Raw genomic sequence first — 230,686 nt, 5'->3', positions numbered from 1 at the left:
TTGGAAAAAGGCGCATTACTGACGGTGGATGAAGTTAAAGCGCGAGTTCGTGTCTTGCCGTTTTGATAAACAAAACCCCTCTCCCGTCTACCACTCGCTACGCTCGGGTACGATGTCCCCCAAGGGGGAGATGCCAATCCTCCTCGAACAAAACATTGACCTGGAAAATCAACAAAGCCATGAACCGAACAGCCCCCTTCCCGTCCTTCGACAGGCTCAGGGCAAGTTTGGGAAGCGCCGCGCTGAGCGTGCCGAAGCGGGCGGGGGGATAGGTCAAGCCGTCGCGCCGAGTATTACGATTATCGGGGTGAGGTCAAACGGATGCGCGAATCAATCATCAAAATTGAGGTGAGGCTCAACCGAAAAAGAAGAATTTGCAGTCTTGCGCCTGTGTACATTTGTGCATATAATGGTTGATAATGAGTTACGAATGGGATCCCAACAAGGAAAAATCGAACTTCAGAAAACACGGCATTAAATTTGCGGATGCTGTGGGAGTCTTTGAGGATGAGAATGCCATCACGATTGAAGACGATGATGCAAGAGAAAGCCGCTTCATCACCATCGGCATGGACTTTTTGAACCGCATCCTGGTCGTGGTTTATACGTTTCGTAACATTGTTATTCGGATTATTTCCGCGCGAAAAGCGACCGCGCGCGAAAGAAAGATATACGAGGAACAGAGATGAAAAAAGAATACGATTTCAGCAAAGGCAAGCGCGGAGCAGTTCGCCCTGCGCCGAAAGGAAAGACCCGCATTACCATCCGCATTGACGATGACATTCTGGATTGGTTTCGCGGTGAAGTTGACGCGGCAGGAGGCGGGAATTACCAAACGTTTATCAACAATGCTTTACGCGAACACATTACGCGCCAGCAGGAACCCATCGAAGTAATTCTACGGCGGGTGGTTCGTGAAGAATTGCAAAGCGCTGCGTAGTCAGCAGAAAACTACCCCTCTTCATTTCCCCCTAACGCTAAAGGGTTCTTCGCGAAGGGGCAAACATGAGAGGTATAATACCGTCAATCTTCGAAAGGATGAAAATGACAAAGGAATTCAACGTTGTGATCGAACGAGACGAGGAAGGTTATTACGTTGCCAGCGTCCCTGAATTGCAGGGATGTCACACACAAGCCAAGTCATTGGATAAACTGATGGAGCGAATCCGTGAGGCGATTGAGTTGTGTCTCGAAATGGAAGGGGATTTCGTTTCGAACGAGTTTATCGGCGTGCAAAGGATTGCCGTTGAAGTATGATGGCGAAAATGGCGCGGCTGACAGGGCAGGAAGTTATCGCCGCATTGAAAAAGGCGGGATTTGAAGTCTTGCGTATCAAGGGAAGTCATCATTTTATGGGGCACACAGACGGCAGGCGAACCGTTGTGCCTGTGCATCGCGGCGAAATTATTGGACCAGGGTTGATGCTGAAAATTCTACGCGACTGCGAGATCGAGCGCGATGAATTTATGAAGTTGACGAAATGAAGAAGGTTCGAGAAATCCGAAGTCGTGTGGCTTCGGATTTTTTGTTATGGCAGAAACCCCTCTCCCGTCTCCCCCGAGGGGGAGATGCCCAAGCCTCCTCGAACAAAACATTGACTTGGAAAATCAACAAAGCCATCAACCGACCAGCCCCCTTCCCATTTGGGAAGGGCGGGGGGATAGGTCAAGCCGTCGTGCCGATCATTACGTTTATCTGGGTGAGGTCCCAACACTTCGATCAATCGTCAGAATTGGGACGGAGTCTCTTGCGATGCAAGCATAGGATAGGAGGCATGCCATCAAAGACCGTCTTAAGAAAGTTCTGTCAGTTTGGATCATTTTGCACTTCACAAACTCACACGACAAAACGAAACTTGTAATCATCACTACCTTCGGAATCTCTTACGAAATCGAGTCCAAGGAGATTCATATGCTTCTTGACGAATTATCCCTTCCTCCCGATCTACAAAAAGTGTAACATACAGAATTATTACTAACAAAATATAGGCAATTACTCTCAATACAATTTCCAAATAGACAAACATCTTCTTCCACCATGAATCTGGGCCAGAATTAACAACTAAATGTATTTTCTGATTTAGGGATTCGCCTTGGCTATCTTTTACTTCTACCTCGAAGTCTCCATCAGATATTGTTGTGGGATTTCCTGTGATTTGACCATCTTCCGTCAAGTCAATCCCAGAGGGTAAATTTCCTTTTATGAGAACCCACGAGTATGGCGGAACTCCTCCAAAAGCAGATAATTGAAAAGAATAAGGAGAATTTATTTGTCCATCGGGAGCATAAACAGCATCACCTATTACATAAAGATTACGTTGGATATCCACCTCTTGCGAGCCGACTTGTAAAATTTCTAAAAAATACTCTTTCTGAGACGAGCGTTTATCATTATCATTTAAAGAAATAATAAACTGTGTTTGCTGTATCTTTTCGGGCGTTCCAGAAATAATACCGTTCTCTTCATCTAAACCGAGTCCGCCAGGTAGTGCGCCACTAATTATCTTCCAAGTATATGGGGTAGACCCACCTATTCCTGCAAGGGTTACGCTATACGGGCGGTTTGCTAACCCTGCAGGGAGTTCCACAGATATTATTCTCGGGGAAACTTCTGCAAGAGCATTCGAACCACCAACAAAAGCACTGACAATACTCAACATTACTATCATAAACATCAGTGCGGTGACAATAATCATAAACAAATCGACAAACCGCATTTCGATAGGCGGTTCGGCGGACCCATGTCTTTGTCCAAAGGATTTTCCAAACATATATTATCCTTTAGCGGGACACCCTTCTAAGGATGACCTCTTGGTCTTTATCCACGCTATTTTTCAATTCGCCAACTTTTTGTTGAATATTAGAAAGATTAGTATTGATCGATTCGAGATGTCGGTACAGACTACTATTATCTTGATTAATTTGAGATAATGCAGAAGAAAGCAAGTTTAGCTGCTGGCTTAGAGTCCTCATGTCACCAGATAAATTTTCTTGGCCGATAATATTACCTGGTGCTGCTTGAGCATCCTGAATTCTTGAAATTACCTTCAAGCACAGGGTGTCCGCCTCAAAGACAGCTCTTTCTTCTCGATGAAATACTAAAGATAAAAGTAGAAACATCAATACACTGCTGCCTAAAGCAAAAAGCGTAATATCAAAAGCTCCTGCTAAATGAGGAACGACATTGCTTACTAACAGGTTTCTTAAACCACTATAATCTTGTGTCGTTGTTAGCGCGGTACCTAGTCCTCCAATCGAGGCTGCCATCTCGTATGCTGTACCCATAAAACCCAATCCAGGAAGTGCCCAAACAAGGGCGCGCAAAGGTCCATACCCGCTATGGATATGTGCAGAATCTACACCTGACTGACCACCTAGTAATGTAGAAACCTTGTCGCTTGCGTTATGATCGTGCAAATTTTGTGAAATCAGCTGAAATCGTTCTTGTAATAACGAGCCCTTAAACCGTGTTTCTATCTTCTGAATATATCCTAATAATGAAGTTGCTTCACCTAACTCGAAACCACTCATTGCAATAATCCTGAGTTCCTTTGTTGCCCAATTGTTTCTAAAGTACAAAGAAATCAAACCCCAAAGAACTACCACCAGCACAAGGGTTGCGATTAAGCCTGGAATTGACGATTTCGAAATTAAATCATTGACAAACTCTACTCTGCTAAGCCACTGAAAGCGTGAGGCCAAGGCGACAAGGATTACACTTAAAATGCCAGGCCACCAAAATGAAGTAAAGCTACTTTTCATTCTTCCTCCCAGACACTAGATTTCTAAATTTTCAACATATGCAAAGGTCGTATTTGCTAGCGACTCTATAAATGTCTCTGTAATTCTGCCGCGCGCCCTTTTTGCTACATCTCTCTTAATTAATTCTTGTATCTGATTGCTATCATACTGGATTGCACCCTGCGTCGCCTCTTCGTATTCTTTTTCCTCAATTTCATCAACCCAAATGGTAGTAATCATTAACTCGACTCGTTCCCCATTTACGATACCAAGGTCTGAAAGCCTAGAATTTGAAACCAATTTGCCGTTATAAGACATTTGATAAGCAAAGTCAAATCTGATCATTAGCTCAGGAAACGGCTTGGTCTGTAGCAAGTTAAGCCTTTCCATAATAATATCTGCAAACTCACTTATATACAGGTCTTTTTCTACGCGAAACTTAAAGGATTTTTTGAAGCGATTTGATTTCACTCCTACCTCAATGAGGTTTTTTGGTTTTGCGACAGGTTTGTTCTTTTGATCGTCATAGATTGGTGCAATGAATTCTTTTATCTGATCTATAGCTTTGGAAGGATCAGAACCAGACACAAAAAAAGCTGTTCCGATATTCGTACCCCCTGAGATTGAACCTGCTTGAAAAGCAGTGTTAGCATTAGCGACATTTGAATTGATTTGTTCGCGGCGGATTTGTTCGAGTTCGTGTACTGAGCGACTTAGTTTTTGCAACAAATCCGAATCGCTTAACAAATACTGACTGAGGTGATATTCAACAACCGATTGGGTTTTTGGGTCTGTCGGATTTTTTTCAAAATTATCAATTAAGTCAGATGTGGTTTTTTCTTGTTCAAACTTGGGCTTGACAAGGTCGTATAAGTTTTTTGTTTTATCAAATAGAACGTCCGTTGTTTTCGTCCCTGCCTGTTTACCAATTCCCTTAGCGAACTCATCAACCAAACTTTTCAGATAAGGTATTAGAAAAGAAATCGCTGTTGATGTTATTGTTGAAATTAGAGTGGGGTCCATGCAATCATCTCCTCCAACATTTTGCCTATTATATTACTAATTTCCCAGATTGGAAATGACATCTTCATGGTTTCGCCCATTTGCCTTCATCGCGACTATACGAGAGTTTCATTCTCGCGAGGAAAAGCGCGACGATGCCTCTCGAAACAGAGTCAATCATTAGTAAAGAATGAAGCGAAACACTTCTCCCCCACCAAATTCTCCAATCCTCTAATTCTCCTCTTGCCAACCAGTCTCCAATCTCCAGTCTCTAATCTCTAATCTCTAATCTCTCTTATTCACAATCTCCCACAACCGATTCGAATTAATCGGTATCTCCAAAATCTCAAACTCCCGATCCCACAGCGCGTCCTCCAACGCCTGCGCGAACAGCGGACCGACGGGGATCGCGCCCGCTTCGCCCGCGCCTTTTACGCCCATCTCGTTGAGCGGCGAACGCGTTTCGCCATGCGCGGTTTCGATGCGCGGCACTTCGAGGCTGGTGGGCAGGTGATAATCCATGAACGTGCCGTTGAGCAGTTGCCCGTTTTCGTCGTAGGCGAGCCGCTCGTAAAACGCGTTGCCGATGCCCTGCGCCACGCCGCCGTGAATTTGCCCGTCGAGAATGAGCGGATTGATGACTCGTCCGCAATCGTGCGCCACCAAATATTTTTGGATGTGGATCTGCATCGTGTCGGGATTCACTTCCACGATCATCGCGTGGATGCCGCTCGCGGTTGCGCCTCTTTCTGGACCGAAATAGTTGGTCGCTTCCAACCCAGGCTCGGTGCCAGGCTTGACGGCTCCGCGCGTGGGATTCGCCTTGCCCGCCAGTTCGCCCAATGAAATGGACTGTCGCGGAATATCCTGCACGCGCACGAAGCCATCGTCGAGTTCGAGTTCATCTTCGGGCGCGTTGAAATGTTCTGAGGCGAGTTTGAGGATTTTCTTGCGCACAACTTTTGCGGCTTCATGGATGGCGTTGCCCGCCACCACCGCGCCGCGACTCGCAAACGTCCCCGCGCCCCAATAGAACTGGTCGGTGTCGCCCGTGACCACGTCAATCTTATCCACGCTCACGCCGAGTTGCTCCGCCACGATCTGCGCAAAACTCGTGAAGTGTCCCTGCCCCTGCGTGCCGACTCCCGTCACGACCGAGACTCGTCCACTGCTCATCACTTGCACCTTCGCGCCTTCGTACGGACCGATGCCTGTGCCTTCCACGTACGCCACGAGTCCAATGCCGACGTGTTTTCCTTCGGCGCGCAACTTCGGTTGAATCTCGGCGATGAATTTGTGATAGCCGATTTTTTCCAGCGCTTCATCGAGCAACGGTTCGTAGTTGCCGCTGTCGTACACGATCGGCGCAAAGTCTTGATAGATGATCTCGTTGTTGTATGGGAATTGATTCGGCTGGATAAAATTTCGCCGTCGGATTTCGGCGCGGTCAATCTTCAACTCTTTGGCGGCAATGTCCAACGCGCGTTCGATGACGAACACGCCATGCTGCCGCCCCGCGCCGCGATACGGCGTGACGATGGTCTTGTTGGTAAACACCGCCGTAAATTCGCTGTAATAATTTTTGATTTCATACAATCCCAACACATTGGCTTGCGAGTTGAGCGGCACGGTCAGTCCATACGGCGCATACGCGCCCGTGTCGTGCAGGAAAATATCATGCACGCCGAGAATGTGTCCCTCGATATCGAACGCAATTTCCGCATCGTGGATTTGTCCGCGTTCGTGCGTGGTCGCCACAAAATTTTCAGCGCGGTCTTCGATCCATTTGACGGGGCGGTTCAACTTCATCGCCGCCCACGGGACGAGCACTTCCTCCTGATAGAACATCATGATCTTCGGACCGAATCCGCCGCCGATGAACGGCGCGATCACGTGGACTTGCCGCTCCGACAGCCCAAGCATCCCCGCCAGCCCGTTTCGAATCACGACGGGAGCCTGAGTCGTGTCCCAGACGGTTAATCGCCCCGCGCGCTTATCCCACTCCGCCACGATGCCGCGATTCTCCATGGCGGCGGCGCATCCATGCTCGTAACTGAATCGCCGCTTGACGACGAGCGCCGCATCTTTCTTGATTGATTCGTAATCGCCCTTCGTCTGCACCACATGCGCCGCGACGTTCGATCCGATCTCCTCGTGGATGAGGACGCTATCGGACGCGAGCGCCTTTTCCATATCAACGACAGCGGCGAGCGGCTCGTAATCCACTTGGATATCCGCCAGCGCGTCTTCGGCGATGTAGCGACTCTCCGCCACCACCATCACGATCGGCTCCCCCGCAAACTTGACCTTGTCTTTTGCGAGCGGAACCTGCGTCTTTTCATTGAATGTAATATCCTTCACGGGCGGCGGCGAAACCAACAACGGACCAGGCTTCCAGTAATCGCCCAAGTCATTTGCCGTGTACACCGCAACCACGCCCGCGCGTCCCAACGCCTGCGAAACGTCAATATTATTTATCCGCGCATGAGCATACGGACTTCGCAAAAACGCCACATGCACCATGTGCGGCAAATCCACATCGTCCACATACAATCCCTGCCCCGTCAGCAGGCGCGGGTCCTCGTTGCGCTTAATCCGTTCGCCGAAATATCGAGTGGTCATAATTCTCCAATTCTCGTTCGTCCAATTCTCCAATTCTCAGACTCACGAATGCCGAGAATTGGAGAATTAGAGAATTTTTCTACGCCCACGCCACCGCCCTGCAAAACGCCGCCTCGCCGCCTTTGAACTTCCACGGGAAGACGCCGAGGGTGATGCGTTTGTTGTGCAGTTCTTTCAGTCCAATGTCACCGCCGAGATTTTCGACGTGCATGCAATCATGCGGGAACAAGGCGTTATGCGTGAGTTGATACGCCGAATCGGGGAACAACTCGTCCATTTTATCCGCGCCGAATTTCTTTTCTGTCAACGCGCGAACCTTCTGCCAATGTTCCAATCCGCCTTTGCCGAGGAAGCGACCGATGGGCAGGTTCATCGGATGGTCGGTGGAGATCATGTCCACGCCCCAGATGTGGATTTTCTTCTTCAACAACCAGTCGCAGATGCTGTAATGCGGACCTGGATGCCGTTGGATATATCTTTCCTCATCGCCATCTGGGCTAAAGAACGAATATTTGTGCCAGCCTGTGTGGATGAAGAGGATGTCGCCGTCTTTCACTTCGGCGCGCTTTTCGATATCCTCTGGCGTAAACATGCCGAGATCGTCGAGCATATCGCTCAGGTCAACGATAACGCCAGGTCCGTAGCACCATTCGATGGGAATCTGGTCAATGGTCTTGCCCTTCGTCACGAAATGCTTTGGCGCATCCAAATGCGTGCCCATGTGATTGGACGTCATAATGTATTGCGCATTCACTCCATGCTCCGATTTGCGCTTGATGTACTTCACCTCAAACGGCGGGTAGAAGGGCCAGAAGGAAGCGTCTTGGTTGAGGTCTTGGGAGAGGTCGTAGATTTTGGTCATGGTAGAACTCCTTTTTGATTTTGTTGGATGATTAAGAGAATTAGAGAATTGGAGAATTTTTAGGGTGGTGATTCGAGCCAGGCGAAGTCGGTTTCGTCAAAGAGGACATCGGGGAAATTATCTGGCAGGCGTGAGGTGAGATATTCGACGGGGCTTTCCTTCACGGTTTTGGCAACGGTGATTTCACCCGAGCGCTGACTTTTGAAACTGGAAATATACAAATTAAGTTGACGAGCAATTTCTGTCAACTTTGCGGCGTAATTCTTTGAATCGGCAACAGACATTAACTCTCGCGCAGATGAGCGATTTAGCCAATACTTTGTCTCAAACAAACTACCGCGAGCATAATACAAAAACTGAATCTTTTCCCCAAAATGATAACGCCCAAACGACTCGGCAATATTCGCTCCAATTGAATCCGCCGCGCGTGAAATCTGCTTGCCGACAACATCTTTGGCAAACTCATCCCAGCGTGAGGCGGCTTTGTAGACAGCATCAGTAATCTGCTCAACGCTCTTCAACACTCGCACATCTTCCAACGAAGTCGGCATCTCAACCTCCAACACCCAATTCTCTAATTCTCCAATTCTCTTCTTTAAAGCTCATACTTCTCCGCAAACGCCACCAACGCATCCTCAAAAATCTTCAACGGCGGTCTCACCAACCCAGCCCCCACCTGCCCCACCCCTGCATTTTTATGTGCAATACCCGTGTTGATGCGCGGCGTGATTCCTAATTCCACGACTTTGCGTAAATCAATTCCCGTCGGTGTGCCGCGAAATTCGAGCGATGGCATGGTGAAGAATTTGCTTTCGGCAAAAGTAATTTCATACATTTCGAGAGTCGCATTCATCGCATCTTTGGGCGTGCCACCGACGAACGTCACGATCGCGGGCGCGGTTGCCATGGCGAAGCCGCCGATGCCTGCGGTTTCGGTGATGGCGCTGTCGCCGATGTCGGGGTTGGCGTCGGCTTGAGAAAAGCCTGAGAAAAACAGACCAACTGGAATTTCGGCAGGAGCCGTGAACCATTGTCGCTCGCCGAGTCCGCTGACTCTGATTCCAAAATCCGTTCCATTGCGCGCCATCGTTGTGACGATCGTCGAGCCCTCAACGCCATGCGCGGCATCGGTCATCGCTTTGCACGCCGCCATCACGGGATTCAAAACACTCAGCGCATTGTCGCCGAGAAATTGCAACACCTCCGACTCCACCGAATCATCTTTGACAACTTTTGCGATCAACGGCGCGATCAATTTCAAATACAACAACGAGCCCGCCTTATTGCGATTGTGCCCCTCGTCGCCCATGTGCAACGCCTCCGCGATCAACGCGCGCATGTCGAGTCCGCTCGAACTCGCCAGCGCATCTGCCAACGCGACGCCCAACACATCGTTCATCCAATGCAATTTTTTCAACACCTCATCGCTGTACGCGCCGTATCGCAAAACTTTTCCGTAGCCTTCATTCAAATTGGAAAACGATTTATTTCCATGTTCGACATTTTCAACGACATAGACTTTCATCGAAGCGGATGTGACTCCCGCCATCGGACCGACCGCGCCATGATGATGACACGAATCAAACTCGACCTCGCCTCTTTCCACCATTGAGGTTGCCTCTGCTTCGGACGCCGCTACGCCCTCGAACAGCATCGCCCCGATGATCGCTCCGCGCAACGGACCCGACATCCGCGCCCACTCGATCGGCGGACCTGCGTGCAAAAATAAATTATCCTTCATTCCAGGGATAACATCCCGCGCAGTGGCGACGGCTTTGAGAATTGGTCTTGCATTCATTATCTTGTCAACAGCGATTTGGTTTGCATTGTTAATATCCATAATTATCTCCATTTTATAACTGGAGACTAGAGACTTGAGACTGACTAATCTCTAGTCTCCAATCTCTAATCTCTATTTCTTCATCTTCGCCAGCAGACTCGCCAGCCGTTCATTCCCACCCGCAGGCGGCTTCCACTCCACATGCACGGCTTGCGCGCCTTGGGATATGAGGCTTTCATAAAACGACTCCAAACCGACATTGATTCCAGCCAGCGGTTGTTTGAGTTGCGCTAAATTCACAGGCGGGAATTGATTCGCTTCACGATGGCTAAACTTCAAACTGATGTATTCGACTGCTTCTGATGCAGTGCGAAAAACTTTTACTCCCGCATCTTCTAATTGGGAGATTTGAGATTGGAGATTCTGCGGGTCTTCATCCGTCCCAATCACAATCGCCACAAACTCCAATTCTCCAATTCTCTTCTCTCGAATCTCCTTTATCACAGGCGCTAACTCCCCCGCAGGGTCAAGGTGCGAACCTTCGCCGAGAACCACGTCGAAGAGGATCATCCCCACTTCCGCATCCGCCGCTTCCTGTTTCATCCGTCTGATTCGCAGATCGTTATCAATCATCGGATGCAAACGTCCGACCATGAAGAATTCGTCGCCGAGATCAATGATGGTGTGGGCGTGGCTATGAAGAGGGTCATCCAAATTCTGAGAATTAGTGATTGGAGAATTGGAATAAAGCGGAGAAAGACTTGCTTGCAACCCGACCATAGTTTCGTAGGCGAGAGTTCCACCTGAATACAAACCTCGCAAAAACCGAGAATTAGAGGATTGGAGAATTCTCTGATTCTCTAATTCTCCAATGGAAATCTCCGCCGCCTCACTCAAACTGACCGCAAAATGCAAATTGCCGATCTTCCTCGCAGGCGCGGGATAGCCAATAAAATAAACGACAACAGGCTTGCCAGTGGATTGCGCCGCAGAAATTAATTGCGTGGCAACGTCAGGCGACGGCGGCTTGGAGATAAGCGCAATGACTTTCGTATCAGGGTCGCGGGCTAACACATCGAGGGCTTGATGCGCCGTGATCGCGCCAACATCCGATTTCAAATCCCGCCCGCCTGTGCCGATGGCGTGAGAAATTCCCGCGCCGAGATTGTGAATTTGCGCCGTAACCGCCTGCGTGCCCGTTCCCGATGCGCCGACGACTCCTATCGAGCCGCGCCGCACGCGGTTGGCGAATCCTAGCCCGATGCCGTTGATGATGGCTGTGCCGCAATCAGGTCCCATCACGAGCAGACCTTTTTCACGCGCCGTTTTCTTCAATGAAATTTCATCTTCGAGTGAGACGTTGTCGCTATAAAGGAAAACGTGCTTGCCAAGTTCCAACGCTTCGCGCGCGACACCCGCCGCATAGCGTCCAGGCACGGAGATCAACACCCAATTTGCCTCAGGCAATTGTTTCACCGCCGCGCTCAAACTTCGTGGGCGGAAGTCAAGAGAATCTTGAGAATTAGAGGATTTTCGGCGTGCGAGAAGTTCATCTACTTGACCAATCGCATTTTCGGCAGAGGTATCATCATTCGCTTTGACGACGATCAGCAGATCATCGGGGTTGGCGGAAATGTCTGCTGGCAGGAGGTTGTTTGTTGCAAGCAAATCTCGATTGGCTTGAGTTGCCATGACGACGCCCGCATCAAGCACGCCGTTCAATTCAAGCAAGCCGCGTTGAAGCTGCATCAGCACAACCGAGTCGTAATACGCTCCCGCGCGGACGTTCCATTTGACGACTGTCATATTTTGCTCATCTCACGTAGCGCGACATTTATGTCGCTTGCAAGCAGTAGGCGACATAAATGTCGCGTTACAAATTTTGTCATATCTTTCTCACAACCTTTTCAATCTCTTTTGCCCAGGCGAGCAATGATTCATCCGCATTCCATTTACCGACGAGTTGTAATCCCATTGGCAAACCATCTCCATTTTTTGTTGTAGGGATGTTTATGGCGGGGAATCCGATCTGCGTCCACGGCAGGCACATGACGGGGTCGCCTGTAGAGTCGAGTCCCTTCGGGGCGGGCCCGATCGCTGGAGGGCAAATCCATAAGTCAATGTTGTTGTCGTTCATGGTTTTGGTAATTTGTTCTCGGAAGGTATTGCGGGAAGAGATTAGAGACTGGACGCTTTGCGTGGAGACTTTTTGTCCGCGTTTGATGAGATCGGAGAATTTAGAGGAGTACAGCGATTCGTATTTTGCAAACCATTCTTTGTGTACTTGTGAAGCATCGTAAGACATGATGGCGTCGTGACGGGATTTGATCTCACCAAATTCATCCATAACTTGGACAGAACGCAATTCGTAATTTGCGCTTAGTAATTTACACACCTCATGAAAATGCTTGAGACCTTCTTCAGTTGTATTCTCCAAATATTTTCCTTCAGGAATCCCAAGCACAGGTTTTGAATCTCCAGTCCGTCGTGCTGAGCCTGTCGAAGCATCTAATCTCCAGTCTCCAGCACCCAATTCTCCAATTCCCCAATTCTCTACCAACACAGTCGCAACTCGCCCCACCGTCTCCACATCCTTCGCAAACACCCCAACATGATCCAACGTCGGCGAAAGCGGAATGACGCCCGCGCGCGAAATTCTCTCGTACGTTGGTTTGAAACCGACCACGCCACAAAACGCGGCGGGACGAATCACCGAGCCGATGGTCTGCGTGCCAAGCGCGAGGTCACAAATCCCCGCGCCGACTGCCGCGGCAGAACCACTGCTTGATCCGCCAGGCGTGTGATGTTTATTGTGCGGATTTCGAGTTGGACCTGGTGTGAAATAGGCAAACTCGGTCGTGACCGTTTTGCCAAGGATCAACGCGCCTGCATTTTTTAATTTTGTAACGCTTGCGGCTTCATCGCCTTGTAAATCTTCTGCGGGCAGTTTGCTTCCCGCCTGTGTGACGAAACCACCCACATGGAAAATATCCTTCACGCCGAGAGTCATCCCAAACAACGGCGGACGACTTTTCACGTCGGGAAATTTCTGAGTTAATTCTTCCGCGTCTTTTTGCAATCGTTCAAAGCGATTGGGTTCGGGAAGGAAAGATAGAACTTCGGGTTCACGAGAATCGAAGAGAGACTGGAGACTGGAGACTAAGTCTCTTGCAGAGATTTCGTTGTTGCGGAAGGATTGGGTGACAGATAAGTTCATATTTCCATAAATATCTCGTTGGTCGAGTAGCGAGTGGCACCTTGCGCCATTGCGAGCGTATCGAGACCAACATGGAAGCAACGCGATTTTGTCATCAGGATTTCACTTGTAACTGGTCGTCTCGATACGTCCCGCGATGCTTCGTCTTCGCTATCGCTCAGCACGCGGGACTACTCGACCACCGAAGTCTCTAATCTCCAGTCTCTAATCTCTAATTCTCCAATTCTCTATTTCTCTGCCTCTCTCATTTTCTCACTCGCCAACCTCACCGCATCCACAATATGCTGATACCCCGTACAGCGACACAGATTCCCAGAAAGCGCGTGGCGGATCTCCTCTTCGGTTGGATTTGGGTTTTGTTTCAGGAATGGAATCATGCTCATCAAAATGCCAGGCGTGCAGTAGCCGCATTGAAGTCCGTGCGCTTCCCAAAAGGATTGTTGAAGTGGATGCAGACCCCCCTCTTTCTCTCCCCCCATTTCTCCGAAATGGGGGGAGACGGAGGGGGGCGCAAGTCCTTCAACAGTTGTAATCTCATGCCCATCGGTTTGGACGGCGAAGGTCAAACATGACCTCGCCGATTCGCCGTCGAACATGATCGTGCACGCGCCGCAGACTCCATGTTCGCAACCGACGTGCGTGCCAGTGAGTCCAAGTTCGTGGCGCAGGAAGTCGCTGAGCAACATGCGCGCTTCCACATCGCGGGTATATTTTTGTCCGTTGACCGTGAGGGTGATGGTGTGCGTCATAATGATCAATTCTCTAATTCTCTTGTGTTGCTCGTTCCGCCGCGATCTTCAACGTCTTCATCGTCAGCGTCTTCGCCAAGTGATGTTGGAACTCAACCGAAGAGTGGATATTTCCGAACGGCGAAATTTCTTTTTCGCTCGCATGTAACGCGGCAGATTCGATCAACGTGTCGTTCAACGCTTCGCCCACCAAACTTTGCGCGGCTTCGACGGCGTCCACAGGCCCATCGCCTGCATTCAAGTACACCAATTTCACCGATCTGCATTTTCCGTTTTCATCCAACGTCACAGTTGTAGCAACGCCCATCATGGCGTAATCGCCTGAGCGCGGCGCGACTTCCATAAACGACCAGCCTGTGCGCGGCGCGGCAAACGGCAATTCGATCTCCACCAAAACTTCATCGGGTTCAAGCGCAGTGGTGAACATCCCTGCAAAAAAATCTTTGGCGTCAAGCCATCGCTCGCCAGATGTGTTTTTCGCTTTCAATCTCGCGTTCAGCGCGATCATCAACACGGGCAACTCAGCGGCGGGATCGGCGTTGACAATGCTCCCGCCGATCGTGCCGCGGTTGCGGATCTGCGGATGCGCGATGGACGGCACGGCTTCATGCAACAGCGGCGCATATTTTTTTATCGAAGCGTCGAATTCCAAATGTCGTTCGCGCGCCATCGAACCGACTCGAATCACGTTCCCCTCTTCGCGAATGTAACTCAACTCCCTCGCGCGATTCAAGTCAATCAACACGCTCGGTTGCACAATGCGGAAATTCATCGCAGGCACAAGGCTTTGTCCGCCCGCCAAAAATTTGGCGTCGTCGCCGTATTGACTTTTCAAAATCACAACTTCTTCGATGGAGTTTGGAGCGTGGTATTCAAAGGGGGCTGGTTTCATTTATTATGTCATTGCGAGGGCGATGCTGTTCGCCTGAAGCAATCTCCTGTTCGATAAGAAATTTAGAGATTGGAGACTAGAGATTGGAGATTCTGCGCTTCTCTCTTCCCTTCAAGTTGATTCTGTTTCCTGAAAGTTTGCACGATCTGCGACATGACGGCGAGCGCGATCTCCTCGGGGTTTTGCGCGCCGATGTCCAAGCCGATCGGCGCGTGGACCTTGTCCATCTGCGATTCGCTCACGCCGTCGCCCAGCAATCTTTCTCTTCGTTTTGCATTTGTGCTCTTGCTCCCCAACGCGCCGATATAAAACGCGGAACTGTTCAACGCCAATTTTATCGCAGGGTCGTCAATCTTTGGGTCGTGTGTCAGAACGGCGATGGCAGTGGACGAATTGATCTTGACTTGTTCAAACGCATCGTCAACCCAAGTTTGGATTAATCTATCCACATGCGGGAATCGGGTTTCGTTGCCCCAAGCCTTGCGCGGGTCAATGAGGATAGTCTGATAGCCAAGCGTTTTTGCGAGTGACGCCAACGCAATGGCAATATGCACGCCGCCGACGATGACCAACGTTGGCGCGGGTCGAATGACATTGATAAAAACCTGCGCTTCTTCTATTGTCAATTGTTGCGGCGCTGAAATTTCTGGTGATAGGCTTAACACACGCGAGTCCATTTCGTTGCCAAGCGAACCCGCGATGATTTGATCTTCTCGAATCAGAATTTGCTCCCCGAGCAATTCATCTGAGCCGCCAATTATCGTGACGTGAATCACGCCCTCTTCATGATTGATCACTCGTTTTATTTCTTGAAAAACTTGCGCATCCAACGGCTGGACGAAAACGTCAATGCTTCCCCCACACGCCAAGCCAACACTCCACGCCGTTTCGTCTGCCACACCGAAATGCAACAGTTGCGGATGATTTGTCTTCAACACCCGCATCCCCGCTTCGATGACCGCGTTCTCCACGCACCCGCCGCTGACCGAGCCTGTGATCTTTCCGCTGAGGGTGAACGCCATGTGCGAGCCGATCTTGCGCGGCGCGGAACCCCACGTTTGAATCACGGTGGCGAGCGCAATAGACTCCCCCTCTTTCTCCCAGTGTTGAATATCAGTGAGTATGTCGCGCATGACCGCAGAGGCTGAAAAGCGCCTTCAAACTCCGCGACCGGCGACCCATGAGCGGTTAATGACTGACGCTAAATTGCTGTTCTTCTGTGGAACCTTTCATGGCAGACGTGGAGACATCGCCGCCGGTCACAGCCATTTGCACCTGGTCGAAATATCCCGCGCCCACGAAGGATTGATGCTTCACAGCGCGGAAGCCCATCTCGCGTTCCATCTTGAATTCGTGTTCCTGCACGTTCACAAAGGCGGTCATACCTGCGCGGGCGTAATTCCATGCCAGATCGTACATGCTGGCGTTGAGGGTATGGAACCCCGCCAGCGTGATGAACTGAAACTTGTAGCCCATGTCGCCTAATTCTTCCTGGAACGCCGCGATCTGCTGGTCGTTGAGTTTGCGCTTCCAATTAAACGATGGAGAGCAATTATACGCCAATAATTTACCGGGATGGCTGGCGTGGATCGCTTTGGCAAATTCGCGCGCTTCGTCCATATCGGGCGTGGAGGTTTCGCACCAGATCAGATCCACATACGGAGCGAATTCGAGCGCGCGCGCCACAGCATACTCAAGCCCGTTTTTGACGACCCAGAACCCGTCGGCGGTGCGTTCGCCGCTGAGATGTTCCTGGTCCACGCGGTCGATGTCGCCGCGGATGAGCGTGGCGCTGAGCGCGTCTGTGCGCCCGATGAAAAGGGTGGGCACGCCCTGCACGTCTGCCGCCAGCCGCGCCGCGATCAACTTCTGCACAAAATCGTGGATCGGCACCAACACTTTTCCGCCCATGTGCCCGCACTTCTTCATGGAAGAGAGTTGGTCTTCGAGATGAATGCCCGCCGCGCCCGCCTCGATCATGCCTTTGATCAATTCAAAAGTGTTGAGCGGTCCCCCAAAGCCAGCCTCCGCATCGGCAATGATCGGAGTGAAGTAATGCACTTCGCCGTCGCGCCCCTCCATGTGCTGGATCTGATCGGCGCGGATCAACGCGTTATTGATGCGGCGCAACACGGTCGGCACGCTCGTCACCGGGTACAGGCTCTGGTCCGGATACATCGTCAACGCGTCGTTCGCGTCGCCTGCCACCTGCCAGCCGCTGAGATAGATCGCCTTCAACCCCGCTTGCGCCATCTCCACCGCCTGGTTGCCCGTCAATGCGCCGAGCGCGCGAATAAATTTTTCGGCGTGGAGAAGTTCCCACAACCGTTCCGCTCCCATGCGGGCGATCGTGTAATCGTGTTGAAACGTCCCGCGCAGGCGGTCCACTTCCTCGGCGGAATACGGGCGCTTCACGCCCGCCCAGCGCGGACTTTGCGCCCACTCGCTCTTCAATTCATCGACAGACTTGGGTTGGTATTTATGATACATGGTCCATTCTCCTTTGTAAAATTTGTGGTCGGGCGAACCAGCCCGCGCGTCGGCGAAGAAGCGGCGTACGAGGCGAGTCTCAATCAGGAGGGCGGTCAATCCAAATAGTCATATGCGGGAAGCGTGAGAAAATCGGCAAAGGATGTGTCCAACGTCAGGCGATCGAACAACTGTTTCGCCTCTTCGATTCGGCTCGACGGGTAAGCCTGCTCGCCATACTGCGACCGAATCTTCCCCATTTCTTCCTCGAGAAAACCGCGATACAGTTCAGCCGTCATCGCGCGCCCGTCTGCCAGCGGCGCGTGATGATGAATCCACTGCCAGACTTGCGCGCGCGAAATTTCCGCGGTGGCGGCGTCTTCCATCAAGTTGTAAATTCCCACCGCGCCCGAGCCGCGCAACCAGGCATCCAGATATTGCAAAGCCACATTGATGTTGAGTCGCGCGCCCGCTTCGGTAATGCTGGATTCGCGTATTTTGAAATCCAAAAGATGCCCCGCTTCAACGCGGACATCCTCCCTCAACTTTTCTTTTTGATGAGGTCTCTCGCCCAGCGCCTGATCGAACGCCTCCGCCGCGACCGGCACAAGGTCGGGATGCGCCACCCAGGTGCCGTCGAAGCCGTCGCTTGATTCGCGCTGTTTATCGGCGCGGACTTTTGCCAGCGCGGCTTCATTGACCTGCGGGTCTTTTCGGCTGGGTATGAACGCCGCCATGCCGCCCATGGCATGCGCGCCGCGCGTATGACAGGTCTTCACCAGCAATTCGGTGTATGCGCGCATGAACGGCACGGTCATGGTGATCTGGGAACGGTCGGGCAGAATCACGTTTGGATGGTTGTGAAATTTTTTGATGATGCTGAAGATGTAATCCCAGCGACCCGCGTTCAACCCGGCGATGTGATCGCGCAGTTCGTAGAGAATCTCATCCATTTCGAAGGCGGCGAGGATGGTTTCGATCAGCACGGTCGCTTTGATCGCGCCGCGCGGCAGGTGTAGCGCGTCTTGCGCGAAGTTGAAGACGTCGTTCCATAAGCGGGCTTCAAGATGGCTTTCGAGTTTGGGAAGATACACATAGGGCCCGGAGCCCTTATCGAGCAGGCGTCGCGCGTTGTGAAAAAAGTACAAACCAAAATCGAACAGCGAAGCGGAGATCGGTTTACCGTCTACCAGCGCGTGCTTTTCAACGAGGTGCCAGCCGCGCGGTCGGACCATGAGAACAGCCACCCGTTCGTTGAGGCGGTAACGCTTGCCGTCGGGAGAGGTAAAGTCAATTGCCCGTTCGAGCGCGTCGCGCAGGTTGATATGCCCCTCGATCATATTATTCCAAGTGGGAGAGTTGGCGTCTTCGAAGTCTGCCATGAAGACGTTTGCCCCGGAGTTGAGGGCGTTGATGACCATCTTGCGGTCGGTGGGACCGGTGATCTCGACGCGGCGGTTTTGCAGGTCGGCTGGAATGGGCGCGACCTTCCAATCGCCTGCGCGGATGGGACGGGTGGCGGGCAGAAAATCGGGCAGGCCGCCGGCGTCAAACTCCTCCTGACGCGCAACGCGCGCCCTTAGCATGCTAAGTCGGCGCGCGCCAAATTCTCGTTCGAGTTGTTCGAGGAACCGCAGGGCATCCGCGGTCAGGATTTCATCGAAGCCCGGTGATACTGTGGTCGTTAGTTCCATCAAGATTCCATCATGATCGATTCACTTCTTGTTGATGTATGGACGGTAACGTTGAAAGAATGTTACCATACTCTCGCGCTGGAACGAAGATTAAATGAGATATTGAAACAGGAATCTGGATAACATTGGTATTATTTTTTTCCCACCATACATTGTGCCGCAAAGTTTACTTTGCGACTATAGGTTGAGAAAAAACGGGCGAATGGCAAGATTCTCTACCATACATGAGAAGATTTTTACCGCAAAGCACGCTAAGGTCGCCAAGTTAAAAAGGTTTTCTTTGCGTTCTTTGCGGGTGTCGCATGGCGCCATGGCGACACTTAGCGGTGCAAATGTACGGTAGAGAGTGGCAAGATAAATCTTGCCGTACTGCGTAAGGTGAGTTAATGATCCTCAACCCTTCTCTTCACTTCATCATAGAACAATCCCGCCAGTTTTTGCGATACAGGCAACATCAACCTTGAGACCAAACTCGCCAGTTGACCAGAGACGTTGACATCCGCCGTCCATTCGACGAGGGTGCAATCGTCGGGCGCGTCGGACATTTTCATTTCGCTGACGGCATCGGCTGTGCTTCCTGTGGCGTTGCCATGCGCTTTGAGTTTGGCAAAGTTTGGCTCGTCCAGTTCGAGAATGTCCACATCGCCGTTGAATTTCGCTTTGACGGAGCCCAGCCCCACCGAAACAACACCGCGATATTTTTTGAGTTTCTCGATCTCTTCCACTTTTTCGATGCCCGGCACGCACTGACCCAGTTGATTCGGGTCGGTGAGGAAATCCCACACTTTTTTGCGCGGCGCTTTGATGGTGACGTTGCCTTTGAGTTGCATGGAAAGAATCTCCTCGAGGATTGCTGGCAATACGGATAGTAGAGCGGACGTTAGAGAGCGTCCGCTACACGGGGTAGTGTAGCACAGTGACGATGCGAGCGTCAACGGGAGAGAAAGGCGTCCATGCCGAGGCAGGCTGAGGTCCGGAAAGAAGCGGGGTTCAATCCCAAATCGGCGTATCCCCACCTGAATTCGAGGGTTATGAAGGGTAAGATGAGAGTAGTCGGGTTGCCGGAATTTGATCTCATGAGGAACACGCTCATTGCCATGAGTTCGTCTACCGCGTATGTTGTCGCCATGCAAAAGCCGCTGGCGACTTTTTATTTGGAGGTGCGAGGGGTTGATATTTACGATCGCAATTAAATAAGCATGGCAAGACCAACCCATCAACAAGAGGAGAACTGCAATGGCTAAAAGTAATGTGATCGGCTACATGCCCAACGATACGCCCCCGATGGGGCAGACTATTCTATTGGGCTTTCAGCACGTGTTGACGATGTTCCCCGCGACGGTGCTGGTTGCCGCGTTATGCGGGTTCCATGTGAGCACCGTCCTGCTCGCTTCGGGAATTTCGACGATCGTCGCGCTGGTGTTATCGCGGCGCGGCATCGGCAACTTCATCCCGCTTTTCTACGGTTCAAGTTTCGCGTATATTGCCGCGTATATCGGCATCGCGACAGCCATGACCGGCTCCGCGCCTCAGTTCGGCGTGCCGGTTCCCAACGAGGTCATCAGCACCATGCAGGCTGGCATCGTGGTGACCGGTTTGTTGAACATCCTGGTCGGTTTTATCATCCGCGGTGTGGGGAAGGATAAATTTGACATGATCTTGCCGCCCATCGTCACGGGTTCGGTCGCGGCGATCATCGGTTTCGGTCTGGCGTTCGCCGCGCTGGGGCAAATGGCAAGCGCCAACTTCACGGTTTCCTTTGTTACCCTAATCGTGACGATTATGCTCTCGGTCTATTTGCAGGGCAGAGGGTTCATCGGAATGCTTCCCATTTTGCTGGGCGGCATTTTCGGGTACGTCTTCTCGATGATCGTGGATCCGGGTTCCGCCAACACGGCGGCAATCGGCGCCGCGCCGTTATTCGCGATGCCCAACATCACCTTCCCATCGTTCAGCGGCGAATTGTTCCTGACCGCCGTCATCAGTATTTCGATCATGGCGATCGCCACCATCCCCGAGTCGACCGCGCATCTATATCAGATGAGCCTCTACGTAGACCGCTTCGCTGAAGAATCGGGCCGCGAAAAGATTAAACTCGACAATTACATCGGTTACAACCTGGTCTTCGACGGCGTCGGCGATTTCTTGAACGGTCTGATGGGCGCCACCGCCGGCACCAACTACGGCGAGAACAACTCGCTCATGGCGATTACCCGCAACTACTCCGGGCCCGCGTTGATCGCGGCTGGCGTCATTGCCATCCTGCTCGGCTTTGTCGGAAAATTGCAGGCGCTTGTGGCATCCGTTCCGCTGGCGGTGAGCGGCGGGTTGGCGATCTATCTCTTCGGCGTGATCGGTATGCAAGGCATCGCGCTCATTCAAGAGAATAAGGTCAGCCTGTTCAGCCCGCGCAACCTCGCCATCGGCGCGGTCATCATGATCGTGGGCATCGGCGGGAATATCGGATACCCCGGCGGATTCCTTCCGATCACCATCCCCGGCATTTTCCCCAGCGGATTGCCCGCCATTGCGACTGCGGCTGTGTTGGGCATTCTCATCAACGCGGTCTTCCTGATCTTCAAACCGCCGTCGGATTCATAATTCAACCCGCTTCACCCTCGACGGGACGGCCGAATCGGCTGTCCCGTTTTTTGTTCGTCCCATTTTTTGACCCGCGAAGTCTGCCAAGGGTTCGTAAAAATATAAAGTTCCTATTGGGGATGCAATTCGATTTGCTTGGCAAATCGCGCATCCCGCTCGCAGTTGCACTGCGAGCGAACAGACATACGGCGGCGCATTTTGAGGCTTGTCTTTATTTCTCCACCAACGCGCGCAACGCGAGCGCGTACGATTTCCATCCCAGCCCTGTAATTTTCCCTTTGCAGACAGCCGAGATCAACGATGTGTGACGAAACTCTTCACGCGCGTACACATTCGAGAGATGCGCTTCGATGACGGGGATCTGAATCGCGCTGATCGCATCGCGCAACGCGACCGATGTGTGTGTGTACCCGCCAGGATTAAACACCACGCCGCTTGCCCACGTCCGCGCGTCGTGTAATGCGTCGATCAACTCGCCTTCGTGATTCGATTGCAAACATTTCACTTCCGCGCCCAACTCTTTTCCCAACTCGATCAACTTCGCGTTGATGTCATCAAGAGTCATCGAGCCGTACACGTCAGGCTCGCGTGTTCCCAGCAAATTCAAGTTTGGTCCATGCAAGATTAAGATTTTCATGTTGACTCCGTAACGCGACATTCATGTCGCGCATTGCAAAGGCGACATAAATGTCGCGTTACAAAACTTCATCCACATTCGTTACATCCACCAACTCCACCCTGCCGATCTCAACAGGCAACGCAAAGCGGATGGACTTCGCGCTCTTCTTCTTATCTACCCTCATCGCGCGGATGATCTCCTCGCGCGGCATCTCGTCGGGGATGCGAGTCGGCAACCCCAAATTTGACAACGTGGACTCAATCGCTTCATCCGACCCTCGACCTGCCACGCCAACCCTGACAGCGTACGCCGCCTCAGCGACCATCCCAATCGCAACGGACTCGCCGTGACTCAACTTGAATCCGCTGACGAGTTCCACCGCATGTCCCACTGTGTGACCGAGATTCAGCGCCGCGCGGATTCCTTTTTCGTACGGATCCTCTTCGATAATATTTATCTTCACCGCCATCGCGCGTTTGACGATCTCTTCGAGATTATTCTTTACCCAATCCATTCCATTTGAACACAATGCAAACAACTCGGGGTCGGCAATGATCCCGTGCTTGACAACCTCCGCCATGCCAGAGCGCAGGTCGCGGTCGCTGAGGGTGAGCAAAAGGCTGGGGTCAGCCAGAACCAGTTTGGGAGGGTGAAAAGAACCGATTAGGTTTTTTCCCTCGGGCAAGTCGAATCCAGTTTTGCCTCCAATTGAAGCATCCACCATGGCGAGCAGAGTCGTCGGCACGGCGATCCAATCAATGCCGCGCATGTACGTGGACGCGGCAAAGCCAGCGAGGTCGCCGATCACGCCGCCGCCGAGGGCAACGACCGTACTTTTGCGGTCGAGTCCGTATTCGAGAAAGGCTTTCCATAAACGGGAGACGGTTTCAAGATTTTTATGTTCCTCGCCCGCAGGGATGATGATTGATCTTTCGATGTTGATTTTATCGAGATGATGTTTGGCAACATTTTCGTCGGTGACGATGAGGCTTCCGTACGCAATACTGCGCAAATTTCCAATTTGTCCAACCCGAACATCATACTCACCCATCGCAGAGAGATGATGGCGACCCAACATAATTTGCGCGCGGTGCGCGATCTGCTCAGCGGATTGATCGTCAACATCGAGTTTCAACGTGAACGAATCATAATGCTCGCGGCGATTTTCAAGCAACGACTTGAGTTTCGATTTCAAATCACCCACAAGCAATGGACGTTTGTTTGAATCTTCGTTGAGTCTTGCGAGAAGCGTATCCAACTCTGCCGTGAGCAAAACAATCTTGCCACTGCTCTCCACGTGTTGACGATTTTCATCGCGCAACAACGCGCCGCCGCCGAGGGCAACCACCGATTCCCCTCTCCCAGTGGGAGAGGGGTTAGGGGTGAGGGTGATCTCCCTCAACGCCGACGATTCCAAATCACGAAACGCCGACTCGCCCTGCCCCTCCATGATCTGCGGAATGGACATGCCCGCCTTCGATTCGATGACGCGGTCGAGGTCAATGAATGGAAGTTTGAGATTCCGCGAAAGGATTTCTCCGATCGTGGTTTTGCCTGTGGCGGGTGGTCCGTAGAGGAAGATGTGGGTCATGGTAAATAGAAAGTAGGGAGTTGCGAGTGAACAGTGAGCAGTTATCAGTGGTTATGCTGGCAGACTATATCATGGACATAGGCAAAGATGTGGCGAGGTTGGCTCTGAATTTTTTGAATGACGTAGAGATAAATCGCTCCAAAAATGCGGAAGATGCCATAGCCAAGTAAAACTCCAATGGCGTTGAGGATGAGGTCGTTGATGTCTACGGCGCGGAAGGGACTACGCAATAAGAGAGAGATAACGAGTTGGACAAACTCAAACGTAAAGCCGACAACCAGCGCCAGCCAAAAAATGTTCTTTGGCTTGATGCGGGCGATAAAGTTGACGCCAAAGCCGAACGGAATGGTAAGCAGGATGTTCTGATAGATTTCCCGAATACAAAGTTCCAGTCCGCGCGGGTCGCAATAACCAAAATCAAACGGAATAAGATTGATGTTCGGCTTGAAGTCGGATACGGCGTATCCGATTGGAAACGGAAATACAACAACACTGACGACATTAATGATATAGACGCCAAACACAAAAGAGAAGAGGACTCGAAAAGGATCTTTCCATTTCAGCCATATCCCAATGAGAACTAAGACGAGAATCGCAAATGCAACACAGAAAGCATTTACATCCATGAGGGCTAACATGTCTACGTGTATACCTGTTTACCTGTTTCCATGTTTACACCCTCACTCCCAAAACACGTGCGGAGTATTATCCATTTGCAAATCGTCAAGTGTTGCTTTGCGCAACGATTCAAAACGCGGTTTGATCTCGTTCATCGAGTCGCCGCCGAGTTTTTCGAGGAGCGCATCCGCCAGCACGAACGCGACCATCGCTTCCAAGATCGGAACAGCGCGAGGCACGGGGCAAAAATCGGAGCGTTCATATTTAGTGGGAGCATTTTCGCCGAGAGCGAGGTCAACGGTATGTTGCGGTATGAGAGTCGTGGCAATCGGTTTCATCGCGGCGCGGATGATGATCGGCTGTCCGTTGGAGATTCCGCCTTCGGTGCCGCCTGCCCTGTTGGTCAAACGTCGAAGGTCAAAGGTCGAAGGTTGAAGGTTGATCGCGTCGTGGGCTTGTGTGCCAAGTCGTTTGGCGTTTTCGAACGCGTCGCCGACTTCGACACCTTTGATGGCTTGCACAGACATGATCGCCATGGCAAGTTTCGCTTCGAGGCGTTTGTCCCATTGAACGAAACTTCCCAGACCAACAGGAAGATTCAACGCGACGATCTCAAGGATTCCTCCCAGCGTGTTTTTTCCGTGTATCGCTTTTTCGATTTCATCCCGCATCCTCTGCGCGGACGTGGGGTCTGGGCAACGCACATCGGACTCTTCCGCAAGCTGGAAGCGTTCTTCATAAGGCATGTCGCCGAAGTCTGCTTGAGTTTCGCCGATGGATGAAACGTATCCGCCGACGACGATACCAAACTGCGCAAGAAAATGTTTGCATACCGCGCCGACCGCGACGCGCATGGTCGTCTCTCTCGCGGAGGCGCGTTCGAGCGCGGGACGTAAATCTTTGTAGCCATATTTGACCGCGCCTGTTAGATCCGCATGCCCAGGGCGCGGACTCGTCATCGGCTCGACGGCTTTACCCTTCCATTTAATGTGATCGGCATTTTCGACGAGCATGGCAATCGGCGCGCCTGTGGTTTCTCCCGCCATCACGCCGCCGAGGATCTGCACAGTGTCTTTTTCAATTTTCATCCGCCCGCCTGAGCCGTACCCTTGTTGGCGGCGAGTCAATTCTTTGTTGATGATGTCAGGCGCGAGAGGAAGTCCAGCAGGCATACCGTCGAGGATAGCGGTGAGCGAGGGTCCGTGTGATTCGCCTGCGGTGAGGAAGCGTAGGGGCATGAGGGGCTCCGAGTGGAAAGTGGAAAGTCAGTGAGCAGTGATTAGTTATCAGTGAACAGTAATCAGTGAAGTGAGGAAAGACGAAAGAGGAAAGAATTATGATTCGACTGATTGATGGAGTATTTCTCTGGAAGGTATGCAACCTGTCCATAGTTCAAAAGACAGCGCGGCTTGTTCGATGAGCATACCAAGTCCTGTGGCGGCGCGAAGTCCTTGTTGGCGGGCTTCTCTAACCAATTTTGTTTCTCTTGGGTTATACACTAGATCATAAATGAAAGCGTTGGAAGGCAGTGACAGATTTTCGGGGAGGGGAGATTGGTCAATGGTTGGGGTCATGCCCAATGGAGTGGTGTTTACGAGAAGAGAGAGATTAGAGACTAGAGACTGGAGATTGGCGTAATTAGTAATTGGTAATTGGTAATTGGGGAATGAGATCGCAAGTTCTTGCGCTTGTTCGATGCGGCGGGCGGAGATGGTTACGTTCCAACCGTCATTCAGTAACGCGTAAACAACCGCTCGCGCTGAGCCGCCTGCGCCTAAGACGATTGCCGATTTTTCCCTCACCCCTGCCCCTCTCCCAAAGGGAGAGGGGGATTCTGCGAGGAATTTTCTCAAATCCGTCAAAAATCCAGCCGCATCGGTGTTATCGCCGATGAGTTTGGATTCTTTCAGGTAAATGGTGTTGACCGCGCCGATGGCTTTGGCTGTGGGAGTCAGCTCATCGAGAAACTCGATCACGTTTTGTTTGTGTGGGATGGTGACGTTGAGTCCGTGTAGTTCGCCTGTGCGGAGGCGGGCGAGGAGGTCTTTCAATCCTTGTTTGTCGTCGGGTGCAATTGGGAAGAGAGAGTAGTCGCCCTGTAAGTTGCAAGCCTTTAATGCGGCGGCATGAATAGTTGGCGATAACGAATGGCTTAACGGGTAGCCGATCAAACCAAGATGGAAGGATGAAGGATGAGGGATGAGGGGTGAAATCATGGGTACGAGTTACGGGATACAAGTTACTTGTTTACGTGTCTACCTGTGTACTTGTTTACCTGTCTACGATAATTGTTTGAGAACCTCAAAAAAGTTTGGAAAGGTTTTGGAAACACAATTTGGGTTTTCAATCGTGACACCATCGAAAACCAAGCCGATGAGGGAGAATGCCATTGCCATGCGGTGGTCGTTGTAGGTTTGGATGGTGGCAGGCTGGAAAGTTTGGCACGGGTAGATCGTCATGCCGTCTTCGTGTTCGTCCACTTGGACGCCGAGGCGGGCGAGTTCGGCGCAGGTGGCGTGGACGCGATCCGTTTCTTTGTGGCGGGCGGAGGCGATGCCGCGGATTCGAGTTGGCGAAGTCGCAAAAGGCGCGATCGCCGCGAGGGTTTGGGCGGTGTCGGGGAGGTCGCGGAGGTCAATGTCAATGCCGCGAAGTTCGGAGTGACCAGTGACCAGTAAGCAGTGATCAGTTTCGGTCACAGTGCATCCCATCTGCGCGAGAACATCGAGAAATTTGATGTCGCCTTGCACGGAGTTGCGCGAGATGTTCTCCACTTTGACGGTTCCTCCGCAGATGGCTGGCGCGGCGAAGAAGTAGGAGGCGGCGGAGGCGTCGGATTCAATAGGATAGGAAGAGAGAATTGGAGAATTGGAGAATTGGGTGTTGGAGATTGGAGACTGGAGACTGGAGATTGGAGATTGGTATTTAGTAATTGGTACAGTGAAGGATCGGTAATCGTTTCGTTGAACTTCAACTCCGAAGTCTTGCATGATGGCTATGGTCATATCCACGTAGGGCTTTGAATTCAGTTCGGTGGTGAGTTCGATTTCGATGGGAGATTCGGCGTATGGGGCGACCATGAGGAGGGCGGAGAGGAATTGGGAGGAGATGTCGCCCGCGATTTTGGTTTTGCCGCCGCGCAGACCGTCTGCGGTGATTTTGACGGGAAGGAATACCTGACTACTATCCACGGAAGATGGACGAAAGTTCATAGCCCAGGGTTTATCGTCCGCAGTGGTAATGTTTGCTCCTAATTGAGTCAAAGCATGAACCAAATCATGAATCGGGCGTTCGCGCATGCGCGGCTCTCCATTTAAAACATACTCGCCGTGACCGAGCGTCAGAAACGCGGAGAGGAATCTTGCGGCGGTGCCCGCATTGCCGATGAAGAGTTCGGCGTTGGGCGCGGGGATTTTTCCGCCGAGACCTTGCACGGTCATTTCGGAGTTTGTTTCGTCGAGTTGAACGTCAAAGCCCAATTCTTGTAATGCTTTCGCAAAATAGTTTGAATCGTCCGAGAATAACGCGTTGGTTAATTTTGTTCTGCCGTTTGCAAGAGCCGCGATGAGCAAGGCGCGATTCGTCAGCGACTTGGAGCCAGGGACGCGGACGCTGGCGTTGAGGGGATGGGAGATGGGAGTGATGCGCATTGAGGAGTAGAGAGTAGAGGATTAGAGAATAGAGATTGGAGGATTAGAGAGTGGAGAGTGGAGATTTGTGGGTTATCTCTTGATAAGCAAACCGCGACTTATTCAACAATTCTTCCATCTGAAAGTAGTTTTCGTTCTGCAAATTTTCTTCGAGTTCCGTTAGCGATGCGCGAAACGACTGGATCGCGCTCAAAACATTTTCACGATTCGATTGCAGTATGCCGATCATCATGCGCGATGGCGTGTCTGCAAGGCGCGAGTTGGAGCGGAAGCCTGGTCCGATCAATGCGGCGAATTCTTCGGGCAGTGTGTTAACCAGAGCCGAAGAGAGCAGGAAGGGCAAATGGCTTGTAAACGCCAGAATGCGGTCGTGCGCTTCGGCAGACATTTCAATACAATTCGCGCCAACGGTTGAAATTATTTGTCGAGCCGCAGATCTCGATTTTGGCGTGGTCCGCTCCGATGGCGTGATGACGAACGGCGCGTTTCGGTATAGATGGGCGTCGGCGTTTTCCAAGCCGAGTTTTTCCTTGCCGCAGATCGGGTGCGCGCCGATGATCTCAAAGTTTTCGGGCAGTTGATCCATGGATTCGACGATCAATTTTTTTGTCGAACCCACATCCATCACGATGCAGGATTGTGTAATGAAGGATGGCAGTTTTGGAAGGATGTCTACCATCACATTCACAGGCGTTGCCAGGATCAAGACATCCAGTTGCGACATGGAGGACAAGTCGCTCGAAGCGTGGTCAACGATCCCTACGGCGAGCGCAAGCTCAACCGTGGGAAGATGCGTGTCGAATCCGATCAGGCGGGCGCATTTCCCTTTGAGACTCATCGCCAGCGAGCCGCCCATGAGTCCCAATCCAAGAATCCCAATCGCAGAATCTTCGAGCGAAAAGCCATCCTCCATGGATCACCAGCCCACAGTCGCAGGCTTTTCGATGGGCGCGATGCGGCGTCCCATCACTTCGGCGATGGCTTTCACTTGTTTGACCATCTCGGCGAATTTTTCGGGCTTGAGCGATTGCTTGCCATCGGAGACGGCTTTCGCGGGATCGGGATGGACTTCGACGATGATGCCGTCGGCGCCCGCCGCAATGCCCGCGCGCGCGATGGGCGCGACGTAATCGTAATGACCTGTGGCGTGCGACGGATCGAGGATGACGGGCAGATGCGTTAGATTTTTCAACACAGGGATCGCGTTGATGTCGGTCGTGTTGCGCGTGGACGTTTCGAACGTGCGGATGCCGCGCTCGCACAGGATGACCTGCTTGTTGCCGCCCGCGAGAATGTATTCGGCAGACATGAGCAGTTCTTCGATGGTGGCGCTGAGACCGCGTTTGAGCAAAACACTTTTGCGCGTTTCGCCGAGCATACGCAACAGATTGAAATTTTGCATGTTGCGAGCGCCCACTTGAAAGACATCCACATAGTTCAGCATGAGATCGAGTTGCACCTGCGACATGATCTCGACGACGATAGGCATGCCCGTTTGCTCGCGCGCCTCGGCAAGATATTCGAGTCCCTCTTCGCCGAGTCCTTGAAACGCATACGGCGACGTGCGCGGTTTGAAGACTCCGCCGCGCAACGCGTTCGCGCCCGCTTCTCTCACCGCGTGGGCTGTCTCCAAAATTTGACTCTTCGACTCCACCGCGCACGGACCTGCGATGATCACAATGTCGTCTCCGCCGACGCTGAAGCCGTCGATCGGGAACACAGAATTTTCAGGATGCACTTGCCGCGAGCCAAGTTTGAACGGTTGCGAGATTCGTTTCACTGATTCAACTCCATCGAGAATTTCAAACGGGTCGAGCGACGGGATGTGGAACTCGCCCACCGCGGCGACGATGGCGGTTTCGACTCCGTAGGTGATGTGCGGCGTCAGCCCGTGTTGTTTGATGACGTTCACAACTCCTTCGAGTTGTTGCGGGGTGTAGTGCGGTTTCATTACGATGATCATGGTGGTTTCTCCTAAAGGGTGAATGATGAATTATGAAGGATGAATTTCTGGTCGAAAGTCTTAGGTCAAAGGTCAAGCGACTTGTGACTTTCGACATTTGACTTGTTCATTGAGCCGCAACCAGATCGGGTCTCAGTTTCACCGCGTCACGCAGATAGACGTGGGTGATTTCATTTTGAGGCACATCGGTATTCCATTGGATTAAAACCCGAATCACTCGCGGCAGGCTGTTTGGCACGGGGATTTCGCGCGCGCACATCATCGGGACGAGTCCCCAGCCGATCTGCCGCGCCCCCTCTGCGGGGAACGTGGAGACGAGATCGTCGGTGACGGTAAAGAGCGCGCTGGCGATGTCTTCGGGGATCATCCCTTCGTTAGACGCGAGAATCGCAGTGAGCAATTCCCGCGTCGCTTCGAGGATGAGGTCTGGTTCGTCTGCGGCGACAGTGATCGCGCCTCGGATTCCGCGTGTGGGCATACATGGCTCCTTGTGCAACGCGAGATCGTATCTCGCGCTGCGAATAAAATAAAAGAGCGAGACCGTGTGGTCTCGCTCTTTGCGTGAACAGAGTTACTTTCTGTCTACTTAAGCGCCACCAACGGCAACCGAGTCTCGGAAACCGTAAAAATAAAAGTACGCAAACCAGCGGGCTGACTTAAGCATGTTGGGCAGTATTCTATGCTAATGAAGTAATTGCGTCAAGAGTCGTTTCTTGTACACGGATTTCACGGAAACCACGGATTGAATCTTTTTATCACGGTTTTTCCGTGAAGGTCAGTCAATCGTAGGTCAGGCTTGTAGCCTGACGTTCTTCTGATGTACAGCAATTGGCGGGTTAAAAACCCGCCCTACAATTACTTGTGCAAGAAGTCTACAGTATAATTTTTGGTTCGAGGAATCCCACCATGTCGTTATCAAACAAAATCGAAGAATGGATGAAAGAAGCCGAGGCGCGACCCGAGTCCGCGGTGACGATTGTGCGGCTGATCGCCAGGCGTTTGCGCGAGTTGAGCGAACGGGACGAAGAACTGCTGGCGGAGAATATCGCCTTACAGAACGGCACGCGCGTGGAGGAGTATCAGAAGCGCATCGCCCATCTCGAATATCAACTCGACCTCATCAAGCGGCGGTTCGGCGTGGACGAAGGCGCGCTGGTCGAACTCCCCGCGCAACCTGTCGAAGCGGCAACGCAAAATTTGTTGATCTACAACGCGCAGGGACGGATCCTCCGCCTCGAATTAAACTCGGATGTAAAAGAACTCGGTCGCATCACGAGCGACATGTCCAACGACCATGAGCCGCCGCGCATCCTCGCCGTCCCATCGAATGAAGAAGCGTTGTTGCTGTACACATCGGGTCGGGTCAGCACATATAAAGTGAGCGACATTCCGCTCATCAAAGTCGGCGGCGCGTGGGAGTGGAGTCAAGCCGCGTTGCCCGATGAGCCGCGCGCGGGCGAACTGCTCGCTTGCATCACGCCGTTCTCGCGCCTGCCCCTCTCCGATTTCTTCCTCCAAATCAGCCGCCGCGGTTGCGCCAAGAAAACGATGACCTCCATGGCGCAGTCCATTCTCGGCAATCATTACATCGGCAAAGGCGCGATACAAAAATCCGACCAGCCATTTGATCTCACGCTCTCGCACAAAAATGATCGCGCGGTCTTCGTCACATACGAAGGCAAGGTCATCGCTTTCGACGTGGACGACCTCTCGTACGCCACCGAGGAGCGCGTCCGCCTCGCCGCCACCGATTATGTCATCGCGTCGTTCATCACGCGCGCCGACGACTCACTGCTCTTCGTCACGCAAACGGGCAAAGTGATTCACCGCGAAAGCAAAAGCATCGAGACATCCAAATCGTCCGCCGCAAAAGGACAAGCGTTGATTCCCCCCTCGCGGCTTGAGCAGGGAGTCCGTTTTGTGGGCGCGGCATCGGTCAAGGATTCGGATTCGATCATCGTGCTGGATGCGACGGGGCGTCTCCAACTCCTCGAAGCGGATTCCATGACGGGAAGCGGTTCGATCTCAGCCGAGGCTTGGATCCTCTCCATCGGGCTGATCCAAGCTGACGGGGGAAAGACGCGGAGCGTGTCGTCATGAGTCTCAAAGTCGGAATTGACTTCGGCACATCCAATTCGGGAGTCGCAGTCTACGATGGGCAACGAGTCCGCGTGTTGCCTGTTGACCCGAAAAATGTTTTGCCTGAAGTCATCAAGACCGTGTTGTACATCACGAAAGAGTATCGCGCGTATCTCGGGCAGGAGGCGGTGGAGACGTATTACCGCGATAACGTCAATCGTCAGCGGCGGTATGTGAAGCAATGGGCGGGCGAGATCGAATATCGCGGCGCGGATCTGTTTTACATGCGCGATATTTTTGTGTACGTGGACGAGTTGAAGCCTGGGCGTTTGTTGCAATATCTCAAGACCGCGTTGCGCAAGGACAATTACAAAGGCACGCAAATCTTTGAACGTTATTACAGCGTGGGTGATCTGGCGCAGACGTATTTGAGTCTGTTGAAGCACCGCGCCGAAGATGTGTTGGGCGAAACGATTGAGGCGGTGACGTTGGGACGCCCCGTCAAATTTTCCGAGTCGGCTGAACTCGACTCCAAAGCGCAAGAGACGTTGCGCGCGGCGGCGCATGAGGCAGGCTTCAAAGAAGTGGACTTTGAACTGGAGCCGATCGCCGCCGCGTTGGATTACGAACAATCCATTACGAAGCCGCAGAACGTCGTCATCTTCGACTTCGGCGGCGGCACGCTCGACATCGCCGTAATGCGACTCGGCGATGCGAAGAGTCGTAAGGTCTATGCCAGCGGCGGAGTGGACATCGCAGGCTCCGACTTCGACCGCGCGATCATCGAGAAGCGCATGTTGTCGCATTTTGGTTTCGGCAAAGTCAAACATCACCCCGAGATCATGCAGATGATCGAGGCTGTCCCCGATTGGATGGCGCTCCCCGAAATGGGCACGCCCATCAACAAAAATATTTTAGATAAAGCCATTCAAGCAAAGGTTGCGCCCGTCCGCTTGAGGGCGTTGGAGCATTTGATCTACAACGATCTGGCGTTCACTTTCTACAACCGAGTCGAAGCAGGGAAGATCGCCCTATCTAATGAAGGCGCGACGGTCATCACCCTCGAAGATAAAGACATCGCGCTGTGGGAACTGTACACCCGCTCGCAATTCGAATCCGATATTCAGCATTATCTGGTGGATGTGGAAAAAGTTCTGCTCGATACAGTTGCCAAATCGGGACTTGAGATCGGTCAAATTGACGCGATCGTGAAAACGGGCGGCTCGTCGAATATCCCATTGTTCACGGGGATGCTGGGGAGACTCTTTGGCGCGGAGAAAGTGAAAGAGTCGAACGCGTTCAGCAGTGTGGTCGCTGGGCTGGCGATCAAGGCGTTCAACCAGTCATCGGTGGTTGAGTAGCGATGAACGGAGTGAGGAGCGTATCGAAACCACCAAATTTCAAGAAGAAATCTTGTAACAAGAATTGTTTTACGGCATGGTGGTCTCGGTACGTCCCGCTACGCTTCGACTTCGTGGCGCGAACATCACGCGCCACTCCGCTCAGCGCGAGCGGGACTACTCGACCACCGAGGTAACTTTTGGTCTATGATAGAATCCACTCAACGCGAAGGAGTTTGATATGAAACCTGGCGACTATGTTGGCTTATACATTGACGACAAGTTAATCTACACAGGCGTCTTGAAAGACATCGGCAAGATGGATAGCGGGCGGACGATCTATCAGGTCTTGCTGGTGAAGAATATTTTTCAGCGCAATTACCCCGAAATCCACTTTGACCCTGATATTCGACCTGCTACATTCGAACAATTGCAGGATGAAATCAAACGCCTCAAGATCAAATTAATGAAGGGTCTCGAAAAACTGGAGGGTGAACATGTCGCAGAACTCATCGAAGAAAAAGAACTCCATAACATCATTGGATGAATACGACCAATTGTTGCAATTGTATTCCGACGCGTGGGATCGAGTCCATTCTGGCGGCACGGGCGCGGGATACAGCGGTATTCATTACGAAGTCTTTGAGGCGCTTCGCAAGTATAGCAGGGTCGCCAACAGCCGCGACGAAGCCTTGACCGAATTGAAAAAATTGCTTCGTGAATATGAAGTTGAGCATTTGGGGGAAAAAGATAAATCAGATGAAGAATACCTGAGCAAGTTTGATGACATTGAATGAAAGTCGGCGCAGACCATTGGATTGCAGATCGGACAGGCGCATAATTGGAGTAAAATTTCCTAATTCCTGTAAAAAGAATCTGAAGCTCATATGAAACAGGAAATCCGTTTCTGCACAGCCTTCGATGGGATCCGCCTTGCTTATGCCAAAGTTGGGCAGGGTCCGCCATTGGTGAAGGTCGGCAATTGGATGAGTCATCTGGAGTATGACTGGAACAGTCCCGTTTGGGGAGCGTGGATGGAGGGCTGGTCGCGGTTTCATACGTTTTACCGATATGACCCGCGCGGCTGTGGTCTCTCGGATTGGAATGTGACCAATTTTTCCTTCGAGGCATTGGTTAGCGATTTGGAAGCGGTAGTGGATGCGGCTGGGTTGGAACAGTTCGATCTGTTTGCCATGTCGCAGGGCGGATGTGTATCCATGGCGTACACGGCAAGGCATCCCGAACGAGTTCGAAGGCTGATCCTGTACGGCGGTTATCTTCAAGGAGGCTTGGCAAGGAATCCCACGCCCGAAGCGGTGGAAGAGGTGGAGGTGTGGCTCAAACTTCTCAAGTTGAGTTGGGGAAATGAAAACCCAGCCTATCGGCATGTATTTACAATGACTTTAATTCCAGAGGGGACCCCCGAACAATTGGACTGGTTCAACCATTTGCAATTCATCTCCACATCCCCTGCCAACGCCATGGAAGTTCAGCGAATGTTCAATCAGGTGGATGTGTGCGACCTGGCGAAAACGATCAAGGCGCCAACCATGGTCATTCAGGCAAAACACGATACAGCCGTTGCGTTTGAAGAGGGACGGAAGACTGCGGCTCACATCCCAGGCTCACAGTTCGTCATTTTGGACAGCAAGAATCACGTCTTGATGAAGAACGAGCCAGCATGGTCAAATTTTTGGGATGAGTTCTATCGCTTCCTTGAGGTGGGCAGGGAATCCTCCACAGCGAGGCGCGAGGCTTCAGTGGAGGAAAAGGTCTGGTCCCAGCTCACCAGCCGCGAGCGTGAGGTGATGCGGCTGTTAGCCGAAGGCAAATCCAATTTGGAGATTTCACAAAAACTCGTTTTGAGCGAAAAGACCATCCGTAATTACGTCTCGAGTATTTACGAGAAATTGCAGATCAACAGTCGAGGCGAGTTGATCGTGCTGGCGCGCAAATTGGGATTGATGACGGATAAATAAGGTCGGGACAAAATCGGGACACGCGTCTCTTTGCGATGGGACAGGTTGAGGGCTATGCTACGGACAGTCATCCAACCGTTTTATTCAAAAGGAGAACACCATGAACGAATCGGATCGCGTCAAATATTTGCGAATTGCGCTATGGGTCTTTGGACTCGCTTTCATCTTTGGCATTTGGTTTCTATCAAAGGTTTGGGCTTCTGGCTGGTCATGGCATACGGAAGGACGCTCATATTACTTTGAAATGATCCTGGGCGTATATGCCACACTGGGCGTGTTTCTGATTCTTGCCGCGCGCGACCCGCTCAAAAATCTTAGCCTCATCTGGTTCACGGTTTGGTCAAGCGCGGTGCACGGCGGAATCATGGCAGTGCAATCATTTGACAGCCCGCACAACATGGGTCACCTATACGGAGACGTATTGGTATTGTTCGTCGTTGCAGCGGTGTTGGGTTTTCTGACTCCTCGCAAAAGCACGATGGCTTGATCGTAATACAGGGTGGAATACCAACACAGTCTGGCAGGGAGAATACCTGCCAGACTGTCATAATAAAGCCGAGGTCTTTGAAAGGATCAAAACATGAACACTCAATCAAGAGATACGGACATCAAAGCCATCCACGAAGCGGTGGAGGATTATTACGTTGGCTGGTATTCAGCCAATGCCGAACGAATGAGGCGTTGTTTGCATGAAGGGCTGGCAAAACGCGCCATCGATTTGGACGAGGCAGGAAAGCAATATCTGCTCCATCTCACCAAAGAGATCATGGTGGATGACACGTCAAAAGGCGGTGGAAGTGACACGCCCGCCGAGAAACAAACCTGGACAATTACCATTTTGGATTGCTATGAGGAAATCGCAACGGTCAAAGTGGCGTCGGGAGAATATATGGAATACATTCACCTTGCCAGGCAGGATGGTCAATGGCTGATCGTGAATGTACTTTTTGCAGTTCGTCCTTAAAATTTCAGAAGGGGGTATTCCAAATTAAGATTATCTTATCGGGTCAATGCGCTTCGGAACTCAGCAATAAATTGTTTCGCCGCCTCAACACCGCAGGGCTAAAGCCGCTTGCTCAGCACATGGAAGCCCTGCGGGCTGACGAGCGAGTCGGCTTTTAGCCGACTTCCACGCACTGAGGCAGGGCTTCATCCCGCCGATTCACGCAAAGCCTCCCGAAACATCCTCGCCAACTCCCTCGCCGCATCAACGGGACTTTCACTTCCTCCAATTGTCCTCACACAAGCCGTTCCTACAATGACTCCATCCGCCATTCGACCAACTTCACGCGCTTGCTCAGGCGTGCTGATCCCAAATCCCACACACACAGGAATATCCGTATGTTGGCGGACATTTGCAATTAAATCCGACAATCCTTCAGCGACTGTTTTTCTTTCTCCTGTTATTCCAGTCACCGAAACTAAATAAATAAATCCTTTTGCATTGCGCGCGATTTTTTCCATACGTTCGGATGATGAGGTCGGCGTAAGCATGGGAATCAACGGTAGGGGCGGACTGCCGTCCGCCCCTACAACGGACATAAATTCCTCCGCCTCCTCCATCGGCAAATCTGGGACGATGAATCCATCCGCGCCTGCCTCCACCGCATCATGGACGAATCTCTCCAGTCCATACGCCAGCATGGGATTGTAGTAACCCATCAAGATCAGCGGAATATCCACGCCGCGTTGACGTAACTCCTTCACCGCTTCGAGCGACTTCTTGACCGTGATTCCCATCTCCAACGCAATTTGTGTGGCGTGCTGAATCACGGGTCCATCGGCGAGCGGGTCAGAGAACGACAGCCCCACCTCGATCAAGTCCGCGCCGTTATTGGCGAGCGCCTCGATCACGTCAATGGATGTGTCCAAGTCAGGGTAACCCAGCGGGAAGTAGGGCATGAAGATCGGTTTGTGCTTGAAGGCAGTTTCGATTCGGTCCATTTTTCCTCTTTACCGCGAAGCACGCGAAGATCGCTAAGAAAATCTTTTGGTTTTCTTCGCGTCCTTTGCGCTCTTAGCGATTCATTTTTTTATTCATCCAAATTCGTTGGTCGAGCAGTATCCTGAGTTTATCGAGGGGCAGGCGGCGTTCGTCCGCCGTATCGAAACCAACCTCTAATCTCTAATCTCTTTTTTTCTTGAACTCGCGCTCAACGCCATGACCAATAAAAATACATCGGTCAGAATCCAAAATATATTCGGTACTATGCCGCCCGATAACGGGGGAAAAACATACTCGGTGAGGTTGAGCGTGTTGGCAATGCCATAACTGGTTACAGCGCAGAACAAAAGCCAGGCGGTTCCGTGCCAAATGGTCTCGCGCGAAGCGCGCGCTCGTTGCCAGGCAACGACAATTAAAACGGCATCGAACATTGGGTAAAGGGCTAACCCTAAAAAGCCGATCCAATCTCCGCCGTTGGTTGCCATCGCTGAACGGAAATAAAAAGCCCACACCAGCACGGCTGTGATCAGGGCGGCTGAGCCGACCCATTTCCAAGTCTTTTGAGTTAACGCGACTGGATACAACCAGAGCGCAAGCCCAACCAGCGCGTAACGAACGATATAGAATACATCCACAAGAGAAAATGTGGATAACGCCGCACCCGTGACAAGGTCATGAACGATCCACGCAATGTTGCCCAGCAGATTCATCGTCCATGCCCATGCAAAGAACAGCCAAAAATTGCGCGGTTCACGCCGACGAATGACCTGTCCCCAAAGAACAAGCAGAATAGCCAGTAGCGTCAAATATCCAACTGCTTGCAGAGTTTGTAAAAGCATCTCGGTGTATTCCTCCGTTGATTATTTTTACGTTATCAACAGGAATTTTATCAACTTTTCAAACTCCAATCTCCTTTATCACCGTATTCAAGTCCTTATCCCCTCTCCCCGAAAGATTCACCAGAATCACCTGATCCTTCCTCATCTTCGGCGCGCGCTTGATGACCTCTGCCACAGCATGAGACGACTCCAACGCGGGGATGATTCCCTCCGTATGGCACAACATCTGAAATGCGCTCAACGCTTCCGCATCCGTTGCGGATGTGTAAAAGGCGCGTTCGGTATCGCGCATCAGCGCGTGTTCAGGTCCGACCGCCGCATAATCCAACCCTGCCGAGACGGAATGAGTCTCCGCGATCTGACCATCTTCATCTTGCAACACATACGTGCGCGTGCCGTGAATGACTCCCACGCGCCCCTTCGACGGGTCGCCGAATCGCGCCGCGTGCTTGCCTGTTTCGATTCCGCTTCCGCCCGCTTCGACGCCGATCAACTCGACCTGTTCATCGTCCACGAATCCGCTGAAGACGCCGATCGCGTTCGAGCCGCCGCCGACACATGCGATGACAGTATCGGGCAAGCGTCCCACTTCCATCATGATCTGTTCTCGCGCTTCCGTTCCAATCACCGATTGAAACTCACGCACGATGGTCGGGTATGGATGCGGTCCCAATGCCGAGCCAAGCAAGTAATGTGTGTCGCGCACATTCGTCACCCAATCGCGTATCGCTTCGTTGATCGCGTCCTTCAACGTTTTTGTCCCAGAGTTCACGGGTCGCACTTCCGCGCCCAACAACTTCATGCGAAACACATTCGGCTCCTGCCGCGCAATGTCCACCGAACCCATGTATACGACACATTCCAATCCCAACAACGCCGCCGCCGTCGCCGACGCGACTCCATGTTGCCCCGCGCCTGTCTCAGCCACGATGCGTCCCTTCCCCATCCGCTTCACCAACAATGCCTGTCCCAACGCGTTGTTAATTTTATGCGCGCCCGTGTGCGCCAAATCTTCGCGCTTCAAATAGATTTGCGCGCCGCCCAATTTTTCCGACAATCGTTTTGCATACGTCAACGGCGTAGGTCTGCCGACAAACGACGCCATCAATTTGTTGAACTCCGATTGAAACGCCGCGTCCGCTTTCGCCGCCACGAACGCCTCTTCCAACTCGATCAACGCGGGCATCAACGTTTCGGGGACGAATTGTCCGCCGTACTTTCCAAATTTTGGGGATAAAAGTGTTGTCATAATTTCTCTCTTGGAAAGTGGAAAGTAGAAATTCGACTCGTCCACTTTCCACTTTCTATTTGGATTCTGCGACTCGGACGGCTTTCACAAATGCGGACATCTTCCCCGCGTCTTTCGCACCGACGGCTGATTCGACCCCCGAAGCCACATCCACGCCCCAGGGTTTGACTCGGCTCACCGCCTCCGCGACATTCTCAGGCGTGAGTCCGCCCGCCAGCAACAGCGGATACGTCTTCGCCAACTCCGCCGCGCCGTTCCAATCGGCAGTGACTCCGCTCCCGCCGTAGATGCCCTTCACGGAAGCATCCAGCAAGAATACGGGCGACTCAGTTCTCACAAAGCCAATTATGTTTTCAGGGATTCCACGAAATGCTTTGAATGCTTTGCCATTGAGTTCATTCAACATCTCAACCGTTTCATCGCCGTGAAGTTGCGCCAGATCAAGCGAGCAGGTTGCGAGAATGTCCTTCACTTCCTCCACCGACGAATTGACAAACACGCCAACAAGTTTAATGTGCGAATGTTCTTTTTTCAAAACAGCAGTGATTTGAGCGCAGCTTTGTTTCTCAACAAAGCGCGGGCTTTTGGAATAGAAGTTGAATCCCAAATAATCCGCTCCCGCGTGGATGGCGGCGAGGGCATCGGTCAATGTTTTGATTCCGCAGATTTTGATTTTGGTCATAGGTTTTGTACTGCGACACGCTTCGCGGTGTCGCTTTTCCTTGCAAACGCGACATAAATGTCGCGTTACGAATTATTGCAACCCCGAAGGGGTAGCATGATTCTAGAATTAGGCATAAACGATTTTGAAACTCCGAAGGAGTGACATAATCCTGTCATCCCTTCGGGATTTGCGATTCGGTACGGCATTATTACAATCATTTCATCCCTTCGGGATTGGTAGGTCGCGTTTTCAACGTGACGTATTCCATTAATTTATCTGTCACGCTGCAAGCATGACCTACGTGTCCATTCCTGAAAGTTCTCTCACTTTCGCGCCAATATCCTCCGAAGTAATCAACGCTTCGCCAACGAGGATTGCATCCACATTTGCATTTGCCAGGCGGTCAACATCTTCGGCGGTGAAGATTCCAGATTCAGCAACAACAGCAATATCGGGGGGAATCATCGGGCGGAGGGTTTCGGTCGTTTCGAGCGACACGTCGAAGGTGGCGAGGTTGCGGTTGTTGATGCCGATGAGTTGGATGTTGGGAATCTTCAAGGCACGTTCGGTCTCGGCTTCATCGTGGACTTCAACCAATGCTGTCAATTTCAATTCAAGAGCGAGAGTATGTAAATCAGCGAAGAGGGAATCATCGGGCAGGGCGGCGGCGATGAGAAGGATGGCGTCTGCGCCGTTGACTCTGGATTCGTAGAGTTGGGTTTCGTGGAGGATGAAATCCTTTCTCAAGAGAGGTGTCACGTGCGAAGTTTCAAGTTTCAAGTTTCGAGTGCGGAGTTCTCGGAGAGTTTCAAGATTGCCCATGAAGAATTTTTCGTCGGTCAACACAGAGATGGCGGAGGCTCCGTTTTGGGTGTAGAGGTCTGCCACTTGGAAGAGGTCGAGGTGGGGGGCGAGGAGTCCCTTGGAGGGCGAGGCGCGCTTGAGTTCGGCGATCAGGCTGGGGCGGGGAGAGAAGCGGCGGCGCTTTAGTGCGGCGAGAAAATCTCGAGGCGTAGGAGAAGAGTCGACGGCGCGGCGTAAGGCTGAGGCGTCGAGCGCCGCTATCTCCATCTTTTTTTGCTCGATGATTTTTTCGAGAATACTCATTGCGCAAAACTTTTTGAATATTCAATCAAGGCGTTGAGTTTGTTGAGGGCGTTGCCGCTTTGCAGTGATTCGTTTGCTTCATGCAATGCGGATTTGAAATCGCCCGACTCGGCGGCGAGCGCGGCGGCGGCGTTGAGGAGGATGGCATCGCGCCGCGCGCCCTGCAATTGATTGGAGAGAATCGCTTTCATCATCACAGCCGCTTCGTCGGGCGTGCCGCCGCGCAGGTCTTGAACTGTTGACGATGCAAGACCCAGATCGTTTGGATTCAAGTCGTATGTTTGCACTTCGCCATTTTTCAAATGACTGATTTTATTGATGCCCGTTGTGTTGAGTTCATCGAGATGATTCGCGCCGTGAATGACGAGGGCGGCTTTGGAACCGAGTCCGTTGAGGACTTGCGCGAGAGGCTCGGTGAGTTTTGGATCGAAGACGCCCGTGAGTTGAATGTTTGCGCCAGCGGGATTCGTGAGCGGACCGAGAATGTTGAAGATGGTGCGCTGACCGATCTCTTTGCGCGGACCGACGGCGTGCTTCATGGCGGGATGAAATTTTGCGGCGAACATAAATCCGACGCCGATCTGCTCGATGGCTTGCGCGATCTGTTCGGGCGTGAGTTCGAGGCTGATGCCGAGGGCGGAGAGAACGTCGGCGCTTCCGCATTGCGACGATGCGGCGCGGTTGCCATGCTTGGCAACTTTTTTCCCTGCACCCGCCAACACAAACGCGGCGGCTGTTGAGATGTTGAACGTGTGCGCTCCGTCGCCGCCTGTGCCGACGATGTCGTAAATTGATTCGTTCGTGTTGAGTTTGACCTTCACCGCATTGGCGCGCATCGCACGCACAGAGCCAGTGATCTCAGGTATCGTCTCGCCCTTCATGCGGAGCGCGACAAGATACGCGCCGATCTGCGCTTGCGTGGCTTGTCCCGTCATGATGACGTTCATCGCTTCTTCGGCTTCAACATCAGTGAGGTCTGCCCGATTGATGGCTTTAGCAATAAAAGGTTTGAGCATGGATGGTTCTCCTTTTGCGGCAGGAGCGGGATTCAGATCGAGAAAATTTTTGAGCAATTGCTTGCCATGTTCGGTGAGAATCGATTCGGGATGAAACTGCACGCCGTATGTTTGATGCTCACGATGTTTGAGTCCCATGATTTCTTCTTCGGGCGTGATAGCGGTCACTTCGAGTTCGGATGGCACGGGATCGTAGACGACGAGCGAGTGATATCGCATCGCTTCAAACGGCGACGGGATGCCTTTGAAGATTCCCTGTCCATTGTGAGTCACTTTGGATGTTTTTCCGTGCATGAGACGGGACGCCCGCTTCACTTCCCCGCCGAAAACTGCTCCCAGCGACTGATGCCCTAAACACACCCCGAGCACGGGAATCTTGCCGTCGAAGTATTTGATGGCGTCGGAGGAGATGCCGTCGTCTTTGATCGGTTCGCCTGGTCCTGGCGAGATGACGAGGTGACTCGGATTGAGCGCGATGAGTTGGTTCATCGTCACCTGATCGTTGCGGAAGACGCGAATGTCCGCGCCGAGTTCGCCGAAGTATTGGACGAGGTTGTAGGTGAAGGAGTCGTAGTTGTCGATTAGAACTAGCATGGTTGATTTCCTTATCCAAGTCGAAAGTCAAAGGTCAAAGGTCGGACGACTTTTGACTTGTGACTTTCGACCTTTAGTTGTCGTATTCTCCAAAAATATCCACTTGATCGGCGAAGAGATCGAGGGAATAGGACAAGCCTGTCTTCTCGCGGACGAGTTGCATGGTCGCTTTGGCTTCGGCTTGCATACGGCTGATGCCATGCGCGAGCACGTCGCTGGGAATTAAGGGATGCGCGAGGAAGTAGGCACGCTTCTCACGGATCGGTTCGAGGAAGTTGTTGATGGCGACGGCGAGTTTCTGCTTGACTTCCACGTCGCCGACTTTGCCAGCGCGATAACGCTCCTTGAGATCGTCCACTTCGGCTCTGGAGGGATTGAACGCGTCGTGATAGATGAACACAGGATTGCCTTCGACTGTTCCTGGGTCGGTGGCGCGGAGACGCTTCGGATCGGTGTACATGTTCATCACTTTTTGTTTGACGGCCTCGGCATCGTCGGAAAGATAGATCGCGTTGCTGAGGGACTTGCTCATCTTGCCCTGTCCGTCTGTGCCGACGAGGAGTGGGACATCGCCGATGATCGAGTCGGGTTCGGGGAAGACTTCGCCGTAGAGGTTGTTGAAGCGACGCGCCATTTCACGCGCAAGTTCAACGTGCGATTGGTTGTCGCGCCCGACGGGGACAACTTGCGCGCGAGGGAGCAAAATGTCCACGGCTTGCAACACGGGATAACCGAGCAGACCGAACGGCATCGAGTCGATGTTGGCGTCGCGTGCCATGTCTTTGAGTGTGGGCATCCGTTCGAGGCGCGGCACGGTAACGAGCATCTCGAAGAGCAGATTCAGTTGATATGTTTCAGGAATCGCCGATTGGACAAATATTGTGCTGACATCGGGGTCGATGCCGACGGCGAGATAATCCAACACGGTCTCTTTGATGAAAGTTGGAATCTCTTTGATATATTGCGGTTCGGGTTTCGTTGTGAGCGTGTGCAAATCCGCGATGATGAAGAAGGATTCGTATTGATGTTGCAGTCGCACACGATTCTCCAGCGAGCCGACGTAGTGACCGAGGTGGAGGCGTCCTGTGGGGCGATCACCTGTGAGGAGGCGGGGTTTGGTGGGCATGGGTAAGTTATATCCTTTCGTTGTGTGATATGGGTTACAAGGTACGAGTTACGTGGCGGGTGGAGTAATTGGTAATTGGTGATTGGTAATTGGTGATTAGAGAATTAGAGAATTGGAGAATTGGAGAATTGGAGACTAGAGACTGGAGACTCAACGCTGAGGAGAGACGTATCTTGTATCGCGTAACTCGTAACAGCGACTTCATCATTTCGACTTCGCTCAATGCAAGCCTTCATCCTTTCTCCTTCATCATTTATTTTCTTCTGCCATCTCAATCGCTTTCAACATCGCGCTTGCTTTATTCACCGTCTCTTGAAACTCCGTGTTGGGATTTGAGTCCGCGACGATGCCTGCGCCTGCCTGGACGCTGAACGAATTACCTCTTGCGATCATCGTGCGGAGGGCGAGGCAGGTGTCCATGTTGCCGTCGAAGCCGAAGTAGCCGACCGCGCCTGCGTACGCGCCGCGCGCGTCGGGCTCGAGTTCGGAGATGATCTCCAACGCGCGGACTTTCGGCGCGCCGCTGACTGTCCCAGCGGGGAAGGCGGCACGCACCAGGTCGAACGCGGTGAGGTCGGGCTTCAACTTCCCTTCGACGTGCGAGACGATGTGCATGACGTGCGAATATTTTTCAACGGTGAAAAAATCGGAGACTTTGACTGTACCATATTCGCAGACGCGTCCCAAGTCGTTGCGACCCAAGTCCACGAGCATCACATGTTCGGCGCGTTCTTTCGGATCAGCGAGCAACTCTTGCGCGAGCGCGGCGTCGGCGGCAGAGTCGGCTCCACGAGGGCGCGTCCCAGCGATCGGTCGGAGTGAAGCGGTTCGTCCCTCCAAACGCACAAACATCTCAGGCGACGATCCGACAATGAAGAGCGGCTCATCGTCCACGAGTCCGAAATCAAAAAAGAACATGTACGGCGACGGGTTGAGGCGGCGCACGGCGCGATAGACATCGAACGGCTCGACGTTCGTTTCGCGCGTGAAGCGTTGCGAAAGCACCACTTGAAAAATATCGCCCGCGCGGATGTGCTCCTGCGCGTCGCGCACCATGTCTTCGTAATGTCCCTGCGTCATGTTCGAAGTTGTTTTTGAATTTTTTATTTCACGCGGTTGCGTTGCAGGAAGCGGCGCATGGATGCGCGACTCGATCTCATCCAGTTTTCGATTTGCGGATTCGACATCGCCATCGAGGACGTTCGCAACGAGAGACAGACTCCGCCGCGCGTGATCGAACGCGATGATGGTGTCGGCGAGGAGGAAGATGCCATCGGGGATACTGCGTACTGCGGATTGCGTATTGCGTATCGCGTTGCGGTTCATTCTCGACTGGAGAGTTGGTTCAAAAAACCGAACGGACTCGTACCCGAGATAGCCCACCATCCCGCCGATGAATCGCGGCACGCCTGTTTGAGGCTTGAAGTTGAAGCGATTCATTTCTTGTTGGAGAAATAATGTTGGATCGCCTTCATATTGCGTATTGCGTACTCCGTATTCATCTTTGATTTCGATGTCCGTATCGCGGATGATGTATTGCGCCTTGGGTTGAACGCCGATGAACGAGTAACGCGCGATCCGCTCCCCGCCTTCGACGGACTCGAGCAAAAACGACGCGCCCTCTCCCCGCAGTTTCATGTACACGCTGATGGGCGTCTCAAGGTCCGCGCTGATTTCGCGGATGATTGTTTGGGTTGTGGCAGCAGTTGCTTCGAGTAGCATAAACGCTCCTTTTTGAACCGCTAAGCCTGCTAAGAAGACCTTTTAAATCTTTGCGTTCTTCGCGCTCTTCGCGGTTAATTCTTTATAATTCTTCTTGAACCGCTAGGCTCGCTAAGGTCGCTAAGAAAAATCTTTTGGTTTTCTTTGCGCGCTTTGCGCTCTTCGCGGTTAATTCTTTCACGATTAAATTAAAAGCCCCTCCGTCCAATTGGGACGAGAGGGGAGTCTCGTGGTGCCACCCAAGTTAACGCCTACTGCTTTAACAAAAAATTCCTGCGTGATGCACACAGGAAGTCAAAGCCAGCGTCACTCTTGTAGTTTGCTAGTTCGATAGTGGACTAGTTATCTAGTCTCTACTCGTCTACTTTCTATCTCGCTAAGAAACTCTGCGGGGTAACGGGTGCAGTTCCCGTCTCTGGTACTCGATACTAGTCTCTAACTATCTATTCTCTAGTATCTTTCACTTCACAACTCGGAGGTCCATTCGGCTTCTGCGCTTTTGCCTTGCTTGCACCATCCTCTGCTCGGCTCTCTGAAAATCGCTTTGAAACGTACTCGTCCTCGTCAGCGTTTTTAATTATGTTGGGCGGGATTGTATGACGGAGGGAGGAGGATGTCAAGAGGATTTACAAAACTGCTATAATAGAAACTCTCAATGGAAATTTTCTAGGAGCATTAAATAAATGTTAATCGAAGAACGAACCATCAGCGTTATATCTTTATTCTCTGGGTGCGGGGGAATGGATTTAGGGTTTAGCGGGGGATTCGAGTTTCTTGGAAAAGATTATTCCCAAACGCCTTTTGAAATCATTTGGGCAAACGATCTAAATAGCGCCGCATGCCGCACATACAAGAAAAATATCGGCGAGCATATTGTCGAGGGCGATATTTGGAAGATGATGGATGAAATACCGTTGGAAGCGGACGTTGTGATAGGCGGATTTCCCTGCCAGGATATTTCAATCAACGGAAAAGGCTTGGGGATCGAGGGAAAAAGAAGCGGGCTGTACCGCGCAATGGTTGAAGTCGTGTCGCGAGTTCGTCCGAAAATTTTTGTAGCCGAGAATGTCAAAGGGCTATTGATGAAACACAACGAGAAATCCCTACAGCAAATTTTGACAGACTTTCGCGCGCTTGGCTACGATGTCACCTATCAACTCTACAACGCGGCGGACTATGGCGTTCCTCAAACACGCGAACGGGTCTTTATTGTGGGAACGCGTTCAGACATCAATAAATTTATTCCCCCCATTCCTGTAAGCGATGAACATATTACTTCACAAGAAGCAATCGGGGACCTCGAAGCCATCGGGCTAGACGAGTCATTCAATCATATCTGGAGTTTTGCAAACAAAAGCTCCGATCAAGGCAATCGCAAACTCAAAGCAGACCGACCAGGCTATACCATCCGAGCCGAATGTCACGGAAATATACAATTTCACTACGCCCTCCCGCGTAGAATTTCTATGCGCGAAGCCGCTCGTTTTCAATCGTTTCCAGATAATTTCATTTTCGACTCAAAATTGCGGGAAACAGAACGACAGGTAGGAAATGCCGTTCCTCCAGTGTTGGCATGGCACATGGCAAACGCCGTACTAGACACCTTGCTAAGTAGCGAACAATGAATCAAGAAGAATTTGAGCAGACTCTAGATGTTGCCTGCAAAAAACTAACAGCCGAAGCCAACAGGAAAACATTTCAAAAGGCTGATCAATTTGAGAATCGAGTTCGCGAGGTTTTACGCGAGTTGTTCAAAGACGATTCGTCAATCTCAATCAGCACAGAACCTCATCCACAGGCTTTTCCAGATATTGCGATAGGACAATTTGGCGTTGAAGTCAAATTCACTTTAAATGACACATGGCGTAGCGTCGCCAATAGCGTGTTGGAAACCAATCGCATTGAATCGGTCGAGAAGGTTTATTTAGTTTTCGGAAAAATGGGCGGAAAGCCCGAAGTACGTTGGGGGGATTACGAGCAAAGCGTAATTCATGTCCGCACTTCGCATGTGCCGCGCTTTGAAGTTGAACTCTTCGCCAGTCGCTCTCTGTTCGATTTAATGGGGATTACTTACGACGAATTTCGCCATCTCCCAATGGAAGAAAAAATGGGACACATTCGCGCGTACGCGCGCTCGCGTCTCGGCGAAGGAGAAAGATTATGGTGGCTGGAAGATACCCCCGACGCTGAACACACCTTGCCAATTCAAGCCCGCCTTTACACAAGCCTTTCCGTTGATGAGAAAAAACGTCTTCGAGCCGAAGCCGTATTACTCTGTCCAGGCATTGTCGCTTCAGGACGTTCCAGAAACAAATACGATGATGTTGTTCTGTACCTGTTGACATATCACGGAGTTGTCGCTCATCAGGCGCGAGACCTTTTCTCCGCTGGAAGTGTGGCAAATCCAGATAATGACGACTCAGGCGGTCTTTACATCGAACGAGCCTTGAAATTAATCGAGGGTGAAATGCTAGAAGCCGCGTCACGAATGGATGACGCTCTCTTTGTAGAATACTGGGGCGAATCAGTTCCTCCAGAAAAAAGGATCCGCCGCTGGCTTGAAAAAGCGGACGCCATAGCTAAAGATTGGAAGCCTTCTAAAAAATTGTTTTTATCAAAATAATCGGAAGCGGTATTATGACCGATGTTTTTAACGCGAAAAAACGTTCGCAAGTAATGAGCGCGGTCCGCTCGAAAGGCAATAAGTCCACCGAACTTGCGCTTATAAGTATTTTTAGATCACTCAAGATTTCTGGATGGCGGCGAAACGTCAATCTAATTGGAAAACCAGATTTTGTATTCCCAAAACATAAAACTATCGTGTTTGTCGACGGATGTTATTGGCACGGTCACACTTGCAGGATTCGCAAACCTGGCCATAACAATAAATATTGGAAAGAAAAAATCCTTCATAACAAGCTGAGGGATGGTTTTGTAACAAAGGAATTAAGAAGGAATGGGTGGAAAGTTATTAGAATCTGGGAATGTGAAATCAAAAAGCGCAAGTACGTTCGAAAATTAAATCACATTCTTTTTCTCATAAATCAGGCTCGGTAGCCCGCTTCGACTTAGACTGGCTGAAGCGACCGAAACTCCCCCTCTGGATACTCAACCCGAATCAAATCATTCGGGAACACATCGCCGCCTGCCAGCACAATCCCCATCACACCCGCCTTGCGGATTAGATTTCCTTCTTCGTCATGGTCAAGGCAGGCTTTGAGCAAACCTTTCTGAAAATCATCCAACTGATAACACGGGTTGCGTAAACCAGTTATTTCAATCACCGCCTCTTTCCCCAAATGCAGACATGTCCCTGTCGGCAGACCGAGCAAGTCCACGCCGCGGGTGGTGATGTTCTCCCCCATCTGCCCAGCCGAGACGTTGAATCCCTGCGCGTTCAGTTCATCGTGCAACTCCGCGTGAATCAAATGGACTTGTCGCAGGTTCGGCTGGGTCGGGTCACGCTTGACGCGGGAGCGATGCTTGACCGTGACACCCGAGTGCGCGTCCCCATCCACGCCCACGCCAGCGATCAGGCGGATACTTTTTTGAGTTGACTTGCTGAAGGTATGTCCCGAACTGAGACTGACGGCAGTGATGATCGATTCCATGTGGGGCAGTATACAATAAAACAGGCACGTCAAATTGATGTGCCTGTTCCTCGATTCCCAATGAAGTTACCCCACCTTCGACTCTACAAGTTTTTCCTTCAACCAAAGATTGACCAAGGTTTCCACGTTGATTCCGCGCCTGTGTGCCAATTCTTCAATATCAGAAAGTAAGTCTGGCTCAACGGGAATTGCAACAGAAACATGAAACTCGACATCAGGCGCGTTGGGATCGTCGAATTCGGTGAAGTCTTGCTTGTCCCAGAATTCGCCCAATTTTTCAGGGGAGTCGCCTTTTGAAACGGAAGTCTTATTTGCAGGCATAGAGACAGTATACAACAAAACAAAGTCCGCTTTAGCGGGCTTTGTAAGAATAGGCGGGGGGTTTCAATCCCCGCCGAGCTTCCCCCACTCCGCATGACGGAGTTGCAATAAATCCTCCGACTTGATCATCGTCAACAGATCGGGGCGCGACGTGCGCGAATAGACTTTGTACAGCGCATCCTTTGGTGAATCCACTTTCGCGTCGAAGTCCACGAGTTTTTCGACGAGGGCGAGCAGTTCGATGCGGTCTACGATGCGGAAACTATTGGCAAGTTCGAAGGCGATCAAGTCTGCCTTGCCGTCATACAGCCAGCCTTTGTTATTTTCCCGAACACTATGTAACTCGATCCACAAAAATTCATCTTGAAGTTCCTTGTCCTCCCGTGACTTGCGCTTGATACTTTTCACATCCACTTTATGGGACTTTCCATCCCGCTCGATGACGTAATCAAAATGTTCGTCAATATTTCCCTTTTCAGACGAAGCCGTGACTTTGAATCCGTGCCGAATCGCAAGCCGCGCAAAGGAATCCTCCGCGCGGCGACCGAGTTCCAGCGAATCCTTTTTGTCGTAGCGATTTCTGGAATTCTTTGTGAACATGAAGCTGATTATAGCCCCAAAAATTTTTCCGCAGATTTATTAACCGCCAAGAACGCGAAGATCTCTAAGAAGAAAAGGTTTTCTTCGCGTTCTTAGCGACCTTCGCGGTTCATTTTTTAACTATTTTATCCAACGAAATCACACCACCCCTCATACTTCTTCACCTTCCCGCGGATCGCATCGTGATACACGTTTTGGATCTCGCGCGTAATTTTCCCAGATTTCCCGTCGCCAATCGCGCGGAAATCGATCTCGCACAGACCGATCACCTCCGCGGCGCTGCCGCAGACAAACACTTCGTCGGCATTATACAGTTGGTCGCGTGAGACTGGCGCTTCGGCAACTTCATACCCCAAATCCGTGGCAATCGTATAAACCGACTGGCGCGTAATGCCCTCCAGGATCGGCGCGGTGGAGGGCGTGACGATCTTCCCATCGCGCACGACAAATAAATTCTCACCCGTGCATTCGGCGATATACCCTTGCGGATCGAGCATGATGGCTTCCTGAAAACCCAGCCGTTCCGATTCCGTTTTCGCCAAAATGCTGTTCACATAATTGCCAGCGATCTTCGCCTTCGTCATCGAAATATTCGGATGATGACGAGTGAACGAAGAGATATTGGCGCGAATGCCTTTTGCCAGCGCGTCCTCGCCGAGGTAATTCGACCATTCCCACACCGCAATCATCATCGAAAGCTTGCCTTTATCCACATTCAGATTCCAGCCGCCGCCGTCCAAATACATCAACGGACGGATATAACAATCCGTAAATCCGTTGGCGCGCACCGTATCTTTATGCGCCTTGATCGCCTCTTCCACGCTCCATGGAATTTCGCGAAAGCCCAACACGCGCGCCGAATCAAATAATCGTTCCACATGTTCGCGCAGACGAAAAATCGCGGGTCCCTTCGGCGTGTTATACGCGCGAATGCCCTCGAACACCGCCGCGCCATAATGCAAAGCGGGCGTCAGAAAATGCAGTGTCGCCTGTTCAAACGGCACGAGTTCGCCGTTCTTCCAAATAAATTTCGATTCCATGCCCATCGCTCAATCTCCTTTTTGTTTTCGTAGTTGCGACTTCAGTCGCAGAATGCATACAATCTCTTTAAAACCTCATCCGTCATCTCACAAGTCTTCAACGCGCCGCCGAGGTCAACCGTCCGCGCGCCATCGGTGATCGCGCAGTCCACAGCCTGTTCGATCGACTCCGCCTCCGCGTCCAACTTGAACGAGTGACGCAGCATCATCGCCGCAGACAGGATTGTGCCAACTGGATTCGCGATTCCCTGCCCCGCGATGTCGGGAGCGGAGCCGTGGATCGGTTCATACAGACCCATCCTCGCTTCTTTCTCCGACGGGGAGGCTGGTTCGCCCAAACTAGCCGACGGCAACATCCCCATCGAACCCGCCAGCACCGAAGCCTCATCCGTGAGAATATCGCCGAACATGTTCTCGGTGACGACAACATCGAACGAGGCTGGGGATGTGATCAACTTCATCGAAGCGGTATCTACAAGCGTGTGCTCAAGCTGAATGGCTGGATCAGCCGTCCCGACGTTTGAAGCGATCTGTCTCCACAGCCGAGACGATTCCAAGACGTTGGCTTTATCCACCGAGGTGACTTTCTTCCTCCTGTTCTTTGCAAGTTCGAATGCGAGTTCGATGATGCGCTTGATCTCGTAATCATAATATTCCAGCGTGTCGACCGCGTACTGCTTGCCATCGCGCATCTCGCGCATTTTGGGTTGACCGAAATACAGCCCGCCCGTCAACTCGCGGATGACGAGGATGTCCACGCCGTTGAGTTTCTCAGGCTTGAGCGGCGACGACTCGATCAGCGCGGGATGCACTTTGACGGGGCGCAGATTCGCAAACACGCCGAGACCTTTGCGCAGCGCGAGCAGTCCGCGTTCGGGGCGGTCTTTCGCGTTCGGGTCATCCCATTTCGGTCCGCCCACCGCGCCAAGCAAAACTGCATCCGATGATTTGCAATCGGCAAGAGATTCATCAGTTAAAGATGAACCATATTTATCAATCGAACAACCGCCCATCAATCGTTCTTGAAAGTTGAAGGTGTGGTTAAATTTTTTCGCAACGACATCCAACACGCGAGTTGCCTCATGCACAACTTCGGGTCCAATGCCGTCGCCTGGGAGGAGGGTGATTTTATATTCCAAGTGAATCTCCAATGGTTTTTACGCAGTACGAAATACGCAATACACAACTGCGTACTGCGTATTTCGTAAAACGCTAATGAGCCACCATCAACCCATACTCCATCGAATCAGCCAGCGCGCGCCAGGAGGCTTCGATGATGTTGGTGCTCGCGCCGACCGTGCTCCAGCGCGAGGTTGAATTGCGCGTGTCAATCAACACGCGGGTGATGGCTTCCGTGCCGTGATCCGAATCCAAAATTCTCACTTTGTAATCGGACAGATGAAACTTTTGAATTTGCGGATAATACCCAGCCAACGCTTTGCGCAATGCCAGATCAAGCGCGTTGACGGGACCGTTCCCCTCCGCCGCCGTGTGAAGCAGTTCGCCCTGCACCTTCACCTTGACCGTCGCTTCGGCGAACGTGCCGCGCCCATCTCGATGCTCCACGTTGACGAAAAAATCCACCAATTCAAACGGAGGTTTGTAGCCGTATTCCTGGCGCTTCAACATCATGGCAACAGAGGCTTCGGCGGCTTCGAATGAAAATCCGCGCGCTTCGAGCTCTTTGATCTCGTTCAACACGGGCAAGACTTCCGCGCTTTCCACTTCCACGCCGTGTTCTTCGGCTTTGCTGAGCAAATTTCCGCGACCCGACAGGTCCGAAACCACGACGCGCATTTTGTTGCCGACGAGTTCAGGCTCCACGTGTTGATACGATTGCGCGTTACGTCGCATCGCCGCCACATGCACGCCGCCTTTGTGCGCGAATGCCGATTTCCCAACGAACGGCAAATGCTCATCGGGAGTGATGTTCGCCACCTCCGCCACAAAATGGGACAAGTCGTACAAATGCTGAATATTCCCTTCAGGCAAACACGGATAACCCATCTTCAACTCAAGGTCTGCCATGATGGACACGAGATTCGCATTGCCGCATCGTTCGCCGACTCCGTTGATCGTGCCTTGCACTTGAACCGCGCCTGCGCGGATGGCGATCAACGAATTGACAACGGCACATTCCGAATCGTTATGCGTGTGAATCCCAAACGGATGAGCAATCGCCTCTTTCACCACGCTAACAATTGATTCGACCTCCCAGGGCATTGTGCCGCCGTTCGTATCGCACAACACAACTATCTCGGCTCCTCCGCGAATCGCGGCGCGGAGAGTTTCGAGGGCATATGAGGAATCCGTTTTGTAGCCGTCGAAGAAATGTTCCGCATCATAAATCACACGCTTGCCGTTGGCTTTGAGATACGCGACCGATTGTTCGATGATCCGCAAGTTATCCTCGAGCGTGGTCAGCAACACTTCTTTGACGTGCAGAGTCCACGTTTTGCCGAAGATGGTGCAGACGGGCGTTTGCGAATCGAGCAGGGCTTTGATGTTGGCATCGTCCTCAGGTCCGCCTTTGACGCGGCACGTGGAACCGAACGCGGCGATGAGCGAATTCTTCCATGGCATATCGCGCGCGCGCTCGAAGAACTCCACATCCTTTGGGTTCGAGCCAGGCCAGCCGCCTTCAATGAAAGCGACTCCAAGTTCGTCCAGTTTTTGCGCGATGCGAATCTTGTCATTGCCCGAAAGCGTGAAGCCTTCGGATTGGGTGCCGTCGCGGAGGGTGGTGTCGTAGATTTGGATGAGGGGTAAAGTCATGTGTTACCTGTTACACGTTACAAGGTACTTCGTACTGCGTACTACGTAATACGAAGTACGCAGTACGAAGTATGAATTATTGACCCGCTTCAAACGCGGAGATCTCCTTCTCGAATCCCATGATGTAGCCCAACTCATCCACCCCATTGAGTAGACACGTTTTGCTGAACGAATCAATCGGGAAAGTGAGCGAACCTCCAGGGTAGGATAAAGTCTGGGTAGCCAGATCAACTGTCAGGTCGGCGCGAGGCGCTTCTTCAAAGAGGTCGAAGAGCATCTTGTGAGTCGCGTCATCCACGACGATGGGAATGAGTCCGTTCTTCAACGCGTTGTTGCGGAAAATATCCGCAAAGGATGTGGAGATGACGGCGCGGAAGCCGTAACTGGTGAGCGCCCACGGCGCGTGCTCGCGGCTCGAGCCGCAACCGAAGTTGTCGCCTGCCAATAAAATTTGCGCCCCCTGCGACTCGGGCTTGTTGATGATGAAATCTTCTTTCGGCGATTTATCGTCGTTGTAACGCCAGTGATAAAAGAGCGCGTCGGCGAGCCCGTTCTTGTCGGTGACTTTGAGAAATTGCGCGGGGATGATCTGGTCTGTGTCAATGTCGTTGACGGGCAGGGCGATCATGCGGGAGGTGAGAGTTGTGAATTGTGCCATTTTGATTTCCGATTTTGGATTTACGATTTACGATTTTCGATTTACGATTTGCGGCCGCCGAACACTGCGAGTTCATAGATACGGAAATAGCAATCTACTTCTTCGTAGCCGATCTCGCGCAGCCAATCGCATTGTGTACTTACAGACAAAAGAATATTCGTGTCTTTATCTGGGCGGTTCATGAAGATGTCTGAAATTTCCTGACGGGTCTTTGTTCCGCCGCTTGATCGTTCGATCGCGAAACGAGCGTCAACCACATGTTGATTGAACAAGTCCACCGCAAGTTGCGATTCGGCGGCAATGTGTTCGATGTTGATGAACCAGCCGTTCGGTTCGAGCAATGAAAAAATTTCTTGATAAATTTCGCGCTTGCGTTGATCGGGCTGATGATGAATGGAGTAGCCAGACACAATCGCATCAAACGGACCTTGCAGGCTGATTTGATTCACCCAAGCCTTGTCGCCATAATCGAGATTCTCAAATTTGAGTTGACTCGCATATTCCTTGAGACCATCGCAAGCTTGTTCAAGCATCGGCTCTGAGAAGTCGGCGAAAACTCCGCGAGCCGATGGATATTCGCCCAAGATCGCCGCGCCCAGAATTCCATCACCGCAACCCAAATCAAGAAAACGTTGGATGGGTTGTTTTCGCGTTTTGAGAATTGACATCATTACGCCGATCTGTTCCTGCGCCAACGGGATGGCGGCACGGTAAGACAGAAAGCGGTTCACAATGGCGGGTAACTTCCAAATTTCGTCTGTGACCATGTCAACTCAACATTACTCTTGGATCAGTGACCACGCCATGAATCGCCGTTGCCGCCGCAGTGATGGGACTCGCCAGAAACGTGCGCGAGCCTTTCCCTTGCCTGCCTTCAAAGTTTCTATTTGACGTACTCACACAATATTGACCTGCTGGAATCACATCTGCATTCATTGCGATACACGACGAGCATCCCGCCTCGCGCCATTCTGCGCCAGATTCTTTGAAGACTTTATCAAGCCCTTCCTGTTCTGCCTGCTTCTTCACATCCTGCGAACCAGGGACGACCATCACGCGCGTGCTTTCTGAAACTTTCTTCCCTTTGAGAAACGCGGCGGCGAGACGCAGATCCGAGATGCGTGAGTTGGTGCATGAGCCGATAAAGACCACGTCCACTTTTTGACCTAACAGCGATTGACCAGGTTGGAGTCCCATGTAATTCATGGCTTTCTCGAACGCGGCTTTTTGCGATGACTCGCTGAACGATTCAACCGTTGGGATGCGGTCTGTGATCCTCATGCCCATGCCTGGGTTCGTCCCGTAGGTAATCATCGGTTCAAGTTCGGAGGCGTCGAGCGTGATGGACTTGTCGTACGCCGCGCCTTCATCGCTGGGCAGTGACTTCCACTTGGCAACGGCTTTATCCCACTCCGCGCCTTTGGGGGCGAACTCTCTTCCATATAAATATTCAAACGTCGTTTCATCGGGAGCGATCATGCCCGCCCGCGCTCCGCCTTCAATGGACATGTTACAAATCGTCATGCGTTGTTCCATGGACAATCCGCGAATCGCTTCGCCCGTATATTCAAAGACGTGACCCGTCCCGCCGCCGACTCCGATCTTGGCGATGAGCGCGAGGATGATATCTTTGGCTGAAACGCCGCTCGATAGTTTTCCATCCACTCTCACTTCGTACGTTTTGGGTTTCTTTTGCAAGAGACATTGAGTCGCAAGGACGTGTTCCACTTCGCTTGTGCCGATGCCAAACGCCAACGCGCCGAATGCGCCATGCGTGGCGGTGTGACTATCGCCGCAGACGATGGTCATGCCTGGTTGCGTGCGCCCGAGTTCAGGTCCGATGACGTGAACGATGCCGCGATGCGGGCTAGTCATGCCGTGCAATTCGATCCCGAATTCCGCGGCGTTGACTTCCATCTGCTTGATCTGGGCGGCGGCTAATGCGTCAGTCATGGGAACATGCAGAGGCGTGGTCGGAATCGAATGATCCATCGTCGCCAGAGTCTTTTCAGGTCGGCGCACTTTGAGTCCGCGCTGGCGAAGTCCTGTAAAGGCTTGAGGCGATGTCACTTCGTGAACCAGATGCAGGTCAATGTAAAGAACCGCAGGCGCGTCGACTTGTTCGGTCACAACGTGCGAATCCCATATTTTTTGGAATAAAGTTTTTGTCATGGTTTCCTTTTTGCAGAGACTAGAGACTGGAGATTCGAGACTAGTCTCCAGTCTCTAGTCTCTAATTCTCTAATCCTCCAATTCTCTCTTTTATCCCAACATCACTCCAAAATCATTCACCACCCTCTCATGCGACTCGGTCTGCGCGATGATGAGTTTATTGACGGCGTTGATATACGCCTTCGCGCTGGCGACGATGATGTCGGTGTCTGCGCCGTGACCGCCGTACACGCGCGGATAATGCGCCTCGCTTTGCGCGTCCATCGAGGTATGGTCGTCCGCGCCTTGAATGCGGACAGTGACTCCACCGAGCGCGTCAATGCCTTCGGTGATGGCGTGGATGTTGAACTCGAGCAACTCGCACGGCACATTGACGATGGCGTTGATGGCTTTGTACACCGCATCCACTGGACCCGTGCCGACAGAGGCTTGCGTGTGAACTGCGCCATCGGGTCCGCGCAGGCGAACGGTTGCAGTCGGCATTCCCATCGTCCCGCAGGTGACCTGCATATCGTTGAGCAAATATACATCGCGCGGACGATAGAACTCGTCGGCGATCAACGCTTCCAAGTCCGCATCCACGATCACCTTCTTGCGGTCTGCCAATTCTTTGAAGCGCGTAAAGGCTTTATCGAGTTCCACTTCATCGAGCGAATGACCCAACTCCGCCAGCCGAGTGCGAAGCGCGTGACGACCCGAATGTTTTCCCAACACCAACTTCGTTTGATTCACGCCCACATCTTCGGGGCGCATGATCTCGTAGGTGGTCTGATGTTTCAACATGCCGTCCTGATGAATGCCCGCTTCATGCGCAAACGCGTTCGCGCCGACGATCGCTTTATTCGGTTGCACCACGATGCCCGTGTAATTGCTCACCAACTTGCTCACGCGCGAAATTTGTTTTGTCTCGATGCCCGTGTCCAGATCGAAAACGGGATGACGAGTCTTCAACGCCATCACAACTTCTTCGAGCGACGTGTTGCCCGCGCGTTCGCCGATTCCGTTCATCGTCACTTCGGCTTGGCGCGCGCCCGCGCGAATGCCCGCCAAAGTATTTGCAGTCGCCAACCCCAGATCATCATGGCAATGAACCGAGATCGTTATGCCGTCGTGCATCCCTGGCGTGTGTTTGATAATCCCGTCAATCAACGCGAAAAATTCATCGGGCGTTGTATACCCGACCGTGTCGGGAATATTCAACGTCGTCGCGCCCGCCTTGATCGCCTCGCCCAACACCACATATAAAAATTCTGGGTCCGAGCGTCCCGCGTCTTCGGGCGAAAATTCCACATCGTCGCAAAAACTTTTTGCATACGCCACCATTTCAGACACGCGCGCCACCACCTCTTCGGGATCCATTTTCAACTTGTGCTTCATGTGGATCGGCGACGTCGCCAAAAACATATGGATGCGCGGACGTTGTGCGGACTGCACCGCCTCCCACGCTTTTTCAATATCGGATTTATTCGCCCGCGCCAGCCCCGCGATGACGGGAACACGCGTCTCATCCTGACTTGAGGCTGGGTTGCCCACCTCAACCGCTATCCGTCTGACGGCTTCCAGATCGTCGGGCGACGCGGCAGGGAATCCCGCTTCGATGATATCCACGCCCATCATCGCCAGCGACCGCGCCACCTCCAACTTTTCCGCCGAAGTCATCGTCGCCCCTGGAGATTGCTCGCCATCTCTTAATGTCGTGTCGAAAATCCTAACGTAGTTATTTGTTGTCATGGTCAACTCCCGTAGGTCACGCTTGTAGCGTGACATATCATGTTATTTCACCAGTCACGTTACAAACGTGACTACAAATTATTTCTTCCAATTCTCAGGTCTCAACGACCTCACCGCCGCGCCTGTCTTCCACATTTCCGAATCACGGATCGCGGCGAGTTCTTTGTCCAACTTCTCGCGGTAATCGGGCTTGCTATTGGCTTCGAGTGTGATTCGCGCCTCATTGCCTGACGTAACGCTCTTATACAAATCACTGAACACAGGCGCGACCGCATCGCGGAATTTATTCTTCCAATCCAACGCGCCGCGCTGGGCGGTGGTGGAGCAGTTGGCATACATCCAATCCATGCCGTTCTGCCCGACGAGTCGGATCAACGACTGCGTCAACTCTTCCACCGTTTCATTGAACGCCTCAGACGGGGAATGTCCGTTCTTGCGGAGTTCGTTGTACTGCGCTTCCATCACGCCAGCCAACGCACCCATCAACACGCCGCGCTCGCCTGTGAGGTCGCTGTACACTTCGTTTTGAAATGTCGTCGGGAATAAATATCCCGCGCCGATGGCGATGCCCAACGCGATCGTCCGCTCTTTGGCTTTACCCGTCGCATCCTGATGGACTGCAAAACTCGCGTTGATCCCCGAACCGTCGAGAAAATTCGTCCGCACACTGCGACCCGACCCCTTCGGCGCGACGAGCGCCACATCCACATGCGGCGGAGGGATGACTCCCGTGTCATCTTTGAACGTGACCGAAAATCCATGCGAAAAATACAGCATGTCGCCTTCGTTTAAATTTTCCACGATCTTCGACCACTGCGAGCGTTGCCCCGCATCGGACAATAAATACTGAACGACGGTCCCTTTCTCTGCGGCTTCTTCCACAGAGAACAACGTCTCGCCTGGCACCCAGCCGTCTGCCACAGCCTTATCCCAATTCTTCGTCCCCTCGCGCTGACCGACGATCACCTTGATGCCGTTGTCGCGCATGTTCATCGCCTGCGCGGGACCCTGCACGCCATACCCCAGCACCGCCACCACTTCATCTTTCAATACCTCCCGCGCCCTCTCCAGCGGAAACTCATCGCGCGTAACAACTTCCTCTTCCACACCGCCAAAATTTATTTTTGCCATGATCTCAATTCTCCTAATTTTTTATCTCGGTGGTCGAGTAGTTCCGAGCGATAGCGAGGAACATATCGAGACCACCACGCTTCAAAACATTCTTGTAACAAAATTTTGTATGCGTACTTGTGGTCTCGACTGCTTGCGCTCGACCACCGAATACTCATAAATTACAAATTACGTAACTCGTAACTCGTAACACGTAACTTGTATCTCTTTCATCCTTCATCCTTCACCCTTCATCCTTTTCACGGCGTCATCTCCGCCATCTCCATCACCTGCGCATGCCCATTCATCCCGATCCTCCGCACACCATCGTTGACCCCGCGCGTCATCGAGACCTGCCCCGTGCGCACCATTTCCACGATCCCAATCGGGCGCAGTAACTCGATCAAGCCTTCGATCTTGTCCTCCGTGCCAGTGATCTCGACCACGACCGAATCAGCCGCCACATCCACGATGCGGGCGCGGAAGATTTCCGCCAGCCCGTTCACTTCGGCGCGGCGTTCAGGCGCGACTCGCACCTTGATCAACGCCAGATCGCGCATCACGGTGGACTGATGCGTCACATCCTGCACATCGATCACATTGACCAGCTTGTATAAATTCGCCTCGATGCGATGCGCGTCAATATCGCCGTTCGGGCATTCCGCAACGATGGTCATGCGCGACACTTCGGGATTCTCCGTCGTCCCCGCGCTGAGCGACACGATATTGAAATTCCGCCGCCGAAACAACGAAGTCACCCGATTCAACACGCCAGGCTTGTTTTCCGCTAAAGCAATAAATGTGTAGTTCATAATTCTCCATTCTTTAGAGAGTAGAGGAGTAGAGAATAGATGACCAGTAACGATCAACTCGCTATTCTCTACTCTCTATTTATCTACTCTCTTATCTCACGCCTTCACAGGTCTCTGCATCATCTCATCCAACGCCGCGCCTGCGGGAACCATCGGATAGACCGCCTCTTCCTGCTCGACTCGGAACTCAAGCACCACTGGACCTTGAGTCTTCCGCGCCCATTCAATCGCTTCATTGACTTCCTCAGGCTTGGTCACCCGCCTCGCAGGGACTCCGTGCGCCTCCGCCAATTTCACAAAATCGGGCGTGAGCATGTTCACCGCCGAGTAACGCTTGTCGAAGAAAAATTCCTGCCACTGGCGCACCATGCCGAGGTATTGATTATTCATGATCGCCACTTTGACGTTCGCGCCCTCTTGCACGGCGGTCGTCAACTCGGCGGCGGTCATTTGGAATCCGCCGTCGCCTGCGATCGCCCAAATTTCCTGATCCTTCGCCGCGAACCACGCCCCGATCGCCGAAGGGAGACCAAAGCCCATCGTCCCCGCGCCGCCCGAAGTTAGCCAGCGATTCGGTTTATCCAGAAAATAATATTGCGCCGCCCACATCTGATGTTGACCGACATCCGTTGTGACGATGGCGTTCCCATCCGTGGCTTTCCAAATCTCGGCGACCATGTGAGCCGCGTGCAACTTGCCGTCGTCTTCCCAATTCATAATACTGCGCGCGTCGGCTTCGGCTTTCCATCCGTTGATCTCTTGTTTCCATGCTTCGTGATCGTATTCATCCACCAGCGGGATCAGATCGCACAACACAGTTTTCAGATCGCCGACCAGCGGCACATCCACGAAAACGTTTTTGTGAATCTCAGACGGGTCAATCTCGATGTGAATCTTTTTGGCGCGCGGCGCGTACGTTTTCAACGTGCCAGTCACGCGGTCATCGAAGCGCATCCCAAAGGCAAGGATCAAGTCCGAATTTTGGATCGCCATGTTGGTGTGCACTTCACCGTGCATACCCATCATGCCCAGACTTAATTCATGCGACGCGGGGAACGCGCCCAGTCCCAACAGCGTGCTCGCCACTGGAGTTTGAGTCTTGACCGCGAACTGCATCAACTCCTCTTCGGCTTTCGACATCAACACGCCATGCCCGCATAAAATGATCGGCTTCTTTGCCCGCTCGATCAAGTCCACGGCTTGGTCTAATAAATTTCTCGACGAGCGCAGAACAGGTTGATAGCCTGGCAGTTTCACTTCTTCAGGGAAAACAAATTCGCATGATTCAATTTGCGCGTTCTTACAGATGTCAATCAACACAGGACCTGGTCGTCCACTGCGCGCGATATAAAACGCCTCGCGGATCGTTTCCGCGATCTGGTCGACGCGGGTCACGATGTAATTATGTTTCGTGATGGGCAATGTGATTCCCGTCACGTCGGTTTCCTGGAACGCATCGCCGCCGATCAAATGCGCCGCCACCTGACCCGTGATGAAAACCGTCGGCACCGAATCCATCATCGCCGTGCAAATGCCCGTCACGAGATTCGTCGCGCCAGGACCCGAGGTCGCCATCGCCACACCAACTTTCCCCGACGCGCGAGCGTATCCATCCGCCATGTGCGCCGCGCCCTGTTCATGCCGCACCAACACATGATGCACAGGATAATTCAGCATCGCGTCATAGATCGGCATATTCGCGCCGCCAGGGTAGCCGAACACAACCTCCACGCCTTCGCGGGTCAAACATTCCCAAACAATTTCTGCGCCTTTTAATTTCATATCTGCTCCTTAGACCTGTGAGGTCTTAAAGACCTCACAGGTCTCAAATTAACTTTCCAACATTGCGCCCGTATCCGCGCTGGTGACAAAATGCGAATATCGCTTCAACCATTTTGATGTTGTTTTGGATTGGAACGGAGGCAACGCCTCCAGCCGACTCTGAATCTCCGCCTCGTTCAATCGGACGTTCAGCCTGCGCGCGCCCAAATCAATTTCGATCACATCCCCAGCCTTCAACGCCGCGATCGGACCGCCCGCCGCCGCTTCTGGCGACACATGACCGATGCACGCGCCGCGCGTCCCGCCGCTGAATCGTCCATCGGTGATCAACGCCACCTTGTCGCCAAGTCCCTGCCCCATGATCGCGGACGTGGGCGACAGCATCTCCTGCATCCCAGGTCCGCCCTTCGGACCTTCATAACGCACCACAACACAATCTCCCGCTTTGACCTTGCCCGCCAAAATTCCAGCCATCGCTTCTTCCTGCGATTCAAAGATGACAGCGGGTCCCTCAAACTTCATCATCGCCTCGCTCACACCGCCCACTTTCACCACTGCGCCTTTCGGAGCGAGATTGCCGAACAGAATCGCCAGCCCTCCGCGTTTGGAATGTGCGTTGCCATATCTGCGGATCACTTCTTCATCCTGAATATCTTTTCCTTGAATCGATTCGCCCAAGGTTTTTCCTGTCACTGTCAAGCGATCAAAATGCAACATACCCGTCCCCCATTGGATCTCGTTCAATATCGCAGGGATTCCGCCCGCGCGATGGACATCTTCCATGTGCCACTTGCCCGCCGGACTCACCTTGCAAATGTGCGGAACTTTATCCGCCACCGCGTTGATTCTTTCCAGCGGATACTCAACTCCCGCTTCGTTCGCCAATGCCAGCGTGTGCAACACCGTGTTCGATGAGCCGCCCATCGCCATGTCCAATGCAAACGCGTCGTCTATCGCCTCGGCAGTGACGATGTCTCGCGGCTTGATGTCGCGCTCGATCAAGGTCATCACTTGCGCGGCGGCTTGTTTCGCCAACGCTTCCCGTTCGGGAGTCTTCGCCAAAGCGGAACCGTTATATGGCAACGCCAAGCCCAACGCCTCCATGAGACAGTTCATCGAGTTGGCGGTGAACATCCCCGAACATGATCCGCACGATGGACATGCAAATTTTTCCAAAATGGATAATCGCTTCTCGTCAATCTTGCCCGCTGAAAATGCCCCCACGCCTTCAAACACGGAAATTAAATCAATCGTCTCGCCTTCGGGAGTCATCCCCGCTTTCATCGCCCCGCCAGAGACAAATATCGTCGGGATATTGACTCGCATGGCGCCGAGCAACATGCCAGGCACGATCTTGTCGCAGTTCGGGATGCACACCATCGCGTCGAATCTGTGGGCTTCGATCATGGTCTCCACGCAGTCAGCAATCAGTTCGCGCGAAGGAAGCGAGTACTTCATCCCCATGTGACCCATCGCGATACCGTCGTCCACGCCGATGGTGTTGAACTCGAACGGCACGCATCCCGCCGCGCGGACGGCATCCTTGACCAGTTTGCCGAACTCCTGCAAATGCACATGCCCAGGCACCACGTCCACATATGAGTTGACGATGGCAACGAACGGCTTGTTGAAATCGTCATCCTGCAACCCCGTAGCGCGAAGCAGCGCGCGATGCGGCGCTTTATCAAATCCTTTTTTGACTGTATCGGAACGCATAAATTTTCCTTTTTTCTTACCGCGAAGGGCGCTAAGAACGCAAAGATTTAATTTTTTCTTCGCGAACTTCGCGTGCTTTGCGGTTAAAGAGATAACAAAAAAGCCGCCCGTGGTTAGGGCGGCTCTTTGCGTTTGTTTCGAGATTTACTTCACTCTCACCGTTGCCATCCTAACCGAAAATAGATCCTTAATAATAAGGACCGCAATAAGGATGACGATAAGGGAGAGCGACAAAAGTGTGTTCATTGGCTGGTGATTTCGCCCGATTATAGGCTGATTTGTGAATCCGTCAAGGGCGCGAAAACGGCGGCATTATTCGATCACTTTGTAAGACATAATCAACTCATACGCGCTCGCCTTGACGTAATACATGCGATACTTCTCCCCTTCTTTGAACGTGTGACTCATATCATCGGTGAAGCCAAAGCGTTTCTTGCCCACATAGACATAATAACTGGTGAAGCCCGCGCCTGAGTTGAAGTGAGAATCGAGGCGAATCTTTCCCTCCGCAGTTTTCAACTCCGCGTTCTTCAACATTTCGGAGATGCGCCTTGCAAGCCAGATACTGAACGCGAGAACCAACCCAACCACAACGATGATCACAGGAAAGACCAAAATATTCAACGGGTTGGAAAACAATGCCGCGCGCGTGCTTTCATTTTGCAAATACATCGCCAGGATCAGACACATCCCAAAGAACATGAACCCAACGGCAATTTTGATATTCCATCTCTGAACTCTCACGCCGCCCTCGCCGATCGTTTTCAAGTAGTCGCGTTGACCCTGCGTGAGGAATCCGCGCTGGTTCGATTTCAAATCGTCTTCGGTGAATTCGTACATATTTTTCGAAGAGACCTGTGAGGTCTCGCAGACCTCACAGGTCTAACTCCCTTCCTCAACTTGCACCTGAGTAATTCGATCCAAACGAAAACTGCGCTCATCGTTCCGCAAGTGACAGTACGCGAGCAAATACACATAATCCTTCAACCCCATCACTTGCTTCGGCGTGATCCAGCGTTCGGTCTGCTCGCCGTCCCCGTCAACATACTTGATCAACATGCGCTTGTTGCTGTAGATCGCTTCGCCCAATTCGGTCGGCAGTTCGATCCCCTCATTGGGCCACGCGGGCGAGTTGTAAATGCCGATATATTCATCGAGCGGTTTGTTGAACTGCTTCATCTGTTCCATCATCGCAAAGAAGATTCCCCGCGCCGCCAACGCGCCGTCCAACGCGCGATGTTTCACCGTCATCGGCAGATGGAACGACTGGGCGATAAACCCCAAACTATACGACGGCATCTCGTAATACAGACGCGCCATCATCAGCGTGTCTATCAAATTCGGGATTTGGATGTCGCGCCCGAGCCGCTTGAATTCGCTATCGAGGAATTGCAGGTCGAACTTCGCGTTGTGACAGACGACCACCGCTTCATTCACCAAGCCGACGATTGACTCGGCTACTTCAGCGAATCGCGGCGCCGACAATAACTCGGCATCCGTCAACCCGTTCGTGCTCGCCGCCCCCACCGAAAGCGGACGCTCAGGATTCACCAACTGTTGAAACTGCTCTTTGATTCGTTTTCCCTCCGTGACGACGATTCCCACCTCACAGACGCGATCGCCAAACCACGGAGAGAGTCCCGTAGTTTCCAGATCGAGAAATGCAAAACGCGCAGAGGAGAGATCAAACATATCCTTAATCCGTAAGGCGACATGAATGTCGCCTTTTCTGATGATTTTGATTTGGCGTAGCGCGACATATTGAACATTAACAATTTATTCTGACATATACTAAGCGTGCCGAAACGGGGGCGGGACGAAAAGTTCATCTCAATCCAGAGGCGGCCAGTCTGACCGTGGTAAAGAACCCCCGCCTGAGCTGCGTGTTCCGGGTTCCGCCCCGCCGCCCCCCCCGCCCCCCGGCCCCCCAATTTGGAATGGCTGGCAGTGTACCTCTCGGACAAGGACCGTCGACCGTTTCTCTCCCGGTCTGCCCCTTACGCGCCTTGTCAGAGTATTTTTGTTCTATGTCGCGTTACGTGCGAATTCTAAACCGAAAATGTTTTTCCCGCTTCATACGATTCCACGCCATCTTCGCGATACAACGTCACCTCCCCCGCGCCGTAGACGTTCCACATTCCATTTTCGGCGTCGTTTAACATGCCTGTTTGCTCGTCAATGCCGATCAATGTGACGTGGGGAATCTGTTTCAAGAGCGAGGATGCCCAGCCTTTACCAAATGTGTTGTGATGCGGCAAGACGAGCGAATTGCCCACCAGATTTAATCCCTCGTGAATTTTCCCTTCGTACGGGTCATAATAAAACTCACACATCACCATCGCGCCCGCGCTTGAACCCGCGATGACTGCGCCGTTTTCAAATGCTTCGATGCAAGCCTTCCATGCCAAACTATCTTTCAATGTCTGACCGAGATAATGCGTGAAGCCGCCGAGCAGGTAGATCAACTTTGCCTCGCGCAGAGATTTTGCAATTGAATCATCGTTCGCGCTGGGTTTGTCGATCAATGGCAGTGATTCAACATCCTGCGCGCCGAGTGACTCGAACCAGCGGACGCCGTTGCCTCCCGCGCGGAGGTGGTTGCGGTCGGGCGAGGCAGCCGCAGGGACGATGCGAAGCGGGGCGTCGAATCCGCCTGCGAGTTCGATGGAGCGCAGGTCTGGTTCGCGCATCCGCCCGCCGAATTCCGCTCCGCCTTCCAAAAGTAAAAATCCCATGACAGCATCATATCTTCTTTCAGAATTGTACACAAGCGAAGCATAGCCCCGCTGTATAATCAATCAAAAGGAGAGATGCCATGCCAAAGCCAAAGGCTGGGGATCATTTTGAAAGTCTCTTTGATCAGGCTCCCATTTCATTGTGGGAGCAGGATTACAGCGGGATAAAAAAATTTTTCGACAAGTTGCGCGCAAGCGGGGTGAACGATTTGGATATATTTCTAAACGAACATCCTGAAGACATTGATAAAACTCTTGGGCTGATCAAAGTGACGCATGTCAACCGCGAGACGTTGAATCTATTTGGAGCAAAGACCGAAAAAGAATTGCTCGCCAATCTCGACAAAATGTTCCGCGACGAGATGCGCGAGCATTGGCGTTCGGAATTGATGGCGTTGTGGAACGGCGAGTTGAGCTGGTCGGGCGACGGCGTCAACTATCGGCTGGATGGCGAAGCGCTCGATATCCGTTTGCACTGGCGCATTTTGCCCGAATGCGAATCCACGTGGGAGTGCGTGCTGGTGGCGATCGAAAATATCACCGCGTTGAAGCAGGCTGAAAAACGATTCCACAATTTGTTCGAGTACGCGCCGATCTCGTTGTGGGAGGAGGACTACTCGGCGATCAAAACGGAATTCGACTCGTTGCGCGCGCAAGGCGTGACGGACCTGCGAACGCATCTCAACTCGGACCCTCAAACTGTGCGCCGCTTCATGGGCATGATCCGCGTCCTCGACGTGAACCGCAAAACGCTCAGCCTGTTCGAGGCGATGGACAAAGACTCGTTGCTCGCAAACCTCGGCAAAGTTTTTCGCGATAGCATGGGCGAGCATTTCAAAAACGAACTCGTGGATATGTGGGACGGCAAAACCTATTACGAGCGCGAGGGAATCAATTATTCATTGACGGGCGAACCCGTGAATGTGCATCTGCATTGGACGTTGATGCCCGGGCACGAAAACGATTTCGATTGGGTATTGGTGGCGTTGCAGGATGTGACCGCGCGGAAAAAAGCGGAGGAATACCTGCGCTACCTCGGCACGCACGATGTGATGACCGGCTTGTACAACCGTGCGTTCTTCGAAGAGACCCTGCAAGACCTTGAAACGAGCCGCAAGGATCCAATCAGTTTCATCATCGTGGATTTGAACGGGCTGAAAATGGCAAACGACACGTTCGGTCACAGCGCTGGCGATAAATTGATCCGCCGCACAGCCGAAGTGTTGAAAGCCAGCATCGAAAATGGAACGATCGCCGCGCGTATCGGCGGCGACGAGTTTATCCTCATCATGCCCGGCGCAGACGAACATACAGCAAAGAGCATGATCGAACGCGTGGAGTCTCTGGTGGTGATGAACAACAAATATTATCGCGAGCCCGAATTAAGCGTATCCATCGGCGCGTCCACGAGCGCGGCGGGATATTCGCTGTTGAAATTTATCAGCCTGGCAGACGATGAGATGTACAAAAACAAGGGCATCCACCATCGCCGCCGCAGGGATGATGCTTGAATTATTGTTTGTACTCGTCGAAGGGTATCCCCTTTTGATGATTCTCCAGCGCCTGCTTCACATAGGGGATGATGCTCATCGGTAGCGCGTCCACATCCACCCAGCGCAGATCATCACACTTATCGGGTTCAGCGTTGAACGGTTCGCCATCCCATTGGTTGATCACGACAAAGAAATCGACCCGCTCTTCGCCTTCGATGCGATGCAGGACAGTGGAAAATGTCATTCCATTTAATGGGATGTTGACACCCGCTTCTTCCGCCCCTTCGCGCGCCGCGGCTTCCATCACCGTTTCTCCCCCTTCCAAATGCCCCGCAGGGACGCTGTACTCGCCGTCCCGAAACCCCGTGTTGAATCGGCGCAACAACAAGATTTGATTCTCGCGGAAGAAAAACAAATGCACAGTGACGGGGAATCGAGCGCGGGTCATTATTTGCTCCAGGCGGCGTCCTCGCCGCCGAGGACGGCGGCGGAAGCAATTGCTAGTGAAAATACCTTTCCCAAATTTTCTTTTTCTCAGCCTCAGGAATAAACGACGCTTCATAGGCGTTGCGATTGCACGCAGCGATCTCATCCATGCTCATGCCGAGAACTTCATGGGCAATGCGGTATTCGTTGTTGAGATTCGTTTCCAACACTTCGGGATCGTCGGAGTTGATGGTCACTTTCACGCCGAGGTCGAATAATCTCTTGAGCGGATGCTCTTCAATCGCGCGGACTGAATTGGTGAGGTAGTTGCTCCACGGGTTGACTTCGAGCGTGATGCCGCGCTCTTTGATGAGTTCCACAACCCGCATGTCTTCAATTGCGTGGATCCCATGTCCGATGCGGTCGGGGCTGGCGAGTTCAATCGTCTCTTTGACGAACGAGGCGGGCGTATCCTCGCCGGTGTGGATGGTGACTTTCAAGCCCGCTTCTTTGGCTTTCATGATCGAGGGGACAAACTCGCGCAGCGGGAAATCGCGTTCGCTGTCGGCGAGATCAATCGCGGGAATGTGTTCCCTATGCCGAATCGCCCAGTCCACGGTTTTGACGCACGACCCGGGTCCCAAACTGCGCGAGGTGATGGCGATGTAGCAGATCGCCATGTCGAATTCTTTTTCGGCGCGGGCTTTGGCGCGGAGCAGACCTTCGAGACAGGCGTCCCAGTCAACGTTGTGTCCGCTGAATGCCCAATCGGGCGAGAAGCGCACTTCAAAGAGTTTGATGTTTTGCTTTGCCGAATCTTCGAACAATTCCCACGCGATCCGCTCGACGATTTTTGGCGAGGTGATGCTGTTTTGGAAAATCCCGAACGCCTTCAAGACTGTTTCCAAGTCGCGCAGTTGATCGTAGACCTTCACATGCTTATCCAACTCGTCCGCTTCATACGAGGGAAGTTTCAACTTGTACTCTTTGGCAATATCAATGATCGTCTGCGTGCGGATTGCGCCTTCGAGGTGGATATGGATTTCAGTTTTGAGAATGGAGTTGTATTTGGGGTCGAAGTTTTTCATGGGTAAACCCTTTTAACCACAAAGTACACCAAGGTCACAAAGGTTTGATACCTTAAGACCTATAGATTTTCCTTTGTACTTTGTAACCTTGGTGGTAAAAAACAATAGCACCGTAAGAAACAACGGGGAACAACTGTCTAACATCGCGCAATACAATTCACCATCGAGGAAAACGCATGGATTTCAAACTAACCATCTTCTCCGATTATATCTGACCGTGGTGTTATGTCGGCCAGGGTGTGGTCGAGAGGTTGAAAGAAGAATATCAAGTGGACGTGGAGTGGCGTCCGTTCTATTTGTATTTCGATACGCCGCTCGAGGGACGCGACCTGCCCGAACACGTGAAGCATGCCCGCGCCAACGGTTCGGAGGAACGGCTGGCTTCCATCGCCGCAAAGTATGGGATGCCATTCCGCTCAACGGACCGGGTCTACAACACGCGCCTCGCCCACGAAGCGACGGAATACGCGCGCGTGAACGGCAAGGGGAACGAATTTCACAAAATACTTTTTCGCAAAGTGTATGCCGAGGGAGGTGACCCAAGTCAATGGGAGACGCTTCACTCCGCGGCAGAAGAAGCGGGCTTGAACGCGGACGAGATGCAGAACGACGTGGGAAGCGAAAAATACACGGCAGACGTGGTGGATAAAGTCCGCTGGGCGTATCAGATCGGCGTGACGGGCGTGCCGACCTATGTCATCAATGACCGTTACGCGATTGTCGGAGCGCAACCGTATGAAGTCTTCAAAGACGCGCTGGAACAGATATTGAATCAAAAAGACTGATGCGCCGGTGTTAGAGAACGTCGGCTACGCCAGCGGAGGCGACAACGGCTCTTTCGGCGTAGACCGCAGATCGTTCTCGATTGCCGCGAGCAAGAATTGAATCCCCAGCAGGACCGAAAGCGTGGGGAGCATCACCGTCCCTGTGGGCGCGGGGATGTTGAGACTCGCGTATTGAATCCATTTGACGACGCCGAAGATCAAGCCGAAGAGGAATAGCGGGGTTCCGACCAAAACATATACGCTTCCCATTGTGAAATCGTAAATGAAGTTCTTGAGAAGGACGCGCTTGATTAAGGTGCGGAATAATTTGAGTGGGAATTGGAACAGGATGCGATGGATGAGCATGTTCGAGACCTCGCTCCGATACCGCGCGGGCATGGGAACATCCTTCACCACCGCGCCGAGCAAATACAGATTCGCCAGCATCGAAGTTTCAAAGTAATAACTTTTATCAATCCCCTTCAACGGAAGTTGCGACAAAACTTCGGAACGGATGGCGACGAATCCATTCGTGGGGTCGAAGAGATTCCAATAGCCCGTCGCGGCTTTGGAGAGGAAGCCCAGTCCCATGTTCCCGATGCGGCGGATCAACGGCATTTGTTGCAGAGACTGAAAATCGCGGAAGCGATTCCCCTTTGTGTAATCCGCCTGACCATGGATCAACGGCGCGATCAATTCGGGCAGGTTGGTTGTATCCATTTGCCCGTCGCCGTCCACTTTGACGACGACCTGCGCGCCGAGTTCGAGGGCTTTGCGGAATCCCGTCAACATGGCGCCGCCCACGCCGAGATTCGAATTATGACGGATCAACGTGATGCGTTTATCTTTTTTAGCGATCACCGCCACAATTTCCGACGTTGAATCAGGCGAGGCATCGTCCACCACGATGATGTGGTGAATATATTTCGGAAGCGCGCGCAACACCGCTTGAATCTCCCGCTCCACGCGGTAGCAGGGAATCACTGCGGCGATGTTGTATTTTTGAAAATCAAAGGTGGGAGACATTTAAATTAAAACCGCAAAGCTCGTTTTGGACGCAGATAAACGCTGACTTACGCTGATCTAAAGAAAAAATCTGCGTTTTCTGCGTTCATCTGCGTCCCAATTAATTCTGACAGAGTCTATCACTCAACCGAAATAATAAACTGATAATGTTCCTGCCCGCCCTCTTGCACTTCGATATCCTGTTCGCGATATTTCTCGCGCATCGCATCGGCGATGCGGTTGGCTTCGGCGCGGGGCATATCTTGCCCGGAATAAAATGTGATGAGTTCATGCTCCGCCGCGTTCGCTTTTTCGAGGAACAATGCGACAGCCTCTTGCACTGAATTTGACGAAGCCACCAATTTACCGTCGAGCAGCGCGATCACTTGACCCTCTTTCACGTTCACGCCGTCAATCTCCACATTGCGCACCGCGACAGTGATGTCGCCGGTCTGCACGGCGGCTAGGGCTTTGACCATTTTCTCCGCGACCGAATCAACCTCCCCGTCGGGTTGAAGCGAGAGCATCGCCGTGAGTCCCTGCGGAACGGAACGAGTCGGCACCACCGCGACCTGTTTCACCGTCACATCTCTGGCTTGATTCGCCGCCATGACGATGTTCTTGTTGTTCGGCAGGATGATCACTTTGTCGGTGGGCAGGTCTTCGAACGATTTCAAAATATCCTGCGTGGAGGGGTTCATCGTCTGCCCGCCTTTGACGACCGCCGCCGCGCCGAGGCTGGCGAAGATGCGGCTCAGCCCGTCGCCCGGCGAAACGACCACCACCGCGATCTGCCCCGGCTCGACCGGCGCGAACGAGATCGCGCTCGTTTTGCTTTTTTGAATATCGTCCATCTGCGCGAGCAAATTTTCCATCGCCACTTTGGTGATCGTGCCAAGCCCCATGATGTAATCAATGGGCTCGTATCTTTTTTCGAGCGGCACGTGGATGTGCATGCGATACATGCCCTCGCCCTCGCCCACTTGAATGGACGTGCCCATCTCCTCGAGCCGCCCATAAAATTGTTGCAGATCGAAATTTGTGGGCGGCATAAAATCCACGACCACTTCGTAATCCTGCCCCTCTTCCACTTCTTCGAGCGCGCCCTGCAAATTCATCGCCGAGATCGGTTGCACGCTCATCAACGGCGCCTCAAGCGACTCGCCGTACACGTGGCGCAGCATGCCCTCCAAAATAAAAAACAAACCTTTGCCGCCCGAATCGACGACACCGGCTTGTTTCAAAAGAGGCAGGAGATCGGGAGTCCGCTGGACGGCTTCGTCTGCCGCTCTCACCGCCACTTCAAGGATGGTGATCGCGTCGCTCGTCGACTGGAGGGCTGCTTCAGTTGCGTCAGCCACTCCGCGTATGACGGTTAAGATCGTCCCCTCCACCGGCTTGACCACGCCTTTGTAAGCGGTATCGCGCGCTTCGGCGAATCCTTTGGCGAGCGACTCGCCATCTAATGTTTCGCGTTCATGCACCGCGCGCGCGAACCCGCGCCAGATCTGCGAAAGGATCACGCCCGAGTTGCCGCGCGCGCCCATCAACGCGCCTTTTGCCACGCCCGCCGCCATCTCGCTGATCTTGCGATGACCCGAATCTTTGATCTCGTTCCATGCCGATTGCATGGTCAACGTCATGTTCGTGCCGGTGTCGCCGTCTGGGACGGGGAACACGTTCAGCGCGTTGACGGTCTGCTGGTTGACGCGCAGCCAGATCATGCCCGCCTCCACCAGCCGCTTCATGGATTGTCCATTGATGGTCTTTTTACGCAAGTTGTCGACGCGCTCGGTATCCACAGTCATAAATGATTCTCCTATCCGTTACTCTGCGCAATGCACACGAATATTTTTTATTCGCGGAGATTAGCGTGGATTAGCGGACTGCCTTTCGGCAAATTGTCTCCTCTTAGTCGGTGTTGCTCACGCGCAGTCCCGCCACGTGGACGTTGACCGAATTCACTTTCAAGCCAAGCGCCTTCTCCACATGAAAGCGGACGGTGTTCGCCACGCTCTCCGCCACACTGCTGATGCGCGTGCCATATTCGATGATGATGTGGATCTCGATATCCAGGTCTTCGCCGTTATAGCGGACCGTGATGCCGCGCGAAGGGTCGCGTGTGATGGATTTCATCAATCCATCCGCGAGGTTGCGCGCCGCCAGCCCCACCACGCCATACGATTCGAGCGTGGCTTGGCAGGCGATGGTCGCCACCGCGTTCGGTGAGATGTGGATGCCGCCCAAGGATGTCGTATCTTCGCCCATGATTTTCTTATTCTGCTCCTGCCGCCGTCCCCGGCGGCGTTTTATGGTAATCCTGCGCCGAGGACGGCGTAGGAAGCATATGCAGTTTCTATTTTAACATCTTGCCTGCCATTAAGTCACGTGGTAAAATGCCGTGCCTTCAAAAGGGCAGAGACACCGGAATTATAGCAAGGAAAGGAAACTGTACGTCATGGCTAAGTGCGCAAACTGCGGAAAATCCACCACCTTCGGGCATAGTCGCTCGTTCTCACAACGCGCCACCAACCGCACCTTCAAACCCAACCTCCAGAAGACCATCGTGATGGAAAAGGGTCGCGTGGTGCGCAAGGTGTTATGCACCAAGTGCATCAAGGCGATGAGCAAGTCTGTCGCGTAAGGATTTGTTCCCCACAATAAAAGTCACGGCAATACGCCGTGATTTTTTGTTTAATGCTCCTTACGCAATACGCAGTACGAAGTAAGCAGTACTTCGTACTGCGTGCTACGTATCGCGTAATTTCGCTTGCAAGGCTTTGATTCCCGCCTTCGTCCCCTTCGGGTGTTTGAAGACTGCCGTCGCGGCGACGAAAACATCCGCCCCGGCTTTCTTCATTTTGGGGAGAGTTTCCACGTCAATGCCGCCGTCCACTTCGATGCGCGCGGAGGATTTCAACGCGTCCAATTTTCTGCGAACTTCTTTCACCTTCGCCACAGTGGATGAAATAAATTTCTGACCGGAGTAACCGGGGTTCACGCTCATCACCAAAAACAAATCGGCATCGCCCAACACCGCTTCGATCGCGCCGACGGGGGTGCCCGGGTTCAACGCGACGCCGGCGCTGCATCCCAGCGAGTGGATGTGTTGGATGGTGCGATGAATATGCGGGCAAGCCTCAATGTGAACGGTGATATTGTTCGCGCCCGCTTTGGCAAACGATTCCAAATGGCGTTCGGGCTTTTCGATCATGAGATGCGCGTCAAGCGGAAGTTTCGTGACGCGCTTGCAGGCTTCGACGATGAACGGGCCCATCGTGATGTTGGGGACGAAGTGACCGTCCATCACGTCAATGTGAATCCAATCGGCGTTGGCAGATTCGCAGGCGGCGAGTTCTTCGCCCAGGCGGGTGAAGTCTGCGGAAAGGATGGAGGGGGCGAGGAGGGGTTTGGGCATAGAAAATAATTCGGTGGTTGAGACGCAAGCAGTCGAAACCACCAGTATCCAGAAGAGTTTTTATTACAAAATTACTTTTGAAACTAGTTGGTTTCGATACGTCCCGCGAATTGCGCGCGGGACTACTCAACCAACGAGGTAACACTAGCGCGGGTTATAGATGAAGTAAATGTAAATCCAAAACGGGATTAAGCCGCCCACAGAAATGAGCGCGAGCAATGCAAGCCCAATGGTTGCCCAATCCGCTTCAAAGGAGGAAGATGCCGAGGGCGGGTAGGCAGGCCGAGGGGTGGATGGAACCGGCTCGTAGGCTGGCATCGGTTCGGGTTGTTGATACGTCGTCACGGCTTCGGGAGTCAACGCCAGGGCGGGCGCGGGAGTCGCTTCGCGTTGAGTCCCGAATTTGAGCAGGACGCGCCCAAGTTGGTCGGCAGTGCGGTACCGCGCGGACGGTTCCTTCGATAAAACTTTCATGACGATCTCTTCGAGCGCGGGCGGAATATCGGGAACGTATTCGCTGATGGGGATGGGCTGGTCTTCGAGGTGCATGCGGGCGAGTTCGTCGCTGGTGGGGGCGTTGAACGGCAGGGCGCCGGTCAGGATTTCATATAAGACAATGCCCAGCGAGTACACATCAGAAGATGGGGAGGGCGGCTCGCCGACGGCTTGCTCGGGTGAAAAATATTGCGGCGAGCCCCAGACCACATCGGCGCGTTCATCGGGCAGGATGGTGGAAAGGGCGCGCGCGATACCGAAGTCTGTCACTTTGAGGCGGTTGTCGGGGGTGAGGATCATGTTGTGCGGCTTGATGTCGCAGTGGACCAGCCCGGCGCGGTGGGCATACCCGATGCCGGCGCAGGCTTGCACCATGATGGGAATCCCCTCTTCGACGCTGAAGCGTCCGCGCTGGCGGAGGATGGTCTTCAAATCCTTGCCGGGGATGTATTCCATGACGATGTATAACTGCCCGAAATCGAAGCCGAAATCGTGGACGGTGACGATGTTGGGGTGCGAAAGGTTTGCCGCGGCGCGCGCTTCCATTTTGAAGCGTTCCTGAAACGCCGGGTCCTGGGAGTATTTCTCGTGCAACACTTTAATGGCAATGTTGCGTTCGAGCATCAGGTCGCGCGCGCGATAGACGTTGGACATGCCGCCCGCGCCGAGTTGCTCGAGCAGTTGATAACGTTTGTTGAGAAGCGCGCCGGATTCCATGATGAAAAGATTATATCATCTTGAATTCAACCAAAAGCCCCCGCGAATTGCGAGGGCTTGGTTTGGAATTCGTTATTTAGCGAAAGCGTTAAACGTACTTTTCTCGTAACACCGAGGAGATATAGTCCATGCTGGCGACCACAATGGCGATGGCAAGCATCTGCGCGCTGGCGGCGCGGTAGTTGAGCAGGTTAATGTTCTGCTGTAACAGGAAGCCGATGCCGCCGCCGCCCACAAAACCGATGATGGTGGACATGCGCACGTTGATATCCCAACGATACATGGTGTACGAAATATACGGCGGCACGATCTGTGGGATCACCGCATAGATGATGGTCTGCAAGCGATTTGCGCCGGTGGCTTGAATTGCCTCCAACGGACCGGGTTGGATGCTTTCCACTTGTTCAGAATAAAGTTTCGCAAGACTGACAATGGTGTGCAAGCCGAGCGCCATCACACCGGCAAAGGGACCGATGCCCACCGCGATCACAAACACGATCGCCATCACCAGCGCCTCGACAGACCGCAAGCCATTGAGGATCGTGCGCGTCACATAGTAGATGACCATGCCGGTGGAAAGCGTATCCTTGGGCTTGGTGATCAGCGCGATAGCCAACCCGAGTAAGCCTCCAACCATGAGCGGTCCCCAGAGCACATAAGCAGACTGACCAATCTGGTACAACCATTCAACCAACCATCCGAACAACCCGAACAACGTGGCGCCGGCGAGGGTGGCAAATAGAATATTGAGGAGACGCAGCGCCCCGGGCGCCAGCTTTTCTGAGGCGCGCTGGCCCGTCCGTCCCAGAAAACTGCTCAACGCGCTGCCGGTTGCCAGCCCCCCCAGCACGGGAGTTGTGATCGCGATAATATCGCCAAGTTGGAACAGAAAGTTTCCCAAAAATGCCAGCGAGCCGAGCCCGGCAATGCCTAACAAACCCACGTTGATTGCCAGGTGGGCAAGCTGGAACAAGCCGTAAAATGCAACCAATATCGTAATAAACAAGACGATCAGGCGCATAACTTGGGTGGTTTTATTCGGCTTGGAGATTTCTTCCTCGGGCAAAGCCCAGCGTAATCCCAGGGAAGCAAGGATCGGGGTGAGCGCCACGAAAAGCGCGTTGACGGGAAGATTCTCCGCAAAGGGAGCGCTCAACGCGCCAACCCAATTCACCAGCAGGTAACCGACTGCAATTCCAAGGGGCCAGCCCAACAGCGACAAGGCAATACTCGTCAGCGGGCTTCTTACCGATTTCATCAGGTTGCGCGCGGCAATAAAACTAAGCGGGATGGCAAGGATGGTGCCAAGCGTGGTCGCGAGCAAAGCGAGGAACACCGTCTCGATGATCTTATCCCATGTTTCATGCGCGGTTTGAGTGAATTGGGGAGCGCCCACATTTCGCCGCATGGTAACGCGAATGAATTGCACCTCGTCGCTGGGGCGTTTCGGCAGTTTGATCGCAACCGAAAAACTACCATTGGCGTCTGTGGTGGCGGTATCGTTGCCCAGTTCCACCACATTGGTTGGGTCGCTCCCCGGCACAAAGCGAACCGGCCCGCTGGAATTGGGGACGAATTTAAAACCCTCCACGGTGACCATTTCTCCCGGCTCCGCGCAGGACGGGGTGACTGTCACGTACGGACCCGACGTATCCGGCGCCTCGACGATTCCGCCGTCCGCCGGGCAAGTCACATAGACGGGGGCAGTAAAGGCTTCGGCAACCTGTTCATACTCAAAAATATCCGGCTGAGCCAACGCGCGCGTCACACGCACGAGGCTCTCTTGCCGCCGTTCACTGCGCAGTTGTTCGAGATCGATCTTGGTGATCTGGAAGCCATACGCATACACCACCAACCCCGCCAGAACCGCAAGACCCGTGCCTAGAGATTTCCAGGGAGTGGCTTTCTTATCGTTGCTGTTTTTCATGGTTTAGCCCACCCTTTCCGCGTCGCGGCCATAGATATCTTTGAATTTTTTATCATCGATCTCGCTCGGCAGTCCCTCGAAAACAAGTTTCCCTTGATTCAAGGCGATGACGCGATCGGCATAGCGGTGAACAAGGTCGAGGAAATGCAGACTGCACAAAACGGTCACGCCGTCATTTTTATTGATCTCTTCGAGATGCTTCATGATGCTATGCGCCAGGACCGGGTCGAGGCTGGCGACCGGTTCATCGGCAAGAATCATCTCGGGGTCCTGCATGAGCGCGCGCGCGATTCCCACGCGTTGTTGCTGACCGCCGCTTAATTCATCGGCGCGCTGGTCTGCCTTATCCGCAATGCCGACGCGCTCGAGTTGTTGGAGCGCTTTTGCCAAATCTTCTTTTGGAAAGCGGTTCAGGAGACTCCACGCCGGGTTGACATACCCAAGCCGCCCTGCCAGCACGTTGGTCAACACTTTGGAACGATGCACCAGATTGAAGTGTTGGAAGACCATGCCGATCTTGCGGCGGATGCGTCGCATCTCCTCCGGGTTGGCGGCGGTAATATCTTCGCCACCCCAAAGGATCTGCCCGCCAGTCGGGTCGATCAGGCGATTGATGCAACGCAATAGTGTGGATTTCCCCGAGCCGCTCAAACCGATCACGGCAAGGAATTGCCCCTTGGGCACATCGAATGTGACTTCATCCAACGCCTTGACGCCCCCATCGTATATCATTGTCAGGTTCTTTACTTGGAGCATGGTGGGTTCTCGCAATCTATGGTTTGATAATGAACATACCAATCTGCATTGCCCCATTATAAAAAGAAAAAAGACTTTAATAAAGACAATTCGAGCAGGGAAAATTCCCTGCTCGAATTTCTTGATGATGCTATTCTTTAGCGGAGCGATTCGATCGTGGTTCCAGATTCCACCACCAACTTGCGGATGAAGTCATATTCCGCATCGGCGGCGGGTTGCATACCAGACCAGCCATAGAAGTCTTCGCTACCGAGCGAGGTGCCCCACGCTTCAGATTCGGCAAATGCCTGAAGAGCCGCTTCGATCTGGGCGCGCACGTCAGCGGGGAACTCGGGCCCGAAGGACATGGTGTCGTTCGGGATTTCCGGGGAGAGCATCAGGATGCGCACTTTGGAGATCACATCGGGGAACTCTTCGCGGATATTGGCGCGGGCATCGAGAACGCGGTAGCCTTCGCAGAGCAATTTGCTCTTGTCTTCGTTGAGCGCGCAAGAGTTCACATCGACGGGCACTTCAGGATCGTCGCCGATCGCCCACGGAGTGGCGCCTTCAGGAGCCGCCCAGGGGCTGTAGAACGCGGCGGCGAAATCGGCTTCACCGGTGTATACAGCGCGGACAGCCTGCGGGTGACCACCGGCTTCGAGTTCTTCACCAACCGTCACGCCCGCTTCTTTGAGCATGACGGAAGGAACGAGGTAACCGGAGGTGGAACCGGCATCGGGGAAGGCGAACTTCTTGCCGTTCAGGTCATCGATGGAATCGATGTCGCTGTCGCGGGCAACCACGAGCATGGTCCAATACACGCCCCAACCGCGGCGCACAGCCTTGAAGGCAACATCCACGCCGCAGAGGTCATTGGCAAGCACATAACCAAACGCGGGGATGAACGCCATCGTGTCTGAAGGCGAGGCGCACATTTCTTCGATCGTGGCGGCATACGAAGTAGGAACGACCACTTCAAAAGTGAGCCCGGTGGCTTCTTTCAAAGCATTCGCCATGACTTCACCGCCGGTAACGATCACGTTCGCATCCACCGAGGGGACGAACAAGACCTTGATCGGGTGTTCCGGTGAACCGATGGCGGGAGGCGCCTCGGTCGCGGTAGGCGGAACGGCTGTCGGCGGAACCGCTGTGGGAGCAGGCGGCTCGGTGGCAACCGGGGTGGCGGGCGCGCAGGCGGAAAGCGCCAACGCAAAGACCGTCACCATGGAAAGAAACAGGTACATCTTTTTCATTCTTCTTCTCCTTAATTAAATTGTTGGGATATTGCTTTTCCCATACCGTGCATCATACAACCAGAAAACGATTTACACAAGTGCCGATTGGGTTAGGGCGATCGCATTTGGATTTTTTGTCCGCTACTCATTTCGAATTCACGCTAAACCTTCTCGGAAACATTCGCGCGCTTCGCTCGTTTGCGCCATTCGGGTTAACGCTTTCCCGGCTTTGCAAAAGCCATGCCTGTTGCAATGGGAGCGCTCAAAGGTTGTATATAATCCAACAGACAAACCACAGAGTCACCGAGTCACGGAGTTTTTTTAATTGTTTTTCTCCGTGTTTCCGTGACTCCGTGGTTAGGGTTTCCTGTCTGTAGTGAAACTCATCTACATACTTTTAGCGCACCTGTTGCAATCACCCGGCAATGAGACGGTCGAGCCAGCGGGTATAATCTCTTCATGCGCAGCGCGGTCATCATCTACAACCCGGCGGCGGGGAGATTTTCCGTCAAACCGTTCATCAACTCGGTGGCGAAGACCCTCGCATCGGCGGGGTGGAGCGCCGAAGCCGCAGAAACCCAAAACGGACCGCACACGGTGGAGTTGGCGAAGCAAGCCGCACTCGAGAAAAAAGACGCGGTGTTTGCCGTCGGCGGCGATGGCACGATCGGCAACGTCGTCAACGGGTTGATCGATTCGGATACCGCGCTGGGAGTCTTGCCGGCGGGAACCGCAAACGTGTGGAGTATCGAACTGGGCTTGCGCCCGTTCACCCTGACAAATTTCTGGGTATTGAAACACAACGCGCAAACCCTTGCCCACGCGCCCTGTTACGCGATTGACGCGGGCGTATGCAACGACACCACGTTCATGATGTGGGCGGGCATCGGGCTGGACGCGCTGACCATCCACGCGCTCGAGCCGCGCATCCGCCTTGAAAAATTTTTTGCCTTTCCGGAGTTCACCGCGCAAACCCTCATGCAAGCCGCGAACTATAACGGCGTGAAGTTGCGGCTGTGGGCAGACGGGCAGGAAGTGGAAGGGCAATATATCGTCGCCGTTGCCACGAACATTCGTCATTATCTCGGCGGGCTTTCGAAACTTTCACCCGATGCCTGTCTCGACGACAACCTGCTCGACCTGTGGTTATTCAGCGGCAAACACCTCGGCGACGCGCTCCGCCATGCGTATGAGATGATGACGGGCCGCCATATCAACTCGGATGTGGCGCGCAAGATATCCTTTCGCTCCTTGCGCATCGAGGGCGAATCGCCGTTTTTGATCCAAACCGACGGCGAGCCGCGCGGTTCCGCGCAACAAGTAAACATCCATATTAAGCATGGCGCGTTAAAATTACTCGTCCCGCCGCGCGGGATGGATTTGTTGAAACATAAATGAAACCATGAACCTTAGACAACTCTTCAACCGACGCGTGATGCTCGGCGCGCTCCTCATCGCGGGCTTGTTGCTTCTCATCACCGTCATCTCCATTGGATTCACCTCACCGCTTCAACCTTCGGACGTGGGGTTTGCCCCCGCCAACCTGACCGTGATCGCCGCCCCCACCGTAACCTCCAACGCGCCGCCCACGCCGACCATCGACCCTTTCGCGCCGACCCCCGTCCCCACCGGCATCGCCATCGGCAATTATGTGCAGATCACCGGCACCGATGGCGAGGGACTTCGCATCCGTTCGGAGGCGGGACTCAACAGCGAGTCGGCATTCCTCGGCTTCGATTCAGAGGTCTTCCTCGTACAAGATGGACCCGTTGTGCTCGATGGATATGTGTGGTGGTTCCTCGTCGCCCCGTATGACGAAACACGCAACGGCTGGGCGGCGGCAGACTTTTTGAGTTATATTCCATCGCCGTAAAAAGATGTGCCGCAAAGTTCACTTTGCGATTGCGCGACGAAATACAACAAGCGAATAACAGGATCGATCTTGTCTTTCTCTACCGTACATAAGAAGATTTTTACCGCAAAGCACGCTAAGGTCGCCAAGTTAAAAAGGTTTTCTTTGCGTTCTTTGCGGGTGTCGCATGGCGACACTTAGCGGTGCACATGTACGATAGAGAATCTTGTCTTATGGATTGCCACATTGATTTGGAGGAATACAATATGACCGAACACCCCACCAACATCACCGCCAACAAAAAGACGCGCGAACTGACCATCGTGTGGGACGACGCGCACACCAGCGTGTATCCCTTCGATCTGTTACGCGCGGCATGTCCGTGCGCTTCGTGCCGCGGCGGGCATGAAAATATGAAGCCCGAACCCGACCCCAATGTGTTCGTCCTCAAAATGGCGGAGTCGCCATCCACGCGGCTCGCAAACGTGGTGAAGACCGGCTCCTACGCGCTGACCCTCGTTTGGGAGGATGGTCACGATTACGGCATTTACAACTGGCATTACCTGCGCGCGTTATGTCCGTGCGAGGAGGATCGGAAAAAATTTGGGAACGCTGGTGAACAAAAAAACGACTGATTTCTCAGTCGTTTTTTTGTTCACTTCGTCGGCGTAGGACTCGGTGTGCGTGTGGGGGTTGGGGTGGCGGTCTTCGCTTGGGAGGGCGAGCCAGTCACAAGGGGGGTGCGAGTCGGAGTCCGCGATTTGGTGGGGGTGACGGCGGGAGTCGATGTGGGGATTTCCAACAGATGTTCTTCGGCAACCGCGCGTTGTTCCGCGGTGGTCGCGTCTTCGGGTAAATCCAACAGCAACTGCCAATATTCGGCGGCTCGATCGAGTTCGTCGCGCGCCTCATACACAGCGCCCGCCCAGAAATACGCGGTGGCGCGTTGTTCATCCGTTTCGGCGAGGCTGATCGCCTTCTCGATGATCTGTAACGCGCTCCCGTTGCGCTTCTGGATCAAATGCGCGCGCGTCAGGGCAATGTTGAACTCGAACAGATCGGGGTAATAGACCAGCAGGCGGTCAAGATCCTCATCGGCGGCGGCGCCGTTCCCCAATTCAATGTTGGCATAGAAACGATAGAGGTATGCCTCGCGCCGGTTGCGGTCGATGCCGATCACGCGGTTCATCGCGCCGATGGTCTCTTCATATTCGTCATCGGCAAATTGCATCCTGCCGAGCAACATGTAAGCGTCCGCGTCGCCTTCGTTGTATTTCAGGTAAATATTGAGAACGCGCGTCGCATCGGCGGAGTTGCCGGTCGCTTCATACAACTGACCGAGCAACAGATAGGTGGGCATATGTGTGGTGTCGAGTTGGTTGGCATGCAGGGCGGTGGTCAGCGCGAGGTCGATCTCCCCTTCGCGTTGCCGCGCCACAGCCAGCGTGTAATACACCAACGGTGAATTCGGCAGGAGGCGGTTGGCGTTGTCGAGATCGGCGATCGCGCCGACGATATTGTTATCGCGCAAACGGACTTTTGCGCGCTCGAGATACGCCTCGCCAAAGTTCGGGTCGAAGCGGATGGCTTCATCGAGCAATGGTTCGGTGTTCGCGCCGGGGTCGATGTGAATACGCGCCCGCGCCAGCCCCACGTAGGCGGGACCAAATTCCCCGTCCGCTTGAAGCGCGAAGTTGTAGGCGTCGATCGCGCTCGCCATATCGCCTTTGAAACGATACGCCTCGCCGATGTAATAGTATGGGTCGGCATATTCAGGTTCGAGTTGCGCGATCTCCTGCATTGCCGCGATTGCCTCATCCCAGTTTCCGCTTTTAAAGGCGTTATCAAATCTGCTGTACATATCCATCGTCAGCGGCGAGCGCGGCGTGTTGACGTATAACGCCGTGGGCGTATACGGAACTTCAAGCAATTCAGAGAAGGGGAACGGCGTGCCGGCGGCTTGAGGCTCGCTCGTGGAGTTGAGCGCGGTGGGGGTAAATGTCCACGTGGGCGATGCCCCCGGTGTAATGGTGGGAGGACGCGCTTGTTGCCGCGCCGGAACAACGAACCCGAAATAAACAAATCCCGCCAAAGCCGCGATCAACACGGCAATTCCACCAAGGCGGAAGACCGGGCTGGCTTTGACTGCCGCCCAGCCCTTGGGCTTCGGCTTTTCGTGCGCAAGCAAAAGTCTTTGTTCCCATGCGCGCGGGCGATTAAGGGAAAACGGCTGGATAGTTTCGTCCGGCGGAAGCGAACCGAGCAAGATCAAGCCGCGCTTGGCGGTGACATTTTCAGGGTCGAGTTTGAACGCCGTTTGCAGGCAGTAGATGCGCTCTTTTTCCGTATCCACTGTCGCGCTCATCCACACCCAATAGGTTGCGTTGCCCTGGTCGGTTTTGAGCAAACCCGTGAGTAACTCGCGGGCTTTCGCTTTATTTCCCTCGCGCAACGCCTCCACTGCCTCTTGGAAGACTTCGTCGGTCATGCGCTGATTTTACCCCACTCAGGATACTCATTGCCACAAAGCGCGCCGGCAATCCTGAGAAGGTCGCTCACTCGTGAAACTCCTCCACTTGATAGACGAGCGCCTCGAGATGTTTTTTTCGCCACAGGTCGTAGTCCGCGCCCATCTTATAACATAGGTTATCCATGAACTCGCCGGGCTGTGGAATCTTCTCCCAGACCTGCGGCAGGAACGTCGCCCGGCGAACGCCATCGCGCAGGACGACTCCATCCACATGCGGCTTCAACTTAGACAGGAGGTCGGCGGCATCTTTGTACTCCAGCGGATGCGGACGGGTCAACCTCGAAATTTCGATCTGGATCGCCCCTAGTTCGCCTTCCCTCACGGGTGGAAAACGCGGATCCTCCAACGCCGCAGAAACCGCGTGTTCGCGCACATCCTCCGCCAGCGGCTGATACGCATCCAACGCGCCGATGCACCCGCGCAGGGTTCCGCGAATCGTCAACGTGACAAACGACGCGCCCTCCGCGCGCAAACGTTCCGTCAGCGGCGCAACGTCCAGCGGCGGAAGCGCCTCCCCTTTCACGCGGCATATCATCGCCTCGCGCGCTATGCGGAGGAGAGTCTGTTGTTCTTCGAGGGTAAGTTTATCTTGCATGAGGTTACCTCCCTCATCCTCATCCTGTCCTTGAATGAACAAGGCTAGGGTGAGGGTGAATTCAACTTCCAATACACCCGGTTATGATACACAAGCGGATCGCCTTCGCCCGCTCCCTGCGCCGCGATCACCTCCGCCACGAACAATGTATTCTCGCCAACTGTATGCATGCTCAACACACGACAATTGAAAAACGCCATTCCGCCTTCGATCAACGGCGCGGGGATGGAAAGCGTTGTGGTTGGTATGCCTTCGAACCGGTTAGTGACCTGCGGATGTTTCCCCGCGAAGCGGCTCGAAAGCTCCTTCTGCGAGGCGGAGAGGACCGTCACCGAAAACTCGCCGGACTTCTCGACCAGTTCATGCGTGTGGGTCAGCCTCTTCAAGGTGACGCATACCAGCGGCGGCTCCAGCGAAACGGACGTGAACGAGTTGACCGTCATGCCATATTGCTGACCGTCATGCGCGGCGGTGATCACCGTTACACCGGTCGTCCACGCGCGCATGGCGCGGCGGAGGGTTTCTGAATCGAGCTGAGGTAAGTGGGCGTGTTGAGCCATGATGCGGTCTCCAGAGCAAAGTCATCATAACGGCGAGGGATGGGCGAGTCAAGATAAAAAATTTCCCGTCCATGGCAGGTTTACTTTCATAGTGACGGTCATGCCTTCGCTAAAAGAACGGGGATATAATGCCGATATGACAAACGATCACCCCGTTCTCGAATTGCGTATCGCATTCACCGTAAAAGACTTTGAACGCGCGGTGAAATTCTACTGCGACGGACTCGGCATCGAACCCGCCGCCATTTGGAACAACGGAGACGGTCACGCGCTCGTCCTCGATATGGGACGCGCCACCCTCGAACTCTTCGACGAACCCCAAGCCGAGACCATCGACTCGCTCGAAGCAGGGGAACGCCTCAGCGGACAGATCCGCTTTGCCCTGCAAGTGCCCGACCTGCACGCCGCCATGGACAAACTCCTCGCCCACGGCGCGACCCTCGTCCACGAGCCTGTGATGACTCCCTGGGGCGATTACAACGTCCGCTTGCAAGACCCCGATGGGATGCAGATCACGTTGTTTCAGGTGATGGATAGTTAATTGAATAAGGTAGGACGCTGGAAATGCGTCAGTGTGTATTCGTGGACGGTTTCCACTCTCACGAAGAGAGTCCGCTTGATCAGGAGCAAACTTGAGCAAGGGATGTGAATAGGTCTGGAGGAAGATATGTCTCATATTCGTCGTTCCTTTGCAATCGTGATGATCTTGTGCATCGGGTTATCCGCCTGCGCCACAGCGACTCCCATTTCGACAACAACTCCTGGTCCCACCGAAACACTGACTGCAACAGCAAGTCCGCCAACGCTTACGTCGACCCCCACCCCCGAACCGACGGCGAACCCTGAGGACGCCTACTATCAATCCCTCACTGCTGAACAGCAGGCTCTTTTTGACCAAACCAAAGACATGACGGGGGAGGGCTTCACCCGCCAGTTCCTCGCCGAGCAAGGGCTAACCAGTTACCTTGCCTACTACGATACAGACGGCGAAGTCGCTTTTGTGTGGAATTTCGAGCAGGGAAAACCAAATCCCGCCCTCAAGATCGAAAATAATCTACTCATCAATGAAACTTCAGGGAGCCATATTATCTGGAACCCAGAACTCAACAGGGCGGAGGCGCAAAAAACTTTAGCCGATTATTTTCGATACGCAAGAGCCAGAGTAATCGCTGGGGCGAACCATGTGGAACTGGGTAACACGCTTGAGAGCTCTCTGGCAAATCCCTTGGCGCAACGGTATCTGGAAGAGGGCAGAAGAGTTACGCTACTGCCAACTTCCCGAAATTACACAAATGTAGATGGAAGCCCCGCAAGATTTAGCGTCCCCGCTCAAAAAATTTTTATTTCTGATGAAACGCCAATCGTCTTTCGAACTGTTCAGAAATTGAATAAAAACATGGCTGTTATCTATGGAACCACTGATAATAAGCGCTGGCTCAAAGCATATGGATTTGAGCAAAACACGGAAGGAGTTTTGTTGATTAATTACTACAACGAGGGACCTGAAGATTTGGCTTCATACAAAGAACACGCTGACTTAATATTTGCAAGAAGACTAGCTATGGCGCTACAATTTATGTTCTTGAGAACCGAAATATCTCTTGCTTATGGCGGGGCAGAAGATGTGGTTACGAAATCCATAATCTTTAGCGGTGAAGGTCTTTTACCCAAAGACCCAATTGTTATCTATTCACAAACTCGATAATTTTGTGCTACTATGAATTGTGGGGAAATATATCGGCATAACTCTTGGCATTCTTATTGCATTCCTTCTTGGTCTTGGTGGCTTCGTTTACTTTCAGGGGAAAAAAGAAAATACTTCTCCACAGATTAAAAACGCGAAAGTTGATATTCAGAATAAATCAAACCTTGAACTGTTATTGACTGATGTCGGCTGGCACAAAGCCGATAGTATTACACTTCTTACGGGTGAGATTATTCAAATAAGCCAAATTGCTGGCATTGAAGTAAAGTACTCTGATAAAGAGCAACCCTTCCTCAAACAAGGGGATGGGAAGGGCATGGTATTTGCCTCGGTCGATACCGAAATTGCGGATGAAAAGCTGGTTTTTACCGTTCATGTTGACCCGAAAAGATTGACCAAAGCGCGGGATAAAAACTGGTGGGTGGATAGTCAGGTGATAAGAGCCATGAATAAAATGCTACATCCAAATGCGACCGATGAAATGCTCATTGAAAAAGACAGGGAAATATTCGATACATATAAAGGCAAGATTGACCTTTGGGAGATAAAACTTTAGGAGTATGAAAAAACTGACACTGCTTTTGTTGATATTGGGGAGTTTTATATTTGCAACCAATGTAAATGCTCAAGTGGGATGCTGTGTGGGGAATGTTGTAACTGGAACCGCTTTTTGTCCAAACGATCCCGAGCCATTAAATTGGTATTGCACAAACACAAGTACTGCTTATGGCTGTGGCGGGCTTGATTATTCAACTTGTGTAAATACGAGACCATCATCAGGCGTAGCCTGTGGTCAAACTGGAGTAACTTGCACAGGCTGTGGATGGTCGACAACGGCATGTAGCGGTGGGGGAGGCGGGGGCGGGGGAGGCATAGGCGAGCCGTGCTCAAGCGACTCCGACTGCTCTTCGGGAAGGTGCAGCGCCCAACGGGGGATCTGTGTCGACGCGGGAGGCTTTATCTGCCCAGAAGACCCAGTCTACTGCCCCTCTGGAACCGTAAGAACCGCTACCGTTATAAGATCTTCGTGCCTAAATCCAAAATGCACGGCGGGGAGCGCGCAGACGATAGGGGACTGTTGCTCGGGGCATTGGAATAAGGGGGCATGTACCGATTGGTATGATTGCCCGACGAGAAACAATCCCAACAAAGTTTGCAGGGATTGCGAGGATGATGAGTTTATATGCACTACTCAGAACTATATTACCTATCGATGTGATCCCGTTTGCTCTGTTACTTCCCCCACAAATGTCGTGGTTACTCCGATTTCTTTAACTTCCTCACGAGTTACATGGACACCGGGAAATAATAATATTAGGCAGGGAATTTATGTCTCAACCAGCAAATCGGCGGTGGTAGCTCGAGTGAGATTGGTACTCTAACGTCGTCCGCAAATCATTAGCCTAAAGCTTTCATTCCATCCATCACCCTCTCCTCCCTCCTCACCCACGAAAACTGCTCCACATCCTTCCACACCTGCGTATTGACAAAGCATATACGCGAGGCTATACTCATTCTGAATGAACGTCAGATACACGCTTCATAATATCCTCTTCGAGTGGGACAGCCAGAAGGCGGCTGTCAACTTGCGAAAACATGATGTCAGTTTTGAACTGGCATGTGAAACGTTCTTCGACCCATTCGTTTGTTATCTGGACGATGAAATTGTCGGCAGTGAACTTCGCGAAAGAATTGTCGGCTTAACCACAAATTGGATATTGCTTTACGTAGTCTATGTCATGCGCGACGACAGAATACGAATTGTGTCCGCCCGATCTGTGACCAAGACAGAAAGAGAAATCTATGAAAATCAATAAACTTGCCCAACGCTTACAAAAAGACCGCCGAACGACGATGGTCAGCATCCGCATCCCTGAGGATGTGATCGAAGACCTGAAACGCGTCGCGCCGATGCTCGGTTTTTCTGGGTATCAGGCATTGATCAAAGCGTATATCGGACAGGGATTGCGCGCCGATCTTGAACGCCTCGAAAACGGCGTGGAAATCTCCTCGTTGATCGAAAGCTTGAAAAAGAAAGGCGTGAAGGAAGAGATAATCTCCTCTGCAATTGCCGAGGCGCAAGGTTCATATCAAACTACTTGATGATCTTACACAAATCTTTTTGGACGCTGATTCACGCTGAGAACGCAGATTTTCTTTCTTTTGAATCAGCGAATTCAGCGTTTTTCAGCGTCCCAATATTGAAAGAGAGGGGAATCAATCAAATTACTTGATGATCCCCTCCATCACCCTCCCCTCCCTCCTCACCCACGAAAACCGCTCCACATCCTTCCTCGCCTGCGCGCCCAACGCGAGCCTGCGCGATTCATCTTCTAGTAATTTCTCAATCTCCAGTCTCCAGTCTCCAATTCTCTGATTCTCCAATTCTCCAACATTGTGGTCTCGATACGCCCCTCGGCTTTCACTCGGGGCTACTCGACCACCGTTTGATTCGCGCATTTTTACAAACACCGCATTCCCCTCATTCAACACCTCCCGAATCACGGGCAACTCCGCGCACACGATCGCCCGTCCCGCCGCCATGTATTCGAACATCTTCATCGGGTTGATCACCTCGGCAATGTCCTGTCCGCTCGACGCCAAAATGGAATGCGAATACGGCATCAGCAACACATCCGCCGCGGCTTGATAGAGCGGGATGTTGCTATGCTCCACGAAGCCCGTCATCGTCACGTTCGCAACGCGCGCCTCCTCTAACTTCGATCTCCAAAATGACACGAGTTCGGGCGTGCCGCCGACCCACAAAAAATTCACGCGCGGCATTTGATTCGCCAACTCGAACAACAACTCCGCGCCGCGCCCCTGATAAATATGACCCGTGAAGCCGACGGTGAGTCCCTCAGGCAGATTCAATTGACGACGTGCCTCTTGAGGACTCGGCAGGGATTCGTATCGCTCCAACTCGACTCCATTCGGCGCGACGATCACCGCTTCATTCTCCAATTTGAGGCTGGTTGACCTCTCTAAGGCTTTTCTCAACGCGGACGTGGTGACCGTCATCGTCTTCTTCCCCTTCGCATTCCAAAACTGACGGAGCCACCACGCGCCCATGAGACCTGTCACATCCGCGTGCATTTCGAGGACGACGGGATACTTCATCCACACTCCCAGCGCAGCGGATTGAGGAAGCCATGTGTAAATGAGGTCCGCGCCAAACCTCCGCGCGGCGCGTTGGGCATGGACGATAAAGTCGAGGCGTTTGAGTCGCTTGATGGACGGAAGCAGTTCGAGGGGCGGAGAGAAGCGTACTCCGTAATGCGTATTGAGTATTTCTTGCGAGACAGTCTGCGTTTCCGCAGGCGCGAACATCCGCGCGTCATGTCCTAATTGAATCAAGGCTTGAGCAACCTTCATTGCTTGAATCGAATTCGCAGTCAGCGACGGAATCCGAGAATTGGTTATCAATGCAATCTTCATACCAGTCTCTAATCTCTATTCTCTGCTCTCTATTCTCTAATTCTCAAATTCTCTAATCTTCTTCATCCCCCGCCACGCCATCACCCCCACCGACGCAACATAATAAAACGACAACAACGCGCCCGCTGCGACAATGCCGAATCGCGGCACGAGCACGAATGCCAGCGCGATCTTGATAATGCCGACAATGAGCGTGACCTTGATGGGATATTCGGGCAAGCCGAGCGAAAGCAACAGCGGACGATTCCAGAACAACGTGTAATTGAACGCGAGACCAACGACGAGCGCGATCATCGCGGGATAGGCGGGGAGAAATGTGTCGTTGCTGTAAATGCGAATCATCCATTGACCAAGTAACACGAAGCCGATGGCAATGGCGAAGTTGTACGCGAACGAAAGTGATGTGACCTTGCGCAGAAAATCTTTGAGCCGCGTCCATGCGCTTTGCACCACGAGACGATTGATCTCGGGGAACGTGCTTGCAATCAGCGGATCGGTGACGATGGACAGAAAACTGACCAGCGTGTATGCCAGTTTGTAATAGCCCGCGGCTTCGGGCGTGAGGAAGAACGCCACCCACAACAACTCACTCTCGCGGAAAATTTTGATGATCGTGGCGCTGACGTTGGAACTGACCGCAAAGCGAATCAACTCGCGCCACTCGCTCCGCTCGCTTCGCTCGGCGATTGCCGAAAATGATTCGCGCCACCAACCACTGCCGAGAACTCTGTGCAATTGTATTTGCGCGGCGAAGAACATGCCAAGCCCAAGGATCGTTTTGCTGAGGAGATAGGCAAACAGAATTGATTGAAGTGTGCCATGCGTGAGGAACGCGGCAACGATGACAATCGTCGTGACGATGCTTTGCAGGAGATTGACCGTGCCTTGCAGTTTGATCCTGTTCGTGACTTGTAAAATGCCAGTGGATGTTTCGGTGTTGAAATTGGCAAGCAACCCAATCGCAAAAACGATGAACATCCATGCCGTGCCTGCGGTTTTCGCGTTGTACATTTCGGCGAGGTTGGCAGTCAACACGACGGCGAAAAAAGCAAGCAGTGAAACGACGGCTTCTGTGAGGCTGGCGGCTTTCAGCAACGCGGAGGCTTTTGATTTTTCACCTTGTTCAAGATATGCCCCGCCATATTTCACCACCACCTCACCCATGCGAAACGAAAAAATGCTGTTGACCGTGGAAGCATACGCCATGATCACGCCGATCAAACCGTAGCCCGAGGGTCCGAGCAAGCGCGTCACCAACGCGCCTTGAAGCACGCTCAACGCCAACGCGATCGTGTTGTTGCTAAAGAGGTGGAGGCTGTTGCTTACGACACGGTGGAAGAGATTGTCTTCGCGGAGAGAGGTTCGGATTCGTTGAAGCATACGATGGCAAATTGTAATCGTTATGAGCCATTATCGGGATTGAGGAGTCAAGTGAGGCGCGCAAAAGGATGCGGATGGGTTTTACCACAGACAGGAAACCCTAAGACACTGTTTCTTAAGTACACGGATTTGACGGATTACACGGTCAACCACGGATTTTAAAATGGTTTTCTCCGTGAAATCCGTGTTATCCGTGTCCAAAAAAGACCTAAGAAACACTCTCTAACCACTGAGACACGGAAACACAGAGAAACCAATTAAAAAACTCCGTGACTCAGTTTCTCCGTGTTTCAAATATTCACAGATCGTCACTCTCTCGTGATGTGAATATTTTTCATGGTCAGCGAAAGCCTACAAAATTGAGCGCCCTCAGCGCGGATCAAAAAGTTACCTTCGGCAGTCTTATGATAAGATTTGTCCACGCAATCAAGATAGGAGAAACCGGCTTGATCGCCACCCTTCATTCAAAAACCGTCAAGATCATATTCGTTGCCATCCTGCTTGCAAGCCTGTCCCCCGCGTTCGGAGGACAGCGATTCGTCCACGCGCAGAACGGAGGGGTCACATTAAGCGCGGCGGCGGGGTTCGACGGGTATTGCAAAGATAAACGCTGGCTGCCCGTCCGCGTGGAGGTGGAAAACACCGGCCCCGATCTGGACGCGAGCGTGCAAGTCTCCTATCAAAACAGCAGTGGGGGCATAACTTCCACAACGACCGAAGCGCAACTCCCAACTTCATCGCGCAAAGCCTTCTTTGTATATATTTTCGCCGACGGCTCGCTGAGGGATTTCACGGTCAGCCTATTCGATGGAAAGAAAGTTCTGCAAAAAGTAAAACTTTCGGCAAACTGCCTTGCCGACACCCTCCTGTTGGTCGGCGTGATCTCCGATACCCCGGCGGCCTTCGATGGGTTGAGCGACATCAATCCGCTGGGCGGGACCTCCCGCGTGGCGCAATTGCGCATTGACGATCTGCCCGAACGCTATCAAGCCTGGCGGACATTGGACGCGCTTGTCGTCTCGAATGCGGATACGGGCGTTCTGACCGCCGCGCAAAAACAGGCAATGGAATTGTGGCTGAGTTCAGGCGGAAAATTGTTCGTGGCTGGCGGGGCGCAATGGCAAAGGACAACCGCCGGGTTAAACGAACTCCTTCCCGTCGAAATACGATCCACGCGCAATGTGACGGATCTGACCAACCTCAGCGCGTACGTTGAGGATGAGAGTCCGTTGAGTTCGCAGACCACGCTCGCCGTCGGGACGATGCGCGAGGGGGCGCGGGCGTTGGTCGAGGAGGAGGGAGTCTCGATCCTTTCGCAAAAGAATGTCGGGTTTGGCGAGGTGTATTATCTGGCGGCGGACCCGTCGGCGAATCCGTTGGTTGGTTGGGCGGGCATGAAAACGCTGTACGAGCAATCGCTGGCAACGCGCCCTCCCCTGCCGCCTTGGGCAATCTCAACGTTTGATTCCTCTGGGTATTCAAACCCGGCGGAGCAGGCGCTCGGCGCGATGAAAGAATTGAGTATGCCTTCGATCCTGTACATCTGCGGCTTGCTTGGGTTGTACGTGGTCGTGATGGGTCCGTTGAATTTTCTTGTCCTGCGCCGGACCAAACGCCGCGAACTGGCATGGATGACGATCCCCGCGCTGGTGATTATTTTTTCGTGCGTGTTCTACGCCACCGGTTTTTCCTTCCGCGGGTTCACTCCCATCATGAACCGTTTGATGGTGGCGCAGGCATGGGATGGTGTTCCACAGGCAAATGTCAAAGCGTTGGTCGGGGTGTATTCTCCCGTCCGCGCCGGATATGATGTGACCGCCGCTGAGGGCTTTATGCCTCGCGCGTTTTCAGGCAGTTTTGGCGATTTGCAGGCAGACAATCAATGGGCTGTGCTTCAACAGGATGACTCGATGACCCTGCCGGATACGCGCGTGGAGATCGCCGGCATGAAGGCGCTCATTCTGGAGGGCAGCCTGCCCGCGCTCCCCATCAGCCACACGCTGACGATAGACCTCGGCAAAACTCCGTCATCCGTGACCGGCACAGTGACCAATGCAAGCGAGTTCACTCTCAAGGACGCCATGCTCATTACTCCCGGCGGCTGGAAGGAACTTGGCGATTTGAAACCCGGCGCTTCGACGGATGTGAACCTGTTTCTCACCTCGTCAAGTTCCAGCTTCTATTCCAGCAATGCGGGCAACATTCTGAACATCAATCCCATCGCCATACAACCCGATGTGGAAGCGGCGCGGCAATATTCCTTTTTGCAAGCCGTTTTATCCAGCAGCGATTATTCGTATATGAACGCTGGCAACTGGGGCGTATACCTGATCGGCTGGATGGATCGCTCCGACCTCCCCGTTGGCATTGACGGGCGGCGGTATGATCGGGTGGATACCGTGCTGTACATTCACAGCCTCACGCCTCAACTCAAAACCGAGGGCAGTGTATTAAACCTGCCGTCCGGATTCTTCGCATGGGAATCGTCCAGTCCGCTGGTTTCGCCATACTCTGCGTTTGAGATTCCAGATGAGGGATACATCCTCCGTTTTAAGCCCGCCATGCCGATACAATTCCGAAGCGTTCAATCGCTCAAGCTCATGCTGGTCAGTTCCAACCCCAGCGCGTTGACCGCCTACGCCTGGAATTTTGAGACCGGATCATGGACGCGATTAGCAACCGACAAGATGACCATCACCATCTCGAACCCCGATCAGTTTGTCGCGCCCAACGGCGAGGCGCGCATCCGCGTGGTTCAAGACCAATCCACGTATACCGAAATTACCTCCACAACCATCACCATGCAGGTGATTCCATGAGCGCGATCATCGAGATCAAAAACCTCAGCAAGAACTTCGCCCGCCGCCCCGCGGTCAGCGACGTGAACCTCTCCATCGAAAGCGGCGAGATCTTCGGATTGGTCGGTCCCAACGGCGCTGGCAAAACCACCACCATGCGCATGGTCGTCACGCTGCTCCAGCCGGACCGCGGCGAGATCACCATAGGCGGACATTCGGTGCGCAAATCTCCCCGCGACGTGCGGCGCATGATCGGCTTCATGCCCGATTCGTTCGGCGTGTACAACGACATGACCGTGCAAGAGTACCTCGACTTCTTCGGCGCCTGCTACAAGATTCCCCCCGCCCAGCGAAAGACCCTCCTCAACGACCTGCTTCAACTGGTGGACCTCGCTCACCGCCGCAACGACATGGTAGACACCCTCTCGCGCGGACTCAAGCAACGCCTCTCCATCGCCCGCGTCCTGATCCACGATCCCAGCATTCTCATCCTCGACGAGCCCGCCTCCGGCTTGGACCCTCGCGCCCGCGTCGAGATCCGGGAACTGTTGCTGGAGATCGCGCGTCTCGGAAAAACGATCATCTTCTCCAGCCACATCCTCGCCGACGTGGCGGAACTCTGCACCCGCGTGGGAATCATGGAAGGCGGCAAACTGGTCGCGCTCGGCGCGCTCAACGAACTGACCGAGAAAGCGATGCCGCATCGTCTGATCCGCGTCGCGTTCCTGAACCAGATCGAGGTCGAGCAGGCGCAGAACGCGCTCGCCGCATTGCCGGGCATCTTCGCCGCCCGCGCGCAGGATGGGCTGGGCAAAGCCGGCTGGCTATCCTTCGAAGCCGAGTTCAGCGGCGACGACGCCTCTTTGCAAACGCTTCTCTCCACGTTGGTCTCGCAGGGACTCCCCATCGTCCACTTCAGCGAAGAGACTCAAGACCTCGAAGAGGTCTTCATGCGCGCCACGCGCGGGATCGTTTCGTAAATTTTTGGGACGCGGATTACACGGATTCCACGGAGAAAGAAACAAAAAATCCGTGTCCATCCGCGCAATCCGTGTACGAAAGAAACTGTGTTACAAGGAACCAACATGGAATCTACGACCTCCATTCCCGAAGCCCCCAAAAAGATCGAGCGGCAGAGCATTCTCAGCCGCCTGATGGACAACCCGGTCATCCTCAAAGAACTGCGCGGACGGATGCGCGGCGGGCAAGCCTTCGTCCTGCTCACCATCTACCTCGGGCTGATCGCCATGTTCATCCTGTTTGTCTACAGCGTTATCTCCCCGGCTTATTCTTACGCCTTTGACGCAAGCGCCCGCCAGGACGCCGGTAAAGCCATCTTCGGCACGGTGGTCCTGCTCGAACTTTTGCTGGTCAGTTTCATCGCGCCCGGGCTCACCGCCGGGGCGATCACCTCCGAACGCGAACACCAGACCTACGAACTCCTGCGCACCACATTGCTCTCGGCGCGCTCGCTGGTGCTGGGCAAACTCGGTTCCGCCTTTGCCTACATCTTCCTATTGATCCTCACCGCCGTTCCCCTGCAAAGCCTCGCGTTCTTATTGGGCGGCGTTGGTCTGGGCGAATTGATCGTTTCCGAATTGATGCTGGTTGTCACCGCGGTCTTCTTCTGCACGCTGGGCATCTTCTTCTCCAGCCTGGTCAAGCGGACGCTCGCCGCCACCGTCAGCTCGTATGCCGCGATCCTCTTTTCATTTCTCGTGATCGTGTTCATCTTCATGCTCATCGCGTACACCGAGGCGCTTTCCTACAACAGCATGCTCGAACAATTCACCGAATACATCCTGGGTATCATCATCTGGGCGCTGGTTAGCACAAATCCCCTCATGGCGGCGATCCTCAGCGAAGTGATCCTCGTGGAAGACCAAAACTTGTTCTACACGACGAGTCAAATATTCGGCTCGAACGGACCGACCTACCTCCCCTCGCCGTGGATCGTCTACGTCCTGTTCTATACAGGCTTCACCCTGCTCCTGATCTTCTTCAGCATTCAATTGGTCAAACGCCCCGACCGTTAAACCGATGTCAACCATCTCCGAACTAAACCAGCCCCTCCACGCATGGATTCGCCGCCTGCGAATGCAACGCGCCCTCGCGTGGTCGTTGCGCGGCTTCATCGTCGGCATGTTGGCATCGCTCGCCGTCGGATCGTTCATGTTATATCAAGCCAAAATTTTGCGGGCTGAATTTCTCGCGCTCGTCCTCTCGGCATCGCTCCTCGCCGCAATTCTTTTTGGATTGACCGCCGCCCTCTGGCGGATTCGTCCCCTCGACGCCGCCCGCCGCTTCGACCTGCTCTTCCATTTGGACGAACGCGTCAGCACCGCCGTCGAACTGACTCGGCTCCCCAGCCTCGTCTCGCCTGAGATTCTTCACCGCCAACTCGCCGACGCGGTGACCGCCGCCCGCAACGTGAACCCGCGCCGCGAGTTTCCATTGAGAATCCAATCTCGTGAAGCAATCACTGCCCTGTTGTGCATCGCGCTGATCGCCCTCGTCTGGTTTCGCGGCGAGGCGATGTTCCAAGCCGCGCAACAGGCGCGCGCCGTCGAACAAGCCGTGCAGGAACAAGTGACCCAGATCGAAGAGATCATCCAACAGATCGAAGCGAACGAGACGTTAACCGAGGAGCAAAAGCAAGCGCTCACCGATCCACTCAAAGAGGCGCAACAGGCATTGCAGGATAATCCCTCGTTGGAAAACTCGGTGTCAACGCTGACGAACACCGGCGAACAATTGCAAGCCCTCTCCGACCCGCAGGCGCAACAGATGGGCGAGGCGTTGAAAGAGGCGGGGAATCAACTTGCGAATCAAAACGGCAGTCCGCTTGAATCGGTGGGAGAGCAATTGGCGCAGGGCAACACGGTCAACGCCGCGACCGAACTCGCCAACATGGACCTTAGCCAGTTGAGCGCAGAGGAACAGGCGCAACTCGCCGAACAGTTGAGCGCGATGGCAGAGTCGCTTCAATCTACGAATCCCGAATTGGCGAATCAACTGAACCAAGCGGCGGAGGCGTTGCAAAACGGAGATACCGCCTCGGCGCAACAAGCATTGGATCAAGCCGCGCAATCTCTCGCGCAAGCGGGACAGCAAGTCGCATCGTCGCAAGCCGCAAGCCAGGCGGCGAGTCAACTACAACAAGGCGCGGGGCAGGTGTTGGCGGCGGGCGGAGGTCAGCAGGCGAGTCAAGCGAATCAAGGTGGGCAAAACTCCGCGAATGGCGGCGCAGGCTCAGGGTCCGGAAATGAATCGGGCGAGTCCCAGAGCGGAAACGAATCGGGCAGTGATCCCATCGCGCAGAACAATGGTCCCGGTGATGGCGGTGAGTCGTCTTACGAACAAATTTACGCGCCGCAATTGTTGGGCGGCGAAGGCGGCGAGCAAGTGAATCTGCCGCCGTCTGATCCGAACAGCGGCGATGTGATCGGACAGGGACCGACGACGCCGGGCGAGCCCGGCGCAAGCACGGTTCCGTATAACGAAGTTTTTTCGCAGTATGAGCAGGTGAATAACGAGGCGATCGAAAGCGGCGCGGTGCCGCCGTCGTTCATTCAGATCGTGAAAAATTATTTTGATTCGTTGAAACCGTAAGACAAAATTAATTTTGTCGTACATGGAGAGACCATGAACTTAACCGTTGACCAATTCCGCGCGCGCGCCGAAGCCATCGAAACCGAGGTGGGACGAGTCATCGTCGGGCAAAGCGATGTGGTGCGGCATGTGCTGGTGAGCATCCTCGCGGGTGGGCATGTGTTGCTCGAAGGCGTGCCGGGACTCGGCAAGACGATGCTCATCCGCACGCTGGGCGATGTGTTGGATCTGAAATTTTCGCGCATCCAATTCACGCCCGACATGATGCCCGCCGATATTATCGGAACGGAAATCCTCAGCGACCAAAACGGCCAGCGCGAGTTTCGCTTCCGCCACGGCCCGTTGTTCGCCAATTTGATTCTGGCGGACGAGATCAACCGCGCCACGCCGAAGACTCAATCCGCGCTGCTCGAAGCCATGCAAGAGACTTCGGTGACGGCGGCGCAACAGACCTACCGACTCGACGAGCCGTTCTTCGTGATGGCGACTCAAAATCCGCTGGAGATGGAGGGAACGTATCCGCTTCCCGAAGCGCAACTCGATCGTTTCTTTTTCAAGGTCAACGTGAACCTGCCGAACGTGAATGAGATGGTCGAGATCATGGATCGCACAACCGGCAAAGAGTCTCCGTCGGCGAATAAGGTCGTCAGCGGCGCGGAGATTTTGCAAATGCGCGAACTGGCGCGCGGCGTGCCGATGGCGTCGCACGTCAAAGATTTTGTCGCGCGTTTGGTGCTCGCCACGCATCCCGAAGACCCGAACGGTTCGCCGCTGGTAAAACAATTTGCGCGTTACGGAGTCTCGCCGCGCGGCGCGCAAGCGTTGACGTTGGGCGCCAAAGTGACCGCGCTCTTGAACGGCCGTTTCAACGTCGCCTTCGACGATATCAAAGCCGTCGCCCCCGCCGCGCTGAGGCATCGTCTGCTGTTGAACTTCGACGGCTTGGCGGAGGGGATTCGCACTGATGATGTCATTGGTGAACTCCTCGCTGAACTTCAACCCCAAACCAATTAACCACAAAGGGCACGAAGAACACAAAGTTTTTAAGACCTCACGAAAAACCCTTCGTGGTTAAGAAACACACTTTGAGAAGTACCCGGTGGTCGAGTAGTCCTGAGCGAAGCCGCCGCGCTGAGCCTGTCGAAGCGGTAGCGAAGTCGAAGGGCGTATCGAGACCACCAAGACGTAAAGTAATCTTGTTGCAAAAGTTTGTATGCGCACCTGTGGTTTCGATACGCTCCTCACTTCGTTCGTCGCTACTCAACCACCGAGTTAGAATCAAACAAACTTTCCGCTTTCCACTTTCCACCTTCATCCTTCATCATTCATCCTTCTGAATTTATGCTCTTCGACGAACCCACCCTCCGCAAGTTGAATCAACTCACCCTCATCGCCTCGCGCGTGCGCAGTGGAGCGATGAAAGGCGAGCGTCGTTCCTCGCGGCGCGGCTCCAGCGTGGAGTTTGCCGACTATCGCAACTACGCGCCCGGCGACGATCTGCGCCGCTTGGACTGGAACATCTACGCGCGGCTTGAGCGTCCGTTTATCAAACTGCTCGAAGAGGAAGAAGATTTAGCCGTTCACATTTTGATCGACGGGTCGCAGTCCATGGATTGGGGCGAGGGCGATGAAAATAAATTCCAATACACGTTGAAACTTGCGGCGGGACTCGGCGCGATCACGCTCGCGTCCGGCGATGTGCTGACCGTTGGATTTCTACAACACGGCAAAGTTGATGCGGAGTTCGGTCCCTCGCGCGGAGGCGCTTCGCTTGCGCGCCTGTTCCGCTTCCTCGAAAAGATCGAACCCGACGGCGAAACGAATCTCAACCGCGCCATGCGCGACTATTCCATCCTCCCGCGCCGCGCCGGACTCGTCATCCTCCTCTCCGACCTCTTTGCAAACGACGGCTACGAAACAGGTCTGCGCCAGCTCATGGGACGCGGGCACGAAGCCGCGCTGGTGCACGTCCTCGCGCCCGATGAACTCGATCCGCCGCTCGCGGGCGATCTTCAACTCGTGGATATCGAAACGAATCAAACACAAGACGTCTCGCTCGACGGCGGCTTGCGCGAACGCTACCGAACCCGCGCCCGCGCATGGATTCAATCCACGCAGACCGAATGCCGCAAACGCAACATCCGCTATCTCGACGCGGTCACGAATCAAACGTGGGACCACATCCTGCTCCTTGAAATGAGAAGGGCGGGGTTCGTAAAATGATTCAAACACAAAGGACACGAAGAGCACAAAGGAATTTAAAAGGAATCCTTCGTGACCGTTGTGTCCTTCGTGGTTAAAAATTCTTATGCGCCTCCTCACCCCCCTCGCCCTCACCCTCGCCGCGCTCGCCATTCCCATTATTCTTCTTTACATGCTCAAACTGCGCCGCAAGCAGGCACAGGTCTCTTCCACTTTCCTCTGGCAACAACTTCTGCGCGAACAACAAGCCAACGCGCCGTGGCAAAAACTCAAACGCAACCTGCTCCTGCTCCTGCAACTGCTCATCCTCGCCGCGCTCGTCTTTGCCCTCGCGCGCCCCGCCCTGCAAGTCCCCGTCGTCGCCAGCGGATCGGTGATCGTCCTGCTGGATGCCTCCGCTTCAATGAACGCGACGGATGGGAACCCGACTCGATTCGACTCCGCGCGTGACTCGGTCCTCGACCTCATCAACGGACTCTCCCCCGCTTCTTCCCTGACGTTGATTCTGGTCGCCGAGAAGCCCCAGACCTTGATCGCCGCCGAAACTGACAAAACCCTCCTGAGGCAAGCGCTCAATAACGCGCAAGCGACTCAAGGAGTCGCCGATTGGGAATCCGCCTTCGCGCTTGCGGCAGGCGCGGGAGGCAACTCGACCATCGTGATCGTCTCAGACGGCGGCTTGCCCGAAAGCGGACTCCCCTCCTTGCCCGGAGAGATTCGCTTCATTCCCGTCGGCGAATCGCAAAACAATCTCGCCATCACCGCATTGGCATTACGCCCCGCGCAAAAATCCCCGCAGTTGTTCGCCGAAATCACCAATTTCGATTCATCCGACCGCAATGTTTTGCTCTCCATTTATTTCAACGATCAACTCATCGATGCGCGTCAACTCTCCTTGTCTGCAAATTCTCGCGAAAGCCTCACCCTCGACGATCTCTCCAACGACAGCGGCATCTATAAAGCGACCATCACAATCCCCAATTCTTCCAATTCTCTAAATTCTCTCAATCCCTCCAACTCTCAAAGTTCCCAAAACTTCCTCGATTCGCTTCCCCTCGACAACACCGCCTTCGCCGTTTTTCAAGCCTCCAATTCTCGCCGCGTCCTGCTCGTCTCAAAAGGGAATTTGTTCCTCGAGCAGTTGCTTGCTTCACTGCCCGGCATTCAACCCTTCCGCGCATTGCCCGCCGCAGACGGGACGGTTCAGATTCCCAACGACCCGTTCGATCTCTACATCTTCGACGGCATCGTTCCTCCCGAATTGCCGAACGCGAACCTGCTGTTCATCAATCCATCGTCCAATCCGTTCTTTGAAGTCGGCGGCGCGTATAACGAATTCAAGAATATGCAAGTGACGGAACATGCGCTCACCAATTTTGTGGACTGGAGCAACGTCCACATCCTGCAAGCGAAACTTGTCGAGACCCCCGCATGGGCTGAGACGTTGATCGCATCAGACGCGGGTCCGCTCGTGTTTGCGGGCGAGACGAAAGGTCAACGCATCGCCGCGCTCGCCTTCGACTTGAAAGAAAGCGACCTCCCGCTCCAGATCGCCTACCCGATTCTCTTTTCCAATTTGATCAACTACCTCGCGCCGCCTAGCGCCTTCGACGCGACTCAATCACTGACGCCCGGCGAAAGCCTGTCCATCCTGCCGCAATCGAATGTGGACCGCATCGTCGTCGCCTCGCCGTCGAATCAGGCGTATACCCTCCCGCTCGATCAACCGACCTTCACCCAAACCGACGAACTCGGCTACTACGCGGTCAACTTCATCTCCGGCGATTCCAATCGCGTCGAATATTTCGCCGTCAATCTTTTCGACGAAAACGAATCGAACATTCAGCCGCGAGAATCGATTCAAGTCGGGCGTTCGACCGTCACGCCCACCGTCGCGCAACAGATCGGTCAACGCGAGTTGTGGACCTGGCTCGCCGCGCTCGCGTTGCTCGTGTTGATGATCGAATGGCAGGTGTTTCATAGAAAACAAATACCGTCATTGCTTATCTTTAAGAGCACTTTGGACGCAGATAAACGCTGAGGACGCTGATTTTTTGATTTGGAGGAAGAATGAATAAAAGATTGAAACCAAACGCCGCTCCTTCGACAACATGCGGAAGGAATGGTGGCTCGCCCAACACAAATCCGAATCCCAAAAATAGGATCAGCGTTTTTCAGCGTTCATCAGCGTCCCAAAAGATTTTATGAGATTCACCTCCCCTCTCTTCCTCCTCCTTCTCCTCCTCGTGCCGCTCGCGGTGTGGATGGGCAAACCAGCCCGAGGTCCGGGGTGGACGCGCGAGATCGTCTCATTAATTCTGCGCGTGGTCATCATCCTGTGTCTGATATTTTCACTCGCGGGACTCGAAATCGTCCAACGCGGCGACGCGCTGGCTGTCGTGTTTTTGGTGGACGTGTCCGACTCGATGCCGCCGCAGGCGATCACTGCCGAAGTGGGATATGTGCAAGACGCGCTCGAGGCGATGTCGCCCGACGATCGATCTGCGGTTGTGTTGTTCGGCGCGGACGCGTTGGTCGAACGGCAAATGTCGGCCGCCAAGGAGTTGAGCGCGTTCACCTCCGCGCCGGTCACCAACCAGACGAATCTCGAAGAGGCGATTCAACTCGGCTTGGCGTTGTTCCCCTCGGGCTATGCCAAACGGATGGTGATCCTCTCCGACGGAGCGCAGACCAGCGGCGACGCGCTCGAAGCGGCGAAGTTCGCGGTTGCGTCCGATACGCAACTGGTCGTTGTGCCGATCGTCGCGCAACGCGGTGCGGAGGTATCGGTTCAAAACGTGGACGCGCCGACGCGCTTGCGGCCGGGCGAACAGTTCGATCTCACCGTTACTTTGCAAGCGAACGAACCGACTCGCGCCACCGTGCGCGTGTTGGGCGGAAGCGAAATTTTATATGAAGGCGCGTACGATCTTCGGCGCGGAACGCAATCGTTGAGCCTGCCGCTGGTCGCGGGCGAACCGGGTTTCGTCAATTATCAAGTGCAGATCGCCGCGACTCAAGACGGCTTCTATCAAAACAACCAACTCGACGCGTTCTCTCAAGTGGAAGGCCCGCCGCGCATTTTGCTGGTCGCGCCGCCCGCAGGCGAGACGTTGCCCGGCGGCGAGGCGAGACCCGATGAATTCTCCGCGTTATTGAGCGCGTTGGAATCGGCTGACTTTCAAGTGAACGTCGTCGCGCCGAATCGTTTGCCGTCGGACTTGCCGTCGCTGGCGCAATATGATTCGGTCGTGCTGGTGGACGTCCCAGCCCGCGCGCTCGGCAACAACCAAATGGAAAATTTGCAAAGTTATGTGCATGACCTCGGCGGCGGCTTGGTCGCTGTGGGCGGACCCACCTCCTACGGCGTGGGCGGATATTTCCAGACCCCGCTCGAAGAAACCTTGCCGGTGGACATGCAGATCAAAGACGAGAAACGCCGCCCCAATTTGGGGATCGTTTTTATCATTGACCACTCCGGCAGTATGGAGGAAACCAGCGGCGGCGTGACCAAACTCGAACTCGCCAAAGAAGCCGCGGCGCGTTCGATCGATTTCCTCTTCCCCACCGACCGCGTCGGCGTGATCGCGTTCGACGATTCCGCTTCGTGGGTTGTGCCGATGACCGAACTCAGCGACCCCGGTGCGGTTGTCAGCGCCATCGGTTCGATTCGCGGCGGCGGCGGAACGGACATCATGGCGGGTGTGCGAGCCATGTCGGAAGTTCTGCCAGACGATCCCGCCAAAGTGAAACACGTCATCCTGCTCACCGACGGCGGCGCAGACCCGACGGGCATCCCCGAACTTGTGCAAAAATTATTTGAAGAAAACAATATCACGCTTTCGACCGTCGGCGTGGGCAACGATGCCGCGCCGTTCCTCGAAGACCTCGCCGAGGCAGGCGGCGGTCGTTATCATTTCACCAACGACGCGAACAGCATCCCCAGCATCTTCACCGAGGAAGTGTCGCTCGCCACGCGCGCGTATCTTGTCGAAGAGCCGTTCTTCCCCGCGCTCGCCAACTCCTCGCCGATCCTTTCGGGCATCAATGAAATCCCGCGCCTGTATGGGTATGTGGCGTCGAGTCCGAAAGACCTCGCGCAGGTGATTCTCAAGTCCGACAAGGACGATCCGATTCTCGCGTCGTGGCAATATGGTTTGGGTCGCGCCGTCGCGTTCACCTCCGACGCCACCGGGCGCTGGGCGCGCGATTGGCTCGCGTCGGATAACTTCGCAAAGTTTTGGGTGCAGGTCGTTCGCTCCACCATCGGCAACCCAACCGACAACGCGCTCGCAACCGACATCGAACTCACCGATGGGCAGGCGCGCATCACCCTCGACGCGCAGACTCCAAGCGGCGAATTCATCAACGGCTACGCGGTGGACGCCAACATCGTGGCGCCGAACGGCGAAACCAACTCGCTGACGTTGAGGCAGGTCGCCCCCGGTCGGTACGAAGCGTTCTTCGATCCGAAAGAGGAAGGCGTCTACTTAATTCGGCTCGCGGGGATGTCGGCTAGTCAAACCGATTCCTTCGCCGAGACGACGGGCTGGGCGCTGTCGTACTCGCCCGAATACAAACGCCTCGATCCGGACCCCGACCTGCTTCTCCGTCTTGCGGCTTTATCGAACGGGGAGGTCGCCACATCGAACCCCGCGGATGTTTTTCTCCACAACCTCGACGCGACTCGCGCCTCGCGTCCGATCTGGCAATGGCTGATTCTGCTCGCCGTGTTGTTACTGCCCTTCGACATCGCCTCGCGCCGACTCATCATCACCAAACAGGATGTTTCAAACGAGCGAGCGTTGCTGATGAAGCGACTCGGTCTCGGTCAGCCGCGCATGTTGACGACTCCTCAACCATCGCCGCGCATGGAAGCCTTGCTCAAAGCCAAAGACCGCGTTGCCGAGTCTGCGAAACGCGCGGAGGCAACGCCTGTTGAATTGAAAGAAGCGCAACCTTCAGAGAAAACGATTCAATCGGTGGAACAAGTTAAAGAGATAGAAACAAAACATCCCCCGGCAGATGCCGCCGCATCCACAACCGCATCCCTGCTTGCCAGAAAAAACGCGCTCAAAAATAAACGAAAGTAAAGCTCAGTACGGCAAAGTTCACTTTGCCTTTGCGCGACAAAGTGAACTTTGTCGTACCGCGCAACTATGGCGTGAGGATTTCCTTCGCCCACTCGCGCTCAGCGTTGTACCACTCGACGAGTTTCGTCACGCCTGCGCGCATGTTGAACTGCGGTTCCCAACCGAGCAACTCGCCCGCCTTCGTCACATCGGCTTGATTCGTGAACATATCGGCAGGGTTGGGCGGACCGTATTGCACGACGGCTTTCTTGCCGATCACATCTTCCATGATTTGAATCAACTCATTGATCGTGACGACCTCATGCCCGCCGATGTTGATGATCTCGAAGCCAAGCGGCTTCAACGCAAGGATTGTGCCGCGCGCGATGTCGTCAATGTATGTGAAGCCGCGCGATTGTGTCCCGTCGCCGTTCACGCGCACGGGCTTGCCTTCGCTGATCCACTGCGCGAACCGCAGATGCGCGAGGTCGGGTCTGCCCGCGGGACCGTAGACGGTGAAAAAGCGCAGAATGCTGACATCTATCCCGTAGAGATGATGATACGCGTGGCACATCGCCTCGGCTCCCTTTTTACTCGCCGCGTACGGCTGGAGCGGTTCACTGCTGTCAGCCGATTCGGGAGTCGGGTACGGCGGGTCTTCGCCATAAATGCTCGATGTGGACGCGACGACGAATTTTTTGATCCCGTTCTGTTTGCATAACTCAAGCATGTTCAACGTGCCGATCATGTTCGTCTCGACGAACACCCAGGGGTTATCCACGCTTGCTCGCACACCAGCGCGCGCCGCGAGGTTGATGACCGCGTCGAACGTCTCGCCTTTGAATTTCTCGATAATGGACTTATCCGCCACATCCCATTTGTGGAAGGTGAATCCCTTCAGCGCCTGCAACTTCTTCAGGCGATACTCCTTGATGCGCGGATCGTACGCATCGTTCATGTTGTCCACGCCGACGACCGTGTGACCATCGTGGAGCAATAATTCCGCCGTGCGCGCGGCGATGAAGCCTGCTATGCCAGTAATCAAATATTGAGCCATGTTTACCTTTGTGCCATACGAAGTACGCAATACGCAGTACGCAATACTCCGTACTTCGTACTGCGTATTAGAGTCTTACGATCTTGTTGCTTCCTTTTGATATTTTGCTCGTCGCATTGCGGCTATCAAAAACAAACTTCGCCGCGTGGACAATCGCATCGTAATCATACGCCTTGTGATTCGTGATGATGACCACCGCATCCGCATCGTTCACCGAGGACATCACGTCCTTCACGCTGTCCATGTGCCAGCCATCGGTCTCGTGGTGGATGTGAGGAATGTACGGGTCGTGATATTCCACGTTCGCGCCTTTGTTTTGCAGTAAGCCGATCACGTCCAACGCGGGCGATTCGCGGACGTCGCTCACGTCGGGTTTGTACGCCACGCCGAGGACGAGAATCTTCGATCCCTTCAACGCTTTGCTTTTGTCGTTCAACGCGTCCATGATTCGTTCGACAACGTAACGCGGCATGTTGGTGTTGATCTCGGACGCCAACTCGATGAAACGCGCGTTGTAATTGAATGATTTCATCTTCCACGAAAGATACAGCGGATCAATCGGGATGCAGTGCCCGCCCAAGCCGGGACCTGGTGTGAACTTCATAAAGCCGAACGGTTTCGTCGCCGCCGCGTCGATCACCTCCCACACATCCACGCCGAGACGTTCGCACATCATCGCCAGTTCATTGACCAATCCGATGTTGATCATGCGAAAGGTGTTTTCCAACAATTTCGCCATCTCCGCCGCTTCAGCAGACGAGACGCGATGCACAACGTCAATCGCGCCTTCATACCAAGCCGTCGCCACTTCGCCGCACGCTTCGGTGATTCCGCCCATCACTTTGGGAGTATTTTTTGTTGTGAAATCTTGCCGACCGGGGTCAACGCGTTCAGGCGAGAACGCAAGGAAGAAATCTTCGCCCACTTTGAGTCCGTTTTCACCGCCAAGTTTTGGCAGGAGCAACTCGCGCGTCGTGCCGGGATAGGTTGTGGACTGCAACACAACCACCATGCCCTTGTGCATGTACTTCGACAACTCGTCCGCGGCGGAGATGATGAACGACATATCCGGGTCGCCCGTCTGACGGAGCGGGGTTGGCACGCAGATGCTGACCGCGTCCATTTCTTTCAACGCCGAAAAATCCGTCGTCGCAGTGAAATGACCGGACTTCACCAACGCCGCAACCGACTCGCTCTTCACGTCGGGGATGTAGGAAATGCCGCCCTTGAGCGAATCAACTTTCCCTGCGTCAGGATCGATGCCCGTCACCTTGAATCCCGCCTCGGCAAAAACAACCGCAAGCGGAAGTCCCACATAGCCGAGTCCAAGAATCGCAACGCGGGCATTCTTATTTTTTAGTTTTGTAATCAGATCATCTTTCAACATTATTTCCTCAAACTCCCCTCTCCCGCCGGGAGAGGGGCTGGGGGTGAGGTCAAAACATACTCATCTGCTTCGGCTCATCCTCTTGCGGCTCTTCCATCTTTTTCACAGGCGCGGACTTTCCCAAACCCTTGCGAGCCTGTTCCAGCAACTCAGGCAGTTTTGCAAAATCAGCTAGAATCGCGGGCTTGAGCGCGGCTTGATGCAGCGCCGCGGCGGGATGGAACATCGCGATCACATATCGGTCGCCGACTTTCTTCATCTGCCCATGCACCGCACTGATCTTCGCGCCGGAAAAAAATTTATTCATCGAAAAGCGACCGAGTGTGACGATGATGCTGGGATCGATCGCTTGAGTTTGACGTTCGAGATACTCGTTGCACGCGGCGAGTTCATCGGGTTGCGGATCGCGGTTTTCGGGCGGGCGGCATTTTACCACGTTGCCGATCCACACATCTGCGCGCGTCACCCCCGCCTGCGCGAGGAGCTGGTCGAGAAACTTCCCCGCCGCGCCCACGAACGGACGTCCCTGCTCGTTTTCGTGAAAGCCCGGTCCCTCGCCGATGAACATGATCTCGGCGGCGGCAGGTCCCTCGCCGGGCACAGACTTCTTGCGCGAATGATGTAACGCGCAGTTCGTACACACGGTCACTTCTTTGGCAATTTGAGCAAGGGTTTCTTCAGCGGTCATAAGTTCTCCGGGTTCAAGGTCTCAGGTCAAAGGTCGAAGGTCAATCGTTAGACCTTTGACTTTCGACTTTCAACTTTCAACCTGCTTTGTCTACCTGTTTACCTGTTTCCGCGTTTACGTGCAAGTTATTCAACGTCATCAAGATCGCATCCTCGCTATTATCGCGATAATAACGCGGACGGCGTCCCGACTCTTCAAAACCAAACTTGCGATACATCTCCTGTGCGGCGGCGTTGCTCTCGCGCACCTCCAACACCGATATCCGCGCGCCTTCGCTTCTCATATACTCCAATGCATGGATCAGTAACTTGCCCGCGATGCCCTGACGACGAAAATCGGGATGGGTGGCAATCGTCGCGATGTGCGCTTCGTCCACCAACAGCCACGCAACGATCGCGCCGACAACTTTTCCATCCAATTCGGCGACCCACGCGCGCGAAGCGGGATTATCCGCGATCTCAAAACGAAACGACCGTTCGGGCCACGGCAAACTGAACGAGACTTTATCGATCGCAACAACTTGCGCGAGATCGTCGAGGGTCATGCGGCGGATGTTCATGATTCAATCGGCGCGGCGGTGTGCAGATAGATCGGCGCGAGCGATGCCGCATCGTCCACATCGCCGTGTTGAAAACGCGCCCACGCGAGTTTCGCCAGCATCGCGGGCTTGCGCTGTGCATCTTCGGGCGAAGTCAACTGCGCGTTTTGATTCGATTCGATTTCTTGACGAACTTCGTCCGTGAACTCTCCGCACACTAGCGATGGACTCGCCACTTCATCCTTCAACGCCTCCGCCGACACGACTCGCGCCGGACCCTCAGCCTGCCACACACCCTCGACATTTTTATACCACCCCAGCGCATACCGCCCGCGCCCGGCTCCTATCGCCACCGCCAGCGGAAGATTCGACTCGGCTTGCGCGCGCGCGAGGATGTCGAGAGTCGGAATCCCAATGAGGGGAATATTCCGCGCAAAGACAATCCCTTTTGCCAAGGCGAGACCAACCCGCAGACTTGTAAAAGAACCGGGACCGATGGCAACGCCAAGCGCGGTAATATCTTTCATTGTTAAGTTACAACTCGCCAACAGATCTTGAATCGCCGGCGCGAGTTCAATCGTGTGATGTTGACTGCTCCGCCACGCGCGTTCACCGGGGACTTGTTCGCCGTCGTAGACCGCCAGCCCCATCCATTCATTGGATGTGTCCACAGCCAGCAACATCACTTGCCTCCGCGGATCAGATCGAGCAGGGTTTCGTATCGCTTGCCGCGCGCGATGAATTTCATTTCGCGTTCTTCTTCGCCTGATTGCGTGAACTCCACCCACAAGCGTTCGTCCGGAATGAGGCTTTGCATCCGCTCGGGCCACTCGACGATCAACGCGCCTTCCGCGAGCATCGAGTCGAGGTCGAGCTCCTCAGCCTCCCCCGTCGAGTCGAGGCGGTAGGCATCCATGTGAAAAAATAGGGGCTGGGTGATCCCGCCCACACCTTGATCCGCGCGGCGATACATGTTGACCAGAATAAACGTGGGACTGGAAACCGAATCGAGCGAACCCCATCCCTGCGCGATGCCTTGCACGAAAGTCGTTTTGCCCGCGCCGAGTTCGCCTTGCAAGCAGAGCATGTCGCCGGTTTGCAACGACTTACCCAAACGCACGCCAAGTTCGCGTGTTTGTTCCGGGCTATGGCTTTTCACTTCAAGTGTGTGTGAATCAATTGCGAACATCGGTGAGATTATACCGTGTGGAAAGTAGACAAGTAAACACGGAAACAGGTAGACACGTGTTTACTTGTCTACCTGTCTACTTCTGTACTTGCTTGATTTTCATCCCCAACATCTTGCCAATCGTTCTCGCAATCACGCGCGCCGCTTCAGGTCTTCCGGCGCGGCGGCAGTTTTCGATCACCTTCTGCTTTTCTGCGGGACGTGAGACCCAACGTGTGAGCGCACGGACGACATCTTGCGGTTTCGGCGCCCACACGCCCGCGCCTTCCTCCTCCACAAAAGTGACATTGCCATCCTCCTGCCCGGGGAGTTTGGAATATAGGATGATCGGCAATTCCGCATTGAGCGCTTCGGCGATCGTGCCGGGTCCTGCTTTCGTCACGATGAAATCGGAGGCGCGCATGAAATCGGGCATGTCGCGTGTGAAGCCGTAGATGAATGTTGGGTTCTCCCACCTCTCTGCTTCGAGAGTCGCTTTCAGGCGTTGATTCCGCCCACACACGATGACCAGCCCCACGTCCAGACCGGAAGCGTCTATCGCGCGCGCGGTCTTCGCCAGAGGTCCCATCCCCTCGCCACCGCCGACGAGTAGCACGATGGGCTTGTCGAGAGTCCAGCCGAGTTTTTTTCGCAGTGTGCTTTTACGTCCGAGCGGTTTGCAATATTTATCCGCGACGGGCAGACCCACCACGCGAACTTTTTCGGGCGGCATGTTGAAGCGGATCGCGTTTTCGTATGCCTGCTTTGTGGGGACGAGGATCAGGTCGGCGCGTTTGTCGTACCAGAGCGCGTGCGTGGTGACCATGTCGGTGACAACGTTGATGAAGGGCGGGCGGTCTTTGCCGAGCGCGCGCAAGGCGAATGTGTTTGCAAACGGATGCACGGTGACAATGAGATCGGCGGGATGTTGACGCACGAGCGCCTTTGCCCCACGGCTGGCAATGGGCCATGTGGTGGCGGTGATCACACGCGCTTGAGCGCGTCCGTCGGTGGCGTAAAAACTTGCCTGCCATAAACGCGGGGCTTTGACCATGTATGGATACATCTCGCCGACGCGGTTGAACGGAGGCGGGGCGTAATCTTTGAAAAAGTCCACCATCTCAGTGGTCACGTTGTTTTTGTATTCAAGGTGAACGGCTTCGATGATGGCTTCCGCCGCGGAGCGATGCCCGCCGCCAGTATCGGAAAAATAAAAGACGATATGCGGTTTTCTAGGATTCGGTTTTTTCGATGTCATCATGCTTTGTCAGGTTCGCTTTCATTCTCTTTGCCAGTTCGCGCCGGGTGAGCAGAACGCGCCGACCACAGCCTTTGCACTCCAAGCCAATATCCGCGCCGAGACGCGTGACTATCCATTCGTAGGAGCCGCAGGGATGTTGCTTGCGGAGTTGGAGGTGGTCGTTGAGGCGGAGGTTGGGGAGCATGGAGGGGTAATTGAGAGAGGGGAGAATTAGAGGATTAAAGAATTGAGATTGGAGATTGGGGAACATTATAAATGAATCGTGATAAACTTCGGCTGAGATTTGACTGCGGAGAATCGGATGACAAAACACGAAACCTACGCTGTAGATATTGCGGGATTAAAACGCGAACTACCCCTGTTCGAGATCAAGCCGGGGTTGAAGATCGCGATCCTCAACATCCTTGGGGATACTGAGTTGGTTCAGGCTTCCGCGAGGGAACTGGCGAAGAAGTTAGCCGATAAACAATACGATGCGCTGGTCACTGCGGAGGCGAAGTCCATTCCGCTAGCGTATGCGCTTTCGGTGGAAACAAAAAAGCCTTACGTGGTGTTACGCAAGGCGTATAAACTCTACATGGGCGACGCGCTCAAAGCCGAGACGCTATCCATCACCACCGGTCAACCGCAGACGTTGATCCTGGACGAGAAAGACCGCGAGTTGGTGAAGGGCAAGAAGGTCATTATTGTGGACGATGTGATCAGCACGGGGTCAACGCTTCAGGGGATGCGGATGATCCTCGACAAGGCTGGCTCTACCGTTGTGGCAGAGACGGCGATCCTCACCGAAGGCGACCGCGCCGAATGGATGCACATCATTTCACTGGGGCATTTGCCGTTGTTTACGGAGTAACGTACACAAGTATACAGGTAGACAAGTAAACAAGGCTGGAAGTCGCAAAGACTTCCAGCCTTGTCTTATTTCTATGTATCCGTGTTTACTTGTTTACGTATCTACGTGTTTCCTTGTTTACGCCGTCTTCCCTTTTTACCACCCACAATTAACCGCATCTTCCCCTCCCTCTTCATCTTCTTGATCGCGCGTTCGCGTTTCATGGCGGAGGTTCGATCCGCTTGTTCCTCCACGTACACCAACTTCACAGGGAGGCGCATCCGCGTATATTTCGCGCCGCGTCCTTTGTTGTGGACCGCGACGCGCTTTTCGGGGTCAATTGCCCAGCCTGTGTAATACGTCCCATCAGCGCATTCGACGATATAACAAAAACAGACGCTCACCTAACTACCCCGACACTTTCCTTTTTTGGACGCTGACCGCGAAGCGCGCTGAAAACGCTGATAAAAACTTTTTTCGCCCGTTGTTTGAACAATCAGCGTTTTTCTGCGTCCCATTTTTAAAACTGTCAGGTAGGTAGACGCTCACTTTTTATTTTTATTGCGCCCGAACAAATTGCCCATAAACAACTGGTTCATACGCGCGCCCAGCGTGACCGAATCCATGTCGGATTGTTGCGCGCCCTGCCAGTCTGCGCGCGCGCGTTCCTGGATCCAACGGTCTCGCGCCTTGACGGCGTTTTCAAGATAGGATGAAACCTCCGCTTCATTCCCATTCTGGATCTGGTCGCGCAACTTCTGCAAAGACGCCATGTACGCGTCTAACATGCGGACTGTGTTCTCGCGGTTTGACAGCGCGGCATCTCGCAGTGACTTCACTTCGTCGTGATACGCGATCCCCGAAGTGACCGACGCATACGGGCGCGCGGCTACCTTGCGCGCTTCGGTCCAGCCGGGTTGGCTCACTGTGGCATCGAGGAGCGCCGCCGCCGCCAATTGCGGCAACACGTGTGTGGATGCCAGCAACCCATCCGCCTCGACTGAATCGGTGAACATCACTTGCGCGCCTAACAGGCGGACGAGATTGCTCGCCAGGTCTAGCGCTTCGCTGGGCGTGCCGGCCGGCGCGTTGACAAGAAACAACCCATCTTTGAAGAGGTCGGCGCGGGCAGAGTCCACACCGAGTTCGATGCCGTGCAGGTAATTTGACCCCGCGGCGGGTGAAAGCCCCACGTAATAGCGTCCTTGTGGAATCAACTGTCCCACCCACGAGGCAACCTCTCCCTTGGCGGGAGCCGTATCGAGAATCACCGTCCCCTCTTGAACGTCTTGAGCGATATATCCAAGCGTGTCGCGTATTTCGCTCAGCGGCATGCTGAGCACAACGATATTCGCATTGCTGACTGAAGAGGGCAAGTTGACCTTGATTTCGTCCACCGCGCCAGCCTTTTGTGAAAGGCGCGCAATCTCGTAATCTTTATCATGCCCGACTCGTTTGATATTTTTTTGGTTGGCGAGAGCCAGCCCGATGGAACTCCCCACCTGCCCCAAACCGAGAATGGTGATTTGAACTGTCATCTTGACCTCTTGGATTGAATTCGATGGAATATTATAACGGCAGTTCCCATAGCCTGCCCGTTAAAGTGCGAGAACCGCGGACGCCGACCGCGGTTCCCTACGAAAGGAGGAGAAGAGAAATCACCTTACGGGGTCTAATTTATCATAGTCGACTCAATCGTGCTTGACGCCAAACCTACGATTACCCTACGATTACCCAACGCCAAAAAAGGGTTTGTGACGGAGGGTGCGGTCTTTTCCGTTGGCTTTTTGAGATGTTGAATCCCGCTTTTACATGTCGCGCGTTTGCTCTGCAATCGAGGAGCTCTCGAAAAGCCAGAGCAGGAATCCCTTGGAGAGAAATTTCCTCTGCAAGTTGATTTTGTACCCCTGCCCGGCAAGCGACTCCGCCGCGGCAATGAACCATTGTCTCGCCCCATACGTTTTCATCGCGGAGGTCTCCATTGCCGAGCGCTTCCATGCCTCGAAGAAATCATAGATCGGCTCGCCGGGCGCAACTCGATGGATCAAGTTTTTCGGCAGGATGGTTTGAAATTCATCCACCACGAAGCCCAAGTGAAAATTTGTGCTGAACACGAGCGCCTCGAATCTCCAGCCTCCCAATCCCCAGTCTTTGCTCCCCAATGCTCCAATTCTCCGTTTCTCTGTATTTTCCACGCGCCGCGCCACGTTCGCGCACCAAACACTCCCAAACGGATTCGACGTTCCCTCGATCATCAACCCGCCAGGCAAAACATAGCGCCCGAGTCGTTCATAAGCGGGAGCGACATCTTTTTCTTCATACTGTCGCAACACATTAAAGGCGCGGATCAAGCGAACATGCTCCCCCTCTTGCAACGGCAGGTTGAATCCGCCCAAACGAAAAAATGTCTTTTCGTCTGAGAAGGGCAATGCGGCTTCCACGCGTTTTTTGTCGATTTCCACGCCAAGGATTTTCAAGTTCGGGTTCGCGCGCCGGAAGCGCGACGCAGATTCGAGCGTGGTGCGCGCATCGAAGCCGTAGCCAAGGTCGACGAAGATCGAGTTGGCGAACCAGCCATCCGTCCGCGAAAGAAGCGAGGGTTCGTAGAGCAGGATGAAGTTATCCGCGCGGCGGAGTCGGTTGGCGGCAGTCTTCCCGCGCGTGGGAAGTCCCTCCGGTTTTTTTGAGGCGCGTTGATAGGGCATAAAAAATTGGGACACGGCGGTTGCCGTGTCCCAGGGTTGGTTAGTCAGCCGCGGAGGCGTCTGGTGAAATTTCCGCCGCCTGCGTCGCGCCGCCTTCATCAAAGGCGGGGTCTTCGCTCTTCACCGGCTCTTTGATAAAACCGGTGCCGGCGGGGATCAATTTACCGATGATCACATTCTCTTTCAAGCCGCGCAACGGGTCGCTGGTGGAGCCGATCGCCGCGCCCGCCAACACTTTGATGGTGTGCTGGAACGAGGAGGCTGAGAGGAACGAATCAGTGCTGAGCGACGCTTTTGTAACGCCGAGCAACACTTCGGAGAACTTCGCGGGCTGTTTGCCATCGGCGAGCAATTGCTCGTTGATCTTGCGGAGTTCGAGTCGTTCTACCGGGTCGCCGGGCAGAAACTTGGAATCGCCGGGGCGGGTGATCTGCACTTTGCTCAGCATCTTGCGGATAATGACCTCGAAATGTTTGTCATGGATGTTCTGCCCTTGAGAGCGGTACACCTTTTGCACTTCGGTCATCAAATACATTTGGCAGGCTTCGCGCCCTTGAATTTTCAACACGCGGTGCGGGTTGAGCGAGCCTTCGGTGAGCGGTGTGCCGGCTTCGATCTTTTCGCCGTCTTTCACGAGCAGGCGGGAGGTGGTCGGCACTTCGTTTACAGATTCTTCGCGGCGATCATACGAGACGACCACTTTGCGCTCCTTCTTTTCGACGCGCACGCGTCCGCCGTGCTGGGCGACGATCTTCGCATCGTCCAACGTTGCGAGTGTTTCGCCCGCCTTGACCTCCGCCTCATCTTTGACGACGAACTTCCACTCCTCGGGGATACCGTATTCGTCGCTGACGAGTTCGCTCTGTTCGATGATCACCTCGCGCAGGTCAGCGTATTTTTCCGATTGCCTGACGCGCACCGTGCCGCTGATCTCCGCCACCACGGCTTCGCCCTTCGGCTGTTTGCGCGCTTCGAAGAGTTCTTCCACGCGCGGCAGACCGGTGGTGATGTCTGCTCCGCCAGCGGCGACACCGCCGGTGTGGAAGGTTCTCAGTGTGAGCTGTGTGCCCGGCTCGCCGATGGATTGCGCGGCGACGATGCCCACAGCGGAACCAAGCCCCACCATCACACCGCGGCCGAGATCAAGCCCGTAACAGCTGGCGCAGATGCCGTGTTGCAGTTCGCAGCTCAGCGGCGAGCGGACTTTGATCTCCTCAATTCCGGAAGCGGCGATCTTGCGCGCCATATCCTGGGTGATCACATCGTTATATTCTCCGAGCACTTCGCCGGTCTTCGGGTCGATGACTCGTTCGGCGAGCAAACGGCTAAACAAGCGACTGCTGAGCGCTTGACCTGCCACATCGTCGCGGCGGCGGATCATCACGCCGTCATGCGTGCCGCAGTCGGGTTCGTTGATGATGATGTCTTGCGCAATATCCACGAGGCGGCGGGTGAGGTACCCGGCGTCGGCGGTGCGCAGAGCGGTATCTGCCAGACCTTTGCGCGCGCCGTGGGTCGAGATAAAGTATTCCTGCGCGGTGAGTCCTTCACGGAAGTTGGACCGGATCGGCATCGGAATGATGCGCCCGGACGGATCTGCCATCAAACCACGCATGCCTGCCAACTGGCTGATGGTGGAGAACCCGCCTTTTGTCGCGCCGGAGGATGCCATGGTCGAGAGATTGCCGTCCGGATCCATCGATTTCTTGACCGCATCAGCGACCTTGTCGGTTGTGCCCTGCCAGATTTCGATCTCGCGCTCGTTCTTTTCCTGTTCGGTGAGCAAGCCGCGACGGAAATCGCGCTGCACCAGTTCGACGGCTTTGAGAGCCTCATCGATGATGCCTTTGCGTTCCGGCGGGATGGAAATGTCGGCAACCGCAAGCGTGGTGCCGGATTTCATTGCGTATTCAAAGCCGAGCGATTTGATCTTGTCGGCGACATCGGTGGTTTGTTCCTGCCCGCAAACTTCGTAGACTTCGGCGATCAAATCTTTCACGCCGCCTTTATCTAATTTTTCGTTCACGTACTGCACTTCCGGAGGAAGGATGCGGTTGAAGATGACGCGGCCCACCGTTGTGTCGATGATGCGCGTTACCGGTTCTTCAAGACGATCGCCTTTGTCGTTGTACCATGTGGTAGCAAGCAGTTTGACCTCAGAGTGGACTTCCACCTGGTCAAGCGCGTATGCCATCTCCACTTCGTCAAAACTGGAGAAGGCGCGTCCGTCGCCTTTGTGCGCGGCTTTCTGCGGCATGGTCAAATAGTACACGCCCAGCACCATATCTTTGGAAGGCGAGATGATCGGTTCGCCGTCGGCGGGCTTCAATAAATTTTTGGAGGCGAGCATCAACTCGCGCGCTTCCTTCACCGCTTTTTGCGAAAGCGGAACATGCACAGCCATTTGGTCGCCGTCGAAGTCCGCGTTGAAGGCGGTGGTGACGAGCGGATGCAGTTGGATCGCCGAGCCTTCGATCAGGATCGGTTCGAATGCCTGAATGCCCAGCCGGTGCAACGTCGGCGCGCGGTTCAACAAGACGGGGCGATCGCCGATGACGCCTTCGAGCGCTTCCCATACCTCGGGGCGGTTGCGTTCAATTAAACGACGCGCTCCCTTCACGTTCGCCGCATAGTTGCTCTGCACCAGCCGCGCGATGACGAACGGACGATAGAGTTCAAGAGCCATGCTCTTGGGAAGGCCGCATTGATAAAGTTTGAGTTGCGGACCCACCACGATCACGGAGCGACCGGAATAGTCCACGCGCTTGCCGAGCAGGTTGCGGCGGAAACGTCCCTTCTTGCCTTTGAGCATGTCGCTCAGAGATTTGAGTTCGCGTCGTCCGCGGCGGGAGAGGGCTTTGCCGCGCTGTGAATTGTCAATGAGGCTGTCTACCGCTTCCTGCAACATGCGCTTCTCGTTGCGGATGATGACATCCGGCGCGCCGAGTTCGAGCAGGCGCTTCAAGCGGTTGTTGCGGTTGATGACGCGGCGATAGAGGTCGTTCAAGTCGGAGGTGGCGAATCGCCCGCCGTCGAGTTGCACCATCGGGCGTAGGTCGGGAGGAATGACCGGCAGGATGGTGAGGATCATCCATTCGGGGCGGTTGCCGGAGCGTTTGAACGCTTCAACGACTTTCAAGCGAGTCGTCGCCTTCTTGCGTTTCTGCTTGCTCTTGGTGGTCTTCACCTCGTGCCAGAGTTCTTCGGCGAGTTTGTCGAGGTCGAGGCGTTCGAGCACGTCGTAGAATGCCTCGGCGCCCATGTCTGCGCGGAAAACTTGTCCCCAGCGTTGCTTGAGTTCGCGGTAGCGAATTTCGCTCAGGAAAGTGAACGGACGCAGTTCAAGCAATTCGTCGCGCTGGCGGGAGGATTGATTCGAGGAAACCGAAGTCTGCTCTTCAAGTTGCGAGCGCAGGGCTTCCATTTTCAAGTCGGCATCGGCTTTAACGCGACCCGCGTCCATTTTGAGATTTTCCATTTCATGGGCGCGCTTGTCTTTCAATTCGTTTTCCAACGATTCGAGTTTCTTCTGGACGATCTTTTGCACCTGCGTAATGTGCTTCGCCGCGACTTTATCGCCGGCATCCAGGATCTTCTCGTCGGTTAACTCAAAGACAATGGTCTTCTTGGCGTGCTCGCCCATCTGTCCTTGCAGGAGTTTTTCGAGTTTTTGCCCTTCCTTGATGACCGGGTCGAGTTTCTCGGCGATAACTTCGTCATATCCCTGTTCAAGGTTGGCGATCTTTTGGTTAATATCCGCTACGGTATGATCTCGCTTGGTTTTGACCTCAGCGATTTTGGTATTGACGCCTGCCGCCTGTTCGCGCTCGGTGTCCGAGATTTCATCTTCAATTCGTTTCAGGGCTTTTGTGCGGGCTTCTTCATCTACGTACGTAACGATATACTGAGCGAAGTACAGCACACGATCGAGGTTGCGGCGTGAAATATCCAACAGCATGCCCAAATAAGAGGGGATGCGGCGCGTATACCAAATATGCGCCACAGGTGTGGCAAGATTGATATGCCCCATGCGCTCGCGGCGGACGGCGGCGCGCGTCACTTCGACGCCGCATTTGTCGCAGACGATTCCTTTGTAACGGGGGTTCTTGTATTTGCCGCAGTAGCATTGCCAATCGCGCTGGGGTCCGAAAATGGCTTCACAGAACAAGCCATCTTTTTCGGGGCGCAGGCGGCGGTAGTTGATGGTCTCAGGCTTCAGCACCTCACCGTACGACCACGAAAGGATCGTTTGGGGCGAGGCAAGGCTGATACGAAGTGCGGTCAGTCCCTTGGTTTCCACGTGTTTTCTCCTGAAAAAAAGTTTACGGAGTATGGCTGTCTCTATACAGCGTATAGTCGGCTGGTATCAGAGACAAACAAAGGCAAGCGCTTCCAGAGTATTTTCTGAAGCGCTTGCTGGTAAGTACTCGTTTTTTACATCCAACGACGGCAATTATACGCGTTAAAGAAGGAGAGTCAAGGCTGGGGCGTAGGAGTTACGTCAACGTTTAGGAAAGCAAGGTGCGGGCAAAGGCGAGGAATTTCTGCGCATCTTTGAAGTTGGTCATCAAACCAATGGAAATCCGCACCGCGCCGGTGGATTTGCCATCGATACAAGTGCGGAAATCGTCCAAAGACAGGCGATCCTCGTGACCCGGGCTCGTAAAACACACATCTAACTCGACGCGCGAAATTTCAAGCGCCACCTCCCCAGCCCCCGGATTGCAGAAACAGCCGGTGCGCAGAGAAATGTTGGACGCGTTGGATTGTTCTTCAATGTAACGATGATCGAGGGCATTGCCTTCTTTATCGTAGAAATTGACGGTGATCGCCCCGCCTCTTCCCGCCATTACAGTTGGTCCATAAACCCGCACCAGATTCGCCCCGTTGCTATGTTTCAACGCGGTGAGGTTATCCAACAGCCAGCCCGTCAGGCAATGGACGCGCTCATGGATCACGTCGTAGCCGATGGACTCGATGTGCTTGAGTCCGATTTCAATGGCGGGGATGTTGAGGTAATCGATCGTCCCATCCTCGAACGCGGAGGAACCGTCTGCCATGTAAAACTTGGCGCCCTGCACCGAGGCGACGGTGATCGTCCCGCCCGCGAACCACGGACGATGCAATTTCGCCAGCGCAGATTTTTTTGCGATCAATGCGCCCAGCCCGGTGGGATAGCCGAACATTTTATAAAATGAAATGGGAACGAATTCGGGTTGGACTTTGCCCAGGTCTAATTTGCTGGTGGGTACGAACGCGGCGGCGTCGAGTAAAACGTCCCAGCCGTGTTTGTGCGCCTCCTCGATCCACTCAAGCGGATGTTGCACCGAGGAGAAATTCGATTGCGCGGGGTAGGCAAAAAGGTTGTGTCCATTCTCCGATGGGCGAGCCAGTTCGAGGCGGAGTCCCGATTCGTCTGCGCGCATGTCGGGCAACGCGACCGGGATGTACGTCACCTCGGCGCCGCGCGCGTGGGCGAATTCCCGAATCCCGTTGACCGAGTTGTGATTGTCGAAGGTGAGGAGATAACGTCCCTTTGCAAAGGGATATGACTCGCCGACCAGTTTCAACGCGCCGCTGGCATTGGGAGTGAAGATGGCGAGGTATTCCTTCGGGTCCGCGTTGAAAAAATGCAGAACGTATTCGCGCGCGTGTTCGATCAGTTGCGTGGCGGCAAGCGAGGTGGGGTTGGTGGAGTGCGGGTTGCCGAAGACATGCTCGGCGAGAAGTTTGTTATGGCGTCGCAATTGCGAATCGGCATACAGCCCGCCGCCGGTGTAATCGAGGTAGACATGCCCGCCCAGGTCGAGGCGGGAGTAGTCGGTGGCGCGCAGGTCGTCGATGATCTTTGTGGTGGGGTAGGTGGGATAGGCTTTCAGGAAATTGACAAACTCAATATCGGGTTTTTCCATGTGATTTCCTCGCGGCAATTATAATACTCTCATGCCTCGTATTTGTATTTTTCCCCGCGTGGAGGGATTCGGCGGCGTCACCTCGTTCCGACTCAAATTTGAAAGCGGACTCCGCACGCGCAATGTGGACGTGACGTACGATCTGGATCAGCCAGCGGATGCCGTCCTCGTTCTCGCCGGGACGAAGAACCTGCCGCGCCTGCGTCGAGCGCGTTCAAAGGGACAGCGAATCGTCCAGCGCCTCGACGGCTTGAACTGGGTCCACCGCGTGCGCTGGGCTGGACTGCGTTACACAACCCGCGCGATCTATGGCAACTGGAATCTTTCGTTCATTCGAAAACATCTTGCGGATAAAGTGATCTATCAAAGTCACTTCGTCAAAGGCTGGTGGGAGGATTGGTACGGAAAGACGATCATTCCCTCTTCCGTGATTCTCAACGGCGTGGACTTGGATCAATACTCGCCGAACGGATCGCGCGAACGCCCAACAGATTTTTATCGCTTGCTGGTTGTTGAAGGAAGCCTCGCTGGCGGACTCGACTCCGGTTTGTTTTACGCGGTTGACCTGGCAAAGCAGTTATCGAAGAAGCATAAAATTGAATTGGTCATCGTCGGGCGCGTGGATGCGAACGCGAAAAAGAAATTGGGAGAACAAAAAGATTTCCAAATCCGTTTCATTGATTCGATGCCGCGCGAGGAGATTCCGTTTCTCGAACGTTCGTCGCATCTTCTGTTTTCCGCGGAAGTGAATCCGCCATGCCCAAATTCGGTCATCGAAGCGCTGGCGTGCGGACTGCCTGTTGTCGGTTTCGACACCGGCTCGCTTGCTGAACTTGTGCAGGGAGATGCCGGTCGGCTTGTTGCTCACGGCGCGAACCCGTGGAAGTTGGAGCGACCAGACATCCCGTCGCTGGCGGAGGCGGCGGATGAAATCTTGCGCGATAATGAACGCTTCCGCACATCCGCGCGCGCGAGGGCAGAGTCTGTTTTGGGATTGGATACAATGGTGGATGAATATTTGAAAGTGTTGTTATGAATACCTCGGTGGTTGAGTAGGGCGAGCGATAGCGAGCCCGTATCGAAACCACCAGTATGCAAAAGAAATTTTGTTACGAGAATTGCTGTATGGCGTGGTGGTTTCGATACGCCCCGCGATGCTTCGACTTCGCTATCGCTCCGCTCAGCACGCGCGGGGCTACTCAACCACCGAGGTAACCTGAAAAGGAGATTTTCATGTCCGAAGAAATCATCGCCTTCCTGAAAAAGCACTTGCAATCCATTCAGGAGAACGACATGAAGACCTACAACGAAACTACCGCCGAAGATTTGACTCTTTACGAATGGTGGATCACACCGCATCGCATTGACGGGCTTCCCTTCCATGAATTTATGATGTCGTCCAATGCCGAGCGCGGCACGGTCTTCGGCGCGGACGCGAAGGGAAAATCTGCAACGCGATTCGATCTCTCGAATTTGCATATTCAAAACTACGGCGAGACCGCGATTGCAAGTTATACATTGCTCATCAGCACAGCCTCCGCAGACGGCGTGAAGGTTGCGTCTCACAACGAAAGCCGCGTGATGGTGAAACTCAACGGCGCGTGGAAAGTTGTCCATGCGCACAAATCTCCCGCGTGGCAGGCTCCGCATATCCCATCATGAATCGATTCAATGGCAGGCTCGCCCTGCAACAACGCGTCCTCCCAAGTTATCGCGCTCCGTTCTTTGACTTGCTCGCCTCCGCCTGCGATGGCGGGATGAGTCTCTTCACCGGCTTGCCGCGTCCAAGCGAAGGAATTACGACGACAAGCGAGTTACGAGTTACGAGATACGAGTTAGGGAAAAACATACATTTGTTTGGCGGGAATTTTTATTTGTGTTATCAGCGCGGATTGACGAACTGGCTGAAAGAGTGGAATCCCGACGCGCTGATCGTGGAAGCCAACCCGCGCTATCTTTCCACTTCTTCCGCCGTGAATTGGATGCGCGAGCAAAACAAACCGGTCATCGGGTGGGGACTTGGCGCGCCCGCCGTCAGCGGATGGCGTGAACGAAGAAGAAGCGCCTTCCTCAGTCAATTCGATGCGCTGATCGCGTACAGTCAACGCGGCGCGGACGAATATGCCAACTTGGGCTTTCCCCTCGATAATATTTTCGTCGCGCATAATTCTGTCTCCCCTTCGCCAACATGGGAAATGCCAAAGCGACCAAACACGTTTAATGAAAAGCCTTACATCCTTTTCGTGGGACGATTGCAATTACGCAAAAATATAGATTTGTTACTCGGCGCGTGCGCGGAGATTCAAAATGTGCGGCTGGTCATTGTCGGTGATGGGCCCGAACGCGAGGCGTTTGAGGAACTCGCCGCAGAAATTTATCCGTCCGCGGAGTTTGTGGGCGCAAAGCATGGGGCGGAGTTAAAGGCTCACATGGAAGAGGCAGACCTCTTCGTCCTGCCGGGAACCGGGGGGCTGGCTGTCCAAGAGGTGATGAGTTACGGTCTGCCCGTCATCGTGGCGCAGGGAGACGGCACGCAGGATGATCTCGTGCGAAAAGAGAACGGTTGGCAAGTCCCGCCCGATGATTTCGACGCGCTGGTTGCCACAATGAAAGACGCGCTGTCGGATACGGCGCGTCTGCGAACGATGGGGGCAGAGTCGTTTCGGATCGTGAAAGAGGAGATCAACATCGAAAGAATGGCAGATGCGTTTGTAAGCGCGCTGAACGTGTTAACCGCCAAATGAGTTGAGCGCCTCTTCCAGATTGTTGAAGATGAGTATATTTTGCGCGAAGCCGGTAATGTTGAGGATATAGTAGATCTGCGGGTTCGAGCAGATCATTTTGAAATAGGGAGACTTGTATTGTTCTGTTTCGTGACGGCTGATCGTTTCAACATCGCGGGGCGGGGTGAACAGTTTGAACGCGCCTTGAATGCCGCGCAAACCCGCGCTGGATAATACATCCAAGCCAGAGGTATCTAACAAAAGGTGTCTTGCCCCGTCTTCATGCGCCTGTCGCGCGGCATCCAGCAACTGATGTTCGGTCGCGCCGTGCAAATGACCGGCCAGGTTCAATATCGTAACCGAAACGTTGCCTTGCACTTGCGAAGTTTGTATTGTCAGTTCGCTCATGGTTCATTCTCCTCGATTTCTCTCCACATTCACCCACATTTGCTCACCGTTCGTGGTGATCTCGATCCAGCCGTTCTGGTCGGTGCGGAGCAACTCATGATCCTTGACCGCGTCGAGCGTCTCGTCGTCTGGCATCCCGTTTTGATCGCCTGCGGAAACGTTTAGCACGATCACCTCCGGGTTGAGATTCACGATCCATTCCGGCGGGTTGGAGGGCGCATATCCCGAATCGGCGAGCGACAGCACGCTGACCGGTCCAACCGACTGACCGTCGCGCAGTTCGGCAATGGCTTCAAAACTCATGCCGATGGGCAATACCGCGCGGAAGTTCTGCCACTCAATTAATAACACCGAACCGCGCGCGCCCGTTGTGAGTATTTGCAGTGCGGCGCCGTCGCCGAGGTCGAGGGTTTGGTTGGTTTCCGCGAACGTTACGGGAATGGCTTGCAGGGTGAGGTACTCGTACAACACGCGCGAGGAAAACGATCCCTGCCGGTTGCCGCTCCACAACACGCTATCGGGCGTGTAACGTTCGAGCGCGCGCGGCAGTGACGCGACCTGTTCTTCCTCCGTGCTGGCGATGATCAGCCAATCGAGTGAGCGGTTAAAAGCAGAGACGCGCCTGCCGAGTTCGTCTGAAAGGATGGTTACGCTGGGCCCGCCGTTGACGAGGATGTTCTTGCCCGACGGCGTTTTGATGAAGACCGCATCCGCTGAGCCGACATCGAGGAAGGTGATGTGCAGGAGTCTGTCCGGGAGGGAGACAGCCGCGCGCCAGATGAGGAGCAGGGCAATGGTCAACAGGACAACCGCGCTTCCCGCGCCGAGCGCGCCTGCCTTCGCCCGTAGGGAGTGGATTCGCTCGCGAAGGGCAGACCAGCCGAAGGCGCCGCCGTGAGCCGGTCGAATGGTCAGCAACAGAAGCGCCGCGTAGAACAGGATCACGAATCCGAAAGAGAAATCTCCCAGAAAGATCGTCCCATGCGGCACGCGGTCGAAGAGTTCGACGATGCGGATGGTGTACAACGTGAACGGGTAAGCGACCCACGCCGCCAGTTGACCCAGCGGCAGCCAGATCAGGCTGAGGAGGACCGCGACGCCGCCGAGGATCATCACCGCCGGTTGCGCCGGCAGGATGAATGGGTTGGCGATGAACGAAATGAGCGAGATGCGCTGGAAGTGATATGCCATGATTGGAATGGTGGTGAGTTGCGCGGCAAAGGTGAGGAGGACGAAATCGGAAAGAGGCTGAATTATTTTTTCAGCAGTGGAAAGTGGAACATAGCGGTTGAGCGCGCGGGCGGCAAATTTGGAAAACGGTTCGGCGTAGAGGATGAGACCCAGCGTGGCGAAGAACGATAATTGAAAGCCGACATCCCAAATATACAACGGATTCCACGCGCACATCAACATTGCCACAGCAAGCAATGTGTTCAGCGCGAATTGCCTGCGCCCGATCTGCCGCGCGAACAAAGCAAACGTTCCCATGATTGCGGCGCGCACAACTGCCGCGTCGCCGCCGACCAGCAGGGTGTACAAGATAATCCCCAACACGGCAAGCGCCGAGCCCCAGCGCGGACCAACCATGCGGCTGAACATCGTAAAGAAGATCCCGGCGATGATGCTGATGTTGAAGCCCGAGATGGCAATAATGTGCGCGGTGCCGGTGTTTTTGAAGGCTTGTTGCAATTCTTTGGTGAGTCCCGTATCCACACCGAGGAGGATACCCGCCAGCAGGGACGATTCGGGGTCGGGAAAGATGCGGTAGATGTTGGCGAGCGATCGTTCTTTGAAAGCGTAGAGCGCGGCTGAGAAGATGTTGCCGCCGCGGCCGGGCAAGATCGTCACCTCCGCGCTGGAAATGTACGAGTGGACGTTTTGCGCGGCGAGGTAGTCGCGGTACGAGAAGTCTTCGTTTTCGGGCGGGGTTTTGAGTTTGCCGCGCAGGCGGATGATTTCGCCGTAGTGAAAGGGCTGGTTGGCGTCCACACGCGCAAGCAACAAGCCTTCGACTGGGAGATCGCCGTCGCCGGTGTCTACGGCTGTCACTTGTAGGCGGAGGTTGGTGTAGGAGTCGCGGTAATCGGGGGGTTCAACGAGATGACCGGTGAGTAGCAAATCGTAATTGCGGTCATTGTAGAAGGCGACGTGGAACGCGTCGAAGTTGGGGACGGAGAATTGGTAGCGGGCTGAACCGAGAAACAGAAAGAAAAAGAGAAGAAAGAAAAAAGGTTGAAATAGAAAGTGAAACGTGGGATGCGATGCCCGGAGACTTTCGAAGGGAGAAAAACGGCGAACGAAGATGGCAAGGATCATAAAGAGAACGGCAAATACCGCCCAAACCCAAACCGGCAAGGAGAGATAACTGGCAAGCGCGATCCCCGCAAGGAAGGCGAGCGAAACCCATACCAGCGGGAGGGATGTTGACAGGCGTCCTTGAACACGACTCAGCGCTGCAGTTTGCATTCTATTTGCATCATAGCATAATTTGAAAGGTGGAGGATACAATCAGCATGGTTGTCGCCGAGTCGTTGTCCAGAAAGGAACACGGCTTAACGCGAAAAGCGTATGAAACGAATCGCTCTCACGCTCGGGTTTGTTATCGTTACCCTTGGGGTTATGTTGGCGGTCGCCTGGTTTGCGCCTTTGCCCTTGGAACCCTTCCTCGATTTTCAAGTGCTCTACCGGGCAGATAGCGGACTCCTGCGCGGCATCCCGTTGTACGACCTGGCTGGGCAGGAGCAAATGGTGGCGAACGATCTTGGCGTTGCTGTTGAGCGGGTATTCGTCCTGCCTTTTCCATATCCGCCGTGGTACGCCCTGGCAACCCTGCCTATTGCCCTGCTTCCCATCTCTATTGCAGTGCGGATGTGGTTCCTGCTCAACACCGCCATGCTGATGCTCTCGGCCTGGTTAATTACCGATGGATGGACCCCCCGTTCGCGCCTGATTTCATTTGTCCTGGCTCCTTTGTTTTTCCCCAGCCTCGGCGCGTTGATGGTTGGGCAATACGTTTTCCCAACCATGCTGGGGATGGCAATGATGGTCTATGCCTTGCGCCAGAAAAATGCCGCCGTCCTGGCAGTGGGGATGGCGCTCACCACGTTCAAACCGCATGTGGGAGCATTCGCCTTGCTGGCAGTGGCTGTCCACCTTTTGCTTCGACGCGATGACTTCGGCGCGCGCGCGTTGAAGAGCGCCGCAGTGACCGGTCTATTTCTTTTTGCCATCGGATTTCTCGCGGATGGAAACTGGGTAGTCAATTACTGGGGGTCGCTCTTCGCGTTCAAGGATGCGTCTGCATGCAGACAGTGCGACAGCCTGCCGATGGCGATCACCCAACTCGTCGGCTTTGGATTCGACCGGGCGTTTCTTGTGTCGCTCGCATTGTTGATCGGTTTGGTTGCCCTGCTTGCGCGAAGCTTTCCACGCTTGCAGGATGGCAGGTTGGTGGCTCTGTTTACTTGCATGATGTTACTGGTGAACCCCTACCTGCAAAACTATGACTTCGCCTTTGTATGGATTCCGTTGATGGAGTGCGCGGGTTTTACACGCTCGCCGATCACGCAGGTTGTCGCCCTGTTGGCATTCATCCTGCCCTGGGTTGGGTTTGTCTTGTGGGGGAGCGGCGGAGGTTTTACAATGCTGGTTTTAACGGCGGCGCTGATGGTCGTATTGATGAGGAGTATCGAGCGGGGATAAAAGGCGGAGCGCCATCTGCCTCCGCATAATTAGGGTCGGTAAATGAATAACCTCCGTGTGTTTGTTCGCTCGCAGTGCAACTGCGAGCGGGATGCGGCGCAACCGCATCCCCACAGAGATTTTATATTTTTACGAACTCTTAACTCCACCGCCACGTCGTTCCGTCTTTGCTGTCTTCGATGGTCACGCCCATGGCTTTCAACTGGTCGCGGAGTTCGTCCGAACGCGCCCATTGTTTTTGTTTGCGCGCCTCCGTGCGTTCGGCGATGAGCGCAACAACCTTTGCTTCGTTCTCGCTTGAACCAGTCTTTTCTTTGAGTTGCAAGCCAAACACGCCGGTGAGTTCGCGTAAAGATTTTTGCGCGGGTTCGAGTTGAGCATCATTCGCGCCGTTATCGCGGGCGGTGTTGATGGCTTTGACGAGTTCATACAACGCGGCGAGCGCGAGCGGGGAATTGAAATCGTCGTCCATCGCATCGGTGAAGGATTTGCGAGTCGCTTCGGCGTGCGCGGCAAGTTCGGCGGCGCTCCCAGCGGAGAGTCCGCTTGACGAGGGCGAGGCAGGCCGCAGGGCAGACTTGAGGCGGTCGAGTAATTTTTCGGCGGCGTCTTGAGTCTCATCGTTGAAGATCAGCGGCGCGCGGTACGATCCCATCAGCACGAGCATCCGCATCACATCGGCGTCGCGCGTTGTCAAAAAATCTTTGATGCTGACGATGTTGCCGAGGCTCTTGGACATTTTCTCGCCGCCGAGTTGCAACATGCCGTTGTGAATCCAATAGCGCGAAAATTGTTTGCCCGTGTACGATTCGGTCTGCGCGATCTCGTTTTCGTGGTGCGGAAAGATGAGGTCGTTGCCGCCGCCGTGAATATCAATTTGTTCGCCGAGTTCGGCGAGGTTCATGGCGGAACATTCGATGTGCCAGCCGGGACGCCCCTTGCCCCATGGACTGTCCCATGAAATTTCGCCGGGCTTCGCGGCTTTCCACAACGCGAAGTCCATCGGGTGATTTTTCGCTTCGCCTACTTCGATGCGCGCGCCTGCCTGCATGTCGTCGAGCTTGCGCCCAGAGAGTTTGCCGTAATCGTTGTCGCCGATGACGCTGAAGTAGACATCGCCGTTCGACGCGGCGTACGCGGCTTCTTTTTGGATCAAGCCTTGAATGAATTCGATGATGAGCGGCATGGTCTTGCTCACCTGCGGATTCGACGTGGCGGGCAAGACATTCAAATTTTTCAGATCGTTGGCGTAATCTTCGATATAACGTTGCGACAATTTGAGCGGGTCTTCGCCGAGTTGATTGGCGCGGTTGATGATCTTGTCGTCCACATCGGTGTAGTTCATCACGTGCCGCACGCTGTAACCGCGATATTCGAGATAACGGCGGATGATGTCGAACACGATGGCAGACATGGCGTGACCGACATGCGCGTCGTTATAGACCGTCACGCCGCAGACATACATCTTGACGACGTTCGGTTCGAGCGTTTGGAATTCTTCTTTTTTGCGGGTGAGGGTGTTATAGAGACGGATCATATTGACCTTGATTTTATCCGCAGATTACGCAGATGGCGCAGATTTTAAAACCTTTTCTTCATAACCCCAGACGAGGCGCTTATATTGCAGGCTTGTTGCGCCAAAGTTGATCAACAGTCCGCGTTTTAAACCTGTGGCTTTGAGGTAGTTGAGAAGTTGAGACTCTTCCACGGTTGATAATCTGGACAAAGCCTTGAACTCCACAACGATCTCAGAGAAGCAAACAAAGTCTGCGCGATAATGAGTGGGAAGAAGAATATTTTTGTATTTGATTGGCAGTGAAACTTCCCTCTCAAACGGAACTTGCCTGAGTGGAAATTCGATCACTGCGGCTTCCTGATACACCGCTTCGAGAAACCCATGACCCAATTGGCGATGAATTTCCATCGCCGCGCCGATGATGGCATACGTCTGCGGGTCGCGTTCTTCCACGATCTTCATTTTTTATCTGCGTAATCTGCCAAATCTGCGGATTATTTTTTCTTTCGTCCATTCTCGTCTTCCACGCGCGCGAAGATCATGCGACCCGCCGCGGTTTGGAGGACTTTCGTAACGACGACTTCCTTATATTCGCCGATATAATCGTGACCGTTCTCCACCACCACCATCGTGCCGTCGTCCATGTAGCCCACGCCCTGACCGTGTTCCTTGCCTTCCTGGAAAATGTTCAGTGTCATGCGTTCGGCAGGCAGGACGACAGACTTGACCGCGTTCGCCAGTTCGTTGATGTTGAGGATCGTCACGCCTTGCAGTTCGGCGACCTTGTTCAAATTGTAATCATTGGTGAGGATCGGGCATTTCAACTGCTTGGCAAGCACAACAAGTTTATCGTCCACTTCGCGCACGCCTTCCGCGTTGATGTCGCTGATGCGCACGAGAATGTTCGGCAATTTTTGCAGTTCAGCCAGCGCGTCCATGCCGCGCCGCCCGCGTTGACGGCGCAAACCGTCCGGTGAATCGGCAATATATTGGAGCTCGTTCAACACAAAACGCGGGATGAGAAGCGTGCCCGGCAAAAATCCTGTTCTGGCAATATCTGTCACGCGCCCGTCAATGATCACGCTCGTATCCAGTAAGATGGTGCGGTTGAGGTTTGTCCATGAAGACGAAGAACCGCCCTCGCCGCCGCGTCCGCTCAATGTGCTGAGCAGACCCATGATATCTCCCTGCCTCATCACGAACAGCGAAATGCCCAGCCATGTAAACGCGATCACACCGACCAGCGGCATGATCTGCCCGAACGGTTTGGGAAGCAATGAAAAAGGAAATGCCAACAGCGCCGCGGTCAACAACCCAACGATCATGCCGAGCAACCCGGCGAAGAGAGTCTCTGCCGAAAGCCGTCCCAGCCTCACGCGCACCGCGCGAGCCGGGCGCGTCGTCACATAGGGCGTAAGCACCAGCCCGGTGAGCGCGCCTAACAGCCCAATGATCGAGGCATAGCGGATCGATTCTGAAAAGTTGTTCCCGCCCAAACTAAACCCCCAAACGCCTGCGATAATCCCGATAAAGATCATGCCAACAATACGAAGAATAAATTCAACACTGACGCTCATTAATAACTCCTTGATAAAGTGCGAATAACGGCAGATGATAGCACGGCAGAGATGGCTAGTCAAATAGACCTTCGGTGGAGTTGTTATAATGGACAGACGCTTCTTTCCACGGGTACGCCTGATCCTAACCCTCAACCATGAACCTCACTGACACCTTCAACCGCCCCTTGCGCGACCTGCGCATCTCAGTCACCGACCGCTGTAACTTCCGTTGCGTGTACTGCATGCCGAGAGAGATCTTCGGCTCCGATTATCCCTACCTGCCGCACAACGAAGTGCTGACCTTCGAAGAGATCGCGCGTCTGGCGCGCATTTTCGTGGGGCATGGCGTCAAAAAGATTCGCCTGACCGGCGGCGAGCCGCTCGTCCGCAAGGATGCGCATCTGCTCGTGAAAATGCTCGCGGAGATTCCCGGGCTCGACCTCACACTCACGACCAACGGCGCGTTATTGGCGAAACAGGCTCAAGCGTTGAAAAACGCGGGCTTGAAGCGCGTCACCGTGAGTTTGGATTCGCTCGACGATGAAACCTTCAAAGCGTTGAACGACGCGGATTTCCCGGTGGCGAAAGTGATCGAAGGGATGGACACAGCCGCAAGCGTCGGGTTGGAACCGATCAAAGTCAACATGGTGGTCAAGCGCGGGATGAACGAATCCAGCATTTTGCCGATGGCGCGCTTCTTCCGCGAGAAGGGATACATCCTGCGCTTCATTGAATACATGGATGTGGGTCACACCAACGGCTGGCGCATGGACGATGTTGTGTCGTCTGCGGAGATCGTCAAAATGATTTCCGCCGAGATGCCGCTCGAACCGATTGACCCGAACTATCGCGGCGAAGTTGCCGAACGCTGGCGTTACACAGACGGGAGCGGCGAGATCGGGGTCATTTCATCGGTGACGCACGCCTTCTGCCGCGATTGCAACCGCGCGCGCATCTCCGCCGAAGGGAAATTGTACACGTGCCTGTTCGCCGTCAAAGGTCACGACTTGAAATCGCTCATGCGCAACGGCGCAACTGATGATGACATTTCACAGACTATTGCCCGCATCTGGGGCAAACGCGACGACCGCTACTCGGAACTCCGCTCTGAAAATACGATTGACCTGCCCAAAGTGGAAATGTCTCACATCGGCGGATAATTTTTTACCACAAAGGACACGAAGGTCACTAAGGTTGGATAAGCAACGAGCGAATAGCCTCTCCACAGATTTTCTTTGTGTCCGTTGTGTCACTTCGATAAACTCAGTGCAAGCCTTCGTGTTTAAAAATTCTTGGAGCATCCATGTCTCTGAACGGAATCAAAGCCGTCTTCTTCGACCTCGACGGAACGCTGCGTCACAACATCCCCGGCGGAGGCGAAATTTTCTCCGAACACGTCCGCTCGATGGGACACGAACTCAGCGACGATGATCTTCAACGCGCCATGCGCTGGGAATTCGCGTATTGGGCAAACTCTGCCGACCTGCTCGATGATTTCAAAAAGCACGAGGGCGAGAACGAGAAGTTTTGGGTCAACTACAGTTATCGCCGCCTCGTTGCATTGAACATCCCTCTCAAAAAATCAAAGTCTCTCGCGCCGAAAGTCTCCGCGTACATGCAAGAGTTTTACACGCCCAAAAGCATCGTCCCCGACGATGTGAAGAATACCCTGATCGAATTGAAACAACATGGATACGTCATGGCGGTCATTTCCAACCGCGACAAACCATTCAGCGAGGAACTCAAATCACACGGCATAAGCACTTTCTTCGATTTCTCACTTGCCGGTGGCGAAGTGGACTCGTTCAAGCCCGAGCCTGAAATTTTTCATCACGCGCTCAAACGTGTCGCGGGACTCTCCGCGCAAGAAACGATCTACGTCGGCGACAATTACTACGCGGATGTGATCGGTTCGCGCCGCGCGGGACTTCAACCTGTCCTCTACGACCCCAGCGGATTCTTCCCCGAAGCAGATTGCGCCATCATCAAATCGTTCGATGAATTGATTCCAGCGATCAAGAATTTGTAGAGCCAGTATCCGCGCTGAGCGGAGGTCTGAGCGAAGCGATAGCGGAGACGAAGACCGAAGTCGAAGCGCCGCCCTTACATTAAACTTTATCAGCGTTAATCTGCGTTCATCTGCGTCCCAATTTTATTTATCCGCGATCAACTCCTTCAACGTAACCCCCAACCTCGCAATCCCCTCACGGATGGTCTCCGGCGAGGAATAGGAAAAATTCAACCGCATCGTGTTCCTGCCTCCACCCAAGGGATGGAATGCTTCGCCCGGCACGAACGCGACCTTCTTTTCCACCGCGCGTTTCAACACCTCCGCCGAGTCCATGCCTTCGGGCAAAATGCTCCACAGGAACATGCCGCCTTTCGGCTTTCGCCACGTCACACCGGCGGGGAACATCTCTTCCATCATTTCGATCATCACATCGCGCCGTTCTTTATATGTGGCGCGGATCACTTTCACATGCTCGTCGAGGAATCCGCCCTTCGCCGCCTCGAACGCGATATATTGATTGAACGAAGACGTGTGCAAATCCGCCGCTTGTTTGCTCATCACCAGTTTCTGGATCACTTCCGATGGCGCGATCACCCATCCCAGCCGCAGACCCGGCGCGAGCAACTTCGAGAACGTGCTGAGGTAGATCACATTGCCGCTGTAATGTCCGCCGTTCGGACCGCGATACTCGCTGTCCAACGCCACAATGGACGGGATATGCTCGCCTTCATAACGTAACTGACCATACGGATCATCCTCGATGATCGGCACGCCGTATTTATCCGCGATCCTGATGAGTTGCTGCCTCCGCTCGAGGCTCAGCGTGGACCCGCTCGGGTTTTGGAAATTCGGAAGGACGTAGATAAATTTAGGTCCGACGCGCAGAGCCGCTTCCAATTCATCCACGATCATCCCGTGTTCATCCGCTCGCACAGGGATGTATTGCGCGCCGTACGCGTTCCACGCCTGCAACGCGCCGAGATACGTCGGCGATTCGACCACGATGTAGTCGCCGCGGTTGACGAACAGCCGCCCGACAAAATCCAACGCCTGCTGCGAGCCGGACGTGATGAGGACGTTATCCGCGCTCACCTCCGAACTGAAGCGCGAAATGTGCCGCGCGATCATCTCACGCAGAGGGCGGTGTCCCTCGGTCGTGCTGTATTGCAATGACTGGGGACCGAAATTCTCCAGCACGGTATTGCTCGCCTCGCGGAACCGCTCCAGCGGGAAAACCTCCGGCGCCGGCAGACCACCCGCAAATGAAATGATCTCCGGCAGTTCGGTGAGTTTCAGCAATTCGCGGATAACCGAACTCGACATTTGTTGAGTGCGAAAAGCGTAGCGATATTCCCAGGGTGTTTGCATTCAGGCTCCTATACGGATTGCGGATTTCAATCCGCAATTTTTCTATTGTGCGAGGATCAACATCGAACCGCGAAGTTCGCAAAGATCGCGAAGAAGACTATTAAATCTTTGCGTTCTTAGCGCGCTTTGCGGTAAATAATTTAGGAATGAACGACAAAGAATCGATGGTTTGAAAATAAAAAGCCCGGCAGGTACGTTTGTACCCGTCAGGCTTTTGCTTGGCATTGCATGGATGATCCAAAGGTAAAGTATTCGAATTCGTCTCATCTCGCCTCAATCTTAGCACGAATTTCCCTGAAAGATTAGCGTAAATTCGCGGGGATTAGCGGAATCTCAACTTTCAACTGCGTTACAATGGGGCAATGCCCCGCGCCTCACGCCTCCCCTCCGGTCTGCTCCCCTTCCAACAGGGCGGTCTCGACTCGCTGTGCGGGCTGTACAGCATCATCAACGCCGAACGCATCGTCAACCACTCCTCCGATGAAGAAACTCAGCAACTTTTCAACGACCTAATCCGCTTCTTATCGCGGCGCCGGCTGTTGCGCAAACTCCTCATCAACGGCATCATCCATACGGAAATGCTGTTGATCCTCGATAAAGTCGTCGGCAAGCAAAGGATCTCCGACGTCGAAATCCCGTGGCGCGGCGTGCCAAACCCCGACCTCACCACCTTTTGGAAATCCATGCAAACGTTTCTCGACGGCACGCCCGGACGCGCCATCATCCTCGGCTTGCAGGGCTACCACGATCACTGGACAGTGATCGAAGCCATCACCAACCGTTCCATTCTTTTGTACGACTCATCGAAGATCAAACGACTGCCGCGTCCGCACTGCACCACCGTCTACGCCACATGGACGCGCAAGCATTTGCTCCTCCCCGCGCAAACCTATTTCCTTTCCAACGAGAGCGAAGATGAAGAGTGATCTCGCCAGCGAGGAATTTTGCTATCTCACCACCACAGGTCGCGTCACTGGCAACCCGCACGAGATCGAAATCTGGTTCGGGATGAAAGGCGACACGCTCTACATCCTCTCCGGCGGCGGTCACAAATCGGATTGGGTGAAGAACCTGATGAAGAGTCCCAACGTCACCGTGCGGATCGGGACAAGCCGCTTCACCTCGACGGGCACGCTGGTCCAGTCTTCGGAGGAAGAATCGTCCGCCCGAGCCCTGCTCGCCGACAAATACAACGAACGCGAATCCGACGGCTCGCTCAGCGAATGGGCGCAGACCGCGCTGGTGGTAGCGTTGGAAATTAAGTAGGCGGGAATCGTGTTATACTTTTTCTTGAAAAGGTATAACCAAGGAGCCGCCGATGGAATTGACAATTTCCAACAAGGGCTGGGTTGTGATCCCTGCCGAGTATCGCAAGAAATACAACCTGCGCGCCGGCGCCAAAGTGGTCATTGTAGATTACGGCGGTGTGCTTGCCATTGTTCCCGCTGTCAAAGATCCGATCAAAAAAGGGTATGGATTTCTAAAAGAAACGCCGCCACTGTACGATGCCGTGAAGAAAGACCGTGAAATGGAAAAAAAGAGAGAAGAAAGATTCGCGAATGGCTGATCTGCCAATCTATGTTCTCGACGCGTTCGCGCTGATGGCATATCTGAAAGGCGAGCCATCTGCCCAGCGTATCCGCGATCTTTTGAGCGACGCCGAACATAGGAAATGCCAACTCTACATGTCCATCATCAATTTAGGAGAAGTCCTATACAATCTGGAGCGAAACAATGGGCTGAATAAAGCCCGCGAAGCGCTCACGATCATCCAAAGCCTGCCTCTTGAGATTCTTCCCGCCGATCCTCAAACTGTCTTTGCCGCCGCGCACATCAAGGCAAACCATCCCATCTCGTACGCGGATGCCTTTGCGATTACCGCGGCGCTCCAACTGAATGGCGGCGTATTGACCGGCGACCCGGAGTTCAACGATGTGGCAGACTCCGTCGAGGTGGAATGGCTGGCGAGGAATCGATAGAGGGTGAGAATGTCGAGGGTGGGGAACCAAAAAGAATAGGCGAAGGAGGCGTGCTATAATCCAAAAACCGAACCAACATGCCCGATCCCAAAATCTTTTTTGAAACTGAACAAGTAAAGATCATTCACGACGATGTTGTCGCCACCGATCGCGTGGACGATTCGAGCGTTGACCTGATCGTCACCTCGCCGCCGTACAATGTGGACATCGCCTACAACTCGCACAAAGATGATATTTCGTACGCGGAGTATCTTGAGTTCAGCCAACAATGGATGACGCGTTGTCATCAATGGTTGAAAGACGACGGGCGTTTTTGCTTGAACATTCCGCTCGATAAAAATAAAGGCGGGCAACAAAGCGTGGGCGCCGATTTGACCACGCTCGCAAAACAGATCGGCTTTGGTTATCACTCCACCATCATTTGGAACGAGGGCAACATCTCGCGCCGCACCGCCTGGGGCTCATGGATGAGCGCCAGCGCGCCGTTCGTCATCGCGCCGGTGGAATTGATCCTTGTGCTGTATAAAAGCAAGTGGAAGAAAACGGGCGGAAGCAAAGTTTCTGATGTGACGCGCGACGAATTCATGGAATGGACCAACGGCGTGTGGACGTTCAACGGAGAAAGCAAAAAGAAGATCGGTCACCCCGCGCCGTTTCCGCTTGAATTGCCGCGCCGCTGTGTCAAACTGTTCAGCTATGTAGGCGACACTGTGTTAGACCCGTTCAGCGGCAGCGGCTCGACCATCATCGCGGCAGTGACGAATGGACGCAAAGCCATCGGCGTCGAAGTGGATGCAAAGTATTGCGAGTTATCGAGGAAAAGGGTTGTCGCGGCGATGGAGGTGATATCATCGCCTTGACTGCGATTTGCAGAAAATGAAAACCGATAAAATCGTTCCTCGTTCCACGTTCTTCGACGAAGTCCGCTCCATTCTGGCGCAAGCCCGTCAGAAGGCGTACGCGGCGGTCAACTTTGCCATGGTCGAAGCCTACTGGGAGATCGGCCGCCGCATTGTGGAGGAGGAACAGCAGGGCAAAGATCGGGCTGAATATGGCGCGGCTCTTATCAAGGAACTCTCCAAACAGTTGACTGGAGAGTTCGGCAAGGGGTTTACCATTGCCAACCTCAAGAATTTTCGGCTGTTTTATCTCACCTTCCCCGACTTTCAAAAAAGCTACGCAGTGCGTAGCCTTTTAAGCTGGTCTCACTACCGCCTCATCATGCGCGTGGAAGGCGAGCCCGCCCGCAAGTATTACATCCGCGAGGCGGCGGAGCAAAATTGGAGCACGCGCCAGTTGGAACGGAATATCAACACTCACTATTTTGAGCGACTATTGAAATCGCCAGACAAGAAATCGGCAACTCCAGAGAACGATTCGAGCAAGCCGACCTTCGCCGACTTCATCAAAGATCCCTACGTGCTTGAGTTTTTGCAGATCCCAGAATCGCCCGATGCTTCAGAACGGGAAATAGAAACCGCCATCATTGACAACCTGCAACAATTCCTGCTCGAAATGGGCAAAGGATTTTCCTTTGTCGGCAGGCAATTCCGCATCAGCGCCGAAACCAGTCATTTCTACATTGACCTTGTGTTTTATAACTATCTGCTCAAGTGTTTCGTGCTGATCGATCTGAAGAACGAAAAGTTGACGCATCAAGACATCGGGCAAATGGATATGTACGTGCGGATGTTCGACGACCTGAAACGCGGTGACGATGACAACCCAACCGTTGGGATCATCTTCTGCGCGGCAAAGGACGAGACGGTGGTGAAATATTCAGTCTTGAAAGACAGCGAGCAAATTTTCGCTTCCAAGTACAGGCTGATATTGCCAACCGAAGAAGAACTGGCAAGAGAGATCGAACGCGAGCGGCGCATGATTATGGAACAACGCGCTCGTTACGAAGTCAATCGTGAACGTTGAAATGGAGAATTCATTATGGGCGTGATGATGCAAGCCTTCTACTGGGACTGTCCGCGATTGGAAAACGAAGAATTCCAATGGTGGAACACGATCCGCGAGCAAATCCCCGCGCTGGCGAAGGTAGGATTCACGGCGTTGTGGCTTCCGCCCGCGCATAAAGCCGCGAATCTGGCGGGACCCTCAATGGGCTACGACCCGTACGATTATTACGACCTTGGCGAGTTCGACCAGAAGGGAACAATACCCACGTGGTTCGGTCCGCGCGCGGAGTTGGAATCCCTCATCCAAGCCGCGCACAGCCACAAGGTCAGCGTGATCGCGGATATGGTCTTCAATCACAACAGCGGGGCAGACGCGCAGGAGTTGAATCCGCTGATCAATCAAATGCGCTGGACGTTGTTCCATCCGAAGAGCGGAAAGTTCCCGCGCAATTGGGAATGTTTTCATCCGTGCATGTACGAAAGTTGGGACAACATGACCTTCGGCGACATGCCCGACCTCGCGCATCGCAATCCGTATGTGTATGCCGAACTGCTCAAGTTGGCGCGCTGGCTCATCGAGGATGTCGGCTTCGACGGCTTTCGATACGATTTTGTAAAAGGCTACGGCGCCGACACCATCACCGCGATCCAAGAATATCGTTATCAGCGCAACGGTCAACAGTTTGTGCCGTATGGCGTGGCGGAATTTTGGGATAACGCGCACGCCATCGAAAACTGGGTGGACCTTGCCAACTTCTCCAACACGAATCCTGTGGAGGCGTTCGATTTCCCTCAGCGCGAAATGCTCAAAGCGATGTGCGACTCGTATGGTTTCAGTTTGAAGAATCTCACCACGTGGGATACGGTCGTTCGGCGCGAGGAACAGAACGCGGTTTCGTTCGTTGAAAATCACGACCTGCGCGATGAGGGGCGTCCCATCATCAACGACAAATTGCTTGCCTACAGTTACATCCTCACGCACGAGGGGTATCCGTGCGTGTTCTGGCACGATTATTTCAATTTGAATCTCGCGCTCGGCGACACGCCCAACGGCATCGTCGCGCTCGTGGACGCGCACGAAAAATACGCGGGCGGCGACACCCAAGTCTTATACGTGGACGACAACCTCTACATCATGCAGCGCGTGGGATATGGGAATCAACCGGGACTGGTCTACGTGCTGAACAATCGCGGCGACAACTGGAACGGGCGCCTCGTCACCACCAAATGGACGAACGCTTCATTCGCCCCTGTGGCTTGGTGGAGCCATAGCGACCTTTCGCGCCCCATCAACCAATCCACCGACCGCGACTGCCGCGCACAATTCTACGCCCCGCCTCGTGGATACGCGGTGTATGCGATGAAGTAGGGAAGAAGCGAGAAAATAGTTCGTACCGCAAAGTTTACTTTGCGATTGCGCATCGCACAAACCGTCGATCGGCAAGATAAATCTTGCGCTACGGGAAATGCCATTCTTATGACCGACATCCACGAACAACTCTGCGCCTTACTCGATCAAGAAGGCGCGACGTATCGCGTGATCGAACACGAGCCCGAAGGGCGGACAGAACTTATCGCCAAGATTCGCGGCAACCGCATCGAACAATCCATCAAGTCCATGACCTTGCAGGTGCGACTGACTCGCAAGGAAAATATCTACTGCCTCGCAAACGTCCCCGGCAATTGCCGCATTGACTTCGACGGGGTCAAACGTCACTTCAACGCGGATAGTGTCGCGTTCGCGTCGCGCGAAAAGGCTCAAGAGTTGACGGGATGCGTCATCGGGGCGATTCCGCCATTCACGTTTAGCGACCAGCTTCAAGTGTTGGCTGATCCGCTCATCCAGCAGAATGATGAGGTCGTGTTCAACGCGGGTCGCTTGGACCGATCCATTTTTATGAAACTCGATGATTACATCCGCATCGCCAAGCCGCAATTGGTACCAATCGCCCAACGCGGATAATCTGTTTCACTTGTAGAATTGCATACTCTCGCGTTCGTCCCGCACGATTTGCTTGGCAAATCGAACTGCGGGACGAACCTAATCTCACGGAGGCCTCCTCATGGACAACTACGAAAAGAACGTAGACAAGGTATATAACACGGTGGAGAAAGCAGGCAGGGTCGCTAATCGTTTACAGATCGGTTGTTGGATCGTCTTTGCTAATTTGTTCCTTGGCGGATTTTGTTTGTGGGGCGCGTACGTGGGATATGTCAGTTGGCAATTGGAACAGAAAGGCGAAACGGTAACAGGTATCGTGACTCGTCTCGAAGAAAGCAGCAGCAGCGAAGGCGGTTGCTGTGTGTACTCGCCTGTCATCGAGTTCGAAGCGAACGGGCAGACTTATTCTTTTGAGGGCGGCAACGCTTCGTACCCTCCCGCCTATGATGTGGGAGAGGAAGTTTCGGTGTTGTACGACCCCGCCGACCCGAACACCGCGCAGATCAACAAATGGACCGAACGCTGGCTGATGCCGATCATCCTCATCCCTGCCATGATCTTCACCGCGCTGATCCTCAACTTCTTCTTGATCCGTTCCTTTTGGCGGAATGAAGTGATGTGATGTGAGTCAAATCCATTCTTGTCTAAAAACTTGAGAAGCAATATAAACCAAACGAGGAATTATGTACGAACGTCATCGACAACCTCTCGCAAGCCCAAAAGTGTTCGCCAACCGACTTATCCGCAACGGGTTGATTGGGTTGGCGTTAATTCTTTTTTCGCTCATCATTGGGACGCTCGGCTATCATTTCATCGAACATCTTTCATGGATCGACGCCCTGCTCAACGCATCCATGATCCTCAGCGGAATGGGACCCGTCAACCCCGTGCAGACGGATGCGGGAAAGCTCTTCGCCTCCTTCTACGCGTTATATTCAGGCATTATTCCGCTCACCGCCGCCGGCGTGTTAGCCGCGCCGATCCTGCATCGCTTCCTGCATCACTTCCATCTTGCCGATGAGAAATAGCACACATAACAATTGGAGGAAAAATGAAATGCCCTGTGGACAAGACCGACACCCTTAGCCAGATCGCGCTCATTGAAGGATTACCCGCCATGCAATGTTCGAACTGCGGCGGGATTTGGGTGGACTCGAATGCCTATCTTGCCTGGCGTAAGGGAAGAGGCGAAACGGAGTCTCGCAAATCTGCTGAAATAAAAATTGACCCTGCCTGGGATGTGGACGAATTGAAACTCTGCCCCAATTCAGGTCATATCATGGGCAGATATAAAATTCTAGCGGATTCAGATTTCCATCTTGATCGTTGCGGTCATTGCAACGGCATCTGGTTCGACAAACACGAATGGGACGCGCTGATCGAACTGGGCTTGCACGACAACGTCAACGAATTTTTCACCCGTCCATGGCAGGACGAGATCCGCTCGAGCGAGGCGCGAAATCACATGGACAAACTTTACCTTGAAAAATTCGGCGCGGACGATTATGAGCATGTCAAGAAAGTCCGCGAGTGGATGAAAGATCATCCGAAGCGGGGGATGTTGCTGGCGTATCTACAAGCCAGCGATCCGTATGCAGTTTGAACGGACGTAGAAATCAAGAGTCAACTCTCAACCGATACCCCACCCCCGCCTCGGTGACAAGATACGTCGGCCTCGCCGCGTCGGGTTCGATCTTGCGCCGCAGGTTGCTGATGTTGACTCGCAGAATGTGCATATCGTCGTAGCCTTCGCCCCAAACCAGTTTCAACAATTGACGATGCGTAATGACCTTGCCCGCGTGGGTAATCAACGCTTTGAGCAGGTCATACTCCGTCGGCGTGAGCGCGATTTCCTTTTCGTTCAGAGCCACTACACGGCGGGAGACATCCATTGTCAAGGCGCCGATTTGAAAGACAGGCTCGTCCGCGTTTGTCAGTTGTCTTCTTTGCGCAACTCTCATGCGAGCCATTAATTCGCCCGTGCCGAAGGGTTTTGTCAAGTAATCGTCCGCGCCCGCATCGAGCGCGGCGATTTTGTCATTCTCCGCCTCGCGGACGGATAGAATGATGATCGGCGTTTGCGACCATTCTCTTAAGCGGCGAGTCACTTCAATGCCGTCCATATCGGGCAAGCCCAAATCTAAAATGATCATATCGGGGCGGTGAGACAACACGGCTTGAATCGCTTCATTCCCATCGCTGGCTTCATAGACCGTAAAACCTTGCGCGGTCAACGCGGCGCGTAAATACCTGCGGATGGGAGTTTCATCGTCCACAACTAAAATTCGTTGATTGGTCTGCGTCATGCCCCCAATGGTAATTCAATTTCAACGACCGTGCCATTGCCTTCACGATTCATGGCGCGGATCGTCCCTCCGTGAATCTCGACGATGCTCTTGCTGATGGAAAGCCCCAAGCCAGTTCCGCCAACATTTTGCGGATGATGCGCGCGATAAAACTTTTCAAAGATGTGAACCAGATCGTCCGCTGGGATGCCAACTCCACGGTCCGCGATTGTGAGGCGCATGGTTGAGTCCAGCGCGGATGCGGAAATTTCGATCAAAGAATTTTCAGGAGAATACTTTATCGCATTCTCCAATAAATTCACGACCACTTGCACCATCAAAGCAAAATCCATTTGCGCGAGCGGAAAATCGGCGGGGATATTTGTTTGGATCTGATGCTTGCCGACGCGCCAGCCAAGTTGCTCGATGGCTGTGCCGATCAAATCCTGTATATCTCGCGGCTCCAGGTTTAATTTAATGACGCCGCTTTCAATGCGCGTCATGTTCAATAAATTGCCAACCAGGCGGTTCAATCGGTCGGCTTCGCCGCGCGCGTTTTCGATTAATGTGTCTCGCGTTGTTTCATCCATGCCATCATAATTTTCATCCAGCGCGGTCAACGCCCCAGTGATCGAAACCAGCGGCGTGCGCAAATCGTGCGAAACGGAATTGAGCAGGGCGTTTTGCAGTTTTTCAGCCGATTGCATCAAACTGATTTTCTGCGTTTGTTCTTCCAGTAAAGCGCGTTCGATGGCTTGCGCGCCCTGATTGGCAAAGGCTTCCACCAGTCGTCTTTTTGCGGGGGCAAGGTCCATTTGAGACGAGTTCAATTTTCCGATCCCTAACACGCCCACAACGCCGCCCGCTGTTTTCAACGGCAGGTAGCGTAGTTGCGCGGCTGGCAGGGTATTTGTATAACGCCCCGCAGGTTCCGCGTGACGATAGACCCAATCTGCCACCGCGATTTCTTCATCGCTCAATTTCAGATCGTCGCTACTGATCCGTATTTCAAGTTTGTCTTCCTTTGCCAGCAATACGGCAACCGCTTTTTCAAAAGTTTGTTCGAAATGTTTTTTCAACTGTCTCAAGATCGTTTCGAGATCGGCGGAGGACGCCAGGTCGCGGCTCAGGTCGTACAACTCCGCTGTTTCCGCCTCGCGCTGACGCGCCGCCTGCGCTTGTTCGCTCGCCCAAGCCGTTAATTGGCTGATCACCATGCCCACCAAAAATAAAGCGATGAACGTAATAATGTACTGCGTATCGGAAACAGAGAACGAAAAATGCGGCGCGATAAAAAGGAAATCAAACGCCAGAATGCCCAGTATGGACGCCAGGACGGCGGGCCCGCGCCCCAAATAGACGGCGGAAACCACAACCGCCAATAAATAGACCATGACAAGGTTGGTAGGCTCAAGCCGCCAACCGATGAAACCACCCAGGAGGGTAGCCAGCGCCACCAGCACAACGCTCCAAAGATAACGCGCAAGCGGGCTGTGCAGTTTGAAAGGGTTCTCGTCCGCTGGAAAAGACGGCGTGTCGTTGCTGGCGACGACATAGACATCCACATCCCTGCTTTTGCGGATCAAGCTATCCACCAGCGAGCCGCGAATCATTTCCTGCCAGCGCGGGCGCAGAGGTTTGCCAGCCACAATTTTTGTAATATTATTTTTCCGCGCAAATTCAATGACAGTTTGTGAAATGGATTCAATGGAGGCGCCCGCGCTCACCGTATAAGACCGCGCGCCCAGATCCTCCGCGAGTTGCAAAATTTTCGCAACCCGTTCGCGTTTCGGCTCGGACATGGCAATAGATTGCGGCGTTTCAATAAATAACGCGATCCACTCCGCGTTTAGTTCTTCAGATAATCTTCTGGTTGTGCGCACCAGCCGCTCGCTCAACGGACTGGGGCTGATACAAACCAACAGTCTTTCCGTCGCCGCCCACGGACCAGGAATCGCCCGCGTTTGCATGTATGCCCGCATCTGGTTATCCACGCGTTCCGCCGCGCGGCGCAAAGACATCTCGCGCAGGGCGGTGAGATTCCCTTTGCGGAAAAATTTATCAATGGCGCGGCTGGCTTGTTCGGGGATGTAGACTTTACCTTCATTCAAACGCGCCAATAATTCATCGGGCGGTAAATCAATCAATTCGATTTCAAAGGCTTCGTCCATAACAGAATCGGGAATGGTCTCTTTCACCACCACGCCCGTCACTTGCGCCACAATATCGTTCATACTTTCAAGATGTTGAATGTTCAACGTGGTGTACACGTCAATCCCCGCGTCTAAAATTTCCTGCACGTCTTGATAACGCTTGGGGTGGCGCGAACCAGAAGCGTTGGTGTGAGCGAACTCATCCACCAGCACGATGGCGGGCTTGCGCCCCAGAACCGCGTCCACATCCATTTCAGGCAGGGTCGTGCCGCGATAATCCACTTGTTTGCGCGGCAGAACTTCCAACCCCTCAACCAACTCTTCGGTTTCTTTGCGTTTATGCGTTTCAATATAGCCGACAACAATATCAATGCCCTGCTCCCTGCGTTGATGCGCGGCTTGAAGCATGGCGTAGGTCTTCCCCACGCCCGCCGCATAGCCGAGGAAGATTTTCAACTTTCCTCGGCTATGTTCTTCTGCTTGAATATTTTTCAATAACTCATCGGGGTCTGGGCGTTGCATAAAGATATTGTATTCCTATTCTCCCTCATCCCCAACCCTTCTCCCTTTGGGAGAAGGGTGTCTGAGTCCCCTCTCCAACGGGAGAGGGCTAGGGTGAGGGGATTTATTCAATTCCATCCAAAGCCAAATTCAACAACAACACATTGACTCGCGGCTCGCCCAGAAAACCAAACTGACGACCTATGGTGTATTGATTCACCAACGCGACGACATCCGCTTCATTCACGCCTCGGCTGGTTGCCACGCGGGAAACCTGATACAACGCCGCGGCGACGCTGACGTGAGGGTCGAGTCCGCTCCCCGAAGCAGTGACCAGGTCCACAGGAATCGGAAGCGCGTTGTTGGGGTCAGCCGCTTTCAGGGCGTCAATCCGCGCCTGCACGGCTTCGATCAAAGCGGGATTCATCGGTCCGTAGTTGGAGCCAGACGAGGTGGAAGAGTCGTAATTGACCGCCGATAAACGTCCCCAAAAATATTTCGGATCGTCGAACTGTTGACCGATCAATTCGGAGCCGTAGGTTTTCCCGTCAATGACGATGAGACTGCCGTTGGCTTGATGCAGAAACGCAAGTTGGGCAATGCCCGTCACCGCCAGCGGATAGATCACGCCCGTGACGACGGTGAGCAAAATAAAAATAGTAAGCGCGGGGCGAAGTTGTGTGTTCATGAGTTAAAGGTTCCTGTAAAGTAAGCGACAAACCAGAAGATGGATGTGATGAATAACCAGGGTTGCCATGCGAGCGGTATGTTCAAAACGTTGGGCGCAATTGCGCCAGCGGCGAATATAACCGTGAGAGCCGCCAGCAAAAACGGCTTGATGATTTTTGAATACTCGCTTGGTTTCATCGAAACTTCTTTCCGAGTTGAAACAAAAGGTTTCTGCCTGATGTTTTCCAGATATGGATACGATAAATTGTGAACTGTCATCTCAGCCTCCTAGACCAATCCAAACGCTACCAATGCCATGTCAATCACTTTGATGCCGATGAACGGCACGAACAAACCGCCGAGACCGTAGATCAAAAGGTTGTCTCTCAGCAATTGCGCCGCGCCCACCGCGCGATACGGCACGCCGCGCAACGCCAATGGGATTAATGCGACGATAATCAGCGCGTTGAAAATCACTGCCGAAAGGATGGCGCTTTCAGGCGTTGCCAGCCCCATAAAGTTCAATGTTTGCAATTGCGGGTAGGTGGCGGCGAACGCGGCGGGGATGATGGCAAAATATTTCGCCACATCGTTGGCAAGGCTGAAGGTGGTCAGCGAACCGCGCGTCATCAAGAGTTGTTTGCCGATTTCAACGATCTCGATCAATTTGGTTGGGTTGCTATCGAGGTCCACCATGTTGGCGGCTTCGCGCGCGGGTTGCGTGCCAGTGTTCATCGCAACGGCAACGTCGGCTTGGGCGAGCGCGGGCGCGTCGTTTGTGCCGTCGCCCGTCATGGCAACGAGTCGTCCGCCCGTTTGATATTCGCGGATCAATTTCAACTTCGCTTCGGGCGTGGCTTGCGCGAGAAAATCATCCACGCCCGCTTCGGCGGCGATGGCGGCGGCGGTGAGCGGGTTGTCGCCTGTGATCATCACGGTTTTGATTCCCATCTTTCGCAAGTGCGCGAAGCTTTCCTTCATACCGCCTTTGACGATGTCCTTCAAATGGATCACGCCGAGGGCTTGGTTGTCGCGCGTCACAACCAGAGGCGTGCCGCCAGTTCGGGCGATTGAATCAACTGTCGGCTTGAGGTCAGAAGCGACGGCGCCTCCGTTGGACTGGATCAATTCGATCATCGTGTCGGGCGCGCCTTTTCGGATCGAAGTTCCATTGAAATTAACGCCGCTCATGCGCGTTTGCGCGGTAAATGGGACGAAGTGCATCTTCTCCATGGTTTTGCCGCGCAAGCCAAATTTTTCTTTTGCCAACACGACGATGGAACGACCTTCAGGAGTTTCATCTGCCAATGACGCGAGTTGCGCGGCTTCGGCAAGTTCTTGAACGGGAAGATTGTTGACGGGGATAAACTCAACCGCCTGACGATTGCCCAACGTGATCGTTCCCGTTTTATCGAGCAGTAACACATCCACATCGCCCGCCGCTTCCACCGCGCGACCCGACATGGCGATGACGTTGCGTTGGATCATCCTGTCCATGCCTGCAATGCCAATGGCGGAAAGCAACCCGCCGATGGTGGTTGGGATCAAACACACCAGCAAGGCAACCAACACGGTGATGGTGATCGCGCCGCCGCTGAACATTGAGAACGGCAGTAACGTGGCGCACACAACCAAAAAGATGATGGTGAAGCCCGCCAGCAAAATATTCAACGCGATTTCATTCGGCGTCTTTTGCCGTTTCGCGCCCTCGACCATGCTGATCATGCGATCTAAAAATCCATGCCCAGGGTCGGCGCTGACTTTGACAATTAACCAATCGGACAAAAGTCTCGTGCCGCCCGTGACTGCGGAACGGTCGCCGCCCGCTTCTCTCACGACGGGAGCTGATTCGCCCGTGACGGCGCTCTCGTCCACCGACGCGATTCCCGCGACGATCTCGCCGTCGGCTGGCAGAATATCTCCCACAACGACCAGATATAAATCATCTTTGCGAAGCGCGGTGGAGGAAACAATTTCATGCTTTACATTGGCGTCAAATGTTTCAGCCTTTGACGCAACTTTCTTCGCGGGCGTATCCTGCCGCGCCTTGCGAAGCGACTCGGCTTGCGCTTTGCCGCGTCCCTCGGCGACGGCTTCGGAGAAGTTTGCAAATAACACAGTGAACCACAGCCATAAGGCAATCGCGCCAATGAAACTCGTCGGCGCCTCGCCTTGACCGAAGATGGCTTGAATCCACAAGATGGTCGTCAGCGCGCTCCCCACCTCCACCACGAACATGACGGGGTTGCGGACCATCCAACGCGGGTTGAGTTTGATAAACGATTCCACAATCGCGCGGCGGTACATTTCCTGTTTCATTTGAGTTTGTTTTTTTGTTTGAGTTGTCATAGTAATTCTCTTTTCACCACAAAGGCTTGCATTGAGCCTGTCGAAATGTCACGAAGGTACACAAAGGTTTTTAAATCTTTTCCTTAGTGACACTTTGTGTCCTTCGTGGTTAAGGTCTTATTTAAATATCATCAAATGTTCCACAATCGGACCCAACGCCAGCGCGGGCAAATAACTCAACGCGCCGACGATGACGATGACGCCGATCAACCAGCCGATGAACAAAGGCGTATGCGTCGGCAAAGTGCCGTTGCTGACGGGCGTCTTCTTTTTATTCGCCAGCGAGCCTGCCACCGCCAATATCGGAACCGCCAGCCAAAACCGAACGATCAACATGGCGAGTCCCAACGCGGTGTTGTAAAACGGATTGTTCGCTCCCAGCCCCGCAAACGCCGAACCGTTGTTCGCCGCCGTGGACGAAAAGGCATACAACACTTCGCTGAACCCATGCGCCGACGGGTTGAAGATCGTGGCTCTGCCCGCTTCGCTCATCAACGCGATGGCTGTCCCAACCAACGTCACGATCACAGGCACAAGAATCACGAGCGACGCCATTTTCATTTCGTAGGCTTCGATCTTTTTGCCGAGATATTCAGGCGTGCGCCCCACCATCAACCCCGCCACAAAAACGGCAATGATGACGAACGCCAACATGCCATACAGCCCAGAGCCGACTCCGCCGAAAATGATCTCGCCGAGTTGCATCAGCCACATGGGCACGAGTCCGCCCAGCGGCATATATGAATCGAGCATCGAGTTGACCGCGCCGTTCGACACGGACGTTGTAGCAGTTGCCCACAATGCGGAGTTCACGATCCCAAAGCGGACTTCCTTACCTTCCATATTCCCGCCTGCGACTCCCAACGCCTCTATCGCAGGGTTGGCTGTTTTCTCCGACCAAACCGTCACGCCCAGTAAAGAGACGAACACAATCGTCATGGCGATCAGTAGCGACCACCCCTGGCGCGTGTCGCCGATCATCTTCCCGTAGGTGTAGCAAAGCGCGGCGGGAATTAATACGAGGGCGAGCATCTCCAGAAAATTTGAAAACGGCGTCGCGTTCTCAAGCGGATGCGCGGAGTTGGTGTTGAAGAATCCGCCGCCGTTTGTGCCGAGTTGTTTGATTGCGATCTGCGAAGCGGCGGGACCGACCGCAATGGTCTGCTCGCCCGATTGAAGCGACACGGCGGTTTGTGATTCGTTGAAAGTTTGCACAACGCCTTGCGAAACTAAAGCCAGCGATAGCGCCAGCGCAAGCGGCACAAGGATATACAAAGCGCTTCTGGTTAAATCCACCCAGAAGTTGCCAATCTCTTTCGTGGTGTGTCGGACGATTCCGCGAATCAACGCGACCAAGACCGCCATGCCCGTCGCGGCAGAGACGAAGTTTTGCACGGTCATTGCCAGCATTTGGGTCAGGTAACTCATCGTTGTTTCGCCGCCGTAGCCCTGCCAATTGGTATTGGTGACAAAGCTGGTGGCTGTGTTCCATGAAGAATCAGGCGTGACCGCGCCGAATCCCTGCGGATTCAATGGCAACAAAAACTGAACTCTTTGCAGAAAATAGACAGCCAGCAAGCCAATTGCATTGAACAGCAACATCGCAACGGCGTATGTTTTCCAATTCATCTCCGTTTTTGAGTCCACACCTGAAGCGCGGTAAATGAATCGTTCAACGGGATCAAGTATCGGGTCGAGAACGACGCGCTCGTTTTGGTAGACGCGCGCCATATATCCGCCCAGCGGTTTGACCAAAGCGAACAAAACGGTCAGGTAGAAAAGAATTTGAAGCCAATCGTAGATGTTCATGTTATCCAAACCATTCTGGTTTCAACAAGGCTAAAACGAGATAGCCAAACAAAATTAAAGTAAGTACGCCTGCGATCACATACAAGGCGTTCATTTGTTCTCCATCAGGCGGTCACAAATGGCGAGCAAGCCAAAAGTGAGCGCGAAAAACAAAAGGGTCAATCCAACAAAGAGAATGTCATTCATGCGTGCCTCCATTGGATGCAGTGTATTCAGTTGCGCGTCAAATTGGGGTTAAGGAAACAAGCGCGAAGGTCAAGAAAGTATCAAGACTTGTGCGATAATCAAGATATGGAATTCACCCCGCTTCATTTTTTAGATCATCCGATTGAAGTCATCTTCGATTCCCCTCCCGCGCTCGAGAAGAGTCCCACCTGCCCAAATGGATTTGTCTGGGAAGGCAAAACGTATCGCGTGATCGAAATGCTCTCGGCATGGACAGATTTCAAGCGGCGCGGAAAGATGGCGCGCAATATGCAGCCTGAGCACGCGGCTGTGGCATCCAATCGCGGGTCGTTGAATGTGGGCAGGTTTTATTTTCGCGTACGTGTTTCCGTTCATCCCGCAAACCGCGTTCATCCAGCAGTTCAACTGCTGGATGAACGAACTCAAGAACAAATCTTCGATATTTACTATGACCGCGCGATGAAAAACGTAGATGACCGCAAAGGTCAATGGGTTGTTTATAGAGAGGTAGGAGAAGGCTGATGGAAGAGAATCAGGTTGAGGTCAGGCAAGAAGCGCGGGAAGTCCCATGGTCGATCCTCGATACGTGGCTCGGCGTCGTATTGTTGATACTGATCAGCGTCGGCATACTCGTGGTCGGGTTCCTGTTTCAAGAGGAAGCGAAGCAGTTTGCGCGCGGCGCGGGAGTCATGTTTGCCGAAATGATCTATCTCGTGCCGGTGCTGGTCATTTTTGCGTGGAAGCGCATCCGCCCCGGGCTTCTCGGCTTCGTCAAATTCGATTCGCTTACGATGGGCTTGGGGTGCGGATTATTGATCGTCGCCTACGGCATCGTCATCGCGCATAACGTTCTGCTGACGCTTCTTGGCGTGGATACGCAAGGCGAGGCGGTGATGAAGATGTTTTCCGAACTCGATTCGCCTCTCTGGCTGTTTCTCACCGGCGTGATCATTGCCCCGCTTGTGGAGGAAATTTTCTTTAGGGGATTTTTATTTCAAGGATTTCGACAACGCTACGGCTGGATTGCGGCGCTCCTGCTGAGCTCTGGAATTTTTGCCGCTTCGCATCTCGATCCCGTTTCGTTCATCCCGACGTTCGTGCTGGGCGCGGTGTTGGGATACGTGTATCACCGCTCCAATTCATTGTGGCCCAGCATCATCCTGCATTTCCTCAACAACGGGTTTGCCATGTGCCTAATGCTTGCCGCCATTCGCTTCCCGGAGATATTTCCTTCGTGATCTCACGTTGCCAATCACGCTTAGTTACTGCGGCAGTTGAACTGCCGCAGTAACGGAACCATCATCAATACCTCGTGATCAACCTCACCTGATTATCGTAAAAGAAATAATCCCACGCCCAGTTGATCATCACCACGAGTCGGTTGCGAAAACCGATGATGCGATAAATGTGCAAGCCCACCCAGATCACCCATGCAATGAATCCGCTGAACGAGAGCCCCCAAATCCGCGCGACCGCCGCGTTCCGCCCGATGGTGGCGAGCAAGCCCGGGTCCTTGTAACGAAACGCGCGCTGACTCTGCCCCTTGATCGCGCGCCGAATATTATCCGCCGCAACATTCCCCTGCTGGATCGCCACCGTCGAAAGCATCGGCAGGGGCTGATGATTTTCATCTTCGAGATACGCCGCGTCGCCGATGACGTAAACTTCGGGATGATTCGGCAATTGCAAGGTCGCCTCGGTTCTCACCCGACCTGAACCTGCCCGCGCCGCCTCAAGCGACTCGACTACTTCAGCCGTCTGCACGCCCGCCGTCCAGATCAGCGTGTTTGCTTCAATACCTGTTCCATCGGCAAGCGAAATTCTTTGACCGTTGAAATCGGTCAACCGCGCATTGAAAATCACTTCCACATTTTTCTTTTGCAACAAACGAAGCGTTGCCCTTCGCAACTGATCGGGATAACTTGCAATCAACGCGCCGCCCGCTTCGAGCAACAACACACGCGCCTCGCGCACATCGAGTTCGGGATATTCCTTCCTCATCACATGCGAGATCAACTCCGCCAACGCGCCCGCCACTTCCACGCCCGTCGGTCCGCCGCCGATGATGGCGAACGTGAGCATGGCGCGGCGTTTGTCGGCGTCCGCTTCATGGCTGGCGCGCTCGAACATGGACAGTAAATGATTCCGCGTGCGGATCGCGCTTTCAATGTTCTTGATGTAGAGCGCGTTCTGTTCCACCGATTCAATGCCGAAGAAATTCATCCGTCCGCCCGCGGCGACGATGAGATGATCGTACGCGATGACCGAACCGTCCAGTTTGACGAACTTTTCATCGAGGTTGATCTCGTTCACTTCGCCCATCTGGAACGTCAGATTTTTCTGGTCGCGGAAGATCGTCCGCACGGGGAAGGCGACCTGCGACGGCACCAGCGCGGCAATCGCCACCTGATATAGCAACGGCTGAAACAAGTGGTAGTTATTTCTGTCAATCAGAGTGATGCGCACAGGCGCGTTCCTCAACTTCTTGGCGGCGGTCAACCCGCCGAAGCCTGCGCCGAGAATGACCACGTGGGGGATTGTATGGGTGTCCATATCACACTCCTTAATTGTGATAATTTTCACAATTATAACCAAAGGGGTCTGATTTGTAAAGTACCTCCCTGCTTTTCATACAACCTTCTAACTCAACCGCCGAGGTGGCTATCCCTCATATCCATGCGGGTGCGACTTGTGCCACTCCCACGCGCTGGAGATGATCTCGCGCAAGTCATCGTGCTGAGGCTTCCAACCGAGTTCGCGTTTTATTTTTTCGGATGAGGCGACCAGCCGCGCAGAGTCGCCGGGGCGGCGGGGATGCTCGATGGACTGAATCAACTGTCCCGTGACTTGACGCGCGGTGTCGATCACTTCGCGCACCGAGTAGCCATGTCCGCTTCCGAGGTTGTAGATCAGGCGGTCGCGTTCGGAGAGTCCGCTTAAGGCGAGGATGTGCGCGTCGGCGAGGTCGGCGATGTGAACATAGTCGCGGATGCACGTGCCGTCGGGCGTTGGATAATCGGCGCCGAAAATTTTGATCGCATCGCTTTGCCCGAGCGCCACGCGCAACACCAGTGGGATGAGGTGCGACTCGGGCTGGTGCGCCTCGCCTCGATTGGGCAACGCGCCGCAGGCGTTGAAGTAGCGAAGCGCGGCAAAATGCAAGCCGTGAATTTCACGATACCAATCGAGCGCCTGTTCGACCATGAGTTTGGTATGCCCATACACGTTCGTTGGACCGAGCGGAGAGTCTTCGTTGAGCGGCTCTTCACTGGATTTGAACACCGCCGCCGTAGACGATAACACAAACCGCTTCACTCCCGCCCGTACGGCTGTTTCTATCAGCGTGAGCGCGTTCGTGAAGTTGTTTTGATAAAAGCGACCGGGGTCTTTCATGCTTTCGCCCGCTTCGATAAACGCCGCAAAGTGCATCACCGCGTCGAATTTTTTTTTCGTGAAAGTTTCTATCAGTGTATGGCTATCCGCCAGATCGGCTTCAATGAAGTTTGCTCCCTCCGGCGCTGCGGCGCGATGACCGGTGACGAGCGAGTCGTAGACGCTGACAGAATGCCCCCCTTTGATCAATGCTTCTGCGGTGACCGAGCCGATGTAGCCCGCTCCGCCGGTGACGAGGATGTTCATAAAGTCTCCTGAATGAAAGGATTATAAACGTGATGAATGTTCATTAGTTGTTCCATTGGCTTGCATACCAGCGGATATATTCCTCCACGTGCGCCGACCAGTATTCTTCGGTATGCTCGCCGGTGTAGATGTGCCATTCATGCGGAACATCGAATTGGGCGAAGATGGCTTCGACCTGGGTGGCGGAGGCAAGTTCCTGATCGTTGTCGCCAATGTCCATGAAGATGGTGGGGCGCGAGGCGAGGGGCGCGGACTGGATCCACCCCGCCACTTTGGATGCGTCGCGTTGAAAGACGGCGAGGGAGTGCAAGCCGATAATACTGAACAGTTCGGGGTGGGTTAATCCAAGATTCAACGCCCAACCTGCGCCGCGCGACATGCCGCCAATGGCGCGGTAGCGAGGATCGGGGATGACGCGGTAGGTTTCGTCGATGAAGGGGATCAACTCGTCGGTGAGGCGCGCGCCAAAGGTTGTCCCTGCGGGGGTGTACCAGTAATGGTCGTCTGGGAACACGATGATGAAGGGCATCGCCTCGCCGCTCATGATGAGGCGGTCGAGAACGCCTGCCGCGCCGAGGCGGATCCATTGATCGGCGGTGTAGGTTTGTCCGTGCAGAAGGTAGAGGACGGGGTAGCGTTTGTCGGCGCGTTCATCGTAGCACGGGGGCAGGTAAACGATGAACTCTTGCGGAGGATTGGAGGATTTGAGAATTGAATCTTCCAACCTTCCGGGTTTGGCGAGGCAGGCAATGGGCGTGGACGTGGGAGTGGCTGTGGAAGGGGCAAAAGTAGGGAGCGGCGTGAGGGTTGAAGTTGCCGTCGCTGGAACAATTGTGGGAGTTGGTAGCGCTTGGGCAGTGGAGCAGGCAGAAAGGAAGAAAAGAAACGCGAGAGGAATCGCTATCCGTTTTATTGCTTGACGGCTGTTCATCCGACGCATTATACTCGTCGCACTTGATACAGTTCGAGGCGTGGCGCAGTCCGGTTAGCGCGTGGCGCATGTGCGCCAAGGCCGGAGTGCGCATCCCCCACCATTTCGTTTCGGGGCGTGGCGCAGTCCGGTTAGCGCGTGGCGCATGTGCGCCAAGGCCGGAGTGCGCATCCCCCACCATTTCGTTTCGGGGCGTGGCGCAGTCCGGTTAGCGCGCTTGCTTTGGGAGCAAGAGGCCGTAGGTTCGAATCCTATCGCCCCGACTTGTTTTATATTTATATCATCCACAGCCAAAGCCGACAAAGATATTATGTTGGTTCAACGGAATCTCTTGAAAGGCGCCTGCAAGAGCATAATGTGGGAAAATCAAAGTCAACACGCGCAGGCGTTCCATGGCAACTTGTCCATAGAGAAGATTTCGAGACGCGTTCAGAAGCCATGGCGCAAGAGAAAAAGGTTAAAGCGCGAGGAATTGAACGTTATCTATCCGACCTTCAAAAGTCCGGCTAGCGCGTGGCGCAATGGAGCCAAGGCACCGGGTTCGAATCCCGGCGCCCCGACACGTTCCGTGGGCAGTTGATCTGCCGACGGAACTTTTTTTGTTCGATTGTTTAATGCTACAATACGCGCGGAGTTGATATTCTATGGCAAAGAAACAAGATGGCGTGGTTGAAGCAGTCCGTTACAAGAACGGGCAAATTGTAGCCGTGCGGGCTTATGAACGGCGCGGGTCATCGTATTCGGACCGGGTGTTGATCGACCGTAAAGACCTGCTGGAGCGAATCAAAAAAGGGAAACTGCTGGTGGTCGGTACGCGCAAGGAATTGCTGGCGAGCACGTTCGAAGCCGGTAAATCACTGCGGGTCGTCAGCCGGGATGGGAAGGAATTTATCGCCACGCTGGATTCGGCCGAGCGCGATCTACTGGAACAGGCGCCGGTCTTTTAGACTCCCATGAAGATCATCGACCAAACCCCTCTGATCGACGAGAAAGGCAACCTTGGGTTCAGCCAGCGAATTCAGGGCATGTTGAAGTTTGGCTTTAACTGGCCCACTGAATTGCTGGCTCAGAAAGCGATCATCACGTACTTCGATCGAAACCTCGAAAAGGGATACACCCTGATCCGTAACCAGATCCTCGGGCAAAGCGCCATTATGATTCCGCTCATCTTGATCGGGCCGGCGGGGATGTTCGCCATCAACATTGCTTATGTAAAGGGCAGGTATGAGGCGAAAGGCGAGTCATGGAGTGTGGAATCGGGAAACCGCTTCAAGCCCGCGCCGGTGAACCTGGTCCAGTCCACGGCGCGGATGGCGCGGGCGTTGACCGCATTCATTGAGCGACAGGGGACGAGGGTGCCGGAGCCGATTGAATCGGTGTTGATCGCGGCAGACCCAGGCTTGCACGTGGAAACGGATAAGCCCGCCGTTCGTGTTTTGATGGTGGATGGGATCAAACCGTTCGTGACGGGGCTTTCCAACACCATGCCCGTATTGAGATCCGATTTGGCGCTCGACATGGTGGAGCGCATCACCAACCCGCGCCCTCCCAAGCAGAAGACGAATCCTCCCCAGCCCGCGCCGATGGTTGCGCCTCGCCAACAACCTGCGGTGGCGGCGCCGGTTGCGCCACCGCCACCGCAGGAAAATATTTCGCGCGCGCGCGCCATCTTCAGCGCGGCGGGTGAAGAGAAACCCATCAACCCCGCCGATTTCGACTTTGCCCTGGCAGAGGATGCGGCGGCTGTGAAAGCAATACAGCAGACGCGCGGTGGAGCAAATTCCATATCGGGAACGAAACGGAGTTCGCGCCGAATCCTGGGTATGACGATGAAACAGGTCGTCCTACTTGGAGCGCTGGCGTTTGCCTTCGTGTGTATTCTGGCGATATTTGGTTATGTGATCTTTAGCATGTCTTGAGTTTTTCTTGTCCATTTTTTTATCCATCGTCATTCCCGCATACAATGAAGAAAGCCGCCTGCCCGATACGTTGGAGCAGGTTTTTCGATTCATCGAGAAGCAAAATTTTTCCTCCGAGGTGATCGTGGTGGAAAATGGAAGTGTGGATCGCACGTATGAAGTGGCGCGATCGTTCGCAGACGCGCATGAAAATTTTCGCGTGATCCAAACCGAGCGGGGCAAAGGCGCGGCGGTGAAACGCGGGATGCTCGAGGCGCGCGGCGAGTATCGCTTCATGTGCGACGCCGACCTTTCGATGCCGGTGGACGAGATTCTCAAATTCATCCCGCCCGCGTTGACCGATTTCGATATCGCCATCGCCTCGCGCGAGGTGGAAGGCTCGACGCGTTACAACGAGCCGCGCTATCGTCACTTCGGCGGGCGCGGAATCAATTACATCATTCAACTCTTTGCGTTGCCCGGCTTGAACGACACGCAATGCGGCTTCAAATGTTTTCGCGCCGATGTGGTGAACGCGATCTTCCCCTTGCAACGAATGCGCTATTGGTCGTTCGATGTCGAATTACTTTTCATCGCCCGCCGCCTCGGGTATCGCGCGCGAGAAATTCCCATTGATTGGTATTATCATCCCGAAACCAAAGTGAACGCGATGCGCGACGCATTGCGCATGATCGGCGACATTTTTCATATCCGCATCAACGCCTGGCGCGGCAAATATGAAGCGCGTTAAACCGAATCTCAAATTCGAATCGGATCTGTGGGACAGCGGATTGCAATTCATCGCTGGCTTGGACGAAGCCGGGCGCGGCGCATTGGCTGGACCAGTCGCAGTGGGCGCGGTGATCCTGCCGCATGACGACAAACCGCTTCTTTCTCGGACGTTGAGGCTGGTCCGCGATTCCAAGCAGTTGACGCCGCTTCAGCGCGACTCAATCGCGCCGGCGATCAAGGAGATCGCGCTGGCATGGAGCGTGGGATTCGCCGACGCGGAGGAAATCGATTCGCAGGGGATCGTGCGAGCGACTCGTCTCGCCGCCGTCCGCGCGTTGCATCAGTTTTCGATTTCGCCGCAATACCTGTTGACCGATTTTCGACTCGAACTCCCCCAATTGGATATTTCACAAACCAGCATCGTCAAAGGAGACGCGCATTGCCTGAGCATCGCGTGCGCGTCCATCCTTGCGAAGACCGAGCGCGACGCGTTGATGCGCGAACTTGACGAACGTCATCCCGGCTATGGGCTTGCGAAACATAAAGGATACGGCACACAGACTCACCGATCCGCGATGAGGCGGTTGGGGATGTCGGCGATTCATCGGAGAACGTTTCGAGTCAAATAGTACCGCAAAGTTCACTTTGCGTTTATATACCGAAAGAAAACAGACAAATGGCAAGGTGAACCTTGCCGTACGCAATCAAATCCCTTTGCGCATCCTCAAAAAGAATTTTGTGATCTCCTCCGCAATGGCAGGGACGAGCGCGAAGCCGACGACCACAGCCCATTCGCGGACGGAGAGGAAATGTGTGTTGAAGATCGGCTGGAGGAAGGGGACGTTGATGACCAGCAACAACAGCACGATCGAAAGTCCCACCGCGTATTGCATCGAGCGGTTTGAAAAGATGCCGATGCTGAACAGCGAAGCGCGTTCCGAACGGACAGTGTAGGCGCGGAACAACTCGCACAGCGACAGCGTAACGAACGCCATCGTCTCGGCAGATTGCACATCCACGCCGCGCCAATCATGCTGAAGAATGTACGTGATGGGGTTGCCCACCAGCGTCGCGCCCGCTTCGAGATGCCACAACAAACCCATGCCGAACGCGGCAAGCACCGCCACCGTCTGCGCGATGGTCTGCACGATCAAGCCCGCGCGCATCGAGCGGTTGACGATGGGTTCGTCTTTGGCGCGCGGTTTTTGAAGCATGATATCCGGGTCGCCTTTTTCGACGGCGAGGGCGAGGGCTGGGGCGCCGTCGGTGATGAGGTTAAGCCAGAGCAGTTGAATGGCGGTAAGAGGCGCGGGGAGTCCCGCCAGGGTGGCGAGGAAGATGATCATGATCTCGGCGATGTTGGAGGACAAAAGGAAGAACACAAACTTGCGGATGTTCGAGTAGATGACGCGCCCCTGCTCGACCGCGTGAACGATGCTGGCGTAATTGTCGTCGGTCAATACCATGTCGGCGGTTTCTTTCGCCACGTCGGTGCCGGTGATGCCCATTGCCACGCCGATGTCGGCGCGTTTGATGGCGGGCGCGTCGTTCACGCCGTCGCCGGTCATCGCCACGATCTCATTGTTGGCTTGCAGAGCGTCCACGATTCTCAATTTATGTTCGGGAGAGACGCGCGCGAACACGTCCGTTTCTTCGATGATGTCTTTGAGGTCGCGGTCGCTGATGGCATCCAGTTGCGCGCCGGTCATCACTTTTCTGCCGGGTTTCAACAAGCCGATGGTTTCAGCGATCGCTTTTGCCGTGTTGGGATAATCGCCTGTGATCATCACCGTGCGGATGCCGGCTTTGCGAGCCTCTTCCAGCGCGGGTTTCACCTCGGTGCGCGCGGGGTCGATCATGCCCAACAAGCCGACGAAGACGAGATCATGTTCAAGCTCGTTCGTGATGATCTGCGCCGGGTTATCCGGCACATCTTTGACGATGCGATACGCCACGCCCAGCACGCGCAAGGCGTCTTTCGTCATCGCGTCGTTGGCGGCGAGGATGCGGTCGCGCAGGGCGGGACCCAACGGCACAGACTCATCATCCATGTTTTGGTATTGCGTGCAGAGATCGAGCACCACGTCCGGCGCGCCTTTGACGGCGATCACATCCCACGATTTATGGCTTTCATCGGTGAACGGCGAGGGATCGCCCGGTCGCGGCGCGAACACATCATGGATCGTGATCATGCGCTTGCGGTCCGAATCGAACGGCACTTCATTCTCGCGCGGGTACGCCTCGCGGACCTGCATGTGAATCGCGCCGGCTTTCATCGCGGCGACCAGCAATGAACCCTCCGTCGGGTCGCCGACGATGCGATAGGTCTTTTGTTGTTCGTCTTCACCGGTTGTTTCGAGCAAGGCGTCGTTGTTCAACAGACCGATCCATAACGCGGTGAGCGCGGCGGGATATTCCGAAATATTCCTCTTCTTTCCATCCACCATAAAATCGCCGACCGGCGCGTAGCCTGTGCCGGTGATGTTGATGAATTGTCCGTCCACCCACATGCGCGTGACCGTCATTTCGTTTTGCGTGAGCGTGCCGGTTTTATCGGAGCAAATGACCGTGGCGGAACCAAGCGTTTCCACCGAGGACAGTTTACGCACGAGCGCGTGACGCTTGATCATCTCGCGCATCCCCAACGCCAGTGAAATGGTCACCACCGCGGGGAGTCCCTCCGGCACGGCGGCAATCGCAAGGCTGATGGCGATGATGAAGACATCCGTGATCTGTTCGGCGAACTCGTTCAAATACGCGAGCGGGCCGGTAAACAGTTCATTGATATTCGTCTGGTTGATGAGCGCGACAATAAAAACGACCGCAACGAGGAAGAGCGCGGCAATGCTCAACGACTTGCCCAATTGGTCGAGCCGTTTTTGCAGGGGCGTTTCTTCCGCTTCCACGTTCTGGAGCATCGAAGCGATCAACCCCAATTGCGTGCGCATCCCCGTGCTGGTCACCACGCCGCGTCCGCGTCCATACGAGATGAGCGTGCCCATGAACGCGGTGTTCTTGCGATCTCCCAACGGGACGTTTTTCTCAAGCACCGTCGCGGCGTTCTTTTGGACGGGGAGCGATTCGCCGGTCAGTGAAGCCTCTTCCACCCTCAGGTTGACCGCTTCCAACAAGCGGATATCCGCCGGCACGAAGTTTCCCGCTTCCAAAAAAACGATGTCGCCCGGCACCAATTCATACGAAGGGATGGAAACCCGCTTCCCATCGCGGATGATCTGCGCGTCCGGCGCGGCGAGTTTTTTCAACGCCGCCAGCGCTTCCTCCGCGCGCCGCTCTTGGACGATTCCCAACACGGCGTTCAACACCACGATCGCCATGATCGCCGCCGCTTCCACATAATCGCCCAGCAAACCGGAGACCAGCGAGGCGACGATCAACAGGATGACCACAAAATTATTCAGTTGTTCCCACAACATTTGGAAGAAGCTGGGACGCGGCGCCTCTTTCAACTGGTTTGGTCCATACGTTTCGAGCCGCCGTGTTGCCTCTGCCGACGTCAACCCCCGGTCTTCCACTTTCAAGTGACTCAATACCTCTTCGGCTTTTAACGCGTGCCACTCGCTGTTTTGGATCGTGTCGTCGTGTGCCATGAAAATGCTCTCCTGATGATACGCGCTGTGATGCTCCAGAATTAAAACGAGACCATCACACCTATTTTGTGATGGTCTCGCCAAACGTCATGCCTGCACGTTTCGAGTCGCCGATGGCGCGCTGCGCGTCAATGTCATGACGACGACCCGGTGGCGTCAAAGACGCCATGGCTACTCCCCAACCAAGCCAAGTGTATTCGTCTGTTAAGGGGATGTCAAGCAAGTATTTATTTTGCGCCTTCCACTTTTGAAACCCTAAAGCCGTTGATCGCCTTTTGAAAGAACCAGTTGAACGGCGTCAGAAGCCAATCCACCAGTTTGTTGATCCATCCCATTAAGAACGACAGCCAATCGAGGATGAATTGCAATTTCTGGAGGGTGACGCTCCGCGCATACAGCAGAGAAATCAGGATGATCGCAACCGAAATGAAGAAACGGGTCCAATCCGAGATCTCGATCTTCCAGACCTGTTCGAGGATCAATTGAATTCCAATATTGAGGATCAAAATGTATGCGGCGGGCTTGAGCACGGGAAATCGCTGTACGGCAAAACTGAACAACCCTGCCGCGAAGCGCATGGTGAGAATACCGATCCCCACACCAAGCATCACCACCCACAGCTCATCGGAAAGCGAAACTGCGGCGATCACATTGTCAATGCTAAAGACCAAATCCATCAGCTCGACCGTAAGCACCACGCCCCAAAACGACACGCCTCGCATGGCTTCTTGTTTTTCCTCTTCGGTTTCGACGCCGGGTGTGGTATCCCCCAGTTCGTTAAACGCCAGGCGGATCAGATACGCCGCGCCGACGATCCTCACCCATGGGTTTTCGATCAGAAAACTTGTGATGAACAACATTGCGCCGCGCCCCACATACGCGCCTAACAAGCCCACGCGCAGGGCGGCGAGACGCTGGTAACCAAGTATGGGATTCAACCGCTCGCCGATACGAGCCAGCCGGCGGGGCCACGGGATCGGCTTGTCATCGGGCAAGGGCGTTACCATCGCCCCTAACACGGCGGCATTATCAATTGAAAGTATGCCTTCGAGAAAGATCAATTGCAGGACGATCAAAGTAATCGTAGTAATTTCCATAGCGGCTCGAAACGATGAGATGTATTAACCCGGCGCGGGATTTCCATTGGATACAACCCTAAAGCCGGAAAGAGAAACGCCCGCCATTGGATGACGGGCGTTGGTATAATTCAAGTGCCGAAGGAGGGAATCGAACCCTCATTCCCGGAGGGAACACGATTTTGAGTCGTGCGCGTCTGCCTATTCCGCCACTTCGGCTAATTCGTTGCTCCTGCTTTAGCGGGACGAGCGCAAGTATACCACTCATAACCTGTAGAGCAAGATGGCATCTTGCTCCACATAAAGGACAAGATGAAACTCGGAATTATCGGACTGCCTCAATCAGGAAAGACAACCATCTTCAACGCGGTGACGCGCGGCAACGCGCCGACGACCGCCTCGGCGGGACGCTTCGAAGTCCACACCTCGGTAGTGGATGTGCCAGACCCGCGCGTGGACGCGCTCTCGAAGATGTTCAACCCGAAGAAGACGATCTACGCCAAGATGACGTACGCGGATATTGCGGGACTTGAAACTGGGTCCGCCAAAAGCGGCATCTCCGGGCAACTGCTGAATCAACTCGCGCAGATGGACGGCTTTCTGCTCGTCGTCCGCGCGTTTGAAAGCGACTTGGTGATGCACCCCAACGGAAGCGTGGACGCCAAGCGCGATGTGGATTCCATGCTGAGCGAATTGTTGCTCAACGATCTCATCGCCGTCGAACGCAAACTGGAACGATTGGTTGACGAACGCAAAAAAGGCGGCACCGATAAAGCCTTGAACGAAAAACAAACTGTGCTGTTCACTCGCCTGCATGAAGCGTTGAACAACGGCACACCGCTCCGCAAGCTGGAATATTCGCAAGAGGATGTGAAGGAACTTTCATCGTTCGGTTTGCTCTCGCGCAAGCCCGTGTTGGTCGTGTTCAACTTGAGCGAGGGACAGTCCGCGCCTGAAATGCAACTTGATGTCCCTTCGGTGGCGTTGATGGGCAAACTCGAAATGGAGATCGCGCAACTTTCAGCGGAGGATGCCGAGATGTTCATGCAGGAATACGGCATCAAAGAACTCAGCCTCAACAAGATGATCTGGCTATCGTATGATCTGCTCCAAGTGCAATCGTTCTTCACCGTCGGCGAGGACGAGGTCCGCGCGTGGGAGACGAAGCGCGGCGCGACGGCGCAAGAGTCGGCGGGCGAGATCCACACCGATCTGGCGAAGGGTTTCGTTCGGGCGGAGGTGGTGGCGTACGACGACCTCATCAGCCTCGGGGGGATGAATGAAGCGAAGTCGAAGGGGAAGTTGAGACTCGAAGGGAAGGAATATCCCGTGAAAGATGGGGATATCGTGCACATCAGGTCGAGTTTGTAAACGATATGTCATTGCGAGGGCGTCCTGAGCGGAGCGTAGCGAAGTCGAAGGATGCCCGAAGCAATCTCCTCAGCGTAGAGAAGAGTGCTTCTCAAAAACTCGCAATGATGCTACTAGAGCATCTACGAAAACATTCGAGTTTATGGTAAAAACAAAAAAGTTTATTGCGAGGAGATTGCTTCTCGAAGACTCGCAACGACATAAATCAAGGAGAATAATTCATGGCATACAAGATCAAAAAATGGAATCTGGACGAACTCTTCACGGGCTTCGATAGCCCCGAACTGAACGCCGCGTTCGACAACGTGGAAGAACAAGTCACGTCGTTCGAGGGCGTGCGCAACAAACTCAATCCCGAAATTGACCCCGAAACATTTCTCGAAGTAGTGCGCGCCTCCGAAGCGACATCGAAGATCGTGAATCGAATCTATGCGTTTGCGGGACTGTCATTTGCAGAAGACACACAAAACCAAAACGCGCAAAGCCTGATGGGACGCGTGCAACAATTTGTTGCCGAGATGCAGAACCGCATACTCTTTTTCAATCTGTGGTGGAAAGACGTGGACGAGGCGAACGCCGAACGCTTGATGAACGCATCAGGCGCGTATCGTTATTATCTCGAAGAGATGCGCCACTTCAAACCGCACACATTGACTGAGCCAGAAGAGAAGGTTGTCAACCTCAAAGATGTGACAGGCTCGAACGCGCTGATCAACTTGTATGACGCGATCACGAATCGATACGTCTTCAAGTTGAGGGTGAACGGCAAGGTTCAAGAATTGACTCGCGCGCAACTGCAACCGTTCATTCAGGGTGGCGACCCCAAAATGCGCGCGGCGGCGTATCAAGAAATGTATCGCGTCTATGGCGAGGATGGTCCGATCCTTGGGCAGATGTACCAGACTCGCGCGCGCGACTGGCATAATGAAAACATCAACATGCGCAAGTTCAAGAGCGCGATGTCGGTGCGGAATTTGGCGAACGATGTGCCTGATGAAGCGGTGAACGCGTTGCTCGAGGTCACGAAGAAGAACGCGAAAGTCTTCCAGCGCTATTTCAAGATGAAGGCGAAACATCTCGGCGTGGGTAAACTTCGCCGTTACGATATTTATGCGCCCGTTGCCAAGTCGGACAAGGCATTCGATTTCAATGCCGCCGCGAACATGGTCATCGAATCGTTCGGCGCGTTCGACCCGAAGATCGGCGAACTCGCCAAGCGCGTCTTCGACAAAGACCATCTCGATAGCGAGGTCCGCAAGGGCAAGCAGGGAGGCGCGTTCTGCGCTTCGATCAACCCCGAAGACACGCCATTCGTGCTGATGAATTACACGGGACGCGCGCGCGACGTGGCGACTCTCGCTCACGAGTTGGGGCACGCCATCCACGCGATGCTCGCCTCGCATCACACTACGTTTACCTTCCACTCGTCTCTTCCGCTGGCTGAAACCGCCTCCACCTTCGGCGAGATGATGCTCACCGAAAAATTGCTCTCGGAGGAAAAAGACGAATCGGTCCGACGGGATATCTTGTTCAAGCAAATGGACGACGCTTTTGCCACCATCCTGCGTCAGATCTATTTCGCCCTCTTCGAACGCGAAGCGCATGAGATGGCGCAGAAGAACGCCTCGGTGGACGAACTCTCCGCCGCGTATTTGGCGAACCTCAAAGAACAGTTCGGCGATGCGGTTGAGGTGAGCGACGATTTCAAATGGGAATGGGTTTCGATTCCACACATCTATCACACCCCGTTCTATGTGTATGCGTATGCGTTCGGTCAACTGCTGGTGTTCGCGCTCTACGAACAATACAAAGCGGAAGGTGAATCGTTCAAGCCGAAGTATCTCAAGATCCTGTCCGCTGGCGGATCGGAAGCCCCTGCAAAGATCCTGGGCGACGCGGGTGTGAACATCCGTGATCCAAAATTCTGGCAGGGCGGCTTCGATGTGCTGAGCCGCATGGTGGACGAGTTGGAGAAACTGCCAGTGGAGAAAAAATCAAAGGCAAAGAAGGCAACTGTCAAAAAGAAAGTTGCGAAAACAAAGACTGTAAAGAAGAAGTCGAAGAAGTAAATCCACATTAAACGATGGATGGGCAGGTTTTTTGTGAATTACCTGCCCATCCATTTTTTTTTATTAGCGTCCTGATCTTGCTGCGGTTGCCTAGCCGATCAGCGCGGCGAAAATTGTTTTTCGCTCCTTGAGATAGTCTTCCCTATTCCCCAGCGGACGATATACCCAATCACAAAACTCGCTACCAGCGCAGAGAGAATGCCTGGAATGATGCCAAAGCGTTGGGCAGCATAATGATTCGCGTACATTCCCGCCATTCCGCCCAGCAACATGGCAAGCGCAAGGGTGAAAATCAAAACCAGAATCTCTTTGACGATTTCGAGGCTTGGGCTTTCACTTTGCTTGTGTTTCTTGATAATGGATGAAATAGATATGACAAGGCTGAAACAGACGAAGAGAACGACTAACAATGGTATAGCAAACGCGAATTTCCATAACGAGATGGCAAATACACAGAGAAATAAAATTGGTAGCAAGCGTCTTTTCGAGAAGTTTTTCATAGATGCATAATCACTTTCTTATGCGGTTTGCTGGACTAGATAGGATTACCTTACTTGTTGTTGCCAAGAAAAAAGAAAAAGTGTGGCTGGGGAATCAAAAGTTTCGCTTAAGAATAGTAATAATTGTTCGCCATCAGGAGATATCTTCCAAGGATTTCCAAGCCCAAAAGGCGTACTCAACCGGTACCTTTCAATACCAACGACTGAAATAAGGTCGTCAACACTAAGTACTATTTCTTGTTGTTTGGTAGCAGGGTCAATCCTCTCCAACCACCAATAATGATTTTCTATTGGTGCGTCTTCGTCAATTTTAGATAATGGATCGAATGTCCAATAATAAATCCACTTATCATCAAAAGACCACATAGGAGCAACAGCAGGTCGATCATTAAAAATTAAATTTAAGTTAGTCAATTCGGTATTGATTTTTCTTTCATTTAGTTCAGCAGGCACTACCCAAAGACCAGATGCCGAGAAAGCTAGACTTGGGTTGCTGTGAGCAATAGCGATTTGTTCAGTCGGAATATATTCACCGCTTGGCAATGTAAAGTTGAGAAACTGGAAGCTTCTTTCAATCAGGTCTGCAATAAAGTAAACTCCTGTAATACCATAATTGAATTGGCATGATCCTATAGCCAAAGTTTCATCATAAAACCATGAACTGGCATTAGAAAGCCCGATGCCACAATCATACCAATTTGCAGGTTGACCCAACAATGGGGATGTTTCTTGCAAATCATTTGTCGCTACCCAAATTTCCGATGGATCAAAGTAGTGATGAGGGAGAGGCGTTGGTCTCAAATACCCAATTGGTAGTCGGGTGTAAATTGCTTTTGCTTTACTAGGAGAAACAGTCATGGATAACAGTTCTACTCTGTTTTGCGCCATGGAACTAACGAAGTCGTTGGCAAATAAACCGTACGGATTATCAATTTGCCGACCCAGTTTATTTTGTGAGTCATAGGAATACCAATTGATTTCTGCAGGTTTGTTTACTAGGTTTAGGTTGTATAAAGTTGGATCTCCAATTCCATAATATATTCGACCATCGAGAAGCCAGCCCATATCTACTACAGTATCTGTAAAAGAATTACCAACAGTATTTTCATGTAACACCAAAATCTGTGAAGTAATCTCTAAGAAAGGCGAACTGGTACTAGATTGGGAGACGGAATTCTGGTTTGTAGGCGTGAATGTAGGTTTTGCTTGTTGGCTATTGCCTAGATTTTGACATGAAAGCAAGAAGATAATTATGCTACATAGCAAAATCGGCTTGAAGTAAATATTCATAGTTGTTACCTGAAGAACTTTTATGGCTGGATAGGTACGTTTCTATAGTATCCAAGACTCAACGGATCATCACCTGGAAGATAGTAGTCATTTGCGAATAATACAATCCATTGGTTTTGTAAATCTTGAGTGAAGAAGGTTAATGGGTTGATAACAAAAGAGCTCTTCATGCCATTAGCATCCGGTACGGGCCGAATCTCGTAATGCAAATGTGCATCCCCGCCGGTAGCTATTCCTGAACTGCCGATAACTTGGCCTGGTTTTATAACATCACCAATATTAACTTGACGATCTGAGATGTGCCCATATATGAAATCAAACCCCTCAGCTCTTACTACTATGTAATCGTCTATTTTGAGATAGGCATACTGTTTTTTAGTGCCGTTATCTACGATCGTGCCATACGTATTGCCGTTCCATACAAGCGGAGTTCCAAAGGGAACACCCCAGTCCAGTCCAGAATGGAGACCAGTTGTATGTTTATAAAATTCATATTTATGATCCCGAGCAAATTCCGTATTTCCAAAGCCCCACCAAGATGATAGTAAGGTTGGATTCGAGTGTTCGAAAGGTAGGCGTGTGATTTGCACAGTTTCACCTGCGCCAGGGTATTTAGCATATTTGGCTGCAAAATTGGCACAAACTGGGGTTTCATCACTTAAATAATCACTAGCAATCCAACCATTAATACCATTGTACGTCACTTGTTGCCACACTTTCCCATCCGCTTCTTTCTTTTGGGTATCAATCTTGACTTCAGTGCCGCATAGCAACTCTATATAACTGTCTTTCAAACTAGGACCCGATCTAAACCTGACATTGTTATCGGTAATATAACCTAATGGAAAGATCGTAGGTGTTGGAGTAGGTGTCAATGTAAAAGTCGGCATGGCTGTAGGCGTGGAAGTCGGTGTCGCCTGAGCAGTTTGTGTGAGTTGAGCTATGAAAGTTTTTGCCGCCTGAGTCTGAATAGCGCTGACATCTGGAGTGGGTGTTGGTTGCTTAATAACAAATAGATTATTCCACCAATTCGTAACTCCTTGCCAAAAGGTACTCCACTTGGATGGGGGCGGATCGTTGTCCCAGGCAAGCGCAGCGCTGACTTTTGGCTCACCTTCCTTTTCTTTCTGCTTGGGGGGCTTGGTGGCGGCATAGTACGCGGTGAGACCCGCCTGCAACTCTTCGGCTTTCTGCTTCTCCTCTGCCGCTTTTTGTTGCGCTTGCCAACGGGCTTCCTCTTCCTTCTCAAAGCGCGTCATCTTGTCCGCCATGCGTTCGTTTTGCGCGTCTCGCCTCGTCTTCTCCGCTTCCAAATTGGACACATATGCCTCGGCATTAAAGACGCCATTCCTAGTCGCATCCTTGATCGCCTTGCTTCTGGTTGCCGCATCCATTTCCTTGCCATGCTTCGCTTGATATTCCCGGTTCGCCTCATAGACCGCCGCGCCGTTGGCGTCCCATATCTTTTGCAATTCTTTGCGCTGTTGGGCGAGTTCCTTCTCCTGGCGGGTCATCGGTGGATATTCATCTCGACTGGCGTGGGCTTTGACTTGCTCTCTCTGAAGCGAGGCTTCGCCGACTTGGGCTTGTTCCTGCTGTTGACGTTTTTTGCGTTCTTCCAAAGCAGTGGCAGTTGCCCAGCCAATCAATGCGGCGGCTGTTGCTCCCCACAATACATTGGTTGATGTTGTAGTGGAAGTGGAGGCTGTTCCAGAGGAAAGTGTCAGCGATTGAACGCTTGAAGAATTCGTTGGAGTTGTCGACCCGCCAAAGCTTGTACTGGGCGAAGTCGAAGGATCAGGATTCGATATTGTTGGAGATAAATTGTCAGAATCAAACAAATCTGCAGGCGGAGTAGGAATTTCTGTAGACGATTGACTGGGCGAAAGCAAACTGAACAAAGAGGGAACAATGACTCTTCCCAATCCAATACGTTCATTGCCCGCAACATCGGTTACCTTGACCCATACCAGATATTCACCAGGCGGGGCAACCGTTCCATCCTTGAACTTCCCATTCCATATGATCTCCCCTTTGAACTTGTTCCCTGAAACCGTCTCGTTCCACGCAACTTTAGCAAACTTCTCACCTTCATCTTCGATGACAACCCGCAGCGCAGACAGCCCACTGCCATCATCCTGCACTTTGTAGGTAATCGTGTCATTTACCTCCCATTCAGCGGGCAGATCAATGGCTGGGGCAATCGTGTCCACATAAAACTCTTGCGCGGAGGTTTCCGTTTCATTTCCTGCGTTGTCCACTGCTTTGAACTGAACCGTGTGATAGCCATCCGCGAACGAGACGGGAGAGTTATAAGCCTGATAACCCCCGCCATCTAAACTGGCTTCCAGTGAACCAACTCCAGAAGTTGCATCGTTGGCAGTCGCTGAGACTTGCATCCCCGAACTATACCACCCATTGCTTCCTATTGTTCCATTTACGGATACATCAACCGTTGGGGTGGTCGTATCCACAGAAATAATCGTTGAAGAAGAGGAGATGTTCCCTGCGTTATCTTCTGCTTGAACAAGGACATTGTATACACCTTCATTGAGGGTAGTGGAAGGAATCCACGCTCCATTGTCGACTGAAAGGAAGACACTTGATAAGCCAGAAGTTGAGTCAGAGCCTGTTGCTGTGAGAGAAGTTGGAGAAACATACCAGCCGTTTGACCCGCTTGTTGTGGTGATGTTCAAACCTAATGTCGGAAGAACCGTATCCACCTTCGCAGAGAAAGTTCCCATGCTCGAACTATCGCCCCATGAGGATAAAGCCCAAAAGGTGAAATCGTTATTCCCTTCGTTCAAGGATACACTGCAATTGTCTCCTGAACAGGCAAAAGTTTGTCCATTCAACGAGCCTTCGACGGCGAGGATGCTGTATCCTGACAGGGGTTCTGTTCCATTCAAGGATAGTTCGGAAGTAGTGTTGCACCAGCCATTGTTGAGATTACATCCTTGCAACGCAGAAGCAATTGTAGCTTCGGGATGGGTGGTGGTAACAGTTTGAAGTATTTCTTCTTTGCCCCATTGTGTGCGACCATCGCTGAATGGTCCGCACTCACCATCGTAGTTGTCAACTCCCTGCCATGGTTTGCCTTCGTTGGAGCACGACCAATCGTCCACTTTCTTGTACTTCCACAGGTCTTTGGAAGCCACATATTGGCATTCATACAAAACCACTTTGCACACGCTGGTCGTTTCAGTAACCGTGCGATTCGGTCCGAGATAGTCTGCTAGAACAGGTGTGGCGAGAGCGAGTATGAAAATGAAAAGAACAAAGAAGAATGGTTTTCGTTCCCTGGCACCGCCCGCCAGGGCAGGTGTGACGCGAATGTAATTTGACTTGCCGTGCATGGTTTCCCTCTTGAATGAGTGAAATGGATTTAAGCGCGACGGCATTCTACTGGTAAATCTTGACTTTGGAATTTACACCCTTGTTATATCTGTTTTCAATCAGGAAAGGTTGGGAGATGTGTTTTGAAAGTTACGGTTAAAAAATTGACGACCCTTTCAGGTCGTCAATTTTTATTTTACGCCTCGTAATCTGCGGCGTCTGCGCTGCGTCTAGGCAGGCGGCATAATTTGCCAAGCAAATCGAACTGTCGCCTGAACCTTCGTAAATACTGATAATACAAGGATTAAAAGGACAGCCGCAAGGTTGTCCTTTTTGATTCATCACTTTACAAGCGACCGCAACGCTTCTGCAAGGTATGCCTATGAATAAAATGACTGGATTGTTAGGTTCTGGCAAAGCCCCTGTAAACTACCGTGGGACGGGTAAATGATAAATTATATCCATGCGTTTGCTTTATCTTTTTTTATTTCAGTTTTGGAGAGTTTCTTATCATGAAGCATTTGTCTTTTTATTGGCGCGGGCTGATCTCGGTCTCGCTCGCGCTCCTGTTCGTGGCGATCCCCGCGCAACAGGCAGTCCTCGCAATCTGTTCGCCCTCCGCAACCTCAGGCAATAACACCATCACCTGCGATGGCGCCGATGACACGGTGGATGCCCTCGCAGGCAACGATACCGTCAACGGCGGAGGCGGGAACGACTCGCTGGTCGGCGGCGCGGGCAACGACACCCTCACCGGCGGCGCAGGAAACGATTCTCTCGCCGGGGGAACTGGCAACGACACCTACGCCTTCGACACCGATTCAGCCCTCGGAACTGATGCCGTCACCGAAGCCTCAGGTGGCGGGACGGATCGGCTCACCTTCTCCGGCTCTAACAACGATGTGACCGTCAACCTCGCCACGACGGGCAACCAAACCGTCAATTCCAACTTGACGCTTAACCTCACTTCGACACAAGTTGAAAATGTCACCGGTGGGAATGGAAACGACGCCATCACCGGCAACACATTGAACAATTCCCTCTCCAGCGGAAATGGAAACGATACACTGACCGGCGATGCTGGGAATGACACTCTAGCGGGTGGCAACGGGAATGACACTCTCTCCGGCGGCGCGGGCAACGATTCTCTGACAGGCAATGCCGGAAACGATTCGCTCACTGGGGATTCCGGCAACGATACATATGCTTTCAACACCAACACCGCGCTGGGAACGGATACGGTCACCGAAGCCTCGGGCGGCGGGACAGACACGCTTAATTTCACCGGCTCCAACAACGCCGTGACGGTTAATCTGGCGACCACGGGCAATCAAACCGTCAACTCCAACCTGACGCTCAACCTCACTTCGGCGCAAGTTGAAAATGTCACCGGCGGAAACAACGGCGACACCATCACCGGCAACACCTTGAACAACACCCTCTCCGGCGGGAATGGAAACGATACGTTGAACGGCGCCTCAGGAAATGACGCGCTGACCGGCGGCGCGGGCAATGATACGCTCATCGGAGGAACTGGTAACGATTCCTTCGCCTTCGACACTGATTCCGCCCTCGGCACAGATACGGTCAGCGAATCAACGGGCGGCGGGACGGATCGTCTCAACTTCGCCGGCTCAAACAATGACTTAACCGTCAACCTGGAAACGACCGGCAATCAGACCGTCAATTCAAACCTGACGCTCAACCTCACTGCCGCTCAAGTTGAAAATATCACCTCAGGTAATGGCAACGACACCTTGACCGGTAACGCCCTCAATAATGCGCTTTCGGGAGGCACTGGGAACGACACCATGACCGGCGGCGCAGGCAACGACACGCTCATAGGCGGCACAGGCAACGACACCTATGCTTTCAACACCAATACATCTCTCGGCGCCGACACGCTCACTGAAGCCGTCGGCGGCGGGACAGATTTACTCACGTTTACCGGTTCCACCAACGATATGGCGGTAAATCTCGCATTGACCGGCAATCAGACGGTCAACTCCAACCTGACGCTTAACATGACTTCCGCGCAAGTTGAAAATGTCACCGGCGGGAATGGCAACGATACGTTGACCGGCAACAACTCGAACAACACGCTCACCGGCGGAGACGGAAACGATACCCTCGATGGCGGCGCGGGCAACGATACGCTCACAGGCGGCGATGGGAATGACACGCTCAAGACCGGGTCCGGAGTGGACACGCTTGATGCCGGAGCGGGCGACGATGAGATCGTCGTCACAGGGACCAATGAAGCCGGCGATACCGCTGACGGGGGCGCGGGCGTCAACGTGTTCAAGTTTAGTGTGGGCGCCACCGGCATCCTGAGCCTGACCTCCAACGGTGAAGACACCCTCGATTTCAGCCTGTTTGGAAACTCCGTTACCATTGACTTGAGCAATTCCAGCCAACAAGATGTGGGCGGCGGTTTGTTGCTCACGCTCAACGGTTGGTTCAAGAACGTAATCGGCTCCGGCTCGGACGATCAGATCACCGGGAACGATGTGGATAACAACCTCGACGGCGGTAACGGCAACGACACTCTCAATGGCGGGAACGGAAACGACGCATTGAACGGCAACGCCGGCGACGATCAACTCGATGGCGGAGCGGGAACCGATTCCCTCGACGGAGGAGCAGATTTTGACACCGTGCAAAATTACAACGCCGAAGATTCGCATACCAACATCGAAAGCGGACTCCCCACACCTGCGCCAGAAGAGCAGAACACCGAGAAATCATCCAACACAACGGACAAGGGAAATTCTTCTGAAATACTCTTGATCGAATGGGGACAAGAGTTTACCCTGCCCTGCGCCTCGAACGTTGTTGACGCTGTCACGAGAGACGGACATTGGCTCCGCTTTACGGGATTATGCGGATATTCCGTCCTGCTCAATCCCGTAGATGTTTCTCAATTGCAAAACGGAGTTGATAGCCTCGGCACACCCCTCGGAGGCGTTTCCGTCACCTTGTTGCAACAGGGCAAGATCGTGAATGAACTTCCCTTTGGAAGCAAAGTGGAACTCACCTTTGAAATTCCCGCTGGCTTTGATGGCAATGCTTCGTACACGGTAGAGGTTCCTTCTACCAGCGACGCAGAATGGACCATGATCCCATTGGTTTTGGTTGATGATACCCATGCTCGTATCACCCTGCAATCTACTGGCACATATGCATGGTTTTCCCGCTGAGTCGAAGGCGAAGAAATAAAGAAAACCATTGAACCGCGAAGAGCGCAAGGCGCCCTAAGAAATCTTGGCTCTCCCGTAATTAACGGGAAAGAGCCTTAACACGAAGGACACCAAGTACACAAAGGGGGGAAAGAGCCTTGATTTCACAGGTTTTTCCTTTGTGACCGTCGTGTCCTTTGTGTTTGAAAAGAGTTATCCCGTTATAAACGGTAGAACCGAAATCTTTTAAACTTTGCGTTCTTAGCGCGCTTAGCGGTTAAAAAAATTGACGACCCTTTCAGGTCGTCAATTCTTGTTTTACGCCTCGTAATCTGCGGCTTCTTCTTCCACCGTCATTACGGGTTCATCGCTGGGTTTACGGTCGAGCATCTGCATCGTGAGCGCAACCACCTTGGTGAAGTACTTGGTCTCGCCTTTGTCTTCGTACTTGTCGGTCTTCAAGCGACCTTCAATGTAGACGAGACTTCCCTTCTTCAGGTATTGCTGGCAGATCTCGCCGAGCCGTCCCCATGCTTCCACGTTGACCCATTCCGTGTATTCCTTGCTCTCGCCATCCTTGCCTTTCCAGCGGTTATTGACGGCGATGCTGAAATGAGCCACTTTCTTCCCCGTAGGGGTGAACTTGCTTTCGGGATCCTTCCCCAGGTTGCCAATCAACTGAACTCGGTTTAGCGCTGGCATGTCTCCCTCACTTTCTGTGTGGTAGGTCTTTTAGATGCTTGTGTGCGTGTCATGTTAGTCTCCTTTTTTATCTAAAAGTATTTGGTTGTGCGCCCAACCCCGCGGGCTGAGCGTTGAATAAACAGGGTTATACTTCGATGAACCCTGCGTCTTCCTAGCTGGCGGTTGCCTTCTTGAGGACGAGCATGCCCGTCTTCATCTCAGCGACGGTGTAGCCTGCGGGAACGGCGTCGAGCGCTTCGGCTTCCTTCAATTCCTTCGAGAAGTAGAAGAGGGTGCGTTCCTTGCCTGTCGAAGTCAGCGACTTCTTGGTGTGCAGGAAGTAGGTATTGCCTTTTGAGTTGGTGTATGAAAAAGCCATTTGAGTCTCCTTTGACTGATTTGTAGGCTAAGTTTAGCACAGATTTTCTACTCCTGTCAACAAGGGAAGTTACGGATATGCGAACAGTCTCTACACTGGATGAACTAAGGGAAACCCGCCTCTCTTTCGACGGGACGGTTGGTCTGGTCCCTACGATGGGATTCCTCCACGACGGGCATCTCTCGCTCATCCGCCGCGCAAGGGACGAGTGCCAGCGCGTCGTGGTCTCCATCTTCGTCAACCCGACTCAGTTCGGACCGAAGGAAGACCTCGCCAAGTATCCCCGTGATTTAGAGCGTGATTTACACCTGATCGAGCCGTTCACCGACCTTGTGTGGACTCCGTCAGCGGAGAGCATGTATCCTACGGGCTTCCAGACGTGGGTGGAGGTCGAAGCGATGACCCGTCCGCTCGAAGGGGCGATGCGACCAGGTCACTTCAAAGGTGTGACAACCGTTGTGGCTAAGTTGTTCAACGCCGTCCAGCCGCACAAGGCATACTTCGGTCAAAAGGACGCGCAACAAGTTGCCGTCATCCGCCGAATGGTGCGCGATCTGAATTTCCCCGTCGAGATTATCGTTTGCCCAACGACGCGCGAACCTGACGGCTTGGCGATGTCGAGCCGCAACGTGTACTTGGGCGCCGACCAACGCAAAGCCGCGACGGTGTTATTCCGTTCGTTGAGCGCGGCGAAGGAACTGTATGAGGCAGGCGAGAGGGATGCAGAGAAAGTAAGAGGAAAGATGAAAGAGGTGTTGGCGAGCGAGCCGCTGGCTGAACCACAATACATCTCCTGCGCCGATTACGACTTGCTCGAAGAGTTGGATGTGATTCGAGGAAAGACATTGCTCTCGATGGCAGTCTTCATTGGCAAGACAAGGTTGATTGATAATTTTGTGTTAGGATGAAAGTTATGTTGTCCCGCAGTTGAACTGCGGGATGATCTATACTACGGGATATCCTTGCGTGCTATAATTTCAAAAAACATGAAAAAGATACCTGTTGCTTTGCGAAAAGAAGTGGTGGAACGTTTGGTGAATGAGTTTCAACCTGAAACCATTTACCTCTTTGGTTCACACGCTTGGGGCGAACCTCGATCGGGTAGCGACATGGATCTGCTTGTGATCGTAAAGAATAGCCGCCAAAAACCCATCCAGCGGGCGGTGCGGGCACAGCGAAGCTTACGGGGCGTGAAGGCGCCTGTGGATGTGTTGGTGAAAACGCGGAGTGAATTCGAACGATTTGTTTCGGTGAAGGCTTCGTTAGAAGCGCAAATTACGCGCGAAGGCAAACTGCTGTATGGACGCGAAACGCACACTCACGCGTAAATGGGTGATGAAAGCGCGGCGCGATCTGCTGTCCGCGAAAAAACTTGCGCGCGGCAAAGACTCCTATTTAGATACGGCAATCTATCATTGCCAGCAAACAGCGGAGAAGGTCATCAAAGGCTGGCTTGTTTACCACGACCTCTCTTTTGAAAAGACACATGATTTGCGCTTACTGGTAACGATGGCATCAGAAGTGGAGCCAAAGTTCACTTCGTGGTTCGATGTTGCTGAACAAGTCTCACCATACGCGACAGCGTATCGCTATCCTGGGGAAACTCTGGAGCCAACTGAGGAGGAATATCAAAAGGCATATAAAGCGGCGAGCGAATTCTATCAATTTGTTTGTTCGCTATTGCCTGCTGAAGTTAGCGCTCCATAATGAAGAAAACCTTGCGAAGGTTGTGAACCTTCGCAAGGTTTCTTGTTCATGCCTTTTGCGCCAACGCGATCGCGCCTAACACTCCCGAACGAGTCCCCAGCGCGGGTGGGACGATGTACGCGTCAATATTTTCCGCGACTGCCGATGATTGTACATATTTGTTCAAGATTGTTTTCACCTGATCGCGGATCATGGGGAATAGAAACTTTTGCCCTGAAACTCCGCCGCCGATGATGATGCGTTGAGGAGAAAGAGTCACGATGAAATTTGCGAGAGCCAGCGCGATGTAGCGCGCTTCCAGATCCCAAGCGGGATGTTCAGGCGGGAGCGTTTCGCCTTTTTGACCCCAACGTTTTTCGATGGCGGGACCCGACGCCAGCCCCTCGAAACAATCTTTGTGAAACGGACAGATTCCCTCAAACGGATCACGCGATTTGTCATGCGGGATGCGGATGTGTCCCATTTCGGGGTGGAGGAGTCCGTGCAGGAGTTTGCCGTTGACGAGTCCGCCTCCGCCGATGCCTGTGCCAATCGTCAAGTAGATGAACGTGTCCAAGCCTTGCGCGGCGCCCCATGTCCACTCGCCGAATGCCGCGCCGTTGACGTCGGTGTCGAAGGCGATGGGAATGTCGAATGCGGATCGTATCTTGCCGACTACGTTGAAATTCGACCAGTGGGGTTTTGTCGTCGGGAGGATAAAGCCGAAGGTGGGCGAGGCAGGCTGAACGTCGGCAGGACCGAAGCACGCAATCCCCAATGAAGAGAGTCTGCCAAAATCCGCTTCGGCTTGTTGGAAGAATCGAATCGCTTTATCCAGCGTTGCGTCTGGGGTTGTGGTGGCGAAGCGCTCCTCGCGGCGAATGTCGTCGGGAGAGGTTCCCACGACGCAGTTGAATTTTGTGCCGCCGCCCTCGATGCCGCCGAAAAGTTTTACGGACCCCATTTGAGTTGCTGACCGAACGGCGCGAGCGTGAGGAAGCCCGCTTCGGCGTGCGTGTAAAAAAGTTCGAGCGCGCCGCCTTGATAAATTTGATCGGAGGGCGCGATTGCCGCGATGACAAAACTGGCGTCGGGCGCCCAGAGGGCTTCGTTCATGAGTTCAAAGGTTTCGGGCAATAAGACCGTTCTGCCCGTTACGCCATCGGGAGCCGAGCGGACAATTTGCAACGGCGCGCGGCTGACGAACTCCTCGGTTGCAGGCGCATTGGCAAAAAAGTAATACAGTTGACCGTCGGGCGCGAGATACGGATTCGAAGCGAGGTTATAACTGCCGCCCGATTCGGTAGGCAGAAGGGTGATCATATTCCCGCTGGACGCGTCTATCCGCCACAGACCGGAGCCAAACATCCCAACAGACGAGACGCCCGCATATAACGCCGAACTATCCCAAGCCCAGCCTTGTTCGCCACAGCAGACTGCCGCGCCGTCTTCACCATTCACAGGCAGGAGCAAATCTGCGGCAGGGTAATAGATTCCAGACGAGACGCCGTCGCTGTTTGGAATGGCGACTGTAATGAGGATCATCATTCCATCGGGTGAGTATCGTTGCGGGACGTACATTTGACCGGGTCCAAGACCGCCGCTGATGTCGCCGGTCACGTTTTCCAACACCATATTGGAAACGCCCGTTGACACCGCATATAGAACCAAGCCTCTATGCCCGAAGGCAATCGTCTGCCCGTCCGGTGAAAAGGCGGGGTTGTTGATTCCCTCGGCATATCGGTAATCCGGGTCCACGGGTCCGCCATCTACCAGCACACGCCGGCCTGAACCATCGGCATTGATGAGCAGTAATTGATTGTTCGACACATACACAACGCTTCCGTCTATACGAGAGACGTCATAATGACCGACGGCGCTCGGCTCGAACGTGATCTGCGTGGTTGTCTTTCCGTCGGTTTCGAGTCGAAAGACTTGCGCGATGCCCGCGTTGTCATTGTTGACGAAATAAAGCGAGTGTGGAAGTAAGCCTGCTGGTTGCGGCGTTGGAGAATCGGGAGACACGGGAGTCAACGCCTGCATGGTGGATGCGACTACGGTGGCGACTTGATCGCTCGATGAAGGCGGTTCCGTCGCGGACGGGGGGCTGTCTGCGCCGTTCGAGGGGACTCCGCACGCGAGGATGGATAATACGAGAATGATGATCGCGGTGAAAATGCGTATGCGTTTATTCATAGATAACCTCAACATGGATTAGCCACAGAGCGCGCAGGGAATTTGAGATTTTTCTCTGAGAACTCTGTGGCTAGGTTTAACTTCTTATACCTGCTCGAACTTCTCTACAGGGACAACGAACAACGTGGCGCGTTTTTCGTCCGATGTGGATTTGCCCATCTTCTCGCGGATCAGCGCGATGGCAGAGTCGACACGGTCGTCGTCCACGCCGAGGAGCAGGGTGACGACTCCACTGCGGAGGAATCCGCCCGTGGAGGCGACGCGCGTGACGCGATAGTCCGCCGTGGTGAGGGCTTGCGTCACGTGGTCCGAGTCGCTGTCTTTGATGATGAGGATGATCATTTTCATGGGATAACTCCTATCGCGTATAGTCGGCGTTCTCTAACGCCGATGGCGCGTTAGAGAACGCGCCCTACGCATCTATATTTCTTCAAATCGTTCCACAGGTAACGCGAAGATCGTCGCGCCGCCGACGGTGACGGGGACGGGCGCGGGCATCGGCAGAGGCGAGCCTTCGAGCGGAAGAGTGAGATATTCGATCCGCTGGCGGCACGAGTCCTCGAGCGCTTTGATCGCCTCTTCCTCGCGTCCTTTGTGCAGACCGATGAGCAGGGTCGCGTTGCGCCGACCGAGGAATCCGCCCGCGCTGGCGAAGAACGCCACAGGCACGTTCAATTTTTCGAGGGCGCGTGTGGCAGCTTCGTGGTCTTGTTCCTGCACAACGGCAAGCATGAGATGTTTGATGTCGTTCATGGGGACCTCCACATCCTGAAACGTTCCGCAGGTTGGGTTGACTCAACTTGATCCTGCGAAAAAACCTGCGGGCGGTGTTCTATATCAACAGTATACAGGATAGTTGCGAGATGGCAAGCCGAACACTCAGCCGACTGGCTCTTCAATCGCTCTCAATAGTTCATTCGCGCGGAACAGCCGATAGCGCGATTTGCCTGTGATCTCGGTTAATATCTTAGCCTCTTGCATTTTGGCGATATATCTTTGAGCGGTTTTGAAATCTTTTACTTTCAACGCGGTCTGCGCTTGTGAGATGGTGACAATGGGATGCCCGATGAGAAAATCCACCAATTGTTGGAGTTGAGCGGTCTTGCGTTCAGCCGCAAATTTCGAATAGTATGTTTCCCGTAAGGTTTGCAATCTCTGAATACGGATGGTCGCGTCACGCGATTGGTCGCGCACGCCGACCAGAAAAAATGTGAGCCATTCCTCCCATTTGCCCTGCTGACTGACCCCAAGCAGGCGGGCGTAATACTCGCTTCGATGTCTCTCGAAGTAATGGCTCAAATACAGCAAAGGCTGAGGCAACAATTCCCATTGGCATAACAGAAGAACGATGAGCAGTCGCCCCACGCGCCCATTGCCATCAAGGAAAGGATGAATCGCTTCGAACTGATAGTGAATCAACCCAACCCGCGCGATGGGCGGAATATCCGAAGGCGCGTGGATGTATCGTTCCAGTCGATTGAGCGACTCGAGCATCTCATCCACAGGAGGCGGCACGTAAGGAGCAGACTCAAGCGTGCTTCCCGCAGGGCCGATCCAGTTTTGTGAGCGGCGGAATTCGCCAGGCGTCCACAGGTCGCCGCGCACGCCATTCATCAATTGCTCGTGCAATTCACGGATCAATCGCAGGCTGACGGGCAGTGTGTTCAATCGCGCTATTCCATGATCGAGCGCGGACACATAATTATGGACTTCTCTCGCATCAGACTTGGGTTGTGTGGCAGGGACTCCCGCTTCGTATTGATAGATTTCCTCCAAGGTGGCTTGTGTCCCCTCGATGCGCGAGGACATGACCGCTTCCTGCCTGATGAATGAACTGGTCAGCACGTGCGGCGCGGGGAAGGATTTTCCGACCGTCGAAAGTTCCGCCAGCGCGCGTTCCGCTTCGCCAGCCAGCGAGACGAGTCCCGCGGTCCAGTTTAGGGCGGGAGGCAGAGACGCGGGGATGAATGCCCAATATCCCTTTGGGCTTCGGATTGCCTGTCCTGCGGCGGGGGAGACGAAATCTTGTGGATTCACGGGTTTATGCCAATAAAAGGCTTTCTTATTGGCATTATAAGCCTAAAATGCCAATAAGGGATTTCCTTATTGGCATTTTGAAGGAATTTTGCTAATTACGCGGCTTGCGATGCTGGAAGATGAAGAAGTGTGATGGGAATCGATTCGGTAAAAGATGGGGTGTACGTTGAGAGGGACAGAATCTCCCTCACTGGCGAAGTTCCCAAAATAGAGAGAACAATTTCGCGAGTTTCATCGGATAACTGCGTCAGCCCCGTGAGCGGAAAACTGCGCGGACCGAAATCCGCCCGTTGAACGAGGACAGAATAATTCAGGAGGGTGACGCCAACCGCCTTACGCTTCTCCTTGTCAATGCGGAGAAGAATGTGTTCATTCAGTTCGACGCCAGTTGCCTTCTCGCTTGGGGCGAATGAAATATACAAAGTATCGCTGGTTTCGTCGTAATTTGTAGTTGGAGTTGTCATGGTGTTACCCTATTTCTTCTAAACGGCGAAGACGACAAGCAAGGAAGTACATGGCTTTACAAAAGTATACAGGATAGTTGTGAGATGGCAAGTGTCCAATCGTTATTGGCGTTTTGCCGATTGTTACCCGAAATCACATTAAGATGGTGGCAAAAGGGGATAATGTTGCAGGGATATTTTCAGCACAAATTAACATGCTATACTCACTACGGTTGACATAAAAATTCAGCGTTTATATCACGGCTTTCCAAATTGGAAGGAGGTAGAAAAATGAATCAAATGAAATTAGGCGATTTCATCGCACAAACTATTTTAGAGATAATAAGTGGGGTGTCACAGGCACAGGAACTCGCGAAGAAAAAAGGTGCGATTGTTAATCCACAACATCTTCAATGGGACGATGACATAAAGGGATATAAAACTTTCATAAGTGATGATGAAACAGACGAGCAGCCGCTGGTTACACAAATTGACTTTGATATTCTCCTAACCATAGGAGAAGATGATAAATCACAAGGCGGAATAGGAATATTTGCCGCATCACTAGGCTTAGGCGTGAAAGGAGAAGTCAAGGAATATTCGGAGTCCGTGAATCGAATAAAGTTTCAAATTCTAGCTAAACTTCCACAACAATCATAACAATACCTTTGAGTCCACGGAGGCACATATGAACGATTCGACTGGTCCATTCATAATACTTGGAATACTTGCTCTAGTAGCCATTCTAAAAGGTCAGTTTTGGGCGTTTCTTTCCATGGCAGCAGGGACTTTTATAGGAATCCTGCTTGGTATGAATTTTGAAGATGATCTTTTGGGATTTCTACTTATTGGTGCTGTGATTTACTTTGTGGGTAAATTCATCGGAAATGCAATAACTAGACGAAACACCGAATCTAAGCCCTAATTCCAGAAACTCCGCCCTCAGTACGAACTTTCTATCTACCCTCGCGCACCGCTCGAACCTCAGCATCAATATCCTCTTGTGTAATGTTGAGTTTCTTCGCCCGTGCGCGCACGCGTTTCAAAGATCGTTCGAAACGCTTTTTGATTTCATCGCTATCTGCCAACCCCAGTTTGATGAATCGAATATATCTCAACACATCGCGTAAGCGCGTCTCTGGCAGAGTTGAGATTTCACTCAAAATAATTTTCTCTAATTCGGTCATTGCATGTCTCTCGAAAATTATACCCCCAAGAAACTACACCTCGCACAAAGAGGTATAATCACCACAACGCAAGGAGCACCGCATGAGAATTGACTGGCACAAATTTATCTCCGTTGACCCTGAGATTCATCACGGCGAACCGTGCATCACAGGGACGCGAATTCCCGTTTCGATGATCGTCGGAAGTGTTGCGGACGGCATGTCTTTCGATGAGATCATTGATTCATATCCGCAGTTGAACAAGGAATCGGTGAAGGCGGCGCTTGCTTACGCGGCGGATATTGTCCGTCAGGAAGTTTTTCTGCCCTTAGCGGGGTAACAGGATAAATAAACGAATAATGACCAATGAAAAAAGGCGGTTCATCACCGCCTTTTCTTTTATGCCCTCGCCAAATTTATATCCACAGGCATCTGATCCCAAGTTCTTCCATCGAGTAATCTGCCTGTCTTTTTCTTCTGCACCCCGCCCCATTGTTTGAAGAAGAAAGGTACTTTTGCTTTCAAGCATTGGTCGCGGATATTAACAACCCATTCTCTTTCCAGCGGACGCGCGCCTGGTCCCGATTCACCGCCAACAATGACCCAATTTATTCCCTTCAAATTCATTTTCGATATCGGACCAATCAACGGCTCAACAGATAGAAACTTTATCTTTGCTCCAGTTTTCCGCAAGTCGTCAATTCTAAAAGTGTACTTTTCGTTTTCAACACTAACACCCATCCAAATATTGTCAGTCCATTCTAGGTAAGGGCTAAGTTCAGCCAAACGTTCAGAGCGTTTCGTCAAGACCTGAAACTGGTGCCAATGAGCGCGTTTCATCGTATCAAAGACGCGCTGAATAAATTCCAAAGGTACGTCCTTGTGGAATAAGTCGCTCATTGAATTGACAAAAATAACCTGAGGGGTCTTCCATTCCAATGGCTTTTCAAGCACATGCTCGTGCATGGTCAACTTGAAACCATTGACATAGTTGGGTTGATTCATTGCTTGAAGACGTTTCGCCATTCTTTCGGCGTAGCAGTACTTACAGCCAGGACTGATTTTCGTACAGCCAGTTAGCGGATTCCAAGTGGATTCTGTCCACTCGATCCGAGATTGGGTAGCCATTTCACCTCCGTGAAAAACAATATTTTAATTCAATTATAGTATAAATGTTCTAAAAAACATTAAAAGTGGATTATTACGCCTTCGGGAAATGAACCTTTTCTTCTCTTTGTTCCATCAGTTTTAATGGCATCAACTGATATTTCATTCCCGTTTTCTAAATTATTCAGCGCTTTTCGGGCTTGGGATGAAATATAAGGTGTTTCATCCTCAACAAATGAGATGATTTTCCCAGCAGATTGTGTTGTTCCAATGAACCGCCTTTTTAATTCTTGTGCTAAATTATCAGACGGATCAAGTTCAAAAAGAACTGGTTGATTTGGGTCGGTGCGATCAGAAAATCTATATCCGCTTTGATTATCCACATTCCAAAATGCTTCTTTCATTTTCGCGTGTCCGAGAGGATGATTACTTGCAAAGAACAGATAATAAATGATTTTGTTTCGATGATCACGCATTTCAAAATATCGCACAAATTTAGCGTGTTTATGAAGTTTGTCCTGATAAAGTTGCCGAAAAGCTAAAACACGGTCTTGAGTATTAACAACCTGATCAATTTCCGAGTCGGATGCTCCAAGCAGGTCTTTGATATGTTGACGATCAACGGGGGAAGGATGCAATGCAAATCGATTTACGTAGTCAATCATTATGTTTATGAAGACTTCAGTTCTTTGGTTTGCTAAGAGCCTTTTTACTAAAGCAAATGGTGCCCCTTTGAATCCAAAAGGGTCAATAAAAGCGAAAGTCGGGGCTAGCCGATGTCCATCTCGCTGTATCTTATCAAGAATCTCTGTGAGTGTATTTTCAAACTCATTAACCCTGCACCAAACATGAAAATTGCTTGGAAAGTTACCAGGTTTCTTCAATAACGATATTTCATTTTCTAGATGATGAATACGATCCCCCCGCTCGTCAACGAACAAAAAAACCACTTCTGAATTTGCTAACACAGGTTGCTTCAATGCTTCTTTTAGCGCAATGATGGGGGAACCATCCTCACCCGCAAGATATTTTCCTGGTCCACAAAAACCATCAATATAAACAATACGAGGAATTTTCGACCCGAGAATTGGGAACCATGCACTCAAATACCTTTGCAATATTTCATGCTTTGCTTTTGTATGAGGCTCAATTTCCCAGAGTGTTTCGTTTGGTTTTGTCATTTTTTATTTCCCCAGTCGATGGGTTTTATACAATTTTATACCAAAAGAATCAAGATTGGGATGATATCTTCCCGATCTCCAACCATCCAAGTCACCTACACCTCCACCACCGCCGACTCGCCTCCCTCCACCGTCACAGACTTGCCATTCGCGAATACAACTTCCGTTTTCTTCTGACCTCGAATTACTTTCAAGCCTTTGAATTGGATCGTCACATCCCAGGGGAAGGGATTTTCGCCTTCGAGTTTTACGCGCGTGGGTGAATGGATTTCAACTCCTAAAATTTTCAAAAATAAACCGACGGGCGCGAGTCCGCTGAGGGCGTTGCGTTCGCCGATGCCTGTGCCGCGCTCGGCGTGGTAGCGCGCGTGGAAGGCGCGATTCAGTTTCAGGCTTTGGATGACCGCCGTCATGTTGTGCGCGAACAGCCGCGCCGCGTCCGCGCGGAATCCGTATCTCAGCAAGCCTTCGCACACAAAAAGATTCCAAGGGAGATGAACCGATTGCGAAACGGTTTCCGCTTCGGGTTGAGTCAATGAAGGGCAGGCAGGCACTCCATACGGACGATAAAAACGTGACGCGTCCAACAGCGCGCGCCCGATCATGTGTTGCGCGCGCGCCTCGTCTGGCGCTCCCGCCCACAACGGCGCGAACAGCGTGTGATCTTCGGTGGTGTAATCGAGCGTGCTGATGATGACCGTGTCCTCATCGCTGAGTCCGCGCACCGAAACCTTCGCAAGTTTCGAATATGTTTTTTTCGTGGTGTACATCGCGCCGCCACTGCGCCATTGATAGTCGCCGCTTTCGATGATCTCGTCGGCGGGCTTCGTGGAAAATTGATGAATGCGGATCTGCGGACGCTTCGCCGCCGCGCTTTGGGTCTGGATCTCCACTAGCAAGCGGATCTGTCCCTCGAACTTGATCTTCGTCACCGCCGTCCCCGAGCCTTGTTGCCTGACGAGAACTTTCCCCGCGAGACTCAACCCCGTGCCGCGTTCGCGGTAGTGATACAAACCCGTCCGCGCCTGCCACGTGGACTCGATGGACGCGCGCAGTTTCGCGGCTTGCTCGTGAAGTAACGTGAGCGAGTTATGTTCTTCGAGTAATTCTGCTATTTTGATCAAACACGCGGCTTCGTTGTAGAGCATCGCTTCCAGCGCGGGGCTGTGGACTTGCGAGATATTCACTCCCAACGACCATTCATGCCACTGATCGAACAGCGGATTATCTTCAAAGCCCGTTTGCAAAACATGTTTCCATTGCGGGATGCCGTCGCGGTCATCGTCGTATTCGGGCGAGAACCACGACCAGAAAAATTTTTGCAATTGCGAGAAAACGTGTTTTAGAAAATCTTTGTCTTCATTTCTTTCATATAGTTTCCATGCAAGGCTGGCAAACAACGGCGCGGAGAGATACCGTCCGCGTTGACCCGCCAAGCCGATCTTGCCGTCTATCGCGCCGTCGTCATTTTGAACCGCGAGAAAATTTTTCAACAAATCCTGCGCGGCTTGCGAGGCGGGCAAAACATCCGAAAGATAATACGCGTCGAAGGGAGATTGTCCGTTCCACGAGGCGGGGTAGTCGGTGCCGTCGCCTTTGGGCGAGTAGCCGTTGTCAGGTCCGCGCGAAGAGACGAACGAAGGGTTCGGCAAATGTTCGTTCGGAGGGAAGAATAATCCAAACGCGGTAGATTGACTCAACGCGAACGCCGCGTCCCATTCTTTGTCGGCGGTGCGGATGTCAATTGTCTGACTCGCGTTGAGCAGTTCGAGCCGCGCGCGTTCGGCTTCCCACGGACGCGCCGCCGTTTGACGCGCGAGTTCAAAGGAGGTCTGCAACCGATCCGTCGCGGCTTGAGTCCACGTGAGTTGACGCGTCGCGCCTGGACCAAGCTCAAGGTCGAGAAGAAGCGAGGGATGAGGTCCCGCGCCGTGAGCGGGTCCGCCCGTCATAAAGAGGACGGGGAAGAGTCCGCCTGTTTGTCCTCCGAGGATGTTGACCATCTGCGCCTGCGCGGCGGACATGCTTTGCCCGTCTATCGCGACCAGCACCGCGCAGAGTTCGAGTTTTATTTTTCGATTCGCGTTGGATTTGTTGGCAACCGTGACGCGCCCACACACCGCGTTGGATTGTGGAACCCAGTATTCGGTGGATACGTCAATGTTGGGTAATGGCGAGTAGTCAACGATGAGGAAGTTTGGATAAAAACGGCGAACGGTGGGCGGGAGCGCGAACGCTTTCGGGTCGCTGACGGATTTTTTGCCTTCGCTGAATCGGTGGAAGATGCGCATCGCTTTGGCGCGCAAGCCATACGTGGTGTGAAGCGCAAGCGAGGCTGGCTCTGCGCCGCCGAATTCGAGTTCCCAGATGTGATCGTTGAGGTAGTCGGGGATGGAGAGACGTGAATCCGCCGCGAGGGTGAGGCAAAGCGGGTCGCCAGTGGCAAGTGACCAATCGCGCATAGGGCGGTATTGTAGTGTGAGAAGGGCGGGAGGTCAAAGGGTATAATTTAGTTGGGTAGTTTTGGTAGTTGGATAGTTTGTTAGTTGTGTAGTTTGATGGTCAAGTAGTTCCGCGCGCTGAGCGGAGGGCTAAGCCCGAAGACGAAGCATCGCGGGACGTATCGAGACCACCCGCTTCAAAAGAAATTCGGTGGTTGAGTAGACCTGCGCGATCGTCGCAGGTCGTATCGAAACCACAGCTAGGCATAACAAATTTTGTTACAAGATGTATTCTTGAATACCTGTGGTCTCGATACGCGCCTTCGGCGCACTCGACCACCGAAGTAAGAATCAAAGAGGAGAAATCATGGGCAAATATTTTGAAGAATTCCAAGTGGGGCAAAAGACGGTCACAGATAAACGGACGATCACCGAAGCCGACATCATGCAGTTCGCCGCGTTGACGGGTGACGATAACCGCATCCACACCGATCCCGAATTCAGCAAGACGACTCCGTTCGGGAAGCAGATCGCGCATGGCGTGCTTGGATTGTCGTATGCTCTGGGTCTCGCGTGGCAAACAGGGATGTTGGATGGAACGGTCATCGCATTCCGCGAGATCAACGAATGGAAGTTCGTCAAACCCGTTTTTATCGGCGATTCAATTTATGTGGAGATGGAAACTGTCGAAGCCAAAGCGCTTCCACGCATCGGCGGCGGTTCGGTGACGATTGCCGTGGAAATTAAAAACCAAAACGACGAAGTCTGTCACCGCGGCAGGTGGACGGTGTTGATGGTGAGCAAACTGAAATAAAGTGTAACAAAGCGTAAATGAAAAATTGCTCACGAACAATTCAGATTACCTTTCTTTCTATATTCTTGTTAATCCTGTTAGCTTGCATCCCTGGCGGAATTGGATTGCTCTATGAACAGGATTTAGATAATGACTATGCGGTATGGGCAGCCGATGATATTGTACAAGCGTGTGTAGTCAAGAAAATTGAAAACTCAAATTCTGCGTCTTGTAAAGTGCCACCGATGGTCTTTGCATATGGTTGGAACAAAAGATATATATTAGCGAAGCAATATTCCCAGAAAAGTCCTTTTGATGTCGACACAACAAAAGCGAACTGGTTTATTGTAGATATGAAGAATGATAAAGTGTATGGTCCGATGACCGAATCTGAATACTTGGAAACCAGAGAAATGTTAGGTGTTCCAGCTAAAATAGATTTCACAGTTGAGTTGGAAATAAAATAAGACTATGCCTCCCGAAAATGAAGAAAACAAACGCCGAATAAAAAAATTACTCGACTCCGAAGCCGAGACCCGCGCCGAGACTCCCATCGAGCCGAAGGTGGATGAGCAAGGGACGACGAAGGCAAGCGCGGCAAAGAAGACGCCGCCGCCCTACTTCGACCCCGCGGACACGCTCCTCTTCGGAGATGAGAATTCCGAACCGCGCCACATCCCGTTGGATGAAAATAACATGCCGCTTCCGCGCCGCGTCAACGAAGTGGACATGGATGGGACGCGCGTATCGCCCGTCGCGTATGAGCGTGCCAGCCGTCCGCGTGGAATGACCGAGACGCGACGCGTGTCGCCGCCGAGTCAACCGCGCAAAGCCGCGTCCACATCCTTCGATTGGAGATCCATCAACTGGAAAAAAACTGGCGGATGTTTGGGACGCGCCGCCGTGTTGGCATTGTTCGGCATCGTCATCCTCGCCATCGTCGTCGGCTCGGTCGGAATCTACACATACTATTCCATCGCGCGGACATTGCCCAGCGTGGACGATCTCAAGAACCGCGCGTCGCAATTTGAAACGACTCGCATCTTGGACCGCAACGGAAATTTGCTGTACGAGATTCTCGATCCCACCGCGGGACGCAGAACGTATGTGACGCTCGACAAAATTTCCCCCGCGCTTGTCGCCGCGACGATCGCCACCGAAGACAAAGACTTTTACACACATCCCGGCTTCGACCCGTGGGCGCTCATCCGCGCATTGTGGAAAAATTATCAGACCGACGGGCAGGGCGGAGGCGCGTCCACGATCACACAGCAACTCGCGCGCGCGTTACTGCTTTCGCCCGAAGAACGCGCCCAGCGGACGTATCGCCGCAAAGTACGCGAGATCATCCTTGCCGCCGAAATTACGCGGCGTTATTCCAAAGATGAAATCCTTGAGTTGTATCTCAACGAAATTTATTACGGCAACCTCGCCTACGGGATCGAAGCCGCGTCCGAAACATATTTTGGCAAGACCGCGAATCAGTTGACTCTTGCCGAAGCGTCTTTTCTTGCAGGATTGCCGCAATCGCCATCGGTCTACGACATTTATTCAAACCGCGATGCGACGCTCGTCCGCCAGCAACAAGTGTTGGTGCTGATGTTCGGATTGAGTCAATCGGAGGATTGCATCACCGTCAGCAACAGCGAAACACCGATCTGCGTGGACCAAGTGGCGGCGGTGCAGGCGGCGGACGAGATCAAGAGCCGCGTCTTCAACTCGCCGAACATCAACACGAAATATCCGCATTGGGTCAACTTCGTCCGCGCCGAGTTGGAAAAACAATACGACGCGCAGACCATCTATCGCTCGGGTTTCATCGTTTACACCACGCTCGACCCGAAGTTGCAAGATGAAGCGCAGAGACTCGTCACCGAACAACTCGCGGGTCTCGTGGACAAGAACGCGAAGAACGGCGCGCTCGTCTCGATCAAACCTTCGACGGGAGAAATCCTTGCGATGGTCGGCTCGCCCGACTTCAACAACGACGCGATCGCGGGACAGATCAACATGGCGGATAGCGCGACGCGTCAGCCAGGCTCTTCGATCAAGCCCATCACGTATCTCGCCGCGTTTGAAAAAGGATGGACGCCCTCGACTCTCATCTGGGATGTGCCGACCGATTTCCCCGACGGGGCGAATCCGCCGTACTCGCCCGTCAACTACGACGGAAAATTTCACGGTCCCATGACCGTGCGGACTGCGTTATCCAACTCGTTCAACATCCCCGCTGTGAAAGCGTTGGAATTCGTCGGCGTGTACGACAACCCGAACACGCCCGAAGAAGACGGCATGATCGCCATGGCAAAAAGACTCGGCATCACGAGTCTCACAGGCGATCAATACGGTCTCGCGCTCACGCTCGGCGGCGGCGAAGTGAGTCTGTTGGAAATGACCTCCGCTTTTTCCGTGTTTGCGAATGGCGGAAAAAAACTTCCGCCCGTTGCGATCCTCAAGATCGTTGATTTTGAAGGCAACGTCATCTACGAATACCAACCGCCGCAAGCCGAACAAGTCATCCGCCCTGAACACGCCTTCCTCATTTCATCCATCCTCTCCGACAACCAAGCGCGTTCGTGGATGTTCGGACCCAACTCCGTGTTGAATCTCCCCTTCCAAGCCGCGGCAAAAACAGGGACGGCGGGCGATCCGCGCGGCGCGGACGGTGTCAACGTCTACGACAACTGGACTCTCGGCTACACTCCCGATCTCGCCACTGGCGTGTGGGTCGGCAATGCCGATTACACTCCGATGATCAACACGTCTGGCACAACAGGCGCGGCGCCGATCTGGTCTGCGTTCATGCAATACGCTGTGCCGCTTGTGAGTCCCAACAACACTCCCTCCTCATTCGTTATCCCGCAAGGCATCACCGAAAAAATCATCTGCGCGGTTTCAGGCGCCGAGCCGTCGAACTGGTGCAAGGGCGGTCAACGCAGTGAATTCTACGCAAGCGACCAGCCGCCCCTGCCCGCGTCGCAAGACCTCCTCCGCCAAACCGAACTTGACACGTGGACGGGTCTCATCGCGGGCAACGCTTGTCCCGATTTCGACAAAGAAGAACTCGTGATGAACGTCAAAGATGAGTGGGGTCGCAAGTGGCTTCGCAGTGGCGACGGCAAAGATTGGCTCGAGTCGCACGATATGCCGCGCAACCCGTTCTTCGCGCCCGACCGCGAATGTTCCGCCGACGATCCGCGCCCCATTCTCGAATTCTCTAATTTCAATGATAATGACACCATCACTGATTCGAATCTGGTCATCAAAGGCACGATCGACGTCACCAAAGGCGGTTTCACTGGCTGGCGTCTCGAAGTCGGGGACGGCGACGATCCCAACGACTGGACGACTCTCGCGCAAGGCGACAACAAAATTGAATCGGACACCATCTTCAAATGGGATTTAAAAGACGTGACCTCGAACAAGATCACGCTTCGGATCTATCTCCAAAACGGAGAGGAATTCTACGCCGAAAAACGCGTCACTCTGACCCTCAACCTGCCTACCCCAACCCCCGAACCGACTCTCACTCCCAGCCTCACCCCGCTCCCCCCAACCGACGCGCCCACTTCGACTCCCTCCGAAACCCCAACCCTCGCCCCGCCCACCGACACGCCCACACCGAGTTTGACTCCCACACCATAATTGCGCATGTCACCCTGAGCGATAGCGAAGGGTCTCCTCCACGCCATGCAGAGACCCTTCGATCACAAAACCCATCCCAATCATGTCATGCTGAGCGCCAGCGAAGCATCTCCTCCACAGCGAGCAGAGACCCTTCGGTCGTGGCGCGAGGCGCCACTCCCTCAGGGTGACATGGCTAGAAGTGAATTATGAAATCCTACTTTGTCTACATCATGACAAATAGATCAAAGACTCTCTACACAGGCGTCACCAACAATCTCGAACGCCGCGTGTATGAACACAAGAACAAACTTGTCGCGGGGTTTACAAGCAAGTACAACATCACCAAATTGGTATACTACGAAGAAACAAGTAATGTACACGCCGCGCTTGCGCGAGAGAAACAAATCAAAGGCTGGCGCCGCGCCAAGAAGATTGCATTGATCGAGGCTGAAAATCCAGAATGGAAAGATATAAGCCTTGAATGGTATAAATGAATTAACGCTATGTCACCCTGAGCAATAGCGAAGGGTCTCCTCCACGCCGAGCAAGAGACCCTTCGGTCGCTATCGCTCCCTCAGGGTGACATGTAGGTGTGTCATGCTGAGCGATAGCGAAGCATCTCCTCCCCAACGAGCAGAGACCCTTCGGTCGCTATCGCTCCCTCAGGGTGACATGCCATAGGTACAACCATGAATCTCCCCGACATCCTCTTCCTCTACGAATACAACTACTGGGCGAACAAGAAGATCCTCGCCGCGAGCGCGGGTGTGACTCCCGAACAATTCACCGCGCCCGCATCCTTTCCGTTCGGCGGTCTGCGCGGAACGTTGGTCCACACCGTGGATGCGGAACGTATCTGGCGCGTGTTATTTGAAACACAGATCGTCACCGAAGATCAAGATCTTGTGGCAACAGACTTCCCAACTTTTGAATCGCTTGAACAAAAATTCCGCGAAGAGGAAGAATTGATGCGAGCCTACCTCAATCGCCTGAGCGATGAAGATATGGACAGCCATCTACGCTATACAGCCTCTTCGGGTATTCAGCGCGATAGAATCATTTGGCATTGCCACATCCATCTCGTGAATCACGGCACGCAACACCGCAGTGAAGCCGCCGCGATCCTCACCGACTTGGGTCACTCGCCCGGGGAACTTGATTTCACCGTGTTTTTGAACGAGTGGAAAAAATGAATGGGAATAACCGAACCAGCCTCAAGGTCGGAATGATCGTGCTTGTCGTCCAGAAACAAGATCAGCGAACGGGGAAGTTGACGAAAGGCATCGTCAAAGATATATTGACCAAATCGCCGAACCATCCGCACGGCATCAAAGTCCGTTTGCAGAGCGGAGAGGTGGGGCGCGTCAAGGAAATCGTTTTGGAATGAAGAAAAAAATACTATTTGGAATTCTCGCGCTGGGCGCGATGCTGGCGTGTGTGCCGTCCGGGCTGGCAACGCCGGTGGTCGTTCCGGCGGACTCGAATGCGATCCAACTGTATATGCAACAGACCGCCGGAGCCGCGTTCACACAAACACAGGCGTCGATTCCCACCCTGCCGCCAACGCTAACGCTCACCCCCACGCCGCGTCCCACATTCACGCTTGACCCCACCTTCACACCGGTGGGCACGATTGTTCTCGCCGCGCCCCCGCAGTCGCAACACGTGCAATATTTCCGCGTCAAGCACGATCACCAACTCGCGCTGTACAACTTCCGTTCGCGCACGGTCAGCCCCGATTGGGGATACACCAAGCAAACCCCTGAAATTTTGCCAATGTTTCCGATCCCCAAGGAGGGCACAGGCACAATCCGCACCCCGGTGGATGGCGCCTGGGAGCGATTCATCAACGACTTGAACGGGAACAACAACGGCAAACTGACGTACCTCAAATCCTCCGGCACGGCATTGTTCAACGGGGCGGGCTTCCCTCAAATGGAAAGCCTGACCATGGGCGGCAACATCGTCACCCTGGAGGCGATCTCCAACGGCTGGGGCAAGGTACACACCATGGATTTCAACTCGCCTGGGAATGCCAGCGTCGAGAACTATTTCACCCGCCCCGATCTCGTGCATAAATTCGTGTTGGTATCCTGGAACACCAAAAACAAGACCACCATCTGGCCCAACACGCCAAAAGGCGATATCTTTTATCCGTTCGTGACGCGGAACGATGCGTGGGTGCAGATGGAGCGCCTCGAACCGTTCCCCATCCTGCCGATGAACGTGAGCGTGGTCATCACACAGGATGTGCGCAAAGAACCCAAAGCGGATAGCGAACTGACAAGTACCCGTCTTGAGGAAGGCAAAACGGCAACCATCATCCAGTATCATCCTTCCGCTTCGGATGTGTGGGGACAATTACAAAACGGCGGATGGGTGCTCTTGTTCTCCTACACCAAGGACGGTCCCACCCATTTCACAACCTGGAGCATGGCGACCATGCCTCCAAACCCGCCCCTGTTTTCGGAGTGAAATATTCCAATACTCAAGCGCGGAACAACCCGCTTGAGTGACAAAAGGCGTGTGCTATACTCGCGCGCATGCCCATCCTTTCGATTCTCCTCCCCATTCTCGGTTATCTCTGCGGCTCCCTCCCTTTTGCCGTGTGGGTCACTCGCTTCGCCAAAGGGGTAGATGTGCGCGACGGCGGCTCGGGTCACGCGGGGGCAACGAACACAGCACGGCAGGCGGGCTTCGGCTGGGGCGCGCTCGTGTTCGTTCTCGATATCGCCAAAGGATTTATTCCAACATGGCTGGCGTATCGATATTCGGGTGAAACCTGGGTCATCGCTCTCACCGGCGCGTTGGCGGTCATTGGTCACTGCTGGCCCCTCTTTGCGCAATTCCGCGGCGGCATGGGGCTGGCAACCTTCGGCGGCGCCGTTCTCGCGCTGAACGCGCTCGCCTTCTTTTCCGGCATCGTCTTGTTGGCGGCAATGCTGGCGATCCTCCGCCATCGCGCGCGCGCCAGCCTGATCGCCGGCTTATTCCTTGCGCCGCTGTATTGGCTCCTCAACCTGCGCGGCGCGGAATTTTGGATCGCCATCGTTTGCGGGCTTGTGATCGCCTACCGTTTTCTCATGGACTGGAACCGTCAATATCGGGGGCTGTAATGAAACTCGGCATCGTCACCGACTCAACGTGCGACCTCCCCAATGACCTCATCGAACAACACGAACTTGAAGTCATCCCCTCCATTTTGATTCTCGAGGGAAAAGAATACGCGGATGGAATTGGACTCTCGCGCGAAGATTTTTACAACCGACTCGCCTCGCTTCACCCCTACCCGACAACTGCCTCGCCTTCGATCGGCGATTTCGCCTCCCGCTACGATTCCCTCCTCTCGCGCGGCTGTGGGCACATCCTCTCCATCCACGCCGCAGGGACGTTGACCGCCATCCTCAACTCCGCGCGCCAGGCGGCGGTTGACTTCCCCAACAAGATCACCATCATAGACAGCGGCTCGCTCTCGCTGGGACTCGGTTTTCAAGTCCTCGCCGCCGCCGAATCAGCCGAACTCGGTCTGCCAGCCGCGCTCGACGCCATCGAATCGACTCGCAAGCGGTTATCCGTTTTCGCCGCGCTCGACACGCTGGAGAATCTCAAACGCAGTGGACGCGTCCCAGGCGTGGTCGCGCATTTGGGCGGATTGTTATCCATCAAGCCAGTGGTCGAAATAAAAGAGGGTCACGTCAAACCCATCGGCGCGACGCGAACCACAAAACAATCCGATGAACGGATGTTGAACTTGCTTTTAGAAATGGGAGAAATGGAACGGCTGGCGATCCTGCACACCAACGCCCCCGCGCGCGCAAAAGGATTATTGAACAACGTGATGGAACGTCAACCCGAATTTGTTCCGCGTGATATTTTGTTTGTGAATGTCACCGCCGTGATCGGAACACATCTGGGGGCGAATGGTCTGGGCTTCGCGGCAGTGAAAAAAGACCATGGACGATAGACGATAGACGATAGACCATTGTCCATGGTCAGTCGTCCATCGTCCAATCACGAAAACGCCTGAATCCCCGTCTGCGCTCTTCCTAAAATCAACGCATGAATATCATGCGTGCCCTCATAGGTGTTGACCGCTTCAAGATTCATCGCATGTCGAATCACATGGAACTCATCCGAGACGCCGTTGCCGCCGTGCATATCGCGCGACATTCTTGCAATATCCAGCGCTTTGCCGCATGAATTGCGTTTGATCAGCGAGATCATCTCAGGCGTGGACTTGCCTTCGTCAATCAAGCGTCCCACGCGCAACGCGGCTTGTAATCCCAGCGTGATCTCCGTCATCATGTTCGCCAACTTCAATTGAATGATCTGATTCGCCGCCAACGGACGCCCAAACTGCGGACGGTCCAACGTGTATTGCCGCGCCGCGTGCCAGCAAAATTCCGCCGCGCCCAACGCGCCCCACGCAATTCCATAACGCGCCTTGTTCAAACACCCGAACGGACCTCCCAAGCCTTTCACATTCGGGAACATATTTTCCTCAGGCACGAATACTTCGTTCATCACGATCTCGCCTGTCGCGCTCGCTCGCAGGCTGAACTTGCCCTCGATCTTCGGCGCGGAGAGTCCCTTCATCCCTTTTTCCAAAATGAAGCCGCGAATCTCGCCATCAAGTTTTGCCCACACCACGAACACATCTGCGATGGGCGAGTTGGTAATCCACATCTTGTTGCCTTGGAGAATGAAACCGCCGTCTACTTTTTTGGCGCGGGTCTCCATGCTGGCAGGGTCGCTCCCGTGATTCGGTTCGGTTAAGCCAAAGCAACCGATCCACTTTCCGCTTGCCAAATTCGGGAGATATTTTTTCTTTTGCTCATCGGTCCCATACGTGTGAATCGGATACATCACCAACGAACTCTGCACCGACATCGCGGAACGGTAGCCGCTGTCCACCCGCTCCACTTCGCGCGCCATCAATCCGTATGCCACATGATTCAACCCCGCGCCGCCGTATTCTTCGGGAATGGTTGAGCCTAGGAATCCCAACTGTCCCATCTCATCCATGATTTCGCGGTGGAAGATCTCCTTGCGGTTCGCCTCCAGGATGCGCGGCTGTAATCTTTCCTGGCAATACCTGTGCGCGATTTCACTGATCACGCGTTCCTCGTTAGTTAATTGGTCGTTGAGCAGAAAGGGATCGTCCCATTTGAAGGTTGGTTTTGCCATGGTTGCCTCATCGTTGTAGTATAGACGCCATCGGAAATAATTTTTAGGACGCAGGTGAACGCTGATTCACGCTGATGAAAAGAGAGAAACAATCTGCGCCTTCTGCGCGCTTCGCGGTCAGCGTCCAACGAAGGTTTTGTCTTATGACCGATAAAGTCTTTGCAAAAAGATTGTATCAAAAGATGATCTTACGCGAACACCGCGCCTTCCATTTGCAACAGCCATTCTTTGGTTTTCAACCCCTGCCCGCCGCCATAGCCGCGAAGTTTGCCATCCATGCCGATCACGCGATGACAGGGAATCACCAGCGGCATCGGGTTCATGGCGTTCGCCCCTCCCACCGCCCGAGACGCATGCGGACGGTTGATCTGCTGGGCAATGTCGAGATATGTGCGCGTTTCGCCATAGGGGATGCGGAACACGGCTTGCAACGCCTCGCGCTGGAACGGGGTAAAGAGAGTCCAATCCACAGGGATGGTGAAGGCGCGACGTTTCCCATCGATGTATTCGGCGAGTTCCTTCGCGTACGGCTGGACGCGTTTCGCATCTTCCACGACGGGACGGCTGAATCGCGCTAGATAAGAATCAAACTCCCCCTGCGATTCCGCCCACTCAACCGCGACCAGGCCGAAGTCGGAGGCGGCGAGGCGGAAGTCTCCCAGGCGAGTCCCGTTCAATTCGCCGATGAAGATGGGGGCGGCATCCTGTCTTGTCTTTTTCATTTCGATCGCTCGCTTGAATTATAGCGCGAACTACCTCGCTCGATCTTCGAGAGCGCCCAGGTGTTGGCAAATTGGCGGCAAACAAAATTACACGCCACACATCCCATTTGCCTCTCATGGATTTCCCACACTCTTAAGATGGATAGCCAAACTTTTCAATTGAATCGGGAATGGTATTATCATTGGGGTAACCAAAGGAAACCCATGCCTACGAACTCCTCCTTCAAACTTTTCATCACAGCCCTACTGCTGGCGTCGCTCGCCTGCGGAGGAACGGTTCCATCTGTCCCTACCACAGATCCGAACGCGGCGCAGACTGCCATCGTCGAAACGATTGCCGCGATCCAGATTCAAGATACGGCATCCGCGTTGCCGTTGATCGGGGCAAGCCCCAGCCCCGCGCCGACCGATACGCCGACTCTCACGCCGACGATCGAGTTCACAACCACGCCAGAGAAACCCATGATTTCCGTCGTTGTGGATACGTTTTGCAGGATGGGCCCGGGAAAAGAGTATGAGAAAGTGGGCATTTTGCTTGTGGGCGAAACCACCGAGATCGTCGGTCGGCACGCCACCGGCAAATATTGGTACGTGCGCAACCCGGATGTGGGCGCGGAATTTTGCTGGATGTCCGGCGAATACGCATCGGTTACCGGCAACTACGCAATGCTTCTTGTGCAAACGCCCCCCTTCGCTCGACCCGCAGATTTCGAAATCACTTATCTGGGCATGGGCAAATGCTCCAACGACTTCTGGTCCGATATTCGCCTGAAGAGCATCAGCGACCAGCTTTTCGAATCCGTCAGCCTCACCGTGCGCGACCTCGACACAACCACTTTCCGCTCTGCCACCGCGAACGATTTCACTTTCGTAGACGGTTGCGGCGGAGCGCAGGAACCCGCCGATTATTTGATCCAGGGCGGCACAGTGCGCATCAGCACGCCCACCTTCCCGTTCAACCTGAACTCGCACAACATGTCCATTTCGATCACCCTATGCACCGACTCAGATTTGCGCGGACAGTGTGTGACCAAATCCCTCTCCTACATCCCATGAGCGATTCCGTTCAACAATGAGCATCGTTCCTTGACGCATCCTCTCTTTCCCCGTAAGATTGTCCCCGCAATAGAACATACTTTCAAAGAGACTCGACCACCAAGGGCACAAAGGACACGAAGTTAAAACCTTTGTGTACTTCGTGTCCTTCGTGTTTAAAAATTTGGAGCAACTATGGAACTTGGACTAATCCGCAAAATAGACATTGACACCGAAATGCAACAGGCGTACCTCGATTATGCGATGAGCGTGATCGTGGCGCGCGCCCTGCCCGACGCGCGCGATGGACTCAAACCTGTGCAACGCCGCATCCTTTACGCGATGTACGATATGGGCATCCGCGCGGACTCGGCGTATAAAAAATCTGCGAGAATTGTCGGTGAAGTGTTGGGTAAATATCATCCGCACGGCGACTCGGCGGTGTACGAAGCGATGGCGCGCATGGCGCAGGATTTTTCGATGCGCACCATGCTCGTGGATGGTCAGGGGAATTTTGGTTCTGTGGACGGCGACCCGCCCGCGGCGATGCGTTACACCGAAGCGCGTCTCACCAACGCCGCGCTCGATATTTTGTTCGACCTCAACAAAGAGACCGTCAACTTCACTCCCAACTTCGACGACACATTAACCGAACCGAACGTTTTACCTTCCGCGATTCCGAATCTGCTGGTCAACGGCGCGACGGGTATCGCGGTGGGCATGGCGACTTCGATCCCGCCTCATAACCTGAGTGAAGTTGTGGACGCCCTCGTCTACATGATCGAAAAGTGGGAGAAACTCGACGACATTGACGTGGAGCAATTGATGAAGTTCGTGCAGGGACCAGACTTCCCGACGGGCGGACTCATCGTGCAGGAAAAAGACGAAGAGGGCATCGAAGCCGCGTACGGCTCGGGGCGCGGACGTGTCACCGTGCAGGCGAAGGCGCACGTTGAAGAGATGGAGCGCGGCAAGAATCGCATCATCGTTACCGAACTGCCGTACATGGTCAACAAGTCGAGTCTCATCGAGCGCATCGCCGATCTCGCGCGCGATGGCTATCTCGAAGGCTTGTCCGATCTGCGCGACGAGTCGGATCGTCAGGGCATGCGCATCGTGTTGGAGATGACGAAGAACGCCGATCCCGATGTCGTCTTGCGCGACCTCTACAAACGCACGCCGATGCAAACCACATTCAGCATCAACCTGCTCGCGCTGGTGGACGGCGAGCCGCGCACGTTAACGTTGAAGCAGGCGCTCCGCGTCTACGTGGAACACAGGCTGACCGTCATAAAGAGGCGCGCTGAATTCGATCTGGCAAAAGCCAAAGCGCGGGCGCACATCCTGGAAGGATATTTAGTCGCCTTGAAGAATCTGGATGAAGTGATCAACATCATCCGCTCCGCCTCGGACGTGGAGACTGCGCGCGCCAAACTGATGAAGCGCTACAAACTGACGGAGTTGCAGGCGACGGCGATCCTTGACCTGCAACTGCGCCGACTCGCCGCGCTCGAACGCAAGAAGATCGAAACCGAATATAAAGAAGTGAGCGCGGTGATCAAAGAGTTGACCACGTTGTTGAAATCGCCGAAGTTGATGCGCGGCGTTGTGGCGGACGAACTGTTGAAAGTGAAAGCGCAATATGGCGACCGCCGCCGCACGCAGATCGTGACTCTGGGCGAGTCGAAAGACGGCAAGACGACGAAGAAAGCCTTGACCGCGCGCGACCTTCTGCCTGAACAACAAGTGTGGATCGGCGTGACCGACGATGGCTTGGTCTCGCGCACCGCCGACGATAAACAGCCGAAGCATTCGGGCAACGACGCGCCGCGCTGGCTGGTGAAAGCCGCCACGACAGACACGATCTATTTTGTGGCGAAATCTGGACGCGCCGCCGCAGTTGCCGCGCATATCATTCCGCAAGCCGAAAAGTTGACGCAAGGCTCGATGTTCTACAAAGTCTCGCCGCTCACGGAAAATGATTCGCTCGCGGCAGTGTTCGCGTTGCCGTCACGAAAATCTACATTGTCCGAAGAGACGTGTGTGCTGACCACGACAAGATTCGGCATGATCAAGAAAAGTTTGATCAGTGAATTGCCAGGACCATCGTCGCAAACATTTGTCTTGGTCAAAGTGAACGAAGGCGACCGATTAATTTCTGTCGGATTAACCGACGGCAAGAAGAAAGATATCTTCCTCGTCACCGCGCAGGGCATGGCGATCCGCTTCAAGGAAGATGACGTGCGCCCGATGGGACTCGTCGCGGCAGGCGTCAACGGCATGAAGTTGGACGATAAAGATGAAGTCATCGGCGCGGAAGTATTACCGTCGGAAGGTGAAGTGTTCCTGCTCACGAACGACGGCAAGGCAAAGCGCGTGGAAGAAAAAGAATTCCCCACACAAGGACGTTACGGCAAGGGCGTGATCGCCTGGGAACTGCCTGAAAAAGAAAAACTCGTCGGTGTGGTGACGGGCAAACCGAACCACATGGCGACCATCCACTTGAGCAAGGGCGCGCCGAAATCAACTCGCTTAGATGCGGCAAGTCTACGCAAACGCGCCGCCACGAAGGGTGATGTGGTGGTGGAGGTGAAGCCTGGCGAGGAAGTGGTCTCGGTCAATGTGGCGTGGGAGGCGGGGAGGTTTGTAGGGGAGGGGAAAATAGAAAGTGGAAAGAGGAAAGAAGGAAAGAAGACTGCAAAGAAGTCTGCGGCTTCAAAGAAGAAGGTCGCGGTGAAGAAATCTTCGGCGAAGGCGAAGAAGGCGGTTAAGAAGGCAAGAACGGCGAAGACAAAATCCTCGAAGGGGAAGAAAAAGAAATAAGGTTATACTTGCGCCATGAGGTTTTCGTGGGATCCTCGCAAAGCGGACAGCAACTTCCGCAAACACGAAGTTGCATTCGATGAAGCGCTTACCGTTTTCAGCGATCCGCTGGCGTTGATCTTCGACGACATGGAACACTCGGCGGAGGAGCATCGCGAGATCATCATCGGCTACTCCACCCTGAGAAGGCTCATACTTGTGTGTTTTGTCGAACGGATGGATGATACGATCCGAATGATCAGCGCCCGCCGCGCGACGAAAGATGAAATAAAAGATTATGAAAAAAATGCCCGCAAAAAAATCGTATAAAGTCTCCGATATGGCTTCCGAGTATCGTTTCGATTACAAGAAAGCCCAGCCGAATCGCTTTGCCAGCCGCATGAAGGACGCGCCGCTCGTGGCTGTGATCGATCCCGATGTGGCAAAGGTATTCAAGACAACGGAAGAGGTCAATACCGCCTTGCGCGCGTTGATCTCCGCGCTGCCGAAAGGCTGACGAAAAATCATCCAAACAATGTTGGGAATTGCTTCGCCACTTCGTGGCTCGCAATGACGGCAAGTCGTTTTTTCAAAATCGACTCGCCTTCGGCGAGAGGAAAAAACAGAACGCAGAAAACACGCTTCGCGAACAGGATTCAAGATCACCCGCTGGGGAGGAGCGCCACGCGAAAACCGATACTGTCGTACCCGTTGCTCGGGCGGACGTAGTAGCGGATCGCAACACGCGCGTTGTCTTCAACGTTGGTCCACGAGCCGCCGCGCAGACAGCGAGTTGTACCGTTTTCTGGACCTTGCGGGTCTTTTATATTTTTGCCTGTTCTATCCTGATCCACAGGACTGCTACGCTGGTACTCTTTTTCGCTAAACCAATCATTGCACCACTCCCACACATTGCCAGCCATGTCGGCGCATCCATACGGCGAATCGCCGCTCAAAGCGGGATCGTTGCTTGAAAACTTGCCAACATCGGTTGTATCTCCGATCTTCGATTCGCTTGTGTTGGCTTTCTTCGGGTCAAACGCATTACCCCACGGATAGACGCGACCATCCTCGCCGCGCGCGGCTTTCTCCCATTCGGCTTCGGTGGGCAGGCGGTAATTCTTTTTCGTCTTCTCGCTTAACCATTTGCAATACGCGTTGGCATCGTCCCACGAAACATTCACCACAGGATGCCCTCCTTTTTCCACGGGGAACTGGTCGCCATCCCAACCGCGCGGCGGGGATTGATCTTTTACGTCGCGGAGGAATGCTTGATATTCGCGGTTGGTGATCGGGTACTTGCCGATGAAATATTCGGACAGTTCAACCGTGTGTTGAGGTTGTTCCCATTCGACCCATTCCTTCCAGTTTTCACCTCCTTCTTTGATGACCTGCGCGGCTTGTTCCTTGGTTGTTCCCATCAAAAATTTTCCAGTAGGGATTCGCACCATCTGCGGCTCGAACACCAGCCTTGCAACTTCGGCGGGAGGCGGCGCGGCTTGCGGCGCTTCGGCGCTGCGTGTGAGGGTGAAATACAGTTTCAATTCATCGGTCGACAAGCCTGCAAAGGTGGCATCCTGCGTTTCGGGTTTGTGTTTCATGGTGAGGATTCGCCGCACTGCCGCGCTTCCGCGTTGTGAGAGGAAGGGAACAAGTGCGGGCGGGGGTTCGGCCTTTGTCGCATCGTCAATATGGATTTCGGCCTTTCCCTCTATTGCATCTTCTAAAACTTTTTCAGGAACCGATGACATAGACTTATAGGTGTTTGGAAGTTTGGTCTCGGCGAGGTAGTATTCTTCGAGCTCACGCAGATAGCGCGGCTCTTCTTTCAAGAGTAAATTGAACAAGTCGGGGTGCGCGGCTTGAATCGCAACCACTTTTGCCAAACGGATCGGCTTGACGGCTTCTTTCAATTTTTCTTTGCGTTTCTCCGCCAGTTTCGAGAGCATCAAAAAGGTGTTGACCGTGCGCTTGATATTGCGCGGGTTGTCGCCCAATCCTTCGGCGAATACTTTGTGACAGTCTTCGTGCGCCCAATCGTTACTTAATCCTTCAACGAATTTGCCCATGTCGTCCTGAATCACAGGCGGGATTTGGAACGGCAGTTGAATGATCTTTTCGAGATACTTGATGCCTTCGATGGTGAACTGCGGTTTGCCCTCCGCGTCCTTTTTATCTTTGACATCCTTGTATTTCATCTCGATGCCGCGCGCGATCACGTCCTGGTCAATGCCGAGCACGAACACGCAATCCTGCACATCGAGGAACAACTTGATTGCCTCCAGCACTTGAATCGCTTTTTCGGGCAAACAGCGGTCGAGATCGTCCACAAAAACAACGAGCCTTTTGTCGCTGTTTGAAACATGCTGTTCAATAAGTATGCGAAATTTACCTTGAAATTGTTCGAGAAAGCGGACCTGTTCAATTTGTATCTTTGTGCGTTCGCGTTGAATGGCTTCGGTTGCCTCGTCGGTCAAAGCCTCAGCGCCGAGTTGTTGCACTTTTTTGACGAACTCACTTAGCACTGTGCCGCCCGGAATAAACGAAAGCGCAAGTTGGACGCCTCCTTTTGCAACTGCGCCCCCAAGTTTTGCAAGATCGATTGTGACTCCCCCTGCTTTTTCAATTTCAATGCCTCGGTAAAGCATTGTTTCCAAATATTCTAAGTCCTCAATAGGTTGTCCCTCTTTTATTTCTCTTCGAAGGGCTGTCAAAACGCTTAACAAGAAAGCGCGCCAAAGAGTTTCTTCCTTGTCGTACTTCCACGCGTCGAACCATGCGACGGTGAACTTCTTCGGCAATTGGTTCTTCACCATTCGCATCAGCGAAGTCTTGCCTGAACCCCACCCGCCGAACACGCCGATGGTCAACGGCGTGTTGCCTGTCTGGATAATGTCCGCGAGGGTTTCGACGTAGGGCGTGAAATCGAGCGCGTCCCTTTCGGTCGGCTGGTCGTTGACGATGTAGGTTTTTGAATTAGAGGCGGGCATGGCGTACTCCCCTTACTTGAGTTTGAGTTTGCTTCTTACGAAAACGCGCACTCTTTTCGCCGCTTCGAATGCGTCTTCCGCAAGGTCCGCTGAAACTGTTGCGCCAGGGTATCGTATGGCGACAGCAAATCCATCCAGGCTGTTCAGATCGCTTGCAAGTTTTCTAAAATCCTTGTCAACAGGGATACACAACCCGAGCAAATCCGCCAATCGATGGGTTCGTTCAAAGCGGATCAAGTGGTCCGTCAAAAACGCTTTGAGGTATTTCTCCGCGCACTGCTGGCAGTGGAAACAGGCAGGGCTCGACAACGGCGCTTCGCCCGCATGGAGGAGCAAATCCGCGCTATCGAAATCTTCCTCGGCTTTGTCCACCCACTCTTTAGCCACTTCGTTCATACAGAACTTTCCCTTTTTGGGTGATGTCAACCAGAAACCAGTCTCCCAACTTCTTGCGTTTTTCGATAGCCTTCTGTGAACGAACGACAACATCCAGCCCGAAGTTCAGCGGCGGCAGTGATTTTCTAATTTCAAGCGACTTCTCGAATTCATCCCCTTTGGGCGTATCTATCACGACCAGCAGGTCCACATCGCTGGAGGCGGTCGGCTTTCCATAGGCGTGAGAGCCGAAGAGAATGATCTTCTCGGGATCGAACGTTTCCGCAATATGTTTCGCAATCGCGCGAATGGTCTGCATGGGGACGCGCTTGCGCTCCCTGAGTGACGGACCCTGAAATAGCGTTGGCGTTGCCATGTTTGCATTATACGTTATTTTGCCTACGTGCCGAACACGCTGAGGTCAATAGTGTCTTTCTTGTTTGGAAGATGCCTGCGAGGGTTTCAACTATAATTCAACCATCAAGGACATCTCCACATGAAACGATTATCAATGCTTATCGCAATCACACTCATCGTCAGCGCGTGTGGCGCAGGTGAACCGCAGGCTACACCTACGATCAATCTGGCAGACCTGCAAGGCACCATCGTCGCGGCAGGTTCCACGCTGGTGGCAGAGACGCAAGCCGCCATCCCGACCGCTACGATCCCGCCGACAGCCACGTTGACGAATACACCCGCGTTCACGGCTACCCTCCCGCCTATGCCAACGCTGGGGGCAACATTCACCCCCAGCCCTGTTCCGAATCCGTATGCGGGTGATCCGTGCATTAATACCCTCCTGCCTGCTTCATTGGAAGGAGAGAAGATCAAGATCCGCATTGACAACCCCACGAAGGGAACGATCAATGTCTCAGTGAATCTACAGCAAAACGGTCCGCAAAGTGTGTGCGGTTACCGCCCCTATACTCTCACGAGTGGTCAATCGCTGGTCATCGGCGATCTCATCGTAGGATGTTATTCCCTGTGGGCATGGAACCCCGACCCCAAAGAGTATTTCATGGTGACGAACGGAACCCACTGCCTTGATACATCCCAGCCCTGGGCGTTTGATATCACACCCAACGGAATCAATCTCAAAAAGTAGGGTTTAGCCCTCTCCCAGAAGAGCAATCACATTAGAGAAGCTCTTCAAAAGCATTATCCACTAATCCTCACGAATTTCCGCTAAAAAAATTGCTAAGATTAGCGTAGATTAGTGGAAGAGAACTTCAAGCGCAGTAGCCCTACTCTCCTTGCCAGTAGGACGGAGTAGTGTTGACGTGTATAATGATGCAAACGAAAGCAAGATCCGATGAATCTAACGATCCAATACGAACAAGAAGAAGATGGTCGCTGGCTGGCGGAAGTGAAAGAATTGCCGGGTACGCTGGCGTATGGCAATGACGCCGAAAGCGCAATTGCCCGCGTACAGGCTTTGGCTTTACGCGTCGTTGCCGATCAAGTTGAAAACGGTCAGGCAATTTCCGCGATAATCTTCATGTATTCCCCTCCTATTAAATCGGATGATGACGCTTGGGAAAGATTGCTGAAATTAGGGGACAAATTGGGAAAAGGCTGGCAAAGCGAGAAAAGCGCGGTAGAAATTCTTTCTGAGATGCGCCGATAGCGAATCTTGCAAGAAGGCGGAGTTGCGAGCGCCTCGCTAGCGCGACCCCGCTCACCCGTCGAATCGAAGCGTGCGTCCCGTCGTCGAGATGATCCAGTGAAAGCACAACGTCCCCAGTTTTTTTCACCCATCAAACACTTGCACAGCGCGGAAATTTATCTGCTCGCTGTGTTGCTGATCTTCGGCGTTGCCGTTTGTCTTCTGCTTCCCATCAGCGCGGGCTACGATGAAGAGACGCATCTCATGCGCGTCTGGCAAATGTCCGACTTCGCGTTTTTGCCGAACGAAGAGAAGACGCCATTCCCCGCCGTCTATTGGGAACTTTCGTATCGCAGGCAGTTCATCGTCCGCGCGGTGGAAGCGGACTTCTGGGGAAAATTTGGAAGCCTGCCGATGGACGCGTACGATTATGTGTATGGAACTGTCGAGACGCGCTCGGTCTATTCGCCTCCGCTGTTATTGCCGCAAGCCATGGTCATGCGCTTTCTTGGAAGAAGCGAAAGACTGCCCGCCCTGCCCGTGTATTATGTCATTCGTCTGATCGGACTCATCAGTTACACAGCGCTCGCATGGCTGGGGGTGCGATTCATTCCGTTCGGCAAATGGATTCTCGCCATCTTCGCCGCGTCGCCTGTCGCCATTTTGCAAGCCTCCACCATCAGCGCGGACGCGATCTCGAACGGCATCGCGTTTCTGTTCATCGGCGGAACGATCGCCATCGCAAATCAAAAAGAAATCCGTTGGAAGGAATGGGGCTGGCTCGCGCTATTATTTTTCATTTTATTTTTCGGAAAAGTCAACATCGTCCCTCTGGCTGTCCTTCCCTTCCTCATCATTCCTCCCTCGCGTTTCACCATGCGACACGGCTACTTGTTCTTGCTTCTAACAACCGTCGTGTTTTTTGCAATCGAAGTCGTCGGCTGGAATCTGCTCGCCTATTCACAGCTCCACGCTTTGCCCGATGGCACAGACCCTCGCGGGCAAGTTCTGTTCATCCTGCAACAACCGATTGAATTTTTATCCATCCTCACGCAAACGATTCGCGGCAGATGGTTCAGTTATCTTTTGGATTCTCTCGCCATCTACGGCTTTGCCTACTGGCCCGTCCCCGCATGGACTTTTTATTTCTTCACCGCCGCACTGATCGCCGCCTTGTTTCTCAACAACGATTCGATTCCAACTCGCGCCCGCGCTGGATTGTTCCTCGTCTTTCTTGTTTCATACGTCGGGACGTACATTCTGCTCTACATCACCGGCAATCCGGTGGGATTCAAATCCATCGAGGGCGTGCAAGGACGTTACTTCACGACGGTCATGCCGCTTCTTTTCGTCGGGCTGGCTGGTCTGCCCATCCTCCAGCGGATTCGCATCCCCAGCGCTCTCCCCGTCGTCCTCTCCGTGTTGAGTCTCCTCTTTTACACAACAGGGATGTATCTCTCCTATCATGTCAATTGCGGCTCGCAATTTTATCAATCGGGTCTATGCTACCAGCCCAATTACAAAAATTGGGCGCCCGATGAACGCTATTCGTCGCCAGTATCGACTCAACTGACTCTCAAACAAGAAATCGTTCTGGAATGTAACGGCGCAAGCGAAGTCCGCGTGTGGATGACCGCCAGCGAAGCGGATCCATCTGGAACGACACAATTCATCCTGCAAGATGTTGACCAGGGGCGCGAGCTCGTCAACCAACTCGTCAACAACTCCGCCCTCCCTGTTGGTGATTGGTACGCCATTCAATTTGAACCCGATTGGCAATCGCTGGGCAAATTCTATCTACTGACCATCGCATCCGATTCTACAGGTCCGCAAATCGCTTATTCATTGAGAGCTGAATACCCCGCGGGCAAGTTATTCGAAAACGACCAACCCATGTCGCAAGACATGATCTTTCAAACAGGTTGTGTCGCGGGTTGGGACGCGCTTCGTCACTCCAACGCGCGTTGAAGTTTTCAAATTTAAACGGCAATAATTCATTCCTCTTTCAATTCTTTCAGCCTCGCCGCCAGTTCGGCTTCTATGTCTCGATAATCCCTTTTCCCCGCAAGATTTACCAACTCATATGGGTCGTTCACAAGGTCATACAATTCTTTCTCACCCGTCACGTACTCCACATACTTCCACTCCATTGTTCGTACCGCGTAAAACTCGGGGATCATCGAACCAACGCCTTCTTCGGCGGGCCAATGCTCGAGCAAAATATCCTCGCGCCAATCAACCGGATCGTTGTTGAGCAACGGGAGCAGGCTCAACCCGTCAATGCTTTCAGGGATGGAACCTCCTGCCAAGTCAATGAATGTGGGGGCGAGGTCAATGTTGGCGATGATGCGATCCTCGCTCCGCGCTTCAAAGAAGGCTGGCGCGTACACAACGAAGGGAACCTTCACACAAGCCTCGTACACGCAATTCTTCGAGACCCCAAAGCGATGATCGCCGAGGGTGGCTCCGTTATCGGAGAAAAACACGATGATGGTCTTCTCTTTCAACCCCGCTTTATCCAACGCCTTCAGCACAGACGCGATACCGTCGTCCACAGAGAGGAGTGAGCGTAGAATCCGCTTGTGTGCCGCATCTAATTCCCTCGGAGAAAGAGGCGAGATGTCGTTCAGGTACTCGGGCTTATCGCTAATATCCTCCTCGTTGAAATTTGGCGGGCGATACTGGAACCAACCCCAGCCTGAGCCGGAGCGGAAAGTATCAGTATGGCGAGGCGCGGCGACATAAGGCGAGTGCGGGTTGTAGTAACCGATAAAGAGGAAGAACGGATCGTTTCGCGCCGTATTGATGAAATCAACTGATTTTTGCGTTACCACATCCGTTCCGAAATTGACTTGCTGACCCTGATACTCGACAATCAAGCCGTTCTCAGACATGCTGAAGTTGGAATAATATTGTAGATTACCCGCATCTTCATTTTCACCGAGATTCTTGCCGAGAAAGACTCCCCACTCGTCCCAACCCGGCGGAACATAACCGCTGGGTTCAAGAGCATCATAACCGTTCAAATATTTTCCATAATATGCCGTGCGATACCCCGCATCCTTCATCCAAGTTGCAATAGTGATCGCGTCATCGAACTTCAGCGCCCCGCCCATTGGCATTCGATTGGTGAGCACTTGATGATTGTGCGCATATTCCCCCGTGAGAATGCTGACGCGGCTTGGGCAACACAGAGGCGTGGTAGCGAACGCATTCGTAAAGTTGACACCGTTAGGGATCAATTCGTTGATCACTGTCGGCATGTATGCCATGGTGTGAAACGGCTGATCGTCGGTCATGATGACGATGATATTCGGGCGCGAGTCGTTCAACCGTTCCTGCGAAGCAGTCGATTCAACAACAATATCGAAGATCGTCGGAAGGTAATTGGCTGGTGGGGTAAATGCAACAGGAGGTTGGGGTGTAAATGTGGCGGGAGGCGCGCACGAGGCAAACAATACGACCAACAAGGGGAAAATGATTTTTCGATGCATGGTTCTCCAACAAAAAAGCAGATACACAGGTCTGTCCTTGCGAATTTAATTTTGAATGTTCCCCACCAATCCCAACTCAGGCGCGATCCGTCGCATGGCTTGAATCACATTCCCCGCGTGTTCCCATAACTCGATGCCGAACTCTTGCGCGGCGTGCTCCATTTCCGCGCGTGACGTGCCCGCCGCGAAGGCTTTATCCTTCCATTTCTTTTTGACGGAACTCGCTTCGAGATCGTACAGCGACTTCGACGGTCTCACCAACGCGACGGCGGTAATTAATCCCGTGATCTCATCGCACGCGCAGATGGCTTTACGTCGCATCGTATCGCGCGGCAAGTTCAAATGATCCGCGTGACTCAAAATGTCCTGAATAATGTCCTCTGGCACGCCGCGCTCGCGCAACATCGGCGCTCCGTCTTGCGGATGTTGTTCCAGCGTGGGATGGATCTCCCAATCGAAGTCGTGAAGCAGACCGATCAATCCCCACACCTCGGGGTCTTCGCTGAACTTCTCCGCGTAGAATCGCATCGCCGCTTCCACCGAAAGCATGTGGCGCACAAGTCCTTCGTTTTTCACGTGTTCACGAACAAGAGATAATGCTTCGTTGCGATTCATAATTTCCTATGCCGTAGTGACGACTTCAGTCGTCTTGTATTCGTTGAAAATATAGCGACTAAAGTCGCTACTACAAAATCAAATACTCGTCGAAGTTTCCAACCCATGCTGCGCGGCAAGTTCGTCGAGCAGGGCTTCCACTTCATCGAGGAAGTGATCGAGTCCGCTCACGCGCTGGTCGAAGCCGACCCAGCCCAGCCCCAATTCGCCGCACGCGGAACGCCACGCCTCCAGCGCGTCATCAGGCAACACTTCCGCGGCGAGAGTCCACGTGTGGAACAGGGGCCACAACGCGCAGACGGGTTTCTCGCTCCCGAGCATCGCCGCGAACGCCTTCTCGTAATAATTCACGCGCGTCGCATGGATGCTCACCTCGGCGCGGTTGTTCTGCATCGCCAATTCAAACGCGGATTTCCACTCCGGCACCCACGCCTCCAATTTGGATGAGTCCAACGCCGACGCGCCCATCAAGCCGATGAGCGCCGCCTCCATGCCGGGACGTGAAGCCGCCTCCGCCCGCGCGGCAAAGTCCAACATCACGCGCCTCTCCGCCAGCGGCGGGCCCGACAACTCTGCCACCGCGTTGACCGCGTGATACAACGAATTCATGTATTGCAAAACGTCTTTCGGCGTGACCACATCTTCGATCTCAAGCAATCCCCTCCACATGCCGCGCGCATCTTTCAACAAAATTCTTGAACGTTGCAACGCAGGCGCGGGCGCGTTGAATTCAAAGCCTGCGCGCAGACCCGCTTGCACAAACTCGAAAAATTTCTCGCGTTCATAAAGTAACATCGGATCGTACATTTCCCAGCCCAGCCATGGATCCAACCTCAACTCGCGCGGACGTTTGAACTCCGCCTTGGCGCGGTGACCGATGTCCACGTGGAAGTCGGGAGTCAACTTGACGAATTCGCGCCTGTGCTTCGGTTCATCCTTGTGAACAAAGATGATGTCAATATCCGCCGCGCCGCCGATCATGGGATCGTGTTCTTTCGAGACGAGCGAACCCGTCAGATACGCGGCGATGATGTCGCGGTCGTTGAAGGCGCGCTCTTGCGCGGTCTCTTTGGCGATTCGGATAAGGGATTCTCGGGTGACGCGCATAATTTTTTAGTTTACTTTCGGAGCGCGGACTTCAGTCCGCCCTTTCATAAATTAGCAGACTGAAGTCTGCATTCCGAACAAGGTCAAGGCAGGGGCAACGCTTGTTGAAACGGAGGCAGGCTGAGGCTTTGTCGGATGCGTTCTTCCACCTGCTTCAAATGCTCGGGGTTCTGGATGATGTTCAAGTCGTTCGAGTCGATTGTCAAAACGGGCGTGTGGTCAAATGGCTTCGAGAAAAATTCGTCGTAGGCGAGATTCAATTCATGGATGTACGCGCGTTCCATTTGTCTTTCATACGGACGGTCCCGCAGGGCGATGCGCTGCATGAGCGTGTCGGTGGTGGCTTGCAGGTACACGAGCAGATCGGGTTTCTGAATTTTTTCCGCGAGCGCCTCATGCACTTTGTAATACATGTCGAGTTCATCGCCTTTGATGTTGATACGGGCGAAGAGCGAATCTTTGGCGAAGGTGTAATCAGCGATGACGTTCTTGCCCGTCGTCACCAGGTCTGTGATGGTGCGGCGTTGTTGATGATAACGGCTCAACAAAAAGAAGATCTGCGTTTGAAAGGCGTATCGTTCGCGGTCGGAATAAAAATCGGACAGAAACGGGTTCTCTTCGAAAACTTCCAAAATAATTTCGGCGTTGAACGCGGGTTGAAGCAGGCGGGCGAGGGTCGTCTTACCAACTCCGATGACCCCTTCGATGGCAACGTACATGCGGCTCTCCAGAATTGAGGTAAGGCAAGGATACCATAAAAGAAAAAGGTGAAAGAGGAGTGTTGAAGGATGAAAATGCAGGCGGGCGCACGGGAAGAAACGTAGACGAGAGACCCGTCAGACCTTGTGTGGTTCGACGTGATGAATCCGTTTATTGAGAATGAGATACCCGATCACACCGGACAACAGGGAGGTGAGCAAGACCGTGATCTTACTACTTTGAACAATATGAGGATCGGTAAATGCCAGCAGGGTGATGAAGATGGACATGGTGAATCCAATTCCGCCCAGGAATCCCGCGCCGACGATATGCCGCCGTGATACCCCGGTCGGCAGTCGAGACCATCCCATCCAGATCGCCAACAAGCTGAGAAGAACAATTCCCAGCGGCTTGCCGAGGAACAACCCCAAGAAAATCCCCAAACTGTTGGATGTCTTAAGTCCATTAATCCATCCTCCCTCGAGGACAATACTCGTATTTGCCATTGCAAACAACGGGACAATCAAGAAGGCAACAGGCTTATGCAAAATATGTTGGATTCGATACGACAACGAATTTTCTCCTCCGTCGCCATACGGAAGCGCGAACGCGAGAAGAACTCCCGCTACTGTGGCATGGACGCCTGATTGCATCATGAAATACCACATGAACAATCCCGGGATCAAATACGCCCATAGGGTATTTACTTTAAAGCGGTTCAATAGCAGCAAACCGCCATACACGCCGAGAGCAAAAACAAGGTATATGATTGAGAGTTCCTTCGTATAAAACACAGCGATGACCGCGATCGCGCCCAGGTCGTCCACGATTGCCAGCGCGGCAAGGAAGACTTTCAACGAGGCGGGAATTCGGCTTCCCAGCAACGCCAGCACGCCCAATGCGAATGCGATGTCGGTCGCCATGGGAATCCCGATCCCGTTTTGAAACTCGGTGCCGCGATTGAAGATGAAATGCAACAGCGCTGGGAACATCATCCCACCGACCGCCGCAAGAAGCGGGAGGGATGCGTTCTTCCAGTTCGCTAGTTCCCCGCCGTACAATTCTCTTTCGATCTCAAGACCGATCAAGAGGAAGAAGATCGCCATCAACCCATCGTTGATCCAATATTCCACGCTATATTTCAAAAAGATGCCTCCCGCCTCGAAACCGATCTTATGATGCCAAAGATCAAGGTAATTTGCGCCCAACGGAGAATTGGCAATCACGATGGATAGAAATGTGACAAGAATCAAAAACACCCCTGAAGATTGCTCGCTTTGAAAGAATTCCTTGAAGAGTTTTGTTAGTCGCATGGGTTGCTTTGTCCCCAATTAATAATTCTCTTCTTTCTCGATACTCCTCCACCTCAACCATCGGCGGGCGCGCGCGTTCGGCGATCTCCTCCACATCCAGAAAATAACGCCCCGATTTATCGTGTCGGATCAACTTCATCGAGCGGTTCACATCTTCCAGCACGGCGCGCCCGAAGCGTTTTTCCAATTTGTGCATCACGGTTTGGATGATGGCGAACGACATTTTGCTCAACGCCTCCAAGTGTTGATTATGATGAACGCGCTCCAACAAGTCTACCTGCGCGATGGCGTTCAAGCCGTATCGTTCGTACACATCAATCAACAGCCCTGTCTCGACTCCGTACCCTGAATAGAACGTCGCCTGCTCCAACGCTTCGCGCCGCCCGCCATATTCGCCTGAAAGCGGCTGGACGACGCCCGAAAGTTCGGGATAAAACAAATTCAACAGCGGACGCGCCGTCAACTCGGTGACGCGCCCGCCGCCGCCCGCCTGCATCTTCGTGCCAACTTTCAACGGGCGGCGATAATAGCCCTTCACAAATTTTATGTCTGGGTTTCTCAACAACGGACCGACGATGCCATACACAAAACGCGGATGAATATTCACAATGTCCGTATCGATCCACACGATGAGGTCGCCCTTCGTCACCAGCAGGCTCTTCCACAACGCGTCGCCTTTGCCGCGCCGCGCGCCGTATCGCTCCAACAACTTTTGATGAACATACACAGGCACGCCCTCCGCCTCGGCGATCTCGCGCGTGCGGTCGGTCGAATTCGAATCGATCAACACGATCTCATCGAGCAAGGGTATGTTCTGCATCAATTCTTTTTTCATCATGCGGACCACGTTGCCCACCGTCTCTTCTTCATTCAACGCGGGCAAAGCCAGACTGATGGTGAGCCCCTGACTCTTTTTCAACTCCACTTCTTCACGCAAGCGGCTGAACTCATCGGCATGAAAAGTATTTTCGCCGAACCATTTATCCACAAGAATCGTGATCGCGTCCACGCCCGCGATCTCATCATAGACCTCATACGGAAACGGTCTGCCGCTTTTCACCGCGATCACCGCGCATTTCGCCTCGCGCAGGATGCGATCCGCCACCGGTCCCAGCGAAGCGGAACTCGTCATCGGTTGCGATGTCGTCCCCAGGATGATGACATCCTTTTGCTTTGCATGATTCAGGATGACTTGCGCCGCGTCATCCGTGACTTCGACCTGCTTCGCCACCTCGGGCATTTGGCGCAGCACCCGATCCAAACCCTTGAACGGCGCGTCGAGATCCGCTTTCGCATCATCTGGTCTGCGGATGTGGAGAGTCGTGACGCCTTTCGATTCGAGTCCCAGCCCCACGCGGAACGCCAACTCCGCGTGCGGACCGCCTCGCACTGGGACCAGAACCTGCTTCGGCTTGCTGGAAATTTTCCCGCGTATCAACGCCACGTCGCACGGCGGACGCACGAGCACGTCGCTCGCAGAGACGCGCAAAGCTTTGAGATGTGAATCAAATTCAAGCAGGAGAAGATCGGGCTTTTCATCCTGCACAAGTTTTGAGAGACGGTTCCACGGCTCGTAATCCACGATGACTTGCGACTTGGCAGTCACGCGCGGATCTTTGCCGAAGATGCGGAGCAACTTGCGCAGCGCGCGCGCCGAAGCCGCGCCCATGCTCAACGATTGATCGGGCGGGACAACGACAACGCCGACGAGGATGATCTCCGCGTCGAAGTGCCGCGCTGAATCAAGCGCGTGGATGCCAGGACCTTCGTGAACCAACGGGATAAGAATTGTGCGAATGGGAGTAAACCCAGTTTGTTTTTGCATTGCGTGTCCTTTCGTACCGCAAAGTTCACTTTGCGAGCAAGCGCTGTACTGCAAAGTTCACTTTGCGAGCAAGCGCCGTACCCCAAAGTTCACTTTGGGATTGTGTGTTAGGTGGGCAAGGTGAACCTTGCCGTACGAATTAACGGCGCGATGTGTTGACGATAGATCGCTTCCCAACGGTATGACTGACGCGCGCGCATGGCGAGCCGCGCGGGCAGGGATGTTTGAAAATGATGCGCGATCAACTTCGCAACGGTTTCAGGTTTTTCATCGGGTGAAAAGAAAATAGCATCTTCTCCGCCAAGTTTTTTCAGCGGAGGGATGTCCGCGCAGAACGCGGGGAGATGACTGAACGCGGCTTCGAGCAACGGGATTCCGAATCCCTCTTCGCGGCTGGGGAAGAAGAGCGCGTCAGCCACGCGGTAAAAATCGGCGATGACTTCATCGGGCAGGAATCCTTCGTGAAGTTCCGCCAAAAAATGAACGGAACCTTCCAAGCCAAGTCGTTTACGCAGGCTCGTGAGCATTTCAAAGTACTTGACATTGTTTCCATTGTGCGGACCGAGCGGACCCGTCACCACCAGCGCGACTTGGGGAAAATCTTTTTTCAACGCGGCGAGTGTGTTCAAAGCGAGCTCGATGTTCTTGCGCGGCGTTATGCGGACAGGCAAAAGCAATATCGGCGCGGCGTCCAGCAATTTTGTTCTCTCAAGCAGGGACTCGGTCAACGCTTCGAGTTTGTAAAACTCTTCCACATTCACGCCGTTAGGCACGACTCGTATCGAAGCGGGTTCGATGTTCATCAGTTCAGATAATTCATCGCGGCGCAACTCTGAGACAACGACATGCGCGAGGTTGCCCCAATCGGTTTTCAACAGGTTCCATGGATAGCCTTCGTGAAGTTCAGGCTGATAGCGCGGCGTTGTCCACGCGAGGTCGTGATGCCAGAGAATCAGGCGCGGCAGTTTGTTTGATTTGTGAAGTTGATGAAACGCGGCGGTCAGCGCGAGATTCTTGTTCAACGAACAGACGTTGTGCGCGATCAACACGTCCACGCCAGAAAGAGCCTTTTGCAGTTCAATCGCCAGTTTGTCGCGGATCACTGCAAATTCTTTGGTCACCTCGCCGCGATCCAATCCCTCTTTCACTTGCAGGATGCGTTCATGGCGCGAGTCGGCAAGCGGCATCATCACGAGTGGAATATGCTCATTCAACGATTCGCCGCGCGCCGCGATCAAACGCACGGAATGTCCGTCGTTCGACATCAGCCGCGCGTGGTGGGCGATGACGCTTTCCACGCCGCCGACGATGGGAGGGACGGAGTAATGGAGGAGGGCGATGTTCATGAATACCTTTCCTCCGTACCGCAAGATTTATCTTGCGACTCGCCTAATTCTTGCAACACAAAAGCGCAAAGTGAACTTTGTTGTACGAATTTCTCGTAACGCAAAACGCAAAGTGAACTTTGCGGTACGGGCGCGCTCATACCTGATACCCCAAACAATCTGCCACGATGGACTCTAACCGACGCTCTAGAACGGTGTACGAGAAATATCGTTTGGCGAGTTGGTAATTTGTCTCCACCCATTCCTGCGTCTGGTCTGGATTTTTCAAGGCATAACGCGTTGCGGCGAGCGTGTTGTCGCTGATGAAGCCGTCGAACCAGATGGTGCGGAATCCCTTCGGCTTGATGTCCACTTCGTAGATGGAATAATTGTTGACGAGGATCAAGCGGCGATAGTACACGGCTTCGAGGAACGCATTGCCAAAGCCTTCGATGGCGGAGGGATACGTGACCATGTCCGCATGAGGGTACACATCGCCGAGCGTGTAAATCTTTTTGCCGTCGGCTGTCGTGCCGCGTTCATCTTGCACTTGATCCGATTCGAATCGCACGGTCACATCGAGCAGGTCGGCATACTCGCGGACGCGTTGTTCGTAGGCTGTGCCTTCATCGTCCGCGGCGTGCGAGATGATGAGTTTGGCGGGCAGGTCGAGTCGGCGCATGAGTTCGATGGCATGTTCGATTCCCTTGCGTTGGATGACTCGCGTCGGTTGGAGGAAAAAATATTCCCCGTCGCGAATGTCGAAGTCGGCGCGCACAGTTTCACTGTAGGAGTCCGAAGCGGGCGGCGGGGAATCGAAGTCCATCACGTTGGGGATCACGCGCGCCGCCAATCCGTAACGCGAAGCGATCTGTTGCGCCTGAATCGAATTGATAACCACGTGTCGGATTGAGGGCAGGGTCGGCGGGAACGCGGCGGCGAGATAATCGTTGACGCAATTGACTTGAAAACGCTGGCGCTCCCAATGAAAATCGTGATGATGCGCGATGGTAGGGTAGCCCGTCTCGGCGATGAACTCGGTGATGGCAAGCCCGAGCGGCAGGTTGAGCGGAATCGTCACTGCGTTTTCGACGATGAGGATCTCGAGATCGAATCGCCGCGCGAATTCATACAAATGATCTTTGAAATAATCCTTGAGTTCGTTCACGCGGCGCGTCATCGCGGGCGGGCGGACATAGATGGAGAAAAAATCCTTGTGCAAATGCGCCATTTCAGGATGCGCCGCGCGCGCCTCTTTCGTGACGGTCCAACTGCCCGAATAGGCTTGCTGATTCAACTTGTCAATTTCGGGATGACGATAAAACGCTTCAGGCACGACGTGGGACTGATTCGGCTCCCGATCGCATTCGCCCGCGAAGTAAAAACACTTGTGTCCGAGTCGTTCGAGCACAGTTGCCCATTTCGCCGTCTCGAGCGAGACGCCGTCGGTGCCTGCGAAGCGAGTGGAGATGAAGCCGATGTTGTGGGAGGAGGGTGTCATAAGTTGTTTGCCTTTGAGTTTTATACTTCGTTGGTCGAGCGCAAGCAGTCGAGACCAACAGGTATGCATACAAAATCTTGTTACAAGAATTGCTTTACGGCGTGGTGGTCTCGATACGTCCTTCGTCTCCGCTCCGCTTCGCTCAGGACTACTCGACCACCGAGTTGGGTTTTAACCACAATACTTGATATGGCTCAAGCGTTATGTTTGAAATTTGTATCTCGTGACCTGTGACAAGATCGTTCGCCGATTTGTAATTTGTCGTGAAAGAAATTTTCTTTTCGCTCACATTATGCAAACACAACACACGAGACTTTTCATCGGGCGAGATGCGTTCGACGGCGAAGACAGAGGGATGAGGGTTCAAGACTGTCTGCGTCCCATGCGGATGGAACGCGGTGGAACTGCTTCTGGCTTTTAGCAATTGACTGTATCGCTTGAAAACTTTGAAGCGCAGTGAGTTTTCGTCCGCCAGTTGATCCTGCAATTCATCGAACTGACATTTCTCGCGGTTGATGGTGCGGTTGCGTCCCGTTTGTTTGACGCCTTCCGTCCAGCCGCGCGAGCCGAAGAGGCTGTGGAAGTAAATGCCTGGCACACCGACGAGGGAGAGCATGATGGCTTGTGCGGCGATAAAGCGGTTGAGTTGTAGATCCAATGTTTCTGCTTTCATCGCCGTCCTCGGCGATGAGGTCGCTGCCATCCCCGAACGGCGGCTGGAGCATATTTGGGTTGGACAGCGCATCAAAATAATTGATATTCATCTCGTAGGGACTTTGCGTACCGTCCGCGTTGTGTTTGTAGGAGATCAAGCCGCCGTGTTCGAGTGTTTTGTTCACCAACAAGTTAATCTGTTCATCTGAAAGAATGCCGCGGGCGGGATTCACTCCGATGCCATCGTGAGAGGCGAGGAAGTTGAAAAAGGTGGTTTGGTTGGAGGGCAGAGTTAATGTCCTTGCCCAATTGGATAAAGTTCGCGCGTCGCCTGTGTGGAAGGCGTGCAGTGTCAACGGCGGCAGGGCAAAGTTGTAGACGAGTTGCGCTTCGTTCGTGCCATCGCCGAAATAGGAGATGTTATCCACGTGCGGGACGTTCGTCTCGGTGATGAGATGCACGTGCGGCGCGACCTCGTTCAACGCGGCGCGTAAAAATTGGACAACGGCGTGAGTTTGAGGCAGGTGGATACAGGTCGTGCCAATCTCCTTCCACAGGTAGGCAATCGCGTCGAGGCGGATAAAGTCCGCGCCGCGTTCGGCATAGAGCAGGAGGATGTCGAGGATTTCGAGCAGGACTTCGGGATCTTTGAAGTTGAGGTCAATCTGGTCGGCGCTGAAGGTCGTCCACACTTTTTTCTCGCCCGATGGAGTTTGAAACGACGTGAGCAACGGCAACGCGCGCGGACGCACAACTTTTGAAAGGTCAGGCTCGCCTGCGACGGCGATGAAGTACTCTTTGTAACGCGGATCGTCCTGTAAAAATTTTTGGAACCATTCGCTTTCGGAGGAGATGTGATTGATCACCGCATCGAACATCAAGCGGAAGTTTTGCATTGCTGAGACATCGTCCCAGTTGCCGAGGGCGGGATCAATCTGGCGATAGTCCACGACCGAGAAGCCGTCGTCGGAGGTCCACGGGTAGAACGGCAGGATGTGAATCCCGCTGACGACATCGGTCAAGTATGTGTCGCAAAATTTTTTGAGAGTTTGAAGCGGCTTCGCATTCGGCTCTTGCACTTGATCGCCGTAGAGGATGAGGAGCGAGTCGCGCTGGCTGAGTCCGCCGTCCCGTGGGGAGAGGCGGGCGCGATGGTCGGAGAGAATCGTCTGCACTCGATCCAGAAGTCGGGAAGCATGATCTTCTCCGTAAAGAAAAGCGAGATGACGCAATAGAATATTTGACATGTTGATTGATTCAATTCATTCCCGCCTATGATGATTTCGTTCTGAAATTTTTATACCACAAGTTTTGTCGACCTGGGTTAAATCTTCCTATGCGGACGATGAACAACTTCTGATACAAAGATCCCGGCGAAAAAATAGGGACGCGGATTTTTTTGAATCGGCGTCCTTGTCTATTCAGAGGGAGTCTATTTCACTAGTTCGTAAAAGAAATGAACCAGCGCTGTCATGCCTTTTCTCCAGGTAGGCAGGTGAAGTTTTTCGTTGGGCCCGTGGAAGTTATCGTCGAAGAGCGAGAAGCCGGTCAGGACCGAATCGATGCCGAGCGTGTTTTTGAACATCAACACGGCGCCGATGCCGCCGCCCACGCGTTGAAAGATCGGCTCGCGGTTGAACGCGGTGTTCAGCGCAGACTTCATCGCAAGCGCCGGGGGCGATTTGCGATCGACGATGATGCCGGGACCGCTCATGCGGAATTGCAAATTCCATGTCACGGTGGGAGGCGCGTGAGTCTCCAGATATTTTCTGAACTGTTGATTCACGTCCTCGGCGGATTGATCCGGCACAAGCCGGAATGAGAAATGCGCCGAGGCGCTCGCAGGGATGGCGGACTTGGGCTGCCCCGCCGTGAACATCACCACGTCCATCGTGGGGCGCGCGCCGACCCGCTCCGCGGGGATAAACTCCGGTTCGCCCCACAAAGCGGGCGCGCCGGAATGTTTCAGGAAAAATCCTTCGTCGAAGGGAAGCGCCGCCAATTCGGCGTGTTCTTCTTCGTCGATGACGCGCGCTTTATCGTAGAAGCCGGGCAATGTGACATGCCCATGCTCGTCGTGCAAGCCCGCGATCAACTTGCTCAACACGTGGATCGGATTCTGGATCACGCCGCCATATTCGCCGGAGTGTAAATCTTGCGCGGGTCCGTGAATGGTCAGCCTGAAGCCCGCGCCGCCGCGCAACGAATAACAGATCGAGGGCGTGTCCGCGTCGGGCATTCCGCCGGCGTCGGTGTTGAGCGAAAAATCGCTTTTCAATTTTTCACGATGCTGAGTCAAAAATTTATTCAGATGCGCCGAACCGATCTCCTCTTCGCCTTCCAGTAAAAACTTGATATTGAGAGGCAGTCCCCCGGTTTTGATGATCGCTTCCACAGCGTTGACCGACGCCAAGGTCTGCCCTTTCATATCGGATGCGCCGCGCGCGTACAGATTCTCGTTCCGAATCTCCGGCTCGAACGGTTGGCTCTTCCAATCTGCCAGCGGTTCGGGCGATTGCACGTCGTAATGTCCGTAGACCAGCACAGTGGGAGCCGCCGCGCCGCCGCCCAGCCACTCGCCGTAGACGACGGGATGTCCGGCGGTGGGCATGATCTCCACATGGTTCGCGCCCAGCGCGCGGAGTTTGTCCGCGAGCCAGCGCGCGGCGCGGTCGATATCCGCTTGATGAGCGGGGTCGTGCGAAATGGACGGGATGCGCAGAAATTCGATCAGTTCGTTTTGAAAGCGTTCCTGATTGTCTGCGAGATAGGTCAATGCGGTGTGCGACATTGGTTTCTCCTGTGCGTTCTCACCTGATCTGAAACGTCCCGAAGGTTCTCTTGAAAGAGCCTGCTTGCATCACAAAACTTTCGAGACGGCGCGCGACTTCAGTATAAGTGATCTGTTATGAAGTATAACCCCGTTGAATCAAAATCCCCTCTCTTGGATGGAGAGGGGATTGTTTGTCTATCTGCAAATCATGCGCGGTAACAAAACGTTGAGGAACAGTCTCTTAGAATGACGCGATTCCGACTTCTTCATTACGCGGGAACCGCTTCCAACACTTCTCCCTGCTGGGCGAACTGACTCATATACAGGTTGTGATAGAAGCCTTGCGCGGCGAGCAGTTCTTCGTGCGTGCCTTGTTCCACGATGTCGCCGTGATCCATCACGAGGATCAAGTCCGCGTTGCGGATGGTGGAGAGGCGGTGCGCGATGACGAAACTGGTGCGGTTCTTCATCAGCGCGTCCATGGCGCGTTGGATGAGGACTTCGGTTCGAGTATCCACGCTGGAGGTTGCTTCGTCCAAAATGAGTATTTTCGGATCTGCCAGGAACGCGCGCGATGGTGAGCAGTTGCATTTGTCCTTGCGAGATGTTGGAGGTCTCTTCGTTCAAGACCATGTTATAGCCATCCGGCAGGGTGTGGACGAAATGATCCACGTGCGCCATTTGCGCGGCGGCGATCACTTCCGCATCGGTCGCGTCGGGGCGCCCATAGCGGATATTTTCCATGATGGGTCCGTTGTACAGCCACGTGTCTTGCAACACCATGCCGAACATCTTGCGCAGGTCGTGGCGGGTGTAGTCGCGGATGTCGTGCCCGTCCACGAGGATGGAGCCGCTGTTCACGTCGTAGAAGCGCATCAATAATTTGACCATGGTGGTCTTGCCCGCGCCGGTCGGTCCCACGATGGCGACCTTTTTGCCCGGCTTCGCTTCCGCCGAGAAATCGTTGATGATGATCTTATCCGGGCTATAGCCGAAGCGGACATCTTTGAACTCCACGCGACCGGTCACATTCGCCAGCGCGACGGGGCTTTGGGTGTCGGGAATTTCTTCCTCTTCCGCGAGAAACTCGAAGACGCGCTCCGCCGCCGCCGCAGTCTGTTGCAGGACGTTGGAGATGTTCGCCAGTTGGGTGATCGGTTGCGTGAACGAGCGGACGTATTGAATGAACGCCTGAATATCACCGACGGCGATGGTCTTCTTGATGACGAGGTAGCCGCCAAGGATGGAGACCGCCACGTAGCCGAGGTTGCCGATGAACATCATGATCGGCATCATCATCCCGGAGAGGAACTGCGCCTTCCACGCCACGTCGAATAATTTATCGTTCGATTTATCGAACGTCTTGACGCTTTCCTCTTCGCCGTTGAAGGCTTTCATCACGATGTGACCGCCGTACATTTCTTCCACGTGACCGTTGACGTTGCCGAGATAATCCTGCTGTTCTTTGAAATATTTCTGCGATTGGCGCACGATCACGCTGACCACGATCCCCGAAAGCGGGATGACGATCAACGCCGCCAGAGTCATCAGCCAGCTGATCGAAAGCATCATGATCAACACGCCGACGACGGTGACGAACGAGGTGATGAGCTGGGTCAGGCTTTGGCTCAACGTCTGGTTGACCGTATCAACGTCGTTGGTGATGCGCGAAAGCACTTCGCCGTGCGTGGTGCGGTCGAAATATTTCAGCGGCATACGGTTCATCTTCTCCGAGATGTCGCGGCGGAAACGATAGGCGATGTTGGTCGAAACGTCCGCCATGATCCAGCCTTGAATGTAGGCGAAGAGCGAAGAGATCAAATACAAGCCGAGGGCAATGAGGATGATCCGCCCGATGTAGTCGAAGTCGATCGAGCCGGTGTTATTCAATTGCGCCATCACGCCTTCGAATAGTTTGGTGGTGGCGTTGCCAAGGATCTTCGGTCCCGCAATATTGGAAGCGGTGGAGGCAATGGCGAAGAGAAAGACGACGATGACCGCGCCGCGATACGTGCTCATATATGCGAGCAGTTTGCGCATCGTGCCTTTGAAGTCGCGGGCTTTTGAAACGGGCGCGCCCACCATGCCGTGCGGGTTCGGCATCATCGAGCGGTTTTGTTGTCCGCCGGGTCTGTTCATCATGCTAATTCCTCCTGAGTCAATTGCGAGGTCGCAATCTCTCGGTATGTTTCACTGGTTTCCATTAACTCTTTATGCGTGCCTTTGCCCACGATGCGTCCTTCATCCAGCACGATGATCTGTTCGGCGTTCTTGATGGTGGAGACGCGCTGGGTGACGATCAGCAATGCGCTGTCGGCGGAGTAGGTTTTGAACGCGCGTCTCAGCGCCGCGTCGGTTTTGAAATCGAGCGCGGAGAAACTATCGTCGAGGATATAGATCGGCGGCTTCTTGACCAATGCGCGGGCGATGGAGAGTCGTTGTTTCTGCCCGCCGGAGACGTTCGCGCCGCCTTGCGAAATTTCCGCGGCGATGCCCTGCGGTGTCGAATCCACAAACTCTTTGGCTTGCGCCGCTTCGATCGCGGCATTCAGCGTTTGCGGGCTGGCATCCTTATCGGCATAGCGCAGGTTGCTCTCGATGGTGCCGGAGAAGAGCGCGCTCTTTTGCGGGACGTAGCCGATCTTCTCGCGCAGGTCGTGCTGGGTCACCTCGCGGATGTCTGTGCCGTCCACCAGAATCGCGCCGCCCGTCACTTCGTGGAAGCGCGGCAACAGGTTGATGATGGTGGACTTGCCCGAACCGGTCGAGCCGATGAAGGCGGTCATCTCGCCGGGCTTGGCGGTGAAACTTATATCGCGCAGGACATCTTCGTCCGCGCCAGGATAGCGGAAAGACACATTGCGGAACTCCACCTCGCCTTTGAACGGCGCGGGGAATTTCTTCGGTTCTTTCGGATCGGTGATATGAATCTCCGTGGCAAGCACTTCCGCAATCCGGTCGGCAGAGACCGAGGCGCGCGGCAGGATGAAGAACAACATGGACATCATCAAGAACGCGAACATGATCTGCATCCCATATTGCATAAAGGCGATCATGTCTCCCACTTGAATGTTGGCGGCGGCGACTTGTTTCGCGCCGAACCACGTCACCGAGACCACCAGCAGGTTCATCACGAACATCATCACCGGCATCATGATCACCATCAAGCGGTTGATGTATAAACTCACGGCGGTCAGGTCCGCATTGGCTTTCTCGAAGCGCTTCTCTTCAAACTTCTGCATGTTGAACGCGCGGATGACCATCATGCCCGAGAGATTCTCGCGCGAGACAAGGTTGAGGCGGTCTACCAGTTTTTGAATGATGCGGAACTTCGGCAGGGCGAACGTCATCACGGTGGCGATCAGGCTCACCAGGATCAAGACCGCTACGATGATCAACCACGCGAGCGGCGAATCCTGCGAAAGCACTTTGATGATGCCGCCGATGCCGATCAACGGCGCGTAGAAGATCATACGGATCATGAACATCATCACGGTTTGGATCTGCGTGATGTCGTTGGTGGAGCGCGTGATCAACGATGCGGTGGAAAATTTTTCGAATTCGGAACTGGAGAACGATTCCACTTTTTGGAAGGTGAAGCGGCGCAGGTCGCGCGCCAGTCCAGCCGCGATGCGAGCGGAAAGAAAACCTACCGTGATGGTACACATAGCCGAGAGGAGCGTCAGCAGTAACATCCAACCGCCCACCGCAAGCACATAATCGTTTTGCAGTTTGGCGGTATCCATACCCAGCGCTTCATATTCCGCTTTGACCGCGCCGACAGACGCCTGCACGATCATGCTCTCGCCCAACGCTTCAAACTTCGAGTTGACTGAGTCTTGAATCTTCGAGCGTTGCTCCGCTGGAAGTTTTTCCAGCATGGTGAAGAGGTCTGTGCCGGGCGGAAGTTTGCTCAGGTCGAAGCCGCCGAACGCTTCTCCCATTTCTGCCGCCTTCGCCGGGTCGGCAACCGCTCCTTCGATTCCGGCAACGGTCAATAACGCCTTGCCCATGATGGGGTTGAGGCGTTCGATTTCCGCTTTGTCAACTTTGTTCAACACATAAATGGACTCGTTTTCCAACGCGGGATATTTTTTGACGAGGGCAACGTAGTCGGCGGAGTTTTTGTCCACCAGTGTGTAATCCGCGAGGACGGAGGTTTTCTCCTCGTCGCTCAAAAACACGACGACGCGGTTCATCTCGCTTTGGCGGATCGCCGCCGGCACGGCATTTTCGATTCCGCTTTGCTGGATGCCGGTGTTGACGATGCGCGATAGATAATCCGGCAGGGCGAGATCGAAATTCGCCTGCACGAACAACAGCGCGATGGAAACGAACAACGCCCAGCGATAAGGTTTTAGATACTTTGCTAATTTCAACATGAATGCTCCTGATTCTTGGAAAGGGTTTCGCGTGCAGAGAAATAGAGAGTGGAAAGTAGAGAGTCTATGGCTTGCTGATGAATTGGGTGTGAAACAGTTTGGGAACTATGCGGGAGTCTGGACTGCGTCCGCTTCCAGTTCTTGTACGGCTTTAGTCATCAACTCGAGCGCCTCGCTGACCTTGGCGCGCTCCGCGGCGGATAATTTCCCCGCAAGATCATCCACCCAATGGTAACGCTCCTGCCCGCCGCGTCGGACAATCTCACGGCCTTTATCGGTGAGATTCAGCAGTTTGGCGCGGCGATCCTTCGGGTCTTCCTCGCGTTGGACAAAACCGTTCTGCACGAGTTTATCCACCAACTGGCTGGCGGCGGCGGCAGTGATCTCGAAGCGCTCGCTCACTTCCGACATGCCAAACGCGCCCCTGTGATGCAACTGCATCAGGATACTGAACTGCGGCATCGAAAGCCCGCACGATTTGGCGAACTGCTTCCAGCCGCTCATCGAACGGTGCATGAACACATCCATCCACGCGCGCACGGCTTGGTCGAATTGGGGAGATTTGGTCATAGTTAAGCCTTCTTTTTAGTTAAGCGTGCTTAACATTATGCCTAAATTAAGTTTTTGTCAAGAGGGAGAAAGTCGGAAATTGGCGGGAACCATACGGCGCAAAATAAAAAGCGCGGAGCGTTCGCTTCTCCGCGCTTTCATCTTTTTGACAAAACAGTCAAACTACACCGCGATATATTCCTTCAAATTATGTTCCACCGCATACGCCGCGGCTTCGGCGCGGTTATTCACATTTAACTTCGAGAGAATAGATGAAACATAATTCCGCACCGTGCCTTCGCCTAAAAACAATTGCTTGGCGATCTCGCGGTTCGTGCGCCCCTCCGAAACCAGCAACAGCACATGCTTCTCCTGCTGGCTTAAATGCGAAAAAGCCGAAGCCTCCTCGTTCTTCACCGCGCGCCGCACTTCCTGAAAGACTCGCTGAGTCACCGCTGGGTCGAGCAGCGCCTCGCCGCGTCCCACCGCTTCGAGCGCCTTCACCAGGTCGTCGCTCCCGATCTGCTTCAACACATACCCCGAAGCCCCGGCGCGGATCGCCGAAAACAACATCTCATCCTCGGCATACGAAGTGAGCATGATCACCTTGATCTTCGGGTGTTTCGTCACGATCTGTTCGCAGGCTTCGATCCCCGACGTGCCCGGCAGGCGGATATCCATCACCACCACGTCCGGCTTCAGCAAATCCGTTTTTTGGATGGCTTCGCGCGCCGACCCCGCCTCCCCCACCACATCGAACTGCTGATGCCGCTCCAACAGCGAGCGCAACCCGACCCGCACCACTTCATGATCGTCCACGAGCAAAACGCGTTGTTTGATGGGTCCCTTTGGCATGGCTGAATTTTACCCCAAGATGACAAACCGCTTCAACCCGACGGGGAAATTGATTCCCGCTCTGAAGCGTTTTCTCCCTTTTGGGTTTATCCCCTTAAAAAGCAGGGAATGGCGATAAAGGCATGTAAAACCACAGAACGCGCAGAGATTTTGAGATCTTCTCTCAATGGACTCGGCGATCTCTGTGGCGAAGAAAACTTCTACACACCGGTTTCGCCACTCCCTAAAAGCATAGAGCGAGACGTTTTGCGCGTCTCGCTCTACAAAATTTACTTCGCCTTCACGGTGATCGTCTTCGGCTTCACCTCTTCCGCCTTCGGCAGGGTGATGGTGAGGATGCCGTTCTCGAACTCGGCTTTTGCCTTGTCGGAGATCACATCCGTCGGGAGGGCGAGCGCGCGCTCGAACGAGCCCCAGCGTTGTTCGCGGATATGCCAGGCTTTATCGTTCTTCTCCTCCTCGTGCCTCATCTCGCCGCGCAGGGTGAGGATCTCGCCGGTGATGTTGATCTGCACTTCTTCGGCTTTGAAGCCGGGGAGCGAAGCCTTCACGACCACATCGTCGTCGGTTTGGTACATGTCGACCGCAGGCACAGACCAGCCGTCCCTGAGGGTGAGCGGGCGTGTGTACGCGTCATCGAACAAGTGACTCATCGCCTCGCGCAGGGTCATCATTTCACGAGCAGGTTCCCATCGAATTAAGTTTGACATGGTAATCATCCTTTCTGGTTGGTTGAATTATCTGCCCCAACTATAAAAAGCCCGCGTTAGATTCACGCAGGCTTTTTGTCAATGATTCGTATGAGATTATCGTACAAGGTGAAATTTATTTGATCCGTTCATGGAATGCGAGACGCTTCGCAGTCTCGCGTTACGCTTTTTGCCGCTTGTAATCCACAAAGCGATAGCCGACGCCGCGCTCCGTGAGAATGTACTTCGGGTTGGCGGGGTCTTTCTCGAGTTTTTGGCGAAGATAATTGATGTAGAGGCGGACGTAATGCGGCTCGTCGCGGTATTCATAGCCCCACACTTTAACGAGGATTTGATCGTGCGTGACGACCCAGCCCGCGTTCTGCACGAGGTGATAGAGCAAACGATATTCCGTCGGGCGGAGTTTGACGAGTTTGCCTTCGAGCCACACTTCGCGGCGGTCGAAATCGATTTTGAGGCGGTCGTCCACTTCGATGATGTCGTGCATCGAGCCGCTCGCGCCCTCCGTGCGGCGGATGACCGCTTTGACGCGGCTAACCATCTCGCGCGGGCTGAACGGCTTGGTGATGTAATCGTCAGCGCCGAGTTCGAGTCCGCGCACGCGGTCGTCTTCCTCGCCCTTTGCGGTGAGCATGATCACCGGCACAGTATTACCGCCCTCGCGGATGGTTTCGAGAACATCAAAACCGTCAATATCGGGCATCATAACGTCGAGCAGGATCAGGTCGGGGGTCGCGTCGCGCAGTTTCTGGAGCGCTTGTTTTCCGTTGAAGGCTTCCACCACTTGAAAACCGTCGTGTTCCAGATTCATGCGGATAAAACGCACCATGCGCTCCTCGTCGTCCACGATGAGGATGCGCCGGCGGTCAAACTCGTCAGGCATGTTATTCCCTCACAAAACCAATGAGGCTATCTTCTTCTTCGTTTGCAAGCACCTCGATTAAGACCACATGACTCAACGACCAGATCACTTTCACCACGTTGTGCTCAAGGTAGTGAATATCCTTGCCATCGCGCAACCGCGGATTGCTGACCGTGATGATCGTATCGGCGGCTTTGGGCAGTTCTTCCACTTCGCCAAGCACCGAGGCTTCACCGGGGATATGCAAGATAACCGAGAATGCCATTCGTTCAAAATCCTAGATATTTCGCAGAAGAATCTGTATCTTCAATTTTCCCAATGCAACGATATCGCCGTGGCTGAGTCGCTCTTCGGTATGCGGGGTGAGACGACGCCCATTCAAATAGGTTCCATTTGAAGAGCCGAGGTCCATCACGACTACATTGCTCTCATCGCGCTTCACTACGGCATGCAGGCGCGAAACGCCTGAAGCATATGCCTGATAAGCGGTCAGATCGATATCCGGCATAATGGGCTGTCCCTCGCTCAGACGGCCCAGAGTAAATTCGTTGCGCGACGCGAGCGGCATGATCTTGCCGCTGTCCATTAAATGCAGGGATAACCAACTGTTGGCAGGGGTCGCTTCCGCTTCGGGACGGGGAGCCTGATTCCTCAAATCCTCCGAGATTTGATCCTCGGTAATTGCCTGAGTGACGAGCGTTTCAACTCCGTCGAGTTGTTCGCCGCACTCCGCACAAAACACGGATCCATTGGTGTTTTCGTGCTGGCAATTGGGGCAAATGATCATTGGGCAAGCTCCTTTTTCGGCGGCGCAAGAAATAACATACGAGTTCCATATTTCATTCGTTTACTCCCCTCCTCCGAGAGGGAACGATTTTTCTTGATCGAATCCGCTTCGAACATCACCGTCTGCGCAAGACTGCGCTCGCCCTGCGTGAGCAGGTTGGTGGCGAGCCGTTCAAGGTGGCGCGCGGCTTTTTCGACGTTGCCTTTCTTAAGTTCCTCGCGCGCCTGCTCTTGCATCTGATACAGCATCAGTCGCGATAATGCCTGTTGAATTTCCGCCGGCGGCGCGCCGGAATTTGATGGGTCCGACACGGGCATCTGTAGACGCAAACGCAAGGATGGAACGGGAAACGGATGCGAAGTAATGGCTACTTTAAGCGAGGCTTCCATGAAGGTCAACTCGCCTGATTGTACCTCTGTTGGCTGGATTATATACTCAAAAATCACCCGAGTGGAAGTATCTTGCAATATTGGTCCAAGCCGGATTTTCCCTTCGTTCAGCGGGACAGGAGCCGGATCTGGCTGAATTCGGAACACCCGGCTGAGTTCCACTCCTGTGATCGGTTTAAACTCCAACGCGGCGTCCTCGGCATAGGTTTGGATCAGCGCGTCAAATTTTTCGAGGAGCAGGCGGTTGATATCGCGCGGTTCGACAATCAGGTTGGTGCTTCCCCCGGCGCGCGTGGAAATGGC

218 protein-coding genes, 2 tRNA genes and 2 pseudogenes (2 of these 222 cut by a window edge) are annotated in these 230,686 nt (G+C 53.6%); 86 read left to right on the top strand and 136 right to left on the bottom strand.

Annotated features, from left to right (window positions below; all coding sequences use genetic code 11):
• The 5 genes from IPM31_06525 to IPM31_06505 form a co-directional block, all read left to right on the top strand.
• Positions 1–66: the final stretch of a DUF5615 family PIN-like protein gene (locus IPM31_06525; GenBank protein ID MBK9006634.1), read on the top strand. Its footprint begins 297 nt before the window's first position; the window shows 66 of its 363 coding nt (coding positions 298–363); its start codon lies beyond the left edge, outside the window; the stop codon is at positions 64–66.
• Between the two features lie 353 nt (positions 67–419).
• Positions 420–689: a BrnT family toxin gene (locus IPM31_06520; GenBank protein ID MBK9006633.1), complete on the top strand. Its 270-nt coding sequence runs from the start codon at positions 420–422 to the stop codon at positions 687–689.
• Positions 686–940, top strand: coding sequence for a BrnA antitoxin family protein (locus tag IPM31_06515; GenBank protein MBK9006632.1), 255 nt, complete (start codon positions 686–688; stop codon positions 938–940). The genes IPM31_06520 and IPM31_06515 overlap by 4 nt, the downstream gene beginning before the upstream one ends.
• A gap of 104 nt (positions 941–1,044) precedes the next feature.
• Positions 1,045–1,257, top strand: coding sequence for a type II toxin-antitoxin system HicB family antitoxin (locus IPM31_06510; GenBank protein ID MBK9006631.1), 213 nt, complete (start codon positions 1,045–1,047; stop codon positions 1,255–1,257).
• The gene (locus IPM31_06505) at positions 1,257–1,484 is read left to right on the top strand and encodes a type II toxin-antitoxin system HicA family toxin (protein MBK9006630.1); all 228 of its coding nucleotides are present in this window, start codon (positions 1,257–1,259) and stop codon (positions 1,482–1,484) included. The genes IPM31_06510 and IPM31_06505 overlap by 1 nt, the downstream gene beginning before the upstream one ends.
• A 383-nt stretch (positions 1,485–1,867) precedes the next feature.
• On the opposite strand, the gene IPM31_06500 is transcribed toward IPM31_06505, so the two are convergent.
• The 15 genes from IPM31_06500 to IPM31_06430 all read right to left on the bottom strand — a co-directional run bounded on the left by IPM31_06500 (position 1,868) and on the right by IPM31_06430 (position 19,887).
• Complete coding sequence (locus IPM31_06500; protein MBK9006629.1) at positions 1,868–2,770, bottom strand: putative Ig domain-containing protein; 903 nt, start codon at positions 2,768–2,770, stop codon at positions 1,868–1,870.
• A 10-nt stretch (positions 2,771–2,780) separates the two neighbouring features.
• Complete coding sequence (locus IPM31_06495; GenBank protein MBK9006628.1) at positions 2,781–3,761, bottom strand: hypothetical protein; 981 nt, start codon at positions 3,759–3,761, stop codon at positions 2,781–2,783.
• Positions 3,762–3,776: 15 nt separating this feature from the next.
• Positions 3,777–4,763 (bottom strand): hypothetical protein, encoded by a 987-nt coding sequence (locus tag IPM31_06490; protein MBK9006627.1) that lies wholly within the window; start codon positions 4,761–4,763, stop codon positions 3,777–3,779.
• A 264-nt stretch (positions 4,764–5,027) separates the two neighbouring features.
• Entirely contained in the window at positions 5,028–7,364 is a 2,337-nt protein-coding gene (locus IPM31_06485; protein MBK9006626.1) for a xanthine dehydrogenase family protein molybdopterin-binding subunit, read from the bottom strand.
• 79 nt (positions 7,365–7,443) lie between these two features.
• Entirely contained in the window at positions 7,444–8,226 is a 783-nt protein-coding gene (locus IPM31_06480; GenBank protein MBK9006625.1) for a cyclase family protein, read from the bottom strand.
• 59 nt (positions 8,227–8,285) lie between these two features.
• Positions 8,286–8,777 (bottom strand): four helix bundle protein, encoded by a 492-nt coding sequence (locus IPM31_06475; protein ID MBK9006624.1) that lies wholly within the window; start codon positions 8,775–8,777, stop codon positions 8,286–8,288.
• Between the two features lie 44 nt (positions 8,778–8,821).
• Complete coding sequence (locus tag IPM31_06470; GenBank protein MBK9006623.1) at positions 8,822–10,069, bottom strand: DUF1116 domain-containing protein; 1,248 nt, start codon at positions 10,067–10,069, stop codon at positions 8,822–8,824.
• 69 nt (positions 10,070–10,138) lie between these two features.
• Positions 10,139–11,812: an acyl-CoA synthetase FdrA gene (fdrA, locus tag IPM31_06465; GenBank protein ID MBK9006622.1), complete on the bottom strand. Its 1,674-nt coding sequence runs from the start codon at positions 11,810–11,812 to the stop codon at positions 10,139–10,141.
• A 79-nt stretch (positions 11,813–11,891) separates the two neighbouring features.
• Positions 11,892–13,223 (bottom strand): amidase, encoded by a 1,332-nt coding sequence (locus IPM31_06460; GenBank protein MBK9006621.1) that lies wholly within the window; start codon positions 13,221–13,223, stop codon positions 11,892–11,894.
• Between the two features lie 227 nt (positions 13,224–13,450).
• Positions 13,451–13,972 (bottom strand): (2Fe-2S)-binding protein, encoded by a 522-nt coding sequence (locus IPM31_06455; protein ID MBK9006620.1) that lies wholly within the window; start codon positions 13,970–13,972, stop codon positions 13,451–13,453.
• Positions 13,973–13,985: 13 nt separating this feature from the next.
• Positions 13,986–14,864, bottom strand: coding sequence for a xanthine dehydrogenase family protein subunit M (locus IPM31_06450; protein ID MBK9006619.1), 879 nt, complete (start codon positions 14,862–14,864; stop codon positions 13,986–13,988).
• A 62-nt stretch (positions 14,865–14,926) separates the two neighbouring features.
• The gene (locus IPM31_06445) at positions 14,927–15,997 is read right to left on the bottom strand and encodes an XdhC family protein (protein ID MBK9006618.1); all 1,071 of its coding nucleotides are present in this window, start codon (positions 15,995–15,997) and stop codon (positions 14,927–14,929) included.
• Between the two features lie 55 nt (positions 15,998–16,052).
• Entirely contained in the window at positions 16,053–17,354 is a 1,302-nt protein-coding gene (gene aceA / locus IPM31_06440) for an isocitrate lyase (protein ID MBK9006617.1), read from the bottom strand.
• A gap of 95 nt (positions 17,355–17,449) precedes the next feature.
• Complete coding sequence (locus IPM31_06435; protein MBK9006616.1) at positions 17,450–19,027, bottom strand: malate synthase A; 1,578 nt, start codon at positions 19,025–19,027, stop codon at positions 17,450–17,452.
• Positions 19,028–19,410: 383 nt separating this feature from the next.
• Complete coding sequence (locus tag IPM31_06430) at positions 19,411–19,887, bottom strand: carbon monoxide dehydrogenase subunit G (GenBank protein MBK9006615.1); 477 nt, start codon at positions 19,885–19,887, stop codon at positions 19,411–19,413.
• A 376-nt stretch (positions 19,888–20,263) separates the two neighbouring features.
• Here IPM31_06430 and IPM31_06425 point away from each other — a divergent pair, with 376 nt between their 5' ends.
• Positions 20,264–21,628, top strand: coding sequence for a xanthine permease (locus IPM31_06425; protein MBK9006614.1), 1,365 nt, complete (start codon positions 20,264–20,266; stop codon positions 21,626–21,628).
• 211 nt (positions 21,629–21,839) lie between these two features.
• Here IPM31_06425 and aroQ read toward each other — a convergent pair whose 3' ends face one another.
• The 9 genes from aroQ to aroH all read right to left on the bottom strand — a co-directional run bounded on the left by aroQ (position 21,840) and on the right by aroH (position 30,547).
• On the bottom strand, positions 21,840–22,265 hold the full coding sequence (aroQ, locus tag IPM31_06420) for a type II 3-dehydroquinate dehydratase (GenBank protein MBK9006613.1): 426 nt from the start codon (positions 22,263–22,265) through the stop codon (positions 21,840–21,842).
• A 58-nt stretch (positions 22,266–22,323) separates the two neighbouring features.
• Positions 22,324–23,838, bottom strand: coding sequence for a 3-dehydroquinate synthase (gene aroB / locus IPM31_06415; GenBank protein ID MBK9006612.1), 1,515 nt, complete (start codon positions 23,836–23,838; stop codon positions 22,324–22,326).
• A gap of 44 nt (positions 23,839–23,882) precedes the next feature.
• Complete coding sequence (locus IPM31_06410) at positions 23,883–24,476, bottom strand: VanZ family protein (protein MBK9006611.1); 594 nt, start codon at positions 24,474–24,476, stop codon at positions 23,883–23,885.
• Between the two features lie 42 nt (positions 24,477–24,518).
• On the bottom strand, positions 24,519–25,694 hold the full coding sequence (gene aroC / locus IPM31_06405) for a chorismate synthase (protein MBK9006610.1): 1,176 nt from the start codon (positions 25,692–25,694) through the stop codon (positions 24,519–24,521).
• 96 nt (positions 25,695–25,790) lie between these two features.
• Positions 25,791–26,672 (bottom strand): shikimate dehydrogenase, encoded by an 882-nt coding sequence (gene aroE / locus IPM31_06400; protein ID MBK9006609.1) that lies wholly within the window; start codon positions 26,670–26,672, stop codon positions 25,791–25,793.
• A 63-nt stretch (positions 26,673–26,735) separates the two neighbouring features.
• Positions 26,736–28,106, bottom strand: coding sequence for a 3-phosphoshikimate 1-carboxyvinyltransferase (aroA, locus tag IPM31_06395; protein ID MBK9006608.1), 1,371 nt, complete (start codon positions 28,104–28,106; stop codon positions 26,736–26,738).
• Between the two features lie 43 nt (positions 28,107–28,149).
• Positions 28,150–29,019 carry a prephenate dehydrogenase/arogenate dehydrogenase family protein gene (locus tag IPM31_06390; protein MBK9006607.1) on the bottom strand — a complete coding sequence of 290 codons (870 nt, stop codon included), beginning with the start codon at positions 29,017–29,019 and terminating at the stop codon, positions 28,150–28,152.
• A 3-nt stretch (positions 29,020–29,022) separates the two neighbouring features.
• A complete protein-coding gene (aroF, locus tag IPM31_06385) occupies positions 29,023–30,069 on the bottom strand; it encodes a 3-deoxy-7-phosphoheptulonate synthase (protein ID MBK9006606.1) in 1,047 nt (348 codons plus the stop codon).
• Between the two features lie 106 nt (positions 30,070–30,175).
• On the bottom strand, positions 30,176–30,547 hold the full coding sequence (aroH, locus tag IPM31_06380; GenBank protein ID MBK9006605.1) for a chorismate mutase: 372 nt from the start codon (positions 30,545–30,547) through the stop codon (positions 30,176–30,178).
• 428 nt (positions 30,548–30,975) lie between these two features.
• On the opposite strand from aroH, the gene IPM31_06375 reads away from it, so the two are divergent.
• The 7 genes from IPM31_06375 to IPM31_06345 all read left to right on the top strand — a co-directional run bounded on the left by IPM31_06375 (position 30,976) and on the right by IPM31_06345 (position 36,431).
• Positions 30,976–32,169, top strand: coding sequence for a hypothetical protein (locus IPM31_06375; GenBank protein MBK9006604.1), 1,194 nt, complete (start codon positions 30,976–30,978; stop codon positions 32,167–32,169).
• Positions 32,166–33,509, top strand: a complete 1,344-nt coding sequence (locus IPM31_06370; GenBank protein MBK9006603.1) for an Hsp70 family protein — start codon at positions 32,166–32,168, stop codon at positions 33,507–33,509. The genes IPM31_06375 and IPM31_06370 overlap by 4 nt, the downstream gene beginning before the upstream one ends.
• 220 nt (positions 33,510–33,729) lie before the next feature.
• Positions 33,730–34,035: a hypothetical protein gene (locus tag IPM31_06365; GenBank protein ID MBK9006602.1), complete on the top strand. Its 306-nt coding sequence runs from the start codon at positions 33,730–33,732 to the stop codon at positions 34,033–34,035.
• Positions 34,028–34,285 (top strand): hypothetical protein, encoded by a 258-nt coding sequence (locus IPM31_06360; protein MBK9006601.1) that lies wholly within the window; start codon positions 34,028–34,030, stop codon positions 34,283–34,285. The genes IPM31_06365 and IPM31_06360 overlap by 8 nt, the downstream gene beginning before the upstream one ends.
• 90 nt (positions 34,286–34,375) lie before the next feature.
• Positions 34,376–35,467 carry an alpha/beta fold hydrolase gene (locus IPM31_06355; protein ID MBK9006600.1) on the top strand — a complete coding sequence of 364 codons (1,092 nt, stop codon included), beginning with the start codon at positions 34,376–34,378 and terminating at the stop codon, positions 35,465–35,467.
• Between the two features lie 100 nt (positions 35,468–35,567).
• A complete protein-coding gene (locus tag IPM31_06350) occupies positions 35,568–35,954 on the top strand; it encodes a hypothetical protein (protein ID MBK9006599.1) in 387 nt (128 codons plus the stop codon).
• Between the two features lie 93 nt (positions 35,955–36,047).
• A complete protein-coding gene (locus tag IPM31_06345; protein ID MBK9006598.1) occupies positions 36,048–36,431 on the top strand; it encodes a nuclear transport factor 2 family protein in 384 nt (127 codons plus the stop codon).
• Between the two features lie 185 nt (positions 36,432–36,616).
• On the opposite strand, the gene IPM31_06340 is transcribed toward IPM31_06345, so the two are convergent.
• The 8 genes from IPM31_06340 to trpE form a co-directional block, all read right to left on the bottom strand.
• Positions 36,617–37,411, bottom strand: coding sequence for a tryptophan synthase subunit alpha (locus IPM31_06340; GenBank protein ID MBK9006597.1), 795 nt, complete (start codon positions 37,409–37,411; stop codon positions 36,617–36,619).
• Between the two features lie 174 nt (positions 37,412–37,585).
• A complete protein-coding gene (locus IPM31_06335; GenBank protein ID MBK9006596.1) occupies positions 37,586–38,251 on the bottom strand; it encodes a hypothetical protein in 666 nt (221 codons plus the stop codon).
• A gap of 58 nt (positions 38,252–38,309) precedes the next feature.
• On the bottom strand, positions 38,310–39,500 hold the full coding sequence (trpB, locus tag IPM31_06330; protein ID MBK9006595.1) for a tryptophan synthase subunit beta: 1,191 nt from the start codon (positions 39,498–39,500) through the stop codon (positions 38,310–38,312).
• 55 nt (positions 39,501–39,555) lie between these two features.
• The gene (locus tag IPM31_06325; GenBank protein MBK9006594.1) at positions 39,556–40,182 is read right to left on the bottom strand and encodes a phosphoribosylanthranilate isomerase; all 627 of its coding nucleotides are present in this window, start codon (positions 40,180–40,182) and stop codon (positions 39,556–39,558) included.
• Positions 40,183–40,461: 279 nt separating this feature from the next.
• Complete coding sequence (trpC, locus tag IPM31_06320; GenBank protein ID MBK9006593.1) at positions 40,462–41,271, bottom strand: indole-3-glycerol phosphate synthase TrpC; 810 nt, start codon at positions 41,269–41,271, stop codon at positions 40,462–40,464.
• Entirely contained in the window at positions 41,268–42,881 is a 1,614-nt protein-coding gene (trpD, locus tag IPM31_06315; GenBank protein ID MBK9006592.1) for an anthranilate phosphoribosyltransferase, read from the bottom strand. Before trpD ends, trpC begins: the two co-directional genes overlap by 4 nt.
• A gap of 73 nt (positions 42,882–42,954) precedes the next feature.
• Entirely contained in the window at positions 42,955–44,007 is a 1,053-nt protein-coding gene (trpS, locus tag IPM31_06310; GenBank protein MBK9006591.1) for a tryptophan--tRNA ligase, read from the bottom strand.
• Between the two features lie 249 nt (positions 44,008–44,256).
• Positions 44,257–45,729 (bottom strand): anthranilate synthase component I, encoded by a 1,473-nt coding sequence (gene trpE / locus IPM31_06305; protein MBK9006590.1) that lies wholly within the window; start codon positions 45,727–45,729, stop codon positions 44,257–44,259.
• Between the two features lie 683 nt (positions 45,730–46,412).
• On the opposite strand from trpE, the gene IPM31_06300 reads away from it, so the two are divergent.
• From IPM31_06300 to vsr, 3 genes are read left to right on the top strand one after another with little or no spacing between them, the layout of a single operon-like run.
• Positions 46,413–47,354, top strand: a complete 942-nt coding sequence (locus tag IPM31_06300) for a DNA cytosine methyltransferase (protein MBK9006589.1) — start codon at positions 46,413–46,415, stop codon at positions 47,352–47,354.
• Positions 47,351–48,352: a restriction endonuclease gene (locus IPM31_06295; protein MBK9006588.1), complete on the top strand. Its 1,002-nt coding sequence runs from the start codon at positions 47,351–47,353 to the stop codon at positions 48,350–48,352. The genes IPM31_06300 and IPM31_06295 overlap by 4 nt, the downstream gene beginning before the upstream one ends.
• Positions 48,353–48,366: 14 nt before the next feature.
• Positions 48,367–48,786, top strand: a complete 420-nt coding sequence (gene vsr / locus IPM31_06290; protein ID MBK9006587.1) for a DNA mismatch endonuclease Vsr — start codon at positions 48,367–48,369, stop codon at positions 48,784–48,786.
• Between the two features lie 11 nt (positions 48,787–48,797).
• On the opposite strand, the gene IPM31_06285 is transcribed toward vsr, so the two are convergent.
• The 17 genes from IPM31_06285 to IPM31_06205 all read right to left on the bottom strand — a co-directional run bounded on the left by IPM31_06285 (position 48,798) and on the right by IPM31_06205 (position 66,792).
• Entirely contained in the window at positions 48,798–49,340 is a 543-nt protein-coding gene (locus IPM31_06285; protein MBK9006586.1) for an MOSC domain-containing protein, read from the bottom strand.
• A 66-nt stretch (positions 49,341–49,406) separates the two neighbouring features.
• Positions 49,407–49,661, bottom strand: a complete 255-nt coding sequence (locus IPM31_06280; protein MBK9006585.1) for a hypothetical protein — start codon at positions 49,659–49,661, stop codon at positions 49,407–49,409.
• A gap of 63 nt (positions 49,662–49,724) precedes the next feature.
• On the bottom strand, positions 49,725–50,261 hold the full coding sequence (locus IPM31_06275; GenBank protein MBK9006584.1) for a hypothetical protein: 537 nt from the start codon (positions 50,259–50,261) through the stop codon (positions 49,725–49,727).
• 125 nt (positions 50,262–50,386) lie between these two features.
• A complete protein-coding gene (locus tag IPM31_06270; protein ID MBK9006583.1) occupies positions 50,387–51,301 on the bottom strand; it encodes a branched-chain amino acid transaminase in 915 nt (304 codons plus the stop codon).
• A gap of 41 nt (positions 51,302–51,342) precedes the next feature.
• Positions 51,343–52,440: a 3-isopropylmalate dehydrogenase gene (leuB, locus tag IPM31_06265; protein ID MBK9006582.1), complete on the bottom strand. Its 1,098-nt coding sequence runs from the start codon at positions 52,438–52,440 to the stop codon at positions 51,343–51,345.
• A gap of 73 nt (positions 52,441–52,513) precedes the next feature.
• On the bottom strand, positions 52,514–54,076 hold the full coding sequence (locus IPM31_06260; GenBank protein MBK9006581.1) for a citramalate synthase: 1,563 nt from the start codon (positions 54,074–54,076) through the stop codon (positions 52,514–52,516).
• Positions 54,077–54,152: 76 nt separating this feature from the next.
• Positions 54,153–54,734 (bottom strand): 3-isopropylmalate dehydratase small subunit, encoded by a 582-nt coding sequence (gene leuD, locus IPM31_06255; protein ID MBK9006580.1) that lies wholly within the window; start codon positions 54,732–54,734, stop codon positions 54,153–54,155.
• Positions 54,735–54,775: 41 nt separating this feature from the next.
• Positions 54,776–55,501 (bottom strand): class I SAM-dependent methyltransferase, encoded by a 726-nt coding sequence (locus IPM31_06250; GenBank protein MBK9006579.1) that lies wholly within the window; start codon positions 55,499–55,501, stop codon positions 54,776–54,778.
• 1 nt (position 55,502) lies between these two features.
• Positions 55,503–56,906, bottom strand: coding sequence for a 3-isopropylmalate dehydratase large subunit (gene leuC, locus IPM31_06245; GenBank protein MBK9006578.1), 1,404 nt, complete (start codon positions 56,904–56,906; stop codon positions 55,503–55,505).
• 90 nt (positions 56,907–56,996) lie between these two features.
• A complete protein-coding gene (locus tag IPM31_06240) occupies positions 56,997–58,637 on the bottom strand; it encodes a 2-isopropylmalate synthase (protein ID MBK9006577.1) in 1,641 nt (546 codons plus the stop codon).
• Between the two features lie 78 nt (positions 58,638–58,715).
• A complete protein-coding gene (gene ilvC, locus IPM31_06235; GenBank protein MBK9006576.1) occupies positions 58,716–59,768 on the bottom strand; it encodes a ketol-acid reductoisomerase in 1,053 nt (350 codons plus the stop codon).
• Positions 59,769–60,007: 239 nt separating this feature from the next.
• Complete coding sequence (gene ilvN / locus IPM31_06230; protein ID MBK9006575.1) at positions 60,008–60,559, bottom strand: acetolactate synthase small subunit; 552 nt, start codon at positions 60,557–60,559, stop codon at positions 60,008–60,010.
• Between the two features lie 96 nt (positions 60,560–60,655).
• The gene (ilvB, locus tag IPM31_06225; protein ID MBK9006574.1) at positions 60,656–62,341 is read right to left on the bottom strand and encodes a biosynthetic-type acetolactate synthase large subunit; all 1,686 of its coding nucleotides are present in this window, start codon (positions 62,339–62,341) and stop codon (positions 60,656–60,658) included.
• Between the two features lie 48 nt (positions 62,342–62,389).
• Positions 62,390–64,057: a dihydroxy-acid dehydratase gene (ilvD, locus tag IPM31_06220; protein ID MBK9006573.1), complete on the bottom strand. Its 1,668-nt coding sequence runs from the start codon at positions 64,055–64,057 to the stop codon at positions 62,390–62,392.
• Between the two features lie 312 nt (positions 64,058–64,369).
• The gene (locus IPM31_06215) at positions 64,370–64,897 is read right to left on the bottom strand and encodes a hypothetical protein (protein MBK9006572.1); all 528 of its coding nucleotides are present in this window, start codon (positions 64,895–64,897) and stop codon (positions 64,370–64,372) included.
• A 42-nt stretch (positions 64,898–64,939) separates the two neighbouring features.
• Positions 64,940–65,749: a WYL domain-containing protein gene (locus tag IPM31_06210; protein ID MBK9006571.1), complete on the bottom strand. Its 810-nt coding sequence runs from the start codon at positions 65,747–65,749 to the stop codon at positions 64,940–64,942.
• A gap of 356 nt (positions 65,750–66,105) precedes the next feature.
• Entirely contained in the window at positions 66,106–66,792 is a 687-nt protein-coding gene (locus IPM31_06205; GenBank protein MBK9006570.1) for a Type 1 glutamine amidotransferase-like domain-containing protein, read from the bottom strand.
• An 80-nt stretch (positions 66,793–66,872) separates the two neighbouring features.
• Between IPM31_06205 and IPM31_06200 the strand changes: the two genes are divergently transcribed.
• Positions 66,873–68,303, top strand: coding sequence for a GGDEF domain-containing protein (locus tag IPM31_06200; GenBank protein ID MBK9006569.1), 1,431 nt, complete (start codon positions 66,873–66,875; stop codon positions 68,301–68,303).
• Between the two features lies 1 nt (position 68,304).
• Here the strand turns inward: IPM31_06200 and IPM31_06195 are convergent, their stop codons facing one another.
• Together IPM31_06195 and add are read right to left on the bottom strand one after the other, a co-directional pair.
• A complete protein-coding gene (locus IPM31_06195) occupies positions 68,305–68,733 on the bottom strand; it encodes an NUDIX domain-containing protein (GenBank protein MBK9006568.1) in 429 nt (142 codons plus the stop codon).
• A gap of 52 nt (positions 68,734–68,785) precedes the next feature.
• A complete protein-coding gene (gene add / locus IPM31_06190) occupies positions 68,786–69,799 on the bottom strand; it encodes an adenosine deaminase (GenBank protein MBK9006567.1) in 1,014 nt (337 codons plus the stop codon).
• Between the two features lie 251 nt (positions 69,800–70,050).
• Here add and IPM31_06185 point away from each other — a divergent pair, with 251 nt between their 5' ends.
• Positions 70,051–70,584 carry a DsbA family protein gene (locus tag IPM31_06185; protein MBK9006566.1) on the top strand — a complete coding sequence of 178 codons (534 nt, stop codon included), beginning with the start codon at positions 70,051–70,053 and terminating at the stop codon, positions 70,582–70,584.
• A 24-nt stretch (positions 70,585–70,608) separates the two neighbouring features.
• Here the strand turns inward: IPM31_06185 and IPM31_06180 are convergent, their stop codons facing one another.
• The 3 genes from IPM31_06180 to IPM31_06170 all read right to left on the bottom strand — a co-directional run bounded on the left by IPM31_06180 (position 70,609) and on the right by IPM31_06170 (position 73,836).
• Entirely contained in the window at positions 70,609–71,589 is a 981-nt protein-coding gene (locus IPM31_06180) for a glycosyltransferase family 2 protein (protein MBK9006565.1), read from the bottom strand.
• Between the two features lie 119 nt (positions 71,590–71,708).
• Positions 71,709–73,376: a DAK2 domain-containing protein gene (locus tag IPM31_06175; protein ID MBK9006564.1), complete on the bottom strand. Its 1,668-nt coding sequence runs from the start codon at positions 73,374–73,376 to the stop codon at positions 71,709–71,711.
• 103 nt (positions 73,377–73,479) lie between these two features.
• Positions 73,480–73,836 carry an Asp23/Gls24 family envelope stress response protein gene (locus IPM31_06170; protein MBK9006563.1) on the bottom strand — a complete coding sequence of 119 codons (357 nt, stop codon included), beginning with the start codon at positions 73,834–73,836 and terminating at the stop codon, positions 73,480–73,482.
• A gap of 190 nt (positions 73,837–74,026) precedes the next feature.
• Here IPM31_06170 and rpmB point away from each other — a divergent pair, with 190 nt between their 5' ends.
• Positions 74,027–74,212, top strand: a complete 186-nt coding sequence (gene rpmB / locus IPM31_06165; GenBank protein MBK9006562.1) for a 50S ribosomal protein L28 — start codon at positions 74,027–74,029, stop codon at positions 74,210–74,212.
• 105 nt (positions 74,213–74,317) lie between these two features.
• Here rpmB and IPM31_06160 read toward each other — a convergent pair whose 3' ends face one another.
• The 5 genes from IPM31_06160 to phnD all read right to left on the bottom strand — a co-directional run bounded on the left by IPM31_06160 (position 74,318) and on the right by phnD (position 80,116).
• Positions 74,318–74,986 (bottom strand): ribulose-phosphate 3-epimerase, encoded by a 669-nt coding sequence (locus IPM31_06160; GenBank protein ID MBK9006561.1) that lies wholly within the window; start codon positions 74,984–74,986, stop codon positions 74,318–74,320.
• A gap of 144 nt (positions 74,987–75,130) precedes the next feature.
• Positions 75,131–76,198 (bottom strand): serine/threonine protein kinase, encoded by a 1,068-nt coding sequence (locus IPM31_06155; GenBank protein MBK9006560.1) that lies wholly within the window; start codon positions 76,196–76,198, stop codon positions 75,131–75,133.
• Positions 76,199–76,286: 88 nt separating this feature from the next.
• Positions 76,287–77,219 (bottom strand): ABC transporter permease subunit, encoded by a 933-nt coding sequence (locus IPM31_06150; protein MBK9006559.1) that lies wholly within the window; start codon positions 77,217–77,219, stop codon positions 76,287–76,289.
• Positions 77,220–78,128: 909 nt separating this feature from the next.
• Positions 78,129–78,881, bottom strand: coding sequence for a phosphonate ABC transporter ATP-binding protein (gene phnC / locus IPM31_06145; protein MBK9006558.1), 753 nt, complete (start codon positions 78,879–78,881; stop codon positions 78,129–78,131).
• A gap of 137 nt (positions 78,882–79,018) precedes the next feature.
• Positions 79,019–80,116, bottom strand: coding sequence for a phosphate/phosphite/phosphonate ABC transporter substrate-binding protein (gene phnD / locus IPM31_06140; GenBank protein MBK9006557.1), 1,098 nt, complete (start codon positions 80,114–80,116; stop codon positions 79,019–79,021).
• A gap of 441 nt (positions 80,117–80,557) precedes the next feature.
• Between phnD and IPM31_06135 the strand changes: the two genes are divergently transcribed.
• The 3 genes from IPM31_06135 (at position 80,558) to IPM31_06125 (ending at position 82,585) form a co-directional block, all read left to right on the top strand.
• Entirely contained in the window at positions 80,558–81,496 is a 939-nt protein-coding gene (locus tag IPM31_06135) for a YegS/Rv2252/BmrU family lipid kinase (protein ID MBK9006556.1), read from the top strand.
• A gap of 4 nt (positions 81,497–81,500) precedes the next feature.
• A complete protein-coding gene (locus tag IPM31_06130; GenBank protein ID MBK9006555.1) occupies positions 81,501–81,971 on the top strand; it encodes a hypothetical protein in 471 nt (156 codons plus the stop codon).
• A 245-nt stretch (positions 81,972–82,216) separates the two neighbouring features.
• The gene (locus IPM31_06125) at positions 82,217–82,585 is read left to right on the top strand and encodes a DUF971 domain-containing protein (GenBank protein MBK9006554.1); all 369 of its coding nucleotides are present in this window, start codon (positions 82,217–82,219) and stop codon (positions 82,583–82,585) included.
• A gap of 20 nt (positions 82,586–82,605) precedes the next feature.
• Here IPM31_06125 and IPM31_06120 read toward each other — a convergent pair whose 3' ends face one another.
• From IPM31_06120 to IPM31_06110, 3 genes are all read right to left on the bottom strand, one after another.
• Entirely contained in the window at positions 82,606–84,438 is a 1,833-nt protein-coding gene (locus tag IPM31_06120; GenBank protein MBK9006553.1) for a tetratricopeptide repeat protein, read from the bottom strand.
• Between the two features lie 67 nt (positions 84,439–84,505).
• Positions 84,506–85,075 carry an AmmeMemoRadiSam system protein A gene (gene amrA / locus IPM31_06115; protein ID MBK9006552.1) on the bottom strand — a complete coding sequence of 190 codons (570 nt, stop codon included), beginning with the start codon at positions 85,073–85,075 and terminating at the stop codon, positions 84,506–84,508.
• A 44-nt stretch (positions 85,076–85,119) separates the two neighbouring features.
• On the bottom strand, positions 85,120–85,635 hold the full coding sequence (locus IPM31_06110; protein MBK9006551.1) for a flavin reductase family protein: 516 nt from the start codon (positions 85,633–85,635) through the stop codon (positions 85,120–85,122).
• Positions 85,636–85,771: 136 nt separating this feature from the next.
• Here IPM31_06110 and IPM31_06105 point away from each other — a divergent pair, with 136 nt between their 5' ends.
• The 5 genes from IPM31_06105 to IPM31_06085 all read left to right on the top strand — a co-directional run bounded on the left by IPM31_06105 (position 85,772) and on the right by IPM31_06085 (position 89,443).
• Complete coding sequence (locus IPM31_06105; GenBank protein ID MBK9006550.1) at positions 85,772–86,176, top strand: VOC family protein; 405 nt, start codon at positions 85,772–85,774, stop codon at positions 86,174–86,176.
• A 126-nt stretch (positions 86,177–86,302) separates the two neighbouring features.
• The gene (locus tag IPM31_06100) at positions 86,303–87,340 is read left to right on the top strand and encodes a hypothetical protein (GenBank protein ID MBK9006549.1); all 1,038 of its coding nucleotides are present in this window, start codon (positions 86,303–86,305) and stop codon (positions 87,338–87,340) included.
• A gap of 19 nt (positions 87,341–87,359) precedes the next feature.
• Positions 87,360–87,896 carry a hypothetical protein gene (locus IPM31_06095; protein MBK9006548.1) on the top strand — a complete coding sequence of 179 codons (537 nt, stop codon included), beginning with the start codon at positions 87,360–87,362 and terminating at the stop codon, positions 87,894–87,896.
• Positions 87,897–88,860: 964 nt separating this feature from the next.
• Positions 88,861–89,157 carry a BrnT family toxin gene (locus tag IPM31_06090; GenBank protein MBK9006547.1) on the top strand — a complete coding sequence of 99 codons (297 nt, stop codon included), beginning with the start codon at positions 88,861–88,863 and terminating at the stop codon, positions 89,155–89,157.
• The gene (locus IPM31_06085; GenBank protein MBK9006546.1) at positions 89,144–89,443 is read left to right on the top strand and encodes a hypothetical protein; all 300 of its coding nucleotides are present in this window, start codon (positions 89,144–89,146) and stop codon (positions 89,441–89,443) included. Before IPM31_06090 ends, IPM31_06085 begins: the two co-directional genes overlap by 14 nt.
• A gap of 123 nt (positions 89,444–89,566) precedes the next feature.
• Here the strand turns inward: IPM31_06085 and IPM31_06080 are convergent, their stop codons facing one another.
• Both IPM31_06080 and IPM31_06075 read right to left on the bottom strand, forming a co-directional pair.
• Positions 89,567–90,778, bottom strand: coding sequence for a glycosyltransferase (locus IPM31_06080; protein MBK9006545.1), 1,212 nt, complete (start codon positions 90,776–90,778; stop codon positions 89,567–89,569).
• 36 nt (positions 90,779–90,814) lie between these two features.
• Positions 90,815–92,158, bottom strand: coding sequence for an oligosaccharide flippase family protein (locus IPM31_06075; GenBank protein ID MBK9006544.1), 1,344 nt, complete (start codon positions 92,156–92,158; stop codon positions 90,815–90,817).
• 446 nt (positions 92,159–92,604) lie between these two features.
• Here IPM31_06075 and IPM31_06070 point away from each other — a divergent pair, with 446 nt between their 5' ends.
• From IPM31_06070 to IPM31_06035, 8 genes are all read left to right on the top strand, one after another.
• Positions 92,605–94,977, top strand: a complete 2,373-nt coding sequence (locus tag IPM31_06070) for a hypothetical protein (GenBank protein MBK9006543.1) — start codon at positions 92,605–92,607, stop codon at positions 94,975–94,977.
• A complete protein-coding gene (locus tag IPM31_06065) occupies positions 94,974–95,936 on the top strand; it encodes an ABC transporter ATP-binding protein (protein MBK9006542.1) in 963 nt (320 codons plus the stop codon). Before IPM31_06070 ends, IPM31_06065 begins: the two co-directional genes overlap by 4 nt.
• Before the next feature lie 105 nt (positions 95,937–96,041).
• Positions 96,042–96,992 carry an ABC transporter permease gene (locus tag IPM31_06060; GenBank protein ID MBK9006541.1) on the top strand — a complete coding sequence of 317 codons (951 nt, stop codon included), beginning with the start codon at positions 96,042–96,044 and terminating at the stop codon, positions 96,990–96,992.
• Positions 96,993–96,996: 4 nt separating this feature from the next.
• Positions 96,997–98,568: a hypothetical protein gene (locus IPM31_06055; protein MBK9006540.1), complete on the top strand. Its 1,572-nt coding sequence runs from the start codon at positions 96,997–96,999 to the stop codon at positions 98,566–98,568.
• A 33-nt stretch (positions 98,569–98,601) separates the two neighbouring features.
• Entirely contained in the window at positions 98,602–99,582 is a 981-nt protein-coding gene (locus IPM31_06050) for a MoxR family ATPase (protein MBK9006539.1), read from the top strand.
• Between the two features lie 327 nt (positions 99,583–99,909).
• On the top strand, positions 99,910–100,791 hold the full coding sequence (locus tag IPM31_06045) for a DUF58 domain-containing protein (GenBank protein ID MBK9006538.1): 882 nt from the start codon (positions 99,910–99,912) through the stop codon (positions 100,789–100,791).
• Positions 100,792–100,876: 85 nt separating this feature from the next.
• Positions 100,877–102,811 (top strand): BatA and WFA domain-containing protein, encoded by a 1,935-nt coding sequence (locus IPM31_06040; GenBank protein ID MBK9006537.1) that lies wholly within the window; start codon positions 100,877–100,879, stop codon positions 102,809–102,811.
• A gap of 163 nt (positions 102,812–102,974) precedes the next feature.
• Positions 102,975–105,863: a VWA domain-containing protein gene (locus IPM31_06035; protein ID MBK9006536.1), complete on the top strand. Its 2,889-nt coding sequence runs from the start codon at positions 102,975–102,977 to the stop codon at positions 105,861–105,863.
• Between the two features lie 64 nt (positions 105,864–105,927).
• Here the strand turns inward: IPM31_06035 and IPM31_06030 are convergent, their stop codons facing one another.
• The 8 genes from IPM31_06030 to IPM31_05995 all read right to left on the bottom strand — a co-directional run bounded on the left by IPM31_06030 (position 105,928) and on the right by IPM31_05995 (position 112,125).
• Entirely contained in the window at positions 105,928–106,899 is a 972-nt protein-coding gene (locus tag IPM31_06030; GenBank protein MBK9006535.1) for a GDP-mannose 4,6-dehydratase, read from the bottom strand.
• Positions 106,900–106,966: 67 nt separating this feature from the next.
• A complete protein-coding gene (locus IPM31_06025; GenBank protein ID MBK9006534.1) occupies positions 106,967–108,289 on the bottom strand; it encodes a nucleotide sugar dehydrogenase in 1,323 nt (440 codons plus the stop codon).
• Between the two features lie 46 nt (positions 108,290–108,335).
• Positions 108,336–108,974 (bottom strand): uracil-DNA glycosylase, encoded by a 639-nt coding sequence (locus tag IPM31_06020; GenBank protein MBK9006533.1) that lies wholly within the window; start codon positions 108,972–108,974, stop codon positions 108,336–108,338.
• A 76-nt stretch (positions 108,975–109,050) separates the two neighbouring features.
• Positions 109,051–109,533, bottom strand: a complete 483-nt coding sequence (gene rimI / locus IPM31_06015) for a ribosomal protein S18-alanine N-acetyltransferase (GenBank protein MBK9006532.1) — start codon at positions 109,531–109,533, stop codon at positions 109,051–109,053.
• Positions 109,530–110,195, bottom strand: coding sequence for a tRNA (adenosine(37)-N6)-threonylcarbamoyltransferase complex dimerization subunit type 1 TsaB (gene tsaB / locus IPM31_06010; protein ID MBK9006531.1), 666 nt, complete (start codon positions 110,193–110,195; stop codon positions 109,530–109,532). Before tsaB ends, rimI begins: the two co-directional genes overlap by 4 nt.
• A complete protein-coding gene (tsaE, locus tag IPM31_06005; protein MBK9006530.1) occupies positions 110,195–110,701 on the bottom strand; it encodes a tRNA (adenosine(37)-N6)-threonylcarbamoyltransferase complex ATPase subunit type 1 TsaE in 507 nt (168 codons plus the stop codon). The genes tsaB and tsaE overlap by 1 nt, the downstream gene beginning before the upstream one ends.
• A gap of 76 nt (positions 110,702–110,777) precedes the next feature.
• On the bottom strand, positions 110,778–111,941 hold the full coding sequence (locus tag IPM31_06000; GenBank protein MBK9006529.1) for a glycosyltransferase: 1,164 nt from the start codon (positions 111,939–111,941) through the stop codon (positions 110,778–110,780).
• Complete coding sequence (locus IPM31_05995; GenBank protein MBK9006528.1) at positions 111,913–112,125, bottom strand: DUF951 domain-containing protein; 213 nt, start codon at positions 112,123–112,125, stop codon at positions 111,913–111,915. Before IPM31_05995 ends, IPM31_06000 begins: the two co-directional genes overlap by 29 nt.
• A gap of 117 nt (positions 112,126–112,242) precedes the next feature.
• Between IPM31_05995 and IPM31_05990 the strand changes: the two genes are divergently transcribed.
• Entirely contained in the window at positions 112,243–112,794 is a 552-nt protein-coding gene (locus IPM31_05990; protein ID MBK9006527.1) for an adenine phosphoribosyltransferase, read from the top strand.
• A gap of 101 nt (positions 112,795–112,895) precedes the next feature.
• On the opposite strand, the gene IPM31_05985 is transcribed toward IPM31_05990, so the two are convergent.
• The 5 genes from IPM31_05985 to IPM31_05965 all read right to left on the bottom strand — a co-directional run bounded on the left by IPM31_05985 (position 112,896) and on the right by IPM31_05965 (position 121,390).
• Positions 112,896–113,177, bottom strand: a complete 282-nt coding sequence (locus IPM31_05985; protein MBK9006526.1) for a GIY-YIG nuclease family protein — start codon at positions 113,175–113,177, stop codon at positions 112,896–112,898.
• Positions 113,178–113,318: 141 nt separating this feature from the next.
• Positions 113,319–114,311, bottom strand: coding sequence for a prephenate dehydrogenase (locus IPM31_05980; protein MBK9006525.1), 993 nt, complete (start codon positions 114,309–114,311; stop codon positions 113,319–113,321).
• Between the two features lie 270 nt (positions 114,312–114,581).
• Positions 114,582–115,493, bottom strand: a complete 912-nt coding sequence (locus IPM31_05975; GenBank protein MBK9006524.1) for a hypothetical protein — start codon at positions 115,491–115,493, stop codon at positions 114,582–114,584.
• 25 nt (positions 115,494–115,518) lie between these two features.
• A complete protein-coding gene (rpoC, locus tag IPM31_05970) occupies positions 115,519–119,778 on the bottom strand; it encodes a DNA-directed RNA polymerase subunit beta' (GenBank protein ID MBK9006523.1) in 4,260 nt (1,419 codons plus the stop codon).
• A 208-nt stretch (positions 119,779–119,986) separates the two neighbouring features.
• Entirely contained in the window at positions 119,987–121,390 is a 1,404-nt protein-coding gene (locus IPM31_05965) for an aminotransferase class V-fold PLP-dependent enzyme (protein MBK9006522.1), read from the bottom strand.
• A 31-nt stretch (positions 121,391–121,421) separates the two neighbouring features.
• Here IPM31_05965 and IPM31_05960 point away from each other — a divergent pair, with 31 nt between their 5' ends.
• The 3 genes from IPM31_05960 (at position 121,422) to IPM31_05950 (ending at position 124,134) form a co-directional block, all read left to right on the top strand.
• Entirely contained in the window at positions 121,422–122,426 is a 1,005-nt protein-coding gene (locus IPM31_05960) for a glycosyltransferase family 4 protein (GenBank protein ID MBK9006521.1), read from the top strand.
• Between the two features lie 197 nt (positions 122,427–122,623).
• Positions 122,624–123,052, top strand: a complete 429-nt coding sequence (locus IPM31_05955; GenBank protein MBK9006520.1) for a nuclear transport factor 2 family protein — start codon at positions 122,624–122,626, stop codon at positions 123,050–123,052.
• On the top strand, positions 123,049–124,134 hold the full coding sequence (locus IPM31_05950) for a glycosyltransferase (GenBank protein ID MBK9006519.1): 1,086 nt from the start codon (positions 123,049–123,051) through the stop codon (positions 124,132–124,134). Before IPM31_05955 ends, IPM31_05950 begins: the two co-directional genes overlap by 4 nt.
• On the opposite strand, the gene IPM31_05945 is transcribed toward IPM31_05950, so the two are convergent.
• Complete coding sequence (locus tag IPM31_05945; protein ID MBK9006518.1) at positions 124,120–124,521, bottom strand: STAS domain-containing protein; 402 nt, start codon at positions 124,519–124,521, stop codon at positions 124,120–124,122. The two genes, IPM31_05950 and IPM31_05945, sit on opposite strands and share 15 nt — an antisense overlap.
• 3 nt (positions 124,522–124,524) lie before the next feature.
• Positions 124,525–126,987 carry a ComEC/Rec2 family competence protein gene (locus IPM31_05940; GenBank protein ID MBK9006517.1) on the bottom strand — a complete coding sequence of 821 codons (2,463 nt, stop codon included), beginning with the start codon at positions 126,985–126,987 and terminating at the stop codon, positions 124,525–124,527.
• 102 nt (positions 126,988–127,089) lie between these two features.
• Here IPM31_05940 and IPM31_05935 point away from each other — a divergent pair, with 102 nt between their 5' ends.
• Positions 127,090–128,223: a DUF2029 domain-containing protein gene (locus IPM31_05935; GenBank protein MBK9006516.1), complete on the top strand. Its 1,134-nt coding sequence runs from the start codon at positions 127,090–127,092 to the stop codon at positions 128,221–128,223.
• A gap of 139 nt (positions 128,224–128,362) precedes the next feature.
• Here IPM31_05935 and IPM31_05930 read toward each other — a convergent pair whose 3' ends face one another.
• From IPM31_05930 to IPM31_05920, 3 genes are read right to left on the bottom strand one after another with little or no spacing between them, the layout of a single operon-like run.
• Positions 128,363–129,760 carry a cysteine--tRNA ligase gene (locus IPM31_05930; GenBank protein MBK9006515.1) on the bottom strand — a complete coding sequence of 466 codons (1,398 nt, stop codon included), beginning with the start codon at positions 129,758–129,760 and terminating at the stop codon, positions 128,363–128,365.
• A 24-nt stretch (positions 129,761–129,784) separates the two neighbouring features.
• Positions 129,785–130,201, bottom strand: a complete 417-nt coding sequence (locus IPM31_05925) for a GxxExxY protein (protein ID MBK9006514.1) — start codon at positions 130,199–130,201, stop codon at positions 129,785–129,787.
• Positions 130,202–130,233: 32 nt separating this feature from the next.
• Entirely contained in the window at positions 130,234–131,316 is a 1,083-nt protein-coding gene (locus tag IPM31_05920; GenBank protein ID MBK9006513.1) for a PIN domain-containing protein, read from the bottom strand.
• Between the two features lie 137 nt (positions 131,317–131,453).
• On the opposite strand from IPM31_05920, the gene moaA reads away from it, so the two are divergent.
• Together moaA and IPM31_05910 are read left to right on the top strand one after the other, a co-directional pair.
• Positions 131,454–132,458, top strand: a complete 1,005-nt coding sequence (gene moaA, locus IPM31_05915; GenBank protein MBK9006512.1) for a GTP 3',8-cyclase MoaA — start codon at positions 131,454–131,456, stop codon at positions 132,456–132,458.
• A 143-nt stretch (positions 132,459–132,601) separates the two neighbouring features.
• Positions 132,602–133,327, top strand: a complete 726-nt coding sequence (locus IPM31_05910; protein MBK9006511.1) for an HAD family hydrolase — start codon at positions 132,602–132,604, stop codon at positions 133,325–133,327.
• Between the two features lie 123 nt (positions 133,328–133,450).
• Here the strand turns inward: IPM31_05910 and IPM31_05905 are convergent, their stop codons facing one another.
• Entirely contained in the window at positions 133,451–134,677 is a 1,227-nt protein-coding gene (locus IPM31_05905; protein MBK9006510.1) for a PLP-dependent aminotransferase family protein, read from the bottom strand.
• Between the two features lie 362 nt (positions 134,678–135,039).
• On the opposite strand from IPM31_05905, the gene IPM31_05900 reads away from it, so the two are divergent.
• The 11 genes from IPM31_05900 (at position 135,040) to IPM31_05850 (ending at position 142,108) form a co-directional block, all read left to right on the top strand.
• A complete protein-coding gene (locus IPM31_05900) occupies positions 135,040–135,603 on the top strand; it encodes a hypothetical protein (protein MBK9006509.1) in 564 nt (187 codons plus the stop codon).
• Positions 135,593–135,943, top strand: coding sequence for a nitroreductase family deazaflavin-dependent oxidoreductase (locus IPM31_05895; protein MBK9006508.1), 351 nt, complete (start codon positions 135,593–135,595; stop codon positions 135,941–135,943). Before IPM31_05900 ends, IPM31_05895 begins: the two co-directional genes overlap by 11 nt.
• A 52-nt stretch (positions 135,944–135,995) precedes the next feature.
• A complete protein-coding gene (locus IPM31_05890) occupies positions 135,996–136,244 on the top strand; it encodes an AbrB/MazE/SpoVT family DNA-binding domain-containing protein (GenBank protein MBK9006507.1) in 249 nt (82 codons plus the stop codon).
• On the top strand, positions 136,237–136,656 hold the full coding sequence (locus IPM31_05885) for a type II toxin-antitoxin system VapC family toxin (protein ID MBK9006506.1): 420 nt from the start codon (positions 136,237–136,239) through the stop codon (positions 136,654–136,656). Before IPM31_05890 ends, IPM31_05885 begins: the two co-directional genes overlap by 8 nt.
• Positions 136,657–136,733: 77 nt before the next feature.
• Positions 136,734–137,516: a site-specific DNA-methyltransferase gene (locus IPM31_05880; GenBank protein MBK9006505.1), complete on the top strand. Its 783-nt coding sequence runs from the start codon at positions 136,734–136,736 to the stop codon at positions 137,514–137,516.
• Between the two features lie 16 nt (positions 137,517–137,532).
• Positions 137,533–138,582 (top strand): DUF1016 family protein, encoded by a 1,050-nt coding sequence (locus IPM31_05875; GenBank protein ID MBK9006504.1) that lies wholly within the window; start codon positions 137,533–137,535, stop codon positions 138,580–138,582.
• Positions 138,583–138,597: 15 nt separating this feature from the next.
• Positions 138,598–139,932, top strand: a complete 1,335-nt coding sequence (locus IPM31_05870) for a DUF1939 domain-containing protein (protein MBK9006503.1) — start codon at positions 138,598–138,600, stop codon at positions 139,930–139,932.
• A gap of 108 nt (positions 139,933–140,040) precedes the next feature.
• Positions 140,041–140,526, top strand: coding sequence for a YbaK/prolyl-tRNA synthetase associated domain-containing protein (locus tag IPM31_05865; GenBank protein ID MBK9006502.1), 486 nt, complete (start codon positions 140,041–140,043; stop codon positions 140,524–140,526).
• A gap of 100 nt (positions 140,527–140,626) precedes the next feature.
• Positions 140,627–141,127 (top strand): DUF3592 domain-containing protein, encoded by a 501-nt coding sequence (locus tag IPM31_05860; GenBank protein MBK9006501.1) that lies wholly within the window; start codon positions 140,627–140,629, stop codon positions 141,125–141,127.
• 61 nt (positions 141,128–141,188) lie between these two features.
• Positions 141,189–141,533 carry a hypothetical protein gene (locus tag IPM31_05855; protein ID MBK9006500.1) on the top strand — a complete coding sequence of 115 codons (345 nt, stop codon included), beginning with the start codon at positions 141,189–141,191 and terminating at the stop codon, positions 141,531–141,533.
• A gap of 23 nt (positions 141,534–141,556) precedes the next feature.
• A complete protein-coding gene (locus tag IPM31_05850; protein MBK9006499.1) occupies positions 141,557–142,108 on the top strand; it encodes a zf-TFIIB domain-containing protein in 552 nt (183 codons plus the stop codon).
• 13 nt (positions 142,109–142,121) lie between these two features.
• Here IPM31_05850 and IPM31_05845 read toward each other — a convergent pair whose 3' ends face one another.
• The 8 genes from IPM31_05845 to IPM31_05810 form a co-directional block, all read right to left on the bottom strand.
• Positions 142,122–142,811, bottom strand: a complete 690-nt coding sequence (locus IPM31_05845) for a response regulator transcription factor (protein ID MBK9006498.1) — start codon at positions 142,809–142,811, stop codon at positions 142,122–142,124.
• Positions 142,808–145,465 carry a sensor histidine kinase KdpD gene (locus IPM31_05840; protein MBK9006497.1) on the bottom strand — a complete coding sequence of 886 codons (2,658 nt, stop codon included), beginning with the start codon at positions 145,463–145,465 and terminating at the stop codon, positions 142,808–142,810. The genes IPM31_05845 and IPM31_05840 overlap by 4 nt, the downstream gene beginning before the upstream one ends.
• A 103-nt stretch (positions 145,466–145,568) precedes the next feature.
• A complete protein-coding gene (gene kdpC, locus IPM31_05835) occupies positions 145,569–146,132 on the bottom strand; it encodes a potassium-transporting ATPase subunit KdpC (protein ID MBK9006496.1) in 564 nt (187 codons plus the stop codon).
• Positions 146,129–146,392, bottom strand: coding sequence for a hypothetical protein (locus IPM31_05830; protein MBK9006495.1), 264 nt, complete (start codon positions 146,390–146,392; stop codon positions 146,129–146,131). The genes kdpC and IPM31_05830 overlap by 4 nt, the downstream gene beginning before the upstream one ends.
• 9 nt (positions 146,393–146,401) lie before the next feature.
• The gene (kdpB, locus tag IPM31_05825; GenBank protein MBK9006494.1) at positions 146,402–148,462 is read right to left on the bottom strand and encodes a potassium-transporting ATPase subunit KdpB; all 2,061 of its coding nucleotides are present in this window, start codon (positions 148,460–148,462) and stop codon (positions 146,402–146,404) included.
• A gap of 117 nt (positions 148,463–148,579) precedes the next feature.
• On the bottom strand, positions 148,580–150,271 hold the full coding sequence (gene kdpA, locus IPM31_05820) for a potassium-transporting ATPase subunit KdpA (protein MBK9006493.1): 1,692 nt from the start codon (positions 150,269–150,271) through the stop codon (positions 148,580–148,582).
• 1 nt (position 150,272) lies between these two features.
• The gene (gene kdpF, locus IPM31_05815) at positions 150,273–150,365 is read right to left on the bottom strand and encodes a K(+)-transporting ATPase subunit F (GenBank protein MBK9006492.1); all 93 of its coding nucleotides are present in this window, start codon (positions 150,363–150,365) and stop codon (positions 150,273–150,275) included.
• On the bottom strand, positions 150,362–150,457 hold the full coding sequence (locus tag IPM31_05810) for a potassium ABC transporter ATPase (GenBank protein ID MBK9006491.1): 96 nt from the start codon (positions 150,455–150,457) through the stop codon (positions 150,362–150,364). Before IPM31_05810 ends, kdpF begins: the two co-directional genes overlap by 4 nt.
• A gap of 105 nt (positions 150,458–150,562) precedes the next feature.
• Here IPM31_05810 and IPM31_05805 point away from each other — a divergent pair, with 105 nt between their 5' ends.
• Positions 150,563–150,979 (top strand): hypothetical protein, encoded by a 417-nt coding sequence (locus tag IPM31_05805; GenBank protein MBK9006490.1) that lies wholly within the window; start codon positions 150,563–150,565, stop codon positions 150,977–150,979.
• Positions 150,979–151,695, top strand: coding sequence for a CPBP family intramembrane metalloprotease (locus IPM31_05800; protein ID MBK9006489.1), 717 nt, complete (start codon positions 150,979–150,981; stop codon positions 151,693–151,695). Before IPM31_05805 ends, IPM31_05800 begins: the two co-directional genes overlap by 1 nt.
• A gap of 64 nt (positions 151,696–151,759) precedes the next feature.
• Here the strand turns inward: IPM31_05800 and IPM31_05795 are convergent, their stop codons facing one another.
• The 3 genes from IPM31_05795 to IPM31_05785 all read right to left on the bottom strand — a co-directional run bounded on the left by IPM31_05795 (position 151,760) and on the right by IPM31_05785 (position 155,027).
• Positions 151,760–153,010 (bottom strand): NAD(P)/FAD-dependent oxidoreductase, encoded by a 1,251-nt coding sequence (locus IPM31_05795; protein ID MBK9006488.1) that lies wholly within the window; start codon positions 153,008–153,010, stop codon positions 151,760–151,762.
• Positions 153,011–153,118: 108 nt separating this feature from the next.
• Entirely contained in the window at positions 153,119–154,096 is a 978-nt protein-coding gene (galE, locus tag IPM31_05790; GenBank protein ID MBK9006487.1) for a UDP-glucose 4-epimerase GalE, read from the bottom strand.
• Positions 154,097–154,139: 43 nt separating this feature from the next.
• Positions 154,140–155,027, bottom strand: coding sequence for a hypothetical protein (locus IPM31_05785; GenBank protein MBK9006486.1), 888 nt, complete (start codon positions 155,025–155,027; stop codon positions 154,140–154,142).
• A gap of 188 nt (positions 155,028–155,215) precedes the next feature.
• Here IPM31_05785 and IPM31_05780 point away from each other — a divergent pair.
• The 6 genes from IPM31_05780 to IPM31_05755 all read left to right on the top strand — a co-directional run bounded on the left by IPM31_05780 (position 155,216) and on the right by IPM31_05755 (position 158,286).
• Positions 155,216–155,290: transfer RNA gene (locus IPM31_05780), tRNA-Pro, on the top strand.
• Between the two features lies 1 nt (position 155,291).
• Positions 155,292–155,537: a GIY-YIG nuclease family protein gene (locus IPM31_05775; protein ID MBK9006485.1), complete on the top strand. Its 246-nt coding sequence runs from the start codon at positions 155,292–155,294 to the stop codon at positions 155,535–155,537.
• Between the two features lie 134 nt (positions 155,538–155,671).
• Positions 155,672–155,974 (top strand): hypothetical protein, encoded by a 303-nt coding sequence (locus IPM31_05770; protein MBK9006484.1) that lies wholly within the window; start codon positions 155,672–155,674, stop codon positions 155,972–155,974.
• Between the two features lie 6 nt (positions 155,975–155,980).
• Complete coding sequence (locus tag IPM31_05765; GenBank protein MBK9006483.1) at positions 155,981–156,946, top strand: NERD domain-containing protein; 966 nt, start codon at positions 155,981–155,983, stop codon at positions 156,944–156,946.
• A 7-nt stretch (positions 156,947–156,953) separates the two neighbouring features.
• The gene (locus tag IPM31_05760; GenBank protein ID MBK9006482.1) at positions 156,954–157,676 is read left to right on the top strand and encodes a glycosyltransferase family 2 protein; all 723 of its coding nucleotides are present in this window, start codon (positions 156,954–156,956) and stop codon (positions 157,674–157,676) included.
• Positions 157,663–158,286 (top strand): ribonuclease HII, encoded by a 624-nt coding sequence (locus tag IPM31_05755; GenBank protein MBK9006481.1) that lies wholly within the window; start codon positions 157,663–157,665, stop codon positions 158,284–158,286. The genes IPM31_05760 and IPM31_05755 overlap by 14 nt, the downstream gene beginning before the upstream one ends.
• A 75-nt stretch (positions 158,287–158,361) precedes the next feature.
• On the opposite strand, the gene IPM31_05750 is transcribed toward IPM31_05755, so the two are convergent.
• The 3 genes from IPM31_05750 to IPM31_05740 form a co-directional block, all read right to left on the bottom strand.
• Entirely contained in the window at positions 158,362–161,265 is a 2,904-nt protein-coding gene (locus IPM31_05750; protein MBK9006480.1) for a cation-translocating P-type ATPase, read from the bottom strand.
• 227 nt (positions 161,266–161,492) lie between these two features.
• Positions 161,493–162,362, bottom strand: a complete 870-nt coding sequence (locus tag IPM31_05745; protein ID MBK9006479.1) for a DUF475 domain-containing protein — start codon at positions 162,360–162,362, stop codon at positions 161,493–161,495.
• 115 nt (positions 162,363–162,477) lie between these two features.
• Positions 162,478–162,560: transfer RNA gene (locus tag IPM31_05740), tRNA-Leu, on the bottom strand.
• 93 nt (positions 162,561–162,653) lie between these two features.
• Here IPM31_05740 and ychF point away from each other — a divergent pair.
• Together ychF and IPM31_05730 are read left to right on the top strand one after the other, a co-directional pair.
• Positions 162,654–163,712 (top strand): redox-regulated ATPase YchF, encoded by a 1,059-nt coding sequence (gene ychF / locus IPM31_05735; GenBank protein ID MBK9006478.1) that lies wholly within the window; start codon positions 162,654–162,656, stop codon positions 163,710–163,712.
• 221 nt (positions 163,713–163,933) lie between these two features.
• Complete coding sequence (locus tag IPM31_05730; GenBank protein ID MBK9006477.1) at positions 163,934–165,781, top strand: M3 family oligoendopeptidase; 1,848 nt, start codon at positions 163,934–163,936, stop codon at positions 165,779–165,781.
• A gap of 98 nt (positions 165,782–165,879) precedes the next feature.
• On the opposite strand, the gene IPM31_05725 is transcribed toward IPM31_05730, so the two are convergent.
• From IPM31_05725 to IPM31_05715, 3 genes are read right to left on the bottom strand one after another with little or no spacing between them, the layout of a single operon-like run.
• Complete coding sequence (locus IPM31_05725) at positions 165,880–166,281, bottom strand: hypothetical protein (protein MBK9006476.1); 402 nt, start codon at positions 166,279–166,281, stop codon at positions 165,880–165,882.
• A gap of 45 nt (positions 166,282–166,326) precedes the next feature.
• A complete protein-coding gene (locus IPM31_05720) occupies positions 166,327–167,571 on the bottom strand; it encodes a hypothetical protein (GenBank protein ID MBK9006475.1) in 1,245 nt (414 codons plus the stop codon).
• Positions 167,572–167,591: 20 nt separating this feature from the next.
• Entirely contained in the window at positions 167,592–170,927 is a 3,336-nt protein-coding gene (locus IPM31_05715) for a peptidoglycan DD-metalloendopeptidase family protein (protein MBK9006474.1), read from the bottom strand.
• 492 nt (positions 170,928–171,419) lie between these two features.
• On the opposite strand from IPM31_05715, the gene IPM31_05710 reads away from it, so the two are divergent.
• Positions 171,420–174,107, top strand: coding sequence for a hypothetical protein (locus tag IPM31_05710; protein MBK9006473.1), 2,688 nt, complete (start codon positions 171,420–171,422; stop codon positions 174,105–174,107).
• Between the two features lie 297 nt (positions 174,108–174,404).
• Here the strand turns inward: IPM31_05710 and IPM31_05705 are convergent, their stop codons facing one another.
• Positions 174,405–174,788: a single-stranded DNA-binding protein gene (locus tag IPM31_05705; protein ID MBK9006472.1), complete on the bottom strand. Its 384-nt coding sequence runs from the start codon at positions 174,786–174,788 to the stop codon at positions 174,405–174,407.
• A 154-nt stretch (positions 174,789–174,942) separates the two neighbouring features.
• A complete protein-coding gene (locus tag IPM31_05700) occupies positions 174,943–175,149 on the bottom strand; it encodes a hypothetical protein (protein MBK9006471.1) in 207 nt (68 codons plus the stop codon).
• 77 nt (positions 175,150–175,226) lie between these two features.
• Here IPM31_05700 and IPM31_05695 point away from each other — a divergent pair, with 77 nt between their 5' ends.
• The 3 genes from IPM31_05695 to IPM31_05685 all read left to right on the top strand — a co-directional run bounded on the left by IPM31_05695 (position 175,227) and on the right by IPM31_05685 (position 176,856).
• The gene (locus IPM31_05695) at positions 175,227–176,057 is read left to right on the top strand and encodes a pantoate--beta-alanine ligase (GenBank protein MBK9006470.1); all 831 of its coding nucleotides are present in this window, start codon (positions 175,227–175,229) and stop codon (positions 176,055–176,057) included.
• A 78-nt stretch (positions 176,058–176,135) separates the two neighbouring features.
• The gene (locus tag IPM31_05690) at positions 176,136–176,477 is read left to right on the top strand and encodes a nucleotidyltransferase domain-containing protein (GenBank protein ID MBK9006469.1); all 342 of its coding nucleotides are present in this window, start codon (positions 176,136–176,138) and stop codon (positions 176,475–176,477) included.
• The gene (locus IPM31_05685; GenBank protein MBK9006468.1) at positions 176,449–176,856 is read left to right on the top strand and encodes a HEPN domain-containing protein; all 408 of its coding nucleotides are present in this window, start codon (positions 176,449–176,451) and stop codon (positions 176,854–176,856) included. The genes IPM31_05690 and IPM31_05685 overlap by 29 nt, the downstream gene beginning before the upstream one ends.
• Before the next feature lie 46 nt (positions 176,857–176,902).
• Here IPM31_05685 and IPM31_05680 read toward each other — a convergent pair whose 3' ends face one another.
• The 6 genes from IPM31_05680 to IPM31_05655 form a co-directional block, all read right to left on the bottom strand.
• On the bottom strand, positions 176,903–177,799 hold the full coding sequence (locus tag IPM31_05680) for an ROK family protein (protein MBK9006467.1): 897 nt from the start codon (positions 177,797–177,799) through the stop codon (positions 176,903–176,905).
• The gene (locus IPM31_05675) at positions 177,787–179,031 is read right to left on the bottom strand and encodes a PD40 domain-containing protein (GenBank protein MBK9006466.1); all 1,245 of its coding nucleotides are present in this window, start codon (positions 179,029–179,031) and stop codon (positions 177,787–177,789) included. The genes IPM31_05680 and IPM31_05675 overlap by 13 nt, the downstream gene beginning before the upstream one ends.
• An 84-nt stretch (positions 179,032–179,115) precedes the next feature.
• Positions 179,116–179,379: a cyclic-di-AMP receptor gene (locus IPM31_05670; protein ID MBK9006465.1), complete on the bottom strand. Its 264-nt coding sequence runs from the start codon at positions 179,377–179,379 to the stop codon at positions 179,116–179,118.
• 72 nt (positions 179,380–179,451) lie between these two features.
• Complete coding sequence (locus IPM31_05665) at positions 179,452–179,784, bottom strand: cyclic-di-AMP receptor (GenBank protein MBK9006464.1); 333 nt, start codon at positions 179,782–179,784, stop codon at positions 179,452–179,454.
• A 126-nt stretch (positions 179,785–179,910) separates the two neighbouring features.
• On the bottom strand, positions 179,911–181,068 hold the full coding sequence (locus tag IPM31_05660; protein MBK9006463.1) for a Fic family protein: 1,158 nt from the start codon (positions 181,066–181,068) through the stop codon (positions 179,911–179,913).
• Positions 181,069–181,163: 95 nt separating this feature from the next.
• On the bottom strand, positions 181,164–181,532 hold the full coding sequence (locus IPM31_05655) for a DUF2283 domain-containing protein (GenBank protein ID MBK9006462.1): 369 nt from the start codon (positions 181,530–181,532) through the stop codon (positions 181,164–181,166).
• A gap of 270 nt (positions 181,533–181,802) precedes the next feature.
• Here IPM31_05655 and IPM31_05650 point away from each other — a divergent pair, with 270 nt between their 5' ends.
• The gene (locus tag IPM31_05650; GenBank protein ID MBK9006461.1) at positions 181,803–182,171 is read left to right on the top strand and encodes a hypothetical protein; all 369 of its coding nucleotides are present in this window, start codon (positions 181,803–181,805) and stop codon (positions 182,169–182,171) included.
• A 28-nt stretch (positions 182,172–182,199) separates the two neighbouring features.
• The gene (locus IPM31_05645) at positions 182,200–182,436 is read left to right on the top strand and encodes a hypothetical protein (protein ID MBK9006460.1); all 237 of its coding nucleotides are present in this window, start codon (positions 182,200–182,202) and stop codon (positions 182,434–182,436) included.
• Between the two features lie 31 nt (positions 182,437–182,467).
• On the opposite strand, the gene IPM31_05640 is transcribed toward IPM31_05645, so the two are convergent.
• Positions 182,468–182,698 carry a hypothetical protein gene (locus IPM31_05640; GenBank protein MBK9006459.1) on the bottom strand — a complete coding sequence of 77 codons (231 nt, stop codon included), beginning with the start codon at positions 182,696–182,698 and terminating at the stop codon, positions 182,468–182,470.
• Between the two features lie 82 nt (positions 182,699–182,780).
• Between IPM31_05640 and IPM31_05635 the strand changes: the two genes are divergently transcribed.
• Entirely contained in the window at positions 182,781–183,017 is a 237-nt protein-coding gene (locus IPM31_05635) for a DUF433 domain-containing protein (GenBank protein MBK9006458.1), read from the top strand.
• 59 nt (positions 183,018–183,076) lie between these two features.
• On the opposite strand, the gene IPM31_05630 is transcribed toward IPM31_05635, so the two are convergent.
• From IPM31_05630 to IPM31_05620, 3 genes are all read right to left on the bottom strand, one after another.
• On the bottom strand, positions 183,077–183,805 hold the full coding sequence (locus IPM31_05630) for a phage Gp37/Gp68 family protein (GenBank protein MBK9006457.1): 729 nt from the start codon (positions 183,803–183,805) through the stop codon (positions 183,077–183,079).
• A 59-nt stretch (positions 183,806–183,864) separates the two neighbouring features.
• A complete protein-coding gene (gene tcmP, locus IPM31_05625; GenBank protein MBK9006456.1) occupies positions 183,865–184,965 on the bottom strand; it encodes a three-Cys-motif partner protein TcmP in 1,101 nt (366 codons plus the stop codon).
• Positions 184,966–185,060: 95 nt separating this feature from the next.
• A complete protein-coding gene (locus IPM31_05620) occupies positions 185,061–187,427 on the bottom strand; it encodes a hypothetical protein (protein MBK9006455.1) in 2,367 nt (788 codons plus the stop codon).
• A 346-nt stretch (positions 187,428–187,773) separates the two neighbouring features.
• On the opposite strand from IPM31_05620, the gene IPM31_05615 reads away from it, so the two are divergent.
• From IPM31_05615 to IPM31_05575, 9 genes are all read left to right on the top strand, one after another.
• Positions 187,774–188,220: a dehydratase gene (locus IPM31_05615; protein MBK9006454.1), complete on the top strand. Its 447-nt coding sequence runs from the start codon at positions 187,774–187,776 to the stop codon at positions 188,218–188,220.
• Between the two features lie 17 nt (positions 188,221–188,237).
• Positions 188,238–188,666, top strand: a complete 429-nt coding sequence (locus IPM31_05610; protein ID MBK9006453.1) for a DUF3997 domain-containing protein — start codon at positions 188,238–188,240, stop codon at positions 188,664–188,666.
• A gap of 4 nt (positions 188,667–188,670) precedes the next feature.
• On the top strand, positions 188,671–191,844 hold the full coding sequence (locus IPM31_05605; protein ID MBK9006452.1) for a penicillin-binding protein: 3,174 nt from the start codon (positions 188,671–188,673) through the stop codon (positions 191,842–191,844).
• Between the two features lie 188 nt (positions 191,845–192,032).
• On the top strand, positions 192,033–192,320 hold the full coding sequence (locus IPM31_05600; GenBank protein ID MBK9006451.1) for a GIY-YIG nuclease family protein: 288 nt from the start codon (positions 192,033–192,035) through the stop codon (positions 192,318–192,320).
• A gap of 195 nt (positions 192,321–192,515) precedes the next feature.
• On the top strand, positions 192,516–193,019 hold the full coding sequence (locus IPM31_05595; GenBank protein MBK9006450.1) for a DinB family protein: 504 nt from the start codon (positions 192,516–192,518) through the stop codon (positions 193,017–193,019).
• The gene (locus IPM31_05590; protein ID MBK9006449.1) at positions 193,016–193,213 is read left to right on the top strand and encodes a YwbE family protein; all 198 of its coding nucleotides are present in this window, start codon (positions 193,016–193,018) and stop codon (positions 193,211–193,213) included. Before IPM31_05595 ends, IPM31_05590 begins: the two co-directional genes overlap by 4 nt.
• Positions 193,210–194,301 carry a hypothetical protein gene (locus IPM31_05585; protein ID MBK9006448.1) on the top strand — a complete coding sequence of 364 codons (1,092 nt, stop codon included), beginning with the start codon at positions 193,210–193,212 and terminating at the stop codon, positions 194,299–194,301. The genes IPM31_05590 and IPM31_05585 overlap by 4 nt, the downstream gene beginning before the upstream one ends.
• A gap of 68 nt (positions 194,302–194,369) precedes the next feature.
• The gene (locus IPM31_05580) at positions 194,370–194,942 is read left to right on the top strand and encodes a glycerol-3-phosphate acyltransferase (protein ID MBK9006447.1); all 573 of its coding nucleotides are present in this window, start codon (positions 194,370–194,372) and stop codon (positions 194,940–194,942) included.
• Positions 194,942–195,790 carry a DegV family protein gene (locus tag IPM31_05575; GenBank protein MBK9006446.1) on the top strand — a complete coding sequence of 283 codons (849 nt, stop codon included), beginning with the start codon at positions 194,942–194,944 and terminating at the stop codon, positions 195,788–195,790. Before IPM31_05580 ends, IPM31_05575 begins: the two co-directional genes overlap by 1 nt.
• A 47-nt stretch (positions 195,791–195,837) precedes the next feature.
• On the opposite strand, the gene IPM31_05570 is transcribed toward IPM31_05575, so the two are convergent.
• Positions 195,838–197,013 (bottom strand): acyl-CoA dehydrogenase, encoded by a 1,176-nt coding sequence (locus IPM31_05570; GenBank protein ID MBK9006445.1) that lies wholly within the window; start codon positions 197,011–197,013, stop codon positions 195,838–195,840.
• Positions 197,014–197,201: 188 nt separating this feature from the next.
• Positions 197,202–197,735 carry a methylated-DNA--[protein]-cysteine S-methyltransferase gene (locus IPM31_05565; protein MBK9006444.1) on the bottom strand — a complete coding sequence of 178 codons (534 nt, stop codon included), beginning with the start codon at positions 197,733–197,735 and terminating at the stop codon, positions 197,202–197,204.
• 204 nt (positions 197,736–197,939) lie between these two features.
• On the opposite strand from IPM31_05565, the gene IPM31_05560 reads away from it, so the two are divergent.
• The 4 genes from IPM31_05560 (at position 197,940) to IPM31_05545 (ending at position 202,089) form a co-directional block, all read left to right on the top strand.
• A complete protein-coding gene (locus IPM31_05560) occupies positions 197,940–198,791 on the top strand; it encodes a hypothetical protein (GenBank protein ID MBK9006443.1) in 852 nt (283 codons plus the stop codon).
• A gap of 174 nt (positions 198,792–198,965) precedes the next feature.
• The gene (gene gyrA / locus IPM31_05555) at positions 198,966–201,593 is read left to right on the top strand and encodes a DNA gyrase subunit A (protein ID MBK9006442.1); all 2,628 of its coding nucleotides are present in this window, start codon (positions 198,966–198,968) and stop codon (positions 201,591–201,593) included.
• A 15-nt stretch (positions 201,594–201,608) separates the two neighbouring features.
• Complete coding sequence (locus tag IPM31_05550) at positions 201,609–201,902, top strand: BrnT family toxin (GenBank protein MBK9006441.1); 294 nt, start codon at positions 201,609–201,611, stop codon at positions 201,900–201,902.
• The gene (locus IPM31_05545) at positions 201,871–202,089 is read left to right on the top strand and encodes a hypothetical protein (protein ID MBK9006440.1); all 219 of its coding nucleotides are present in this window, start codon (positions 201,871–201,873) and stop codon (positions 202,087–202,089) included. The genes IPM31_05550 and IPM31_05545 overlap by 32 nt, the downstream gene beginning before the upstream one ends.
• 145 nt (positions 202,090–202,234) lie before the next feature.
• Here the strand turns inward: IPM31_05545 and IPM31_05540 are convergent, their stop codons facing one another.
• Genes IPM31_05540 through IPM31_05530 form a run of 3 tightly spaced genes read right to left on the bottom strand, consistent with a single transcriptional unit; the run spans position 202,235 to position 205,313 of the window.
• Positions 202,235–204,562: an SUMF1/EgtB/PvdO family nonheme iron enzyme gene (locus tag IPM31_05540; GenBank protein ID MBK9006439.1), complete on the bottom strand. Its 2,328-nt coding sequence runs from the start codon at positions 204,560–204,562 to the stop codon at positions 202,235–202,237.
• 12 nt (positions 204,563–204,574) lie between these two features.
• Positions 204,575–204,958 (bottom strand): HEPN domain-containing protein, encoded by a 384-nt coding sequence (locus IPM31_05535; protein MBK9006438.1) that lies wholly within the window; start codon positions 204,956–204,958, stop codon positions 204,575–204,577.
• Positions 204,942–205,313: a nucleotidyltransferase domain-containing protein gene (locus tag IPM31_05530; GenBank protein MBK9006437.1), complete on the bottom strand. Its 372-nt coding sequence runs from the start codon at positions 205,311–205,313 to the stop codon at positions 204,942–204,944. Before IPM31_05530 ends, IPM31_05535 begins: the two co-directional genes overlap by 17 nt.
• A 120-nt stretch (positions 205,314–205,433) precedes the next feature.
• Between IPM31_05530 and IPM31_05525 the strand changes: the two genes are divergently transcribed.
• The 3 genes and pseudogenes from IPM31_05525 to IPM31_05515 all read left to right on the top strand — a co-directional run bounded on the left by IPM31_05525 (position 205,434) and on the right by IPM31_05515 (position 208,511).
• Positions 205,434–206,042, top strand: a complete 609-nt coding sequence (locus IPM31_05525) for a hypothetical protein (protein MBK9006436.1) — start codon at positions 205,434–205,436, stop codon at positions 206,040–206,042.
• A 207-nt stretch (positions 206,043–206,249) separates the two neighbouring features.
• Positions 206,250–206,414 (top strand): annotated as a pseudogene (locus tag IPM31_05520) (type II toxin-antitoxin system HicB family antitoxin).
• Positions 206,415–206,660: 246 nt separating this feature from the next.
• On the top strand, positions 206,661–208,511 hold the full coding sequence (locus IPM31_05515; protein ID MBK9006435.1) for a DUF2142 domain-containing protein: 1,851 nt from the start codon (positions 206,661–206,663) through the stop codon (positions 208,509–208,511).
• A gap of 26 nt (positions 208,512–208,537) precedes the next feature.
• Here IPM31_05515 and IPM31_05510 read toward each other — a convergent pair whose 3' ends face one another.
• The 19 genes and pseudogenes from IPM31_05510 to IPM31_05420 form a co-directional block, all read right to left on the bottom strand.
• Complete coding sequence (locus IPM31_05510; protein ID MBK9006434.1) at positions 208,538–210,037, bottom strand: sulfatase; 1,500 nt, start codon at positions 210,035–210,037, stop codon at positions 208,538–208,540.
• A gap of 45 nt (positions 210,038–210,082) precedes the next feature.
• Complete coding sequence (locus IPM31_05505) at positions 210,083–210,652, bottom strand: HDIG domain-containing protein (protein ID MBK9006433.1); 570 nt, start codon at positions 210,650–210,652, stop codon at positions 210,083–210,085.
• Between the two features lie 78 nt (positions 210,653–210,730).
• Positions 210,731–211,759, bottom strand: a complete 1,029-nt coding sequence (locus IPM31_05500) for a hypothetical protein (protein ID MBK9006432.1) — start codon at positions 211,757–211,759, stop codon at positions 210,731–210,733.
• Between the two features lie 83 nt (positions 211,760–211,842).
• Positions 211,843–212,478 (bottom strand): deoxynucleoside kinase, encoded by a 636-nt coding sequence (locus IPM31_05495; protein MBK9006431.1) that lies wholly within the window; start codon positions 212,476–212,478, stop codon positions 211,843–211,845.
• Between the two features lie 117 nt (positions 212,479–212,595).
• The gene (gene nhaA, locus IPM31_05490; GenBank protein ID MBK9006430.1) at positions 212,596–213,684 is read right to left on the bottom strand and encodes a Na+/H+ antiporter NhaA; all 1,089 of its coding nucleotides are present in this window, start codon (positions 213,682–213,684) and stop codon (positions 212,596–212,598) included.
• Positions 213,647–215,596 (bottom strand): glucosyl-3-phosphoglycerate synthase, encoded by a 1,950-nt coding sequence (locus IPM31_05485; GenBank protein MBK9006429.1) that lies wholly within the window; start codon positions 215,594–215,596, stop codon positions 213,647–213,649. The genes nhaA and IPM31_05485 overlap by 38 nt, the downstream gene beginning before the upstream one ends.
• Before the next feature lie 107 nt (positions 215,597–215,703).
• Complete coding sequence (locus IPM31_05480) at positions 215,704–216,942, bottom strand: glycosyltransferase family 4 protein (protein MBK9006428.1); 1,239 nt, start codon at positions 216,940–216,942, stop codon at positions 215,704–215,706.
• A gap of 136 nt (positions 216,943–217,078) precedes the next feature.
• A complete protein-coding gene (locus IPM31_05475) occupies positions 217,079–218,422 on the bottom strand; it encodes a glycosyltransferase family 4 protein (protein MBK9006427.1) in 1,344 nt (447 codons plus the stop codon).
• A gap of 488 nt (positions 218,423–218,910) precedes the next feature.
• A complete protein-coding gene (locus IPM31_05470) occupies positions 218,911–220,323 on the bottom strand; it encodes a hypothetical protein (protein ID MBK9006426.1) in 1,413 nt (470 codons plus the stop codon).
• 185 nt (positions 220,324–220,508) lie between these two features.
• Complete coding sequence (locus tag IPM31_05465; protein MBK9006425.1) at positions 220,509–221,867, bottom strand: M20/M25/M40 family metallo-hydrolase; 1,359 nt, start codon at positions 221,865–221,867, stop codon at positions 220,509–220,511.
• Positions 221,868–222,118: 251 nt separating this feature from the next.
• A pseudogene (locus IPM31_05460) lies at positions 222,119–223,988 on the bottom strand (ABC transporter ATP-binding protein).
• A complete protein-coding gene (locus IPM31_05455) occupies positions 223,988–226,231 on the bottom strand; it encodes an ABC transporter ATP-binding protein (GenBank protein MBK9006424.1) in 2,244 nt (747 codons plus the stop codon). The pseudogene IPM31_05460 and the gene IPM31_05455 overlap by 1 nt, the downstream one beginning before the upstream one ends.
• 105 nt (positions 226,232–226,336) lie before the next feature.
• Positions 226,337–226,801 carry a MarR family transcriptional regulator gene (locus IPM31_05450; GenBank protein ID MBK9006423.1) on the bottom strand — a complete coding sequence of 155 codons (465 nt, stop codon included), beginning with the start codon at positions 226,799–226,801 and terminating at the stop codon, positions 226,337–226,339.
• A gap of 162 nt (positions 226,802–226,963) precedes the next feature.
• On the bottom strand, positions 226,964–227,635 hold the full coding sequence (locus IPM31_05445) for a response regulator transcription factor (protein MBK9006422.1): 672 nt from the start codon (positions 227,633–227,635) through the stop codon (positions 226,964–226,966).
• A 269-nt stretch (positions 227,636–227,904) separates the two neighbouring features.
• Positions 227,905–228,345, bottom strand: coding sequence for an Hsp20/alpha crystallin family protein (locus IPM31_05440; protein ID MBK9006421.1), 441 nt, complete (start codon positions 228,343–228,345; stop codon positions 227,905–227,907).
• A 160-nt stretch (positions 228,346–228,505) separates the two neighbouring features.
• Positions 228,506–229,228, bottom strand: coding sequence for a response regulator transcription factor (locus tag IPM31_05435; GenBank protein MBK9006420.1), 723 nt, complete (start codon positions 229,226–229,228; stop codon positions 228,506–228,508).
• A gap of 1 nt (position 229,229) precedes the next feature.
• Entirely contained in the window at positions 229,230–229,472 is a 243-nt protein-coding gene (locus IPM31_05430) for a hypothetical protein (GenBank protein MBK9006419.1), read from the bottom strand.
• Positions 229,473–229,484: 12 nt separating this feature from the next.
• On the bottom strand, positions 229,485–229,994 hold the full coding sequence (locus IPM31_05425) for an FHA domain-containing protein (GenBank protein MBK9006418.1): 510 nt from the start codon (positions 229,992–229,994) through the stop codon (positions 229,485–229,487).
• Positions 229,991–230,686, bottom strand: partial view of a DnaJ domain-containing protein gene (locus IPM31_05420; protein ID MBK9006417.1) — the 3' portion only. Its footprint extends 795 nt past the window's final position; the window shows 696 of its 1,491 coding nt (coding positions 796–1,491); the start codon falls outside the window, past its right edge; it ends in the stop codon at positions 229,991–229,993. The genes IPM31_05425 and IPM31_05420 overlap by 4 nt, the downstream gene beginning before the upstream one ends.

It is taken from the genome of Candidatus Defluviilinea gracilis (genome assembly GCA_016716235.1).
In the GTDB taxonomy this organism is placed as follows: Bacteria; Chloroflexota; Anaerolineae; order Anaerolineales; family Villigracilaceae; genus Defluviilinea; species Defluviilinea gracilis.
The sequence above is the reverse complement of the archived record's forward strand: the minus strand, read 5'-3'. Positions and strand labels throughout refer to the sequence as shown.

Bases quoted from the DNA above. Each gene is read 5' to 3' on its own strand.
- IPM31_06485 (MBK9006626.1), bottom strand. From the start codon at position 7,364: ATGACCACTCGATATTTCGGCGAACGGATTAAGCGCAACGAGGACCCG.
- aroA (MBK9006608.1), bottom strand. From the start codon at position 28,106: ATGCGCATCACTCCCATCTCCCATCCCCTCAACGCCAGCGTCCGCGTC.
- aroH (MBK9006605.1), bottom strand. From the start codon at position 30,547: ATGCCCACACGCGGAATCCGAGGCGCGATCACTGTCGCCGCAGACGAA.
- ilvB (MBK9006574.1), bottom strand. From the start codon at position 62,341: ATGAAATTAAAAGGCGCAGAAATTGTTTGGGAATGTTTGACCCGCGAA.
- IPM31_05725 (MBK9006476.1), bottom strand. From the start codon at position 166,281: ATGAAAAACTTCTCGAAAAGACGCTTGCTACCAATTTTATTTCTCTGT.
- IPM31_05655 (MBK9006462.1), bottom strand. From the start codon at position 181,532: ATGACAACTCCAACTACAAATTACGACGAAACCAGCGATACTTTGTAT.
- IPM31_05680 (MBK9006467.1), bottom strand. From the start codon at position 177,799: ATGGGGTCCGTAAAACTTTTCGGCGGCATCGAGGGCGGCGGCACAAAA.
- IPM31_06275 (MBK9006584.1), bottom strand. From the start codon at position 50,261: ATGTTCACAAAGAATTCCAGAAATCGCTACGACAAAAAGGATTCGCTG.
- IPM31_06150 (MBK9006559.1), bottom strand. From the start codon at position 77,219: ATGCGCCTGATCGTCTTGTTTATTACGATATTGGTTGCATTTTACGGC.
- IPM31_05670 (MBK9006465.1), bottom strand. From the start codon at position 179,379: ATGAAAATGATCATCCTCATCATCAAAGACAGCGACTCGGACCACGTG.
- IPM31_05500 (MBK9006432.1), bottom strand. From the start codon at position 211,759: ATGCGCGTCACCCGAGAATCCCTTATCCGAATCGCCAAAGAGACCGCG.
- IPM31_06455 (MBK9006620.1), bottom strand. From the start codon at position 13,972: ATGACGCACACCATCACCCTCACGGTCAACGGACAAAAATATACCCGC.
- IPM31_06200 (MBK9006569.1), top strand. From the start codon at position 66,873: ATGCCAAAGCCAAAGGCTGGGGATCATTTTGAAAGTCTCTTTGATCAG.
- IPM31_06435 (MBK9006616.1), bottom strand. From the start codon at position 19,027: ATGGAACTAACGACCACAGTATCACCGGGCTTCGATGAAATCCTGACC.
- IPM31_05950 (MBK9006519.1), top strand. From the start codon at position 123,049: ATGAATCGATTCAATGGCAGGCTCGCCCTGCAACAACGCGTCCTCCCA.
- IPM31_06080 (MBK9006545.1), bottom strand. From the start codon at position 90,778: ATGAAGATTGCATTGATAACCAATTCTCGGATTCCGTCGCTGACTGCG.
- IPM31_05690 (MBK9006469.1), top strand. From the start codon at position 176,136: ATGAAAAAGATACCTGTTGCTTTGCGAAAAGAAGTGGTGGAACGTTTG.
- amrA (MBK9006552.1), bottom strand. From the start codon at position 85,075: ATGCAAGATAAACTTACCCTCGAAGAACAACAGACTCTCCTCCGCATA.
- IPM31_05430 (MBK9006419.1), bottom strand. From the start codon at position 229,472: ATGGCATTCTCGGTTATCTTGCATATCCCCGGTGAAGCCTCGGTGCTT.
- IPM31_06285 (MBK9006586.1), bottom strand. From the start codon at position 49,340: ATGGAATCGATCATCACTGCCGTCAGTCTCAGTTCGGGACATACCTTC.
- IPM31_05675 (MBK9006466.1), bottom strand. From the start codon at position 179,031: ATGAATAAACGCATACGCATTTTCACCGCGATCATCATTCTCGTATTA.
- IPM31_05880 (MBK9006505.1), top strand. From the start codon at position 136,734: ATGCCCGATCCCAAAATCTTTTTTGAAACTGAACAAGTAAAGATCATT.
- IPM31_05850 (MBK9006499.1), top strand. From the start codon at position 141,557: ATGAAATGCCCTGTGGACAAGACCGACACCCTTAGCCAGATCGCGCTC.
- IPM31_05960 (MBK9006521.1), top strand. From the start codon at position 121,422: ATGCCTCGTATTTGTATTTTTCCCCGCGTGGAGGGATTCGGCGGCGTC.
- IPM31_05930 (MBK9006515.1), bottom strand. From the start codon at position 129,760: ATGATCCGTCTCTATAACACCCTCACCCGCAAAAAAGAAGAATTCCAA.
- IPM31_05885 (MBK9006506.1), top strand. From the start codon at position 136,237: ATGGCTGATCTGCCAATCTATGTTCTCGACGCGTTCGCGCTGATGGCA.
- aroF (MBK9006606.1), bottom strand. From the start codon at position 30,069: ATGATCATCGTAATGAAACCGCACTACACCCCGCAACAACTCGAAGGA.
- IPM31_06045 (MBK9006538.1), top strand. From the start codon at position 99,910: ATGCTCTTCGACGAACCCACCCTCCGCAAGTTGAATCAACTCACCCTC.
- IPM31_05895 (MBK9006508.1), top strand. From the start codon at position 135,593: ATGAAGAGTGATCTCGCCAGCGAGGAATTTTGCTATCTCACCACCACA.
- IPM31_06250 (MBK9006579.1), bottom strand. From the start codon at position 55,501: ATGGTCACAGACGAAATTTGGAAGTTACCCGCCATTGTGAACCGCTTT.
- IPM31_06240 (MBK9006577.1), bottom strand. From the start codon at position 58,637: ATGACAACAAATAACTACGTTAGGATTTTCGACACGACATTAAGAGAT.
- kdpB (MBK9006494.1), bottom strand. From the start codon at position 148,462: ATGACAACTCAAACAAAAAAACAAACTCAAATGAAACAGGAAATGTAC.
- IPM31_05990 (MBK9006527.1), top strand. From the start codon at position 112,243: ATGACAAAACACGAAACCTACGCTGTAGATATTGCGGGATTAAAACGC.
- IPM31_05965 (MBK9006522.1), bottom strand. From the start codon at position 121,390: ATGGAAAAACCCGATATTGAGTTTGTCAATTTCCTGAAAGCCTATCCC.
- IPM31_05485 (MBK9006429.1), bottom strand. From the start codon at position 215,596: ATGCAAAAACAAACTGGGTTTACTCCCATTCGCACAATTCTTATCCCG.
- IPM31_06340 (MBK9006597.1), bottom strand. From the start codon at position 37,411: ATGGACCGAATCGAAACTGCCTTCAAGCACAAACCGATCTTCATGCCC.
- IPM31_05840 (MBK9006497.1), bottom strand. From the start codon at position 145,465: ATGCAACGCCCAGACCCCGATGAGTTATTGAAAAATATTCAAGCAGAA.
- tcmP (MBK9006456.1), bottom strand. From the start codon at position 184,965: ATGACAAAACCAAACGAAACACTCTGGGAAATTGAGCCTCATACAAAA.
- IPM31_05425 (MBK9006418.1), bottom strand. From the start codon at position 229,994: ATGATCATTTGCCCCAATTGCCAGCACGAAAACACCAATGGATCCGTG.
- IPM31_05805 (MBK9006490.1), top strand. From the start codon at position 150,563: ATGGAATTCACCCCGCTTCATTTTTTAGATCATCCGATTGAAGTCATC.
- IPM31_05945 (MBK9006518.1), bottom strand. From the start codon at position 124,521: ATGAGCGAACTGACAATACAAACTTCGCAAGTGCAAGGCAACGTTTCG.
- IPM31_05865 (MBK9006502.1), top strand. From the start codon at position 140,041: ATGACCGACATCCACGAACAACTCTGCGCCTTACTCGATCAAGAAGGC.
- aroC (MBK9006610.1), bottom strand. From the start codon at position 25,694: ATGCCCCTACGCTTCCTCACCGCAGGCGAATCACACGGACCCTCGCTC.
- IPM31_06195 (MBK9006568.1), bottom strand. From the start codon at position 68,733: ATGACCCGCGCTCGATTCCCCGTCACTGTGCATTTGTTTTTCTTCCGC.
- IPM31_05810 (MBK9006491.1), bottom strand. From the start codon at position 150,457: ATGAATGACATTCTCTTTGTTGGATTGACCCTTTTGTTTTTCGCGCTC.
- IPM31_05720 (MBK9006475.1), bottom strand. From the start codon at position 167,571: ATGAATATTTACTTCAAGCCGATTTTGCTATGTAGCATAATTATCTTC.
- IPM31_05995 (MBK9006528.1), bottom strand. From the start codon at position 112,125: ATGCTCCCCAACCTCCGCCTCAACGACCACCTCCAACTCCGCAAGCAA.
- IPM31_05580 (MBK9006447.1), top strand. From the start codon at position 194,370: ATGCCCATCCTTTCGATTCTCCTCCCCATTCTCGGTTATCTCTGCGGC.
- aroQ (MBK9006613.1), bottom strand. From the start codon at position 22,265: ATGAAAATCTTAATCTTGCATGGACCAAACTTGAATTTGCTGGGAACA.
- IPM31_06410 (MBK9006611.1), bottom strand. From the start codon at position 24,476: ATGTTAGCCCTCATGGATGTAAATGCTTTCTGTGTTGCATTTGCGATT.
- tsaE (MBK9006530.1), bottom strand. From the start codon at position 110,701: ATGTTCGCAATTGATTCACACACACTTGAAGTGAAAAGCCATAGCCCG.
- IPM31_05615 (MBK9006454.1), top strand. From the start codon at position 187,774: ATGGGCAAATATTTTGAAGAATTCCAAGTGGGGCAAAAGACGGTCACA.
- IPM31_06295 (MBK9006588.1), top strand. From the start codon at position 47,351: ATGAATCAAGAAGAATTTGAGCAGACTCTAGATGTTGCCTGCAAAAAA.
- IPM31_06085 (MBK9006546.1), top strand. From the start codon at position 89,144: ATGAAAATCAATAAACTTGCCCAACGCTTACAAAAAGACCGCCGAACG.
- IPM31_05905 (MBK9006510.1), bottom strand. From the start codon at position 134,677: ATGCAAACACCCTGGGAATATCGCTACGCTTTTCGCACTCAACAAATG.
- IPM31_06495 (MBK9006628.1), bottom strand. From the start codon at position 3,761: ATGAAAAGTAGCTTTACTTCATTTTGGTGGCCTGGCATTTTAAGTGTA.
- tsaB (MBK9006531.1), bottom strand. From the start codon at position 110,195: ATGTTGCTGGCTGTGGACACATCCAATGAATGGATGGGGCTGGCGGTC.
- IPM31_06135 (MBK9006556.1), top strand. From the start codon at position 80,558: ATGCGCAGCGCGGTCATCATCTACAACCCGGCGGCGGGGAGATTTTCC.
- trpE (MBK9006590.1), bottom strand. From the start codon at position 45,729: ATGCTACTCGAAGCAACTGCTGCCACAACCCAAACAATCATCCGCGAA.
- IPM31_06155 (MBK9006560.1), bottom strand. From the start codon at position 76,198: ATGGAATCCGGCGCGCTTCTCAACAAACGTTATCAACTGCTCGAGCAA.
- IPM31_05900 (MBK9006509.1), top strand. From the start codon at position 135,040: ATGCCCCGCGCCTCACGCCTCCCCTCCGGTCTGCTCCCCTTCCAACAG.
- IPM31_05435 (MBK9006420.1), bottom strand. From the start codon at position 229,228: ATGCCTGACGAGTTTGACCGCCGGCGCATCCTCATCGTGGACGACGAG.
- IPM31_05920 (MBK9006513.1), bottom strand. From the start codon at position 131,316: ATGAGCGTCAGTGTTGAATTTATTCTTCGTATTGTTGGCATGATCTTT.
- IPM31_05545 (MBK9006440.1), top strand. From the start codon at position 201,871: ATGAAAAAAATGCCCGCAAAAAAATCGTATAAAGTCTCCGATATGGCT.
- IPM31_06335 (MBK9006596.1), bottom strand. From the start codon at position 38,251: ATGCTTTTACAAACTCTGCAAGCAGTTGGATATTTGACGCTACTGGCT.
- IPM31_05800 (MBK9006489.1), top strand. From the start codon at position 150,979: ATGGAAGAGAATCAGGTTGAGGTCAGGCAAGAAGCGCGGGAAGTCCCA.
- IPM31_06505 (MBK9006630.1), top strand. From the start codon at position 1,257: ATGGCGAAAATGGCGCGGCTGACAGGGCAGGAAGTTATCGCCGCATTG.
- IPM31_05830 (MBK9006495.1), bottom strand. From the start codon at position 146,392: ATGACAGTTCACAATTTATCGTATCCATATCTGGAAAACATCAGGCAG.
- IPM31_06325 (MBK9006594.1), bottom strand. From the start codon at position 40,182: ATGACCAAAATCAAAATCTGCGGAATCAAAACATTGACCGATGCCCTC.
- IPM31_06075 (MBK9006544.1), bottom strand. From the start codon at position 92,158: ATGCTTCAACGAATCCGAACCTCTCTCCGCGAAGACAATCTCTTCCAC.
- IPM31_06120 (MBK9006553.1), bottom strand. From the start codon at position 84,438: ATGACCGACGAAGTCTTCCAAGAGGCAGTGGAGGCGTTGCGCGAGGGA.
- leuC (MBK9006578.1), bottom strand. From the start codon at position 56,906: ATGACAAAAACTTTATTCCAAAAAATATGGGATTCGCACGTTGTGACC.
- IPM31_05980 (MBK9006525.1), bottom strand. From the start codon at position 114,311: ATGACAGTTCAAATCACCATTCTCGGTTTGGGGCAGGTGGGGAGTTCC.
- IPM31_06280 (MBK9006585.1), bottom strand. From the start codon at position 49,661: ATGCCTGCAAATAAGACTTCCGTTTCAAAAGGCGACTCCCCTGAAAAA.
- IPM31_06065 (MBK9006542.1), top strand. From the start codon at position 94,974: ATGAGCGCGATCATCGAGATCAAAAACCTCAGCAAGAACTTCGCCCGC.
- trpS (MBK9006591.1), bottom strand. From the start codon at position 44,007: ATGCCCACCAAACCCCGCCTCCTCACAGGTGATCGCCCCACAGGACGC.
- kdpA (MBK9006493.1), bottom strand. From the start codon at position 150,271: ATGAACATCTACGATTGGCTTCAAATTCTTTTCTACCTGACCGTTTTG.
- IPM31_05495 (MBK9006431.1), bottom strand. From the start codon at position 212,478: ATGTACGTTGCCATCGAAGGGGTCATCGGAGTTGGTAAGACGACCCTC.
- IPM31_05635 (MBK9006458.1), top strand. From the start codon at position 182,781: ATGAGAATTGACTGGCACAAATTTATCTCCGTTGACCCTGAGATTCAT.
- kdpC (MBK9006496.1), bottom strand. From the start codon at position 146,132: ATGAACACACAACTTCGCCCCGCGCTTACTATTTTTATTTTGCTCACC.
- IPM31_05510 (MBK9006434.1), bottom strand. From the start codon at position 210,037: ATGCATCGAAAAATCATTTTCCCCTTGTTGGTCGTATTGTTTGCCTCG.
- ilvD (MBK9006573.1), bottom strand. From the start codon at position 64,057: ATGCGTTCCGATACAGTCAAAAAAGGATTTGATAAAGCGCCGCATCGC.
- IPM31_05630 (MBK9006457.1), bottom strand. From the start codon at position 183,805: ATGGCTACCCAATCTCGGATCGAGTGGACAGAATCCACTTGGAATCCG.
- IPM31_05540 (MBK9006439.1), bottom strand. From the start codon at position 204,562: ATGCCCGCCTCTAATTCAAAAACCTACATCGTCAACGACCAGCCGACC.
- IPM31_05480 (MBK9006428.1), bottom strand. From the start codon at position 216,942: ATGAACATCGCCCTCCTCCATTACTCCGTCCCTCCCATCGTCGGCGGC.
- kdpF (MBK9006492.1), bottom strand. From the start codon at position 150,365: ATGAACGCCTTGTATGTGATCGCAGGCGTACTTACTTTAATTTTGTTT.
- IPM31_06270 (MBK9006583.1), bottom strand. From the start codon at position 51,301: ATGGAATCGAAATTTATTTGGAAGAACGGCGAACTCGTGCCGTTTGAA.
- IPM31_05750 (MBK9006480.1), bottom strand. From the start codon at position 161,265: ATGGCACACGACGACACGATCCAAAACAGCGAGTGGCACGCGTTAAAA.
- IPM31_06050 (MBK9006539.1), top strand. From the start codon at position 98,602: ATGAACTTAACCGTTGACCAATTCCGCGCGCGCGCCGAAGCCATCGAA.
- ilvN (MBK9006575.1), bottom strand. From the start codon at position 60,559: ATGAACTACACATTTATTGCTTTAGCGGAAAACAAGCCTGGCGTGTTG.
- trpB (MBK9006595.1), bottom strand. From the start codon at position 39,500: ATGACAACACTTTTATCCCCAAAATTTGGAAAGTACGGCGGACAATTC.
- IPM31_06365 (MBK9006602.1), top strand. From the start codon at position 33,730: ATGAAACCTGGCGACTATGTTGGCTTATACATTGACGACAAGTTAATC.
- IPM31_05765 (MBK9006483.1), top strand. From the start codon at position 155,981: ATGAAGATCATCGACCAAACCCCTCTGATCGACGAGAAAGGCAACCTT.
- leuD (MBK9006580.1), bottom strand. From the start codon at position 54,734: ATGGCACAATTCACAACTCTCACCTCCCGCATGATCGCCCTGCCCGTC.
- IPM31_06000 (MBK9006529.1), bottom strand. From the start codon at position 111,941: ATGATGACATCGAAAAAACCGAATCCTAGAAAACCGCATATCGTCTTT.
- IPM31_06090 (MBK9006547.1), top strand. From the start codon at position 88,861: ATGAACGTCAGATACACGCTTCATAATATCCTCTTCGAGTGGGACAGC.
- IPM31_05890 (MBK9006507.1), top strand. From the start codon at position 135,996: ATGGAATTGACAATTTCCAACAAGGGCTGGGTTGTGATCCCTGCCGAG.
- moaA (MBK9006512.1), top strand. From the start codon at position 131,454: ATGAACCTCACTGACACCTTCAACCGCCCCTTGCGCGACCTGCGCATC.
- IPM31_05650 (MBK9006461.1), top strand. From the start codon at position 181,803: ATGAATCAAATGAAATTAGGCGATTTCATCGCACAAACTATTTTAGAG.
- rimI (MBK9006532.1), bottom strand. From the start codon at position 109,533: ATGAACATCCGCCGCATGACCCTCGACGATCTCGCGCAAGTTGTTGCG.
- IPM31_05755 (MBK9006481.1), top strand. From the start codon at position 157,663: ATGAAGCGCGTTAAACCGAATCTCAAATTCGAATCGGATCTGTGGGAC.
- IPM31_06300 (MBK9006589.1), top strand. From the start codon at position 46,413: ATGTTAATCGAAGAACGAACCATCAGCGTTATATCTTTATTCTCTGGG.
- IPM31_05465 (MBK9006425.1), bottom strand. From the start codon at position 221,867: ATGTCGCACACCGCATTGACCTATCTCGCAGACAATCAGGAACGCTTT.
- IPM31_05860 (MBK9006501.1), top strand. From the start codon at position 140,627: ATGGACAACTACGAAAAGAACGTAGACAAGGTATATAACACGGTGGAG.
- IPM31_05795 (MBK9006488.1), bottom strand. From the start codon at position 153,010: ATGGACACCCATACAATCCCCCACGTGGTCATTCTCGGCGCAGGCTTC.
- IPM31_05925 (MBK9006514.1), bottom strand. From the start codon at position 130,201: ATGAAGATCGTGGAAGAACGCGACCCGCAGACGTATGCCATCATCGGC.
- IPM31_05685 (MBK9006468.1), top strand. From the start codon at position 176,449: ATGGACGCGAAACGCACACTCACGCGTAAATGGGTGATGAAAGCGCGG.
- IPM31_05550 (MBK9006441.1), top strand. From the start codon at position 201,609: ATGAGGTTTTCGTGGGATCCTCGCAAAGCGGACAGCAACTTCCGCAAA.
- vsr (MBK9006587.1), top strand. From the start codon at position 48,367: ATGACCGATGTTTTTAACGCGAAAAAACGTTCGCAAGTAATGAGCGCG.
- IPM31_05770 (MBK9006484.1), top strand. From the start codon at position 155,672: ATGGCAAAGAAACAAGATGGCGTGGTTGAAGCAGTCCGTTACAAGAAC.
- IPM31_05475 (MBK9006427.1), bottom strand. From the start codon at position 218,422: ATGACACCCTCCTCCCACAACATCGGCTTCATCTCCACTCGCTTCGCA.
- IPM31_05875 (MBK9006504.1), top strand. From the start codon at position 137,533: ATGAAAACCGATAAAATCGTTCCTCGTTCCACGTTCTTCGACGAAGTC.
- IPM31_05470 (MBK9006426.1), bottom strand. From the start codon at position 220,323: ATGTCAAATATTCTATTGCGTCATCTCGCTTTTCTTTACGGAGAAGAT.
- IPM31_06170 (MBK9006563.1), bottom strand. From the start codon at position 73,836: ATGGGCGAAGATACGACATCCTTGGGCGGCATCCACATCTCACCGAAC.
- IPM31_05640 (MBK9006459.1), bottom strand. From the start codon at position 182,698: ATGACCGAATTAGAGAAAATTATTTTGAGTGAAATCTCAACTCTGCCA.
- IPM31_05710 (MBK9006473.1), top strand. From the start codon at position 171,420: ATGAAGCATTTGTCTTTTTATTGGCGCGGGCTGATCTCGGTCTCGCTC.
- IPM31_06390 (MBK9006607.1), bottom strand. From the start codon at position 29,019: ATGGAGGATGGCTTTTCGCTCGAAGATTCTGCGATTGGGATTCTTGGA.
- IPM31_06500 (MBK9006629.1), bottom strand. From the start codon at position 2,770: ATGTTTGGAAAATCCTTTGGACAAAGACATGGGTCCGCCGAACCGCCT.
- IPM31_05525 (MBK9006436.1), top strand. From the start codon at position 205,434: ATGAAACGATTATCAATGCTTATCGCAATCACACTCATCGTCAGCGCG.
- aroE (MBK9006609.1), bottom strand. From the start codon at position 26,672: ATGATTTCACCCCTCATCCCTCATCCTTCATCCTTCCATCTTGGTTTG.
- IPM31_05575 (MBK9006446.1), top strand. From the start codon at position 194,942: ATGAAACTCGGCATCGTCACCGACTCAACGTGCGACCTCCCCAATGAC.
- IPM31_06040 (MBK9006537.1), top strand. From the start codon at position 100,877: ATGCGCCTCCTCACCCCCCTCGCCCTCACCCTCGCCGCGCTCGCCATT.
- IPM31_05845 (MBK9006498.1), bottom strand. From the start codon at position 142,811: ATGACGCAGACCAATCAACGAATTTTAGTTGTGGACGATGAAACTCCC.
- IPM31_06175 (MBK9006564.1), bottom strand. From the start codon at position 73,376: ATGACTGTGGATACCGAGCGCGTCGACAACTTGCGTAAAAAGACCATC.
- IPM31_05445 (MBK9006422.1), bottom strand. From the start codon at position 227,635: ATGCCAAAGGGACCCATCAAACAACGCGTTTTGCTCGTGGACGATCAT.
- IPM31_06355 (MBK9006600.1), top strand. From the start codon at position 34,376: ATGAAACAGGAAATCCGTTTCTGCACAGCCTTCGATGGGATCCGCCTT.
- IPM31_06445 (MBK9006618.1), bottom strand. From the start codon at position 15,997: ATGCGCGACATACTCACTGATATTCAACACTGGGAGAAAGAGGGGGAG.
- IPM31_06060 (MBK9006541.1), top strand. From the start codon at position 96,042: ATGGAATCTACGACCTCCATTCCCGAAGCCCCCAAAAAGATCGAGCGG.
- add (MBK9006567.1), bottom strand. From the start codon at position 69,799: ATGAAAAACTTCGACCCCAAATACAACTCCATTCTCAAAACTGAAATC.
- fdrA (MBK9006622.1), bottom strand. From the start codon at position 11,812: ATGACAGTCGTCAAATGGAACGTCCGCGCGGGAGCGTATTACGACTCG.
- IPM31_05870 (MBK9006503.1), top strand. From the start codon at position 138,598: ATGGGCGTGATGATGCAAGCCTTCTACTGGGACTGTCCGCGATTGGAA.
- IPM31_05940 (MBK9006517.1), bottom strand. From the start codon at position 126,987: ATGCAAACTGCAGCGCTGAGTCGTGTTCAAGGACGCCTGTCAACATCC.
- IPM31_06180 (MBK9006565.1), bottom strand. From the start codon at position 71,589: ATGTCTCCCACCTTTGATTTTCAAAAATACAACATCGCCGCAGTGATT.
- IPM31_05590 (MBK9006449.1), top strand. From the start codon at position 193,016: ATGAATGGGAATAACCGAACCAGCCTCAAGGTCGGAATGATCGTGCTT.
- IPM31_06510 (MBK9006631.1), top strand. From the start codon at position 1,045: ATGACAAAGGAATTCAACGTTGTGATCGAACGAGACGAGGAAGGTTAT.
- trpD (MBK9006592.1), bottom strand. From the start codon at position 42,881: ATGCTAGTTCTAATCGACAACTACGACTCCTTCACCTACAACCTCGTC.
- IPM31_06490 (MBK9006627.1), bottom strand. From the start codon at position 4,763: ATGGACCCCACTCTAATTTCAACAATAACATCAACAGCGATTTCTTTT.
- trpC (MBK9006593.1), bottom strand. From the start codon at position 41,271: ATGAGTATTCTCGAAAAAATCATCGAGCAAAAAAAGATGGAGATAGCG.
- IPM31_06515 (MBK9006632.1), top strand. From the start codon at position 686: ATGAAAAAAGAATACGATTTCAGCAAAGGCAAGCGCGGAGCAGTTCGC.
- IPM31_05700 (MBK9006471.1), bottom strand. From the start codon at position 175,149: ATGGCTTTTTCATACACCAACTCAAAAGGCAATACCTACTTCCTGCAC.
- phnD (MBK9006557.1), bottom strand. From the start codon at position 80,116: ATGAAAAAGATGTACCTGTTTCTTTCCATGGTGACGGTCTTTGCGTTG.
- aceA (MBK9006617.1), bottom strand. From the start codon at position 17,354: ATGTATCATAAATACCAACCCAAGTCTGTCGATGAATTGAAGAGCGAG.
- IPM31_06020 (MBK9006533.1), bottom strand. From the start codon at position 108,974: ATGACCGCTGAAGAAACCCTTGCTCAAATTGCCAAAGAAGTGACCGTG.
- IPM31_06215 (MBK9006572.1), bottom strand. From the start codon at position 64,897: ATGTACGAATTCACCGAAGACGATTTGAAATCGAACCAGCGCGGATTC.
- IPM31_06110 (MBK9006551.1), bottom strand. From the start codon at position 85,635: ATGGCTCAACACGCCCACTTACCTCAGCTCGATTCAGAAACCCTCCGC.
- IPM31_05855 (MBK9006500.1), top strand. From the start codon at position 141,189: ATGTACGAACGTCATCGACAACCTCTCGCAAGCCCAAAAGTGTTCGCC.
- IPM31_05620 (MBK9006455.1), bottom strand. From the start codon at position 187,427: ATGCGCGATTGGTCACTTGCCACTGGCGACCCGCTTTGCCTCACCCTC.
- IPM31_05715 (MBK9006474.1), bottom strand. From the start codon at position 170,927: ATGCACGGCAAGTCAAATTACATTCGCGTCACACCTGCCCTGGCGGGC.
- IPM31_06205 (MBK9006570.1), bottom strand. From the start codon at position 66,792: ATGGGATTTTTACTTTTGGAAGGCGGAGCGGAATTCGGCGGGCGGATG.
- IPM31_06345 (MBK9006598.1), top strand. From the start codon at position 36,048: ATGAACACTCAATCAAGAGATACGGACATCAAAGCCATCCACGAAGCG.
- IPM31_06375 (MBK9006604.1), top strand. From the start codon at position 30,976: ATGTCGTTATCAAACAAAATCGAAGAATGGATGAAAGAAGCCGAGGCG.
- IPM31_05955 (MBK9006520.1), top strand. From the start codon at position 122,624: ATGTCCGAAGAAATCATCGCCTTCCTGAAAAAGCACTTGCAATCCATT.
- IPM31_05610 (MBK9006453.1), top strand. From the start codon at position 188,238: ATGAAAAATTGCTCACGAACAATTCAGATTACCTTTCTTTCTATATTC.
- IPM31_05745 (MBK9006479.1), bottom strand. From the start codon at position 162,362: ATGGAAATTACTACGATTACTTTGATCGTCCTGCAATTGATCTTTCTC.
- IPM31_05455 (MBK9006424.1), bottom strand. From the start codon at position 226,231: ATGTTGAAATTAGCAAAGTATCTAAAACCTTATCGCTGGGCGTTGTTC.
- IPM31_05605 (MBK9006452.1), top strand. From the start codon at position 188,671: ATGCCTCCCGAAAATGAAGAAAACAAACGCCGAATAAAAAAATTACTC.
- IPM31_05645 (MBK9006460.1), top strand. From the start codon at position 182,200: ATGAACGATTCGACTGGTCCATTCATAATACTTGGAATACTTGCTCTA.
- IPM31_05535 (MBK9006438.1), bottom strand. From the start codon at position 204,958: ATGAACGAAGTGGCTAAAGAGTGGGTGGACAAAGCCGAGGAAGATTTC.
- IPM31_05730 (MBK9006477.1), top strand. From the start codon at position 163,934: ATGGCATACAAGATCAAAAAATGGAATCTGGACGAACTCTTCACGGGC.
- ychF (MBK9006478.1), top strand. From the start codon at position 162,654: ATGAAACTCGGAATTATCGGACTGCCTCAATCAGGAAAGACAACCATC.
- IPM31_06160 (MBK9006561.1), bottom strand. From the start codon at position 74,986: ATGCCCAAACCCCTCCTCGCCCCCTCCATCCTTTCCGCAGACTTCACC.
- IPM31_06460 (MBK9006621.1), bottom strand. From the start codon at position 13,223: ATGAACTTATCTGTCACCCAATCCTTCCGCAACAACGAAATCTCTGCA.
- IPM31_05785 (MBK9006486.1), bottom strand. From the start codon at position 155,027: ATGAACAGCCGTCAAGCAATAAAACGGATAGCGATTCCTCTCGCGTTT.
- ilvC (MBK9006576.1), bottom strand. From the start codon at position 59,768: ATGGCAAAAATAAATTTTGGCGGTGTGGAAGAGGAAGTTGTTACGCGC.
- IPM31_05935 (MBK9006516.1), top strand. From the start codon at position 127,090: ATGAAACGAATCGCTCTCACGCTCGGGTTTGTTATCGTTACCCTTGGG.
- IPM31_05705 (MBK9006472.1), bottom strand. From the start codon at position 174,788: ATGCCAGCGCTAAACCGAGTTCAGTTGATTGGCAACCTGGGGAAGGAT.
- phnC (MBK9006558.1), bottom strand. From the start codon at position 78,881: ATGCTCCAAGTAAAGAACCTGACAATGATATACGATGGGGGCGTCAAG.
- IPM31_06260 (MBK9006581.1), bottom strand. From the start codon at position 54,076: ATGACTTTACCCCTCATCCAAATCTACGACACCACCCTCCGCGACGGC.
- IPM31_06350 (MBK9006599.1), top strand. From the start codon at position 35,568: ATGAACGAATCGGATCGCGTCAAATATTTGCGAATTGCGCTATGGGTC.
- IPM31_05505 (MBK9006433.1), bottom strand. From the start codon at position 210,652: ATGAATCGCAACGAAGCATTATCTCTTGTTCGTGAACACGTGAAAAAC.
- IPM31_06035 (MBK9006536.1), top strand. From the start codon at position 102,975: ATGAGATTCACCTCCCCTCTCTTCCTCCTCCTTCTCCTCCTCGTGCCG.
- IPM31_05570 (MBK9006445.1), bottom strand. From the start codon at position 197,013: ATGGCAAAACCAACCTTCAAATGGGACGATCCCTTTCTGCTCAACGAC.
- IPM31_06130 (MBK9006555.1), top strand. From the start codon at position 81,501: ATGAACCTTAGACAACTCTTCAACCGACGCGTGATGCTCGGCGCGCTC.
- IPM31_05595 (MBK9006450.1), top strand. From the start codon at position 192,516: ATGAATCTCCCCGACATCCTCTTCCTCTACGAATACAACTACTGGGCG.
- IPM31_05695 (MBK9006470.1), top strand. From the start codon at position 175,227: ATGCGAACAGTCTCTACACTGGATGAACTAAGGGAAACCCGCCTCTCT.
- aroB (MBK9006612.1), bottom strand. From the start codon at position 23,838: ATGACCCACATCTTCCTCTACGGACCACCCGCCACAGGCAAAACCACG.
- IPM31_05910 (MBK9006511.1), top strand. From the start codon at position 132,602: ATGTCTCTGAACGGAATCAAAGCCGTCTTCTTCGACCTCGACGGAACG.
- IPM31_06105 (MBK9006550.1), top strand. From the start codon at position 85,772: ATGACAAACGATCACCCCGTTCTCGAATTGCGTATCGCATTCACCGTA.
- IPM31_06450 (MBK9006619.1), bottom strand. From the start codon at position 14,864: ATGAAACCAGCCCCCTTTGAATACCACGCTCCAAACTCCATCGAAGAA.
- IPM31_06425 (MBK9006614.1), top strand. From the start codon at position 20,264: ATGGCTAAAAGTAATGTGATCGGCTACATGCCCAACGATACGCCCCCG.
- IPM31_06100 (MBK9006549.1), top strand. From the start codon at position 86,303: ATGTCTCATATTCGTCGTTCCTTTGCAATCGTGATGATCTTGTGCATC.
- gyrA (MBK9006442.1), top strand. From the start codon at position 198,966: ATGGAACTTGGACTAATCCGCAAAATAGACATTGACACCGAAATGCAA.
- IPM31_06475 (MBK9006624.1), bottom strand. From the start codon at position 8,777: ATGCCGACTTCGTTGGAAGATGTGCGAGTGTTGAAGAGCGTTGAGCAG.
- galE (MBK9006487.1), bottom strand. From the start codon at position 154,096: ATGAACATCCTCGTCACCGGCGGAGCGGGCTACATCGGCTCGGTCACC.
- IPM31_05450 (MBK9006423.1), bottom strand. From the start codon at position 226,801: ATGACCAAATCTCCCCAATTCGACCAAGCCGTGCGCGCGTGGATGGAT.
- IPM31_05530 (MBK9006437.1), bottom strand. From the start codon at position 205,313: ATGGCAACGCCAACGCTATTTCAGGGTCCGTCACTCAGGGAGCGCAAG.
- IPM31_05585 (MBK9006448.1), top strand. From the start codon at position 193,210: ATGAAGAAAAAAATACTATTTGGAATTCTCGCGCTGGGCGCGATGCTG.
- IPM31_05600 (MBK9006451.1), top strand. From the start codon at position 192,033: ATGAAATCCTACTTTGTCTACATCATGACAAATAGATCAAAGACTCTC.
- IPM31_06520 (MBK9006633.1), top strand. From the start codon at position 420: ATGAGTTACGAATGGGATCCCAACAAGGAAAAATCGAACTTCAGAAAA.
- IPM31_05440 (MBK9006421.1), bottom strand. From the start codon at position 228,345: ATGTCAAACTTAATTCGATGGGAACCTGCTCGTGAAATGATGACCCTG.
- IPM31_06480 (MBK9006625.1), bottom strand. From the start codon at position 8,226: ATGACCAAAATCTACGACCTCTCCCAAGACCTCAACCAAGACGCTTCC.
- IPM31_06125 (MBK9006554.1), top strand. From the start codon at position 82,217: ATGACCGAACACCCCACCAACATCACCGCCAACAAAAAGACGCGCGAA.
- IPM31_06055 (MBK9006540.1), top strand. From the start codon at position 96,997: ATGTCAACCATCTCCGAACTAAACCAGCCCCTCCACGCATGGATTCGC.
- IPM31_06210 (MBK9006571.1), bottom strand. From the start codon at position 65,749: ATGTTTGATCTCTCCTCTGCGCGTTTTGCATTTCTCGATCTGGAAACT.
- rpmB (MBK9006562.1), top strand. From the start codon at position 74,027: ATGGCTAAGTGCGCAAACTGCGGAAAATCCACCACCTTCGGGCATAGT.
- IPM31_05565 (MBK9006444.1), bottom strand. From the start codon at position 197,735: ATGAAAAAGACAAGACAGGATGCCGCCCCCATCTTCATCGGCGAATTG.
- IPM31_06370 (MBK9006603.1), top strand. From the start codon at position 32,166: ATGAGTCTCAAAGTCGGAATTGACTTCGGCACATCCAATTCGGGAGTC.
- IPM31_05560 (MBK9006443.1), top strand. From the start codon at position 197,940: ATGCCTACGAACTCCTCCTTCAAACTTTTCATCACAGCCCTACTGCTG.
- IPM31_05665 (MBK9006464.1), bottom strand. From the start codon at position 179,784: ATGAACGACATCAAACATCTCATGCTTGCCGTTGTGCAGGAACAAGAC.
- IPM31_06030 (MBK9006535.1), bottom strand. From the start codon at position 106,899: ATGGCTCAATATTTGATTACTGGCATAGCAGGCTTCATCGCCGCGCGC.